The organism is Leptospiraceae bacterium, from assembly GCA_024233835.1.
Lineage (GTDB): Bacteria > Spirochaetota > Leptospiria > Leptospirales > Leptospiraceae > JACKPC01.
In genome coordinates this window covers 1-230,686 of record JACKPC010000006.1, presented here as the reverse complement: position 1 = coordinate 230,686, position 230,686 = coordinate 1, and the positions used below count along the sequence as shown (strand labels likewise).

At 36.9% G+C, this 230,686-nt stretch carries 196 protein-coding genes (1 of these 196 cut by a window edge); 119 read left to right on the top strand and 77 right to left on the bottom strand.

All coding sequences use genetic code 11. The features are described 5' to 3' along the window. Positions 1-1,090, top strand: the 3' portion of a protein-coding gene (locus H7A25_23505; GenBank protein ID MCP5502887.1) for a hybrid sensor histidine kinase/response regulator. It extends 38 nt beyond the left edge of the window; only the last 1,090 of its 1,128 coding nucleotides appear in the window; the start codon falls outside the window, past its left edge; it ends in the stop codon at positions 1,088-1,090. A 35-nt stretch (positions 1,091-1,125) separates the two neighbouring features. After that, positions 1,126-1,320 (top strand): hypothetical protein, encoded by a 195-nt coding sequence (locus H7A25_23500; protein ID MCP5502886.1) that lies wholly within the window; start codon positions 1,126-1,128, stop codon positions 1,318-1,320. Positions 1,321-1,355: 35 nt separating this feature from the next. Here the strand turns inward: H7A25_23500 and H7A25_23495 are convergent, their stop codons facing one another. Next, entirely contained in the window at positions 1,356-2,096 is a 741-nt protein-coding gene (locus H7A25_23495) for an SDR family oxidoreductase (GenBank protein ID MCP5502885.1), read from the bottom strand. Positions 2,097-2,203: 107 nt separating this feature from the next. Between H7A25_23495 and H7A25_23490 the strand changes: the two genes are divergently transcribed. Both H7A25_23490 and H7A25_23485 read left to right on the top strand, forming a co-directional pair. Continuing rightward, positions 2,204-2,839 carry a hypothetical protein gene (locus H7A25_23490; GenBank protein ID MCP5502884.1) on the top strand — a complete coding sequence of 212 codons (636 nt, stop codon included), beginning with the start codon at positions 2,204-2,206 and terminating at the stop codon, positions 2,837-2,839. Positions 2,840-2,940: 101 nt separating this feature from the next. After that, positions 2,941-3,726, top strand: coding sequence for a hypothetical protein (locus tag H7A25_23485; GenBank protein MCP5502883.1), 786 nt, complete (start codon positions 2,941-2,943; stop codon positions 3,724-3,726). Between the two features lie 8 nt (positions 3,727-3,734). Here the strand turns inward: H7A25_23485 and H7A25_23480 are convergent, their stop codons facing one another. Beyond that, complete coding sequence (locus tag H7A25_23480) at positions 3,735-4,538, bottom strand: alpha/beta hydrolase (GenBank protein MCP5502882.1); 804 nt, start codon at positions 4,536-4,538, stop codon at positions 3,735-3,737. 500 nt (positions 4,539-5,038) lie between these two features. Here H7A25_23480 and H7A25_23475 point away from each other — a divergent pair, with 500 nt between their 5' ends. The 3 genes from H7A25_23475 (at position 5,039) to H7A25_23465 (ending at position 9,142) form a co-directional block, all read left to right on the top strand. Continuing rightward, complete coding sequence (locus H7A25_23475; GenBank protein MCP5502881.1) at positions 5,039-6,853, top strand: hypothetical protein; 1,815 nt, start codon at positions 5,039-5,041, stop codon at positions 6,851-6,853. Positions 6,854-7,020: 167 nt separating this feature from the next. Continuing rightward, positions 7,021-7,560, top strand: coding sequence for a sterol desaturase family protein (locus tag H7A25_23470; protein MCP5502880.1), 540 nt, complete (start codon positions 7,021-7,023; stop codon positions 7,558-7,560). A gap of 226 nt (positions 7,561-7,786) precedes the next feature. Next, positions 7,787-9,142 carry a nucleoside:proton symporter gene (locus H7A25_23465; GenBank protein MCP5502879.1) on the top strand — a complete coding sequence of 452 codons (1,356 nt, stop codon included), beginning with the start codon at positions 7,787-7,789 and terminating at the stop codon, positions 9,140-9,142. A gap of 2 nt (positions 9,143-9,144) precedes the next feature. On the opposite strand, the gene H7A25_23460 is transcribed toward H7A25_23465, so the two are convergent. Further along, positions 9,145-10,083, bottom strand: coding sequence for a DNA-protecting protein DprA (locus tag H7A25_23460; GenBank protein ID MCP5502878.1), 939 nt, complete (start codon positions 10,081-10,083; stop codon positions 9,145-9,147). A gap of 154 nt (positions 10,084-10,237) precedes the next feature. On the opposite strand from H7A25_23460, the gene H7A25_23455 reads away from it, so the two are divergent. Then, the gene (locus H7A25_23455) at positions 10,238-11,158 is read left to right on the top strand and encodes an SDR family oxidoreductase (protein ID MCP5502877.1); all 921 of its coding nucleotides are present in this window, start codon (positions 10,238-10,240) and stop codon (positions 11,156-11,158) included. Between the two features lie 55 nt (positions 11,159-11,213). Here the strand turns inward: H7A25_23455 and H7A25_23450 are convergent, their stop codons facing one another. The 6 genes from H7A25_23450 to H7A25_23425 all read right to left on the bottom strand — a co-directional run bounded on the left by H7A25_23450 (position 11,214) and on the right by H7A25_23425 (position 18,831). After that, complete coding sequence (locus H7A25_23450; GenBank protein ID MCP5502876.1) at positions 11,214-14,903, bottom strand: PAS domain S-box protein; 3,690 nt, start codon at positions 14,901-14,903, stop codon at positions 11,214-11,216. A gap of 144 nt (positions 14,904-15,047) precedes the next feature. Then, complete coding sequence (locus H7A25_23445; GenBank protein MCP5502875.1) at positions 15,048-15,446, bottom strand: hypothetical protein; 399 nt, start codon at positions 15,444-15,446, stop codon at positions 15,048-15,050. Between the two features lie 4 nt (positions 15,447-15,450). Beyond that, positions 15,451-16,056 (bottom strand): aminodeoxychorismate/anthranilate synthase component II, encoded by a 606-nt coding sequence (locus H7A25_23440; GenBank protein MCP5502874.1) that lies wholly within the window; start codon positions 16,054-16,056, stop codon positions 15,451-15,453. Further along, complete coding sequence (locus H7A25_23435; protein ID MCP5502873.1) at positions 16,056-17,420, bottom strand: anthranilate synthase component I family protein; 1,365 nt, start codon at positions 17,418-17,420, stop codon at positions 16,056-16,058. Before H7A25_23435 ends, H7A25_23440 begins: the two co-directional genes overlap by 1 nt. Positions 17,421-17,429: 9 nt before the next feature. Continuing rightward, positions 17,430-17,612, bottom strand: a complete 183-nt coding sequence (locus H7A25_23430) for a hypothetical protein (GenBank protein ID MCP5502872.1) — start codon at positions 17,610-17,612, stop codon at positions 17,430-17,432. Further along, positions 17,605-18,831, bottom strand: coding sequence for an MFS transporter (locus H7A25_23425; GenBank protein MCP5502871.1), 1,227 nt, complete (start codon positions 18,829-18,831; stop codon positions 17,605-17,607). The genes H7A25_23430 and H7A25_23425 overlap by 8 nt, the downstream gene beginning before the upstream one ends. An 83-nt stretch (positions 18,832-18,914) precedes the next feature. Between H7A25_23425 and alr the strand changes: the two genes are divergently transcribed. Next, positions 18,915-20,042, top strand: a complete 1,128-nt coding sequence (alr, locus tag H7A25_23420) for an alanine racemase (GenBank protein ID MCP5502870.1) — start codon at positions 18,915-18,917, stop codon at positions 20,040-20,042. A 145-nt stretch (positions 20,043-20,187) separates the two neighbouring features. On the opposite strand, the gene H7A25_23415 is transcribed toward alr, so the two are convergent. Next, entirely contained in the window at positions 20,188-20,442 is a 255-nt protein-coding gene (locus H7A25_23415; protein ID MCP5502869.1) for a hypothetical protein, read from the bottom strand. A gap of 172 nt (positions 20,443-20,614) precedes the next feature. Here H7A25_23415 and H7A25_23410 point away from each other — a divergent pair, with 172 nt between their 5' ends. Continuing rightward, positions 20,615-21,427: a hypothetical protein gene (locus tag H7A25_23410; GenBank protein MCP5502868.1), complete on the top strand. Its 813-nt coding sequence runs from the start codon at positions 20,615-20,617 to the stop codon at positions 21,425-21,427. Between the two features lie 77 nt (positions 21,428-21,504). On the opposite strand, the gene H7A25_23405 is transcribed toward H7A25_23410, so the two are convergent. The 3 genes from H7A25_23405 to H7A25_23395 form a co-directional block, all read right to left on the bottom strand. Next, entirely contained in the window at positions 21,505-22,053 is a 549-nt protein-coding gene (locus H7A25_23405) for a hypothetical protein (protein ID MCP5502867.1), read from the bottom strand. Between the two features lie 60 nt (positions 22,054-22,113). Continuing rightward, positions 22,114-22,731, bottom strand: a complete 618-nt coding sequence (locus H7A25_23400; protein ID MCP5502866.1) for a hypothetical protein — start codon at positions 22,729-22,731, stop codon at positions 22,114-22,116. Between the two features lie 373 nt (positions 22,732-23,104). Next, positions 23,105-24,619 carry an IS1182 family transposase gene (locus H7A25_23395; protein ID MCP5502865.1) on the bottom strand — a complete coding sequence of 505 codons (1,515 nt, stop codon included), beginning with the start codon at positions 24,617-24,619 and terminating at the stop codon, positions 23,105-23,107. A gap of 749 nt (positions 24,620-25,368) precedes the next feature. Here H7A25_23395 and H7A25_23390 point away from each other — a divergent pair. The 8 genes from H7A25_23390 to H7A25_23355 all read left to right on the top strand — a co-directional run bounded on the left by H7A25_23390 (position 25,369) and on the right by H7A25_23355 (position 36,974). Continuing rightward, positions 25,369-25,734, top strand: a complete 366-nt coding sequence (locus H7A25_23390) for a hypothetical protein (protein MCP5502864.1) — start codon at positions 25,369-25,371, stop codon at positions 25,732-25,734. 34 nt (positions 25,735-25,768) lie between these two features. Further along, positions 25,769-29,086, top strand: coding sequence for a DEAD/DEAH box helicase family protein (locus H7A25_23385; GenBank protein ID MCP5502863.1), 3,318 nt, complete (start codon positions 25,769-25,771; stop codon positions 29,084-29,086). A 1-nt stretch (position 29,087) separates the two neighbouring features. After that, the gene (locus H7A25_23380; GenBank protein ID MCP5502862.1) at positions 29,088-29,687 is read left to right on the top strand and encodes a hypothetical protein; all 600 of its coding nucleotides are present in this window, start codon (positions 29,088-29,090) and stop codon (positions 29,685-29,687) included. Between the two features lie 7 nt (positions 29,688-29,694). Continuing rightward, on the top strand, positions 29,695-33,573 hold the full coding sequence (locus tag H7A25_23375) for an Eco57I restriction-modification methylase domain-containing protein (protein MCP5502861.1): 3,879 nt from the start codon (positions 29,695-29,697) through the stop codon (positions 33,571-33,573). Beyond that, on the top strand, positions 33,563-34,924 hold the full coding sequence (locus H7A25_23370) for a hypothetical protein (GenBank protein ID MCP5502860.1): 1,362 nt from the start codon (positions 33,563-33,565) through the stop codon (positions 34,922-34,924). The genes H7A25_23375 and H7A25_23370 overlap by 11 nt, the downstream gene beginning before the upstream one ends. Before the next feature lie 16 nt (positions 34,925-34,940). Beyond that, positions 34,941-35,273, top strand: a complete 333-nt coding sequence (locus H7A25_23365) for a hypothetical protein (protein ID MCP5502859.1) — start codon at positions 34,941-34,943, stop codon at positions 35,271-35,273. A 129-nt stretch (positions 35,274-35,402) separates the two neighbouring features. Then, positions 35,403-35,612: a hypothetical protein gene (locus H7A25_23360; GenBank protein MCP5502858.1), complete on the top strand. Its 210-nt coding sequence runs from the start codon at positions 35,403-35,405 to the stop codon at positions 35,610-35,612. Between the two features lie 384 nt (positions 35,613-35,996). Further along, positions 35,997-36,974, top strand: a complete 978-nt coding sequence (locus tag H7A25_23355) for a hypothetical protein (GenBank protein ID MCP5502857.1) — start codon at positions 35,997-35,999, stop codon at positions 36,972-36,974. Positions 36,975-37,445: 471 nt separating this feature from the next. Here H7A25_23355 and H7A25_23350 read toward each other — a convergent pair whose 3' ends face one another. Further along, positions 37,446-38,759, bottom strand: coding sequence for a transposase (locus tag H7A25_23350; protein ID MCP5502856.1), 1,314 nt, complete (start codon positions 38,757-38,759; stop codon positions 37,446-37,448). A gap of 189 nt (positions 38,760-38,948) precedes the next feature. Between H7A25_23350 and H7A25_23345 the strand changes: the two genes are divergently transcribed. Then, on the top strand, positions 38,949-39,947 hold the full coding sequence (locus H7A25_23345; protein ID MCP5502855.1) for a hypothetical protein: 999 nt from the start codon (positions 38,949-38,951) through the stop codon (positions 39,945-39,947). Between the two features lie 139 nt (positions 39,948-40,086). Here the strand turns inward: H7A25_23345 and H7A25_23340 are convergent, their stop codons facing one another. Continuing rightward, a complete protein-coding gene (locus H7A25_23340) occupies positions 40,087-40,821 on the bottom strand; it encodes a Uma2 family endonuclease (protein MCP5502854.1) in 735 nt (244 codons plus the stop codon). 203 nt (positions 40,822-41,024) lie between these two features. On the opposite strand from H7A25_23340, the gene H7A25_23335 reads away from it, so the two are divergent. From H7A25_23335 to H7A25_23315, 5 genes are all read left to right on the top strand, one after another. Next, positions 41,025-41,495 (top strand): Ig-like domain-containing protein, encoded by a 471-nt coding sequence (locus H7A25_23335; GenBank protein ID MCP5502853.1) that lies wholly within the window; start codon positions 41,025-41,027, stop codon positions 41,493-41,495. 57 nt (positions 41,496-41,552) lie between these two features. After that, on the top strand, positions 41,553-41,816 hold the full coding sequence (locus tag H7A25_23330; GenBank protein ID MCP5502852.1) for a hypothetical protein: 264 nt from the start codon (positions 41,553-41,555) through the stop codon (positions 41,814-41,816). Between the two features lie 255 nt (positions 41,817-42,071). Next, a complete protein-coding gene (locus H7A25_23325; GenBank protein MCP5502851.1) occupies positions 42,072-43,622 on the top strand; it encodes an IS21 family transposase in 1,551 nt (516 codons plus the stop codon). A gap of 1 nt (position 43,623) precedes the next feature. Continuing rightward, on the top strand, positions 43,624-44,361 hold the full coding sequence (locus H7A25_23320; protein ID MCP5502850.1) for an ATP-binding protein: 738 nt from the start codon (positions 43,624-43,626) through the stop codon (positions 44,359-44,361). 73 nt (positions 44,362-44,434) lie between these two features. Then, positions 44,435-44,659 carry a hypothetical protein gene (locus H7A25_23315; protein MCP5502849.1) on the top strand — a complete coding sequence of 75 codons (225 nt, stop codon included), beginning with the start codon at positions 44,435-44,437 and terminating at the stop codon, positions 44,657-44,659. 286 nt (positions 44,660-44,945) lie between these two features. Here H7A25_23315 and H7A25_23310 read toward each other — a convergent pair whose 3' ends face one another. Continuing rightward, a complete protein-coding gene (locus H7A25_23310; GenBank protein ID MCP5502848.1) occupies positions 44,946-45,575 on the bottom strand; it encodes a Uma2 family endonuclease in 630 nt (209 codons plus the stop codon). Positions 45,576-45,786: 211 nt separating this feature from the next. On the opposite strand from H7A25_23310, the gene H7A25_23305 reads away from it, so the two are divergent. Continuing rightward, on the top strand, positions 45,787-46,716 hold the full coding sequence (locus H7A25_23305; protein MCP5502847.1) for a PD-(D/E)XK nuclease family transposase: 930 nt from the start codon (positions 45,787-45,789) through the stop codon (positions 46,714-46,716). Positions 46,717-46,812: 96 nt separating this feature from the next. On the opposite strand, the gene H7A25_23300 is transcribed toward H7A25_23305, so the two are convergent. Continuing rightward, entirely contained in the window at positions 46,813-47,196 is a 384-nt protein-coding gene (locus H7A25_23300) for a hemerythrin family protein (GenBank protein MCP5502846.1), read from the bottom strand. A 135-nt stretch (positions 47,197-47,331) separates the two neighbouring features. Continuing rightward, complete coding sequence (locus H7A25_23295; protein ID MCP5502845.1) at positions 47,332-47,652, bottom strand: hypothetical protein; 321 nt, start codon at positions 47,650-47,652, stop codon at positions 47,332-47,334. 125 nt (positions 47,653-47,777) lie between these two features. Between H7A25_23295 and H7A25_23290 the strand changes: the two genes are divergently transcribed. From H7A25_23290 to H7A25_23155, 28 genes are all read left to right on the top strand, one after another. Beyond that, positions 47,778-48,302 (top strand): NfeD family protein, encoded by a 525-nt coding sequence (locus H7A25_23290; GenBank protein MCP5502844.1) that lies wholly within the window; start codon positions 47,778-47,780, stop codon positions 48,300-48,302. Positions 48,303-48,364: 62 nt separating this feature from the next. Then, entirely contained in the window at positions 48,365-49,249 is an 885-nt protein-coding gene (locus H7A25_23285; protein MCP5502843.1) for a paraslipin, read from the top strand. Then, on the top strand, positions 49,249-50,172 hold the full coding sequence (locus H7A25_23280; protein ID MCP5502842.1) for a paraslipin: 924 nt from the start codon (positions 49,249-49,251) through the stop codon (positions 50,170-50,172). The genes H7A25_23285 and H7A25_23280 overlap by 1 nt, the downstream gene beginning before the upstream one ends. Positions 50,173-50,178: 6 nt before the next feature. Next, positions 50,179-50,994, top strand: a complete 816-nt coding sequence (locus H7A25_23275; GenBank protein ID MCP5502841.1) for a hypothetical protein — start codon at positions 50,179-50,181, stop codon at positions 50,992-50,994. A 67-nt stretch (positions 50,995-51,061) separates the two neighbouring features. After that, entirely contained in the window at positions 51,062-53,143 is a 2,082-nt protein-coding gene (locus H7A25_23270) for a SpoIIE family protein phosphatase (GenBank protein MCP5502840.1), read from the top strand. Positions 53,144-53,294: 151 nt separating this feature from the next. After that, positions 53,295-53,780 (top strand): ribosome maturation factor RimP, encoded by a 486-nt coding sequence (rimP, locus tag H7A25_23265; GenBank protein ID MCP5502839.1) that lies wholly within the window; start codon positions 53,295-53,297, stop codon positions 53,778-53,780. A gap of 2 nt (positions 53,781-53,782) precedes the next feature. Next, the gene (nusA, locus tag H7A25_23260; GenBank protein MCP5502838.1) at positions 53,783-55,210 is read left to right on the top strand and encodes a transcription termination/antitermination protein NusA; all 1,428 of its coding nucleotides are present in this window, start codon (positions 53,783-53,785) and stop codon (positions 55,208-55,210) included. Positions 55,211-55,229: 19 nt separating this feature from the next. After that, positions 55,230-57,785 carry a translation initiation factor IF-2 gene (infB, locus tag H7A25_23255; GenBank protein MCP5502837.1) on the top strand — a complete coding sequence of 852 codons (2,556 nt, stop codon included), beginning with the start codon at positions 55,230-55,232 and terminating at the stop codon, positions 57,783-57,785. 18 nt (positions 57,786-57,803) lie between these two features. After that, a complete protein-coding gene (gene rbfA / locus H7A25_23250; protein MCP5502836.1) occupies positions 57,804-58,172 on the top strand; it encodes a 30S ribosome-binding factor RbfA in 369 nt (122 codons plus the stop codon). A gap of 38 nt (positions 58,173-58,210) precedes the next feature. Then, positions 58,211-59,053 (top strand): tRNA pseudouridine(55) synthase TruB, encoded by an 843-nt coding sequence (truB, locus tag H7A25_23245; protein MCP5502835.1) that lies wholly within the window; start codon positions 58,211-58,213, stop codon positions 59,051-59,053. Between the two features lie 58 nt (positions 59,054-59,111). Beyond that, entirely contained in the window at positions 59,112-59,378 is a 267-nt protein-coding gene (rpsO, locus tag H7A25_23240; protein ID MCP5502834.1) for a 30S ribosomal protein S15, read from the top strand. Between the two features lie 18 nt (positions 59,379-59,396). Next, positions 59,397-61,493, top strand: a complete 2,097-nt coding sequence (gene pnp / locus H7A25_23235; protein ID MCP5502833.1) for a polyribonucleotide nucleotidyltransferase — start codon at positions 59,397-59,399, stop codon at positions 61,491-61,493. 204 nt (positions 61,494-61,697) lie between these two features. Continuing rightward, positions 61,698-62,969, top strand: coding sequence for an insulinase family protein (locus H7A25_23230; GenBank protein MCP5502832.1), 1,272 nt, complete (start codon positions 61,698-61,700; stop codon positions 62,967-62,969). Between the two features lie 8 nt (positions 62,970-62,977). After that, the gene (gene dut / locus H7A25_23225) at positions 62,978-63,418 is read left to right on the top strand and encodes a dUTP diphosphatase (GenBank protein ID MCP5502831.1); all 441 of its coding nucleotides are present in this window, start codon (positions 62,978-62,980) and stop codon (positions 63,416-63,418) included. Between the two features lie 54 nt (positions 63,419-63,472). After that, on the top strand, positions 63,473-66,130 hold the full coding sequence (locus tag H7A25_23220; protein ID MCP5502830.1) for a DNA translocase FtsK: 2,658 nt from the start codon (positions 63,473-63,475) through the stop codon (positions 66,128-66,130). 92 nt (positions 66,131-66,222) lie between these two features. Further along, positions 66,223-66,954 (top strand): outer membrane lipoprotein carrier protein LolA, encoded by a 732-nt coding sequence (locus tag H7A25_23215; GenBank protein MCP5502829.1) that lies wholly within the window; start codon positions 66,223-66,225, stop codon positions 66,952-66,954. A 21-nt stretch (positions 66,955-66,975) separates the two neighbouring features. After that, a complete protein-coding gene (locus H7A25_23210) occupies positions 66,976-68,106 on the top strand; it encodes a DUF4115 domain-containing protein (GenBank protein ID MCP5502828.1) in 1,131 nt (376 codons plus the stop codon). A 2-nt stretch (positions 68,107-68,108) separates the two neighbouring features. After that, a complete protein-coding gene (locus H7A25_23205; protein ID MCP5502827.1) occupies positions 68,109-69,434 on the top strand; it encodes a MiaB/RimO family radical SAM methylthiotransferase in 1,326 nt (441 codons plus the stop codon). 1 nt (position 69,435) lies between these two features. Then, the gene (pgsA, locus tag H7A25_23200; GenBank protein ID MCP5502826.1) at positions 69,436-70,170 is read left to right on the top strand and encodes a CDP-diacylglycerol--glycerol-3-phosphate 3-phosphatidyltransferase; all 735 of its coding nucleotides are present in this window, start codon (positions 69,436-69,438) and stop codon (positions 70,168-70,170) included. A 2-nt stretch (positions 70,171-70,172) separates the two neighbouring features. Further along, on the top strand, positions 70,173-71,180 hold the full coding sequence (trpD, locus tag H7A25_23195; protein ID MCP5502825.1) for an anthranilate phosphoribosyltransferase: 1,008 nt from the start codon (positions 70,173-70,175) through the stop codon (positions 71,178-71,180). Between the two features lie 34 nt (positions 71,181-71,214). After that, positions 71,215-71,538, top strand: coding sequence for a preprotein translocase subunit YajC (gene yajC / locus H7A25_23190; protein ID MCP5502824.1), 324 nt, complete (start codon positions 71,215-71,217; stop codon positions 71,536-71,538). Positions 71,539-71,544: 6 nt separating this feature from the next. Next, positions 71,545-72,099: a hypothetical protein gene (locus H7A25_23185; protein MCP5502823.1), complete on the top strand. Its 555-nt coding sequence runs from the start codon at positions 71,545-71,547 to the stop codon at positions 72,097-72,099. Between the two features lie 25 nt (positions 72,100-72,124). Continuing rightward, on the top strand, positions 72,125-74,062 hold the full coding sequence (secD, locus tag H7A25_23180) for a protein translocase subunit SecD (protein ID MCP5502822.1): 1,938 nt from the start codon (positions 72,125-72,127) through the stop codon (positions 74,060-74,062). Next, positions 74,055-75,134: a protein translocase subunit SecF gene (secF, locus tag H7A25_23175; protein MCP5502821.1), complete on the top strand. Its 1,080-nt coding sequence runs from the start codon at positions 74,055-74,057 to the stop codon at positions 75,132-75,134. Before secD ends, secF begins: the two co-directional genes overlap by 8 nt. Before the next feature lie 4 nt (positions 75,135-75,138). Next, entirely contained in the window at positions 75,139-76,395 is a 1,257-nt protein-coding gene (locus H7A25_23170) for a bifunctional diaminohydroxyphosphoribosylaminopyrimidine deaminase/5-amino-6-(5-phosphoribosylamino)uracil reductase (protein MCP5502820.1), read from the top strand. A gap of 190 nt (positions 76,396-76,585) precedes the next feature. Next, a complete protein-coding gene (locus H7A25_23165) occupies positions 76,586-78,091 on the top strand; it encodes an Eco57I restriction-modification methylase domain-containing protein (GenBank protein ID MCP5502819.1) in 1,506 nt (501 codons plus the stop codon). Then, positions 78,091-79,047 (top strand): restriction endonuclease, encoded by a 957-nt coding sequence (locus H7A25_23160; protein MCP5502818.1) that lies wholly within the window; start codon positions 78,091-78,093, stop codon positions 79,045-79,047. The genes H7A25_23165 and H7A25_23160 overlap by 1 nt, the downstream gene beginning before the upstream one ends. Before the next feature lie 121 nt (positions 79,048-79,168). Beyond that, positions 79,169-79,765, top strand: coding sequence for a riboflavin synthase (locus tag H7A25_23155; GenBank protein MCP5502817.1), 597 nt, complete (start codon positions 79,169-79,171; stop codon positions 79,763-79,765). A gap of 2 nt (positions 79,766-79,767) precedes the next feature. On the opposite strand, the gene H7A25_23150 is transcribed toward H7A25_23155, so the two are convergent. After that, entirely contained in the window at positions 79,768-80,145 is a 378-nt protein-coding gene (locus H7A25_23150; protein MCP5502816.1) for an STAS domain-containing protein, read from the bottom strand. Positions 80,146-80,344: 199 nt separating this feature from the next. Between H7A25_23150 and H7A25_23145 the strand changes: the two genes are divergently transcribed. Continuing rightward, the gene (locus H7A25_23145) at positions 80,345-80,794 is read left to right on the top strand and encodes a hypothetical protein (protein MCP5502815.1); all 450 of its coding nucleotides are present in this window, start codon (positions 80,345-80,347) and stop codon (positions 80,792-80,794) included. Here H7A25_23145 and H7A25_23140 read toward each other — a convergent pair. Beyond that, positions 80,780-81,346: a hypothetical protein gene (locus tag H7A25_23140; GenBank protein ID MCP5502814.1), complete on the bottom strand. Its 567-nt coding sequence runs from the start codon at positions 81,344-81,346 to the stop codon at positions 80,780-80,782. The two genes, H7A25_23145 and H7A25_23140, sit on opposite strands and share 15 nt — an antisense overlap. A gap of 151 nt (positions 81,347-81,497) precedes the next feature. On the opposite strand from H7A25_23140, the gene H7A25_23135 reads away from it, so the two are divergent. Continuing rightward, complete coding sequence (locus H7A25_23135) at positions 81,498-82,184, top strand: hypothetical protein (GenBank protein ID MCP5502813.1); 687 nt, start codon at positions 81,498-81,500, stop codon at positions 82,182-82,184. A 14-nt stretch (positions 82,185-82,198) separates the two neighbouring features. Here the strand turns inward: H7A25_23135 and H7A25_23130 are convergent, their stop codons facing one another. Together H7A25_23130 and H7A25_23125 are read right to left on the bottom strand one after the other, a co-directional pair. Beyond that, positions 82,199-84,745, bottom strand: a complete 2,547-nt coding sequence (locus H7A25_23130; GenBank protein MCP5502812.1) for a Crp/Fnr family transcriptional regulator — start codon at positions 84,743-84,745, stop codon at positions 82,199-82,201. 229 nt (positions 84,746-84,974) lie between these two features. After that, complete coding sequence (locus tag H7A25_23125; GenBank protein MCP5502811.1) at positions 84,975-85,709, bottom strand: Uma2 family endonuclease; 735 nt, start codon at positions 85,707-85,709, stop codon at positions 84,975-84,977. A gap of 203 nt (positions 85,710-85,912) precedes the next feature. Between H7A25_23125 and H7A25_23120 the strand changes: the two genes are divergently transcribed. Both H7A25_23120 and H7A25_23115 read left to right on the top strand, forming a co-directional pair. Further along, a complete protein-coding gene (locus H7A25_23120) occupies positions 85,913-86,437 on the top strand; it encodes an Ig-like domain-containing protein (GenBank protein MCP5502810.1) in 525 nt (174 codons plus the stop codon). Next, positions 86,388-88,319 (top strand): DUF1566 domain-containing protein, encoded by a 1,932-nt coding sequence (locus tag H7A25_23115; protein ID MCP5502809.1) that lies wholly within the window; start codon positions 86,388-86,390, stop codon positions 88,317-88,319. The genes H7A25_23120 and H7A25_23115 overlap by 50 nt, the downstream gene beginning before the upstream one ends. A 150-nt stretch (positions 88,320-88,469) precedes the next feature. On the opposite strand, the gene H7A25_23110 is transcribed toward H7A25_23115, so the two are convergent. Beyond that, positions 88,470-88,943 carry a hypothetical protein gene (locus H7A25_23110; GenBank protein ID MCP5502808.1) on the bottom strand — a complete coding sequence of 158 codons (474 nt, stop codon included), beginning with the start codon at positions 88,941-88,943 and terminating at the stop codon, positions 88,470-88,472. Between the two features lie 83 nt (positions 88,944-89,026). Beyond that, positions 89,027-89,695 carry a Uma2 family endonuclease gene (locus H7A25_23105; GenBank protein MCP5502807.1) on the bottom strand — a complete coding sequence of 223 codons (669 nt, stop codon included), beginning with the start codon at positions 89,693-89,695 and terminating at the stop codon, positions 89,027-89,029. Between the two features lie 168 nt (positions 89,696-89,863). Here H7A25_23105 and H7A25_23100 point away from each other — a divergent pair, with 168 nt between their 5' ends. Continuing rightward, positions 89,864-90,805 carry a PD-(D/E)XK nuclease family transposase gene (locus H7A25_23100; GenBank protein ID MCP5502806.1) on the top strand — a complete coding sequence of 314 codons (942 nt, stop codon included), beginning with the start codon at positions 89,864-89,866 and terminating at the stop codon, positions 90,803-90,805. A 71-nt stretch (positions 90,806-90,876) separates the two neighbouring features. On the opposite strand, the gene H7A25_23095 is transcribed toward H7A25_23100, so the two are convergent. Both H7A25_23095 and H7A25_23090 read right to left on the bottom strand, forming a co-directional pair. Continuing rightward, positions 90,877-91,353 (bottom strand): hypothetical protein, encoded by a 477-nt coding sequence (locus H7A25_23095; GenBank protein ID MCP5502805.1) that lies wholly within the window; start codon positions 91,351-91,353, stop codon positions 90,877-90,879. Positions 91,354-91,436: 83 nt separating this feature from the next. Next, positions 91,437-92,063, bottom strand: coding sequence for a Uma2 family endonuclease (locus tag H7A25_23090; protein ID MCP5502804.1), 627 nt, complete (start codon positions 92,061-92,063; stop codon positions 91,437-91,439). Positions 92,064-92,274: 211 nt separating this feature from the next. Here H7A25_23090 and H7A25_23085 point away from each other — a divergent pair, with 211 nt between their 5' ends. Beyond that, positions 92,275-93,192 (top strand): PD-(D/E)XK nuclease family transposase, encoded by a 918-nt coding sequence (locus tag H7A25_23085; protein ID MCP5502803.1) that lies wholly within the window; start codon positions 92,275-92,277, stop codon positions 93,190-93,192. 25 nt (positions 93,193-93,217) lie between these two features. Here H7A25_23085 and H7A25_23080 read toward each other — a convergent pair whose 3' ends face one another. Continuing rightward, positions 93,218-93,973, bottom strand: a complete 756-nt coding sequence (locus tag H7A25_23080; protein ID MCP5502802.1) for a type II toxin-antitoxin system RelE/ParE family toxin — start codon at positions 93,971-93,973, stop codon at positions 93,218-93,220. Positions 93,974-94,319: 346 nt separating this feature from the next. Between H7A25_23080 and H7A25_23075 the strand changes: the two genes are divergently transcribed. From H7A25_23075 to H7A25_23065, 3 genes are all read left to right on the top strand, one after another. Further along, entirely contained in the window at positions 94,320-94,658 is a 339-nt protein-coding gene (locus H7A25_23075; GenBank protein ID MCP5502801.1) for a UPF0175 family protein, read from the top strand. A 3-nt stretch (positions 94,659-94,661) separates the two neighbouring features. Further along, on the top strand, positions 94,662-95,147 hold the full coding sequence (locus H7A25_23070; protein MCP5502800.1) for a DUF3368 domain-containing protein: 486 nt from the start codon (positions 94,662-94,664) through the stop codon (positions 95,145-95,147). A 366-nt stretch (positions 95,148-95,513) separates the two neighbouring features. Beyond that, entirely contained in the window at positions 95,514-97,862 is a 2,349-nt protein-coding gene (locus tag H7A25_23065) for an Ig-like domain-containing protein (protein ID MCP5502799.1), read from the top strand. 150 nt (positions 97,863-98,012) lie between these two features. Here the strand turns inward: H7A25_23065 and H7A25_23060 are convergent, their stop codons facing one another. Both H7A25_23060 and H7A25_23055 read right to left on the bottom strand, forming a co-directional pair. Continuing rightward, complete coding sequence (locus H7A25_23060; GenBank protein MCP5502798.1) at positions 98,013-98,486, bottom strand: hypothetical protein; 474 nt, start codon at positions 98,484-98,486, stop codon at positions 98,013-98,015. An 81-nt stretch (positions 98,487-98,567) separates the two neighbouring features. Further along, complete coding sequence (locus tag H7A25_23055; GenBank protein ID MCP5502797.1) at positions 98,568-99,236, bottom strand: Uma2 family endonuclease; 669 nt, start codon at positions 99,234-99,236, stop codon at positions 98,568-98,570. Between the two features lie 168 nt (positions 99,237-99,404). Between H7A25_23055 and H7A25_23050 the strand changes: the two genes are divergently transcribed. After that, on the top strand, positions 99,405-100,322 hold the full coding sequence (locus tag H7A25_23050; protein ID MCP5502796.1) for a PD-(D/E)XK nuclease family transposase: 918 nt from the start codon (positions 99,405-99,407) through the stop codon (positions 100,320-100,322). Between the two features lie 72 nt (positions 100,323-100,394). On the opposite strand, the gene H7A25_23045 is transcribed toward H7A25_23050, so the two are convergent. Continuing rightward, positions 100,395-100,868: a hypothetical protein gene (locus tag H7A25_23045; protein MCP5502795.1), complete on the bottom strand. Its 474-nt coding sequence runs from the start codon at positions 100,866-100,868 to the stop codon at positions 100,395-100,397. A gap of 43 nt (positions 100,869-100,911) precedes the next feature. Continuing rightward, complete coding sequence (locus H7A25_23040) at positions 100,912-101,118, bottom strand: Uma2 family endonuclease (GenBank protein ID MCP5502794.1); 207 nt, start codon at positions 101,116-101,118, stop codon at positions 100,912-100,914. 203 nt (positions 101,119-101,321) lie between these two features. On the opposite strand from H7A25_23040, the gene H7A25_23035 reads away from it, so the two are divergent. Then, a complete protein-coding gene (locus tag H7A25_23035; protein MCP5502793.1) occupies positions 101,322-102,611 on the top strand; it encodes an aminopeptidase P N-terminal domain-containing protein in 1,290 nt (429 codons plus the stop codon). On the opposite strand, the gene H7A25_23030 is transcribed toward H7A25_23035, so the two are convergent. Together H7A25_23030 and H7A25_23025 are read right to left on the bottom strand one after the other, a co-directional pair. Further along, positions 102,608-103,390, bottom strand: coding sequence for an MCE family protein (locus tag H7A25_23030; protein MCP5502792.1), 783 nt, complete (start codon positions 103,388-103,390; stop codon positions 102,608-102,610). The two genes, H7A25_23035 and H7A25_23030, sit on opposite strands and share 4 nt — an antisense overlap. 3 nt (positions 103,391-103,393) lie before the next feature. After that, complete coding sequence (locus H7A25_23025) at positions 103,394-105,496, bottom strand: hypothetical protein (protein MCP5502791.1); 2,103 nt, start codon at positions 105,494-105,496, stop codon at positions 103,394-103,396. A gap of 20 nt (positions 105,497-105,516) precedes the next feature. Here H7A25_23025 and H7A25_23020 point away from each other — a divergent pair, with 20 nt between their 5' ends. Continuing rightward, positions 105,517-105,999, top strand: a complete 483-nt coding sequence (locus H7A25_23020; protein MCP5502790.1) for a hypothetical protein — start codon at positions 105,517-105,519, stop codon at positions 105,997-105,999. Here H7A25_23020 and rlmB read toward each other — a convergent pair. The 4 genes from rlmB to H7A25_23000 are packed head-to-tail and all read right to left on the bottom strand — an operon-like array spanning position 105,950 to position 110,521. Continuing rightward, complete coding sequence (gene rlmB, locus H7A25_23015) at positions 105,950-106,726, bottom strand: 23S rRNA (guanosine(2251)-2'-O)-methyltransferase RlmB (GenBank protein ID MCP5502789.1); 777 nt, start codon at positions 106,724-106,726, stop codon at positions 105,950-105,952. The two genes, H7A25_23020 and rlmB, sit on opposite strands and share 50 nt — an antisense overlap. After that, entirely contained in the window at positions 106,708-108,120 is a 1,413-nt protein-coding gene (locus H7A25_23010; GenBank protein ID MCP5502788.1) for a cysteine--tRNA ligase, read from the bottom strand. Before H7A25_23010 ends, rlmB begins: the two co-directional genes overlap by 19 nt. Further along, positions 108,110-108,955 (bottom strand): bifunctional methylenetetrahydrofolate dehydrogenase/methenyltetrahydrofolate cyclohydrolase, encoded by an 846-nt coding sequence (locus H7A25_23005; GenBank protein MCP5502787.1) that lies wholly within the window; start codon positions 108,953-108,955, stop codon positions 108,110-108,112. Before H7A25_23005 ends, H7A25_23010 begins: the two co-directional genes overlap by 11 nt. 42 nt (positions 108,956-108,997) lie before the next feature. Beyond that, complete coding sequence (locus H7A25_23000; GenBank protein ID MCP5502786.1) at positions 108,998-110,521, bottom strand: ATP-binding protein; 1,524 nt, start codon at positions 110,519-110,521, stop codon at positions 108,998-109,000. A gap of 93 nt (positions 110,522-110,614) precedes the next feature. Here H7A25_23000 and H7A25_22995 point away from each other — a divergent pair, with 93 nt between their 5' ends. Together H7A25_22995 and H7A25_22990 are read left to right on the top strand one after the other, a co-directional pair. Then, positions 110,615-112,648, top strand: coding sequence for a tetratricopeptide repeat protein (locus tag H7A25_22995; protein ID MCP5502785.1), 2,034 nt, complete (start codon positions 110,615-110,617; stop codon positions 112,646-112,648). Between the two features lie 69 nt (positions 112,649-112,717). After that, positions 112,718-113,611, top strand: a complete 894-nt coding sequence (locus H7A25_22990) for an Rpn family recombination-promoting nuclease/putative transposase (protein ID MCP5502784.1) — start codon at positions 112,718-112,720, stop codon at positions 113,609-113,611. A gap of 48 nt (positions 113,612-113,659) precedes the next feature. On the opposite strand, the gene H7A25_22985 is transcribed toward H7A25_22990, so the two are convergent. Then, on the bottom strand, positions 113,660-114,226 hold the full coding sequence (locus tag H7A25_22985) for a Uma2 family endonuclease (GenBank protein MCP5502783.1): 567 nt from the start codon (positions 114,224-114,226) through the stop codon (positions 113,660-113,662). A gap of 188 nt (positions 114,227-114,414) precedes the next feature. Here H7A25_22985 and H7A25_22980 point away from each other — a divergent pair, with 188 nt between their 5' ends. The 11 genes from H7A25_22980 to H7A25_22930 all read left to right on the top strand — a co-directional run bounded on the left by H7A25_22980 (position 114,415) and on the right by H7A25_22930 (position 130,549). Beyond that, entirely contained in the window at positions 114,415-117,699 is a 3,285-nt protein-coding gene (locus H7A25_22980; GenBank protein ID MCP5502782.1) for an Ig-like domain-containing protein, read from the top strand. A gap of 71 nt (positions 117,700-117,770) precedes the next feature. Continuing rightward, positions 117,771-118,352: a lipoprotein gene (locus tag H7A25_22975; protein MCP5502781.1), complete on the top strand. Its 582-nt coding sequence runs from the start codon at positions 117,771-117,773 to the stop codon at positions 118,350-118,352. A 7-nt stretch (positions 118,353-118,359) separates the two neighbouring features. Further along, positions 118,360-118,938: a hypothetical protein gene (locus H7A25_22970; protein ID MCP5502780.1), complete on the top strand. Its 579-nt coding sequence runs from the start codon at positions 118,360-118,362 to the stop codon at positions 118,936-118,938. A 1-nt stretch (position 118,939) separates the two neighbouring features. Beyond that, positions 118,940-120,475 carry an efflux RND transporter periplasmic adaptor subunit gene (locus tag H7A25_22965; GenBank protein ID MCP5502779.1) on the top strand — a complete coding sequence of 512 codons (1,536 nt, stop codon included), beginning with the start codon at positions 118,940-118,942 and terminating at the stop codon, positions 120,473-120,475. 47 nt (positions 120,476-120,522) lie between these two features. Continuing rightward, complete coding sequence (locus H7A25_22960) at positions 120,523-123,588, top strand: efflux RND transporter permease subunit (GenBank protein MCP5502778.1); 3,066 nt, start codon at positions 120,523-120,525, stop codon at positions 123,586-123,588. After that, entirely contained in the window at positions 123,563-126,601 is a 3,039-nt protein-coding gene (locus tag H7A25_22955) for an efflux RND transporter permease subunit (protein MCP5502777.1), read from the top strand. Before H7A25_22960 ends, H7A25_22955 begins: the two co-directional genes overlap by 26 nt. Positions 126,602-126,617: 16 nt before the next feature. Continuing rightward, entirely contained in the window at positions 126,618-128,279 is a 1,662-nt protein-coding gene (locus H7A25_22950) for a TolC family protein (GenBank protein ID MCP5502776.1), read from the top strand. A gap of 37 nt (positions 128,280-128,316) precedes the next feature. Continuing rightward, positions 128,317-128,799: a tetratricopeptide repeat protein gene (locus H7A25_22945; protein ID MCP5502775.1), complete on the top strand. Its 483-nt coding sequence runs from the start codon at positions 128,317-128,319 to the stop codon at positions 128,797-128,799. A gap of 55 nt (positions 128,800-128,854) precedes the next feature. Then, positions 128,855-129,397: a tetratricopeptide repeat protein gene (locus tag H7A25_22940; protein ID MCP5502774.1), complete on the top strand. Its 543-nt coding sequence runs from the start codon at positions 128,855-128,857 to the stop codon at positions 129,395-129,397. Between the two features lie 10 nt (positions 129,398-129,407). After that, positions 129,408-129,890: a tetratricopeptide repeat protein gene (locus tag H7A25_22935; GenBank protein ID MCP5502773.1), complete on the top strand. Its 483-nt coding sequence runs from the start codon at positions 129,408-129,410 to the stop codon at positions 129,888-129,890. Then, positions 129,887-130,549: a hypothetical protein gene (locus tag H7A25_22930; protein MCP5502772.1), complete on the top strand. Its 663-nt coding sequence runs from the start codon at positions 129,887-129,889 to the stop codon at positions 130,547-130,549. The genes H7A25_22935 and H7A25_22930 overlap by 4 nt, the downstream gene beginning before the upstream one ends. Positions 130,550-130,626: 77 nt before the next feature. Here H7A25_22930 and H7A25_22925 read toward each other — a convergent pair whose 3' ends face one another. Then, complete coding sequence (locus tag H7A25_22925; protein ID MCP5502771.1) at positions 130,627-131,043, bottom strand: hypothetical protein; 417 nt, start codon at positions 131,041-131,043, stop codon at positions 130,627-130,629. Continuing rightward, positions 131,040-131,369 (bottom strand): hypothetical protein, encoded by a 330-nt coding sequence (locus H7A25_22920; protein ID MCP5502770.1) that lies wholly within the window; start codon positions 131,367-131,369, stop codon positions 131,040-131,042. Before H7A25_22920 ends, H7A25_22925 begins: the two co-directional genes overlap by 4 nt. A gap of 398 nt (positions 131,370-131,767) precedes the next feature. Between H7A25_22920 and H7A25_22915 the strand changes: the two genes are divergently transcribed. After that, complete coding sequence (locus tag H7A25_22915; protein ID MCP5502769.1) at positions 131,768-132,283, top strand: hypothetical protein; 516 nt, start codon at positions 131,768-131,770, stop codon at positions 132,281-132,283. 40 nt (positions 132,284-132,323) lie between these two features. Here the strand turns inward: H7A25_22915 and H7A25_22910 are convergent, their stop codons facing one another. Continuing rightward, entirely contained in the window at positions 132,324-133,190 is an 867-nt protein-coding gene (locus H7A25_22910) for a PD-(D/E)XK nuclease family transposase (protein MCP5502768.1), read from the bottom strand. Positions 133,191-133,419: 229 nt separating this feature from the next. On the opposite strand from H7A25_22910, the gene H7A25_22905 reads away from it, so the two are divergent. After that, a complete protein-coding gene (locus H7A25_22905; GenBank protein MCP5502767.1) occupies positions 133,420-133,977 on the top strand; it encodes a hypothetical protein in 558 nt (185 codons plus the stop codon). A gap of 40 nt (positions 133,978-134,017) precedes the next feature. On the opposite strand, the gene H7A25_22900 is transcribed toward H7A25_22905, so the two are convergent. Next, positions 134,018-134,932, bottom strand: a complete 915-nt coding sequence (locus tag H7A25_22900) for an Rpn family recombination-promoting nuclease/putative transposase (GenBank protein ID MCP5502766.1) — start codon at positions 134,930-134,932, stop codon at positions 134,018-134,020. 431 nt (positions 134,933-135,363) lie between these two features. Between H7A25_22900 and H7A25_22895 the strand changes: the two genes are divergently transcribed. The 3 genes from H7A25_22895 to H7A25_22885 all read left to right on the top strand — a co-directional run bounded on the left by H7A25_22895 (position 135,364) and on the right by H7A25_22885 (position 142,460). Then, positions 135,364-135,918 (top strand): hypothetical protein, encoded by a 555-nt coding sequence (locus H7A25_22895; GenBank protein ID MCP5502765.1) that lies wholly within the window; start codon positions 135,364-135,366, stop codon positions 135,916-135,918. A 20-nt stretch (positions 135,919-135,938) separates the two neighbouring features. Further along, positions 135,939-140,567: a TIGR04388 family protein gene (locus H7A25_22890; GenBank protein ID MCP5502764.1), complete on the top strand. Its 4,629-nt coding sequence runs from the start codon at positions 135,939-135,941 to the stop codon at positions 140,565-140,567. A gap of 141 nt (positions 140,568-140,708) precedes the next feature. Beyond that, positions 140,709-142,460, top strand: coding sequence for a HAMP domain-containing protein (locus tag H7A25_22885; protein MCP5502763.1), 1,752 nt, complete (start codon positions 140,709-140,711; stop codon positions 142,458-142,460). Between the two features lie 18 nt (positions 142,461-142,478). Here H7A25_22885 and H7A25_22880 read toward each other — a convergent pair whose 3' ends face one another. After that, complete coding sequence (locus tag H7A25_22880) at positions 142,479-143,279, bottom strand: SDR family oxidoreductase (protein ID MCP5502762.1); 801 nt, start codon at positions 143,277-143,279, stop codon at positions 142,479-142,481. Positions 143,280-143,400: 121 nt separating this feature from the next. On the opposite strand from H7A25_22880, the gene H7A25_22875 reads away from it, so the two are divergent. From H7A25_22875 to gspN, 14 genes are all read left to right on the top strand, one after another. Beyond that, positions 143,401-143,883 (top strand): type II secretion system-associated lipoprotein, encoded by a 483-nt coding sequence (locus tag H7A25_22875; protein ID MCP5502761.1) that lies wholly within the window; start codon positions 143,401-143,403, stop codon positions 143,881-143,883. Between the two features lie 46 nt (positions 143,884-143,929). Continuing rightward, positions 143,930-144,898 (top strand): peptidoglycan DD-metalloendopeptidase family protein, encoded by a 969-nt coding sequence (locus H7A25_22870; protein ID MCP5502760.1) that lies wholly within the window; start codon positions 143,930-143,932, stop codon positions 144,896-144,898. Positions 144,899-145,013: 115 nt separating this feature from the next. Beyond that, a complete protein-coding gene (locus H7A25_22865; GenBank protein ID MCP5502759.1) occupies positions 145,014-145,940 on the top strand; it encodes a general secretion pathway protein GspC in 927 nt (308 codons plus the stop codon). Positions 145,941-145,952: 12 nt separating this feature from the next. Next, a complete protein-coding gene (locus tag H7A25_22860; GenBank protein ID MCP5502758.1) occupies positions 145,953-147,701 on the top strand; it encodes a type II secretion system protein GspD in 1,749 nt (582 codons plus the stop codon). Beyond that, positions 147,698-149,374 carry a type II secretion system ATPase GspE gene (gspE, locus tag H7A25_22855; GenBank protein MCP5502757.1) on the top strand — a complete coding sequence of 559 codons (1,677 nt, stop codon included), beginning with the start codon at positions 147,698-147,700 and terminating at the stop codon, positions 149,372-149,374. Before H7A25_22860 ends, gspE begins: the two co-directional genes overlap by 4 nt. Beyond that, positions 149,375-150,601 carry a type II secretion system F family protein gene (locus H7A25_22850; GenBank protein ID MCP5502756.1) on the top strand — a complete coding sequence of 409 codons (1,227 nt, stop codon included), beginning with the start codon at positions 149,375-149,377 and terminating at the stop codon, positions 150,599-150,601. Positions 150,602-150,616: 15 nt separating this feature from the next. Continuing rightward, positions 150,617-151,102, top strand: coding sequence for a type II secretion system protein GspG (locus H7A25_22845; GenBank protein ID MCP5502755.1), 486 nt, complete (start codon positions 150,617-150,619; stop codon positions 151,100-151,102). After that, positions 151,056-151,769 (top strand): prepilin-type N-terminal cleavage/methylation domain-containing protein, encoded by a 714-nt coding sequence (locus tag H7A25_22840; GenBank protein ID MCP5502754.1) that lies wholly within the window; start codon positions 151,056-151,058, stop codon positions 151,767-151,769. Before H7A25_22845 ends, H7A25_22840 begins: the two co-directional genes overlap by 47 nt. Further along, positions 151,759-152,271 (top strand): prepilin-type N-terminal cleavage/methylation domain-containing protein, encoded by a 513-nt coding sequence (locus H7A25_22835; GenBank protein ID MCP5502753.1) that lies wholly within the window; start codon positions 151,759-151,761, stop codon positions 152,269-152,271. Before H7A25_22840 ends, H7A25_22835 begins: the two co-directional genes overlap by 11 nt. A 10-nt stretch (positions 152,272-152,281) precedes the next feature. Next, positions 152,282-152,917, top strand: coding sequence for a prepilin-type cleavage/methylation domain-containing protein (locus H7A25_22830; protein ID MCP5502752.1), 636 nt, complete (start codon positions 152,282-152,284; stop codon positions 152,915-152,917). Between the two features lie 16 nt (positions 152,918-152,933). Beyond that, on the top strand, positions 152,934-153,977 hold the full coding sequence (locus H7A25_22825; GenBank protein MCP5502751.1) for a general secretion pathway protein GspK: 1,044 nt from the start codon (positions 152,934-152,936) through the stop codon (positions 153,975-153,977). 2 nt (positions 153,978-153,979) lie between these two features. Beyond that, positions 153,980-155,584 (top strand): pilus assembly protein PilM, encoded by a 1,605-nt coding sequence (gene pilM / locus H7A25_22820; GenBank protein ID MCP5502750.1) that lies wholly within the window; start codon positions 153,980-153,982, stop codon positions 155,582-155,584. Beyond that, positions 155,584-156,099, top strand: a complete 516-nt coding sequence (locus H7A25_22815) for a hypothetical protein (protein MCP5502749.1) — start codon at positions 155,584-155,586, stop codon at positions 156,097-156,099. The genes pilM and H7A25_22815 overlap by 1 nt, the downstream gene beginning before the upstream one ends. Position 156,100: 1 nt before the next feature. After that, positions 156,101-157,075 carry a type II secretion system protein GspN gene (gene gspN, locus H7A25_22810; protein ID MCP5502748.1) on the top strand — a complete coding sequence of 325 codons (975 nt, stop codon included), beginning with the start codon at positions 156,101-156,103 and terminating at the stop codon, positions 157,073-157,075. Positions 157,076-157,081: 6 nt separating this feature from the next. Here gspN and H7A25_22805 read toward each other — a convergent pair whose 3' ends face one another. From H7A25_22805 to H7A25_22795, 3 genes are all read right to left on the bottom strand, one after another. Beyond that, a complete protein-coding gene (locus tag H7A25_22805; GenBank protein MCP5502747.1) occupies positions 157,082-158,653 on the bottom strand; it encodes a GMC family oxidoreductase in 1,572 nt (523 codons plus the stop codon). A 662-nt stretch (positions 158,654-159,315) separates the two neighbouring features. Next, positions 159,316-159,735, bottom strand: coding sequence for a hypothetical protein (locus tag H7A25_22800; protein ID MCP5502746.1), 420 nt, complete (start codon positions 159,733-159,735; stop codon positions 159,316-159,318). Continuing rightward, on the bottom strand, positions 159,725-160,051 hold the full coding sequence (locus H7A25_22795) for a hypothetical protein (protein MCP5502745.1): 327 nt from the start codon (positions 160,049-160,051) through the stop codon (positions 159,725-159,727). The genes H7A25_22800 and H7A25_22795 overlap by 11 nt, the downstream gene beginning before the upstream one ends. A 375-nt stretch (positions 160,052-160,426) precedes the next feature. On the opposite strand from H7A25_22795, the gene H7A25_22790 reads away from it, so the two are divergent. The 3 genes from H7A25_22790 to H7A25_22780 are packed head-to-tail and all read left to right on the top strand — an operon-like array spanning position 160,427 to position 161,306. Then, positions 160,427-160,738, top strand: coding sequence for a hypothetical protein (locus H7A25_22790; protein ID MCP5502744.1), 312 nt, complete (start codon positions 160,427-160,429; stop codon positions 160,736-160,738). Beyond that, complete coding sequence (locus H7A25_22785; GenBank protein MCP5502743.1) at positions 160,735-160,938, top strand: hypothetical protein; 204 nt, start codon at positions 160,735-160,737, stop codon at positions 160,936-160,938. Before H7A25_22790 ends, H7A25_22785 begins: the two co-directional genes overlap by 4 nt. A gap of 38 nt (positions 160,939-160,976) precedes the next feature. After that, positions 160,977-161,306, top strand: a complete 330-nt coding sequence (locus H7A25_22780; protein ID MCP5502742.1) for a hypothetical protein — start codon at positions 160,977-160,979, stop codon at positions 161,304-161,306. Positions 161,307-161,571: 265 nt separating this feature from the next. Here the strand turns inward: H7A25_22780 and aqpZ are convergent, their stop codons facing one another. Further along, complete coding sequence (gene aqpZ / locus H7A25_22775; protein MCP5502741.1) at positions 161,572-162,258, bottom strand: aquaporin Z; 687 nt, start codon at positions 162,256-162,258, stop codon at positions 161,572-161,574. A gap of 532 nt (positions 162,259-162,790) precedes the next feature. On the opposite strand from aqpZ, the gene H7A25_22770 reads away from it, so the two are divergent. Then, positions 162,791-164,233 (top strand): hypothetical protein, encoded by a 1,443-nt coding sequence (locus H7A25_22770; protein MCP5502740.1) that lies wholly within the window; start codon positions 162,791-162,793, stop codon positions 164,231-164,233. 160 nt (positions 164,234-164,393) lie between these two features. Next, entirely contained in the window at positions 164,394-165,959 is a 1,566-nt protein-coding gene (locus tag H7A25_22765) for an AAA-like domain-containing protein (protein ID MCP5502739.1), read from the top strand. Between the two features lie 126 nt (positions 165,960-166,085). On the opposite strand, the gene H7A25_22760 is transcribed toward H7A25_22765, so the two are convergent. The 3 genes from H7A25_22760 to H7A25_22750 all read right to left on the bottom strand — a co-directional run bounded on the left by H7A25_22760 (position 166,086) and on the right by H7A25_22750 (position 170,544). After that, positions 166,086-167,636: an FAD-binding protein gene (locus H7A25_22760; GenBank protein MCP5502738.1), complete on the bottom strand. Its 1,551-nt coding sequence runs from the start codon at positions 167,634-167,636 to the stop codon at positions 166,086-166,088. A 155-nt stretch (positions 167,637-167,791) separates the two neighbouring features. Further along, a complete protein-coding gene (locus H7A25_22755) occupies positions 167,792-168,424 on the bottom strand; it encodes a response regulator (protein ID MCP5502737.1) in 633 nt (210 codons plus the stop codon). 74 nt (positions 168,425-168,498) lie between these two features. Continuing rightward, positions 168,499-170,544 carry a 7TM-DISM domain-containing protein gene (locus H7A25_22750; protein MCP5502736.1) on the bottom strand — a complete coding sequence of 682 codons (2,046 nt, stop codon included), beginning with the start codon at positions 170,542-170,544 and terminating at the stop codon, positions 168,499-168,501. Between the two features lie 167 nt (positions 170,545-170,711). Between H7A25_22750 and H7A25_22745 the strand changes: the two genes are divergently transcribed. The 3 genes from H7A25_22745 to H7A25_22735 all read left to right on the top strand — a co-directional run bounded on the left by H7A25_22745 (position 170,712) and on the right by H7A25_22735 (position 174,362). Then, entirely contained in the window at positions 170,712-173,204 is a 2,493-nt protein-coding gene (locus H7A25_22745) for an ATP-binding protein (protein MCP5502735.1), read from the top strand. A gap of 296 nt (positions 173,205-173,500) precedes the next feature. Then, positions 173,501-173,839: a hypothetical protein gene (locus H7A25_22740; GenBank protein MCP5502734.1), complete on the top strand. Its 339-nt coding sequence runs from the start codon at positions 173,501-173,503 to the stop codon at positions 173,837-173,839. Beyond that, on the top strand, positions 173,829-174,362 hold the full coding sequence (locus H7A25_22735) for a hypothetical protein (GenBank protein MCP5502733.1): 534 nt from the start codon (positions 173,829-173,831) through the stop codon (positions 174,360-174,362). The genes H7A25_22740 and H7A25_22735 overlap by 11 nt, the downstream gene beginning before the upstream one ends. Before the next feature lie 132 nt (positions 174,363-174,494). Here H7A25_22735 and H7A25_22730 read toward each other — a convergent pair whose 3' ends face one another. From H7A25_22730 to H7A25_22705, 6 genes are read right to left on the bottom strand one after another with little or no spacing between them, the layout of a single operon-like run. Next, positions 174,495-176,237 carry a Na+:solute symporter gene (locus H7A25_22730; GenBank protein ID MCP5502732.1) on the bottom strand — a complete coding sequence of 581 codons (1,743 nt, stop codon included), beginning with the start codon at positions 176,235-176,237 and terminating at the stop codon, positions 174,495-174,497. An 18-nt stretch (positions 176,238-176,255) separates the two neighbouring features. After that, a complete protein-coding gene (gene hisF / locus H7A25_22725) occupies positions 176,256-177,020 on the bottom strand; it encodes an imidazole glycerol phosphate synthase subunit HisF (protein MCP5502731.1) in 765 nt (254 codons plus the stop codon). Beyond that, positions 177,017-178,474: an Asp-tRNA(Asn)/Glu-tRNA(Gln) amidotransferase subunit GatA gene (gene gatA / locus H7A25_22720; GenBank protein ID MCP5502730.1), complete on the bottom strand. Its 1,458-nt coding sequence runs from the start codon at positions 178,472-178,474 to the stop codon at positions 177,017-177,019. Before gatA ends, hisF begins: the two co-directional genes overlap by 4 nt. Next, a complete protein-coding gene (gatC, locus tag H7A25_22715; protein MCP5502729.1) occupies positions 178,471-178,755 on the bottom strand; it encodes an Asp-tRNA(Asn)/Glu-tRNA(Gln) amidotransferase subunit GatC in 285 nt (94 codons plus the stop codon). The genes gatA and gatC overlap by 4 nt, the downstream gene beginning before the upstream one ends. A 39-nt stretch (positions 178,756-178,794) precedes the next feature. Further along, complete coding sequence (locus tag H7A25_22710) at positions 178,795-180,216, bottom strand: undecaprenyl-phosphate glucose phosphotransferase (GenBank protein ID MCP5502728.1); 1,422 nt, start codon at positions 180,214-180,216, stop codon at positions 178,795-178,797. 18 nt (positions 180,217-180,234) lie between these two features. Next, entirely contained in the window at positions 180,235-183,216 is a 2,982-nt protein-coding gene (locus tag H7A25_22705) for an LPS-assembly protein LptD (protein ID MCP5502727.1), read from the bottom strand. A 286-nt stretch (positions 183,217-183,502) separates the two neighbouring features. On the opposite strand from H7A25_22705, the gene H7A25_22700 reads away from it, so the two are divergent. Beyond that, positions 183,503-184,966 carry a hypothetical protein gene (locus tag H7A25_22700; protein MCP5502726.1) on the top strand — a complete coding sequence of 488 codons (1,464 nt, stop codon included), beginning with the start codon at positions 183,503-183,505 and terminating at the stop codon, positions 184,964-184,966. 65 nt (positions 184,967-185,031) lie between these two features. Here H7A25_22700 and H7A25_22695 read toward each other — a convergent pair whose 3' ends face one another. From H7A25_22695 to ilvD, 3 genes are all read right to left on the bottom strand, one after another. Next, a complete protein-coding gene (locus H7A25_22695; GenBank protein MCP5502725.1) occupies positions 185,032-186,336 on the bottom strand; it encodes an FAD-dependent oxidoreductase in 1,305 nt (434 codons plus the stop codon). Between the two features lie 278 nt (positions 186,337-186,614). Continuing rightward, a complete protein-coding gene (locus H7A25_22690; GenBank protein ID MCP5502724.1) occupies positions 186,615-187,073 on the bottom strand; it encodes a hypothetical protein in 459 nt (152 codons plus the stop codon). Beyond that, complete coding sequence (gene ilvD, locus H7A25_22685) at positions 187,070-188,911, bottom strand: dihydroxy-acid dehydratase (protein ID MCP5502723.1); 1,842 nt, start codon at positions 188,909-188,911, stop codon at positions 187,070-187,072. The genes H7A25_22690 and ilvD overlap by 4 nt, the downstream gene beginning before the upstream one ends. 356 nt (positions 188,912-189,267) lie before the next feature. Between ilvD and H7A25_22680 the strand changes: the two genes are divergently transcribed. After that, positions 189,268-189,450, top strand: coding sequence for an AAA family ATPase (locus H7A25_22680; protein MCP5502722.1), 183 nt, complete (start codon positions 189,268-189,270; stop codon positions 189,448-189,450). Positions 189,451-189,540: 90 nt separating this feature from the next. Here H7A25_22680 and H7A25_22675 read toward each other — a convergent pair whose 3' ends face one another. From H7A25_22675 to thpR, 15 genes are all read right to left on the bottom strand, one after another. After that, positions 189,541-189,708: a hypothetical protein gene (locus H7A25_22675; GenBank protein ID MCP5502721.1), complete on the bottom strand. Its 168-nt coding sequence runs from the start codon at positions 189,706-189,708 to the stop codon at positions 189,541-189,543. A gap of 98 nt (positions 189,709-189,806) precedes the next feature. Continuing rightward, positions 189,807-190,451: a hypothetical protein gene (locus H7A25_22670; GenBank protein MCP5502720.1), complete on the bottom strand. Its 645-nt coding sequence runs from the start codon at positions 190,449-190,451 to the stop codon at positions 189,807-189,809. Positions 190,452-190,487: 36 nt separating this feature from the next. Further along, positions 190,488-191,372: a formylglycine-generating enzyme family protein gene (locus H7A25_22665; GenBank protein ID MCP5502719.1), complete on the bottom strand. Its 885-nt coding sequence runs from the start codon at positions 191,370-191,372 to the stop codon at positions 190,488-190,490. Between the two features lie 45 nt (positions 191,373-191,417). After that, complete coding sequence (locus H7A25_22660; GenBank protein ID MCP5502718.1) at positions 191,418-191,903, bottom strand: hypothetical protein; 486 nt, start codon at positions 191,901-191,903, stop codon at positions 191,418-191,420. A gap of 99 nt (positions 191,904-192,002) precedes the next feature. Further along, the gene (locus H7A25_22655) at positions 192,003-194,399 is read right to left on the bottom strand and encodes a carboxypeptidase regulatory-like domain-containing protein (GenBank protein ID MCP5502717.1); all 2,397 of its coding nucleotides are present in this window, start codon (positions 194,397-194,399) and stop codon (positions 192,003-192,005) included. Between the two features lie 122 nt (positions 194,400-194,521). Next, positions 194,522-195,475, bottom strand: coding sequence for a DUF3137 domain-containing protein (locus H7A25_22650; GenBank protein ID MCP5502716.1), 954 nt, complete (start codon positions 195,473-195,475; stop codon positions 194,522-194,524). A 608-nt stretch (positions 195,476-196,083) separates the two neighbouring features. Beyond that, on the bottom strand, positions 196,084-196,977 hold the full coding sequence (locus H7A25_22645; GenBank protein MCP5502715.1) for a putative Ig domain-containing protein: 894 nt from the start codon (positions 196,975-196,977) through the stop codon (positions 196,084-196,086). Positions 196,978-197,513: 536 nt separating this feature from the next. Then, positions 197,514-200,804 carry an RHS repeat protein gene (locus tag H7A25_22640; protein MCP5502714.1) on the bottom strand — a complete coding sequence of 1,097 codons (3,291 nt, stop codon included), beginning with the start codon at positions 200,802-200,804 and terminating at the stop codon, positions 197,514-197,516. A 21-nt stretch (positions 200,805-200,825) separates the two neighbouring features. After that, the gene (locus H7A25_22635) at positions 200,826-201,056 is read right to left on the bottom strand and encodes a hypothetical protein (protein MCP5502713.1); all 231 of its coding nucleotides are present in this window, start codon (positions 201,054-201,056) and stop codon (positions 200,826-200,828) included. Between the two features lie 19 nt (positions 201,057-201,075). Then, positions 201,076-201,474, bottom strand: coding sequence for a hypothetical protein (locus H7A25_22630; protein MCP5502712.1), 399 nt, complete (start codon positions 201,472-201,474; stop codon positions 201,076-201,078). Positions 201,475-201,794: 320 nt separating this feature from the next. Beyond that, entirely contained in the window at positions 201,795-204,206 is a 2,412-nt protein-coding gene (locus tag H7A25_22625; GenBank protein MCP5502711.1) for a HAMP domain-containing protein, read from the bottom strand. 181 nt (positions 204,207-204,387) lie between these two features. Further along, on the bottom strand, positions 204,388-205,155 hold the full coding sequence (proC, locus tag H7A25_22620; protein ID MCP5502710.1) for a pyrroline-5-carboxylate reductase: 768 nt from the start codon (positions 205,153-205,155) through the stop codon (positions 204,388-204,390). A gap of 3 nt (positions 205,156-205,158) precedes the next feature. Continuing rightward, on the bottom strand, positions 205,159-206,655 hold the full coding sequence (locus tag H7A25_22615) for a hypothetical protein (GenBank protein ID MCP5502709.1): 1,497 nt from the start codon (positions 206,653-206,655) through the stop codon (positions 205,159-205,161). 1 nt (position 206,656) lies between these two features. Next, positions 206,657-207,016, bottom strand: a complete 360-nt coding sequence (locus tag H7A25_22610) for a hypothetical protein (protein MCP5502708.1) — start codon at positions 207,014-207,016, stop codon at positions 206,657-206,659. A gap of 59 nt (positions 207,017-207,075) precedes the next feature. Beyond that, positions 207,076-207,606 (bottom strand): RNA 2',3'-cyclic phosphodiesterase, encoded by a 531-nt coding sequence (gene thpR, locus H7A25_22605; protein ID MCP5502707.1) that lies wholly within the window; start codon positions 207,604-207,606, stop codon positions 207,076-207,078. Between the two features lie 201 nt (positions 207,607-207,807). On the opposite strand from thpR, the gene H7A25_22600 reads away from it, so the two are divergent. The 8 genes from H7A25_22600 (at position 207,808) to H7A25_22565 (ending at position 217,212) form a co-directional block, all read left to right on the top strand. Further along, positions 207,808-208,683, top strand: coding sequence for a hypothetical protein (locus H7A25_22600; GenBank protein ID MCP5502706.1), 876 nt, complete (start codon positions 207,808-207,810; stop codon positions 208,681-208,683). 138 nt (positions 208,684-208,821) lie between these two features. After that, positions 208,822-211,062: a formate C-acetyltransferase gene (gene pflB / locus H7A25_22595; GenBank protein MCP5502705.1), complete on the top strand. Its 2,241-nt coding sequence runs from the start codon at positions 208,822-208,824 to the stop codon at positions 211,060-211,062. Beyond that, positions 211,059-211,784: a pyruvate formate lyase-activating protein gene (pflA, locus tag H7A25_22590; protein ID MCP5502704.1), complete on the top strand. Its 726-nt coding sequence runs from the start codon at positions 211,059-211,061 to the stop codon at positions 211,782-211,784. Before pflB ends, pflA begins: the two co-directional genes overlap by 4 nt. Before the next feature lie 123 nt (positions 211,785-211,907). Continuing rightward, positions 211,908-212,879 (top strand): hypothetical protein, encoded by a 972-nt coding sequence (locus H7A25_22585; GenBank protein MCP5502703.1) that lies wholly within the window; start codon positions 211,908-211,910, stop codon positions 212,877-212,879. 23 nt (positions 212,880-212,902) lie between these two features. Further along, complete coding sequence (locus H7A25_22580; GenBank protein MCP5502702.1) at positions 212,903-213,136, top strand: hypothetical protein; 234 nt, start codon at positions 212,903-212,905, stop codon at positions 213,134-213,136. 2 nt (positions 213,137-213,138) lie between these two features. Beyond that, complete coding sequence (locus H7A25_22575; GenBank protein ID MCP5502701.1) at positions 213,139-213,762, top strand: threonylcarbamoyl-AMP synthase; 624 nt, start codon at positions 213,139-213,141, stop codon at positions 213,760-213,762. 132 nt (positions 213,763-213,894) lie between these two features. Next, positions 213,895-216,174, top strand: a complete 2,280-nt coding sequence (locus tag H7A25_22570) for a HEAT repeat domain-containing protein (GenBank protein MCP5502700.1) — start codon at positions 213,895-213,897, stop codon at positions 216,172-216,174. Between the two features lie 108 nt (positions 216,175-216,282). Continuing rightward, positions 216,283-217,212, top strand: coding sequence for a hypothetical protein (locus H7A25_22565; protein ID MCP5502699.1), 930 nt, complete (start codon positions 216,283-216,285; stop codon positions 217,210-217,212). A 59-nt stretch (positions 217,213-217,271) separates the two neighbouring features. Here H7A25_22565 and H7A25_22560 read toward each other — a convergent pair whose 3' ends face one another. Further along, positions 217,272-217,949, bottom strand: coding sequence for a YdcF family protein (locus H7A25_22560; protein ID MCP5502698.1), 678 nt, complete (start codon positions 217,947-217,949; stop codon positions 217,272-217,274). A gap of 235 nt (positions 217,950-218,184) precedes the next feature. Here H7A25_22560 and H7A25_22555 point away from each other — a divergent pair, with 235 nt between their 5' ends. Genes H7A25_22555 through H7A25_22545 form a run of 3 tightly spaced genes read left to right on the top strand, consistent with a single transcriptional unit; the run spans position 218,185 to position 222,728 of the window. Next, positions 218,185-220,413, top strand: a complete 2,229-nt coding sequence (locus H7A25_22555; protein ID MCP5502697.1) for a sulfatase — start codon at positions 218,185-218,187, stop codon at positions 220,411-220,413. Next, on the top strand, positions 220,410-221,591 hold the full coding sequence (locus tag H7A25_22550) for a CoA transferase (GenBank protein ID MCP5502696.1): 1,182 nt from the start codon (positions 220,410-220,412) through the stop codon (positions 221,589-221,591). Before H7A25_22555 ends, H7A25_22550 begins: the two co-directional genes overlap by 4 nt. Continuing rightward, the gene (locus H7A25_22545) at positions 221,592-222,728 is read left to right on the top strand and encodes an FAD-dependent oxidoreductase (protein ID MCP5502695.1); all 1,137 of its coding nucleotides are present in this window, start codon (positions 221,592-221,594) and stop codon (positions 222,726-222,728) included. A gap of 35 nt (positions 222,729-222,763) precedes the next feature. On the opposite strand, the gene H7A25_22540 is transcribed toward H7A25_22545, so the two are convergent. Further along, entirely contained in the window at positions 222,764-224,674 is a 1,911-nt protein-coding gene (locus H7A25_22540; GenBank protein MCP5502694.1) for a hypothetical protein, read from the bottom strand. Positions 224,675-224,855: 181 nt separating this feature from the next. On the opposite strand from H7A25_22540, the gene trxA reads away from it, so the two are divergent. Next, on the top strand, positions 224,856-225,215 hold the full coding sequence (gene trxA / locus H7A25_22535; GenBank protein MCP5502693.1) for a thioredoxin: 360 nt from the start codon (positions 224,856-224,858) through the stop codon (positions 225,213-225,215). Positions 225,216-225,242: 27 nt separating this feature from the next. Here the strand turns inward: trxA and H7A25_22530 are convergent. After that, a partial coding sequence (locus H7A25_22530) for a hypothetical protein (GenBank protein ID MCP5502692.1) occupies positions 225,243-230,686 on the bottom strand: 5,444 nt, incomplete at its 5' end.

Here is a 230,686-nt window from a genome sequence, read left to right as displayed (position 1 = left end):
TCTGGTGGTGGATGATCTGCCGGAGATATTCTATTCTATACAGGGAATGTTGCGAGCTGAGCCTTATACCTTAGAATACGCAAGAACCGGAAAAGAGTGTTTGGATGCCTTGAGCAAGTCTCCTTACCCCGACATGTTGTTGCTGGATATATTTATTCCGGATTTAGATGGTTTTAAAATTTGTAAATACATTAAATCCAGGGAAGAAATTGCAGATATACCTATTTTATTTATAACAGCATTTGATGATGAAGAGCATATAACAAAGGGCCTTTCCATGGGAGCTATTGATTATATTCTGAAACCCTTTAATAAGAGTGAGTTCATTGCTCGAATACGAAATCATATGCATACATATCAGGTAACCAAGAATTTGAAGGAGCTAAATACCAGCAAAGATAAGTTTTTTTCTATTATAGCTCATGATTTACGCTCTCCTTTAAGCGGGCTATTAGGTGTTTCCCAAATACTAATTGACGATATTAACCACATGACAAGAGACGAAATCCTAGAAATCAGTAATCAGATTACAGGTTCTGCCAGGGTTTTATTCAGTCTTCTGGAAAATCTTTTGGAGTGGTCCAGGATTCAGAGTGGCGTGATCCGACATCAACCGGAGAGTGTCAGTTTGCTGGAAACATTTGATTATATCGAAGGTCTGTTCAAAGGTCTTTGTATTCAAAAGAAAATCACATTGCTGATGAATGAGGAAACGCAGCCTGATATCTTAGTACTTTCTGATGAGAATATGCTTTTTACGATACTTCGAAACCTTGTTTCAAATGCTATAAAGTTTACTCCTTCCGGGGGAACCGTTTCTTTATCCTTTAGAAAAGAAAAAACTATGATTATTGTTTCCGTATCTGATAACGGCACCGGTATCTCAATGGAAGTGCAGGATAGACTTTTTAGATTAGAGGAACCTTATTCTACACCGGGAACCGATAAGGAAAAGGGTACCGGGCTCGGTCTTATACTGGTGCGCGATCTCGTCATTCGAAACAAAGGTACATTCTGGTTTGAAACCGGAAAGGGTCTCGGAACTACTATGTATTTTACGATTCCGCTACCGGCCGTAATATCAGAATAATCGTATATTCGTTTTTATTAAACCATGGAGATAGGATGACGCAGTCGAGCTATAAACTTTTTTATATTTCAATTTTTATTATCATTATTTTAGAAATGCTATCTCCTGTTCCTTTTCTTTTGAGTATAGGTTCTCTTTTAATACTATTTTTAAAACCTAAATGGTTTTTAGATTTTGTAATTACGCATTATAATCTGGAAATAAGTTCTGATGAAACAACAAAGAATTGACAGTGGTTGGAAGCCACTGTCTTCCCATGTTTCTTTTAATGTCTCGTTACTCCTCCATCGACAACAAGGGTGGAACCTGTAATATAAGAAGAAGCTTCACTGGCAAGAAAAATTACGGGTCCCAATAGTTCCTGTGGTCTTGCCATGCGCTTCATCGGGATAGCCTGAAGAAGTTTATTTGAGTATTCTTCGTTTTTCCTTATTTTTTCTGTCATATCCGTTTCTGTAAAACCGGGGCAGACCACGTTAACTCGAAAACCACTCGAAGCCCATTCTAAGGCGAGAGATTTGGACATCTGGATGATTGCTCCCTTGGTGCCGGAGTATACTGACATTAAAAATCCACCCTGTAAACCTACAACGGAAGCAATATTAATAATATTCCCCCCCTGTTTTCTTTGAAGTTTATGATAAGCCTGACAGGCCCTGAAAACACCTTTAAAGTTTGTGTTGACGAGATTTTCCATGTCTTCTTCTTTGATGGCTGAGGCGGGTATGTCTACCGTAGCAGCAGCATTGTTTACCAGACAATCAAGGCGTCCGTGTTTATTTTTAACCTCATTAATTAAATCTTTCATGGCAGAAGGATCCCGCATATCGGCTGCAACTCCGGTAATGCTTGTTCCCTCGGCCCATGCCATAGACTCAGGTCTTGAACCGGTTCCATAAACGATGGCTCCTGCATTTGCAAAACCTTCTGCGAGTGCCCGACCTATTCCCCTCGAAGCTCCTGTAATGATGACTGCTTTATCTTTAACGCTGAATAAATCCATAATAGGAAATTGCTTATGTAAAGCCTTTTTGTCTATAGAAAAAGAAGGGTCTAATGTAAAAAGCTTGAAAATGAACTTCGAGCCTGTAGCTTGAAATCGGAAGAATACTTATGAAATCGATGATTATTTTACTCAGCTTTCTTTTTATGTATGCTCCGCTTAAAGCGGAAAATGAAAAAGGCATACCTTCGAAAAATGTGGATTCGAAAGGGCAGGTGGAGGAAAAAAAGGAAGAACCACTTGAGAAGAAAGAAAAACCGGAAAGGGATAGTCGGGGGGAAGAGAAAAAAGGAAAGCAGAGGACAGCAAGGTTTTTGCTCTGTAATGGACTTAGCGTTCATGGTAAATTAGCTGAACCCATAAAAGCTATAACCTTTCATCATAAAAAGAATTCTATTGATTACTTAAAAAGTTTACAGTTCGAAGAAGTTCAAAAAATTGAAATTCTCAAATGGGAAAAAGTTTTTCAAAAAAACATTTCATCAGGCCAACTGTATCAAATGAATCCCTATGATTTTCAAATTACTACTCTTGAGGGAGATATTTTTATTGTGAATGGCCTGCAAAATTTACCCTTTTTGCGTTTTCAGGTCAAAAACAGGAATGGAACTACGAGTGTTTTTTCATACTGGACGGATTTGCTTCAAATAAATGGAAGTTGGTATTCCGGTCTTGGAGAATTTCAGGGAAATTACCGTACGGATTGTCATCCCGGAGTTTTAAAAAGTGTTGAGTTTTATAAGTGAAATAAATTTACTAAAAATTATATTTCTACCGGTTAATTACTTGACTCAGTTATTTAGGGGTTTATCTTAATCGGAAAAGTAACGAACGGAAGTGATTATACTTGAAAAAGACCGATCAGGAACTTGATGACATTCTAAAAAATGCAGTAGATAATTGTAAAACTATCTCTTTTAAAACGTATTTTCTTTCAGATTACGGAGAACATGTAATAAAAAAAATGACACAGGCCGTTCTGGAGAAATTTGATAGAATGGATCTCATGGAAATTGGCTATACTTCAGCCAAAGAATTGGTGATTAATGCTACGAAAGCCAACCTGAAACGAGTTTTATACCTCAACCTTGGCCTTGATATTAATGATCCGATTGATTATGAAAAAGGGCTAAAACAGTTTAAGGATAATCTTTCAGAAGATAAGATTGTACAATTTAAAGATGACTTTAAAAAGCATAATTTACCCGTTACGGCTACCTACTACTATTCAGCAGATGTATTAAACATCAAAGTAAAGAATAACTTTCCTCTCTTAAATATAGAAGAAGAAAGGATTCGGGACAAGTTTCGTAAGGCTACCAGTTTTTCTAATCTCATTGATTTTTTTATGGAGTACGGAGACAATACGGAAGGTGCCGGGATGGGCCTGACTATGGTAGGAATACTTCTGGATCAATCGGGGATTGACAGGCATTCATTCAGTCTTTATTCCAGTGATAAATATAAAGAAACCATTGCCAAGCTGGAAATTCCTTTGAGTGAAAAGTATATATCTAAACGAAGAATGTTCGATAGGGAGCTAAAGAGTAAAGAAGTCGTGCCGGAAAGCTTAAGGCAAACTTTTTCCTACAATTTCAAAACCTACAAAGATTATAATATTCTTGAAAGCTAAACAATTTATTATTTTTTAAATAGCTTATCTATTCCTTCTCTGAATTCAGAAAAAAGGGAAAGGTTATTATGTCCGCCCCCTTCGATTGTAGTAAAAGTATCTTCCGGTTTTAATACAGATTTTAAACGTAAAGAAAGGTCATAGGGAATAACTTCATCTGAAGTTCCATGAAAAATATGAACAGGAGATTTTGCTTTCTTTAACCATTGATGGATAGGAAATTTGTATTTCAAAAGGAATGTGGGTGCTAAGGGGACGAATCGTTTAGCTATGGAAGCATAGTCGTAGAGAGGAGTTTCAAGGATACCAAAGCTGACTTCTTTTTGAGAGAGTAAAAAAGAAGCGGGAACTGTACCTAAAGATCGTCCGTAAATGATAATATGTTCAGGTTTATATGTATTTATAAGATAATTATAAAATACTGAAGCATCTTGAACTAACACTTCTTCAGAATTTATATTTCCTTCACTTTTTCCGTAACCTCTGTAGTCTATGATTAAAAAGGAATAGGGGTAAGGGGCAAATAGCTCGGAAATTTCTCCCCAGGATCTCAGACTTCCTGCATTTCCATGAAAGTATAGTATTACCTTATCTGTATCTTTCTTGGGAAATAGAAGACCGTGAAGCCTTGTGCCATCTTCGGCTTTTAGAAAAACTTCCTCATGAGGTCTTGAAAAATGAAAAGAATAGTCAGGTTCTAGCTTTTCAGGATAGAATAGCATTTTGTCCTGAAGATTCCTGATGTATTGAAACATACCCATAACTAGAACAATGAAAAATAGAATACTTGAAATGTAAATTTTCTTTTTCAATTTGTAACCTGTAATCTTTTATCTGTCTAAGAATGGAAATCTCTTTTTTTATTGCAAATCTTTCTTGGAATTTTTTAAATAAACTTTTAGAAAATGAAACTAAACCCAAACTAAAAAAGCTATATTGCCATTTAAGTTTAAGACTTTTAAATTTAGACTGTTAAACCTGCCTTTTCTTTTGCTTCCATCTTTATGTGAATAAATAATATGAATAATCCCTTTAAAAGCTTTTACAGTTTTTTGAAAACGGCCAAACCTTGTTTCACTCTTTCCCTGAGCTTAGTTCATTAGGTGAATAAAAATCTCTTTCTATTCCAAATTATACTTTTAGCTTTACAGAAAACCAAGTTTATGTAGAGTCCTCCATTCTTTTTATTGAAAAATTATAAGCTAAAATTGTAATGGTATAAAAATTGCACTACTATTGACATTGTCGGTTTAGAGCTTATATATTAATCGTATTGGGTATTTGTAGAGCGTCCGAACGAATGAGAGGGTTTATGTTTTATCTTTTTAAAAAAAATAGTATTCTTTATATTACTTTATCTTTTACATTTATCTGGTTGTTTTTATCTTTATTCGGACTGGATATAGGGACACCTAACCGAACAATTAATAGCCAGGACCTCTCCGGCTTAAATTCAAAAGAAATCATTCCTGTGCTTCTTTTAGCTCTAAAGGGAAGCTTTATTCACACTATACTCGAAATTAGTGGTGCGGTAATAGCCCTGAGTGTTATGGTTCAGTCTTTTGTGCATTACTACATAAAAAGGGATTCTATCGCTCCTGCTATTGGAATTGCCTGGGCCTGGTCTGGATTAATTGATGTTTTTCATACACTTGTATCTAATAAGTCCATAACCTGTAGTGATCCTTTAAATGCTTTACCTTTGACCTGGTCAATTTCCAGAGCATTTAATGCTATATCATTGTTGTTAGTCATCGCATTATACTATAAAAATAAAGAAAAAAGTGGAAATCGATTACTTATTCTAAATATTCTTATGGCGGTGATTGCCTTTTTTCTAATGGCTTACAATATGTTTTCTTCCAGTCTTCCCCGCTCTGTTTTCAAACCGGAAGAATTTATTTTTCCCAGACCTTATGACCTTATTTTATCTTTACCTTATATTGTAATTTTAGTACTACTTTATAATATATATAAACAGCGAAAAGATATTTTATCTTTTTCTATATTCGTGAGTATGATTCCGGCATTCATGTCGCAGATATACATGGGTTTTGGAGGAAGCACTTTATTTAATAATTATTTTAATATTGCTCATATTTTAAAAACCTTTCAGTTTGTAGTTCCGGTCTGGGGTTTTTCATTGGAGTATATTGATTCTTATGCCGAGTCAAAAGAGACAGGAAAGTTGAAAACTGAAATAGAAGAAAAGAAACTTTTAACTGATAAAATTACAGGTATAATTCAAAAAATGTTTACGATTAAAGAAGTACTTCTGGAATCTACGGTTAAATTTAATGAAATATCAAAAGATTATAAAATACTTTTAGGTAATTCCTTGTCCAGTATTGAAGAAGTTGCAAGAGCATCTCTTGTTATCAGTAACCTAACAGAAAAACAGGGAAAAGTAAATGAAGAAACTTTAAAAATTGTAGAGTCCTTAAGTGATAAATTTCAGGAGATTAAGCATAATTTCATTTATATAGATGACAAGGGAAAGCAAATTAAGCAGATTATAACTGGCGGGCAGGAAATTGTAAGTCATACAAATCAGGTAATGGATCAGCTAAAAGAATCTTCAAAAGAAGTTTCTAAAGTGATTTCTATCATGAAAAATATTGCTTCCAGAACCAATCTCTTAGCCCTGAATGCTTCTATTGAAGCAGCGAGGGCAGGGGAAAGCGGAAAGGGTTTTACTATCGTGGCTGATGAGGTAGGTAAACTGGCCCAGAGTTCAAGTAGTTATACAAAGGTAATAACAGATAGTATCCAAAATTCTCTAGTACTGGTCGATAGGGGACAATCTTCAACATCCAGGATAAGTTTAAAATTCGAAGATCTTGTAAATAAACATTCAGAAATACAAAGTATTGTCGTCCGTAGTATTCCTTCTTTAGATGAATACGAGAAGATTAAAACCCGTACTTTAGATCTAACTTATGAATTAGATGAAAATTTAAAGCAAATTCACACTGCGGCTATGAACCAGGAAGAGAACGTGAGAACCAGTCAGAAAGCAATTAGGATGGTTTCTGAAAAATCGGAATATTATCTGGACTTTATAGATAAGCTTGATTCCTTATCGAAGTTGATGAACGAAGTCAATGAATTAATGCAGCAGTTTTAAATTAAACAATAGATTTTGTTTTTCGGCAATCCTCTTGTTCAAAAAAACCGTTTTCACCTGCTATTTTATAAAATAGGAGTTTTTAGTAGCCTTAAGGTTTATAAAACGGGAAGACTTTTTTCTTTAAATACCGTAGAATAAAGAAAAACATGAAAGAGAGGATTTCTATGCTGGGATTTTTAAGTGGTATTGTGTATGCGAATGCAGGAGAGTGGATGATTCATAAGTACTGGTTACATGAAGAAGCCAAGAAAAACAAGGAAAGCTTCTGGCGTTTTCACTGGAATGTACATCACAAAAATTGCAGACAAAATGCTTTTATTGATGCAGATTATCAGAACACTTTGTTTTCGGAGTGGGACGCACAGAGTAAAGAAGCTGTAGCTTTAATCGGGGCCTCTTTAGTTCATCTTCCCCTGTTTCCTTTTGCACCTGGTTTTGTCGCCGGTGTTTGGTTTCATGCAGGCTATTATTACTATGTTCATAAGCGTTCTCATCTCGAACCGGAATGGGCGAAGAAAAGTCTTCCCTGGCATTATGACCATCACATGGGGCCAAACCAGGATTCCAACTGGTGTGTTACTTTTCCCCTGTTTGACTATATCATGGGAACAAGGGAAAAATATCTCGGAACCGAGAGGGAAAAAGAAGATAGCCTGAGACGCGAAAAAAGACTAAAAGAAGTAAAGCTCGCAGAAGCGAGCTAAAAATTCATTTACAGGGAGTATCTCTCCCTGTTTTTCTCTTTAGCCGGGATTCGTTTCAGAATCTTTTATCTTCCTCAAAAAAATATCCGCTCATTTTTTTCGGAAAACTCTTACTGACTACCGGTTTAAACCGGGCAGTCAAGGAAATGTCTTCGTGATTTTTTGAGTGGATAAAAAAAAGAATTGATTTTTTTCTTCCTTCTGATATAAATTATTTCCAATTTTTATGAATCCTATCCTGAATACCATATCTTTCTTCGGAATATTTGCTCTGTGCTTCATTGCCTGGCTCGGCTCTGAGGATAAAAAACGCATTCCCTGGAAACTTATGTTTTGGGGGATTGGTATACAGTTACTTCTGGGATTTTTTATTTTTATATTTCCGATTACAAGAGAAGCGATTGTTGTTGCAAATGACGTTTTAAACCTGCTTTTAGATGCTTCGGAATCTGGAGCGAGGTTTCTTTTCGGAGATGCCATGGTTCCGGTAAAGGAAAAAGCCAGAGCCGATGTTCCCAATATGGGCTTTGTTTTTGCCATGCGCTCCTTACCCCAGGTGGTTTTCTTTTCTGCCCTCGTTACCCTTGCTTATCGTTTAAACATTATTCAACCGGTAGTTCGTTTATTTGCGCGTTTTTTTTCCAGAACCTTAAAGATTAGTGGAGCCGAATCTCTATCGGGTGCTGCGAATATCTTTGTGGGAATTGAATCTGTAGTATCGATTCGACCTTATCTTGAAAAAATGACCCGTAGCGAAATCTGTGCTATTTTAGCGAGTTGTTTTGGTTCTATTTCCTCTACCGTTCTGGGCTTTTATGCTTCCATTTTGAAACCATCTTTTCCGAATATCACCGGGCACCTTGTCGCTTCTTCTATATTAACCATACCGGCCTGTTTTGTTATCGCAAAGATTCTTGTTCCGGAAACGGGTGTGCCGGAGACCATGGGAAAAATTCCGGAAGAAGAAAAAAGTGAAGAAGAAAAGAAAATGAGTCCTATGGATGCCCTGATAAAAGGAGCCATCGATGGGGTTCAAATTGCTATGGGAATTGCGGCTGTTTTAGTAGCCATTCTGGGAATTGTAGCTTTTATAAACTTGATATTTGCGAAGCTGGCTCTATTTGAGAAAAGTCCGAATGTTCTGGTTCATGGAATCGGTGTGATTTTTTCCTATTTGACTCTGGATAATATTTTTGCCTTTTTATTTTTCCCTCTTACTTTTCTTACCGGTGTTTCTCTTGATTTTCAGGAGCTCTGGCAGGCATCGAGTATTATCGGAAGCCGACTTTTACAAACTTCGATTCCCGGTTTTAATGCCCTTCATGCCCTGTCTTCTGCCGGTAAAATTACCGACCGTTCTCTTCTCATTGTCAGCTATGTCCTGAGTGGATTTGCTCACCTGGCTTCAGTTGGGATTTTTGTGGGTGGAATGACCAATCTGGTTCCTTCCCGTTCCAGGGACATTAGTAGTCTCGCTTTCAAGGCCCTCTGGGCGGCGACCCTGGCTACCGTGATGACCGGTTGTATCGCCGGGCTTTTTGATACGGGTCATCCGAGTATTCTGGGGAAAATCGCCCGCTAAAACTAAAAAGCACGTTTCAGGTTTTCCTCCATTCGCTTTTCTTCTATGTCGGTTTTGACTCGGTGGATGAATTCCTGTAAAGCTGTGCTGGAATTGATAGCAAAGGCTTTTTTTTCTCGAATCAGTTGTAAATTACCTTCTAACTGGATATGTCTCCAGTATTTTTCCGGATGTGAAATCAAACAGGCGAGTCTTTTTCCAAAAACCTCGGCGAATTTTGCTGTATGCATGGTTCCACTTTGAAGATCGGTTTCTAATATTAAAACTCCATCGGCCAGGGCACTCTGTAGTCGGTCCCTTTCTATGAACTGGTATTTATCGGCCCTGGCATCGGGAAGATACTCTGAAAGAAGAAGTCCTCTTTCGGAAAGAATTCGTTCAGCCAGGCGTCGGTTCACCCTCGGATAGACGTTTCTGAGTCCTGAAGGAAGAATGGCTACCGTCTTTGCACGATTACGTAAGGCAAAGGCATGAGCAAGAGTATCACAGCCTATCGCCAGTCCGCTTACAATGCTAAAACCTTCTTTTTTTAGCTTACGGATAATTTTTTCTCCTACTTCATCCAGATAAGGAGTAGGGATTCGTGTGCCTATTACCGCCATAGAGCTATGGTGATAGAGGAGATCGATATTTCCTTCTATAAAAAAAAGGGCAGGTGGATCGGGAATTTCTCGAAAAGAGTCAGGAAAAGCCTCGTCAGTAAAAGGAATACATTGAATTCCGCTGGCTTCAGTCTGGGTAATTATATCAAAAGCTTCTTCATACTTGCTTTGCACAAAATCTTTTTCGGGAGGCTTAATGGCAGGAAGTTTGACTGCATGTAGCGCCTCGAATATTTCATTAACATTGTTGATAACAGGAAATTGCTTCCAGATTTTATAAACCGAACCCCGGCTTATCCCCGGCATGAGCATGAAAGTTAGAATGCTGAGTTTGTCCATGGTAATCTCCTGTTTCAAGTCTAAACCATAGATAAAAATCTGTCAAGAAATACTTAATAAATATATAGTTATTATTTAATAAAAATTATAATACATAAAATTTACTTTGACGTTTTTCTTCATCTAAAAAATTTATAGATAGAAAGGAGATTCTATGTCTTTATTATCAATGATTATGCCCAAAGGTAAAAATGGTTTTGGATATGGGAGTACCGCTGAAGAAGTGACTCAAGGTGTATCCCTTACCGGGAAAACGGTTCTTGTTACCGGTTGTAATTCAGGTCTGGGAAAAGAATCGATGAGGGCTTTGGCTTTACGGGGTGCAAGAATTGTCGGAACAGCCAGAACTGAAGAAAAAGCAGAAAAAGCCTGTAAAGAAGTTGGAGGAGAGAATGCACTCGGTTTGGCCTGTGATTTATCTGAGCCTTCGAGTGTTCGTGCCTGCATACAATCCATAAAAGAACTTGGGATTAAACTGGATGTAATAATCTGCAATGCAGGTATTATGGCTCTTCCTAAATTAGAAAAATCTTATGGATATGAGTTGCAGTTCTTTACCAATCATATTGGACATTATATTCTGGTGAATGGATTATTAGATGAGTTGACTGAAGAAGGAAGGGTAGTTATGCTGAGCAGTTCTGCTCACAATATGGCTCCGAAAGAAGGAATTCAATTCGATAATCTTGATGGTGAAAAAAGTTATAGAGATTGGACTGCATACGGACAATCCAAGTTTGCCAATCTTCTATTTGCAAAGGATCTGGCAGAGAGATTCAAAGGAACAAAAAAAGCTGCATTTTCCGTGCATCCCGGGGTTATTCGAACTAACTTAAGTCGACACCTGCATCCGCTTGCCAATTTCTTATTTGGCCTTATAGGTCCTTTGTTTTTAAAGACCGTGGAAGAAGGAGCCGCTACCCAGTGTTACGCTGCTACAGCAAAGGATCTTACTATTCATTCCGGATCTTATTTACAGGATTGTAATATTTCAAAACCGAGACCTGATGCGGAAAATCCGGAACTTGCAAGAAAACTAAGGGAAGAATCGGAACGAATTATTACTGGTTTATGAATATTTAGAATAGAAACCGGTTTTTCTTTTTTTAATATAATTTTTCGTATTTCATTCAGGTGCATTGCGAGATTAAGTATTTTTCCAACATTTCTTTTAGTTGTTCTCTCTGGATCGGTTTGGTTAAAAAAGCATCCATACCACTTTCCAGACTTTTTTGTCTTTCTTCAAGTAAGGCCCCGGCAGTCAGGGCTACAATAGGAATATGGGGGAGGTTTTTATCAAATTCATTTTGCCTTATTCGTCTGGTAGCTTCGTTCCCATCCATTTCCGGCATTTGCACATCCATAATAATTAGATCCGGTTTTTTTCTTCTCATGATTTCTAAAACTTCCTGTCCATTTTTTGCTTCTAAAATTTCGATAGGATTAAGGGCTTTGCTTATCATAGCTTTGACTAATAGAAGGTTAATTGGATTATCCTCTGCTATTAAGACTACAAATGTTTTCTGATTCCGGGATTTTGATTTTACAGTTTTCTCTGGAGGCGGCTCATTCTTATCCAATACCGGATGGGGGTTTTCTGTAAGAGTTTTTGTTGTCAGGCTAAAGTTGGACTGCTTTGTATTCTTTCCTTTTATACATTTAGCTTTCAAGCTAAAAAAGAAATTGGAACCTTCTCCGATAACACTATCTAACTTTAACTCTCCTCCCATTTTTTGTACTAATTGTGCTGAAATAAGAAGTCCGAGTCCTGTTCCTCCGAATTTACGGGTGGTGGAGCTATCGGCCTGTGTGAAAGCCTGAAATAATTTCACCTGCTGTTCTTTAGAAATCCCGATTCCTGTATCCTGCACGGAAAAATGAAATTCTCCTTTCGGGTCATGGCTTGGTGTATAAGAAATTTTTAAAGTAACATTTCCTCTCTCTGTAAATTTAATTGCATTACTCAAAAGGTTGGTGAGTATCTGAAGAAGACGTGTCGGATCGGTAACTAAAAATCTCGGAGTTTGAGGGTCTATATTGAGAATCAGGTTTAAATCTTTTTTATCTGCTGAATACTTGATAATGTCAATGCTTTGCCAGGCTAGTTCAAAAAGATCGGTATTAATGAGTTCTAGGTCTAATTTTCCAGCTTCTATTTTAGAAAAATCGAGTATATCATTAATAATTCGAAGCAGAGTTTCTCCGCTCGAATGTATGGTTTCTAAGTGTTGTCTCTGAACAGCATTTAGTTTCGTCTCCAGTAATAACTCAGTGAACCCTAAAACAGCATTCATAGGTGTTCGTATTTCATGACTCATGTTAGCCAAAAACTCTGATTTTACTCGGCTGGCTGCCTCTGCATCTCTCTTGGCTTTCTTTAGCTCTTCTTCTGCTTTTGTTCTTTCGGTAATGTCATGGATAATGGAAAATAAGAGAAACTTCCCTTTGACGACTACCGGTGAAGAGTGGACTTCTACAGTACGTACTTCTCCACTTGAAAGTCGATGCGGAAAAATAAAGAAGTTAAAGTTTTGCTTATTTGCATGTTTTAATTTAATATTTATTTCTTCAGGAGAAATAGTATTGATTTCACTAATATGCATTTTTTTTAAGGTTTGAATGGAATACCCATAAAACCTTTCCGCTGATTCATTAGCATCGATGATCTGTCCTGTTTCCGGTTCAATTAATAACATTACGGCATTGTGTTTCTCGAATAGGTGACGAAATCGTTCTTCACTTTCTCGAAGGGCGGCATTAGCCAGTTTATTTTCAGTAATATCCTGGTGTGTGCCGGACATATACAGGGGTTTTCCGTCCGCTGTCCAACTCGAAACAGAACCTCTATCTAAGATCCAGATCCAGTGACCGTCTCTATGTCTCATGCGGCACTCGCATTCGTAATGCTCTAATTCACCGTTGAAAACTCTTTGCAATATTTTATTGCTTTCTTTTAAATCTTCCGGATGAGAGTGTCTGGTCCAGGTTTCAATGGATACAGGTTCCAGTTCATCCAGTGTATAACCGATTAATTCTGCCCAGCGCTCATTAAAGACAGTTTCTCCGGTTTGCACATTCCATTCCCAGGTACCCACATTGGTCCCCTTGATAATAGAATCTAACCTTTCTCTCTCTCGGAGAAGGGCTTTTTCGGCCTCCTTGGTTTCGGTTATATCCTGGACTGTACCCACAGAGCGTAAGGGTTTTCCATCTCTTGAAAATTCGGTTCTACATTGTTCGTGAATATATTTAATTCTACCATCGTGTAAAAGTAAGCGATGAATTATAGCATAAGGTTTTTGAGTTTTTAAGGAATCTGTATATGCCTTATTCACCAGTTCTTTATCTTCCGGATGAATGGCATTTAAGAATGCTTCATAACTGGGTTCGAAAGTCCTGACATCTAATCCAAATATGCTATAAATCTCATCTGACCAGCTAAGCTTATTCTCCACCAGATCCAGTTCCCAGCTTCCAATTTTGGCCAGGTGCTGGGCTTCCTTTAATCTAAGGAAAGTTTCATTTAATGCTTTTTCGGTTCTTTTGCGCTCTGTGATGTCTACACTATTTTCGACAATTTGCTTTAATTCTCCATCATCTGAAAAAAGGGGATACGCGTGAATTTCGATTTTTCTCTCCCTACCTGACTTATCATAATGTGTATGGGTAACCGTAATAGGCTTTTTTTCTTCTCTGAGCCTGACAAGAGGACAGGGATCATCCGGCCCTGAACAGGGATGATTTAGATGATGAGAAACTTTATAACATTTTTCTCCGACAACACCATCCCCTCCATAAGCTATATTAGCTTTTATAATAGAAAAGTTCTCAGCATTGATAATTGCAAAGGGTTGGTCTAATACTGTAATAGAAGCGGAGAGTAAATCTTCACTTTCTTTAAGTTGTTGAATCGAATTTAAACGCTCTAATGTATTTCCAATACTATTCGTGATAATTTCAAGCATGGAGAGGATTTCAGATGACCAATCATAGGACTTCTTTGAAGTTTCAAAACCCAAAAAGCCGCTTAACTTTTTATTCACGCCTATTGTGGGTAATAATACGAGAGAGTTGATGTTGTGCTGTATTAATTTCTCTTTTTCGAAGACAGCTTCTTTGGGAAGTTTGGATACATCATTAATGATAACCATTTTTTTCTTCAGGATTGTTTTTTTAAACCAGGGCATTTTACTTAATTCTAAATCTTGAAGCTTTTCTTTAATTGATATGGCTTGAGGAGCACACCATTCATGGGTATTGCTAAAACTATCCAAATTTTCGGAGAATTGAAAAAAGTAACTACGATTCGCACTCAAAATATTACCTAATTTATTCAGGATAGAATCTATAGTAATATCAAATTCCTTTGTATTATTTACAGCGGCCAGTTCGGAAGAAGCCCCGGCTATGTGCTTTTGAAGAGTCAGTTGAAATAGTAATTTCTCTTCTACGATTTTTCTTTCAGTAATATCGATAAGAAGGGTGGTACAGTATCCTTTTTCATTAGAATAGAGCTGAACTTCCAACCATTTATCCAGCCCGGGTATATACTGCTCTATAGTTTCTACACCACCCTGTAAGGCTACTTTTGCCAGGATGCCAATCCAATTCTTTAATTCTTCCTGATAAGGAGGAAAAAGGGAACTGGCTGTTTTACCGAGTATAAGACTGAGTTTTAAACCGCTTAACTTCTCGAAATAAAGATTTGCATCTAAAAATCTAAAATCTACCGGTTTTCCCGTTGTATCTGTTAGGATTTCGTGGTAAGCAAAGCCTATAGTTGAAGTTTTCAAAAACTTATCAGAGTTCACATTATTCATCTCAGAACTGCATTCTATCAAACTTAAGGATTACGCTCTGGATAAAAATTGTCAAGTTTAATAAAAAGCCCGCCTACTGCGAAAACGCATAAAGCTTCACCTTCCTTGTGTTTTCGCTAAAAAATCCGAAAGTTTTTTTTAGGTCTACTTTCGAATATATTGAATAATCAAAGAACGGTTCTTAAATTCCTGTATTTCTCCTAACTCTACAAAATAGGGTTTCTCTTTGTCCTGAGGCTTATAATAAAGCTTAACCGGAATCTCTTTTCCTTTTTCGGGATCTTCCACCTGTAAGGTTTTATCTTTGAATGAATACAGGGGGATGAAGAGTTTAAACGTATATAAATAAAGTCTTACCTTTCCCTTTCTTACATACAGGATCCCTTTTTTTAAAAGGTCTTTTTCGCTTATCTTTGTGTAGGCTACGGGATATGCCTCTTCCCAGGCTTTTTTTAGTTCCGGTTCTATATCCCTATAAGAGAGTAGGGGTGTAGCACTAAGTTCAAAAAAAGAAAAGATAATTAGGATGAATAAATATTTCATAATTCTAATTTAGAAAAAGGAAGTTTTCCAACATTTTCATTCCGCCCTCGGTAGCAAAAGACTCCGGATGAAACTGTATACCCTCAATCGGATATTCTTTGTGTCTCACTCCCATAATCTCCGGTGTTTCTTTACCCGTCACCTTTGCTGTAACGACGAGGCAGGAAGGAATGCTGGAAACTTCAGCAATGAGAGAATGGTAGCGCATAATTTCCAGGCCCTGGGGTAGTTCAGTAAAAACGCCGGAAGAATCGTGTTCTATGATACTTGTTTTCCCGTGTCTCGGAAGTTCAGCACGAACAATTCGTCCACCGAAATAATGCACAATTCCCTGCATTCCGAGACAAACCCCCAGAACCGGAACCGTTTTACCCAATTCTAAAATTACCTCGGAACAAACTCCGAAGTAAGCTTTGTCGGAAGGGTCACCCGGGCCGGGGGATATAATAATTCGTTCATATTTTCTTTCTTTAATTTCTGCAAGACTTATCTCATCATTACGTTTTACATCTAAAATGAAACTTTCGGTATGATTCTCTAAAAGTTCACCTATATACTGATATAAATTATAGGTAAAAGAATCGTAGTTATCAATAATTAAGACTTTCATTATATACCTTCTTTTTGCAGGCTTTGCAGGACATTTTTTACAGCAGCCGATTTTCGCATCACTTCGTCGTATTCATTTTCCGGCTTTGAATCATAAACAATTCCTCCGGAGGCCTGGGTATAGCCATATTCTCCTTTAACAAAAAAGGTGCGAATCGGAATGGCAAAGGTACAATTTCCATTGAAACCAAAATGACCGATAGCTCCCCCGTAGGGCCCTCTTGGATTCTTTTCAATGCGGTGTATGATTTTCATAGACTCAATTTTGGGAGCACCGGATAGAGTTCCGGCAGGGAAATTATAGGCAAGACTTGTAAACATATCTTCTCCCTTTTTTATGAGACCGATGACTTCACTGGAAATGTGTTGGATATGGCTGAATTTCTTAATATCCATGAGCCTTCTTACCTTGACACTACCAAAGCGGGCGACTCTACCTATATCATTTCTGTGCAGGTCTACCAGCATATTATGTTCTGCGATTTCTTTCGGGTCGTTGAGTAGGGTTTTGGCCAATTGTAAGTCTTCTTCTTTCGTTTTACCCCGTCGAATAGAGCCTGCTAAAGGATAGGTTTCCATCTCTCCATTGTGCAGTCGGAAGAGAAGCTCAGGACTGGCTCCTACAATACCGGTATCTTGAAACTTAAAACAGAACATATGCGGAGAAGGGTTTACTTCTCTCAGTTTATTATAAACCGAGAAGAGAGAACCACTGTAAGAATACTCCGTTTTAAAACCTATCTGGCACTGAAAAGTATTTCCGGACTTGATTTCTTCAATGGTTTCCATAACCGATTCTCTATGTTTTTCTTCCGTCATGGTATAGCCTTTCAACTCGATTTCTAAGGTTTTATTTTCTTGAAGCTTTTCTTCCTGTAAGGCAAGAAGAATGTCTGAGCGATCATGGCCGTAATGAAAATAAAAGTTGTCTCCTGTCATTTTATCATAGATAAGCCCGTCCAGATAAAGACCGAAAACAAAGTCATCAAATAGTGCGTGAGAAGGTAGCTTCAGGGAAGGTTCAAAATAGTTCATTGCCTCATACGATAGATAACCCACAAGCCCGCCTGCATAATTCCGGGAAAGGATATTGGAAGGAATAATGTCTCTCAGTGTAAAGTAAGGGTTTTCACAGTTATGAGCTTCGTCGTTGATGTAAAGCGTATTTGCCCTGGCACGGAAAATTTTATCGGGAGAAAAACCTAATATAGAATAGCGAGAATTATAACTCTCTTCTCCTAAGGATTCAAAAATGAAACAGTTATCGTATTTCTGCTCTAGCTTTCGGAAGAGGGAACAGAACTCTTCAGATATAGGAATTTTCTTATATACGGGTTTCCTGGGTAGTTGTATCTTTTCTATCACCTTATCTCCTTATTGACCGTTTAATCTACAACGCGCACAACTTGTTTTATAAGAGCCGTATTCTTTTGTTTCTTCCGTATTCTCTTTTTTCTTTAGTTTGAAAAACAGATATTTTCCTACCGGGTAAAAGAGCTTTATAGTAGTTAAAGAAACAATCGTATAAACCAGGTAATGCTGTAAACTTTCACTCATTTTTCTTTCCTTTAAATGTATTATAAAATGGAATACTTAAAATAACAATTCCTATTTCCATAGAACCAATCAATAGAGATAAGAGAGAAAAGCCATTGCTTTTTCCGAATCTTTCTATAAAGCCCGGTTCTATAAGTCCGGCTACAATCGGCCCTAACATAAAACCAATAGAACCAAAACCCGTAAACCCTGCCATTACACTGGCATTATAACCCTCAGGTGCTATAGAGGAACAAAAGATCATGGAAGGCACAAACATAACCCCGGCACCCAGACCTGCGAGCAAAAGCCAGAACCAGAGCCATATTTTTTCTTCTGCAAAGCCTGCAAAGCCAATGCAGAGTCCGTAGAGAACGGAACCCAGCATCATTAAGGGTAGGGTTCCTGTTTTTTTGGAAACAAGGGCAAAAGGATAAGAAAGTAGGCTCATCGGGATTAAAACTAAAGACAGAGAAAGACCCACTTCACCGGGCTTTAAGTGAAGATCTTCTCTTAGATGCAGATTGAATGTAGTGACAAGAAAACCGACCGAGAACCTGTCTATAAAAGTATAGGCATAGGGTAAAAGTATAAACACATTTTTCTTAAAAGCCCTGTACCAGTTCCTAAGAGTAACCGGGGCCTGAAAGTGAAAAGGATGGTCTTTCAAGAAAAAGATAGATAGAAAGCCAATCAGCAGCATCAAAGTGCCTGCTATATAAAAGGGAAGAAGGGGGTCTTTTCTTCCGAAGACTCCGAGTGGTGAACCTATGCCCACACCGAGGCTGAGAAGACTTCCCGAAACTCCAAGGAGAAGACCTTTTTTAAAAAAGCGTTTGCTGGAGGGATCATTTTCTCTGTCGGAAATAAGGGAGAGTAAAAGGCCGATAACAAAAACGTGGCATACTCCCTCTATAAAACGAACCCCCTGTAAGAGATTTAGAGAAGAAATTCGGCTCAGTAAAAAAAAGCAAAGTCCATCGAGGATGGCAAAGATAGAGATAAAGGTCTTTCGGTTCCGAAATTTATCAGAAAGAAAACCGGCTACCGGGGAAAAGAGAAAGGAACCGAGCATGGCAGAACTCATAAAAAAAGAAACCATCAGGTTATCTCCACCGAGCCTGTCCTTAATCAGGTCTTTGAAAACCGGCACGATCATAGTGACAGGAAGCATGGTAAAAAAAATCAAGATCAGGGTAAAAACCGGGTATTTTTCCTGCGGCTGCCTTATTTCTTCCATCCTGATTCCAGAAAACCTGAGCCGAATGGGAAGTCAATTTGTATTAGACACAGGTTCAGGGGAAAAAATATACTGAAGGAAACATGTATACGGGAAGAATAGAAGTCTCGGAATCGGCTCTTTCGCATAACCTCAGGCTTTTCCGCTCCATCATTGGTCCGGAGATAATGCTCTGTGCGGTGGTAAAATCCAATGCTTACGGGCACGGAATGAAGCTTGTCGCCGGTCTTGCCCTGAAACAGGGTGCTGATTTACTGGCAGTAAACTGTCTCGACGAGGCTATGGAACTTAAGGAAGCCTTTCCTTCGGCCAATATACTGATAATGGGGCAGATCGAGGATATCAAGAAATACAGAGCTGAGCTTTCCTATGAAAAGTTCTGGATAGTTGTATCCCGATCGGAAGATGTAGCTACACTCTCTTCTTTTAGTCCCATGCCCCGGATTCACCTGAAAACGGACACGGGAATGGGCCGGCTCGGCTTCTCCGGGAAGAAAGGCTATGAGGTAATTGACGAGATTCGCTCAAAAAAACTACCCTTGCACGGCCTTCTCAGCCACTTTGCCTCAGCGGAAGATTTTACCGAGCATTCATATTCAAGGTTACAGCTTTCCCGTTTTATGGAGTATAAAGAATACACAAAAAAAGTCGGCTACGAAAACCTTATCTATCACACGGCTTCCTCGGCCTCTACTTTACTTTTCCCTCAGGCCAGACAGGACATGGTACGTATTGGAATTTCTATGTACGGACTCTGGCCGAGTGATACTACCCGCTATTCCATGGCCCTTTTAGGCCATCCGGAACCGGAACTGAAACCGGTTCTGAGCTGGAAGACAGGCATTGCACATGTGCAGGAAGTAAGCCCCGGTTCTTATATCGGATACGGCTCTACCTACCGTATGAACTATGCAGCAAAAATCGCTGTCTTACCGGTAGGTTATTATGAGGGCTATAACCGAAGGCTTTCCAATCAATCCTATGTCCTGATTCGAAACCAGAGAGCTTATATTATCGGACGAGTCTGCATGAATATGTGTATGGCGGATGTAAGCCATATACCGGGAGTTTCACCCGGTGATGATGTAGTTTTAATCGGAAGGGCAGGGGAAGAAGAAGTCAGTGCTGATTTGCTTGCAGGTCTATCGGGAAGCATTAACTATGATATTGTAACCGGAATCAATGCAAAGATTCCGAGATACATAATTTGACTCATGGCCTTTAAGGATATACTCAGAAGGTTCGGGATGCTTACTCTGCATTTTTCCAATAATTTGATTGACATTCTGATAAATTATCTTAAACTTATATAGCAGGGTATTCAAATGAGTATTTACACCATCACTGTAGCAACTATTACTGTCTTATTCTCCCTTTACGGAATATTTTCCATACTAAGAAGAAGCCTCCAAAAAGAAATAGAGCAAAGGTTTGAACTTTTAAAGAAGGAATATATAAATAAAGGACAAACTTCTTCTGGTTCATGAGTCTTATTGATAAAATTCTTATATTATTGTTTGCTACCTTTATTGGCCTTGTATTTGTCCTATTACAAACATATGATTTTGCAAAACCCTTCATTGATATAGTATTAACTGTTACAGCCATCATAAGTTTTCTTCTTTCGGTAATTGAATTTTTTCGGAAGCATTAACTATGATATTGTAACCGGAATCCAGGCAAAGATTCCGAGATACATAATTTGACTTATTTCCTGTAGGTAAAAGAATTGTTCTGGATTTATATAATCAGATAATAAAAATATCAGCTTACGAGGATAAACATGATAAAAAAAATTTTTAATTTTATTGTAGTTCTTATGATTTTCACTATTTCACTGAATGCGGAGGAATATGTGCATTCCACAGGGAAATTTGTAAATAAAGGAAATCATCAATGGGTGGAACTGGATAAATCGGGAAAGTTATTTGCTACTTTTAAGGAAAAGAATCGTCAGTCCGGACATATATACCTCATGGATACAAGCAGGAACATGTATGTTCTTTTACCCCTGAAAGGTGGAACGGCTTATTGGGGATATATTAATGGTTTCAAAACCTGGTATAAAATGTATCAGGTTACAAAAGTTACGGGGAATGTTCCGGATGTGAATGATGAAGGTACCGGTGGAAAAGAAGCGAAGAAAGAAGAAGATAATACGTCGGAGATGTCTTCCGGTATGGTAGCCATCCACAATCAATACCGTGCAACGGTAGGTTCCCCGGCTGTGAGTTGGGATGCAGGAATCGCAGGGTATGCACAGGAATGGGCAAACTATCTTAAATCCAAAAATTGTTCTATGGAACATAGACCGAGAAGTGGCACCTATAAGCAAAAATATGGTGAAAATCTTGCCTGGGCATCCGGGATGAACTTAAGCCCCAATTCGGTTGTTAAAATGTGGTATGATGAAGTTAAGGACTATCAATACAGCACGAATTCCTGTAAACCGGGAAAGGTATGCGGTCATTATACGCAAGTTGTCTGGAAAAATTCTCAACGTATCGGCTGTGCTATGGCAAAATGTGGTCAAGCACAAATTTGGGTATGTAATTATGATCCTCCGGGAAACTGGGTAGGTCAAAAACCGTACTAGCGAGTTTTTTATAATCGAAAGCGAACCAGCAATGGTTCGCTGAAATTTTCTGAAAAAAATGAGAGTTTGCATTTGTTTTATTTTCTATACGCGTAGATAAAAGTCTTAACCTTTTCATCAGGATAATCAGGTAGATTTACTCTGCATTTTCCTTCTTCAAAACGGCATTCCTGAAAGTAAATTTCATTCTTATCTTCAAAAAAGGCAAAGGCCAGTACCTGTATATTCTCAAATTGGCAATTGGAGGTATTCCAGATAAAATGAAAGCGACGATTTGTTCTTCGAATCCTGAGTCCTTTGATTACAGAGATCTGCTTGTCGGAAAAAATAAGTTCTTCTAATTTAAGTTCCCTTCCGGGTTCTAAGATGTCATTATTTAACCTGGAAAACCGGGAACAGCGATTTTGACCGAAACTAAAAGCGGAAAAGCGAAAGACCGGAGATAGGATAGAGGCAAGCTTACTTATGTAACTAAATTTCCTTCGAACCTGCAACTGTTTTTCACTGGGTTTCTTCTTGATTTCAGCTGTACCCCTTGCCACCAGATCCCCATTCAGTTGATAGTAAACATAAGAACCTATCTTTCCATGAGGTTGGAAAAAATTATTATTTTTAAATTTCGCCATTTTTAAAATCCTTTTTTAAATTCGAAATAGAAGGGCGATGGTGAATCGCCCTAATCCAATTTAGCTGAATTTTTCTACTCCCAAAAAGTAGTTTTTCGATTTCTTATTTGTTTTTGCGTTTAAACAGAAGTAATAAAAGTAAATGTCGTCGCCAAACCATTGTTCGGGTATATCCATACTTATTTTCTCTGTGCCTCGATTGGACTTTGCAATTAGCGTATTTTCCTCTAGCTGATTCAGTGCTATAAGAAAAACTTCGTCTTCCCGCTTCCCGTAGTTATTATAGACCCAGGTATAGTTTATGCTGTTTGTGAGTATTTCTTTACTCAGGGCGGGTAAATTGGGAAGAGAACCCTTACTCAAAACCAGCTTACTCAAGTCAAGGCTCACATTATCCGGTTCTTCTATCAAAAAATTATAGTTTTCCTGTACGAAGAATGATTGGGGAGAGCGGTGTGTATTCTTATCGTATCCTATGCGGGTTACATCTGAGAGGATTCCTCCCATTCGGGCGAGTACTGTAAACTTATTCCTTACTACCTTCTGTGAATCGGAAGGTTCTGCGGTCATTTCTTCTACCCTGGATCTGAAAGTTGTTTTACCTTTTCCGTATGCAAACACAATGTTGCCTGCTTTTCCTGAATATTCTCCGAGGAGATTCCTTTTTACTTTTGCCATATTGCATGCTCCTTTCGTATTATTAGATTTTTCTAATTAATTATTTGCACAGGTAGAACCTGCACAGTATTCTTTTCTGCTTTTTATATCTGCCAATCAAGCAAAAAAAGAGAAATCAAACTTTCGAATATTCGTTTTTTTTAAATAATTAGGGAAAAAGTCCACTTTTCCCTTCGGCTCAGGCTAAGGCCTTCGCTCACAGACTGTGTGAAAAGTGAGCAAAAAAAAACCTGTAGATATTGACGAACTCGGTTCTTACTAAAAAAACTAAAAACCAATCATTCCAAATTGGTTTTTAGTAAATAAATTTACTATAAGTCATAAAAGAGAGAAAATTCATTGCTATCCATCAAATAAAAATCTATTATTCCTACTATTTTGCATTTACAGCATCTATAAAAGCCCTTATTCCCAGAATATTTATGACTCTTTTAAAATTATAAGCAAAACATATGAAACTAAATTCGGCCTGAACGCTTCTAATTCCTTTTTGTATAAAGTAAGTGAACCCCAAATTTCTCTTTATAGTGCCAAATGGGTGTTCCACAATCTCCTTACGTTTACGAATTAGCTTTTTATTTTCCTCGTTCCCCATCTCTTTTTTAAAATCATCCATTGTCTCTCGGTTTATCGAGACCCGAATAGTTCGTCCAGTTTTACTATTGGTACATTTTGCTCTATGAAAACAATCTTTACATTCCTTACATTTATACTCATTTACATAAATCCCGTATGACGTCTGTCTTGGATTTTCATTTTGTCTATTTAATTCTTTTCCTGCCGGACATACGTATATATCCCGCTCTTTATCATAAACAAAATCCTGGATTTCATATCCTTTTGCAGGAAGTTTATCAGGATTACTTTTACATTCACGCTTATTATTACTATCCAGTGCAGATTTGGTATCTGGTACTATAATATTTATCCCCGATTTATCTTTATTATTCATTATTTCTTTTTCACTAAAATATCCGGAATCCATTACTGCATTTGTCTCATTTTCTATTTTAAGTTCTTCTTTTATCGACTGGACTTTTTCAATCATAGGAGTCATTTGTTCCAGGTCATTTGACTTTTGCGATACATCATTTGCAATAATCAACTTATTTGTATTATCCACTGCAGTTTGGGCATTATATCCAGGACGAATTTTTCCTTTGTCACTTTGAAATCTTGAATCTGTGTCGTTAGCAAAATAGACCTGTAGTTCCGGGTCGTTTTCAAATAATTCCCGAATCCCTTTCACTTTATCATTGTATTTCGTTAGTCTTTTTAGTTTATTTAATACATCCCTGGCTTCATCTCCATCTTTAAGATTTAGTTCATTTGCTTCGGAAATATCATTCAATTCTAATTCCTCCAAATATTCCTGTATTTTGGATTTTATATTTTGCTCGATATTTTCAATACGCTCTCTTTTAAATACATTATTTTGTCCGTTCTGTGCTCTTAGCTTCGTTCCATCAATTCCAACTATTGAAAGAGTTAGTAGATTCATTTTCTTGCAAAAGAATAAAAACTCTTTGAAGATATTTTTTATTCCATCTTTATTATTTTTTCGAAAATCAGCTATTGTCTTAAAATCCGGGGCGAGATTCTTTGTTAACCACCTAAGTTCCTGGTTTCTATTACATTCCTTCTCTAATTTTCTGCTACTTCGGATTCGTTCTATATATCCGTATAAATATATTTTTAGTAAATCATGTGGATTATATGGTGGTTTACCTGTTTCTAACTTTGGAATTTTAAAACCTAATTTTTTAAGATCGAGATTATCAACATAGGCATCAATAACCCTTACCGGACTATCTTCTTTTATGACGTTATCCAAACATTCACTGTATAATACTATCTGTTCTCGAGAAGTTCCTTGTATATAATTCATAGCTGCACCTATAACTCTTTATCGTTATAAGGAAATTTTCTATATACATTACATTCCTGACAAACAAAAAATATTCAATAACGAGACTTTTCACACAGTCTGTGAGCGTGCTTCGATGTACTTCGTTTACTCACAGACTGTGTGGAAAGTAATTTAAGCAATAAATTCTATTTAATATAATGCAGTTATAGACCAAATGAAATAAATTGATAAGTGAAAAAAGCCCTTTTCACACAGCCTGTCAGGGAACAGGAATCCGGATTTTGTTTGGTAATAGGGAGCTTTCTTCCAGAGCGCTATCATTCTTTTCCAAGTCAGCTATCACCTTTGGATCGACGTTTGGAATCACCTTTGCATTCACCTCTTCATTCACCTTTGCTTCACCTTTTCTGAAAGAAGAGGTCGTAGAAACCTATGTTCCATACCCTGTTCTAAACGTGATAGGAAAATGATAGAAGAATAGGTGGAGATTGGGAGAAGACTACTCCGGATGCTTAAGTCCATATCCGGCTAGTCGAAGTATGCTAAACACAAGTGCTGAGTGATCTCCTTAACCCACAACTTAAGTTATGGGTTAAGGAAAGGAGGATTCCCTTTTTCTTGGACAAAAAAGAACTTTTCTTGTCATAATTTCAGTTAAGGTTAAAGATGTTCTTTTAATTGGGAGATTTTTTGAATCGGAGGCGAGGAGCCGGTGGGTTCACCTGGGATGAGGGAAAACTCTCGGTTTTTAATGAGGAAGCTATACTATGAATCATTTACTGATAAAAACAATTGAAGAACTGGGATTTTCCGATATAGAATCTTTTGCGAAACATCATGTAATTGAGATTTTAAAACACCAGTTCTCAAATTATACAGAAGAGGACTTGAAATACCAAAAAAAATATAATTGTACATTTCAAGAATTGAAACCCGAGGAATATAAATCTTATCCCTATGATTTATTTGAAATGGAAGATGATTATATGGAATGGGAAAGAGTGAACCATAGTAAGAATTATATAGAAAGTAGAATTGTAGCTTTAAAAGAAAATCGAAATGATGCAGAAATGCCTATAACCGACTACCAAACTCGAATCAAGGAATATTTTGCAGGACTTAGAGCGAGTTGAAGAAAACTTTAAAAGGATCCGGTAAGGAAAAGAGATGAATCAATTAAGATTTTCGGGAATCCGAGACAATAAAAAGCGGGGTAGTGTTTCTGATTTTTTAAAAGAGTTTATTCAACCGAAGTCTAAGCTTTCTTTCGTATCTGCCTTTTTTACTATCTATGCCTATCATAAGATGAAAGAAAATCTGGATGAGATTGATGAATTGCGTTTTCTCTTCGGTGAACCCCGGTTTATTCGTTCTTTAGACCCGGAAAAGACAGATAAAAAGGCTTTTAATATAGAAGATAATGTTCTATCCTTAAGCAATCGCTTAGAACAGTCCCGTATTGCCAGAGAATGTGAAAGCTGGATTAGAGAAAAAGTGCAAATTCGTTCCATTCGTAAACCTAATTTTTTACACGGGAAAATGTATCATATTCGGGAAAGAGGAGGACTCACTCATTGTATTACAGGTAGTTCTAACTTTACAGTCAACGGTCTGGGATTAAATGAGATTCCTAATATAGAGCTGAATTTAATTACAAATGACAATAGGGATATTCAGGATCTATTAAATTGGTTTAATGAAATCTGGGAGAGCGAGCATGTAGAGGATGTAAAAGGAGAGGTTATTGAATACCTAAAACAACTTTATCTTGACTATAGTCCTGAGTTTATATATTATAAAACCTTATATCATATTTTTCAGAAATATCTTCAGGATAAAGCGAATCTTGATTTACTCGAAAACAAAACTCATTTTTTTGATACTCTCATCTGGAATAAACTTTTTGAGTTTCAAAAAGATGGTGTCAAATCGGCAATCAATAAGATAGAAGAATACAACGGTTGTATTATTGCTGATAGCGTGGGTCTTGGAAAGACATTTGAAGCTCTTGCAGTGATTAAGTATTTTGAACTTAGAAATGATAGAGTTCTTGTTCTTTGCCCTAAGAAATTGAGAAATAACTGGACTGTTTATCAGGCAACAAACCAGACAAGCCTCAATCCTTTTATTGATGATAAATTTGGCTATATGGTTTTAAACCACACAGATCTTCGTGATGAAGGCAGGCAGGGAGATGTTGATTTATCCAGTGTATTGTGGGGTAATTTTGATTTAGTTGTAATTGATGAATCTCATAATTTTAGAAATAATACGAAAGGAAAAAGAGATGAGGAAGGGAATACTATACGAAAAAGTCGTTATGAAAAGCTCATGCAGGATATTATTCAAAGTGGTAAGAACACAAAAGTTTTACTTCTTACAGCGACTCCGGTTAACGTAAATCTTGGAGATTTAAAAAACCAACTATATTTTTTAAGTGCGGGAGATGATTATAAATATTCTGAATCTATAGGAATTGATAGTATTCATAGAACTCTGACAAATTCCCAAAAAATCTTTACATTATGGGCGGATCCTAAGAATACAAACCGTAAAACGGAAGACTTAATTGAGAAACTTCCACCCGGTTTTTTTAAATTATTAGATGAACTTACGATAGCTCGTTCCAGGAAACATATAATTAAATACTATAAAGCTAATTTAGAAAAAATTGGTAGTTTTCCGAAAAGAAAGAAACCTATCTCTATTAATACAAAAATAGACTTGAATGATAGATTCATGTCCTATGATAAAATTTATAAGGAAATTTCCGAATATCGATTATCTTTATTTACTCCTTTTACTTTTCTAAAAACAGAAATGATTCCTGAATACGAAAAAAAAGTAAGTCCTCGAATGGTGAAAAATTTTACCCAGGAGAAAAGGGAATACTTTCTTGCCGGCATGATGAAAGTGAATTTCATGAAACGTCTGGAGAGTTCCATACACTCCTTTCGAATTACTATCGATAGAACCATTCGAAAAATTGATAAATTAATACAGGATTTGGAAGATTATCTTATCAATGCTAAAAACAGAGATTATGAAATAGAAAATGCTACTCAGGAAGAAGAATCGGGCGAGGAAGAAAATGATGCCTTTCAAGTCGGAGAAAAACTTGTCTATAAATTTGATGATATAAATGTAGAAGATTGGTTGCAAAGCCTTAAAGAAGATAAAGATCAGTTGATTACTCTGTATAATAGCTCTGAATCTATTTCAGCAGAAAGAGATGCCAAGCTTGCAAAACTAAAAGAACTTATTATAAATAAGATTCAAAACCCAAGCGTAACCAAAGAGGGTAGGGTGAATAAAAAAGTTCTTATCTTTACTGCCTTTTCGGATACAGCTACATATCTTTATAAAAATCTCTATAAAACAATAAAGGATGAGTATAATGCCAATATTGCTCTTGTTATTGGTTCGGGTAGTAACCATACAACTCTCGGTAAAAGTAAGTATGATGATATTTTAATTAACTTTTCCCCTATCTCTAAAAATAGGGATAAAATGAAAGGTATGCCGGAAGAAGAAATTGATATTTTAATTGCTACCGATTGTATTTCCGAAGGGCAGAACCTTCAGGACTGTGATACTCTTATTAATTATGACATTCACTGGAACCCGGTCAGGGTAATTCAAAGGTTCGGACGTATTGATAGGATTGGCAGTAAAAATAAGGCTGTTCATCTTATCAATTTCTGGCCTACAAAAGAATTGGATAATTATATCAAATTAAAACATAGGGTTGAAGCAAGAATGGCCCTGGTTGATATTTCTGCAACCAATGAAGATAATATTTTAAATATAGAAGAAATTGAAGACATGGTTACGGAGGATCTGAGTTATAGAGATGAGCAGTTAAGACGAATGCAAAAAGAAATTTTAGATTTTGATGATTTGCAGGATAATATTTCTTTTAGTGACTTTACCCTGGATGATTTTCGTATCGACCTTTTAAATTTTCTACAGGAAAATGAAAAAAAATTGAGAGACACTCCTATGGGACTCTATTCCCTCGTGCCGGGAGAAGTCCAACTAAAAGATAGTGGTTCTATTCAAACTCTTCCTCCCGGTGTTATTTTTTGTTTACGACAAACAAACTCTACAGACAAACAGGATTCAGTAAATCCCCTACAGCCCTATTACCTGGCCTATGTGATGGATACCGGTGATGTCAGATATAAATTTGTTCATGCAAAGCAAATATTAGATATTTATCGTGCGCTCTGTGCCGGAAGAACGGAACCTATAGAGTCTTTATGCAGGGAGTTTAATCAAGAAACAAATAATGGAAAAAACATGGAGTTTTATAGTAAATTATTAAACAAGGTTATAGAAGAAACAAGCGGGATATATAAGAAAAAGTCTCTTAGTTCTCTTACGATAAATAAGAAGCATAAAATGGATGATACGAAACATAGTATCAAAAATGAGAATAATTTTGAATTAATCACCTGGTTGAGGATTAAGGATAAAAAATAATATGCGACAAAGAAAATCGCCAAGGTTAAAAGATTATAATTATTCTACACCCGGTTATTACTTTATAACGATTAATACAAAAAATAGAATTCCATATTTTGGGAAATTGCTAAACGGTAATGTGATCCTATCGGATACTGGAAAAATCATAAAAGAACAATGGTTTCATTCCTTAAAAATACGACCAAATTTACATTTAGATGAATTCATTATTATGCCCGACCATATACATGGCATTATTCAAATATTAAAACCAAAATCAATTTCCCGTAGGGACGCAATTTCCCGTAGGGACGCAATTTCCCGTAGGGACGCATTGCAATGCGTCCCTACGGAATGCACGGAATGCGTCCCCACGGGATTGGAAAACACCGTAAATATGGATACAATTATCCATTTTACAGGAAATTATATACAAAATTTAACCAATATCATTCGCGGGTTTAAATCATCCTGTACGAAAAAAATTCATTTGAATGGTTGTTTAGATTTTGAATGGCAGTCCAGATATTATGATAGAATTATTCGCAATGAGCAAGAATTATTTAGAATACGTCGATACATACAAAACAACCCTCTAAAACACAAATATAACAGGTAATAGTAATATGAATTCATTAAAGGAAAGTATTCAACAGAAATTAATCAATTTCTCTTCCGGAAAATTACTGGATGGCTCTCTACAATTATTAAAAACTCTGGGCTATGAAAGTGAGAAAAGGGATGATTATAGCAAAGAAGATTTTGAAGAATTATTTCGTGAAAAATACCCGGAAAATGCGTCCGGGATTTTAAAGAAAATATTACTCTCCAATTGGCAGGAAGTATGTTTTCTTTTCCAATACACAGCCGATGAAGTCCTTCGTCAAAGTTCCCTTTTTCAAAGAAAATTTAAACCGGATGAATATGAATCTTATCTTTTTATAAGTATCAGTCTTTCAAAAATGGAGTATTCACGAACAAAGCTTTCGACAATTACCCGTGAAATCAATAAACTTTTCACTATGCCGGTGATGATCCTTTTCAGTTATGGAGAAAAGCTTTCCCTTGCTATTATAAATAGAAGACCCAATAAAATAGATTCCTCCAAATCTGTTTTTGAAAAGGTGACCTTTATAAAGGACATCAATATAAAAAGTCCCCACCGTGCCCATATTGAAATTCTGTTTGAACTTAGTTTTTCAGAAGTCCAGCGTAAATTTGAACCTAAAAACTTTATAGCTTTCCATGAAGGCTGGCAATCTGTTTTAAGTATTAAAGAGCTCAACAAACGGTTTTACCGTGAACTTTCTGACTGGTATTTCTGGGCGATGCGGGAAGTTTTTTTCCCGGAAGCTCCCTTGGAAGCAGAGTTTGGTAAAGATGCCATTGATAATCCGGTTGTTAGAGAACATAACGCTAAAAATTTGATTCGCCTGCTAACAAGAATTCTTTTTGTTTGGTTTGTCAAAGAGAAGGGTTTGATTCCTGAAGAGTTATTTGATAAAGACTTTGTGCAAGAAAACCTTATCAAAGAATTTCTTCCAAAAAAGTTTAATCAAAAAACCCAGAGTAGTTCTTATTATCGTGCTATCTTACAAAATCTCTTCTTTGCTACTCTCAATCAGGATAAGAAGCGTGAGTTCCGCAATCCCAAGCCGGGACAACACATGAATGTCACCAATCTCATGCGTTATGAGTCTTATTTTAAAGATCCGCAAAAGTTTATTGAATTGGTAGATAAAACAGTTCCTTTTATGAATGGTGGACTTTTTGAATGTTTGGATAAGCCTCATGATAGTTTAAAAGGTATAAAAGGTGGAGATAAGATCGTCTATATCGATGGATTTTCCGATAGACCGGATAATCGTTTGATGGTTCCCGACCATATCTTTTTTGGAAAGCAGGATCATGTAGATTTAAGTGAGGATTACGGACAGGAAAAAGGTAAAAATAAAAATGTTACTGTTAGAGGTCTCATTGATATATTACATTCTTATAAATTTACCATTGCAGAAAATACACCGATTGATGAGGACATCGCTCTTGACCCGGAACTATTAGGTCAGGTGTTTGAAAACTTACTGGCGAGTTATAACCCAGAGACAAAGACAACAGCGAGAAAACAAACAGGCTCTTTCTATACACCCCGTGAAATTGTAGATTACATGGTAGATGAAAGTCTCATTGCTCATTTAAAAAATAGTCTATCTTCTATAATATCTGTTGAGAAAGAATTAGATGAAAAATTACATCTCCTTCTTTCCTATCTGGATGAACAACCCTTTCAGACTGATAAAGAAAAAGATACAATTATAAAATCTTTAGATGATTGTAAAATTCTCGACCCGGCCTGTGGTTCCGGGGCTTTTCCTATGGGTGTATTGCATAAGATGGTGCATATTCTGCATAAGGTGGACCCGAAAAATGAGAAATGGAAGAATAGACAATTAGAAAAGGTAGAGGCGATAGATGACGATTCTATTCGAGAGAATGCAATTGAGGATATCGAGGAAGCTTTTGAAAACAATGATTTGGACTATGGTCGTAAACTGTATTTAATCGAAAACTGCATTTATGGTGTTGATATTCAGCCTATTGCTGTGCAAATTAGTAAATTACGATTTTTTATATCGCTCATAGTTGACCAGCATGTAAATAAAAAGAAGAAAAACTTCGGAGTTCGCCCGCTACCAAACCTTGAAACCAAATTTGTCGCTGCTAATACTTTGATTGGGATTAAAAAGCCGGAAGAACAAGGTCATCTTTTTGAAGATAAAATTATTAAAGATTTAGAAAAAAAGTTGAAAGATGTTAGACATCGATTGTTTTCAGCGAAAACCCAGAAAACAAAGAAAAAACTTCGAGATGAAGATAAAGATTTACGAGAAACAATAGGAGAAAGGTTAATTAAAAACGGCTGGGGAAATGATACAGCGAAACAACTGGCCAGTTGGGATCCTTATAATCAGAACTCAATCTCACCCTTCTTTGATTCCGAATGGATGTTTGATGTTTCCGAAGGCTTTGATATCGTTATCGGCAATCCACCCTATGTGCAGCTACAAAAAGACGGCGGCAAACTGGCGAAGATGTATGCAAACGAAGGCTACGAAACCTTCGCCCGAACAGGAGATATTTATTCCTTATTTTACGAAATGGGAATCTGGTTATTAACTGAGAAGGGCTATCTTTGTTTTATCACATCTAACAAATGGATGCGTGCCGATTATGGGAAGCATACGCGAAAATATTTTGCGGAAAATACCCATCCTTTATTGTTAATTGATTTCGGTCAACACCAGGTGTTTGAAAATGCAACGGTGGATACGAATATATTATTATTGACCCCCGTAGGGACGGATTGCAATCCGTCCCTACGGGCAACGCGTATTGAATCCGATTTCAAAATAGGCATGAATATTCATGAATACCTGAAAAAGAATTCGGTTCCTCTCGCAAATCTTTCCGGGGAAGCCTGGGTTATCGGTAATCCCATACAAATGAAAATCAAACAGAAGGTAGAAGCACAGGGCATAAAACTCAAAGACTGGGACATTCAAATATATCGTGGAATCTTAACAGGGTATAACGAAGCTTTTATCATCGATGGTAAGACCAAAGACGAACTGATTAAGAAAGATAAGAAAAATGCAGAGATACTCAAACCCCTCCTGCGCGGTCGTGACATCAAACGCTGGACTCCGGAGTTCGCCGACCTGTGGTTGATTGCTACATTTCCCAGTTTGAAAATTAAGATAGATGATTATCCTGATATTAAAAAGTATCTTCTCTCATTTGGAAAGAAAAGACTGGAACAATCAGGAGAAACTGGTGCAAGGAAAAAGACAGGTAATAAGTGGTTTGAAACACAAGACCAAATTGGTTACTGGAAAGAATTTGAAAAACCAAAGATTGTGTGGGGAAACTTGAATATCAATGCAACTTTTTCGTATAGTGATAATCATGATTTTACTATAGCTCCCTGTAATTTACTAACATCCAATGAAGGGAAGCTGAAATATCTCTTAGCGCTGCTAAATTCATCCATGACATCCTATTTGATGAGACAAATTGGTTACAGTAGAGAGCAGGGCTATTTAGAATATAAGAAAATTTTTGTGGAACAGCTTCCTATTCCTAAACCCAGTCCACAGCAGGAGGTGGTTTTTGAGACACTGGTAGATTGTATTCTATTTATCTACGAAAATTTTAATAAAGAGGAACATTACAAATATGTTTCAAAATATGAATCTGTAATTGACGCTCTGGTCTTAGATTTATATTTTGCAGAAGAAATTAAAAAAGCAGGTTGTTACATTCTTGATAGGGCTATCGAAAAGATAAAACCATTTCGGGAAGATGATACGGGTGAGTTTAAAAGACAATATATCCAAAAGCTATATGAGTTTTTCATAAAAGATAAAGTTTTTTATCACGGTATAATCTACCGAAGAAATATAGACATAGTCAAAGCAATCTACGGAGAGAACAAAGATGGCGGATGAAAGATTAGAAGACTTAGAAATTAAGCAAGAGATTAAGATTGAAACTATCTCCTTAGTTAACTATCGATTCTTTTGCGGCGATGAAATAAGCGAGAATAATACCCTCTATTGCAATGGAAATAACGTTCTGATATATGGCGAAAATGGAACCGGGAAAAGTTCGGTCTATAAAGCCATAGAATTATTAGTTACTAAGAAATTTTCTTCTTTAGCCAAAGAAGGAAATATTTTTAATCCTGACAATACAGCCACAATAGAGTTTAAGTTTTCGAATGGACACGAATTAATTCTTTCGAGAGACCTGGAAAAAATCCCGGAAGGAATGGAGTATTTAGAAAACCTGTCTATCTTTTCACCCTTACTTCATTATAAAAAACTATTAAGAGTACATTATGCAAGTAATGGAAATGGTAAACCTATCAATCTATTTGCTCTTCTCGTAGACCTTTTTAAAGACTTTCCTTTGGAGAACGGACAAAGATTATCTGATATTACGGATACCGGAAAATATTTCATAGAACTGCAACGAATATTAAACGAAATCGTTCTTGATTATACCAATCAACTTCTAAAAGAATTTGATACAGATATCACCATACAAAAATTCATCTATAGAGGAGAATTAACTGAAGATAAACAACAGACGGTTAACATCATAAATGCTGAAATAGATTTTAAGGAAAGAACCATTGATAGTTTTCATACCTTTTTAAACGAAGGAAGATTATCAAGTCTGGCAATTTCCTTATATTTTGCAGCTATAAAGATTATACATTCAAAATTATCTGTAGCTTCCTTAAAAATATTAGTTTTAGATGATATACTACTGAGTTTTGATTTCAGTAATCGAGTTAAACTAAATGAGATTTTAGAAAAAGAGTTTTCTGACTTTCAAATATTCTTTTTTACTCATGAGAAAACCATCTATGATGCATTTAAAAATAACCAAAGAATATTATGGGAACAAATTGAATTATATGAAGATGTTAGCAATGAAAATCCGATTCCAATAATTAAAAAAGGAACTACATTTTTTGAGAGAGCCAACGAATTCCTTAAACGGGGAACTTATGATGCCTGTGCAAATAGCTTAAGAAAAGAGGCTGAGTCTATCTGTAAGAATTATTTATTGGCAAGAGGAGAGGAAATTAAAGGTAGCTTAAACAGTCATCTATATAAAATCAGAACTCTTAATTTACAAAACCAGAGTATAATTCAAAAAATTGATAAAGTACTTATCTATAAAGACATTGTATTAAATGCAGGAAGTCATACGGGAATGCAACTGTATAGACAGGAGATAATGGATTGCATGACTGCACTTAAAAATTTAAAACAGGTTTTAAAATAAGAAAAGGAGAACAAAAATGAACAACCTGCAAGAAAAAATAGAAGCACTTCCAAAAACAATACAGAATAGCATAAATACGATTCTCGATATTCTTGTTCATAACTATGATGTTGAAACAAAAGTGAAAGATAATGAACTATTGGCTATAAAGTTAGCCGAGTTCATATTATCCACAAGAGATGAAAGCTTACTAAAAAAAATAGAAAAAGTAATCAAAGAAGAACTATATAGTCAGACTTCAGATTGGGAAAGAAGAGAAATTGAAAAAGAATTGGAGAAATTCAAAAGGGAAGATTGTATAAGTAATGAAGAAGTAATGGCAAATATAGAAAAAATATATGGCTTCTAAAAAGGTTATCCGGAAAAAAGCAATCTATAAGAACACCTCTCTTAAGGGTATGCTTATGGTTCGATACGCTTCGCTACTCACCAACCGCATACCCTTAAGAAAGAATCCAAAAAGAGATAAACTATAACCATGGAAATCAATTACAAACCCGATCCTTATATATTAGCACTACGTAAAATGACTCCCGAACAGAGAGTGATGAAAATGTTTGAACTAACAGATATGACTCGCTATTTATTAAAGCGAGGTTTAGAAATTCAATTTCCCGAAAAGTCAAAAGAGGAAATCCATGAAATGTATTTGCAAAGGTTAATGGAATGTCACAACTCGAACTATTAAAACTTACTGTTGGTTTATTGGATAAAGAATAGGCTACCTTCTGCTTCTCTTCTGATAGAGTCAATAAGAGCCCGTAAAAATACTTTAACCTTAGTTTTATCGATCTATAGAAAGAGGACATTTAAAATAAGTAAAGGGGAATAAAAATGAACAACTTACCGGCAGCAAAGGTATTGTGTGTATTTCAGTGAAAACTGCCACCCATTCCGGTTCAAAATTTACCACTCAAATGTTTCCAAAATCATCTTAGTGACTGAGGAAAGTCTAACATAGATTAAGTCAAATCTTTTGTAATTATTTTTCTCAGAGATAGTTGAAATTACATCTATATATTTTTCTTGCATTTGAAACAACAGAAAATAGTCTAAAAAATAGGAGTATACCATGCTGATAGCTAATCCTATTTATGATGTGTTTTTCAAATATATGCTCGAAGACAATGAAATAGCCAGAGAGTTTATCGGCACAATCATAGACGAGGAAATTATCGAATTAGCCTTGCAGCCGCAGGAAAACACAGTACAGATGAAAGAGTTTGTATTTACTGTTTTGCGGATGGACTTTCATGCTGTCATCAAAACCAAAACCGGCACCAAAAAAGTGCTCATAGAAATGCAAAAAGGCAAGTATTTTGATGATTTACGTAGGTTTCGTAATTATCTCGGCGAAAGGTATTCCAAAGATAAAGACAATTATCCTATTATCACCATATATTTCTTAGGCTATCCCCTCGATGAAAACCTTCCTGCTGCTACTTATGTAAAAAGAGATTATTATAACCGGTTTACAGGTCAGAAATTAGATGTAAAAAATGCTTTTATTGAATCACTCAGTCATGACACATACCTTATCCAGATTCACCTTTTGAAAGAAGGAGTAAAAACAAAATTAGAAGCTCTACTCTCCATCTTTGACCAGACCCGAATCGGTTCGGAGAGGTTTATAATCAGCTTTCCGGATACAATGCTTGATTTGGATATTTTAAAGAAAATAGTCCATCGTTTGCAAATGGCGGGGGTATCAGAAGAGTTACGTAGAAAGGCGGAGATTGAGAATGAAATAGAGTCTTCTTTCAAGTCAATGGCAAGGCAAATTCAGGAGAAAGAAGAAGCGATAGAGCAAAACAAAAAAGCTCTGGCAGAAAAGGATAAAACTCTGGCAGAAAACAAGAAAGCTCTGGACGAAAAGGATAAAACTCTGGAAGAAAACAGGAAAGCGATAGAAGAGAAAGATAGAGCGTTAGAGCAGAGTAAAAGAGCTATGTTGGATTTTGCAAAAATACTTAAAAAAAGCGGGATGTCTATCTCTGAAATCTCTCAAAAAACCGGTTTGTCACAGGAGGAGTTGGAGAGGGAACAATAACTATCATTCCCTTCCAAAGTGGAAACCTGACTCACCGGTGACAAATAAAAAACCGCCCCGGATTGAGGCGGTTTTTGGGTTAAGGAAATTTGGAAAATATTATTTTTGTATTTTCACAATCATAATTTCTTGTTCATGCAGATAACCACTAAGTAATAAATCACCACTATTAGGAGAATGTAAAAAGGTATGAAAAAATTTAATACTACGAAAGGAAAAAAATATCCAGGTCATGGCATAAAATTCTCAGAGATTGCTGAAATTCCATCTATATACAGCAATTCCCGCTTTAGAGTACAAGGCTTCTTTAAGCCTGTTTTTTAATCCATAACTTCCGGATTTCCTTCGAGGAAAAGAACCCAAAATACTTATGTATAGTAAAAATTGAGCTAAAATCATAGTAAAATTAGTACAAGGAAAAATGAATGAATAGCTCCTTCAGAAAATTTTTCACTGTTTTTAAAAATCTCGCTATGATGAATTTTCTCCTATAGAAATATTTGCTTTAAATCCATAAGCAATAGCCTGGAATAGTTGCTCCATAGATGAAAATTCAAATATTTCAAACAAGTTTCTTATCTTTTGCCAGAACAATCTTTTTGCATGAAAAGTTCCAAGTGCTTTTCGAAATAATGCACAGCTTGATTGTTGGATCTGATCTACAAGAAAAGCAAGTATCATAAGAGTTGCAAAGTTATTAGACAAATTCTTACTGCCATGTCCATAATTGTGTTCAAAGTGATAACCCTGATTTTTCAGAGTATTGAAGGTTTCATTTTCTATCTTCCATCGTGCTCTCGCGATTCGCATCAATTCATAAGCATTTTCTTTTGTAATTTCAATATCTGTAACCCAGCTAAAAGCAATCATATGCTCTTTTTTATCAACCTGCTTATACTCAAGAACATTGACTTTGAGTTCTGAAGTCTCATTTAAAGAAATTTGGTTTGTAAAAGAAAAGTAATGAGAAAATCTATCTTTCTCTATACAGAATTGCTCTGTCTTTTTTAATTCCTGTAGCTTATCAAGTTGATTGTAAAGGTGTTTGTGATTTTTTTCTTTTGCACCTATGATAAAGGATAGATTCTTCTCTTTCAGTAATTCAATGTGGGGAGCATTTGAAAACAGAGAATCCTCTACAAATATTGTTTTTAAATGAGGATGCTCTCTTCTAAAATCTTCAATAAATCGTTTAGAGGCGTTTAACTCACAGTCATTTTTTGTTTTCCCATCTTCGTTTGTAATAGGTTCAAACATAAGAGGGATAACTTCTTTCTTATCCGGATGCACAATACAGGCACCATACATCATATGCTGGTAGAGAGTTCCACTTTTCTTATTCTTTACAAGACAGGATTTACAATGAATTTTCTCTGAGGAGAAGAATCCGGTTCCGTCTCCGGAAAGAATATAATAATCATCAAGGACACGATAAGATTCGAGAACCTTGCCACGCTGAAGTTTTGAAAAAAGGTTTTTATATATTTTCCTGAAAGCTCCTGTTGAAACTTCATCAACAATTTCTCTCATTTGAGTGTCAGAGGGTATCTCTTGAATCTTGTATATACTTTGAAGATTTTTATTCTTCACTTTTTCTCTTTCAAACTCAAGAAGCGATGCGTTCTTTTGAGAAAAGATAGCAAAGGCTGACATCAAAGCATCTGTTAGGGAAATCGAAGGATTGACTCTGTGGTCCGGGATTTTAGAAAATTCTTCCCGAATTGTTTGATAAAGTCCATCTGCTGATAAATCTACCCGTGCGTGTAACTCGTTTTTGGCTGGCATATAGTCAAAAAGACTATATCCCTGCACAGGTACAAGCGATTTTTGATGAAAAAGTTTACGAAAGCTTTCCCTGTAAACCCAAAAATCTTAGCCTTATCTGCCTGTTACAAGCAAAGCGGGAATTGCTGATCTATATATTTTTCTTGCATTTGAAACAACAGAAAATAGTCTAAAAAATAGGAGTATCCCATGCTGATAGCCAATCCCATTTATGATGTGTTTTTCAAATATATGCTCGAAGACAATGAAATAGCCAGAGAGTTTATCGGCACAATCATAGACGAGGAAATTATCGAATTAGCCTTGCAGCCGCAGGAAAACACAGTGCAGATGAAAGAGTTTGTATTTACCGTTTTGCGGATGGACTTTCATGCTGTCATCAAAACCAAAACAGGCACGAAGAAAGTGCTCATAGAAATGCAAAAAGGCAAGTATTTTGATGATTTACGTAGGTTTCGTAATTATCTCGGCGAAAGGTATTCCAAAGATAAAGACAATTATCCTATTATCACCATATATTTCTTAGGCTATCCCCTCGATGAAAACCTTCCTGCTGCTACTTATGTAAAAAGAGATTATTATAACCGGTTTACAGGTCAGAAATTAGATGTAAAAAATGCTTTTATTGAATCACTAAGTCACGACACATACCTTATCCAGATTCACCTTTTGAAAGAAGGAGTAAAAACAAAATTAGAAGCTCTACTCTCCATCTTTGACCAGACCCGAATCGGTTCGGAGAGGTTTATAATCAGCTTTCCGGATACAATGCTTGATTTGGATATTTTAAAGAAAATAGTCCACCGTTTGCAGATGGCTGGGGTATCAGAAGAGTTACGTAGAAAGGCGGAGATTGAGAATGAAATAGAGTCTTCTTTCAAGTCAATGGCCAGACAAATTCAGGAGAAAGAAGAAGCAATAGAGCAAAAGAATAAAGCTCTGGCAGAAAAGGATAAAACTCTGGAAGAAAAGGATAAAACTCTGGCAGAAAAGGATAAAACTCTGGCAGAAAAGGATAAAACTCTGGAAGAAAACAGGAAAGCGATAGAAGAGAAAGATAGAGCGTTAGAGCAGAGTAAAAGAGCTATGTTGGATTTTGCAAAAATACTTAAAAAAAGCGGGATGTCTATCTCTGAAATCTCTCAAAAAACCGGTTTGTCACAGGAGGAGTTGGAGAGGGAACAATAACTATCATTCCCTTCCAAAGTGGAAACCTGACTCACCGGTGACAAATAAAAAACCGCCCCGGATTGAGGTTAAACCAGCATGGCTTGTACATAGGACTTATAGTGGGACAACAGCTAGGCCGTCTTATATTTCTACGAAATTAAAAACCCCTTGCTTCTTCTAAAATAGCAGCAAAGTCTATGTGTAATTCGGGAAGTTTGGAGTGGGTAAAGACTATAGAAAACCCGTAAGTTTTGTAGCCGGTAACATCTTTTTCGAATAAATAGTATTTCTCGCGGTGGGGGCAGACAACAAGACCAATTTCGGTGCCGGCGGCCATCCAGTCATTTGCCATTTTACGTAAATCCTGTTTAAGGCTTTTCTTATTCGAAACGACTTCTATGCAGAAGAAAGGGAAACCGAGGCGGTAGTCTAAAGTTTTCTCTTTGAAGACTTCATTGAGGTGAAAGGCAATATCGGGCATACGGTGAATTTTCTTGCCGTTGACAAGCATATCATGACCGGACTGGGCATCAAAAACTTTACCGAGCTTTTTTCTTCGATTCCAGATGACAAGTGTTGTTAAAAAAAGACCTGTAAACGCACTGATTAATCCCAGAGTTCCCATATTGATGATGATGGCCTCCTCATCCATTTCGAGCCGCAGGTTAGAATTCAGCTCAGAGATTGTAAACATTTCCTGTTCTTTCATTTTGAAAGGCAGGTGTAAGGGAAAGAAATCCATACCGGAGAAATGTAGTTCTTTTTCCTCGATGAATAGAGTATTCTGAGCTAATTGCAGAGAAATCCCCGGGTTCAGAGGAATCAGGGTATCTAATAACTCAGCACGCTTCAGAAAGGTTTCAGGTAATTCAAGAGCAATAGATGTCTGCATGGTAGGAATAAAATGGAGAATATCTAAAAATATGTCAAGGACTCTTTTTATTATTCCGGGGAATTAAAGTCCACATTGAAGAAAGTGAAAAAATATTTGACTCATAAATTCCTTATACTTCATACTGGTTAAATCGGGATATGGGGAAAAAGTATATCGAAAGAGAAATTTTCCATTTTCCATTTTATAGAAGGATTTTTAGCATGAAGAAATTAGCAGTAATAACCTTATTGTTGCTCACAATACTTGTGAGTTGTAACAAGAAAAAGAAGGATGATTCGAAAGAAACGGCACTTGCCCTTGGAGCGATTCAGGCATCCAATGATGCAGCAGCCAATGCAGGTCGTCCATTTGCTGTCACTTATACACCGAGAGACGGAGACACTAATGTCTCGCTAAATGTAGTGGGAACGGTTACATTCAGTGAACCTATGGATGTAAAAACGATTACCACGAATATAGATGACACAAAATGCAGTGGGAGTATTCAGGTATCGAGTGATGATTTCGCCACCTGTGTGAAAGCAGCCACTCAACCCCTGGCTTCCAATGAAAACAAAACCTTTACCCTGACCCCGGCTACGAGCCTTGCAGCGAATACGAAATATAAGGCAAGGATTACCACCGATGCGAAAGACCTGGAAGGAAAACCTTTTTTAACTTCTAGAACGTAAGCGTTAAAATATACCCACCTTGAAATAATAAAAGAATTATGCGAAAGTAAAAGCATAATGGAACATGAAAAAAGATTAGAACATCTATCAAACTGGCAACGAAGCGGGTTGAGTATGTCTGCCTACTGTCGGAAAAATTCTCTTCCAGTCTCTACACTACGAACCTGGAAGTCAAAATACTTACCATCCAAAGAGTTATGGAAAGAAGGAAGAATCAAAACTGAATCAAAAAACTTTTCCCAGGCAGTTAGTGAGGCAAGTCTGGAAATAGAGATACCGATTGATAAAGAGTTTAAAATTACAATAAGGTATTACTCATGATATTTAGAAATCCACAGAGATTAAAGATATATTTTTATGATAAGCCAGTAGATGTGTATTCCGGTTCAACCCTGCCAGTCATTCCGGTGAAAGTTGCCACCTGACTTAATGAAATAGAATTGCATTCCGTTTTTAGCTTTACCAGGCTTCCGGTTGAAACTTTACCACACGGAAAATAAGTAATTCGGGACAAAGGTTAAAAGTTTCCTCAATCATCGCAACGAAAAAGTCTTTCAACTAAGAGGGGAAAGACTGATGAATCAGAGGATAAAAATGAATAAAATTGTTGAAATAGTAAGACTCTACGAACTGGGTTTGAGTAAACGGAGTATTAGTCGAAACTTAAGTATTTCTCGTCCAGTAGTATCAGAGTATCTCCAAATATTCCGCAAGTCAAATATGACATATAAAGACCTCTCTCTTATGAAGGAAAGTGAGGTTCTGGATATATTAGATTCCAGAAATCTTTCCCGAAAAGAAAGGTATCAGCAGCTATCCATTAGGTTTCCTGACTATGCTGTTCAGTTGAAAAGAGTTGGAGTTACCCTGCAAATATTGTGGGAAGAATATACAAAAGAAGTTTCAGAACCCTATAGCTATACCCAGTTTTGTTATCACTATCAGACATGGAAAAACAGCAAAGAAGTCAGTATGCATATAGAGCATAAATATGGTGATAAACTGTTTGTGGACTTTACCGGAAAAAAGCTAAAAATAAAAGATCCCAAAACAAATGAAGAAAGAGAAGTTGAAGTATTTGTTTCTGTATTAGGTGCGAGTCAATTAACTTATGTAGAAGCGGTATATTCTCAGAAGAAAGAAGATTTTATTCGTGCCTGTGAGAATAGTTTACAATATCTTGGAGGGGTTGTGAATGCGATTGTTCCGGATTGCTTAAAAGCTGCGGTAACAAAAAGTGATAGGTATGAACCTGAAATCAATCCTGAGCTTTTGGATTTTGCCAGACATTATGATACGGTTATTTTCCCGGCAAGGCCCTATAAGCCCAAAGATAAAGCACTCGTAGAAAATGCGGTGAACATAGTATATACTAGAATATTTGCTCCTCTTAGAGATCAAACATTCCTGAGCCTCTCAGAATTGAATGAGGCAATACAGAAACTATTAGATAAACATAATAATCTAAAAATGCAGAGATTAAATCATTCAAGAAGAGAAGATTTTGAAAGAAACGAAAAACAGTTACTAAAGCCTCTACCTGCAGAAAAATACATGTTCAAGAAATTTGCAATGTCTACAGTAGCTGTAAATTATCATGTCTACCTTCCTGAAGATAAAAACTATTACAGCGTGCCTTATCGCCTAAAAGGTCGTAAAACCACGATAATCTATACTCAGGATATAGTTGAGGTATTCTACAATAATGAGAGAGTGGCTTTGCATAAACGTGATAGAGCACAGGGTAAATATAGCACAAATATAGACCATATGCCTCCCTCTCACAAGTCTTATGCGGAATGGAATTCTGAAATGATATTAAGCAGAGCATCTCTTCTGGGAGTAAGTGTAAGGGAGCTATCCTCAAATATTCTAAATACTTACAAATATCCCGAACAGGGATATAAAGTATGCATAGGGATTATTAACCTTGGAAAGAAATATGGGGGAAAGCGAGTTAATAGAGCCTGTGAAATCGCATTAGAATACAAGCAAATAGGCTACAGATTTATAAAAAATATTTTGCTAAATGGAATGGATGCATACGAGCAAGAAAACTTATCTTCCAATGACATCAAACATGAAAACCTGAGAGGAAAAGTATATTACAATAAGGAAGAATACTGATATGACTAATGAAGATACACTTGAAAAAATAAAAATAATGAAACTTTATGGAATGCAGAGAATCTTTAAATCTGCATTGGATATGGGCTTTAATAAACTGAGTCCGGATGAGTTTGTTGCTTCTCTCGTAGATGCCGAATGGGAGGAAAGATATAATCGGAAGCTGACAAGATTATTAGCTACAGCTAAATTTCGATACAAAGCTAATCTGGAAAGCATCAGCTATGATAGCGGTAGAAATCTGGATAAAAATATGGTTCTAAAATTAAGCTCCTTTGAATGGATCAAAAGGAAATATAACCTTATTATATCCGGCCCGACCGGAACTGGGAAAAGTTATTTAGCATGTGCTTTTGGAAATAATGCCTGCCTGGAAGGATACTCTGTGCTATATTACAATAGCAGTAAATTATTCAATTCTTTAAGAATGAAAAAAGTCGATGGAAGTTACAATAGAGAAATTGATAAGATAAAAAAAACGGATCTACTTATCCTTGATGATTTTGGACTGGAACCGTTTGATAAGAAAACAGCATTGTTTCTTATGGAAATAATTGAAGATAGACATGGACAAAAGTCAACAATTATTACTTCTCAATACCCTATTTCATCCTGGCATGATGTGGTAAATAACCAGACAATTGCTGATGCAGTTTGTGACAGAATATTACACTCTTCTTACACATTCACGTTGAAAGGAGATTCCATGAGAAAATTAATTACAAAAGGTTTGACTTAATCTATGTTAGGCTTTCATCTGTCATTAGGATGATTTTGAAAACATTTGAGTGGTAAAGTTTCAACCGGAATGACTGGCAGATTTCACCGAAATATACACCGGGACACCTACAGTAAATCAGGCTGCAACGAATTTTACAATCAGTGCAATAAATGGTTCAAAATCAGGAACAGCTGTAATTTCAATAAGAATTAAGGATAAGTTATGTGGAGATGGAGTAGTGGATCAGGGAGAAGCGTGTGATGACTCTAATTTAGCAAATGGAGATGGTTGTAGTTCTCTTTGTGCAATAGAGTAATATGACATCATAAATTACTATTGGTAAGTCAAAAAAATATAGCGCTACGTCAGGTTTATCTCTTTTTTATTTATTGTAAAGATAAGCCTGTGAATTTGCATAGTAATTGTATTTGAGAAATGTAATTATGGTTTTTTTATCTGCTCTTTCTTTCATTTTATCTCTTCTAAGAATGAGGGTGTTCGTTCATTTTTTCAGGGAAGCAGGCGAACCACCGGTGGTTCGCTTACATCAGGCATAGTAAGGCTATCATTGGAGCTAATTAGGGTTATTTTCTTAGAAAGTTTCAAAATACCTTTGCTACATCCAACTGAAAGCCATCTATAGCTTTACTTGTAATGGTATCACCGGCCCGGGCAGTCTGTTGTTTCCACATGATACCGGCTTTGTTATGATAGACTTCTATCCACTCTTCTTCGGGGTGAACAATCCAGTATTCTTTTACCAGGAAGCGACCATACAAACCCCTCGTAGAGATGCATTGCAATGTATCTCTACGAGGGGTTGATAGGATTTCAATGATAAAGTCCGGTGCTCCCATAATTTTTCTCTCAATGATATTACTGCGACGGATAGAAACAAAAAGAATATCAGGTTGCACCACGTTCTTCTCATCCAGACGAACATCAAGAGGAGCAGTGACTACTTCACCAATAGGATTTTCCATAAGAAAATTTTTAATAAGGTAAGAAAGGTTCATGGAAACCTGTTGATGTCTAAAACTTGGTGAATACATAAAAATTATCCTTCCTTCAATAAGCTGATACGGTGCCATTTCCGGCAATAGCTCAAAATGATGCTCATTGTATTCCTTATCCGATGAAATGCAGGTAATGACAAAATCTCCTTTTTCATCTTGAAAGAGAACCTGTTCGTCAATAATCTTAAAGTGCATGGCTCCGAGGTCTTCTGGCAAGGCCGGTTTTTAGTAGTTCGTGGTATATCGTTTCGTCCATCATAAGCAGATGTTAAGATTGCAGTTTGTGAAAGTAAGAGTCAAGGATATTTTCCTGAAAGAACTAAATTTTTATACAGGTAGGTGAGTCTCCGTAGATTCGCTTTCGCCTATATTTTATTCTTGACAATCCGGATTTCCTGTATAGAGACTTGAATTTGAGGCAGTTCCTATGAAAAACAAAGACCTATTGATTCGATTTGATTGGGTAATCAAAACCATGCTAAGAGATAAGGCAAACTTCGATATAATCGAGGGTTTTCTTTCCGCCTTATTAAAAGAAGAAGTGACAGTCCTTGAAGTATTAGAAAGTGAGAGTAACCAGCAGAATGCCTCACAAAAATATAACAGGGTGGATGTACTTATCAGGGATAGTAAAGATAGAAAGGTCATCATAGAAGTGCAGAGCGACTCGGAATCTGACTTTTTGGAACGATTGCTTTTTGGAGTCTCGAAAACCATAGTCGACCATTTTCGCCTGGGAGATGCCTATTCGAATATTAGTAAAATCATATCCGTGAGTGTGCAATACTTTAATATAGGCAGGGGTACAGATTACATCTATTATGGCAGTACCGAAATTCGCGGGATGCATACAAATGAACTATTGGATGTACGGGAAAAAGTTGAGACCATGGTAGACGGTGAGCTAAGGATAAAATTTCAGAAAAAGAATATATTTCCAGAATACTATATAATTTCGGTAAACCGCTATCCTGATATAGTGAAAGAAGATATAGACGAATGGATCTATATGATGAAAAACAATATAGTCAAAACCGAGTTTCATTCACGAAATATAGATAAAGCCAGAGAGAAATTAAAGATACTCAATATGAGTGAACAGGAAAGACTGGATTATGAAAAATACCTGATGAATTCAGCTATAGAAAAAGATGTTATTTCTACTGCAAGGATAGAAGGCAGAGCGGAAGGCAAAGCAGAAGGCAAAGCGGAAGGCAAAGCGGAAGGCAAAGCAGAAGAAAAACTGGAAACCACTATCAATTGTATAAAGGCCGGCTTATCTAATGAGACCATCCAAAAAGTTACAGGCCTACCTTTAGATGAGATCCAAAAGGTAAGGGAAGGACTGGGCAATTAAGAATGTAGAATTAAAAAAGAGGGAAATATACTGCATTCTGTTTTGCCCGTATAATTGTTGCCATGCGTTTATACGGGCTGGGTTGGGAAGTGAAAGCTATACATACTCAAGAAATTTAGCGTCTTCCATCCTAACGTGATCGTTTTCCCATCCGCGTAAAAACGCTAAAATTTCTCTTTCGAGATTTTTGGTTCCTGCCATGAATTGCGCATTATAAGCATTGAGTTTTTTTATAAATTCCTGATGTAAAGCTTTATGTTCTGTATATTCTGGAAAACTAATACTTCTCATGAATGCTTCTTCTTCAGCAAAATGTGTATAGGCATAATCAGTAAGTTCTGAAAGAATTTCATCTAAATCATCATCATTGATGTTCATTTCGCAGCTTACCTGAAATTTGTTGATTAAGTTTATTATATCTTCGTGTTGTTTATCTAAAGTCTCATTTCCTGTTGTAAATTCTTTTGTAAGGCTTCTCATTCGTTTTACTCCTAAATGCAATCATTAATTTTATATCTCTATTATCCCTGAGGCAAGGAGAATATGAGATGTAAAATTTGTCAAGCTAAATTTAAAATATCCAATTTGTGACAGGATGTTCAGAAGATATAAAATTCAGGGTTTTTCCAGACGTTTCTTTATACTGTAAGCGGATAATTCGTTTAGAAGTTCAGTAAAAGCGAGAATGGCTCCGGCAGTACCCAGTTCTTTTTCCAGTCCCATATAAAGGCCGGAAAGCTTTTGAATATGGGATTCTTTTAGTTTGAAAGTTTCTAAAAGGCCCGGAGGGAGCATTTGCAGGGGGGATTTTGGGGGAATATTTAGAATTGTCCAGTGGATTAGAAAGAGGAGGGAGTCTTTTCTTTTTCGGTGTTTGTTCAGGATTTGCAGGATGAGTTTTAAAGCTCCGATTTGAAAAAAGAGTTTCGATATCATGTCTGGAAGAAAGTATAAGGATAGAAACTTTGTAAAGAGTAAAACTGTTTAAGGGAAATAAACTGCTTGAAACAAATAGTCCCTTGAGGTAAGAAGTGTTCATACCAGAAGGAAGGTTTTTTGGAATGAATATCATTACAAACTGGATAGATCCGATGTATCTGTGGATTATTCTCGGAGTGGTTCTTATAGTTTTAGAATTTGGAATCCCGGGTACTTTTGTATCATTCGTGGGTGTTTCTGCAATTATAACCGGTCTTTTGTATGGTTTATTTCATTTTTCTTTTTTAAATCAAATTATTATACTTTCTACACTTTCATTTCTCCTTATTTTTATTGGAGGAACCATGCTTCGCAAATTTTTCCCTCCTAATAGAACCTTTAAACCTTTAAGCGTAAACGAAGAATTTGGGAAAATAGTTCCCGTTATAAATAAGGTTCGGATTAAAAAGAAAGGTGGAAAGGTAAAATACCAGGGAACGGTCTGGGAAGCGGTCAGTTTTGAAGAGGAAATAGAAGAAGGCCAGTATGCTAAGCTTATCTCCAGAAATAACTTGACTTTCCTGGTAGAAAAGGCCAAAGAGGAAGATGTGAAAAATTTTTTGGAAAGCCAAAAAAAAGAGACAGATGACTTTACTGAATTTACATAAAGAAGAGGGCAAATAGATTGTTTTGGATAACTATATTATTTATAATAGTGATAGTCGTTGTTATGAAAACTTTCATCGTGGTACCTCAGCAATTTGCGTATGTTGTTGAGAGCTTTGGTAAATATAAAGCTACATTAGATGCAGGTTTTCATTTTTTGGTTCCTTTTATGGAGAGAGTAGCCTATAAGAATAACCTGAAGGAAGTGGCCTATGATGTTCCACCCCAGGAATGTATCACCAGTGATAACGTTTCTGTAGAAGTTGATGGAATTTTGTACCTGAAAATTATGGATCCTTATAAGGCCTCTTACGGAATTGATAATTACTTGATGGCATCTGCCCAGTTGGCAAAGACGACTCTTCGTTCAGAGATTGGAAAACTGAGTCTGGAAGAAACCTTTTCTGAAAGAGAGATGATTAATTCCAATGTAGTTTCTCAGGTAGATGAGGCTACTGACCCCTGGGGGATTAAGGTGACTCGTTACGAGATTAAAAACATTACTCCTCCCCGTTCCGTTCTCCACGAGATGGAACAGCAGATGAAGGCAGAAAGGGAAAAGAGAGCCGAAATTACTCTTTCTGAGGGAGAAAGGCAATCCCGGATTAATCGTTCCGAAGGGGAGAAAATGGAAGCCATTAATATTTCCCAGGGAGAAAAATTTAAACGGATTAATGAAGCCGAAGGAAGGGCGGCATCTATTGAAATTATGGCAGAGGCTTCAGCACAGGGAATCAAGCTAATTTCCGAGGCGATTTCACAGAAGGGTGGACTTGAAGCGGTTGACCTCCGGATTATCCAGGAATATATTGATAGTGTGGGAGAAATACTCGCTACCAATAAAACTACAGTTCTACCTACCAATGTAGCTTCTATCCTTTCCTTTTTTGAAGGGGTTTCCAAGGTTACCGGGAAACTTCCGCAGTTGACGCCTAAAGGGGGTAAATAATGGATTTTTTTGTATATGGTTTTTGGGCAGCGTTTATTCTCTTTGTAGCTTTTAAATTTATTACTTCCATTCGTATTGTTCCCACAAGGGAAGTATTGATTGTGGAACGATTCGGAAAATATAATGCGACACTCGAAGCAGGTTTTCACCTTTTGATTCCTTTTATTGATAGGGTTTCCTATAAACATACTCTGAAAGAACAGGCTATTGAAGTTCAACCGCAGATCTGTATTACCAGGGATAACGTTCAGGTAAAAGTGGATGGCATTCTTTATCTGGTTGTTCTGGATCCACAAAAAGCATCCTACGGGATTGATGACTATGTTTATGCCGCAGTACAGCTGGCTCAAACAACGATGCGCGCTATTATTGGAACTATGGATCTGGATAAAACCTTTGAAGCAAGAGCCAACATGAATCAAAAAATCGTGGATATACTGGATCAGGCTTCTGAGTCCTGGGGAGTTCGTGTAAATCGTTACGAAATCCAGAACTTGACTCCTCCAAAAACGGTGATTGAGTCCATGGAAAAGCAAAAGAACTCGGAATTGAAGAAAAGAGCAGAAATTTCTCTTTCTGAAGGAGATAGGAATTCCCGTATTAACCGTTCCCAGGGTTTGATGCAGGAAGCAATAAATAAGTCCGAAGGGGAAAAACAGAAATGGATTAATGAGTCTGAAGGAAAAGCGAAAGAAATTTTAGCTATTGCGGAAGCAACGGCCAAAAGTATCCGTAAGATTGCAGAATCCATCTCTATGAAAGGTGGAAAAGATGCAGTTCGGCTTCAGGTATCAGAAAGGTATATCAGTCAGCTAAAAAAACTGGCAAAAGAAAATAGTGATGTGATAGTTCCACTTGATATTACCAGCATGGAATCGGTTACCGCATCTATCGAAAACTTTTTAAACAAAACAGACAGGTAAAACAAAATGCCTTTAAGCAGTGAGCAGTTGATAGAAATACAAAAATATCAGAGGTTAATCAATCTTCTGGAGACAATTCAGCAAAAATCCAAAAGAGATAACCAGAAGGAGAGAGCCAGGTTGTATATAGAAAAATACAAAAAGAGAATCCTGGAAATTTCTCCGGATGGAATTCCTCAAAATATTCATTATTCTACCTATGCCACTGCTGAAAAAGAGAAGCATAAAAAAGCCGGAGAAGAGAATTCCAATGGTGAAGGAAAGGCAGAAATCGAGAAACGGAATCCTCTTGAGAATCTTGTAGTCATGAAACTTACACCTCATTGCAACGATTCTGAGATAAATTTGATTGCTACTCTTTTAAACCGAATGGAAATGGAATATTTGCCCGTCCTGGGAGATTCCCATATTTCTTTAGACTTTACTCATGCTACCGAAAGAGATAATCTCATTAAATCTATTGAGAATATACGCAGGAATATGAAAGTTCTCACGGAAACCATTGAAGAATATGCACTCTGTGATAAGCAGGATTTTAAAGAACAATTGGGACGAATGAAAAATAAACAGTCCAGATTGTTTATGTCGGAAGCTGTAGAAGTATTTCAGGAGTTTAAAACCTTCATTCATAAAATTTTAGACGATAATGAATCTACCGGTGGAACGGTTATTCAAAATATTGATGAAGAAGTACATTTTAATCCTCGTTTCGATAGGGCAACGATTCTTGAAGGAAGAACGGTGGGATATTGTCTCGAAGAATTTTATGAGTTTACAAAAAGTGCCATTCAGAATATAAACCTTCCGAACTTTAGAAGGTAATGTGGTGCTTTTTTTCTCCAGTATAAGGGTACATTTAAAAAAAATATATTTTATTGTATTTTTCTGTTTGTTGTTTTCTGCATTTTTTTCCTCTGAGGCAGAAACTTTACCTATTGATCTGACTCTTGATTGTAGTATTCCGGAATGTAGCCCGAGAGTCTGGTGGATCAATGATTCTGTGGATGAAACCTTTTTTCCGAATTTTCAACCTGAGCGAAATTGGATTCGCCTCGATAGTTTTCCTATAAATATCAATAAAATATATCCATCTCATAATAAAGTGGGAACCTATACTCTTTTAACCCATTTTACAATTGAATTAAACACTATTGAAAAAAATAAGCAGACAGCTATCCGTTTTGGTGAAATTGGGGAGGCCTTTGAGGTTTATTTAAATGGAAAATTTATTCATAAAGAAGGAGAGTTTCTAAAAGATAAAATTACTTTTCATAGAACCCTTCGGGATCAGGTTTTTGAATTAGATCCGACCAATTTACTGGATGGAAAAAATCAGTTATTAATTCGTTTATATGGTGATTCGAAATACGATCACACGGGTTTTTATGTAACTCGTGGTTATCAAATAGGTTATTATAAAAATCTAATCTATGAAAGTCGAGATCTCCTATCTCTCATCCTTATCGGAATTTATATCATTGTAGGCTTATATCATCTTTTCTTATATTCTAAAAGAAAATTGGATAAATATAACCTTTATTTTGGCTTATACGCAATTGGTATTGGAATTTACTTATATACCCGTAGTGCGAATATTTTAGAATTTCAGATTGATACCAATTTAGTCCAGAGAATTGAACTCATGGTCTTATATCCTATGGTGGTTACTGCACTTTATTTTTTGCAGTATTTATTTTTTAGGAAAGATGATAGAACCCTTCGGTATTATGCAAATTATAATTATTTGTTATCGTTCATCACCCTTTTTCCTCCTATGTACATTGCAGAATATATTTTGCGAGTCTGGCAGTTTAGTACTTTTCTAATAGGCTTTCCTCTTCTGGTTCGTATCTATTATAAAGCGTTACATAAGAAATTAGAATACTCTATGGTTTTGTTTATGGGCTTTGCAATAGCCATGCTTTGCGGGATTTATGATATAATTGATTCTGCGTTTTTAAATACCGGACTATCTTTCACCAAATATGGTTTCTTTACTTTGATAATGGGAATTGCTACTGTTCTTGCTCGTAAATTTATATTTTTGCACAACAAAATGGAAGAGCTGAATGAAACACTGGAAATGAAGGTTGTTGCCAGGACAAAAGAAGTCATTGAAAAAATGGAAGAAATCAATGCTTTAAATATTCAGCAGAATGGGGATTATTTTTTGACTTCTTTAATTGAAAAACCTTTATCGACGAATTTTAATAAATCAAGGTTTATTCGTACTGAAGTATACATCGAACAAAAAAAGAAATTTGAATTCCGGAGAAGAAATGGAGAACTGGGAGGAGACATTGTTATTACCGGTAATTTAAGGTTTTATAATAAAGAAAATCGTTATATATTTTTTATAAACGGTGATGCCATGGGAAAATCTATGCAGGGTGCCGGAGGAGCGATTGTTGCCGGAACTGCCATTAATAATATTCTCAGTCGCTCTGCCAAAGGGGACAGGGTTTTACAAATTTCTCCTGATGAATGGATGTATAAGTTTTACAAAGAACTGGATGATATTTTTCGTACTTTTAATGGCTCTATGTTAATATCAGTTGTCTGCGGTCTTGTGAGAGAGTCAAGTGGTGAAATGTATTTATTTAATGCAGAGCATCCTTCTACTGTTTTACTGAGAGATGGCCTTGCTGTTTTTTTGGAAAAACAATTTGATATGCGAAAACTGGGAACTACAATAGATGACTTGCCTTTTCAGTTAGAGAGTTTCTGTCTCAATCCGGGAGATATCCTGATCTGCGGTTCAGATGGTAGGGATGATTTGAATATTTCTACAGAAAAAAGCCTTTATAAAAAAATCAACGAAGATGAGACCTTATTTTTACGATCTGTAGAAAAAAGCAAGGGGAGTTTAGAGGAATTGGTTCGATTTCTTAAAGAAACCGGTGATCTTACGGATGATCTCTCCCTAATCAAGGTTCATTACCTTGAAGAAGAACCCGATCTGGATATATAAACCGGGAGTTTTCTTTCTCATCAAGCGGTTTTTCGGCTTTTCAATAATAGATTAGATTTTTTGCTTTACACATCTATAGCTCTTTTTAGTCTAGTACAAATCTGGTTTTGGCGTCCTGACTCAGGGTTTGCGCTTTAGTGGGTTGTGTCTATTGACTATAAACGAACAAGAAATTATAGATTACGTTAACAGTATTATTTCCCACCCCATTGCTATTTATGATGTAAAAGTACATGCTAGGAATAAGCGCTATCTGATAGAGCTTTATCTGGACAATTTTGAGAATAAGTATGGATCTGTTTCTATCGGTGAATGTGAAACGGTATCTCGAGAGTTTTCTTCGCTTCTGGAAACAGAAAAGGGAGAGCTTGATTTTGTACTCAGGGTTTCTTCAGCAGGCGCAGAACGAGAACTGAAGATTCCTTCTGATTTGCAAAGGTTTCAGGGACTTTTAGTGAAATTGAAGCATAGAAATGAAGAAGGAAAAGAAATGGAAAAGGTTTACAAAATTCTTTCCGTGAACGAAAAAGAAGTTCACTTAGAGGTTTTTCAGAAAGGAAAGAAAAAAAAGGCGGAAGAGCCTATAATTGTAAATTTGAGTGACTTAATAAAAGGGAATTTATACGTTAGTATTTAGATATGGCAACTAAACAAGCACAGGGTGACATTAGCATTTTTGAAGCCGTACAACAGTTTTGTGCGGATAAAGACCTGAAGAGAGATGCAGTATTAGACATCATAAAAGAATCTCTGGTCACTGCTTATAAGAAAAGGATGAATATCAGTGATCCTGAGGTCAATATTTCGGCCGAGTTTAACGAGAAAAATGAAGTTGTGCTTGTTATACCCAGAAAGGTTTCTTTTTCAAAAGAAAAAGATCCACTTTTTATTCATATTGATGAAGCCAGAAAAATAAACCCGGACGTTGAAGTGGATGAAACCATCCTGGTAAAAGAAAAACCGGTAGAGCTTTCTCGGATTGTCTCCAATCAGGCAAGGCAAATGGTTTTCCAACGTCTTAAGGAAATGGAAAGAGAGCTTCTATATAATGAATATAAGGAAAAAGAAGGGGAGTTGACTCATGGCTTTTTCCAGAGATGGAAGAATAAGGATACCATGAGTATCGATCTCGGCAAAGTCGAAGCTATTATGCCCAGAAAAGAGCAATGTCCGGGTGAAAGATATAAGCAGGGAGATAGACTGAAAGCGATTATCGCGAAGGTTGAGCTTAAGCGAGAACGGTATCGCGAACCGGGACCTATCATTACACTTTCGAGGGCTTCGGCTGATTTTGTAAAAAAACTATTTGAAATGGAAATCCCCGAGATCTACGATAAACTTATAGAAATTGTAGATATCGCCAGAATGCCTTCTGTACGGACTAAGATTGTAGTAGCTGCCAATAGGGGAGATATAGATCCGATTGGCGCCTGTGTGGGTATGAAAGGAGTAAGGATTCAATCTATTGTTAGGGAATTAGGAAACGAGAGGATTGACATCATACAATATTCAGGAAATCCGGTTGATTTCATTACTAATGCGATTTCTCCGGCGAAGCCTGTTGAAGTAAAAGTTGATATTGAGAAAAGGGAAGCTCTGGTAGTAGTTCTGGATGAATCAGTAAAGCAGGCTACCGGTGGGGCTCGAAATTCGAATGTAAAATTAGCTTCTCAAATTACCGGTTATAAAATAACAGTAATTAGTCATTCACAGTATGAAGAGGAAATGTCCACTCCGGCTGCCAGAGAAAGACTGGAAAGGCTTTTTCGTCCTGTGGAAGAACAGGTTCATCAGATGGAGCAATATGATGAGGCCGAATCTGAAGATGAATATGAAGAAGAATTTGAAAATGAAAATGATGAAGAAATCGGAACTCCATTGAATGAGATCCCGGGTTTAAGTAAGAGAGTGATTGACCTTCTTGAAAGTGGTGGGGTTGGTGATGTGGAAACACTTATTGAAATGCACCCTTCAGATTTGGCCAAGATTCAGGGTATTGGGCCGACTACAGCCGAGCATATTATGAAAGTTCTAACTGAATCGGTAGAACTTGTGGACGAGGCCTGAGAGAGAAACTGTTTAGATTATGGAAGAAAAAAAGAGTAAAGAAAATACAAAAACTATAGGGCAACTAATTTCAGGTGAAAATTCTTCATCTAAAAAGAAGATTGTTATTAAGAAAAAACCTCGTGGGTCTAAACCTGAACAAGCATCCCAGGGAAAAAAGATGTTTCAATCTGCATCCAAGCAGTCTGGACAGGAAGGTTCTGCTCAGTCAAAAGATGATAGAAAGAAACCCTTGCCCGAATTGCCTATAAAAAAGGAAGCTGATAAACCTTCCCCAATTATACGTCATGCCAGAATAGCCAAAGAAACTCCGAAAGAGGAACACGCTCCAACCAGGCAACCCAGGCATTCTGCTTCCGAAGAAAAGAAAACTTCTGATTCTGACTTTCAGAATAAAGCTCAGAAAGTTGTCCGTCCTAATACTCTTTTTCCAAGAAATGATAGAAATCCGATCGTAGCCAGAGCTCATAAATCTCCGAGTAGCTCTCCGCCGGAAGGCAGAGGTGGTGGAAGGGGAGGAAGGCCGGATTTTCGTTCCAATAGAGGAGAAGGTCAAAGACCGAATCAGGGTGGAAGCGGTGGTGGAAATGCTGGTGGCGGTGGACGCAGTAGAGGAGGAAATGAACAGAATCGTGAAAGCGGAACGGGTTTTTCTCCAATAGTCGGTGTTCAACCTCAACAGGCGGGAAGTCAGGGTAGAAGTAAAAGGAGCGGTGGCTCTTCAGACAAAGGTCGTGAAAAGAATAATATTCGCGGTCAGGAAAATGCAAAATTCTTCAAGCAATCATATAAGAAAAATACAGGTGGTCTTTCCCTATCCAGTGTTCCAAAAGAAATTTCCATAATGGAAAATGTTCAGGTAGGAGAGCTTGCCAAGAAAATGAACCTTAAACCGGGAGAAATTATTGGTAAGCTAATGAAGATGGGAATGATGGTCACAATTAATAATATTATTGATAGTGACACTGCCAGCATTCTGGCCGATGAATACTCCTGTAAAGTAAATATTGTTTCCCTATATGATGAAACTGTAATACAAGAAAAAGCAGATAGCCCGGATGATTATACGAATCGTCCTCCGGTTGTTACCATCATGGGTCACGTAGACCACGGAAAAACTCGTTTACTGGATACAATTCGCAAAAGTGATATTATCGATCAGGAGTCAGGGGGAATTACCCAGCATATTGGAGCTTATCAGGTTCATACTCCCAATGGAATTATTACATTTTTAGATACACCCGGACACGAAGCTTTCACTTCAATGAGGGCTCGTGGAGCGAAGATTACAGATATAGTCATTCTAGTAGTAGCCGCAGATGATGGTGTGAAAGAGCAAACGAAAGAAGCTATTGATCATGCAAGAGCTGCAAATGTACCGATTATAGTAGCTATAAATAAGATAGATCTTCCTGCTGCTAATCCGGATAAAGTAATGCAGGAATTAGCAAATTTTGGACTTCAATCTGAAGATTGGGGTGGTGATACGATTTTCTGTAAAATATCAGCACGGGAAAATATTGGCATAGAAAAGCTTCTGGAGATGATTTTATTACAGGCCGAAATGCTGGAGCTAAAAGCAAATCATGGCCGTAAAGCCAAGGGAACTATCATTGAAGCTAAATTGGATCCGGGTAGAGGTCCTGTAGCAACTGTATTGATTCAAAACGGAACTCTTCGAGTTGGAGATGCGTTTCTTTCGGGCGTTTATTCCGGTAGGGTCAGAGCTATGTATGACGATCATGGAAAAGAAGTTCGGGAAGCCGGGCCCTCTTTTCCTGTAGTAGTTACCGGTATTGATGGAGTTCCGGGAGCGGGAGATCCATTTGATTCTGTTGAAGATGAGAAGGAAGCCCGCCAGATCTCGAATCACCGTAAAGAATACGAGAGAATCGGTCAGGCACAAAATGTTACTCGTGTTACCCTCGATAATATGAATGAGATTATCCAGAGGGGTGAACTTAAAGAGCTTAAAATTATCATTAAAGCAGACGTTAGAGGTTCTGCTGAAGCAATTACAGAAGCAGTTCAAAAACTTTCTAATGATCAGGTGAAACTGGGTGTTATTCATGCAGGAACCGGGGCCATTATTGATAGCGATGTGATGCTGGCTTCTGCTTCTAATGCGATTATTGTAGGATTTCATGTAAGAGCCAACCCCAGAACTTTAAACCTGGCCGAGAAAGAAGGTGTTGAGATCAAATATTACAGTATTATCTATGACATTGTAAATGATATCAAGCAGGCTATGGAAGGACTCCTGGAACCTGATAAAGTCGAAGAAATTGTCGGTAAAATGGAAATTCGCGAAGTCTTCAAAATATCTAAAGTGGGTAATATTGCAGGTTGTATGGTCACCGATGGCAAAGTGCATCGTTCTAATTTTGTGCGTGTGATAAGAGAAAATATAGTTCTTTTTGATGGAAAAATTCGCTCTCTTAAACGTGTGAAAGATGACGTAAATGAAGTAGCTACCGGTTTTGAATGCGGTATCATGCTTGATGGATATAATGAGATAGTAGTTGGCGATGAATTAGAAATTTATGAAATTAAAACTGTCAGCAAGAAGCTCTGAGGAGAATCGTAAACACATTTGGATCCCATAAGAAAAAGTAGAATTGAATCTGCTATCATTCGGACTCTTGCTTCTCATTTTGTCTCAGGAAAAGTGAAAGATCCGAGAATTCAACTGGTTAGTATTCATAGAGCTAGCATAAGCCCTGATTTAAGCCTTGTAAAGGTATGGGTAACTTCTTATTGTGATGAAAAGGGAAAAAAGCGTCTTTTGGATGCCCTGAAACATGCAAGTGGTTATCTGCAAAGCGTCATTTCTAATGAGTTAAAATTACGTGAAACCCCAAAACTATTGTTTATTTGGGATGAAGAATATATTAAAAGTCTTGAAGTTAATGAATTAATTGATCGATCCAAACCGGCTTTGTTGCAGGAGGAAGAATCATAGAGGAGTCGGGTTTTTTTCTTGTAAATAAACCCGAAGGGATGACTTCAGCAGATCTGGTTCGGATTGTGAAGCGAGCTTCTGATAGGAAGAAGCTAGGACATACCGGAACCCTTGATAAGTTTGCAGAAGGATTATTAATTCTTCCCTTTGGAGCTTATACAACCTTTTCTTCATTTTTTTTAACAGAAAAAAAGCAGTATCTTGCAAAGTTAAGTTTTGGTAAATTTACAGATTCTGGTGATCGGGATGGCGAGGTTCTGAATTCAATGGAAGAAGAATCTCTTCGTGAAAAACTTCAAGATTTAGAAATTCGGATTCAAAAAGATATTGAACATCTGGTCGAAAGAAAAGAGCAGGTTCCCCCGAAAGTATCTGCATTAAAGGTAAAAGGGAAACGACAGGCGGAACTTTTTCGTAAAGGGATTCAATTTACGGTAAAGTCCAGACCGATTCAAGTATATAACTCAGAGTTTTTAGGCTTTGAAGATTTGAGCTGTTCTTTTCGCCTGGAAGTGAGTGCTGGTACATACATTCGAAAGATTGCCATGGATCTTTCTGAAGAATGGGGAATCCCGGCTCATCTGGCGGGTTTGAAACGGGAAAGAATCGGAGATATTGATAGTAGGGATGCTAATTCTTTAGAAGATGCCGAAAAAGGTTCTTTGAGAGTTTTTTCAATAAAAGAGCTTTTGAAAATACCTGTTCTTCAAATCGGAAAAAATCAGGAAAAGTTTGTAAGAAACGGGGTGTTTTTAAACCTTGAAAATTTACCGGGTGGAGAATTTATTTTAGAATCTGATTCCGGTAAGATTTGTGCACTTTGTAGCACGAAAGAAAAAAAACTGAATTATGCATACAGGTATTTGCGTGTTTTTGCTTGAAATCTCAGGGGTTTTTAAGCTTAAGGAATAATAATAGAATGAAAGGTAGTCAATACGAATGATAACAACAGAACAAAAAAAAGCGATAATCGAAGCTAATAAGCAAAATGATCAGGATACTGGTTCTCCTGAAGTTCAAATATCTCTTCTAACAGCCAGAATTGATGATCTGAATAACCATTTTTCTACTCATAGAAAGGACTTTCATTCCAGAAGAGGTTTGATTGGTCTGGTAAATCAGAGAAAGAAACTTTTGGATTATCTCAAGAAGAAGGACATTACCAGATATAGAGAGCTGATTCAAAAATTAGGACTTAGAAAATAATTCTAACCAGGATACGAAATGGCATATACATATAAAGCCACTATCGGTGGTGAAGAGCTTAAGATAGAAACAGGCAACTGGGCCAAGCAAGCGGATGGTGCTGTTGTTTACCGAATAGGAAACCTGGTCCTGCTTGCCACGGTTTGTGCAGCTGAAGAACCCAGAGAAGGCCAGGACTTCTTTCCTCTCACCTGCGAATACGTAGAAAAAATGTATTCGGTTGGAAAGTTTCCGGGCGGTTATATAAAAAGAGAATCCAAACCAAGTGAGCAAGAAATTCTACTTTCAAGGATTATCGACCGACCGATTCGTCCTCTTTTTCCGGAAGGATATTTTTCTGAGGTACAGTTAATTGTCACCGTCCTTTCCGCAGACAAACAGGTCTCTGTTCAGGGACATGCTCTGAATGCTGCAAGTTGTGCACTTGCAGTATCCAATATTCCTTTTTCTTCTCCTATTGGTGGAGCAAGAGTTGGAAGAATTGATGGAGTAATCAAAATAAATCCAACAAACGAGGAAATGCTGAAATCTGACCTGGATATGGTGGTGGCAGGAACAGCAGAATCCATTGTGATGATTGAAGGCGAAGCTAAGGAATTAAGTAATGCTGAACTTCTCGAAGCCTTAAAAGAAGCCCATGAATACATCAAACAAATTGTTGGAATGCAAAGGGAAATAATTACTCAGGTAGCTGCAGAAGAAAATAAGCGAACTGTTAATCTAAAGATTATTAATCCGGAATTAAAAGAGAAAATTCGTGTCTTTGCTTTTGACAGAATTTCAAAGGCAAATCGAAATTCTGATAAACTCACAAGAAATAAAGATATTAAAGATATTAACCAGGAAACTCTGGATTACTTTAAATCTCAAAATGTAAGTGAAGAGGAATTAAAAGATGTTAAAAATTATCTTCATGAAATTGAAGCAGAAGTTGTAAGGGATTTAATATTTACTGAAGGTCTCCGTGCAGATGGTCGTAAATTGGATGAAATCCGTCAGATTACCTGCGAATTGGATGTGCTTCCCAGTGCTCATGGTTCAGCTGTTTTTACCAGGGGACAGACCCAATCTCTGGGTGTAGTAACTCTGGGAACCGTAGGGGATATGCAGAAATATGAAAACCTGGAAGGGCAAAAAGAAAAGCAGTTCATGCTGCACTATAATTTTCCGCCCTATTCGGTTGGAGAAGTAAGACGTTCTTCCGGTCCGGGAAGAAGGGAAATCGGTCACGGTCATCTGGCTGAAAGATCCTTGAAAAATATTCTTCCGGATTTTAATGAATTTCCTTATGTAATTCGCATCGTTTCTGAGATTTTAGAATCTAATGGTTCCAGCTCTATGGCAACTGTCTGTAGTGGAACTCTGGCTCTTATGTCCGGTGGTGTTCCTATTAAAGCACCGGTAGCCGGTATCGCGATGGGACTTATTACGGGTGCGAATAACCAATACGCTATTCTTTCTGATATCGCCGGTATTGAAGACCATTTTGGTGATATGGACTTTAAGGTGGCGGGTACACGTAAGGGAATCACTGCATTCCAGATGGACTTAAAGGTAAAAGGTATCAGCTTTGAGATTATGCTTGATGCTTTTAGTAAAGCTGAAAAAGGCAGGATGCACATTCTTTCTGAAATGGAACGTTATATTTCAAAAGTAGCTGATTCTATTTCGGAACTGGCTCCCCGGATTTCTTTTAAAACCATTCCCAAGGACAGAATCGGTGAGTTGATAGGTCCCGGTGGTAAGAACATTCGAGCAATCATTGAGAAAAGTAAATCTGAGATTAATATCGATGATGATGGGAGAATTACCATTGCCAGTCCAAATCAAGATTCTGCAAACCTTGCTTCTCAATTAATTGATGGAATCTTTGCAGAGGTTGAGCCCGGCAAGATTTATGAAGGGGTGGTGAAACGAATTGCTGATTTTGGAGCTTTTGTTGAGATACTTCCCGGTAAAGAAGGACTCTGTCATATTTCTAAACTGGACACCAAGCGCGTAGCCAAGGTTCGGGATGTGGTTAAGGAAGGAGATGTAATTCGCGTTAAGGTATTAAACCTTGATAGAAGCGGAAAAATTGATTTATCCAGAAAGGATGCATTGAATACAGAATAAACACCTGTTTGGATACCCTTCAAAACTCGGAATTGTAAGCGAACCATCGATGGTTCGCTTGCTATTCGAAAAAATGAGGATTTATCTGTTTAGATTACTTAAGGTTTTACTTGAAACTTTTAGTGCCCTAAATATGCTTAAATTTAATTTCTGAAAAAGCAGAAAAATTTAAAGGATATAAAACAGGCCCGTTTTCTCTCCAATATGAAAGATACAGTTTTAAAACATACACTTCCCAATGGTTTAACCATTCTTTTCCAAAAAGCTCCCTATACAGCCAGTGCTTCTATTGGTGTCTGGATAAAATTGGGTTCCAGTCTTGAAGAACATAATGAACTTGGCTATACCCATTTTCTTGAGCATATGCTGTTTAAGGGTACAAAAAAAAGAACAGCTAAAGAACAGGCCGAAGAAATTGAGCGAGTAGGTGGATACATTAATGCAGTTACGTCGCGAGAATATACTTACTTCTATGTAACTTTAATTAAAGATAGACTTGAACTCGGTCTGGATATCCTTTCTGACATGGTCTTTCAACCTCTTTTACGTGAGGCTGATATTCAAAATGAATCAGCGGTGATTATAGAGGAAATGAGAGGTTATGAAGATTCACCTGATGATTTTGTTTATGATTTTTATTTTCGTAATATTTTCTCCGGAGATTCTCTGGGAAGGGATATACTCGGAACAAGAGAATCTATTTCTTCTGTAACTGAAAAAAGCTTAAAAGCATTTTATAAAAAACATTATACTACGGATAGAATGATTCTTTCAATTTCTTCTTCTCATAGTGAGAAAGAAATTATAAATCTGGCAGAGAAATATTTTACCGAAATGAGACAGGTGCGTAGTAAAAAGAAAAATCTTCCCGTAGGAGTCGATAAGTCTTTTTCTACAAATTTTACTCGTCGAAAACTCGAACAGGTAAACTTCTTACTCGGAGCAGACGGATTTGCCAGAAATCTTTCCAGTATCATTCATCTGATTCTCTTTGCTACTATTATGGGAGGGGGCATGTCTTCCCGCCTATTCCAAAAAATTCGAGAAGAGAAAGGCTTGTGTTATAGTATCAATTGCTTTCCTTCCAGTTATTCAAGGACCGGTATTGTCAGTGTTTCCTGCGGAACTTCTAAAGAAAAGTTTGAATACTGTTTAGAATCAATTATGAATGAGTTGCGTCTTGTTAAGGCAGAAGGCTTTTCAAAAAGTGAACTGGAAGATGCGAAGAGCAACCAGATTGGAGCTATGTCCATCGGTTTTGAAGCCCCGGACCAGAGAATGACGAATATCGCACTACAGGAAATTTACTATAACCGATATTTTAGCTTAAAAGAACGGACAGATGCTATAAAGAAAGTGAAAATTGATGATTTACAGGAAACTATTGAAAAAATATTTTCTATAGAAAGATTACATTTTTCAGGAATTGGAGATTTGAGCAAATCCACAATTAATCGTATTGATACGAGTATTTGATGAAAGTAATTCCGATTAAGATAAAAAAGCTCCATCAGCAAGCTTCGTTACCTGAAAGGAAAACCCGAGAAGCGGCAGCGTATGATGTATCTGCCTGCTGTCCGGAACGGGAAATTGCCCTACCGTATGGCAAGGTTGTTTTAGTTCCCACAGGCATAGCTTTGGAAATTCCGATAAATTATGAAGCCCAGATTCGTCCGCGATCGGGTTTTTCTACAAGAAATGCAATTTTACTTCCGAATTCTCCCGGTACTATAGATTCTGATTATAGGGGTGAAGTGTTCATCCCTTTACTGAATCTCGGTTCCGAGGAATTTTTTGTAAGTCACGGAATGCGCATCGCTCAGTTACTGGTTCGAGAATGCTTCGGGATTTCCTGGGAAGAGGTTGATGTTTTAGCTGATACGGAGCGTGGGAAGCTGGGATTTGGTTCTACAGGAACTCACTAATACAATACGAAAAATGCTTGTACGATTTAGAGGTTCTTTCGATAATAGATACTAATGGCTGCAAAGAAAAAGACAAGTAAGGCGAATAGTCCAAGATATCTGAAGCGTAGACCCAGTTATTTTGAATTGGATGCGGAAGAAAAGCCTTACATCCCTTATATCCTTTTAATTCTTGGTGTATTTACTTTTTTCTCCCTTATATCCTTTCATGATGGGCCGGAGATAAAAAACCTATTCGGGAAATTAGGTCATTATTATGCTTACGGACTTTTTTATATTCTCGGAAGAGGAGCCTATCAAATAGGACTTCTTATTATAATTTATGGCACACTTTTCTTTCAAAAGCGAAGCTTTGATCTGGTTCAGATTTTAATATCCTCTGTTTTAGTTATTCTCAGTACTTCCATTTATTTTAATATTTTTGAGGATAATCTTATTGATATTCGTGATGGTGGAGGACGTTTCGGAAGCTTTATTTCTGAGTTTTCGAGGAATAATATAGGAGCACCCGGACGTTTTATTTTTAATACCTGTTTCTTCCTATACGGCTATCTTGTTATCTTGAAGCATGTGCCCGGAAATATGGTGCATGAGTTTATGACTAAGGCACCTGAAAAGATCTGGGGATTTCGAATGAAGATTCAGAATAAAATATCTTCCTTCAGTACGAGAAAGGAAGGAGGAACCCTGGATCCCTTTACGGAAGAAATGGAAACTCGGTACAATCATGTTTCTCCTGATGATAGGGAAGAAAATCCTTCCTTTTTAGATAGGATAAAAAGGGCAACAGTTCATAGCTCACACAACGTTCCCTGGGTGGAAGTTCGAAAGGTTCAACCTAAGGAGCAAAGTGCAGGAAGGCCGGTTTATGAATCAGGTTACTCAGAAGTGTATACCGAAACTAATCCGGAATACAGGGTAAGTACAGTATATGAAACCTTTGAATTAAAAAGTAAAAATGATGATTCTGCTTATGAATTGGAGGAAGAAGATTATATAACTTCTGATTCTGAAAAACAGGTATATTTTCAGGAAACTCGTGGAGAGCTGGTTCAGAAATTAAATACTGCCTATAAACCTGAAACCGGTGTAGATTCAGAAGACGGAAATAAGACCTCTACTATTGCCAGTACTTTTGTTTTTCCTGCGAAGGAAGCAGAGAACGGGAATACGGGAGAAACCGAAGAAGGATTGAAATTAGAAGCCGATTCGGAAAAGTCTAAACCGGAAGTAAAAAAAGAAAAAGAATTTATCAATGATTCTCCTTCTTTAGTTCCTGATTTTAATTTAAAAAAGGATTATTTTATCTCTCAGAAAATCTTTAAATCCAATCCGGAAAAGAAAAAGAAGGGAATCGATAAACAGGAAGATGAGTTAAATACGGCTCGTAAAATTGAACAAATTATTCGGGAATATGGCTACGAGACCCGTGTAGTTGATTTTCAAAAAGGTCCGATTATTACACGTTATGAAATAACAATTCCGCAGGGAGTGAAATTATCGCGTATAACATCCCTGGCAGATGAGTTGAAACTTTACCTCGCTGTTAAGAGTATTCGGATTGTAGCTCCGATTCCGGGTAAATCGACAATAGGAATTGAGGTTCCGAATAAGAAAAGAGACGATGTTTTTTTGGGAGACATTATCAAGGAAACACAGCTTCTACAGGATTCTAGTGATCTGAAAATTATTCTGGGTAAGGGAATTTCCGGTAATAATGTTTCGATTGAATTGAATCGTTTGCCACACCTTTTAATCGCCGGAACTACCGGTTCGGGAAAATCGGTTGCGATGAACTCCATGATTTCATCTCTTATTTTTTCCAAGTCTCCGGAGGAATTGCGTTTTATCATGATAGATCCTAAAATGGTGGAGCTGGCTCTGTACGAAGATATTCCCCATCTTTTGATGCCGGTGATAACTGATCCTCGTAAAGCCAGTAAAGCTTTGGCCTGGGCGGTTCAGGAAATGGAAGCAAGGTATAATTGTGTTTCTGATCTAAAATGTCGCGATTTAAAGAGCTATAACTATAAAGTTGAAAATCGGATGTACACTCGTTCAGGTATTCGTCATCGAAAAATGCCATATATTGTAATTTGTATCGACGAGCTTTCGGATCTTATGATGGTATCCGGTAAGGAGTTGGAAGATTACATTACCAGGATCAGTCAGAAATCCAGAGCGGTGGGAATTCACCTGGTTATGGCTACTCAGAGACCTTCGGTGGATGTGATAACCGGTCTCATTAAGGCGAACTGTCCTGCAAGGATTGCTTTTCATGTAGCTCAGAAGACAGACTCAAAAATTATCCTCGATTATAATGGAGCGGATGCTCTATTGGGAAAAGGTGATTTCTTATATAAGTCTCCTACTTCTTCAGAATTGCAGAGAATCCAGGCTCCCTATATCACTGAAGAGGAAATTGAAAAAATTGTGAATGAATCTCAGAAGTTTGGAGCACCTGAATACGTTTCGATAAACCTTGAGGATGATCCCATTGCAGAGGTTTTTTCTGATGAAGACCAGTCTTTATTTGAGGAAGCCTGGGAAATCGTTCGAACAGAAAATAAAGCCAGTGCCAGTTACCTGCAAAGGAGAATGAGAATAGGCTATAACAAGGCGGCTCGTTTAATGGAGATGATGGAAGAAAAAGGGTATGTTGGGCCTCAGATCGGATCCAAACCGAGGGAAATTCTTCGTTCGTCCCTATAAATACCAATAAAAAATAGAAACTGATAAAGAAAAAACTTAACACTTTTTCTAGGCTGTAAAATGTAGTAAAAACGAAAGGCTAGGTTTTCTACATGTTTATTAACCTGAAAAAGCAAATGATAAGAATATCTTTTATGGTTTTCATCCTGCTTTCGGGGAGCTTAGGAGCGCAGGAGCACAATTGGAACTCTCCGGCAGAGGTTGTGAAAGAAATAAAAGAGAAATTTAAAGGTATTTCCTCTTATACAGCCAAATTTTCTATCGAAACTGCAACCAATATTCGGAAGAAATCTGTTAAAAGTGTAAATGGTACCTGTTATTATAAGTCCTCCGGAAAAGTTCGTTATGAATTTCAAAAACCTGCGGGTGATTTAATTGTATCTGATGGAAAAACCTTATGGATATATATTAAAAGTAAAAATGCCGTAGGGAAACAGGATTTAACGATTCAAAAGAAGAATAAAGCCGGTAAATTAATTTTTAGTGCAAATTCTAAAGAGGGGCTTTATCGCTTATTTCGAAAATATCACTATAAATTTGATTCTACAAAACAGCCCAGGAAGGGAGAGGATGGAAATCTTTACTTTGTTTTAGATTTAGAGCAAAGAGAAAAGATCGGAGGTTTTGAAAACATACTCCTTTTTGTAGATGCAAAAACATATTTAATTAAGAAGGCTATAGCCAGTGATTCAAGGGGTAAAACAACTACTTTGGAATTTTCTAATATAGCTTTAAATCAAGAATTAGAAGACGGACTTTTTAAATACCATATCAGCGGTAATTCAAAGATTGTGAATAACCCCCTGGTGAGTGATAATCAATAATTTGGAGTGATGGAGTAGGTAGTGAGTACAAAAAGAGTTGGACAGATACTTAGGGAAGCAAGGGAAGAAAGGCGTTTAACGGTAAGGGATGTTTCTAAAGATACAAATATTGCTATAAAGTTTATACTCGCTCTGGAGAATGAGGACTATTCTCAGTTTCCCGCTGAAACCTTTGCTATGGGGTTTTTAAAAACGTATTCTGATTATCTAAAATTAGATACTGCTTTTATAATGAATATGTATCGTGGGGAAAAAATGGAAGAAGCTCATGCCCCACTGGAAGAATTAACAAAACCTACCAAGCCTATAGTCAATTCAGTAAAAGGAGATCGAATAAAGGTAATAACAATTATGTTTATTATCTTTTTTATCCTTTTTGTAATTATCATATTTGGTGTGTTTTTAGATGATAGTAATAATGGAAGTATAGAATCCAAGACAGAACCTGTAGAAAAAAAAGAAAAACCGGTTGAAAGTGAAGCCCTAATACCAAAGAGCATAAGTTTTTCTGAACTTGCAGTTCCGGAAGGAAAATATGCTCCCTTTATTGTTACCCAGGAGAAAGGGGTCCGCTTTAGTGTGGGAAATAAGGAATGTCGTATCTTTATTAAAGAAGTAAAAGAATCAGCTGATGGAGATGTGGCTGTAATGGGTTTTAACATATTTCCTGATAAATATATTCACACATTTGAAGTAAGAGAAAATGCAACCAGTATTTTAAGTTATGAAGAACCCAAGCTGGCTTCATTACCCAAAAAAGTGTTTGTGAAAGCACAGGTTGTTACATTTCGTTCTGCAAAATTGTTGTTCTCTTTGGGACAGGAGGAGAATGCAAATACGGATTCCAATATTTCTTCCGGTGATGTACCTATTCAACTTACTTTAAAATTTGTAAAAACCAGTTTTGCTGAATTTGTTATTGATGGACAAAAAACTGAACAGGGAAGAATAAAAAAGGGAACTGTTAAGAAGTTAGAAGCAAAAGATCGAATTGAAATAAAAGTAATCGATGGAAGTGCGGTCGAATTAGAACAGAATGGACAGAATAAAGGTGCCCTGGGGAGGCCGGGACAGACTGTTAAAAAGGTTTATTATAAAGTTCCGGATTTATATGATAGTACAAAATACCAGATTAAAGAGTCCGGTGGTTGAATTTGTCTTCAAATTTAAAAACAAAAGAAAAGTCCTTTTATATTACAACACTCGGTTGTCCTAAAAATGTGGCTGATTCAAGGAGTATGGGAACTTCTTTATTAACAGGAGGGCTTTTAAAAGCAGATTCTCCTGACGAAAGCAAGTTCCATATTATTAATACCTGTACTTTTATACAAACAGCTACAGAAGAAACTATTGAAACTATCTTAGATGCTGCTAAAATAACAAAGCAAAATGGACAGAAATTAATTGTTGTGGGTTGTTTTGCTGAAAGATATCCGGGAGCTATAGAAAAAGATATACCTGAAGTAGACTTTTTTTTCGGTACCGGAAAATATGATAAAGCATTTGAATTAATAAAAGAAAAATTTCCGGAAGAGTTTATCCTGGAACCAAACTCTGATTTATTAAGAAGAGAAATTTTGTATGAAATAAAAGGGAAACCTTATTCTTATATAAAGCTTTCAGATGGTTGTAACCGGGCCTGTCATTTCTGTATAATTCCGAACTTGAGGGGAGAATACCGTGATGAAAAAGAAGAGGAAATTTTAAAACAAGTGAAACTTGCCTGTGAAAATGGATCAAAGGAGATTTGTTTAGTCTCCCAGGATTCTGTTTTTTACGGAAAAGATACTGATAAGTTAATAAGCTTACTTCATACTATATCCGGGATAGAAGGTTTGGAAATTCTGCGCTTATTATATTTATATCCGGATAAAAAAACCTATCGCTTGCTGGATGTTTTTAAAGAGAATCCTAAAATTGCTCCCTATTTTGAATCTCCTGTACAGCATGTTTCTGAGAGCGTTTTAAAGAACATGAATCGTACCGGTTCTTATTCTTTCTTTAAAGAGCTATTTACAAAAGCAAGAGAAGTTCCAGGCATGGAAGTTCGAACTTCTTTTATTCTCGGTTATCCCGGAGAAACAGCAAAAGATGTGGATTTATTACTGCGTTTTGTTGAAGAAATAAAGCCGGAAAAACTGGCCCTCTTTGCTTTTTCTCCTCAAGAAGATACGAAAGCTTTTAAATTGAAATCTACGGTTTCAAAAAAGGAAGCGGCCAGAAGAATTAACCTTGTAAGAGAAGTGTATCATCAGGTGCTAAAGGATATACATTTATCTCGAATGGGGAAAGAATATCCCTGTATCGTAGAAGAAAAAGAAAATGATTCACTTATAGTAAGACGTTTTCAAGATGCACCGGAAATTGATGAGATCGTTCATATAGATGAATTTAGTGGAGATATTAAAATTGGTGATATCGGAAAGGTACGTATAGACTCTTTTCTTGAATATGATATGACCGGTACCTGGATAAATTGACATGGATAGAAATATAATAAATTTCCCAAATTTCTTAACGGTCATGAGGATTATCCTGGTGCCATTCTTTATTTATTTTTTATTTTTAGAGAATACCTTTTATAAGGTAATGGCCTTTGCTATCTTTTTGTTAGCTTCTATAACAGATCTTATAGATGGTTATCTTGCCAGGAAATGGAAACAGGAAACAGAATTTGGAAAGTTTTTAGATCCGCTGGCTGATAAGATTCTGGTAATCGGAGCTTTTGTTACATTTATCCTGCTGGATGAACAGATTGAAACCTGGATGGTTTTACTCATCATTTTAAGGGATATGTTGATAACTTCTCTTCGTTATATCGGCATCAAGCAGAATAAATCAATTCGTACTACTCGTATGGGAAAGATAAAAACAACCTTTCAAATGGGGGCAATTTTACTTATCCTTTTATTTTTTATGGTTGTTCGCACCGGAAAAACTAAGGAAATTAATAATATTTTTGCTGAAGGTCGGATTCAAGGAAAAAGTGGTTTCCAAATAGCTAATGAAAACTATACTCGCTTTGCAAGGGGAGAAATTGTTATTTCCCAAAACCAAAAATATTTAGAAGGACTTGCTACTTTTTTACCTTATTATGTAATGTTAGCAACAACGATAATCACAGTTCTTTCCGGGATTCGTTATTTATACTCAAATCGAGAATTATTAAGCTCAGAGTCCTTGAGAGCTATTTTAAAAAATACAAAGAAGGTTTAATTATGAATCTACAGGAATTATTATTTAAGACAATTGATTCTGAACCCTTATCTGAGAATGAAACATATTACCTTTTATCTGAGGTTATGAAAGGAGAGGTTTCGGAAATTTTTCTTTCAGCCTGGTTGACTTCTATGAGAATGAAGGAAGAAACCCGAGATGAACTTCTGGGGGCTGTGCGGGCTATGTTGGAATATGCCCAAAAGCCTGCCAGGAAATTCTCCTTTGAATTTATTGATACCTGTGGAACCGGTGGAGACGGTAAAAATTCGGTGAATGTGTCTACTCTCTCTGCAATTATATTAGCTTCTATGGGAATAAAGGTTGCCAAGCATGGAAATCGTTCGGTATCCTCTCTTTGTGGTTCCAGCGATCTATTGCAGGCTCTCGGATTTGATATTAATGCTGTCCCGGAAGTAATCGAACAAAATCTCGAAAGAAATGGATTTACCTTTTTATTTGCACCCAATTGGCATCCAGCCATGAAACATGCAGTGAATGTAAGAAAAACACTTGGCTTTAGAACCATTTTTAATCTTCTGGGCCCCTTATCTAATCCATTTCGACCCAGTTATCAGGTTGTAGGTGTTTTTTCCAGAGATGTTCTGTCAAATGTGGCGTATGTGCTGGAAAAAATAGGCTTAAAGGGTGGAATCGTTTGTCACTCGGAGGATGGATATGATGAGTTTTCTCTCTTTGCTCCCACCGAATATATTTTATTTAAAAATGGGCAGAAAATTCATAATTACTTTGAACCCCAGGAATTGGGACAAAAGTATACAAATCCGGATGATGTAGTTTGTAATACAAAAGAACAATCGATTGAATTAGCTCGTATGATTTTAAGGGGAGAAGAGCATACTGCCAGCCACAAGGTAGCCTTAAATGCCGGTGTATCCCTTTATCTCCTGGATAAGGTAAATTCCATTAAGGAAGGTTATAAGGTAGCTCTCGGACATTTACTTTCCGGTAAGCCCATGCAATACTTTCAATCTATTATAAATAAATGATTGAAAAAAAGAAGCTTATAAAAAGGATATTAATATGTATTTAGCTTTCCAATTCGCTATATTACTGGCCGAGCAGGCACAGAAAGGGCAGGGAGGATCGATTTTTTCATCCCTTGTTATCATCCCTATCATGATGGTATTTATGTATTTCCTTGTAATTCTTCCCAATCGAAAAGAAGAAAAGAAGAAGAAGGAAATGATTGATAGTCTGGCAAAAGGGGATCAGGTTGTGACTATGAGTGGAATTCACGGGAAAGTCGTAGAATTTCGCGATAATAATGAAAGTATCGTCCTGAATATCGCAAAAGATACAAACGTAGTTTTTAGCACCAGTTCAATTGTAAAAAAGAAGCAATAAAACTCTATGAACTTCTGGAAGTTCCTCCCTCTTATTACGATTCTTGTTTTTTTCTCATTTTCTAATTTTGAACTTCGTTCTGAGGATCTCGATTTCTTGGATAAGGTGATGGAAAAAAAACCATCGGCTAAAAAAAAGAAGAAGTCGAGTAAGGAAGGAGAAGTTCGTAAAAAGAAAAAGAAGAAGCCTATTGAGGTTGAAGAACCGACAGAAGTAGTGGATGAGCCTGAATCTCAAGCATCGGAAAATAATGGTTGGATTCGGGAAGATATTCAAATGAATGAGAAGTTTATTCCGGGATATGGTAAGGTTTATCAAAACTTACCGGATGAAGGTACTCCCGGAAAGGAAACCACGAATCCTGATAAAATAGAAAAAAAAGAAGAACCTACCACGAAAGAGCCAAAGAATCGGGATTCTGTTTCTACCTGGGATACTATTCTTTCCTATAAAAAATATTTTCTCGTATTTGGAATTATTTTACTTTTTGCCGTTTACCGGTGGAAGTTTGCTAAAAATAAAGGAAATTCTCCTGGAACTATCCGGAGATATAAAAACTAATCACTAAACAAAAAGGAGCGTCGATTTGAAATCGCCATTTTGGATATTCTTGCCAGTTGTGGTGTTATTGGCATCGCTACTCGTTCTCTACCCGAATTTTGCGGAAAGAGAGTTGGAACTGGTTATTCATCCGGATTTTAAAAATACACCGGCAGAAGAGCAGAAAAGTTTACTGGATCGCTTCAAAAAAAGATGGGATACTGATTACAACTCAGGAAAGGTATTAAAGATAACCCCGGCTATCGGAGATACAATACCGGAAACCGGGAAATTTACTGTAGTTGGTCGCTTCCTTACAACTGCATTTATTAATAAAATTTCTCAAGAAAATATTAAGCTTTTTTTAGAATCTAAAAATATTCTCAAACCCCTTGCTGTAGAGAATTTACTCAAGGATGGGAAATCACTTTCAGTAAAGTTGGGACTGGACCTTCAGGGAGGAATGCGGGTTGTCCTGAAAGGAAATTTCGATGGTTATGTTTCGAAGTTAAAAGATATATATTCTAAAGAAATAGAAACTTTGAAAAAAACAATCAATGATCCCAAGGCTTCGAAAGAAGAAAAAAATAAAGCCAAAGACAGATTGGAACTTATTGAGGAAGGTTTTGTTTTATCTCCAGAAAGGAAAATTAACGAGCTGGAAAAAGCGAAACTTATCATAGAAAACCGTCTTACAAACCAGAACCTGACTGAACCTCAGGTGCGTATTCAAAAAGAACAGGAAGCGGTGGAAGTATCTTTACCCGGAGTTGCCAACTCAAAACAGATTCTGGAAATATTACAAAGTACTGAAACTGTTGAATACAGACTTGAAGAACCAAAACCAAATTCTTCTACCAGTTTCGTATCGAAGATTCATCAGGAAGAGTCAAAACTTTTGGACGCCGGAAAGCGGGAAGAGACTGAAATTGTTCAATTTCAGAAGCTAGTTAAAAACCGTGTGGGTAAAGAAGCTTTACAGAATTATTTGGAAAGGATGGAAGATAAATACCAGATCCCAAAAGATAAATATCGTCTCTTTACTTATTGGGCAAGGGGGAGTCGTAAGGATTCTGAATTGCTTCCGAGAAGATTTATAGTTTTAGAAAGAGCGATTGCATTGAGCGGTAATGATCTTACCGAGGCAAGACCCTATTATAATTCCAATTCTTATGCCTACTCCGTATCTTTTAGTTTAACACCGGAGGGTGCAGATAAATTTTTTAAACTCACTTCCAATAATAGGGGAAGGAATCTTGCGATTGTCTGGGGAAACAAAGTTGTTTCTGATCCTTCCATTAATGATCCGATTGCCGGAGGACATGCTGAAATTACCGGGAGTTTTAACCAGGAAGAGGCAACAAGACTTTCAAACGTGATTAGTGAAGGGGCATTACCCATAGAATTAACTGTATTAGAAATTCGCTTTATTGGACCTACACTCGGGATTGAATCTATCGTTGTGGGTATTAAATCGGTGGCTATCGGTTTTATCTTAGTAATGTTGTATATGTTTCTTTATTATAAGCTGGCAGGAATTGTTGCTGATATCGCACTATTAGCTAACTTGATTATTCTGATGGCTCTTTTAACTCTCATGGACTTTACCATGACTCTTCCGGGTTTTGCCGGTGTGATTTTAACTGTTGGTATGGCGGTGGATGCTAACGTGATTATCTATGAGAGGATTAAAGAAGAAATATTGGATGGCAAGAGCCTTTCTTCTGCTGTGACTCTCGGGTTCCAAAACGCATTCTGGACAATTTTTGATGCAAACATAACTACTTTGATTGCAGGTATTTTGATGATACGCCTGGGAAATGGTCCAATTAAAGGTTTTGCCATTACATTATGTTGGGGGATTATTACTTCTATGTTTACCTCTCTCCTTTTCAGTAGGATTATGATGGAAGCCCTTGTAAATAAACTGGGAATTAAAAAGCTATCAATTGGTTTTAAAAACTCGGAGGTAAAGAATGTTTGATTTTTCTAAATATAAATATGCATCTTTAATTTTTTCCGGGGTTTTAGCCCTGGTCTTTTTATTGGTTACATTTATTGTTTTTGGTGGTTTTGCCCACTCTCTTGATTTCGATGGGGGTTTGAGAACAACTATAAATTTTCCTTCTTCAACGAAAAAAGAATCAGTAGAAGTTTTTTTTAAGAAACAGGGTATCGAGGCTCTTGTTATACAACTAAACGAAGATTTGGCTAAATCCAGGATAAATTATCAAATTGATATAGGTCTGGACGCGCTTCAGAAGATTCGTAATTATAACAAGGAAAATGTTTCTCAAGCTATAGTACCGGAGAAAAAAGAAGAGCCGGCGAATAAGGATAAGGTTCCTGTTGATAAAACAAAAACTCCTCAACAAGAAAAGCCTATAGAAGTAAAAGAGGAGCCAAAGCCTGTGAAACCCAGAGCTGATGTAGATGAGTTTATCATAATGCTTAAGCATGGTTTTCAATTAGAAGAAGAGCAAATATTAAGCGCTGACCAGGTAGGGGCTATTGTTGGGGGAGAGTTAACTTCAACCGGTATATCTCTTTTAGTCTGGACTGTGGTAATCATGACTCTTTATTTGAGCTTTCGCTTCCAATTTAAATTTGCTTTAGGTGCCTCTCTGGCAGTGATTCATGATTTGATTCTTTCTCTGGCTTTTATTGGTGCTTTCCAGATTAAACCCAGTGTGCCGATCATTGCAGCTCTTTTAACCATCATGGGTTATTCCATTAACGATACCATTGTAATTTTCGATAGGATAAGAGAGAATACTTCAGAGAAAATCAAATATTCCTTTTCACACCTGATTAATATATCTATTAACCAGACTTTATCGAGAACCATCAATACTTCTATGGCAACTTTAGTTTCTGTTTTAGCTCTGGTTATCGGTCAGGCCAGTGAATTATTAGATTTTGCTTATGTAATTATTTTTGGTATATTTATCGGAACCTATTCTTCTATTTTTATAGCAGCCCCGGTAGTTGAAATTTATTCAAACTATCAGGAGAAACGTAAAAATGCAACTCCGGTAGTGAAAGCCAGCACTTAAGCAGATGTATCTTGAGAGAATAGGGGAGCAACGATACCAAAAAGTATTAAATCTTCTCTCTTCTCTTTCTTTCGAGGCTATGGGGTATTCTTCTCCCAATCCTCCCGTAGCCTGTGTTCTAACCGACCCGGATGGCAAAATTCTTTCCTATGGGAATACTCAGCAGGATGGTAAAGATCACGCGGAGAGAGTGGCTTATAAATCCTTAAAGGGGGATTGGAAAAACAGACACATAGTTTTTGTTACTCTTGAACCCTGTTCTCATACCGGAAGAACTCCTCCCTGCCTTGATTTGGTTTTAGAAAATGAAGCTCTTGCCTTATACTACGGCGTAAGTGATCCTAATCCTGAAGTTCGAAAGAGGGATGGTTTGCAAGAATGTAGTCTGAAAGGAATTTATACAGAAAGCCTTTATGAAATTCGTCAAATAGCCCTTGCATTTCTCAAAGGTTTTCTTTCTCGAATTGAAACCGGAAAGCCCTATTGTTTTTTTAAAGCTGCCGTATCAAAAGAAGGATATTATGTTTCTCTTCCCAAAAAGCAGGAAGCTATTTCTTCACCTGAATCTTTTGCTCTCAGTTCTTTATTGCGTTCCAAAGTCGATGCGGTGCTTGTTGGGCCGGGAACGGTATCCTGTGATATTCCGGGACTTAATTATAGAAAACCAGATTTTTATGAGATAGATGATGTAAGTCCGCGTTTTTTTCGAGAAGAGCACGAGCCACCGACGGGTCACCTGCAACAAAACATATTTTACCGGGAATTACTGGCCTGTTTGAAAAATAAGGATTCTCGAGAAAGAAGAGAAGAAGAAAATTACCAGCCGTATCGGGTCTTTTTTTTGCCGAAAGATAGTAGATGTATAGAACCCCTTCTAAATAAGCAGGAAAATATAAACTTTCTATATTCTTCAAAAAAAGCTATATTTATATTGCCAAAAGATTCTAATATATCCCGGACTCAAAAAGAAAGGATGCAAATTCTCAGTAACTTTGACTTATGGGAATATTCAAAAGATACGTTAGAAAATACTATCTATGAGCTTGGAATAAAATTGAAATGGAATACAGTTTTATTAGAGGGTGGAAATTTTCTTTACAGTTTATTTGCTTCCTGCAAAGGTAGAGGAGAGTTTATTCAGATTCAATCTCAGGCAAAAGAAATTGAGCAGGGTTTAAAACCTGTGATTCCTTTTCATGGATTAGTTCGAAAAAATACAATTACTTTAAAGCAGGATACCTGGAGTATCTATACAATATGAGTCTTCATTTTTTTTTAGGTAAGCAGGTTGAACTATCGGTAGTTCGCTTACGAAGAGTTATGCTAAAAATTACACAAACTTTATTGATGGAATAGGAGTATGCAAATTTTTTATTTTATAAATAGAACATAAAAGCAGATAGATATCTTGTTGACTAACTTAGATTAAAAGAAAAAATTATAATAATCTTATGAACGCCCTTTTGAAAACTGATAAATTACGAACACGAGTCAATAATGAGCTCGATGAAAATCAAAGGATTGAATTAGGGCAATTTATGACTTCCACGAATATTGCATCCTTTATGGCATCATTATTTCCTTCCATAGAAAATAATAAAATAAGGTTATTGGATCCTGGAGCAGGTATTGGAAGTTTAAGTATTTCTTTTATTAATAAATTTATAAAGTTGAAAGGTAATTTGAAAATAGACCTTACAACTTATGAAATTGATCCAATAATGATAAAATATTTAAAGAAAAATCTCTCAGAATATCAAGAAGAGGCTATCTTAAATAATTGTTCTTTATCTTGGAGCAACATTGAAGAAGATTTTATAAATAATGCATCGGCAATGTTACTATCCAAGGAAAGTTTATGGAGTGAAGGAGTGAAAACATTTACCCATTGTATAATTAATCCTCCATATAAAAAAATATCAAGTTCATCTCGTCATAGAAAGCTATTGAGATTGCTGGGAATCGAAACTGTAAATATGTATTCAGCTTTCATTGCATTGTCTATTCTTCTTTTAGAAGACAAAGGTTACTTAGTTGCAATAATACCTAGAAGTTTTTGCAATGGTCCATATTATCGCCCTTTTAGAGAGTTTATTTTAAATAACACCGCAATTAAGAAAATTCATTTATTTAAGTCAAGAAGCAAAGCCTTTAAGGATGATAATGTTTTACAGGAAAATATTATCTTAGCTTTACAAAAAAATGGAATTCAAAGTGATGTTGAGGTTTCAATATCAACAGATGACTCTTTCAATGATATTAATAATTCTACATATCCATTTCAAAATATAGTAAAAAAATATGATAAGGAACGTTTCATTCACATTCCAACTTCAAAAAAAGATATTTCAAACTTACCAGATGTATTTAATAATTCCCTTTCAGATATTGGAGTAAATATTTCTACTGGCCCAGTAGTAGATTATAGAATAAAAGATAATTTAATACAAATGCCCAGAGAAGGAACTGTTCCTCTTTTGTATCCCTGCCATTTCAAAAATAATATCTTTATTTGGCCTATTGAAGATGGAAAAAAACCAAATGCTATTATTAATAATTCTGAAACAAAAAAATGGCTATACCCAAATGGTTTTTATACTGTAGTAAGACGCTTCTCAACAAAAGAAGAGAAACGCCGAATAGTTGCAAATATTGTTGATCCAAACAAACTCGGAAATTCAGATAAAATTGGTCTGGAGAACCACTTGAATGTTTTTCATAATAATAAAAAGCCATTAACTGAAAATATGGCAAGGGGCTTAGCTGTTTACCTCAATTCAAGTTTAGTTGATAATTATTTTCGTCAATTTAGTGGTCACACTCAGGTGAATGCAACAGACTTAAAATTAATTACATATCCAAGTAAACATGTTCTTGTAAAACTTGGGGAATGGGCTATTTCCCAAATAAACATATCTCAAGAAATTATCGACAGAAAAATAGGAAGTATCCTATAATGAAACACAATAGTCCTCAAGTATATATTGACGATGCTTTAGAGATACTAAAATTATTGGGAATGCCTCGTGCACAACAGAATGAACGATCTGCACTTTGCTTATTAGCTTTATTGAATTTAACCCCCGGCAAGAAGTGGAATCAATCTGAAAATCCATTAATAGGTATTACTCCTATCATGGATTGGGTGAAAGAGCATTATAAAAAAGAATATGCCCCGAATACACGGGAAACATTCCGTCGCCAAAGCATGCATCAATTTGTCGATGCAGGTATTGCTCTTTATAATCCTGACAATCAGAGCCGTCCAGTAAACAGTCCTAAAGCAGTTTACCAGATTGAAGATAATGTATTAGTATTATTAAAATCTTTTAGAACAAAAAAGTGGAAAACAAACCTTAAAATTTACCTTTCAAAGCAAGAAACATTAGCTGAACGATATGCAAAGGAGCGTGAGCAAAGTAAAATAGCTATTAAAATTGCTCAGGGAAAAAGAATTACTCTTAGTCCAGGAAAACATAGTGAATTAATTCGAAGTATTATTGAGGAATTTGCTCCCCGCTTTGTTCCTGGAGGTATTTTAATATATGCGGGAGATACAGGAGATAAGTGGGGATATTTCAATAAGTCATTATTAACTAAACTTGGCGTAATCGTTGACTCTCACGGAAAAATGCCAGATGTAGTTTTATACTGCAAAAAAAGAAACTGGCTGCTCTTAATTGAATCTGTTACCAGTCATGGACCGGTTGATGGTAAACGGCATGTAGAATTAACTCAATTGTTTTCAAAGTCAAAAGCTGGACTTGTATATGTAACAGCTTTTCCTAACCGATCCATAATGGGGCGTTATCTTACTGAAATAGCATGGGAAACTGAGGTTTGGGTTGCAGATGCACCTTCTCATCTCATCCATTTTAATGGTGAAAGATTTTTAGGTCCATATATAGAATGAAATACAGTGCAATTCTTCGCATAAAAGAGCGTATGAAAAATTTCCGCCAAGATATGAAGCTGCGGAAAATTCTCATGACGCTCGGGACGTTCGAGGATATACTATACAATATGAGGTCAGTATGTTTACAGGAATAATTGAAACAACCGGAAAAATAAGAACGATTGAAGATACGGGAGAAGGAAAAGTTCTTACTGTGGAAATTAACTTCCCGGAAATGGATTCCAAACCCGGAGATTCCATTGCTATCAATGGAGTTTGCCTGACTGTAACAAAAATTCAGGAGGAAAAGCTATACTCTTTTTATGCGTCTTATAAGACTCTGGAACTGACGAACCTTGGAAAACTGGGTGTTGATAATCTTGTGAATACAGAACGAGCAGTGAAAGCGTCTCAGCGTCTCGGAGGTCACATTGTTCAGGGACATGTGGATGGGATTGGTAAAGTCATTAGAAAAGAAATTCGGGATGGGGGAAAGGTTTATTGTTTTATTATAGAATGTTCGGAGGAGCTGGCCCGGTATTTCATTGAAAGAGGCAGTATTGCAGTGGATGGAATTTCTTTAACAATTGTATCCTGCGAGAAAAGCAAATTTGAACTTGTGTTAATTCCGGAAACTATAGAAAAGACAAATGCAAAAAATTGGATGGAAGATTATACAGTAAATCTCGAAACGGACATTCTTGCCCGTTATGTAGAGAAGCTTATGAAACCCTAAATTTAATTCTTATTTAAAAGTTCATCAATGTCGGAATCATCATCACTATGATATTTCGCTTGAAAATCTTTATTGCTCATGATCTGGAAAAACAAATCCAGCTTGGCTAATTTAAAGACGTTATGAATCATTGGTTTTAAACCAAAAAGAATCAGATTACCTTTCGCATTTTTGGTAGCGTTGAGAGATTTGATTAGAGAACCTATTCCGGAAGAATCTATATAATCAAGATGATTCATGTCAATTGCCAGAGAAGGACTCTTTTTATTTGAAAGCTGGGACTGAAATAAGTTTTCGAAGTCTTCAACGCATTCTATGTCAAATTTACCATGAACCTCGATAATCTGTATTTCCTCCAGAACTTTGAGTTTTAACTCCATAATACCTTACCTTTTAGCCTATTTCCTGATTACTCTTTGCATATTAGAAAACTTGGAATGAAAAATGTAAAGTAAATTTATTTGTATTATGAGCTTTTTTAGATCTTATATTTTTCATTCTGAAACTTAGCTCTGTTTTTCACTTCTATTAAGATATAATATCTTTTATCCGAAAAATAGAGTAAGGCGAGAGTGAGTTTTGAATTCTTTAAAATCAGCTAAAGCTTTATTTTTGCAGGGAAAACTGGATCAAGCAGAGTTTTTATTCCTGAAGAATCTCGAAATAGAAGAGGAGGCAGAAACTTTTTTATTTCTGGGTATGATTCAAGTTCAGAAGAAGGATTATGAATCTGCCTATCATTTTCTAATAAAGTGCATCGAAAAAAATCCGGATGATGGAAACGCCTGTAATGAATTGGGAGTAGTATGCCTTCGGGAAGGCAAAGAAAAGGAAGCTGTATACTGGTTGAAGCGAGCTGTTCTTTCTTTGAAAAATGATGCAAGGCACGTCTCTTTATACAACCTCGCTATTTTGTATAAAATCTGGAACCGACCGGAACGCTCTTTACAGTATATTCACAGGGCCCTAACTCTCGAACCGGATTTCAGGGACGCTCTATTGTTAAGAGAAGAATTACTTTCTATCTGAAGAGTTTTCTCCTGAAAGCCCGGGGAGACTATTTTCTTTCAGATTCTGTGAATAGGCCTGTGGAACTTTTACATCAAACGTAAATGGAAAATTTTGTATAGGATAAACATTTTCTTTATATTTTAACTCAATTTCCTCTCCCTTTTCTTCTAAAAATCCGGACAAAAACGTAGAGGTGTTTCTATCGAATCTATACTTTAAAAACTTTTCCTTTTTCTTCTGACAAAATAATTCCCCTTTTTCATCCAGGAATAAGTTCAGCTCATCCAAAGAAAACTGAGTACCATTGTCCGCTTCAAAATACAAACCCTGAGAGGTATTTGCATAGTTATGTATATAAAAAGGATAATGTTTACAGGTTAGATAGCCAATTTCTGTGAAGTTTCCATACCGGTTCAGGATATAAATGCCTTCTTCATCCTCCTGCATGTTCTGTTTAAAAAAATTCAGGACTTTATCCTGCTTTATTTCATTATTACGAAAGATCCATTTGCCGGTTTCGTTTATGATTATTTCACTATTGAAGCGTCTTGGAGCCGGTTTATTATCCATAATTCCAGAGACTCGAATTCTTCAATTTTTGAAAAGAGAAAAAAAGATTTTGTTTTTAGTAAATAATTTAATTATTTTTATGAATTATTCTTGAAATGATTTACGCTTTACTATTCAATACTTAGAATTAATTCTCGAAAGTAGAGAGCAAATGGAAGAATCAGAATTCAACAGGAAAAACCGCGAAAACATACTCCGAATCGGCTTTTGCACCCTGGATGAAATAGAAGAAAAAGTAAAGGCTTTTCGGATTATGAACCAGAATGCTGCTAAAAAACGTTATCTTATCACCAGGGAATCTATACGTGATAGCTCCGGAAAAATGGTTATTCCGAAAGCAGCTGAAATCGATATCTCGGCCGCTAAACTTCTCAGAAGAAACTTTAAAGGTGATACTATTTTTAAAACTTTTCAACCGGATGAAGGTATCGTAATCATATCAGACATGGCTTCGATGGAAGGAGTTTCTCTTACCATGGATATTGTTACCCAGATTATGAATCTGGGTGGAGGAGCCTATGAGGGATTCATTGATAGGGTAGATAGTTTTACCGATTTCATACAGCATTTAAAAAAAGCCCTGTTTCCCAAATTAATTATTATAGGGTATATTCCCAGGGAAAGAATTCAAAATGAATTAATTAATTTTGTAAGAGTGAAGAGGATAGATAGTTATCTCAGGGTTCTTGAGGTAAATCACAGTATTCAGAAGCCCCAGGGCTATTTTCCCAAAATTAAGCAGGTTTCCATTTCTCAGGATGATCCTAAAAGCTGGGGAAGATTTGTTCTGGAAATTATAAGAGAGTATACAAGGCCATACCTGATTGAACAAATATAGCCCTGTTTTTGGGCTTATACTTTGTAGTAATCCAGGTTATCCTGTAGTTTTTTAGGAAGTCCACCCGGGAGATTCTGGTATTTTCTATACCGAGTCTCTTTTTCTTTGAACTCACGGTTTCTCACATTGATGAAGCGGTTGTGAACATCTAAGAATGCCGGCATTTTACAGACCCTCTCTCTAACATCGTTGGTAAATGGTATATGTCTGTAGAACATGTTCCTGACGATTTTATTGAGTTTCTGGATACCTTCGGATTCTGATTTAATCCAGTGGCCATAGTCGTTAATAAAACGGTCTTTATGGCTTCTGAACCTGCGGAATTCTTCGGTGATTTTCTCTTTGAGTTCAATGGAAAGGTCTTTATTCTTCTTATAGAATTCAGCGTAGTCATTGTAGGCCGAGGTAATAGAAGGGGTTCCTGGGTCTATCCAATCTACACCGAGGATTTCTTTGGTCAATTCCCAGCGGAAACCACCGATGGCATCGGTTAACATCGAAGCCAGATCCTGGGTAATAAAACGAGGAATAATAATTCTTCCTTTACTTTCCTTAGAACCGGCACCTCTATAAGTTGAAAGTACCTGCCACATCATGATTTTTTCACCGATAGAAGGGACAAAAATGAAATCGGGTAGGACTTCTGTTTGAACTAATTCATTTCGAATTCCCAGATCGGGTTCGTTATAGATAACTTCACGGTAAAAAGCTGTATAGTCAATGGCCATGATAGCCTTGAGTGTATCGATCAGCATTTTGGAATCAACTATACATTTTTCCAGGGGATAGATAATGTGATACTTGGTGAGGATAGGTAAATGAGAAGCCGGCGAACCTGTGGTTAACCTGACATTCGAGATATACATAGAATTGATTTCATATTTTAATCTGGCTTCCCCATTATCAACATCCGGTGGGAGATCGGATTCCTTTTTATACTGAGAATTTCGATTGTCGGCTTTCACCTTATCAAAGAAAGTCTGTCCCAGTTCATCAAGAGAGGTAGTGAATTCTTTTCTGTAAATTTTCTCTAACCAGTCTGTTCCGTCAAAGGTCATTACCAGATTATCCCTATAGGTATCTTTTTTCTCTACCTGTTGGTGAAGAAAAATAAGCTGTTCATCCTCCAGAAGGGTTTCATCGAAATAACCAAATTTTAGCATCATTTCAATGGGTCTTGGAACTTTTTTATTACTCTGAAGGTATTTGAGAAAGGATTTTTCATAAGCTTCCCAATACGTTTTGGTAAGATTTCTTCGTATCTTCCTGGCATCCGGATCCGGATCGAGTGGGTTCTTTAGAGATTTCATTTTCAATACAAGAGAAGAATACTCTTTTACCCTTTCGATTTCTATGCCTGCATAGTTCAGGATCTTGCTCGCTGAATTTTCCAATTCTTTTTTAATGGCTGCTGCATCCAGACCTATAGTGATATTAGAACGATTACTTCCTGTCCCGGCGGTAGTGCTGCTCGGTGATTCTCCACTCTTCAGCTCTTTAGAGAGTTTTGCGGAAAGTTCCTGGAAAGTAATCAAATTGGGAGAGGCATTTTTAAACTCGGAAACAAACAGGGATTTATATGTTTGCAAGAAATTATTAATCGAGCCAGAAATGGTTTCAGTCAGAGGAAGGAAGTCTTCTCTGGGAACTTCACTGATTCCACTATTCAGAAGGTCGAGGCTCATGTAGTATTTTTCAATGAGCGAGTCTGAACCACCCAGAAGCATGTCCATGTCGGAATCGAATTCTTTGATACAATCCTCAAGCTCTCGAATTGCATTCAGGTTTAAATCAGAGAGTTTTTCGCAGATATAGATCAAGATATTAATGTCAGCCGTATAGACCTGAGCAAGAGTTTCCGGTTTTAGGGCTATAATTCGCCTTAAAAATTGGAATTCCTGATTGGTTAGTTCCGGACGATTGTTGTATTCCTTGTTTAAGAATCCGGAATGATTCTGGGTTAAGAATTTAGGAGTGACTTTTTCCGGTATTTTGCCACCATTTGTAAGGTAAGCTTTCAGGTTTTCTCTGACCAGTTTCATCCCTTTATCCGGGAATCCCGGGTCGTCATTTATCATTTCCGGGTTATCCGGGTTTATATCCGGGAAGGTTGTCCGATTTAAGAAATAGTAGGAGATTCCAAGATTGTCATTCAGGGTTTTTATATTAACAATATTTTCTTTTAACAGAGTGTATTTTTTAGCAAATTCTCCGATTTCATTAAAAAGAGTTCGCGAAACCATGTTACCTATGGCTAACTTATTTGAAATTGTTTTGCGGATAGAATCAGAATCTACATTATAGGTTGAAATAATGGAATTTCTGGAGGTTTTAATTGTATAGAGATAGGATTCCTCTGCAAAAAGGCTGACGATTCCGGGCGTCAGGTTTTTACCGGAAAGCTCAACTATCGGGAAATTCTTCCCATTTATCTTTTTCTCCAGTAAAACTGCACCTTCATGGAGGATATTAAGACTACTAACTTTTGTTCCTTCCTTGAAGAGAATTTCCCCGGTAGGAACGGACACTTTCTGATTTACTTTGCTGGTATCTATTGCCATAGTTGGAAATACAATAAAATGTATATAAAATAATGCAAAGTCAATTTTTTTTTAAATCCTCGAAAAAGTGAAAGTTTATTGCCGGAACTACTTTCTCAGACAGCTGTGATTTTTGAGTAAGGTCCTAAAGCCGAAGGCATAGTAGGACTTCGGAGTATACTCCGGACATAGCGGGATTATATTTCAGACATAGCAGGACTATACTTCAGAAATAGTAGAACTATACTCCTTAAAAACCCCTTGCTTCTTCTAAAATAGTAGCAAAGTCAATGTGTAATTCAGGAAGTTTGGAGTGGGTAAAGACTGTAGAAAACCCGAAAGTTTTGTAGCCGGTAATACCTTTTTCAAATAAATAGTATTTCTCGCGGTGGGGGCAGACAACAAGACCAATTTCGGTGCCGGCGGCCATCCAGTCATTAGCCATTTTACGTAAATCCTGTTTAAGGCTTTTCTTATTCGAAACGACTTCTATGCAGAAGAAAGGGAATCCGAGGCGGTAGTCTAAAGTTTTCTCTTTGAAGACTTCATTGAGGTGAAAGGCAATATCGGGCATACGGTGAATTTTCTTGCCGTTGACAAGCATATCATGACCGGACTGGGCATCAAAAACTTTGCCGAGTTTCTTTTTTCGGTTCCAGATACCAATGGTAATAAGAATGGCTGCTGTAAATGCACTGATTAAACCCAGAGTTCCCATATTAATGATGATGGCCTCCTCATCCATTTCGAGCCGCAGGTTAGAATTCAGCTCAGAGATTGTAAACATTTCCTGTTCTTTCATTTTGAAAGGCAGGTGTAAGGGAAAGAAATCCATACCGGAGAAATGTAGTTCTTTTTCCTCGATGAATAGAGTATTCTGAGCTAATTGCAGAGAAATCCCCGGGTTCAGAGGAATCAGGGTATCTAATAACTCGGCACGTTTCAAAAAAGTTTCAGGTAATTCAAGAGCAATAGATGTCTGCATGGTAGGAAGAAAGTAGAAAGCAACTAAAAATATGTCAAGGACTCTTTTTATTATTCCGGGGAATAAAGATCTTATTATTAAAAAAATAAAAAAAACAAAAACAATTTGACTTTTAAATCTCCTAAATTTTCACTCGCTTAATCCGGGAGATGGAGAGAGTATGTATATGGTGAAATTTTCCATTTATCAGAAGGAATTTTAGCATGAAGAAATTAGCAGTAATAACCTTATTGTTGCTCACAATACTTGTGAGTTGTATCGAGAAAAAGAAGGACAACTCGAAAGAAACGGCACTTGCCCTTGGAGCGATTCAGGCATCCAATGATGCAGCAGCCAATGCAGGTCGTCCATTTGCTGTCACTTATACACCGAGAGACGGGGACACGAATGTCTCGCTAAATGTAGTGGGAACTGTTACATTCAGTGAACCTATGGATGTAAAAACGATTACCACGAATATAGATGACACAAAATGCAGTGGGAGTATTCAGGTATCGAGCGATGATTTCGCCACCTGTGTGAAAGCAGCCACTCAACCCCTGGCATCCAATGAGAACAAAACCTTTACCCTGACCCCGGCTACGAGCCTTGCAGCGAATACGAAATATAAGGCAAGGATTACCACCGATGCGAAAGACCTGGAAGGAAAACCTTTTTTAACTTCTAGAACCTCTGTAGATGGCTGGACAACGGGTAGCTCTCAAAGTGAGTGCAGTATACCCGGCTAACGGTGCTGTGGATGTATCTGCAAATACTTCGATTACAGTAACCTTCAGTGAAGCCATGGAACCGAGTAGTATCACTGCCAACACAACGGATACTTCCTGTGCCACGGGAACCTTTCTGGTATCTTCTGATGATTTTGCTACCTGCGTGCAAGCGAAGGGTTCGATAACGATAGGCAGTAATAACGTGGATTATGTTTTTCAACCGGCCAGTAACCTGACGGAAGGTGCCACTTACAAAGTAAAAATCAAGAGTACGGTGAAGGATGCCTCGAATGTAGCTATGGGAGCCGACTATGTGCAGGCTACCGGTTTTAAAATTGCTTCCTCAGGAACCACGACACCCACGACAGATACAACTCCACCCACCGTGTCATCCGTGTATCCGACGGACGGATCTACCGGAATAGGAATTGATGCTAATATTACAGCCACGTTTTCCGAGACACTTTTGAGTTCTTCTGTTACGGCTACAAGCTTTCTTTTAAAACAGGGAGCCAGCATTATTCCTGCTGCGGTAAGTTTAAATGGTACTTTGGCTACTTTGAACCCCGATAGCAATTTGACGGGAAATACGACCTATACAGTTATCCTGACAACAGCTATCAAGGATGCGGCGGGTAATGCTTTAGCAAGTAATTATACCTGGAGTTTTACTTCAGGAACGGCTATTTCTGGTGCAGTAGAGACACCAACATTTAGTCCGAATGCCGGACATTATAGTACAGCACAAAATATAACAATTTCAACAGCAACGACCGGAGCCAGTATCTATTACACGACAGATGAAACCACACCAACTGCGAGTTCAACATTATATACCACTCCGATTCATATTTGGAGCCTGGCAGGAAAAACAGTAAAAGCAATTGCTAAAAAGTCGGGAATGACAGATAGCGCAGTTGCTACATTAAGTGGAGTTTTTAGTTATCCGCCATTAAAAACGGGTCAAACAGTCAGTGGTGGAACAAACTCCGACGGTGCTTTACAAAATGGAGTAAGTAGAAGCTATACAGGCCCAACTCAGCATGGAACCTATACTTCTGATTATACCACCACCGATAATGCAACTGGATTGGTATGGAAAACTTGCACACAGGGTTTAAGTGGTGCATCTTGTGGAACCGGGACTGCCGTATCTAATTTAACGTGGGCAAATGCAACAAGTGATGCGACCAATGGATGTAGTGCTTTGAATTCAGCTAATGGCGGTAATGGCTATGCTGGAATTAAAACTTGGCGACTACCAACGGCATCGGAAGTTAATACTATCATCGATTTAGGAAAAACTCCCGCACCACAAATTGATATTAATTCATTTCCAGCTACTGTTTCAGGCAGTTATTGGAGTTCTACAACAAACGGCACAAATACGGGGCAGGCTGTAGTCTTCAGTTTTGCTAATAGCCAGGTGACTTTTAGTGGAAAAACAGGTACTAATTATGTGCGTTGTGTATCGGGATACTCTAAAGATGAATCTAAGAGTTTCTCTGACAAAGGCGATGGCACTATCGAAGACAAAGCAACAGGTTTGATTTGGCAAAAATGCGGAATTAATTTAAATGCTACAAACTGCTCCGGAACGCTATCAACAACTACATGGTCAGGTGCACTTACCTATTGCAATAGTACTTTAACTCTAGCGGGAAGGACTTGGAGAGTACCAAATCGCAATGAAATGCAATCTATTGTTGACTTTTCAAAAAGTTCTTCCCCATTTATTGATATTACTATGTTTCCTGTCAATGGATATGATTATTGGACTTCTAGTACTGACATGCTTAATACATCGCTTGGGTGGCAATGGACTATCTCTAATGGTAGCAGCTTTGCTTATTATAAGACTTCTACTGATCGAAATGTACGTTGTGTCTCCGGGCCGTAGTTCGATTTCGCTCACTACAAGTGATCCAAATATTGCTTAGGCAAAATTTGGAATTTAGAATTAAGAATGCAGAATTAAGAATGGTTCTGCATTCTTTAGTAGAGGTGATTTGATTATTCTTTTACATCTTTCACTCTATCTTTCTTTGCTTTAGGGTGAAATTTGTATTTTTCTTCCAATCTTTGCCTCCAAATTCTTTATAACATCAGCACCGGAAACACCAATCTCAGGATTTTTTGTAATTTCTTCGATTCGTTTTTTTAATTCACTTCTGTCACTTCTTGACAGAGATGATTTTCCATTTTTCTCGCAATAAGTCCGGAAATGTTTATTCTGAGTGGAGTTTTCAGAATATTTAATCTGTAAAAATCGAACAAGGTTTAAGATCCTTTTTTGTTCCTTTTCTTCGATTTCAGAAAAATAAACTTCTATCTGTTCGTAATCAAGGTTTGTATTTTCCTTTTCAGTATCAGAGAGATTCTCTGTTTGAAAATCATGGAGAAGGACGGTAAAGTTGGTATAAACGGCCTGGTAATAGGCAAGTTCTGAAGCATGATAAACTTCTCTTTGTGCAGGTAATGGAAGTTGTTGTAGTAGGCTTAAAAAACTTTGTTCTTCTTGCATAAATAAATCCATATTCTAAAATACATTCTGTATGTTTAGAGGGTCAATCTTTTTTTATTAGATGAATATCCTTTTAAAAATATTCAAAACACCTTTTCCACATTCAGCTGAAAACCTTCGATAGCTTTACTTACAATCATATCCCCTATCTTTGCTGTCTGTTGTTTCCACATGATACCGGCTTTGTTATGATAGACTTCTATCCACTCTTCTTCGGGGTGAACAATCCAGTATTCCTGTACAAGAAAGCGACCATATAAACCTAACTTGGTTTTCTTGTCATAATCGGCATTACCGGGAGAGAGGATTTCAATGATAAAGTCCGGTGCTCCCATTATTTTCTTTTCAATAACGCTGGCACGACGAATGGAGACAAAGAGAATATCCGGCTGAACTACATTTTTCTTATCCAGACATACATCGAGGGGTGAATAGCGAACCTCACCCAGTTTTTTAGTTTTTACATAATTACCAATTTCCAGAATTAGGTTCAATGAAACTCTCTGATGATCGTCACTCGGTGCTGCCATGTAAATTATCCTCCCTTCGATGAGTTGAAATGGTGCTCCTTCCGGCAGAAGTTCAAAATGGTGTTCATTGTATTCCTTATCCGGAGAAATGCAGGTAATTACAAAATCGCCCTTTTCGTCCTGAAAGAGAATTTGTCCTTCAATGATTTTAAAGTGCATGGCTCCGAGGTCTTCTGGCAAGGCCGGTTTTAGTAGTTCGTGGTATATCGTTTCGTCCATCATAAGCAGATGTTAAGATTGCAGTTTGTGAAAGTAAGAGTCAAGGATATTTTCCTGAAAGAACTAAATTTTTATACAGGTAGGTGAGTCTCCGTAGATTCGCTTTCGCCTATATTTTATTCTTGACAATCCGGATTTCCTGTATAGAGACTTGAATTTGAGGCAGTTCCTATGAAAAACAAAGACCTATTGATTCGATTTGATTGGGTAATCAAAACCATGCTAAGAGATAAGGCAAACTTCGATATAATCGAGGGTTTTCTTTCCGCCTTATTAAAAGAAGAAGTGACAGTCCTTGAAGTATTAGAAAGTGAGAGTAACCAGCAGAATGCCTCACAAAAATATAACAGGGTGGATGTACTTATCAGGGATAGTAAAGATAGAAAGGTCATCATAGAAGTGCAGAGCGACTCGGAATCTGACTTTTTGGAACGATTGCTTTTTGGAGTCTCGAAAACCATAGTCGACCATTTTCGCCTGGGAGATGCCTATTCGAATATTAGTAAAATCATATCCGTGAGTGTGCAATACTTTAATATAGGCAGGGGTACAGATTACATCTATTATGGCAGTACCGAAATTCGCGGGATGCATACAAATGAACTATTGGATGTACGGGAAAAAGTTGAGACCATGGTAGACGGTGAGCTAAGGATAAAATTTCAGAAAAAGAATATATTTCCAGAATACTATATAATTTCGGTAAACCGCTATCCTGACATAGTGAAAGAAGATATAGACGAATGGATCTATATGATGAAAAACAATATAGTCAAAACCGAGTTTCATTCTCGAAATATAGATAAAGCCAGAGAGAAATTAAAGATACTCAATATGAGTGAACAGGAAAGACTGGATTATGAAAAATACCTGATGAATTCTGCTATAGAGAAAGATGTTATTTCTACTGCAAGGATAGAAGGCAGAGCGGAAGGCAAAGCAGAAGGCAAAGCGGAAGGCAAAGCGGAAGGCAAAGCGGAAGGCAAAGCAGAAGAAAAACTGGAAACCACTATCAATTGTATAAAGGCCGGCTTATCTAATGAGACCATCCAAAAAGTTACAGGCCTTTCTTTAGATGAGATCCAAAAGGTAAGGGAAGGGTTGGTGGATTAAGAATGGTTCTGCATTCTTTGACAGAGATGATTTGATTATTCTTTTACATCTTTCACTCTATCTTTTCTGCCTTAGGGTGAAATTTGTATTTTTCTTCCAAGCATTACCTCTATTTCTTTTATAACATCAGCACCACCGGAAACACCAATCTCAGGATTCTTTGTAATTTCTTCGATTCGTTTTTTTAATTCACTCCTGTCACTTCTTGACAGAGATGATTTTCCATTTTTTTCGCAATAAGTCCGGAATTGTTTATCCTGAGTGGAGTTCTCAGAATATTTAATCTGCAAAAATCGAATAAGGTTTAAGATCCTTTTTTGTTCCTTTTCTTCGATTTCAGAAAAATAAACTTCTATCTGTTCGTAATCAAGGTTTGTATTTTCCTTTTCAGTATCAGAGAGATTCTCTGTTTGAAAATCATGGAGAAGGACGGTAAAGTTGGTATAAACGGCCTGGTAATAGGCAAGTTCTGAAGCATGATAAACTTCTCTTTGTGCAGGTAATGGAAGTTGTTGTAGTAGGCTTAAAAAACTTTGTTCTTCTTGCATAAATAAATCCATATTCTAAAATACATTCTGTATGTTTAGAGGGTCAATCTTTTTTTATTAGATGAATATCCTTTTAAAAATATTCAAAACACCTTTTCCACATTCAGCTGAAAACCTTCGATAGCTTTACTTACAATCATATCCCCTATCTTTGCTGTCTGTTGTTTCCACATGATACCGGCTTTGTTATGATAGACTTCTATCCACTCTTCTTCGGGGTGAACAATCCAGTATTCCTGTACAAGAAAGCGACCATATAAACCTAACTTGGTTTTTTTATCATAGTTGGCATTACCCGGAGAAAGGATTTCAATGATAAAGTCCGGTGCTCCCATAATTTTTCTCTCAATGATATTACTGCGACGGATAGAAACAAAAAGAATATCAGGTTGCACCACGTTCTTCTCATCCAGACGAACATCAAGAGGAGCAGTGACTACTTCACCAATAGGATTTTCCATAAGAAAATTTTTAATAAGGTAAGAAAGGTTCATGGAAACCTGTTGATGTCTAAAACTTGGTGAATACATAAAAATTATCCTTCCTTCAATAAGCTGATACGGTGCCATTTCCGGCAATAGCTCAAAATGATGCTCATTGTATTCCTTATCCGATGAAATGCAGGTAATGACAAAATCTCCTTTTTCATCTTGAAAGAGAACCTGTTCGTCAATAATCTTAAAGTGCATGGCTCCGAGGTCTTCTGGCAAGGCCGGTTTTTAGTAGTTCGTGGTATATCGTTTCGTCCATCATAAGCAGATGTTAAGATTGCAGTTTGTGAAAGTAAGAGTCAAGGATATTTTCCTGAAAGAACTAAATTTTTATACAGGTAGGTGAGTCTCCGTAGATTCGCTTTCGCCTATATTTTATTCTTGACAATCCGGATTTCCTGTATAGAGACTTGAATTTGAGGCAGTTCCTATGAAAAACAAAGACCTATTGATTCGATTTGATTGGGTAATCAAAACCATGCTAAGAGATAAGGCAAACTTCGATATAATCGAGGGTTTTCTTTCCGCCTTATTAAAAGAAGAAGTGACAGTCCTTGAAGTATTAGAAAGTGAGAGTAACCAGCAGAATGCCTCACAAAAATATAACAGGGTGGATGTACTTATCAGGGATAGTAAAGATAGAAAGGTCATCATAGAAGTGCAGAGCGACTCGGAATCTGACTTTTTGGAACGATTGCTTTTTGGAGTCTCGAAAACCATAGTCGACCATTTTCGCCTGGGAGATGCCTATTCGAATATTAGTAAAATCATATCCGTGAGTGTGCAATACTTTAATATAGGCAGGGGTACAGATTACATCTATTATGGCAGTACCGAAATTCGCGGGATGCATACAAATGAACTATTGGATGTACGGGAAAAAGTTGAGACCATGGTAGACGGTGAGCTAAGGATAAAATTTCAGAAAAAGAATATATTTCCAGAATACTATATAATTTCGGTAAACCGCTATCCTGACATAGTGAAAGAAGATATAGACGAATGGATCTATATGATGAAAAACAATATAGTCAAAACCGAGTTTCATTCTCGAAATATAGATAAAGCCAGAGAGAAATTAAAGATACTCAATATGAGTGAACAGGAAAGACTGGATTATGAAAAATACCTGATGAATTCTGCTATAGAGAAAGATGTCATTTCTACTGCAAGGATAGAAGGCAGAGCAGAAGGTAGAACAGAAGGTAAAGCGGAAGGCAAAGCAGAAGAAAAACTGGAAACCACTATCAATTGCATAAAGGCCGGCTTATCTAATGAGACCATCCAGAAAGTTACAGGCCTATCTTTAGATGAGATTCAAAAGATAAGGGAAGGGTTGGAGAATTAAAAATGGTTCTGCGTTTGTGATTTGATTATTCTTTTACATCTTTCACTCTATCTTTCCAGTCACCGGGTTTTCTGGCATGATGCCAGATGGCCAGTATCCATACAATAGGGTTTTGAAAGAAATAATAGATTTTATAGGGAAAGTTTTTCAAGGAAGCCCATCGAACCCCGTCATCATCGGCTGAGCGTGATTCCGGTTTATTACGAATATCAATTAGTTTTGAATTTACACTATCTGTAAATTCTTTTCCTGAATTAACTCTATTGTTTTCATGCCATTCAAAGGAATCATTAAATTCCTTTTCGGCTTTAGGGTGAAGTTTTAATTTTTTTCCAATCCTTGCCTCCAGATTTTCTAAAACCTTTTCCCAGGAAACACCAATCTCAGGATTCTTTGTAATTTCTTCGATTCGTTTTTTTAATTCACTCCTGTCACTTCTTGACAGAGATGATTTTCCATTTTTCTCGCAATAAGTCCGGAAATGTTTATTCTGAGTGGAGTTTTCAGAATATTTAATCTGTAAAAATCGAATAAGGTTTAAGATTCTTTTTTGTTCCTTTTCTTCTATTTCAGAAAAATAAACTTCTATCTGTTCGTAGTCAATACCTGTGCTTTCCTTCTCAGTATCAGAGAGATTCTCTGTCTGAAAATCATGGAGAAGGACAGTAAAGTTGGCATAAACGGCCTGGTAATAGGCAAGTTCTGAAGCATGATAAACTTCTCTTTGTGCAGGTAATGGAAGTTGTTGTAGTAGGCTTAAAAAACTTTGTTCTTCTTGCATAAAGGAATCCATGTTCTAAAATACCTTCTATATGTTTAGAGGGTCAATCTTTTTTTATTAGATGAATATCCGTTTTAAAAAGCAATTTCTTTTAAAAGCCCGAAGGTGGTACAGCCGAGCCATCTGACGCTTGACAGCCGGACACATAGCGGGACTATACTTAACTATACTCCGGATTTAGTGAAATACTCCTTAAAAACCTTTTGCTTCTTCTAAAATAGTAGCAAAGTCAATGTGTAATTCAGGTAATTCAAGAGCAATAGATGTCTGCATTGGACAAAGAAAATAGAAAATATCTTTACAATTTGTTACTGCTTTATTAAGTCTAATAGAAAGGATAAAACTTATGGAACCTAAAAGAATCCTATACTCGAACTTACCAGATTCAATAACAATCCCGGAAGAGTTTAGAAATATAAAAGCAGAAATTATCATTTGGCCCTTAGAGGAAGTAAGCAACAGCATTGAATTAGGAAATCAGGAAGGTGGGGAAGAGTTAAAAATTGAATTTGCTGTTTTTTTATATGATAAAAAGAAATATACCCTTGAGACCTGCTCAAAAATTGCCGGAATCGATATTTTATCCTTTCAGAAAGAACTTGGAAAAAGAAAAGTTCTAATGCATTACTCTGTGGAAGATTTTGAGGATGATGTAAAAACTCTTAAAGAGTTGAAAAGGATATAAAATTTGATAGTAGTCAGTGACACTTCTCCGATTAGTGGGCTTCTGATAATAGAAAAAGAAATATTACTGGAAGAACTATATCATCAAGTATTTATACCGGTAGCTGTAAAAAATGAATTACTCAAAATTAAAGAGCGTAGAAAGAGGCTTACAGCATTTCTAAATTCTAAAGCAATTATTATTAAAGATAATCCTAATTCAGCTTTTTATAAAAAATTAAGAAAAGAATTGGATGAAGGGGAGTCGCAAGCTATTGCTCTTGCTCAGGAACTAAAATCTGGTTTGATATTGATAGATGAAACGAAAGGGCGAATGGCAGCTAAAAATTCAGGACTAAATGTTATCGGGTTAATGGGTATATTGTTAGAAGCGAAAACTAAATCTCTTGTTACTACTATAAAGCCAGAGCTGGATATATTAATTAATAATAATTTCTGGGTTCATGAAAGTTTGTATGATAAAGTATTAATTTTAGCCGGTGAAAAGTAAAGATGTAAGAAACCAGAGATAAGCGGATGTAGGAAATAAGAGTCAAGTATAATTTCGGAAGATACTCCTTAAAAACCCCTTGCTTCTTATGAAATAGTAGCAAAGTCAATGTGTAATTCAGGTGATTCAAGAGCAATAGATGTCTGCATTGGACAAAGAAAATAGAGAATATCTAAAAATATGTCAAGGACTCTTTTAGTTATTCCGGGGAATAAAGATCTTATTATTAAAAAAATAAAAAAAAACAAAAATAATTTGACTTTTAAATCTCCTAAATTTTCACTCGCTTAATCCGGGAGATGGAGAGAGTATGTATATGGTGAAATTTTCCATTTTCCATTTTCCATTTATCAGAAGGATTTTAGCATGAAGAAACTAACAGTAATAACCTTATTGTTGCTCACAATACTTGTGAGTTGTAACAAGAAAAAGAAGGATGATTCGAAAGAAACGGCACTTGCCCTTGGAGCGATTCAGGCATCCAATGATGCAGCAGCCAATGCAGGTCGTCCATTTGCTGTCACTTATACACCGAGAGACGGGGACACGAATGTCTCGCTAAATGTAGTGGGAACGGTTACATTCAGTGAACCTATGGATGTAAAAACGATTACCACGAATATAGATGACACAAAATGCAGTGGGAGTATTCAGGTATCGAGCGATGATTTCGCCACCTGTGTGAAAGCAGCCACTCAACCCCTGGCTTCCAATGAGAACAAAACCTTTACCCTGACCCCGGCTACGAGCCTTGCAGCGAATACGAAATATAAGGCAAGGATTACCACCGATGCGAAAGACCTGGAAGGAAAACCTTTTTTAACTTCTAGAACCTCTGTAGATGGCTGGACAACGGGTGCGGTTGCGGATACAACAGCTCCCAAAGTGAGTGCAGTATACCCGGCTAACGGTGCTGTGGATGTATCTGCAAATACTTCGATTACAGTAACCTTCAGTGAAGCCATGGAACCGAGTAGTATCACTGCCAACACAACGGATACTTCCTGTGCCACGGGAACCTTTCTGGTATCTTCTGATGATTTTGCTACCTGCGTGCAAGCGAAGGGTTCGATAACGATAGGCAGTAATAACGTGGATTATGTTTTTCAACCGGCCAGTAACCTGACGGAAGGTGCCACTTACAAAGTAAAAATCAAGAGTACGGTGAAGGATGCCTCGAATGTAGCTATGGGAGCCGACTATGTGCAAAGCACCGGTTTTAAAATTGCTTCATCAGGAACCACGACACCCACGACAGATACAACTCCACCCACCGTGTCATCCGTGTATCCGACGGACGGATCTACCGGAATAGGAATTGATGCTAATATTACAGCCACGTTTTCCGAGACACTTTTGAGTTCTTCTGTTACGGCTACAAGTTTTGTTCTGAAACAGGGAGCCACCATTATTCCTGCTGCGGTAAGTTTAAATGGTACTGTGGCTACTTTGAACCCCGATAGCAATTTGACGGGAAATACGACCTATACAGTTATCCTGACAACAGCTATCAAGGATGCGGCGGGTAATGCTTTAGCAAGTAATTATACCTGGAGTTTTACTTCAGGAACGGCTATTTCTGGTGCAGTAGAGACACCAACATTTAGTCCGAATGCCGGACATTATAGTACAGCACAAAATATAACAATTTCAACAGCAACGACCGGAGCCAGTATTTATTACACGACAGATGGAACCACACCGACTGCGAGTTCAACATTATATACCACTCCGATTCATATTTGGAGCCTGGCAGGAAAAACCGTTAATGCAATTGCTAAAAAGTCGGGAATGACAGATAGTGCTGTAGCCAGCGGAGTTTTTAGCTATCTTCCTTTGAAAACGGGACAAACAACGAGTTATGCGGCTAATGATGACGGTGCTTCTCAAAATGGAGTAGCCAGAGGCTATTCAGACAATGGAAATGGAACTGTCACAGACACTGCCACAGGTCTGGTTTGGCAGAAATGTAGCCGAGGACAAAACAATGATGGGACTTGTTCAGGGACCGCGACAGCAGCTAATTGGACGGATGCTGGAAATTATTGTAGTGGACTCAGTTTAGCAAGTATTACTTGGAGACTTCCAACAAAACAGGATTTGGAAGCCCTGCAGGATCATGGAAAGGCAAGTCCAGCCATTGATACTAATTTTCCAGCTACAGTTGTTAGCAGTTATTGGAGTTCCACTACCAGGGCGGTTTATACAGCGCATGCGTGGCAAGTCGATTTCAGTGTTGGCTATAGCGACGTCGCCGATAAGACCAATAACGGTTATGTACGTTGTGTTTCCGGAGGACCGTCTAAAGAATATAGTAGCAACTTCAATGATAATGGTGATGGTACAGTTAAAGACAATGCGACAGGCCTTATCTGGCAGAAGTGTAGCCAGGGACAGGGTGCAACGAATTGTTCTGGAACGGCAACTAGTGCAACGTGGGCAAATGCAATCACGTATTGTAGCGGACTAAGTTTAGCGGGGAAAACATGGCGTTTGCCGAGTATAAATGAACAAAAATCTCTTGTGGATACGATTAAAACAAGTGGATTTCCTATTAATAATAATTTTCCAGCTACAGTTGATTACTATTATTGGACTTCTACTACCATCCCGTCTAATACAGCGCAAGTGTTTTCCGTCCGTTTCGATAGTGGCGGTTTCCAATACTGGGGTAAGGCCGCTAGCACCTCTGTTCGTTGTGTCTCCGGGCCGTAGTTCGATTTCGCTCACTACAAGTGATCCAAATATTGCTTAGGCAAAATTTGGAATTTAGAATTAAGAATGCAGAATTAAGAATGGTTCTGCATTCTTTAGTAGAGGTGATTTGATTATTCTTTTACATCTTTCACTCTATCTTTTTTTGCTTTAGGGTGAAATTTGTATTTTTCTTCCAATCTTTGCCTCCAGATTTTCTAAAACCTTTTCCCAGGAAACACCAATCTCAGGATTCTTTGTAATTTCTTCGATTCGTTTTTTTAATTCACTCCTGTCACTTCTTGACAGAGATGATTTTCCATTTTTCTCGCAATAAGTTCGGAAATGTTTATCCTGAGTGGAGTTTTCAGAATATTTAATCTGCAAAAATCGAATAAGGTTTAAGATTCTTTTTTGTTCCTTTTCTTCGATTTCAGAAAAATAAACTTCTATCTGTTCGTAATCAAGGTTTAGATTTTCCTTTTCTGTATCAGAGAGATTCTCTGTTTGAAAATCATGGAGAAGGACGGTAAAGTTGGCATAAACGGCCTGGTAATAGGCAAGTTCTGAAGCATGATAAACTTCTCTTTGTGCAGGTAATGGAAGTTGTTGTAGTAGGCTTAAAAAACTTTGTTCTTCTTGCATAAAGGAATCCATATTCTAAAATACATTCTGTATGTTTAGAGGGTCAATCTTTTTTTATTAGATGAATATCCGTTTTAAAAACTAAAACACCTTCCTCACCTCAAGCTGAAAACCTTCGATAGCCTTGCTTGTAATGGTATCACCAGCCCGGGCAGTTTGTTGTTTCCACATGATACCTGCTTTGTTATGATAGACTTCAATCCACTCTTCCTCAGGGTGGACAATCCAGTATTCCTGTACAAGAAAGCGACCATATAAACCTAATTTGGTTTTCTTGTCATAATCGGCATTACCGGGAGAGAGGATTTCAATGATAAAGTCCGGTGCTCCCATTATTTTCTTTTCAATAACGCTGGCACGACGAATGGAGACAAAGAGAATATCCGGCTGAACTACATTTTTCTTATCCAGACATACATCGAGGGGTGAATAGCGAACCTCACCCAGTTTTTTAGTTTTTACATAATTACCAATTTCCAGAATTAGGTTCAATGAAACTCTCTGATGATCGTCACTCGGTGCTGCCATGTAAATTATCCTCCCTTCGATGAGTTGAAATGGTGCTCCTTCCGGCAGAAGTTCAAAATGGTGTTCATTGTATTCCTTATCCGGAGAAATGCAGGTAATTACAAAATCGCCCTTTTCGTCCTGAAAGAGAATTTGTCCTTCAATGATTTTAAAGTGCATGGCTCCGAGGTCTTCTGGCAAGGCCGGTTTTAGTAGTTCGTGGTATATCGTTTCGTCCATCATAAGCAGATGTTAAGATTGCAGTTTGTGAAAGTAAGAGTCAAGGATATTTTCCTGAAAGAACTAAATTTTTATACAGGTAGGTGAGTCTCCGTAGATTCGCTTTCGCCTATATTTTATTCTTGACAATCCGGATTTCCTGTATAGAGACTTGAATTTGAGGCAGTTCCTATGAAAAACAAAGACCTATTGATTCGATTTGATTGGGTAATCAAAACCATGCTAAGAGATAAGGCAAACTTCGATATAATCGAGGGTTTTCTTTCCGCCTTATTAAAAGAAGAAGTGACAGTCCTTGAAGTATTAGAAAGTGAGAGTAACCAGCAGAATGCCTCACAAAAATATAACAGGGTGGATGTACTTATCAGGGATAGTAAAGATAGAAAGGTCATCATAGAAGTGCAGAGCGACTCGGAATCTGACTTTTTGGAACGATTGCTTTTTGGAGTCTCGAAAACCATAGTCGACCATTTTCGCCTGGGAGATGCCTATTCGAATATTAGTAAAATCATATCCGTGAGTGTGCAATACTTTAATATAGGCAGGGGTACAGATTACATCTATTATGGCAGTACCGAAATTCGCGGGATGCATACAAATGAACTATTGGATGTACGGGAAAAAGTTGAGACCATGGTAGACGGTGAGCTAAGGATAAAATTTCAGAAAAAGAATATATTTCCAGAATACTATATAATTTCGGTAAACCGCTATCCTGACATAGTGAAAGAAGATATAGACGAATGGATCTATATGATGAAAAACAATATAGTCAAAACCGAGTTTCATTCACGAAATATAGATAAAGCCAGAGAGAAATTAAAGATACTCAATATGAGTGAACAGGAAAGACTGGATTATGAAAAATACCTGATGAATTCAGCTATAGAAAAAGATGTTATTTCTACTGCAAGGATAGAAGGCAGAGCGGAAGGCAAAGCAGAAGGCAAAGCGGAAGGCAAAGCAGAAGAAAAACTGGAAACCACTATCAATTGTATAAAGGCCGGCTTATCTAATGAGACCATCCAAAAAGTTACAGGCCTTTCTTTAGATGAGATCCAAAAGGTAAGGGAAGGGTTGGTGGATTAAGAATGGTTCTGCATTCTTTAGTAGAGGTGATTTGATTATTCTTTTACATCTTTCACTCTATCTTTTTTTGCTTTAGGGTGAAATTTGTATTTTTCTTCCAATCCTTGCCTCCAGATTTTCTAAAACCTTTTCCCAGGAAACACCAATCTCAGGATTCTTTGTAATTTCTTCGATTCGTTTTTTTAATTCACTCCTGTCACTTCTTGACAGAGATGATTTTCCATTTTTCTCGCAATAAGTCCGGAAATGTTTATTCTGAGTGGAGTTTTCAGAATATTTAATCTGTAAAAATCGAACAAGATCTAAGATCCTTTTTTGTTCCTTTTCTTCGATTTCAGAAAAATAAACTTCTATCTGTTCGTAGTCAATACCTGTGCTTTCCTTTTCAGTATCAGAAAGATTCTCTGTCTGAAAATCATGGAGGAGGACAGTTAAATTGGCATAAACGGCCTGGTAATAGGCAAGTTCTGAGGCGTGATAAACTTCTCTTTGTGCAGGTAATGGAAGTTGTTGTAGTAGGCTTAAAAAACTTTGTTCTTCTTGCATAAATTAATCCATATTCTAAAATACATTCTATATGTTTATGTGGTCAATCTTTTTTTATTAGATGAATATCCGTTTTAAAAACTAAAACACCTTTGCTACTTATTGTATCACCGGAATGGGCGGTTTGCTGTTTCCACATTATGCCTGCTTTATTGTGATAGACTTCAATCCAGTCTTCCTCCGGGTGGACAATCCAGTATTCCTGTACAAGAAAGCGACCATACAAACCCCTCGTAGAGATGAATTGCAATGTATCTCTACGAGGGGTTGAGAGGATTTCGTGGTGTCCTGAGCTTGCAGAAGAGCCGTACCACGGGTGGATATGTCGCTACGTGTCGGCAAAATTCTCTTCCAGCATCTACTTTACGAATCTGGAAGTTAAATCGATCTGACTAAATAATTCCTAAAAACAATACTTTACAAAAAACAGAATCTGAGTTCATCATCAACTATATGCAAAAACAGGTTTTTCTTAATCGAATCAGGCAGGTTCAGGCAAAGCTTCAGGAAGGAGAATTACTTCTATTATATGGAGCGGGTGAGAAAATTCGGAACCGGGATGTTGAATATAAATTTCGGCAGGAATCTAATTTTTATTATTTGAGCGGTCATGATGAACCCGATGCGATTTTCGTGTTAAAGCGGGATTATTCAGCTATGTTTGTTTTACCCAGAGATAAATCACAAGAAATTTGGACCGGGACTCGGGTTGGTAAAAAGAAGATAAAGAAGGACTTAGAGCTCTCTGAAGCTTTTGAACTCAAGGACTGGAAAAAAAAGAGAGAGAGTTTATTAACTAATGTTCATACACTTTATTACTTTTTTGGGGAGTCTCAGGAAAGAGATCTGGAAGTATTAGAAACCTGTAAAGTATTAAATAGACGATTGCGGGATGGTAAAATTGCTCCTGAAAGGCTGGTAAGTCCGTATTTTCTTCATGAAATGAGGTTAAGAAAAAGTGAAGATGAACTTCAGTGTATCAGGGAAGCTGTTCGAGTCACGGCTGAAGGACATATACAGCTTTTTAAATATTCCAAAGAGGGAATGTATGAATATGAATTGGAGGCTATGCTGGAAAACTCTTATAAACGAAACGGAGCCTGGGGGGGAGGTTACGGTCATATTGTGGCATCCGGTGCCAACGCAACGATTTTACATTATACAAAAAATAATGCAAAGCTAAAAAAAGGACAACTTGTTTTAGTGGATAGCGGAGCAGAGAAAAACTATTATACAGCTGATGTGACGCGAGTATTCCCTGTGGATAAAGCATTTAGCACCGCACAGAGAGAACTTTATTCGTTAGTTTTAGAAGCACAAAAGAAAGCCATTCAGCTCTGTAAGGAAGGAACCAAATTTTTAGAGGTTCATGAGGAAACGAAGAAAAACTTAATACGGGGTATGAAAGACCTGAAACTTTTGAAAGGTTCTATGGATGAAATTATAGAAAAAAAATCTTATGAAAGATACTACATGCACAAAACCGGACACTGGTTAGGAATGGATGTTCACGATGTGGGGAAGTATTACATAGACGGAGAAAGTCGTGCTTTTGAAAATGGGATGATAACCACAATAGAGCCGGGAATCTATGTAGATATACAGGACAAAAAAGCTCCCAAAGAATTCAGGGGGATAGGAATTCGCATTGAGGATAATATTCTAATAAACGCAGATACCCCTACAAACCTAACAGAGAGCATTCCCAAAGAAATTTCAGAGATTGAAGATCTTCGTTCTTAGAAGGCAGAAAGGGCTGCCCGGATAAAGCTTGTTACCGGTGCCTGCTCTCTTGTATCTTCGAGTCCTTCCCTGAGTTCTCGAAGCACAATCTGGGCATCGCTCAAAGTAATATTCACATTTTTATGTATATCACCTTCGTTAATGAGTTTTCCCAGGGTGCCTTTTCCATTGTTAATTTTTCCTGTAATTTCTGCTATATTCGAAACGGTACTGCGTATGTCTTCTCTATTTTCGGCTATTAATTCGGAAAGACTGACCAGGGGATCTTCGGCTGTTCTTCCGTTTATTTTGGGACCTTTATACGGCAGAGGTTTGCCTTCCTTATCTTTTTCTCCTATAAGAATGGGTTCTTTTAGTTGGGCTTCTACTTTTTTACCCTGAGGTTTCTCAAAAGCCGTGCCGGGATCAATGGCAATCACACGACCCGAAAGAAGACTTTCGTTCTTTATTGTAATATCATAATTATCATATAATCGAATTGTGGATGTTAAGGCAATTTGTACTTCTACACGGCTTGTAATCGCTTTATCTATATCTTTTGTGATGTTTCCTTCTTTATCGATATTTACAAGACTGATGCGGGATATATAACCATAGGGTACCCCCTGTACGGTAACCTTATTACCTATTTTCAAACCTTCTGCATTGGGAAAATAAACTGTCATTACATTCAGCTTTTTTTGAAAAGGCCCTCCTTCCGTGATAATGGTGAAGTATCCAACCGTAGCCAGGGCTCCAAAGAAGAGAATACCAACGAGTAAAATTATTTTAGCTTTCACTATTTATTTGCCTCCATTAATCTTCACTTCTTCTTTTTTTTCTACGATCTGAAAAGCCAGTTTTTTAGCTGCTTTCATCCCTGAATGAGGCCAGTTTATAAAGAAACGCAATTCATAATCTCCGGGTTTTAAGGAATCGGTTGAGATTTCTAAAATCTCGGATTCATTTTGGGGTAAAAAACCATTTTGTTTTGAGAGTATACTAATGGGTTCTTCTCTGGGGTTTAAGCTATAGAGGTTGTTATAGGTTTTTTTAAGTCCACTAAATTTTAGTTGTAACTTTTCACCGGGTAAAAGGGTGTAGGCACTCAGGCTAAATTCTTCTTTGCCACCGGTAAAATCTTTTTCTGTATATGTTTTTTTATACTTAGCCTTTACTTCTGAAAATTCATTGATAAAATAACGTTTCTTTTTGGGATCGGAAATCTTGGTACTGAGTCTGGTTTTATCGGGAAATATCCATTCCTGTCTTCCATCTACATAATTTGTTATTTTATGACTTCCATATTCAAGACTTACCTTGTAGAGTTTATTGGTTTCTCTTGAGTAATGGTGGATAATAGAATACTTTCCATTTTCAATAGAGTAGTTTCCTGCATATAAAGAATAAAGATTGGCATTATTCTTACGGTCAAATTCCTCCTTAGACTGCTTTAGGTGAGAGGGTAAATCCAGTTGATAGGCATACAGGAAAAAGGGTATATTCTCTACTTCAAAAATGTTATCAGGAAAAATATAGTTCTGGGATAGTCTTTCAAATCCGGGCAGGGTTGTTTCTTCTTCCGGGAAGTAAAGGGTTTCTATTTGCTTATGCTTTTTGAAAAATGGGGTATATAAAGCAGGATTTTTTTGGTAGTGTCGTAAGCTTTTTCTGTAATACTCTTCTAATGGAAATCCTGTAATGCTATTAATGGCTTCTGAAACCGGCTTTCCTTTGCAGGATAGTTTATATAATTCTTGCAGACCTTTTTCTTCTTCCCGGTTCAAAAAATAAGCCATAAACATTTTACTGAATATAGCAAAGTTTAAAGAGAAAGGACTTTCCTTTTTGTTCAATTCTGGTATAGAGTGTTTATATAGACTATTATAAAACTTTTGATAAATAAGGGCTCTGTAACTTGTATTTTGTTCGGCTAAAAAATATTCACTAATAGCAGCACTGAAAAAAGGAGGAGGTTCGTAGGTACTGTATTCATCGATTCCTCTTCCGTTCTCATAACATCCGGCTTTTAAAGCCTGGAATGTCATTGCATGTATGAGTTTACGATAAATCACTTCTTCTAAGATTTTCTGATTTTGATAGCTAAAATCGTAGTCAGCCAGCATGTAGTCACTACAGCAAATAGCAATCAAACCTCTATCTGTATATAAATCCTCCGCTGCACTGTTTTTTCCGGTAAAGTTCACATAAGCTTCCCGGTTTTCAAAGAGTAAAATAGGAACACCTTTACTGTTTTGAATACCCAGTAGTTCTTCTAAAAATCTTCCGAGCTCTGCACTTAAATCTGAATTAGAAAACAGGTAAGCATATTTGGCAAAGCTCGGATTGAAATGAAGTTCGTAATTTCCTACTCCTATCTTTTCTTGTAGATAAGCACCTGCTTGTATAAGTCTTTTATAATCCTGCCTGTTTCCTGATTTCTTAAAATAGGTAATTTCTTCAAAAGCAATATTTTCTCTGAACTGAAATTTTAAGGCTGTATCATCCGGGAAAATCCAGAAAACCGATGTTTCATTGGGTTTGAGTTTATAAAAGTGAATTCGGTGACCCTGTATTTTTAAAACCTTCTCTTCTAATTTCTGGATAAGCTGAATCCCGACAGACGGTTCCCAGCGATAGGCCCCTTTTCCGAAGTCTGAAAAAAAGGTATCGGAAACGCAATCTTTCGGCTTATCTTTCGGATTAAATAGCAGGGGAGTAAACTGTGTTTCGAGGCCTTTTACATCCAGTTCCCTCGCTTTTTGATAATTTGAAGAAGCTGTAGAGGGAAGTTTCAGGTTTTTGTAGTAGGTTTCAAATCCTTTGGGAATACAGTGAACCAGATCAGAAGAAAGAACCGGAAGAGTAAAAAAGATTGCAGACAGAAGGATTAAGAATAATTTCATAGAAAATACCTTTCTTGGATATGAATAAAATTTCAAACAATAAAAAAGAGTTTTTTATCTATGTATATGTTTCGGCTTTCCTGCTCTGGTTAATCTTCGCTTTTATTTTTCTTTCTCCATTTATTGTGGCTTCTACACCGGTATTTTTAGAAGGTCAGACAAAGACATTTGATTATAGGAACTATCTAATACTTCCGGGTTCACTGGCACTTTTTCTGGTAATAGCGGGGCTTGCTTCTCGGTATATGCTTGGTTTTCAGCACAACCTGAAGAGAAAGGTGTTCTCTGTTCTGTTTTTTTGCTACTGGTTTATGGGTTTTTCCCTTTCTCTTTATTTTAATTTTTCAGAACCGGATAAACTCGGATTTCAGGAAAAAATAACAAATGCTTTTTTACTTTCCCTGGCCGGGGTAGCCCTGTATTCGCTGTTTTTTGTCCCCTTGCTTCTAATCATTACTTTTTTATTGGCTCGGAAATTGAGCGGTTTATTAGCCGATCCATAAGGATTCCCCCGGCGACCGAAGCATTTAAAGAGGAAATTTTACCATGCAGGGGGATTCTCAGCCGAAAATCTGAGTTTTCGAGGAGGAGACGTTTTACTCCCTCCTTTTCATTACCAATAATTAAGGCCAGTTCTTCTGCCGGTGGAAGTTTATCCATAGATTCTTCTCCCCGGTCGGTCGAAGCCACTATCCAGTATCCATTTTCTTTTAAAAAGTCGATGCCCTGTTTTAAGTTGGTAATCCTGAAAAACTTGAGATGAAAGGCTGCACCGGAGGAGATTCGTTCCACATCTTCTGTTACCTCGGAAGATTCTTTTTCCGGGAAAATTACCGTTTTAAAGCCGAGACACTCAGCTGAACGAAGAAGACTGCCGAAATTCCCGGCATCCTGAATCCTATCGAGGATTAAAACCGGGCCGCGGTTTATTTGAAAGTATTCTTTGAACTCATGGAAATCTCCCACCTGAATTCCGGAAGAGGCCTGTTTTTTTATACAGACCAGTCCCTGATGGTTCTTTCCCGGTAAAAGCTTATCGAGATAGCCTCCCGATACCTGCTTGACCCGGACGTTTTTCGGAAGGGAACTTTCCAGTTCTTTCAGAAGGTTTCCTTTGGAGCCTTTTTTGACCAGGATTTCCGCAAGAGGAGAATCTCCCGGAATTCCGCTGACTTTCTTTAAATACTCAAGGACATTCCTTCTACCGTAGATTAACTGCTTCTTTTCCATTTTAAACCCTCTTTGGTGTCTTCAAGGATTATACCTTTTTCTTTTAAGCTGTCCCGGATTTCATCGGCTAATTGAAAGTTTTTGGCTTTGCGGGCCTCTACTCGTTTTTGGATGAGGTCCTCGATTTCGGAATCTAAGAGTTCTGCTTTTTCTTTTTGAAAGGAAAGAAGGGCCAATAAATCATTGATTCGGCTGAAGTAGGCCTGAATATCCTTCGCCTCTTCCGGATTGATTTTATGTGCATCCAGATCTGCGTTTACCTGTCGGCAAAACTCAAAAATTTCACCCAGAGCTTTGGGAACATTCAAATCATCGGCAAGAGATTCTAAAAAAGATTGATAGCCGGCAAGGGCGTAACTTTCAGGATGAGAGCTTAATGCTTCTTCTAAGCCGGTTTTTTCTAGAATCCGGTTCAAAGTATTTTGAATCCTCTCTATGGATTTTTCTGCTTCTTCGATACGACTAAGGGAAAAGTTCAACTTCGTACGATAATGAAAAGATAGTAGTAAATAACGAATGGCCTTCGGACTGTAGCCTTTTGCTATCAGGTCTCTTAAGGTGTAGAAATTTCCCAATTTCTTAGACATTTTGGTATTATCTACGAGCAGGTGTTCGCAGTGCATCCAGAGGTTTACAAAACTTTCACCGGGATAGGCAGCTTCTGATTGTGCAATTTCGTTTTCGTGATGCGGGAAAAGGAGGTCAATTCCACCGGTATGTATATCAATTCCGGATTGATAAATCTGTCGTATCATGGCCGAGCATTCAAGGTGCCAGCCGGGTCGGCCTTTTCCGAAAGGAGTTTCCCAGCTTTTTTCTTTTTCGAGTTTGGGAGCTTTCCAGAGAACAAAATCTCGAACATCGTCTTTTTCGTATTCATCTGCATCGTAACGAGTCCCGGATTTGATTCCGGCTGTATCTACTTTACTCAGTTTTCCATACGAGGAAAAATTCTTGATGGAGTAGTACAGGCTTCCTTCTTTTTCGTAGGTATAGCCATTTTTTTGCAGGTTTGTAACGAGTTCCAGCATACCGGGAATGTGTTCGGTAGCTCTGGGATAATGCTCTACTTTATCAATCTGTAAAGTTTCGAGGTCTTCAAAAAAGGCCTGTACCCAGGGAGCTGTAAATTCTTCGATGCTTACGCCCTTATCAATAGAATGCTGGATAATTTTATCGTCGATATCGGTGATATTCATGGTATGGTTTATTCCGTAGCCGAGGAGTTTCAGAGAACGTCTGAGTGTATCTACAAAGATATAGGAACGGAAATTACCGATATGGTTGAAATTATAAACCGTAGGTCCGCAGGAATAGATTTTTACATTCTTCGGGTCATCGGGTTGAAATACTTCTTTTTCTTTGGTTTGGGAATTGAAAAACTTAACTTCCATACTTTTTCTTCTGGGAAATCAGGGTTTGCTTGAGAAGAACGGCAATGGTCATGGGCCCTACGCCACCCGGAACCGGAGTATAAAAGGAAGACTTATCTTTGGCTTTCGAGATTTCAATGTCTCCTACGTTACCGGGATTGTAGCCGGCATCCATGAGGACAGCTCCTTCTTTTATCCACTCAGCTTTAATGAACTCCGGCTTTCCGACAGCTCCAACGATAATATCTGCCTGTTTTACAATTTCAGGGAGGTTCTGGGTGCGGGAATGGCAGATGGTTACGGTTGCATTGGCGTTTAAAAGCATCATAGCCATAGGCTTTCCGAGGATGGGAGAGCGACCGACAACCACAGCCCGTTTGCCTTCTATGCTGATCTTATATTCCTGCATAAGAAGCATGATTCCGTAGGGAGTGCAGGGATAAAAGGCATCCATGCCCATAGAAAGCTGACCGAAGGAAGCGGAGGTAACACCATCTACGTCTTTTCCTGTAAGGATTCTGTCAAAGGCCTCTCTTTCTTCGATCTGAGGAGGGCAGGGGTGTTGAAGCAGGATGCCACTGATTTCCGGATCGGCGTTCAATTTATCAATTTCAGCTAAGAGAGTCTCTGTACTGATGGATTTGTCAAGTTTTACCAGTCTTGATTTCATCCCGGTGGCTTCACAGGCTTTAATCTTCATGTTTACATAGGTATGAGAAGCAGGGTCATCACCGACTAAAATGGTCGCAAGACAGGGCTCCGGAATACCTTTTTGTTTCAGGGCTATAATTTCATTTTTAATTTCATCTTTAATTTTCTGAGAAAGAGCTTTTCCATCGAGTAAAACGGGTTCCATAAGAGCAGTTTTTTAATTTTGGATTCACCGTCAATTTTTAATTCAAAAATCACGCTCCTCGTCGTATCGGATGAGAAAGGTGATAATTTCAACTCCATCGATGGACTCACTAGCTTCCTGAATCAAATCGGACTGAATGCTTTCTCTAATAAAAACAATATAAAAGCCGCGATTAAGTCCGGCATGTTTACAGTAGTAGGCCAGTTGTTTTTTGCCTTTCTTGAAGTAAGAAGGGCTGTAGTATTTCTTGACTTCGAGGAAATATTCCTGTCCTTTTACATTGATAATCATATCTGTATTACCGAGGGAGACATAGCCTTCCCTGTAAATTTTCCCTTCGATTTCCCGAATAAAGATACTGATAAAGGTTTCGAAGCTGTAAATCATGGCAGCTTCCGGTATAGACCTGTATTGTCCGTTTTCATCTTTTTCTCGAAAAGCCCGAAAGCTTCTGAGTTTGATATGCTGCCTGTAAGCATCGATAAGTGCCTGAAAATTAATGCGGTTATCAGGACTTAAGTAGGCAGAAAGAAACATTTCTTCGGCAATGCGTTTTCCTTCGCCGTTGGTATAAGGATAGAGAGCCTTGAAAAGTCTTTTCTTATAAAGGGGAACCCAGAATTTGATTTTGTTCTCTTCATCGTAGTTGATAAGGCCGTTGACATAGAGGGTTTGTATAGCGGGATGATCGATATCAAAGAGAATCTCTTCTTCGGAGAAGAGAAGCCTTTCGAGGAAAGGTCTGTGTTGTTTGGCAATTTTAATGATATTACTGATGTTTTTATCGATTTTCTTATTTAAATACCATTCTTCAACTTTAAGGAAATTCTCATATTCTAAAATACTTTTATACGGCAGGTCTTCTACCAGTTTTCGAGCAAAGCCATTGACGAGACCGGGCTGGTTGGCGGTGATTTCACTGATTTTCATTTTTACTTTTTCAGAGAAAAGTTGTCCTGTTTCAGCTTCGTGTTGTTCGAGTAGTTCTTTCGTTTCTTCATTGCTAAAGTAGGGAACATCGAGTTCATCGGCAATATTAAAAGGACTGGCATTGTCCTGAATGATGCCGGTGATATTGGTAACTCCAACCAGTATGACAGATTTAAGGGAATGGTTTTCACGGGAATGATAAAGGTTTCGAATGGAATGAAGGAAATCATTGAGATAGTCCGTATTAATGCCTTCTACCTCATCGATAATCAAAACAAGTTTTTTATCGCTTATGGTCATTAGTTGCTGGAAAATTTCAGAAAGTTCTGTTTTTATAATATCAATTTTCCAGGCCTGATTGATATTATAGATAAATGTGCTCAGAAAGGATTTCAAAGAGGCATTTTTATAATTTTCAAAATTGATATGACAGACCTTATAGCCATCTTTTTCTAACTCTCTGGCAAGGAGTCGGAAATAGGTGCTTTTCCCGGTCTGTCTCGGTGCCCAGATAGTAAAGTAACGGTTCTTACTCACCATGTCCTGACCTTTAGAAACCAGCTCCGGTCTGAAAAGAGTATAGTGCTCTGCCGGATTATTTGGCCCGGAAGTATTGAAATAGCGTTTTGCAGTCATGGTAAGTAAGAACAGAATAGCAAAAATAGCTTCCTTTGTAAATTAGTTTTCTAAAAAGAGAGTTTTAAAAAGATTTAAGGGGAAATAATATGCTTGTGTATCCTTATAATTCATTCTTCCATGGAAAATACTGTGTATCGACTGTTTATAACTATTATTTTTGCAGGCATTTTTATGTATTCATCCGAGCCGGTTTTTTCTGAAGAGGTTAAGACAAAGACCTGTACATATAAAACTTCTTCAGATAAAACGATAGAAGTAGAGCCTACTTTCCTTTACAGTCTGGCACTTTATTCGAGGGGTGATGATCTTGATACCGGTAGCTCTCAGCAAATTATCCAGGCTCGATATAAAGAGTCTATCTCTTATTTTAAAGCCTATATCGCCTGTGTGGGTAAGCCCGGGCCTTATGTGTTAATGGAATATTCTAGGAGTTTGTTCGTTGAAGGAAGTAAAGAAAGTTTAGCACTTGCCGCTGAAAATTTAGAAACCGTATTGCAAACCCTGCCATCTTACAGGGAAGCGTATATCTTAAAAAGTCGACTTTTTATTCGAGAAAATAGAATTATAGAAGCAAAAGAGTTTTTAGAAAAAAGTATTATACTATTTCCGGGAGATACTGAAATCATATTTCTTCTCGCCAACATCAGTCGGGAACTGGATAATATTCCTAAGGCAAGATTATACTTTAACTCCTTATTATATTCCATACAGAATCGAGATGGAAATATGCGTTACATGCCTTATGTTTTAAAAAGTCTCGGAGATATTTATACGGCTTCAGGTGATATACATAAGGCTCTTGAAAGTTATAAACATTTTTTACAGTATAAACCGGATGATTGGAGGACAACCCTTCTTATTGCAAGGCATTTAAGTTTATTAGAAGAATATAAGGAAGCCAAAAAGTATCTTCGCAGGGTTTTAGAGCTTGAACCCGGACAATCCAATGCAATGGAAATTCTGGCTGAAATAGCCTTAACGGAAGGTAAAGCTGAATTTATTCATATTCTGAAAGGTTTACAGGAGAAGAAAATATTAGAAAAAAATTATTTATTATTACTCTTATATAAGATATTTATTGAAAAACAGGCAAAGTCAGAAAAAGAGTTTTTCGAAATAGCAGATAGGATAAAGGATCACCTCTTGATTCATCTGGTTTTAAATGAACTCTATCTCGAAAAGGGAGAAAATAAGAAATTATATGAAAATATAAAACAGGCAGCTTACCTCTGTCGATCCATGAGAAGACCTGCTCTTGCCATTCGTTTAATGAGAAAACTTTTAAAAAATCCTCAAACCAAAACCTTTGCCGGAGAGGAGATGTACCTCCTTTATAGCTTTATAGGTAGCTGTTATATGGAGTTAAAGGATTATCCTCGAAGTATTCGCTACTTAAAAAAATCGATCGAGGTCAATAAGAATCAAGACATTGATTATAAATTAAATATACAACTTGTCTATACACTTCGATTGAATGGAAAAGAAAGTGTTCTGGAGTCTATCAAGTTGGCCGAAGCCCTTTTAAGAAAAAGAGAAAGTAAAGATCCAGATATATACTTCATACAGGGTTTGAACTATCTGGCAGTCAAAGAATATAATGAAAGTCTTGTATACTTTAATAAAGCGATTGAACTTTCTCCTTCCAATCCTTCTTATTATTTTTATAGAGCAAATACGAAAGATGAACTCGGTAAAAAAGAGGAAGCTGAATTAGACCTAAAGAAATCACTTGAAGTTGACTCTTCTTACGCAGCTTCTCTAAATTATCTTGGGTATATATATGTTGAAAAAAAGATGCATTTAGAGGAAGCAAGTAAATTACTCCATTCTGCTACGGATTTGGAACCGAATAATAGTGCCTACAGGGATAGTTTGGCCTGGTTACTTTTCAGAATGGGAAAGGTAAAGGAAGCTTCCTATCATATTCAACTTGCAGTAATCTTAATGAAAGAAGAGGGGGGGGAAGACCCGGTTTTATACGAACATTTGGGAGATATACAGGAAGCCATGAAAGAGCATTCGAATGCGAAAGAAAGCTGGGAAAGGGCTTTTCAACTTCAAAAGTCCAAAACGGAAAAGAAAAAACTCCAAAAAAAGATAGAAAATATATCTATAAAGGAATAGTTTTTCCGTTCTTTTTCTCCTTGACATTCCGGATTTCCTGTTTAAAGACTAGTTTTTGAGGCGGTCCCTATGAACAACAAAGACCTATTAATTCGATTTGATTGGGTAATCAAAACCATGCTTAGAGACAAGGCGAACTTTGATATAATAGAGGGTTTCCTTTCTGCCTTGTTAAAAGAAGAAATTACCGTTCTTGAAATATTAGAAAGTGAGAGTAACCAGCAAAATGCCTCACAAAAATATAACAGAGTGGATGTTCTCATCAGGGATAGTAAAGATAGGAAGCTTATCATTGAAGTTCAGAGCGACTCGGAATCTGACTTTTTGGAACGATTGCTTTTTGGAACTTCGAAAACCATTGTTGATCATTTTCGATTGGGAGAGTCCTATTCGAATATTAGTAAAATCATATCTGTGAGTGTGCAATACTTTAATATGGGCAGGGGCACTGATTATATCTATTATGGCAGTACAGAAATTCGTGGAATGCATACAAATGAACTATTGGATGTACGAGAAAAAGTTGAGACCATGATAGATGGTGAACTAAGGATAAAATTTCAGAAAAAGAACATATTCCCTGAATACTATATTATTTCTGTAAACCGCTATCCTGATATAGTTAGAGAAGATATAGACGAATGGATCTATATGATGAAAAACAATATAGTCAAAACGGAGTTTCATTCTCGGAATATAGATAGAGCCAGAGAGAAATTGAAGATACTCAATATGAGTGAACAGGAAAGATTGGATTATGAGAAATACCTGATGAATTCTGCGATAGAAAAAGATGTCATTTCTACTGCAAGGATAGAGGGCAGAGCTGAAGGTAAAGCAGAAGAAAAACAGGAAACCACTATCAATTGCATAGAAGCGGGCTTATCTAATGAGACTATCCAACAAATTACAGGCCTGTCGTTAGAAGAGATTCAAATGATAAGGGAAGGGTTGGGGAGTTAAGAATGAGTTATATTGAATCGTATGGCTTATGAACTATACAACTATTCCCTACAATGCTACTCTATCATAAACCTCTGAAAGCTCCAGAATACAGGCTATAGAGGAAAGCTCGATTTTTTGGTTCTTCTCGGATGTCTCTTCCAGTTCCCATTTGCCGGAAGAATTGAGCTGGTATTTCTCCATCTTTTTCTCGTTCTGGCTTATCAGGACATATTCCCTTAGTGAGGGAATTTGTCGATAGTGGGCAAATTTGGCTCCACGGTCAAAGCTTTCTGTAGATTCAGAGAGAATTTCCAGAATTACCACCGGATTGAGTAAAGTATCCGGCTTATCGCCACTGAATTTTTTATCAGAACAAACCACCAGTAGATCCGGATAAGCATACAAACCGGTATTTTCTACCTTGAGCCTCATATCACTGGCATAGACCTGGCAGTCTTTTTTTTTCAATTGGACTCTCATTTCAGAAACTATATTCACAGAAATGGTATTATGTTTTTCTGAGGCTCCTGCCATATTCATAATCTGACCATCATAGTACTCAGATTTATAATCAGATTTTAAATCATAAGCGAGATACTCTTCTTCTGTAATGAATTTTACCGGGTCTTCCATATTTGGCTATTTTGCTTTTTCTTTGTAAGAAAGGCAAGGATTTTTTCTTTTTCGTAAGTGAAGCACTGCTAACTGCTTTATGGAAACGCTCTCTGTATTGATAGTGAATAAGAATTTTAAAATAGCAAAAAAAAATAGTAGATTCAACTTGCCTTCTTATACATTCTTGGATAATCAAGGGGGGTTCAATGTTGGTTCGGTCGGATAAGGTTAAATGGGTAATATACGTTTTTCTTTTGTCTCTATTCCTTTCTTCTTGCAAAAATAGTTCATCTGATTTAAAGAAGTTTTTTACTTTTTTGGGAGATAAGGAGGAGAATCCAAAAGTTTTATCTTCCACTCCCGGAAATGGAGATAAGGGGCTTCCGCAGAATCAAAAAATAGGCGTTATTTTCAACAAACCCATGAATATTAACGCCTGCATCCAGAGCTTTTCCGTACAACCTTCGGTGAATGGTTTTTTTGAAACAACCGATTATAGCCTGCTTTTTACTCCTGTCGAACTCTGGAACTATGGAACTTATACTTTTATTATTACGAAATCCTGCGAGGATAGAGATGGAAATGACATAAAGGATTTATATAGTGCAAACTTTACTATAGGAAACGCAGAAGATGCCGGCTTGAAGCCTTCTGTCTCTTCCATGACTGTCATGGCCGGGACTGTAGCCGATTGTAACCTGGCCTCAGCTGTGGATACTGATTTCTTGAGTAATGATGTAAGTACGGCCTGCATGGGAAATCCAAAGGCCAATAAGATTACAATAAATTTTACAAGGGCGATGAATCGTCTTTCTACCCAGTCTGCAGTTTTACTCAGTCCCGATGCAAACTATACCTATGTCTGGAATTCGGATACATCCTTAAGCCTTGTTTTTGATACGGCTTTCTATCAGAATCAGCGTTATACACTAAAAGTTGATGCTATCGCGAGAGATTACCAGGATAAGTTTCTCGAGCTACCTTATGTCGGTTCTTTTTTAGTTGGAAGTAATAATTTAATTCCGACTGTTTCCTCCATTACAGTACCTGCTGCTGCCTTAGACGTATGTGGAGCGGGAGGTGGAGTGATAACAGATATTGTTACTACAAGTGTTTCTAATGCCTGTCTGGGAAATCCTTCAAATAGCCCGGTTTCTATCACCTTTTCAACTCCTATGGATACCACTCTCACTTCCCAGGCAGTTAGCATTTCCCCCCTAACCGGCGGAAGTTTTAGCTGGAATACGGATGGTACGGTTCTTACTTTTACACCTGATTCCGTATTTATATATAAAACCCGGTATACGATTTCTATAAAAAATACTGCCATTTCTACAAATAAAATTTATATAGAATCAGCAAAGGAATATAGCTTTGTAGCCGGTGGTACTTCTGATTTAACCTTTGTAAATTCCATTACCGTTCCCAGAGGAACGATCACGGAATGCAATGCCGGTACCGGTGTGGTTACCGATATGTTAACTGCCAGTATTAATGATGCCTGTGTAGGGAATCCTAGCTCGAGTCCGATTGTCATCACCTTTGCTTATGAAATGGATACGGCTGCAACTAAATCAGCCATCGCATTTTCTCCGACTCTGAATGGAACGTATGTTTGGTCGGGAGCAAATAAGGTTTTGACCATTACACCTGATTCCCAACTCAGTTATTCTACACGTTACACCCTCCTTATCGGAACAGCAGCAAAGACAAAAACGGGCATAAACTTAACAGAACAAATTCAGGGAAGTTTTCTTGCCGGTTCTGCGGGTTCTATTAATCTTGTGAATACGATTAACCTGAGCCATGGAACCCTTGCTGCCTGTAGGGGAGGGAGTAGTAGCAGCATTGATGTCTTAGCCAATAGCGTTTCAGATGCCTGTGTGAGCACCTCGGATACAGCGGTGAATACCCTTACTATCAATTTCTTTTATCCTATGGATACAGCTTCCACCAATAATGCAATTATAATCAGTCCTTCCATTCCCCATTCCAAAAGCTGGTCGGGAGGAAATCAGGTTTTAACCTTAACACCGGATTCCTTTTTAAGTTACGGACAACGTTATACGATAACCATCGGTACTTCGGCCAAAACCAGCACCAATGTGTATTCGAGTTCGTCTACCTCTACAAGTTTTTTAGTGGGAGGAACCGCTTCGGTAAATCTGCTAAGTTCGGTTAGCAGTACCCATGGAACTCTGCTTGCCTGCCGGGGAGGAACCGGAGCGACGGTGGACATTCTCAGTAACAATACAGCCGATGTTTGTGTGGGTATTTCAGATACAGCTTATACTCCTATCGTCATTACTTTTGCCTATCCTATGGATACCGCCTCAACTTTGAATGCTATCAGTATCAGTCCGAATATTCCCGGCACTAAGGTCTGGTCGGCTTCGGACACGGTTTTGACTCTTACTCCGGATAATTTCTTAAGTTACGGTCAGACCTATACTCTGAGTATAGGAACCTCTGCAAAAACGAAAACCTATATAAGTCCGACAAATGCGACTTCTTTGAGTTTTGTTGCCGGAGGAAATGCTCCGGCTAACTTAATCAGTACCATAAAAGTTTTTACCGGGACTTTACCTGCCTGTAATAGCGGACCGGGAACAGCTACCGATATTATAAGCAGTACGGTAGAAAATGCCTGTCTGGGTAATTCTACTTCTAATAATTCGCTTGAGTTTACGTTTTCTGTGCCTATGAATCCTACGGTAACGGAAAATGCTATCGGCATAAACCCTTCTATTTCCGGAGCGAAAGTTTGGTCTTCTGGAAATACGGTATTGACTCTAAGTTCTGATTCAAAGCTTAGCTATGGGACTCGCTATGACACTAGCCTCGGGACAGCAGCCAAATCTTTGCAGAATGTGAGCCAGGGAAGCAGTCTCAGTAAAAGTTTCATTGCCGGGGCTAAAATTACTACTCCGGCGGTTCAGGCGGTAGGAGTAGCTTCCCAGGGTTGTGGTAGTACATTTCCGGGAGTGGGTAGCACGGTTACGAGAGACTGGACAGCGGGTTCCTGCTACTGGGATAACAGTCTCGGCTTACTGAGCCCGAGTTCTTATTTGTTTCAAGGCGGTGATACGGGTAATGGTTCGTCCGGTAGTACTACTGATTGTGCGGATGTGAATACTGATAATTTTAGAATTATATTTAATACCTATATGGATTTGAATACTACGATTGCGGCAGTCAGTCTGAAACGCCTGTCTCCTCCTTATACAACTATTTTACTGGCAAGCTATGTTTGGTCGGACTGTCAGGCTACTTACCCTTACGGCTGCCGGGTACTGGAATTGGTTTATGCGGAACAGGAAGCGAGTTGTAACGGAACTTTATTTGGAACGAGTGGAGACTTTAATCTTTATAAGACAAGTGACGCAATCGCTGGCTATCCGCTTTACCAATTGAGTGTTAGTGCGGCAGCAAAGGATGTGAACGGTCTTTCTTTAAGTCCGAGTTTTTATTTTACCATGGAGGGAAATTGAGTTTGAGAATTTTATATATTTTATTATGCATCAGTGCATTGTTAGGTTGCAATAAAGATTTAGTTAGGGGAGTGAAAAGAGAAATTTCTCCTGTAAGTAAATTAGCCATAGGCTTTGTTGAGTATCGAAAGCTATATCCTACTGAGTATGTAGATAAAAATTTTCGGGATATGCTACAGTTTGAATTTTTGCAGGAAGGATATAGTATTATAGAGTTTGAAAATACGAAGACGGCTTCTTTGAAAAAAAGAGAGTCCAAACTATCACCTGAAAAACCTAAAGGTTCGGGAGAAGAGCCTGCCTATTCCGATGAACTTTTACCCGAGTTATTAAAGGATGCTGCCGGGGAGAACAAGAGACCTGAGCTTAAACTGACGGAAAAACACCTGGAGCCTTCCGAAATCCAGAAAATAGCAAAAGAATTTGGTTTTCGATACTTTTTGCAGGGAGCGATTTCTGTTTCCGATACTCTGGATTATTTGGATAATGAGAAGAATAGCCTTGTTTTTCTTCACGTTTATAACGATAAGGGAGAAAAGGTGGGCATGATAAGTTTTGCTATAGATGAAAAAAATCTGTATAACACCAAATTATTGAAGGAAGTTTGTAAGGAAATTGCTACTTCTTTTACTCAAAAAATTATTAATGGATAAGACTCTTATGAAGAGCTTACTTTTTTTTACTTTACTCTTAGTTTTTGCCTGCGGGCCGGATGAAAAAGTTTTATTTAAAACCTATCAACAGGCAGTGGGTCTTTATTCGAATAAACAGTTGGATGAATCGCTAAAGCTTTTTACACAGGTGAAAAATGAAAAAGAAGGCTTTCTTCATACGAATATATATATAGGGAAAATTCATTATTATAAATTGAATTTTCAAAAAGCAAAGGAACTTTTTCAGGAAGACTATTACCGAAATGAGAATCGAACTGCTCTATATTGGATTATAAAAACTGATTTTATTGTTTCTAAGAATTATGAAGAACAATTAAAACGTATAGATGATTACCTGTTTTTTGATGCTAATAACTATGATATCCTATATATCAGAGGAATGATTTGTAAGAAATTAAATAAAACAGATGAAGCTATTCTTTCCTTTTCGAAAGCTATATCGTATAAAGAAAAATTAGCTAATTCATATATAGAATTAAGTAAAATATATAGAGCGGCCGGTTTAACGGAAAAATCAGTAAAACTCGAAGACCTGGCGAAGAAATTAATGGAAAGTGATTTTTAAAATGAAAGAAAAATTTTTAGAAATATATAAATTTATTTTGGAGAAACCTTTTCTGAAAAGGTTTGTAATTGCTGTTCTTGTTTACCTTGGTCTTACCCTTTTGTACTCGAATTTGGTCGGTGCTTCTTTTCGTGCCAGATTTCCTTCTGTGAATCGTTTACTTTACTCTCCTAAACTTTCTGTTTTTACGTATTTTCAAAAGCAGGAAATGAAGGTTACAGAAGAAAAAGAAATCAAAGAGCTTGATGGGGTTTTACAGGTTAAAGCTCTCAAAGTAAACTCGGAATTTATTGATCCGACAATTTCTTCTTCCGGAACAATAGAACCGGTGGAGAAAGTAGAAATTTATTCCAAGGTCAATGGTCGGATAGATAATTTTTTTGTATCCGAGGGGGAAAATGTTACAAAAGGGCAGAAGCTTTTAAAAATTGAAAGCCTTAGCTACGAGATAGAACTCGCCAAGCAGGAAGCAGCCCTTAGCTCAGCCAGGGCCAAGTTGAAATTAGCAGTAGAGAAGTATAATCAGTCTAAGAAAAAAATAGAAGTTAGACTCAATGAAGCAGATAAAAGAATTTCTAATTTACATAAAACTAAATTAGAATATGAAAGAGCCCTGGAAGTTTATGAAAAGAAGGAAAAACTTTTAAAAGGGAAGGCTATTCCCCAGGAAGAATTTAAAGCGGCTGAATTGGAGTATAAATCCAAGGAATCGGCCTTCCAGATAGCTAAACGTGAATTAAACATCGCAATGGTAGGGATTCGTGACAAAGATATTATTGATGCAGGTTATAATTTACCCTCAGGAAAAAAAGATAAACTTAAGGTACTCATTGAAGTTAATACAATCATCGAAAAAGCAGAGATGGAAGTCGCCGAAAAAGAAGTTGGAATTCAGCAGGCGAATGTGACAGCAACGAAAATTTTAATTCGGGAGTCTACAATCTATTCTCCTATAGTGGGGGTTGTTTCCGAACGTTATAAGAGTAGGGGAGTTTTGATTAATGCCGGCGGTATGAATAGCCAGGCGATTATGAGTCTTGTGAAGATTGATAGTGTATATGCAACATTTTTTCTGAATGAAGCAGATGCCTCCAAGATTTCTGTTAATATGGAAGTGCAGATAAAAACGGATATATATCCGGAAAAAGAATTTAAAGGTACTGTAAAGTCTATCAGTCCTGAGATTGATAAGAAAACCCATACTGCCAGGGTGAAAGTGGAGCTGAAAAATCCCGATTATAAGCTGAAACCGGGGATGTTTATTCGTTCTGAAGTCGTAACCGGAAAGAAGGAAAAGGTAATTCTTATACAAAGTCGTTTGATTAAACTATTGGAAGAAAATGTAGCAGAAGTTTTTGTTTTAAAACCTACATCAGAACCTGGTTTCTTTAATGTTTTTAAGGTAAAGGTAAAGCCCGGAAAGAAAAAAGAGGATCGCATAGAAATTTTAGATGGATTAAAAGAAGGGGATCTTATAGCCGCTGAACATTTAAGTCGTTTACGGGATGGATTAAAAGTTAAGGCTTTAGTGGAATGATTGCTAAGCTTCAAAGACTCATTCTGAAAAGGCCGGTAACGACTATTATGATATATTTGGCCTTCGGGATGTTTGGTATTATATCCTTAAATGATATCAAAATAAATTTGTTACCTAATCTGGAATTTCCTCGAGTAACTATCATTACCGGTTTTGCGAACTCGGCTCCTTCTGAAATAGAAAACCTCATTACAAAACCCATTACCGAAACAATTAGTACCATAAATGGTCTTGAAAAAGTCGAATCGGAATCTATTGAAGGTTTTTCTTTTATCACAGCTCAGTTTAATAATACAAAAAATATTAACTTTGCAATTATGGAACTGCGAGAACGGATAGATTTGATCCGGGATATCCTTCCTCAGGATGCTTCAAAGTCTGTGATTAGTCGCTATGATCCGAGTAAATCTCCGATTATAGAAATAGTTTTTTTTGCAAAAGGTCTTTCCAATAAAAAAGACTTACGTAGTTTCGTAAATGATAATATAAAGATATTCTTAGATAGAGTTGACGGTGTAGCGGCCGTTCAGCTAAGTGGTGGAGATACCAAGGAAATTGTGGTTGAAGTTGATCCTCAGAGGATGTATTCCTATAATCTATCTTTATTGGATATTAAAAAGCAATTAGACCTGAATAACCGTAACTTTCCTGCCGGGCAGCTCCCGGTAGGAAACCGGGAATTATTAATTCGAGCTATAGGTGAGTATCGCTATATCTCTGATATAGGGGAAATCACGGTAGGTCTGGGAAAGCAATCCGAACCGGTATATTTAAAAGATTTAAGTCGAACTTATGAAACTTATAAAGAAAAAACAGGCAAGGCGAAGTATAACGGTAAAGATTGTGTGATTGCCTATATTCATAAAGAGTCCAGTAAAAATACGGTAGAGATAACACGAGAAGTTCGCCAGGCTATTTCGGATCTACAAAAGCGTTTTCATAAAGATGTAGAGATAAATGTTGTATACGAAGAAGCTGAATTTATCCAGGCGGCTATCAACAACCTGTTTCAGAACCTTCTAATAGGCACCTTTTTAGCTTTTCTTGCACTTCTTATCATTCTTCGCAATTTTAAAAGTCCTTTGATTTTACTTTTTGTTATACCGGCGACTCTTTTACCTGCTTTTATCATTTTTAAAATACTGGGAATCTCCTTAAATTTAATGTCTCTCGGAGGAATTGCACTCGGTATCGGAATGCTTTTTGATAATAGCAACGTGGTTCTATCCGGTATTGAAAGAAATTTATTAACCAAACAGGATTATACAGATGCTATTATAAGTGGTTCTAGTGAAGTCGCTAAATCTATTTTCTCAGCAACTATGACTACAGTAATTGTATTCTTACCTATATCTTTTATTAAAAGCTTTTTAGGGATTATCTTTTCTGAAATGGCTCTTGCGATAGTTGTATCTTTATTAATCAGTTTTACAGTAGCTCTTACCTTAATTCCTTTACTGGCTTTTTTATTTTATAAGGACAGGCATAAGCAAAAAGGAAAAATAGAAGGCGTTTTTAATACTTTAGGAAATGCTGAAACACGGATGCAGGACGGCTATGTAAAAAAGCTCAGTTTTTTGATTTCTTCTCCTGTGCCGGTGTTTACTGTAATATTAGTTTTGTTTGTTGCTTCATTTCTCATTATGACGCAGGTAAAAAAAGAATTTGTTCCATCGGTGGATACTTCTGAATTTAGAATTGAATTAAAAGGCCCGGAAGGTTATACGCTGGAGTCTATGGAAGAGATTGTATCTATTTTAGAGAATAAATTGTTATCTGAATCTATAGTGAAGGGGATTATTACAAATATTGGTTATGATTCCGATAGTGTAGTCGGAAAAAGTAGTAAGACAAGTTCAACTAATGTGGCGAATATCCGAGTGGTTCTGGATAAAAATAAAGGTACAAGTACTTTAACTTTCATTAATCAATTTAGAAAACAACTGGATTTTAATAAGTCTATTAGCCTGGGTTTTTTTCCCGGTGGAGATATTATTTCGAGCTTATTATCTCAGAATACGGGTAAGTTAGAATTACTCTTAATTGGAGATGAACTGGAGGAGTTAAAAAATATCGGGAAGAAAATTCAGGGAGATTTAGAAAAAATAGAAGGCATACAGGATATTAGTTCAGGCATGGAAGCAAGAAGTAAGGAGCTAAAAGTTAGTTACGATCCACTTAAGCTTACCAGGTTTAATTTTAGTAATTCTTATGTTGCTGATTATTTAAAAACGGCTACAGATGGCTCGATAGCTACTAAAATGAAGGTGGCCGGATATGATGTGGATATACGTCTTCGCTTTAAAAAATCCAAAACAGATAATTTGAATAAAATACTACAATTAAAAATTCAGACAAAAGCCGAAGAACCGGTAGAAATATCTCAATTTGCTACGGTTCGTGAGTTTGATAGTCTGAATGTCATTACTCGAAGAGGGAAATCAAGAGTAAATGTAATTTCTATTGATTATGATAAAACAAAAAAAGCAAGTATTGAAGATAGTCTGGATTCCTTAATTGCTAATTATTCTTTGCCTACCGGATATACTTTAAAGTATTCAGGAGAGAAAGAAAATTTAAATGAATCCGTTAAGGAATTACTTTTTTCTTTTGCACTTGCTTCTATACTGATTTATATGCTCCTGTCGGCTCAGTTTGAATCTTTGAAATATTCTCTGGTTATGGTATGTACGATTCCCCTGATATTTATTGGAAGTTTTCCGGCTCTTTATTTTTCCGGAAAGAGTTTAAATGTCAGTTCGTTTATGGGGCTGATTTTGTTAGTAGGTGTGGTAGTTGATAATGCTACATTATTCTATGAGTATTTACAAATTTATAAAGAAGAGGGTCTTGCCTTACAGGTAGCTATATTAGAAAGTTCAAAAACAGTTTTGCGTCCGATTCTCATGAACAATTCTACTACCATTCTTGGTTTGTTACCGGTTGTTCTGGGTTTAGGTCGGGGTTCTGAATTTCAGGCTCCATTGGGCATTGTAGTGGTAAGCGGTCTTATTTCTGCTGCTTTTTTTACTCTTTTTTTAATACCCTTATTATTTTATATCTTAGAGAATAGGAAGGAAAGCCGACTTGAAAGAATTTCTGATTCAAATTAAAGCCAGACCTGTATTGATATCCATGCTTGTTCTGGCCTTACTTCTATTCGGTCTAATTTCTTTTTATAGGCTAAATTTTTCTTTATATCCTTCTCCCGTCTATCCGGGTTTAAGTATTCATCTTGATTTTCCTGGAGCCGATCCATTGAAAATGGAACAGCAAATAACGAATCCCATAGAAGAAGCCATTTCTATAGTCGGGGGTATCAAGGAAATGCGGTCTTTTTCTGAAGCGGGGAAGATGAAAGTTAACATCGAATTTGAAAAAGAGACAGACTTAAATTATAAAATACTGGAATTAAAAGAAAGGATTGACCTGGTTTCTCATAAATTTCCGAGAGAGGCTCATAAGCCGGGAATCATTAAATACGATCCGGAACAGGTACCGGTTTTTATTGTGAGTTTTAAAAGTGAGAAAATGGATTTAACGGCTATCCGGGAATATTTGGAAAGGTTCATAAAGCCTGAATTGGAGAGCATAGAGGGGATTAGCCAGATTATTATTGCAGGTGGACGAGTTCGAGAAGTTTTGGTTTCTTGTGATAGACAACAGATGGAAGCTTATGCTATAAGTTTACGAGAAGTAGTCGATGCTCTAAGTTCTAACAATACAAATCAAACGATTACAAAGATATATAAGGATGCGAGAGAACAGAAGGTCTATTCGGATGGAAAATTTAAAGATCTTTATGAAATTCGAGAGTTGCCGGTGAGTCTGGATAACGGGAGAAATCCTGTTTTGATAAAAGATATAGCCGAAGTAAAAATGGCCTTTCGAGATGAAGATTCCAGTTCAAGGGTGAATGCTAAAGAAATGGTTAGTTTGTACATATACAAAACCTATATAGGTGACCCGTTGCATATAAGCAAACAATCCAAGAAAATTATAGAGGCCTTATATCATCGTAATACAAATTATGAAGTTACATTTGATCAGGGTGATTTAATTAAACATACTTATCAAAATTTATTATTTTGTTTCTTCGGAGCATTTATCTTTCAGTTTCTGTATATATATAAAACAAATCCGTATAAACTTTATTATGTTCTACTTCATATTGTATCGATTTCTATTTCTTTTTTTATATTTGCATTCATCCTTTATGTATTACAAATTCCTTTAAATATGCTTTCTATTTCCGGAGCTTCGGTTGCAATCTATTTTTGGTTTTTTTATACTTCTTTAGCTTTTGTTTATAAACCTAAAGAACCAATAATTGCAATGAAATACTTTTCTTCCATATTATCATATATACTAATTTACCTTTTATTGGTATCCCTATTATTCCTGCTTTTTAGTAAAACCACTGCAATTCATTATTTTATAACAGCTTTTTGTACCGGTATATACTTTCTCCTTATTTATATGATATTTCCTATCCTTATTTTACTCTATAAACCTGTTGAGATAGTTTTCCCAGAAATGAATCAAATTATAGATCTAAATCCTGTTTTTACAATGATAAAAAAGTTTTCCTTTTACGAGAAAATCAAAAAAATTAGCTTTTATGTATATATCAAATTAACTAATATTCCGAGCCAAATTCATTCTTTGCTGGTAAAATTTTATCTACTTATACTAAAATATAGTAAATATGTATTTCTTTTATCCTTCCTACTTATACCCCTATCTATTTATTCTTTTTTTTCAATGAAAAAGGAGCTCGGAGTCTCTTTTAAAGAGAAAGAGTTGATAGCTTTTTTAGAATTTCCTTCCGGAACCAGTTTTGAATATGCTAATAAAATCACCCTGGGTATAGAAAAAAAAATTATGGACTTGAAAGGGATTAAACAACTCGTTTCAAAAACAGAAACCGAACGCTCCTTCTTTATTATAAAAGTAAATAATGATATTTTTTTAGATGAAACTTATACGAATTATATAAAAAATTCTGTAGGAAAAACAGAGCCGGCTTATTTCTATTTTTCTTCCGATAACATTCAATTAACAACTCGCGAAATGGTTTTAGATATATTGGGAAATGATTTGGATGAACTCGAAGCTTATGTTACGAAACTGGTTACGATTGCAAAAGCTATGGAGAATGTAGTAGAAGTTGTATATCTTTTCAAACCGCCTCGTGATGAATTGCTTCTTTATATTCTGGGGTATAAATTGAGAGGTTCCCTTTTAAACTTATTAGAGATTGGAGATTTTTTGAAATTGGCTATACAGGGAGGAATCGCCAGTAAATTTTATGAAAAGGATAGAGAAATTGACATTCGGGTACGATTTGATAAAAAATACAGGGATTCGAAAGACAGCCTTTCTTTAATTAGGGTGAAAAATTTGGATGGAAAATATGTTCCAATTACAGAAGTTGTTTGGAGAAAGGAAAGTAAGGTGCCTGTAAAAATCTATCATAAAAATAAAAAACGCTTATATTCTATTTCTATACGTTTTGCTGATGTGAGTGATAAAAAAATTGAAGAAGCCTTATCCCGGATCTTAGCTTTTCCTCTACCTGAAAACTACAGAATCGAAGCGGGGAAAAAGAGCGGAAGAACGTTTGATAAAAGTTCTGAACTCCAGGTATATGTTATTTTCGCCTTACCAGTATTTATCTATATGATGTTATCAGCTTATTATGAATCCTTTAAATATTCTTTAAAACCGGCATTATCTATTATATTCTTGCTGGCTTTAAAAATTCTTTTTATCTATGGGTTTATCGGGAAAATGACTTATCCCATTTTATTGGCTTTACTTTTATTTTCAGGATTTGATATTTTTCTTTTACTTGTGATAAAATCGAAAGGAGGAATTTATCTTACAAAAAATTTGATAAAACGAAAGCCTGAAAGACTGTTTTTATTTTTTCCTATAGTTCTTTCTATACTTCCGTTTTTTTTATTCTTTCTTTTATTTGCGGACACAGCGGTTTTATATATATATGATTTCTTTTTTGTTTTTACAATTAGCTGTGTGTTTGGAACTATGTTTATACCCATTTTTTTGAAGGCAAACTTGAAAAAAGAGACCCTGCAAGAAATTTATAAAAAGATCTTATAAGTATGATTTGTGTAAAATGAAAAAAAAGTTAATAAAATTGATTGTAGTTGGAACGCTTTATTTGTTCTTTACTGTTTTATATGCAGGAGATAGAACTTTATCTTTGGATTTAAATAAAGCAATCACTATCGGATTAACAAATAGTATACTTCTAAAGACAATACGAAGTAAGCAGGAAGTGTTTCGACATATTATAACTGAGAAGTGGAGGAATTATTTACCAAGGGTGGGAGTTTCCTATTTTGGTTTAAAGAATTTGAATGTGGAGCAACCTGATTCGAGATACAATGATATTCGTTTGAATATACAACAGTTATTATACGATGGAGGAAAAACGGAACTTGAAGTAGAGTCAGCCAGACTGGATAAGGTTTTAAACTCTAAGGATTACTTGATTGAAAGAGATAAGCTTTCCCTGGAAATTAGCAAAGCCTATATTACTACTTTATCAAATTTTAGTAAGCTATTTTTGGTTAAAAAGAGCTTAAAGCGGGCCGTGCATAATTTAAAAAACGTAAGCCTGCAAAAAAAAGAAGGTTTTGCTACTGATATACAAAGATTAGAAGCCCTTTCAAAGTTGCGGGAAGTAGAAGCAAGCTATAGAAAAATTCAGGGAGAAACTAACCGTTCTCTTATGGATCTAAAGCAAGTCTTGAATTTACACATTGATGTAGACATAAAGTTTGAAGAAAATTTTTTGTTTGATTATTCCTTTTATCCTCCGAGTTTGCCAATCAAGAATATTGCTAAAAAGTCGGTAGCAACCAATCAAGAAGTAGCCAAGTTTCGTGTGGTTGTAAAACAGTTAAAAGCTCAAAAGCAATTGGCCGAAGAATACTGGAAACCCCAGGTTTCGGTTGGGGCCTATGTGGGAGAAAACGTAAATGGTCCTGTTCCTACAAAAAATAAGGTTTACGGTTTTAATCTTTCTGTAAATACAAGGTTTGGAAGTACCACCAATCAAAACACCCTGAACTACGGAGTACAGACAGATGGGTCCGGTATCCAGAGGATACCGGGTTACGGGCCTCAATTTGTTGGTAAAGGTGAAAATGCTTTCAATAGCAGCAATTTTAACTTTTATGATGATTTGAGCTATTCCCGAAATATTTTAGAGGGAAAGATAAAACTTTCAGAAGCTGTAGGGAAATATAAAAAATTATCCAATGAAGTGGAAATGTCTGTTTATAAAAGTTATGATACTTTGCAGGAAAAATGGCAACTTCTCAGGTTAGGGAATTCAAGGCTTTATTTGCAATTTGAAGCTTTTAAATTAGCCAGACAAAAATTTCAACAGGGTTTTTTAAAAGAGGTGGACGTTATTAGCGCTGAATTGGATTTGATGCAGGCCCAGGATGGATTACTGGAGGTCTCTCGTGACTATATGCTTTCCGGTTTTGAATTTTATTTTTTTAGCGGTTCGGATAATAATAGCCTGCATTTATATGAATATAATCGAAATAAAGGAAATTCGATTATTCTAAAACTCTATGATTATAAACGAGATGAGTCTTTAAAGCCGGAAATCCGGGAAGTTGAAGAGCGAGAGAAAATCGAGATTACTCCGGATACTACAATAATAGAAAAAAAAGAAGTTCCCCTTATTGAAGAAGAGAATTATCATATCAAAGAATCTCCGAAGAAAAAAAAGGATTATGATTTCTTTATTGAAGAGTAAAGTAAACAAGTAGAATAGAATTATAAATGGGTAGAGAATGAATGCACAGGATAGAATAAAAGCTCAAAAGTTAAATAACGAGGGAGTCTCTCTTATTGGCTCCAATCCGGATAAGGCTATAGATTTATTTGAAAAGGCAATGCAGCTTTGTTCTATTGTTCCGGAATATCCAAATAACATGGGAGTTGTTAAACTGAATCAAAAGAAATTTATAGAAGCATTGGAATATTTTCAAAAAGCTATAGATATAGATCAAAACTACTTTCATGCTTTTTATAATATGGGTGTTTGTTACCAGGCTCTTTCTGAGAATCTGAAAGCTGTTGACTATTATCTCAGAGCTATGAAATTGAAACCGAATTCACCCGAACTCATTTTTAATATGGCTTTAGTTTATTCCAGGTTGGGTGATAAAGAAAATGCAATACAATATTATAAGTTATTCGTCAGAATTGCTCCGATAAGCCTGGCAAAACCCATAGAAGATGCAAAAAAAAGAGTGGAAGAACTTTTAAAATGAAAAAGAATTATGAAAAAAACTTGCCTGAAATTAAAGAAAAAGAGAAACATGGTTTATGAAACTTCGAATCTTTACATTTTTTATCTTAGGTTTATTAATACTAACTTCGGGTCTTTCTGCCGAGGACAGAACAAAAGCTCAGAAATTAAATTATGAGGGTGCCAAGCAGTTAAAGGCGGATCCTGATAAGGCTATAGGATTATTTGAGCAGGCAATGCAGTTGGATCCCTCTGTTCCTGACTATCCGAATAATATTGGAGTTGCTTATCTTAATCAGAAGAACTATATAAAAGCTTTGAGTTACTTTCAAAAAGCTACAAAAATCAGTTCGAATTATTTCCGAGGTCATTATAATCAGGGTGTTTGTTATCAAGCTATGGGAAAGAATAAGGAATCAGTTACTGCCTATAAAACAGCTTTGAAATATAACTCCAAATCTCCTGAGACTTTCTTTAATTTAGGAATTGTTTATACACGGCTTAATAAGAAAAAAAGTGCAGTGAAGTATTATAAGAAGTTTCTTGAAATTGCTCCTTCAAGTATGGCAAAACCTATTGAGGATGCAAAAAAGAGAATCAAACAAATGGAAGGAAAATAGGTTTAACTATATGAAAATAGGGGAACGATTTGGATTAACAAGTTTAGTTATTTTTCTTGTAGCTTTTTTCGTATTTCATTGTAAGAAAAGCGAACCTACAAAGGAAATGCAGGTCACGGCTGCTACTTACACTGAAGCCAATAATAAAGGTGTAGCACTTTTAAAAGAGAAGAAATTTGAGGAAGCTTTGGCTTATTTTAAAAAGTCGGCTGAATTGAAACCGGATTTTGCCCTGGCCTATTATAATCAGGGTGTTTCATATCAGGCTATGGATGATTACAAAACTGCGGTTCTTGCCTATCAAAAAGCTAGAAGCCTGAATCCGAACGATGCCAAGATCTACTTTAACCTGGCTTTAGTTCAATCTAAATCTGGTGATAAACAAGGAGCTTTAGAGAACTATAAAAAATTTATAGAGATTGCACCTCCCGAAAAAATGGCAAAACCTATAGAAGATGCAAAAGTTAGGATACAGGTACTTTCTGCCCAATGATGCTTCGTGATACATTTAAAAACACTTATTTGGCTCTCTTTCAAACCGGAGAGCTCTCTTCTCTTTTTTCGACTGAGGAAGAAAAGAAAGTATTTGTTCAAACGTTTAGGCAACTACTTTTACTATTGGGTTTATTTACTATTATCCTGATTTTGTTTCATTTCTTTCTTCAACTTTTTCCTCTTGGTTCTTATGTAAAAAAAACTCCATTTGCTAAGTATAAGACCGGGCTCTTTTTTCCCTGGTCTAAATTTTATTTTCCTTTGACCTGGTTTTTATACATTCTTGTTGTGGGAGCATTACGCTACCTTTCTCTTGTAATCATGGCGGAAAAAAATACTTCTTTTTTAAACAGTATGAGTGTAAGTGTATATTCTACTCTTCCTCTTATTATTTCCGGTTTATTCTTGAATAGCATGTATAGCCTATTTCCTCCCATCTCAGAGAATAATTATACGATGGGTAAGTTTCAGCTTATTCTGGCCCTGATCTTATTCTTCGGAGCGATTATGTGGGAAGGGAAAATCTATATTAGCTTAGGGAAACAAATTTTTCAGCAGAATACGGGTAGGGCTTTTTTAACCTGGTTTTTTCCGGCTTTTTCTTTTTTGGTATTATTCTTTCTTTTTATTGCCTACCAGGCTTTCTTTGTTCGTTAAGTTAATAATCAGAAGTCTTGTAGGCGGTTTTCTTTCCGGGTTCTTTGAAAAATAATTATTATATAGGCTCTTATCTTTTATTTCATAATAATCTTATCTGATGCTTCTTTAACCAACTCAAGGAAAGCTTCTTTGCAGTAAATATGTGAATCTTTTTTCATTAGTAAAATATCCGAATATCTCTTTACAAGGTCATCAGTTTTTTCAATAACTATTATATCAGAATCATCTAATTCTACATGATCCGAGTTTGAATACCCGATTACCATTTCATACATAGTTTTAGCTTTTAATTTTGCTTCTTCATATTTTTTTAAATCGAAAGAATTTTCTATAAGAGATTCTTCTAACTCTTTCAAAAAAAACTTAAAGCTTGGAGACTTGTCTTTATAATTACGTATGGAATTATTTCGTAAATCGGAAGGTGATATGATTTGCATTTTCTTGAATTTGTAGATGATATAACCCGGAATACAGAGAACATCTTGTTTCATTGCAGTCCTCTTTCCATGGCTACTTTAATTGCAGTATTTTGGAGACTTCTTAATAATTCGAGAGTGCTCATTTTACTGTGAATGTTCTTTAACTTTTCTGCTTCCTCCCTATCACATTGGGACAAAATAATAATTTCTATATGGCTTAAAGTTTCTTTTGTTTTTTCTTCAGTGCCAAAGAGAATTTCATACTGCTTTGCTGTGAGAAAGGCAAATTTATCTTTAGATAGACCCTTTTTCTTCCATTCCGTAGTTAAAGCTTTTCTATTATCCTTGCTTTCTAAAGCAAAGATATCATCCTTTTTTAAGAAGTTGAAGAAATCCATGGGTCAAAGATCGTCTCTATTCTTTTTTTTGTAAATATATTTTTATATCATAAACAAATTAAATATGCTGGAATACATAGTATAGTGTTCTCTCGTAAATTCTGAATATTTATTTCTATAAGAGTTTCAACTTTTGATTTCCGGCAGCTATAAGACTGTCCGAAGAAGGAAATGGCTTCGTGAAGCTGAACTTTGGATACTGCGCTTGCCTGCGGGCATTGCTCAGGGAACAACTCGCCGGCTGAGAGACCGAAGGGAGCCGAAGCCAAGAGCTTCGAAGTACGGGCATGGGGATAACAATTTTTTCTTGTCATAATTATGGGGGGGGGGAAGTTAGACTGACAAATTTACCATAAGGAACCTTTATGAAACATTTATTAAAATTAACAGCACTGTCTGTGCTACTACTCAGCCTCACGGCCTGCCCGAAGAAGAAAGAGGATGATAATACAACAACATTATTGTTACTCTTAAGTATGCAGCAGCCAGCAGCCACAGAAGCTTCTAAAACGGCCGCCCTTGCGTCTCATCCTGGTTGTACCAAGCTGAACACAGCTTCTACCACTTCCCAGACCTTGCAGTCCGTGTTGTATCAAACTCAAACTACTGATTATAAAGCCAATATCAAAGCTAGTTTAAGCGCAGGCCAGAAGTTGGTAATAACTGCAACTAAAGGAACATTGCCTGCTTTAGGAACAAGTTTTGGTTCAAATATTTCGGTATATTCTAGCGATTCTTGTGATACAGCAGATTTTACAAATCAGACATATTCTAGCAGTATTACTCTGAGTAGCAATTCGAGTGACAGAACCAAGATGGAAATCATTGCAAAAGTAAATATTTCTTATACATATGAGTTCTCTGTTACCGATGTCGTAACAGCCGGTGGAGTAATCACCTACCAGATTCAATAGAGAAGAGAGAAGCAGTGGAAAACTCCACTGTTTGAATATTCTAAAATTCTTTCTCTCGTATATTCTGAATATCCTCAAAACTCATGCCGGTAAGAGTATGGATTTGTTCATCCGAAAGCCCCATCTTGATAGCATTCTTTGCAACATTTAATTTCTCTTCCAACTTACCTTCCAGCTTACCTTCATCCCTTGCTGTATCGAGCATACCTTTTGATTCCCAGTAGGCCATGAGACTTTCGTGGTATGTATCAAACTCAAAGCTATTCATAGCACTGAGTTCGGAGGTAAGAAAGGCTTTTTTAAAAAGGGGTTCGTTTAATATAGCCGGAATGTGGTCAAAACTTTCCAGGTTTTTTAAGAAATAACACCATTTATCAAAGCGGCTTTCTAATTCATTTTCTTTCTTGGTAAAGAGGGGCATCTGCAAAAACTTAAAATGAAGCTTATCATAAAAGACTTCCCCATCCTGGTCTTTGAGTTGAACATAACGTTCGAATTTCTTCTTTTCTTCTTTCTCGTCATACTTAAAATCGAGAATGGCAATGAGATAAACGGGCTTGAGTTTAAAGTTCCAATCTCCTTTTTCTGCCTGTTCCTGAATGGGAAATGTAACGGCAAATAGAGACCTGTCTTTAAAAAATTCCAATTTTTCTTTTTGCATTTCAACGATGAAGTCTTCTCCATTGGCTCCTGTGCATTGGATATCAAAAATGGCTTTTCGTAGGAAAGGCATAGGAGGGAGATTTTCAGGATTTCGAAAACTGAGTTCCTGAATCCGGTGTTTTTCCGGAAGGATTTGATTCAAAAAATCAATGAGTAGATCCTTATTGGCTTCGGTTCCGAAGAGCCTCTTAAAACCAAAATCAGTGTATGGATTTAAGTATCTGGGTTTTTTGTCCTGTAGCATGACAGTCTTTAGACTGGTGGAAGCTCAGTGAGCTGTAAAGGTTTTTTTCTGGATAAGATACGATTGCCGCCCTTCAGCGGGCATTGCTCAGGGAACAACTCGCCGGCTGAGAGACCGAAGGGAGCCGAAGCCAAGAGCTTCGAAGTACGGGCATGGAGATAGCAATTTTTTCTTGTCATAATTATGGGGGGGGGAAGTTAGACTGACAAATTTACCATAAGGAACCTTTATGAAACATTTATTAAAATTAACAGCACTGTCTGTGCTACTACTCAGCCTCACGGCCTGCCCGAAGAAGAAAGAGGATGATAATACAACTACATTATTACTACTTTTGAGTATGCAGCAGCAACAGGCAGCATCCACAGAAGCATCTAAAACAGCAGCCCTCGCTCAACATCCTGGTTGTACCAAGCTGAACACAGCTTCTACCACTTCCCAGACCTTGCAATATGCACAGGATAGCAGTTCTGCTTATCAAGCCAATATCCAGGTTAGTTTAAACGCAGGTCAGAAGTTGGTAATCACAGCTACAAAAGGTAATTTGCCTTTGATGAGTTCTTCAAGTGGTTACTCAATAGCCGCTTATAATCTAGATTCTTGCACAACTGCAGATTTTACAAGAGTATTGTATTCTAGTTATAGTCAAAATGTTAGCATTTCCAATAACTCAACCGATCGTACCAAGATAGAGATAACAGCCACGAAAGCTGCCAGCTATAATTTTGAGATAACCGTTACCGATGTCGTAACAGCCGGTGGAGTAATCACCTACCAGATTCAATAAAAAAGAGAGAAGCAGTGGAAAACTCCACTGTTTGAATATTCTAAAATTCTTTCTCTCGTATATTCTGAATATCCTCAAAACTCATGCCGGTAAGAGTATGGATTTGTTCATCCGAAAGCCCCATCTTGATAGCATTCTTTGCAACATTTAATTTCTCTTCCAACTTACCTTCCAACTTACCTTCCAACTTACCTTCCAACTTACCTTCCAACTTACCTTCCAACTTACCTTCATCCCTTGCTGTATCGAGCATACCTTTTGATTCCCAGTAGGCCATGAGACTTTCGTGGTATGTATCAAACTCAAAGCTATTCATAGCACTGAGTTCGGAGGTAAGAAAGGCTTTTTTAAAAAGGGGTTCGTTTAATATAGCCGGAATGTGGTCAAAATTTTCCAGGTTTTTTAAGAAATAACACCATTTATCAAAGCGGCTTTCTAATTCATTTTCTTTCTTGGTAAAGAGGGGCATCTGTAAAAACTTAAAATGAAGCTTATCATAAAAGACTTCCCCATCCTGGTCTTTGAGTTGAACATAACGTTCGAACTTCTTCTTTTCTTCTTTCTCGTCATACTTAAAATCGAGAATGGCAATGAGATAAACGGGCTTGAGTTTAAAGTTCCAATCTCCTTTTTCTGCCTGTTCCTGAATGGGAAATGTAACGGCAAATAGAGACCTGTCTTTAAAAAATTCCAATTTTTCTTTTTGCATTTCAACGATGAAGTCTTCTCCATTGGCTCCTGTGCATTGGATATCAAAAATGGCTTTTCGTAGGAAAGGCATAGGAGGGAGATTTTCAGGATTTCGAAAACTGAGTTCCTGAATCCGGTGTTTTTCCGGAAGGATTTGATTCAAAAAATCAATGAGTAGATCCTTATTGGCTTCGGTTCCGAAGAGCCTCTTAAAACCAAAATCAGTGTATGGGTTTAAGTATCTGGGTTTTTTGTCCTGTAGCATGACAGTCTTTAGACTGGAAAAGGCTCTGTAGCTGTAAAGGTTTTTTCTCAGGAACTGATTAAAGAAGTTGTCTCTTTTTTCCGTAGCCGGATGTTTCAGCATCCGGTTAAGAAATAAAAATCCAAATTATCTGAGAAATCTGTCAATTTGTATTTGACAATTTCAGAAAAATGGTTTAGGATGTAAAAATGAGAAAAACTATAAAGTGGAAAGCTGAAAATGAAAACATATATATTTACAACCGGGTCTCAGTCTGAGCCTGTACCCTCCCTATTTACGAATTATGCTTTTATTCCGGATTATATTTTTTCCTGCAATCCATCTATAGTTTCATATTTTGTTTTGACTCGCATCGAAAAAAAGAAAAAAAAGGTGATAATGACCTGTAGCCAGAGAAAGGCTATAGGAAAAAAATTATTGGAGAAATGTAAATGAAACATTTATTAAAATTAACAGTCCTGTCAGTGCTACTACTCAGCCTCACGGCCTGCCCGAAGAAGAAAGAGGATGATAATACAACTACATTATTACTACTTTTGAGTATGCAGCAGCAACAGGCAGCATCCACAGAAGCATCTAAAACAGCTGCCCTTGCATCTCATCCGGGTTGCACCAAGCTGAACACAGCTTCTACTACTTCCCAGACCTTGCAGTCCGTGTTGTATCAAACTCAAACTACTGATTATAAAGCCAATATCAAAGCTAGTTTAAACGCAGGTCAGAAGTTGGTAATAACTGCAACTAAAGGAACATTGCCTGCTTTAGGAACAAGTTTTGGTTCAAATATTTCGGTATATTCTAGCGATTCTTGTGATACAGCAGATTTTACAAATCAGACATATTCTAGCAATATTACTCTGAGTAGCAATTCGAGTGACAGAACCAAGATGGAAATCATTGCAAAAGTAAATATTTCTTATACATATGAGTTCTCTGTTACCGATGTCGTAACAGCCGGTGGTGTAATCACCTACCAGATTCAATAAAAAAGAGAGAGGAAAAGAAAATGAAAAAGCGGAAAACCATCACATTCAAAGGAATTCAGAGAAACCTGAACACCATCCTATTTAAGATAGAGGCCTTTTTTCTTCTCCTATCTTTCGTTCTTTTCATTTTCTACCCCTCTTTTTCGGCTCTCTCGAACCCTGTGGTTCCCTATGCCCTCATGCCCGAGCAATTTGATGCGGATGAGATGCGAGGCACTATTCAGCAGGCCAATGCCCTGCGAAATGTAAGTGCCTGGGATACGATGATAACTGAGAAATTAGGTGTCATGAAAGCAGCCTGGGAGAATGATTTGAATACAAAAATCCAAAACCAGATTGCTCTTGTTACAGAGTCAGATACCTATAACAATAACCCGACCTATAAAGATTATTTAAAGAAAGAACTGGAGTCCCGTAGAGAAGAAGCTCTAGAAGACTGGCAAAAAACAGCAGATGGTCTTATATTAACCAATCGGAACGAATACGTAGCCTTTATAACAAGTAAATACAAAACCGAACAGGATAACTCGACTACTAAAACCCAGACAGAGGCTGAAAATAAAATTACCGAAGAGGATTTAAAAGACTCTTATTCGGGTTTGAAGGATGACCTGGATTCAACTATAAAGGACTGGGCAACAGATTTTAATACTACATTTAAAACCGGGATGACCAATTTCCAGAATGACCTGACTTCGATTAATACGAGCTATTCTGAATTTATACAACAACTCAACCAGGCCGAAGGAGAGTTTAACCGGAATTTGAGCTTGATTAATGCCTATAAGACCAATGTAAAAACGAATATTCAAACAATGGTAAATAACCTACAGACATCTCTTAACTCGGATTCCAATACGAAATTGTATAAAAATGATGATGGAAGCTATAATACAGCCGGTGAGAACTTGAATAAGCTGATTACCCGGATGAATACGAAGCTACAAAACCCGGATATGGATTTTACGACTATCCTCACTGAACTTTCTACGGAAATGACAGATTATCTCGAACTGACTAAAAATGAAGCTCAGAGTAAGACAGATTACTATCAGACTCAGATTATTAAAAATTATAAAAATGATGGAGAAAATGAGAGTGGAAGTTCATTCGATATTTCATCATTGTATTGGTCTCGTTCAGGAGATCCAACAGACCAAGCTTTTCAAGAATTTATTGGATTAGTTAAAAATTATATCTCAAATCCGGCTCAATACTCCACTGAAATGCTACAAAGATTTAGTGACTTTGAGAGCGAAGGAGTTGTTCGAAATAGTTGGCTTTCTGACAATTTAATTATCCAAAATATTACCGGGGTTACTCTTAGGGCCAATACAACGAATGTAGATGCAGATTGGTTAGCTTCTGCTACTAGGGATTATTTCTATGTAGGAGGAAGTTATAATGAAGAGGTTGCCAATGGAGGGCCAACACTCTATTACCATTATAATGAAGCACGTTACATAAGTTTTGATCAATATGTAGAACGTCCGGGTTATTGTATTGTGTTGCCTGTAAAAGCATGTTGGTATAACAGTTTTACCCGAAATGAAAAAGAAATTTATCTTGATGTTAGTTATACCGTAAAAGACACTGTTGCCGAACAAAACATGTATACCTGGCAGGGATTTACTAATCAGCTTGCTGCACAGCATAGCGAGTGGAAAGACAAAATTCTTCCTGCCATTTCTAACTGGGAACAACAGGTTAAAAACTACAAGGGTTTTTTTGATGCCTGGAAAACCAAGGCAGATGAGCTTCGGGCCGAAGCTACAGAAAATTATCAGAACGCCGTTTCTGAGCTGCAAATCAATCAGGGAAAGTGGCGTCAGGAGATGGAGCGCTCTGAAAAGGCTGCTATAGAAAAGTGGTCGGATATTCAGAAAAAACTACAGAGCGATAATAAAGAAGAAGCAAAAGAAGCCTGGAAAGAAGCCAAATTATTAGCTGATTCTGTTGATGAACTTCGCGCACCTGAAGCAGGAAGTAACTCAGCCGCCTTTACTCAGTCTATTTTGGATTTAAGAAATGCCCGTGTAGAGTATAAAACAGAAGAACTTCCTTCTACCAATGGAGTAGCAAGTTTAGCCGCAGGCTTTAATTCCTCTATAAATGGATCTTTGAATAATAGCAATAATGCTTCTCCAACAAATTCCTATAATATTTTTGATCATGGCTTTAAAGTCGATGATATAAGCAATTTAAATATAGCCTCCAAATTCAATACAGCCATTACCGGAGCCAAACAGTTTAATTACGTTCGAGCCATGAACAATATCATCGATGAGAACGTTAATAAATACCAGGATCAGGTCTATGAGCAGGTTGTAAATTCTTACAAGTTTAAAATCATGTCTGATTATTATACAAAAGATGGAAAGTTGGATGAATCTAAACTGACTGCCGAACAATTGAAATTGCAACAAGAAGGAAAATGTGTATCTGGTGGAGAACTTGTTGCTGCCTGTGCCGGTTTCATGGAACGAAATGAAATGTTCGAATCCGCCAGAAGAGATGGAGACCAGATTGTTATTACCTATAAAATTAGCGATGGTTCTGCCCATAAAGCAGCCGATGGAAAAGGTGACTATAAAGGTTATGAATCCGGAAACCAATTTGAAGAGAGAAGGATTTCTCTTTCTTCCGTAGCTCATGTGGGTGCACCGAAAGACTTGTTTGAAACCTGGACTAATGCAGATTACCAGGTTCTCAATGCTTCGGTTTATGGAGAAAGAGGAGAAGATGGAAAGCTAGTCGAGGGAAAAGAAGGAGCCTTAGCCAGCCTGTATAACTCTTTCGGAGATGACATGAAACGGGTAGGGCAGTCCTATCAGGATGTATCCGAACTGAATCAGTATTACATGGATATGTTCCGAGCAGATGCTGACCAGCAAATCGAAAGAGAGCAACTGGTAGAAGATTTAGTAAAAGCCTATGTAACGGGTGGAGGTAGTTGGAGCTCTGCTGTTCAGTCGGTAGTTAAGGACAAAGTAAATAATGCCATAGCTGAAGCCACCGGTTTACCCGTCGGTCTCATTTCCGGTCTTACCAGCGGACAAAGTTTTAAACAGGCAGCACAGGGCTATGCAAAGCAAGTTGCCACTCAGGAAATAGCGAAAGCTACCGGTCTTCCTCCCCAACTTGTTTCTCAATGGATAGCCAAACAAACTGCCCCCAAACCGGGCTTCACTGAATCACCGGCCTTTAAGGCTGTCAAAGTCGTGGCTGCCGTTGCGGCTGTGGTAGCGGCTCCTTTCACTGGTGGAGCTTCTCTAGTTGCCCTTGGAGCCTTTAATGCAGCAGTTTCAGTAGCAGAAAAAATTGAGTCAGGTGGAATCGGTTCAAGTTTAAAATCAGTAGTTGCCAATGTGGGTGGTGCTGTCATCAATGGTGTAGTGAGCGGGGCTACGGGTGGAGTTGTTGATGCAAATCTTTCTTACTCAGAAGAAGATGGATTTGGTGCCAGTGTAGGTGTTGGAGTAGCCGGAGTTGCCAGTGTGGGCTTAGAATACACAGAAAATGGTGGTTTTGGTGCTTATGCAGCTGCGGATTTTGGAGTAGGATCTGTTGAACTATCTTACTCTCAAAATAATGGTTTTGAAGCACAGGCATCTCTGGATGTTGGCTTTGTCAGTGCAGAAATGAGTTATGATACGGAGAATGGCTTTCAGGCTCAAGCATCATTGGACATTGGAATCGGTGCAGTAGATTTGAATTATTCAGATCAGGAGGGTTTTTCTGCTCATGCAGATGTCGACATTGGAGTGGGAGATTTAAGCATGGACTATTCTGATCAAAATGGCTTCTCTGCCAGTGCATCGGTAGAAGGGGTTGTTGATTTGAGTTATGATAAGAACGGTCTATCAGCCAGTACAAATATAGAAGGAATCGATGTAGCCTATTCAAGTTCGGAAGGGTTTTCGGCCAGTGGTGAAATAGCCGGAGTTGATTTGAGTTATGATAAGAACGGTCTATCAGCCAGCACGAATATAGAGGGAATCGATGTAGCCTATTCAAGTTCGGAAGGGTTTTCAGCCAGTGGTGAAATAGCCGGAGTTGATTTGAGTTATGATAAGAACGGTCTATCAGCCAGCACGAATATAGAGGGAATCGACGTAGCCTATTCAAGTTCGGAAGGGTTTTCAGCCAGCGGTGAAATAGCCGGAGTGGATCTAAGTTATGATAAGAACGGTCTATCAGCCAGCACGAATATAGAGGGAATCGATGTAGCCTATTCAAGTTCGGAAGGGTTTTCAGCCAGTGGTGAAATAGCCGGAGTGGATCTAAGTTATGATAAGAACGGTCTTGCAGCCAATACAAGTATAGAAGGAATCGATGTCGGATATTCAAGTTCAGAAGGTTTTAATGCCGGAGGTGATATAGCCGGAGTCGACTTTAACTATGATAAGAAAGGTCTTGCCGCCAATACGAGTATAGAGGGAATTGATCTGGGTTATTCGAATTCAGAAGGATTCAATGCCGGAGGAGAAATAGCCGGAGTAGATTTCAACTACGATAAGAAAGGTCTTGCAGGAACTACTAATCTCTATGGAGAAGAACTTTCCTATGATAGTGATAAGGGCTTTTCTTCTGAGACCTATGAAGATTTGAAAGATACTATAAAGGATTTATCCGTTCCATTTAAATAAGACTTTTCACTAAGGTTTTTCTAATTTTTTATCTGAGCGAACCTGAAAGGGTTCGCTTACAAATCTACCTCCTTCGCCTGATTTATATTAACTTGGTTTTTATACTCGAAAAACCGAATATATAAAAAAAAGGATTTTCGTATGTTTACTATAAAAACCAAATTAATTTTCGGTTACGGACTTATGTTTTTATTGGTTCTTGTAGCCGGAATTTCCGGTTATTTCGGGGTTTCGACCTTATCTGAACAATCAACAAAGGTCGCCCAGAAAGAAACCAGCACCCTGAGAATTCTTGCGAATCTAAGAAAAGATATTCTGAATTTGAGAAGATACGAAAAGGATATCTTTTTAAATATTGAGGATCGAAAAAAAGTAGATTCCTACATCATAAAGTGGGAAGAAGTTTCAAAATTGAGCACACAGGATTTGGAGTTGAGTCTTCAGTTTCTGACAAAGGAAATAGAAAAACATGAAAAAATTCGAAGTGCTTCTGTTAAAATGCCGGAACAACTGAAAGCCTACCAGAAAAACTTTAAATCTTTATACGAAAAAATAATAAATAATGAGATAAAAGATGTTTTGAAAGCAAATGCCAATTTTGGAAATACCAAGAACATAGTTTATGAGCTGGAAGAAAGTGTAGATTTATTAATGGAAGAGTTGGATAAAAAAATAAAAGAGAGTAATAGCAGGGTAAATAAACAGGCAGAAGGTTTAAAAGGCTTTATTCTGGTCGTATTTTTTATTTCTATCATATTATTTTTGTTAATTAGTATTAGCACCTTCATTTCCATTAATAGACCGATAACCCGCCTGGTCGAAACGATGAACCGGATCATTCAGAAAGGAGATTTGTCTCTCAGGATGGAGAATCCATCAAATGATGAAATCGGGCAGGTTTCAAAAGCTTTAAATGGAATGCTGGGTAGTTTTCAATCTACGATTGAAGAGGTTAATACCATTACTACTGAGATTTCTTCCGGTAATTTGAATATACAACTTAAGAATCAACTGAAAGGTGATTTCTCCAGTATTCAAAAGTCTCTTGATATGATTCTGAATGTATTTAATGAATTATTGTCCGAGGTTTTAAATGCCGCAAACCAGATATTAATTAGCTCTAAACAGGTGGCCGATTCCAGTAATTCTTTGGCTCAGGGTTCTACTGAGCAGGCTTCGAGTGTTGACCAAATAACAGCTACCCTAAATACAATAGAAATACAGGCAAAAAATAATGCAAAAAACGCCGAAGAAGCCAGTGATAAAGCAAAATCGGTTAAAGAGCAGGCACTTTCCGGAAATAAAGAGATGGAATCTATGCTATTAGCCATGCAGGAAATCAGTGATACATCTGAAAACATTTCTAAGATTATAAAAGAGATAGATGCGATCGCTTTCCAGACCAATATCTTAGCTCTGAATGCAGCAGTGGAAGCTGCCAGAGCCGGTCAGCATGGAAAAGGTTTCAATGTGGTCGCCGAAGAAGTGAGAAATCTTGCTTCCAGAAGTGCTATGGCTGCAAAAGAGACGGCCAACCTGATAGAAGGTTCATCAAAGAAGGTGAATATGGGTACTGAGATAGCTTATCGAACAGCTGAAGTTCTCAGGAAAATGACCGAAGGAGTTATCCAGGTAACCGAACGAATAAATAACATTTCTTTTGCCTCGACTGAACAATCCGAAAGCGTTGCGGAAACATCCCTCGGAATCAATCAAATTTCCCAGGTGGCGATGAACGCAGCAGCTACTGCTGAAGAAAGTTCAGCAGCCAGTATAGAGCTTGCCAGTCAGGCGGAATCATTCCGAAACATGGTAGGAAAATTCCAGATCCGAGAGATACATTTTGGTCAGAATCCGGGCCTTGGGGAGAAAAAAATTATAAACCTTGGATAGGAATGGATAATTAATTTTTCAGGTTACTTTTGAACCCCGCATAATATGAAAAAGGAGATCGGGAGCGAGGCGCTTTAATGTCACAGCAAGGTTTTCTTTGAAACCGGCAATGACAACTTCCGTTTCTCCTTTTTTGATGGCTTCTAAAATTTTTTTTGCACATTCCTCCGGCTCCATTCCGGCCTCAGTGGCCTCATCCATTTTTCCGTATTCTTTACCGTTTCCGGTGACTGCGTTTATCGAAACGTTTGTCTTTACATAACCGGGCAGGACCAGTAGTACCTGTATATTATCCTCAATTACTTCTAGGCGCAGGGAATCATAGAATCCGTGCAAAGCATGTTTGGAAGCCGAATATCCGGAACGAAGCTGTGTAGGAACCTTTCCGACAATACTGCTGATTACGACAATAGAGCCGGATTTTCGTTTCATCATGTCGGGTAGAATAGTTTTTGTCAGGGCTATATTTCCAAAAAAGTTCACTTCAAAAAGTTTCCTGTAAACTTCCAGATCTGTATCTTTAATAAGCGAGCGCTGGCTTTGTCCGGCATTATTAATTAGAATATCTATCTGTCCGAATTTATCTTTAATTTGCTGGTATTTATCCGGAAAGCTCTCGGTTTCTGTGAGATTTAGAGGAAGGCAAAGGGAGTTGTTTGTGTCCAGACCCGAACTTTCCTGAACTTGCTTCAGTTCTTCTTCTCTTCTGGCGGATAAGATTACTTTAGCCCCTTCTTTTTTTAAATTATGGACCAGGGCTTCTCCGATTCCGGAAGTGGCACCCGTCACCCAGACAACTTTTTCTTTTAACTGGTTCATTGTATTTATATTGTTTTTCCGGTTTGTAAAATAACAAGCAATAAAGCGAACGAAGCACTTAGCTATGATTTTTTTCCTATAGACAGAGAAAGGCATTTATTTCATCCTGTTAAGGATCCTCATGAAAGCTGCTTATTGGATTTTATTATTATTTCTATTGTTCCTATCCTGCCAAACTCGCCTGATTCGACAGGAAGAAATACCTCTTATCAATGAATATTACGAAGACCGAGTTTTTTCGTTAAAAAATAAGCTTCGTCTGGATAATAAAACTTCTCTCCGAAAAGGTGCTAAAGTTAAAATATGGGTCGAGTCTTTGCCATCTCTTTTGAAAATTAAATGCTACCCGGCCAATCAGAAGCGAGAAACTGCCCTGGGGAGAATGGTAGCCTATCAGCTTGCACAGGAGTTTAAAGGGAAAGATTACACTATCGAGGATCTGGAGAAACTGATTTATAGTAATCTGGAAGACAGTGCAGGTGGAACATTCTCAGAGGAAGATATAGTAAAAGATGAAGTTCGCTTATCACAGCCATCCGAGAAAAAGGAAAAAAAAGGTTCAAAAACTAAAAATAAAACCGGTAGGAAGAGAAAAAAAAGATAAAAAATACAGTTTTTTTTCAATAATTATCTTGACTTAAACGTCTAGTTTGAGTGATAATCACATAGGCATGATTATTCACTGGTTAGTACTGTTTATCGTTTTGATAACAGTTGTATTTACATCGTTCTCCTTCGCAAGTCCGTTTGATTCGTTTGAAAAAGAATTAAAAGACTATATCAAATCGGATACGTATCAGTACTATGATGGAGGAGAGCAATCGCAGATAGACAGGTTGTTTTCTCAGGATGTTGATGTTAAGCAACACGAGTCAAGAAGTGGTGGTTATTCAAAAACTTCTTCTAACATTCGGCTCCCATCGACGATACCTGTAAAAAGAATTATATCTACCAAGATTATTGAGCCTACCAAGCGTTCTTCCGGATACCGTCTCTACCAGGTAAAGAAACGTGACACTCTCAATCAAATTTCAAAAAAGTATCATGTTTCGGTTAACTCCCTTCGTAGAGCTAATGGGATTAAAGGTCACATCATTAGAACTGGTTCAATCCTAAAAGTTCCGGGTGGAAAAATGGTAGCAGCCAGCCCCGGTAAAGAAATCATCAAATACCGTGTTTTTGCAAAGCCAGTAGTTAATGGAAGATATACATCCAGCTTTGGATACAGAAAAGACCCATTTAATAATTCCAGACGTAACTACCATTCAGGGGTTGATATATCGGCCGCTGTTGGAACTCCCGTAATTGCTGCGGCCGACGGAGTTGTCGTCTTCCTGGGAAGAAATGGAGGATACGGCAATACCATTCGTATTCGACATAAGGGTGGTTATGAAACTCATTACGCCCATTGTGCTACTACGACTGTTAAACTCGGACAACATGTAAAGATGGGAACTGTAGTGGGTTCTGTAGGTCGTACAGGGACTGCAACCGGTGCACACCTTCATTTTGAAGTTCGTTACAGAGGACGTTACATTAATCCAAAACGAGCGCTGAATAAGGTTCACGTAGTTGTAAGAAAGTTCTCTGGAAAGAGAGCTACCAAAAAAAAGTCTTAAAGGTTTCCCCGGTGCAAAAATAAAGCAGTCTCTTTTTTTCTTGAGTCTAATTCCGTAAGTGATAGATTGATTCGGAAGCTCAAATAAAGGAGACTGAAACACACCGGGTGAAATTATGAATGCGATTCTCTTAAAAATTCAAAAAAATTCTTTTCTTAGTTTATTACCTCTTATTTTACTTTTTTCTTTAGCCTTAGCCTTTTTAGGTCGTTCTATTATTATTCTTATATTTAACCCTCCGGCTTCTAAAGCTTTAGCTGTGCCTGTTAAAGTAAATACTACAGAAACTAACAGGAGCTTTAAACCTGTCAATGAATATGAAAGTATGGTAGAAGGAGATTTAATCCGTGGAAAAATCATTACAGAAGAAGAAAAGAATGATAAAAATGCGGAAGAGAAGAAGCAGGTTGCTTCCTTAAACGAGGAAGGGGAAGCCGGTGCGGATGATATGTATGTAAATGGCTGTGTGGCCGGAAGTTATTCTTTTGCCAGGGTTGCAATAAAAGTAAAAGGTGAAACAGAAGCAGAAGAGTTTGCATTGGGTGATAATGTCTTTGGTTACCTGGTAAAAGGAATTTTTCAGCACTATGTGGTTTTAGATAGGGGAGGAGTGGCTCTCAGGGTAGACGTGGGGCAAACCGTCGGAGATGCCCGGAAAAAGTATCTCGAAGACCATAAAGATGCAGTTTCAGCCAATGAGAGTATGGAAAGTTCAGAGTTTGTAAAACGCTTGATTTCAAGACAGGATATTATTAAAAATTTGCAGGATCAGACCGAAATCTATAAGGATGCTCAATTCGGTCCCAACCTTGTGAATGGAAAAATGGATGGTTATCAGCTATTTCGGGTGGGAAAAAAGAACCTTTTCTATTCTTTTGGTGCAAGGAGTGGAGATTTGGTGAAGCGAGTAAACGGTATGCCTTTGAACGATACCGGAAAAATGTTTGAAATATATAATTCTATAAAGACAGCACCGAAAATTGTAATAGATTTAGAGCGAAAAGGAAAAATAATTACGTACGAATTTACTGTTCGAGAGTAACTGGAAAGGCCAATGCAGAGAAAAAGAAGAATCAGGTTATTTTTATTTTTTTTACTCATTTTTGTTGGAGTAATTGGTGACATTGCTTCTGAACCTAAAGATGATAAGAAGAAGGTATCCGAGAGAACGCAGAGAAGAAAGGCATCTGCCGGGAAAGTTTCCCGAAGAGGAGGTCAGTCTGTTTTTACAGCGGATTGGAGAGATACGGAATTAAAAGATTTTTTAAAAGGTATGGGAGCTATAGTAGGGAAGAATATCCTGATAGATGAAGCCATGAAAGGAAAGAAGATTACGATTCTTTCGCAGGAGCCTATCCCGGTAAAAGATTCCTTTTCTTTTTTAAAGTCCGTATTGGAAACTCAAGGCTATGGAATTATAGAAGAAGACAACCTGATTAAAGTAGTAAAGCTAAAAGAAGCCCTGCATCGTTCTTCAGTAGTGCGTTTTGGAAGAGACCTGATTCCTCCCAGTTCAGCAGGTAGAGATCTTACCGTAACCCAGATTATACCCATTTATGACGCGACAGCAACAGATTTAGAGCCCATTTTGAAGCGGGTTACTTCTCCTGATACCGATGTAATCGTATATAAAGATTCCAATACGATTGTGTTGTCAGGTATTTCCGGTGACATTAACAAACTCTTACAATTAATCAATAAACTGGATAGAAAAACCGATGGGCCGGGAGCTGTAAGTTCTGCCGGTGGGGTACATATTTATACTCTTGAATATAATCAGGCGGACAAACTCGAAAAAGTACTGGTTAAATTAGATATGCCTACTATTGAGTCTCCCGGTGAAAAGCAGCCAAATAATCAACCGAAAAGAAAAGATAAAATTCAAGCGGTTGCTCATGAGGATTCCAATTCTTTGATTGTGATGGCTACTAATGAGGAGTGGAAAGAAATTAAGAAAATTATTAAAATCCTGGATCTTCCCCGTAAACAGGTTCTCCTCGAAGTTCTAATTGTAGAACTTATCTCCAATGACCTCAACAACTTCGGTATAGACTGGCGTTACAGAAATGAGGTGTACGGACAATTTAACTCCGGATTGGCCTCGGAAGGTAATATTTTTGATAGTAAGGGTAGACCTACGCAGGTGAATACACTTTCCGGATTTTCTCTTGGCTTTTTGAAACCGGGAAGACCCGAGCTTATCGGGATCATCAATGCGAATGCTACCAATGAAAACTTTAATGTCCTCTCAGCACCACAGGTTTTGACTCTCGACAACCAGAAAGCCGAGATCAACGTAGGGCAGGATGTTCCGGTTAGAACCCAGAGACGAAATGCGGGTCTGGGAGGAAGTAACGCTGTAACGGTGGATAACTTTGAGTATAGACCTACAGGGATCAAGCTTGTGTTTACTCCTCATGTGAATAAGAATAATAAGATTACTCTCGAACTGGATCAGGAAGTAAAAAGTATTGCCGGTCTTCCTTCCCAGGGAGGAAACCCAACTTTCAATAAACGAAATATTAAAACTACCATTACAGTTGATAATACTCAGACGGTGGTAATCGGAGGGCTTATTTCTAAGGATAAGCAGAAGAGTATTACCAAGATTCCTCTCTTAGGTGATATTCCTATGATAGGGAATATGTTTAGAAGAACAACAACCCAGGTGAAGAAAACTAACCTTATGCTTTTTTTAACTCCGCATATCCTTGATAACCGCGAAACCGCTGATAGAATTACCTACAAGAAGAAGCGGGAACAGGATAGAGAATCTCTGGATAGGGAGAAGAAAATTCGATGAAACGAACTTTAGGAGAAGTCCTGGTTGAAGATGGGATTATTACCCAGAAAGAACTGACTGATTCTTTAAAAGTTCAGGAAAAAAGTAATCTTTCGCTCAGCCAGATTATACAGAAGAAAGGCTATGCTGGAGAAATCGATGTTATGAAGGGGCTTGCGAAGCTCCATAATATGGATTTTATGGAGAAGCTGGAATTTACTCCGAATGAAGAAGTCTATAGTAAAATTCCTTATAAACTGGTTCAAAAATCCCGTATGGTTCCTTTTTACTCCGAAAATGGAACTGTTCATATTGCAATAAATGATCCCACCGATCTGCATCCTCTTGACGATGTGAAAATGTTTCTCAAAGGACATAAGGTTAAATTTGTCTTATCTCCTGAAACCGAAATTACAAGACTGATTCACTCTCACTTTGATAAAACAACTTCTGATGCCAAAGAAATGATGGATGAGATGGCAGAGGGGGAACTCAGCGATTTTGCTGATGTTGATGAATCTCTGGATTTGAGCAATGAAGCCCCTATCATCAAAATGGTGAATGTAATTCTTTCCCAGGCCGTTACGGAGAGGGCATCTGATATCCATATTGAGGCCTATGAAAAATCCCTGGTGGTGCGTTACCGGGTAGATGGTATTTTACATAAGGTTTTAAGTCCTCCCAAGTCCTTTCATGCAGGGATTGTTTCCCGGATTAAGATTATGTCCAACCTGAACATTGCAGAAAATCGTCTGCCTCAGGATGGTCGGATAAAACTCAAGCTGGCCGGAAAGGACATTGATATCCGGGTTTCTACGATTCCCTGCCAGTTCGGCGAACGGGTAGTAATGAGGCTTTTGAATAAGACCGACCAGAAGTATTCTCTTGAGACTCTTGGTTTTACCGAAGAATTGATGACGCAAATTCGGAAAATAATCTATCAACCTTATGGAATTATTCTGGTTACAGGGCCTACCGGTTCCGGTAAATCTACAACTCTTTATTCTTCCCTTACTGAATTGAATACCCCGGAAAGAAATATTATTACCTGTGAAGACCCGGTAGAATACCAGATAGAAGGGATTTCCCAGATGCAGATGCAGGAGAAAATCGGGATGACCTTTGCCATCGGTCTTCGGGCCATTTTACGTCAGGACCCGGATGTGGTGATGGTAGGGGAGATTCGCGATGAAGAAACAGCAAGAATTGCGATTCAGGCTTCTCTTACCGGGCACCTTGTGTTCTCAACCCTTCACACAAACGACGCTGCCAGTGCCGCCACAAGGCTTATTGACATGGGAATTGAACCCTACCTGATAACCTCAACTGTTCTTGGCTTTTTAGCCCAGAGGCTGGTTCGAAGAATCTGTCCGGAATGCAAGACTCCATATAAGCCTTCTGAAAAAGAGCTGGAATCGGTGAATCTCAAAATCTCAGACCTGATAGATGGGAATTTATTCAGAGGGAAGGGGTGTTCTAATTGTATGGGTACTGGCTATAAGGGACGGATTGGTATTTATGAACTCCTAATAATGAATAACGAAATTAAAAATGGGATTTTGCGGGGAGCCGATGCCGGAGAATTGAATCGGATTTCCCTTGCCGGTGGAATGACCAATCTCAAGAAGTATGGTATTCGAAAAGCAATCGAGGGAGTCAGCACTCTCGATGAAGTATTACGTGTGGTGAGCTAAATGGCCTTATTTACATACATAGCCTTTAATAAAAAGGGAAAAGAAGAGCATGGAATTATAGATGCTAATAATATCCAGGCTGCTCGAAACAAATTGAAAGCCAAGGGGCTTTATGTTCGGGTGATAAAAGAAGATAAGGAAAAGCAGGAACGGGAGCTTTTTCCTTTTTTAACCAAACTCTTGTATCGCATTCCCAGAAAAGAAGTGGGATTGTTCACTCAGCAACTCGGAACCCTGCTGGGAGCAGGAATTCCTTTAGATCGTTCTCTGGCAAATATCATAGAACAAACGGAGAATCAATATTTTAAAAAAGTACTGATTGAAATTCGAACCTCCATCACGGAAGGAGAATCCTTATCCGGTTCAATGGCCAGGCACCCGGAGATATTTCCCCAACAGTATCCCTCTTTAGTATCAGTGGGAGAAAAAACCGGTAATTACGAAGCAACCCTGATACGATTAGCAGAATTGGAAGAAGCCTCAGAAGATTTGAAATCGAAGGTGCAGGTAGCCATGATTTATCCTTTTATCATGGCGGGTCTTTCTTTATTTGTAACCATCTTTCTTTTGACAGTGGTGATTCCCCAGATACAGGAGCTTTTTGTGCAGTTTGATGCCAAGCTACCCTTAATTACCCTTATCGTAATCTGGATATCCAATGCCCTGGTGAATTACTGGTGGCTTATGATCCTCGTGATTGTGGCTTCTACCTATTTATTTATCCGGTTTAAAAATTCAGAAGAGGGAAAAAAGAAGTGGGATAATTTTGTTTTGCAAATTCCCATTTTTGGAACCCTTTCTCGGAAAGTTCTTATCAGTAGTTTTGCTCGAAATATGGGTGTACTTCTGACTAACCGGGTGCCCTTGATTACTTCATTACAAATAGTTTCCCGTATTGTGAATAATTATATTTTCCAGAAAGAAATTAATTCAGCTATTGAAAAAATCAAAGAAGGTGGCAAGCTATCTGACTCTTTCATGGAGTCTACTATATTGACACCTATGGTATTGGGTATGTTATCAGCCGGTGAGGCTTCGGATACAGTGCCGGAAATGATGAATAAGCTTGCGGAGATCTTTGACAAAGAAGTGAATAATGCAATAAAATCTTTGACTCAGAGTCTTGAGCCTATCATGATAGTTTTAATGGGTGGCCTGATATTCACGATTATGGCTGCTATCATGACGCCTATGTACAAGCTGACCAAAGAAATTCAAAACTTATAAGGAGGATTAGGTTTTATGATTACAGGTAAATTAAGAAGAAAGATTCGTAGGGGTTTAACTCTGGTGGAGTTATCCGTGGTGGTTCTTATTTTAGGAGCAATTATTGCCCTCGTGGCTTTAAACATTAACCCGGGACAACTCAAGGATGATACAGCTTCATTGAAACTCAGAAAGGATGCAAACGAGCTTATGATGCACCTTGAAAGATACGCTGCTGCTTACGGTAAATATCCATCCGAAGAGCAGGGTCTTTCAGCCCTTGTTGAGAAGCCTTCTGTGGGTGATGTACCGGAGGACTATAAGCCTATTATAAAAAACCGTTCTGCTGTTTTAGATCCCTGGGGAACTCCCTATAAACTGAAAATGAACCAGGACTCAGGTGATCCCGAAATTTGGACTCTCGGAAAAGATAAAGCAGATGGAGGAACCGGTAAAAATCAGGATTTTAATATTAATGCTCCTGACACTTACCCCAAAGCTTTTAGAAAAAAAGGCCAGTAGTCTTAGTATTTCCATTTATCGGGAGGAATTATATTCCCAGAAAAAAAGTTGGGAATTATTCTTTCACGTAAGCGAACCATCGAAGGTTCGCTTGCATCCCGGAAATTTAATTATGAAGCCAAAACATAGAAGAGGACTTACCCTGGTTGAAATCATTGTTGTGGTAAGTATACTTGGCTTACTCATAAGCATGACAGTTTCCAGTTTGATGAATCTTATTATTCCTTCCGTGAGTAATACTTCCGAAAAATTAAAAGCAGCCCTTTTTTTTTGTTATCAGACCGCTATATTAAGCAATCAAACCGTTGTTCTGACTATAGATTTTGAGAATAACAAATATAAGGCTATTCGAATCCAGAGAACCGAGAAAGGATTAGAAAAGAAAGTGATTCTCGAATCCGGAATGCCAATTAATACAAAGTTTATGAGTATTACCGATATCCGGGGAATAAAACACGAGACCGGTTTTTTTTCGATTCCTTTTACCCATACAGGAATTGCCGAAGATTATAATATTCATCTGGGTAATGGTTCGAATGTATCGAAGACTGTACAGCTTTTCCGATATAACGGCAGGATCGAAATTAAAAATGGAGAAGAAGATAGGACTTCCGGGGCACAGTCGGAACAGAATACGTCTAATGACTTGGAAGGTTATGAAGAGTAGAAGAATTCGAAAAGGCTTTTCCCTGATTGAAGCGGCTATCGCCCTGGCTATTGCAGCTTCAGCAATGGTTTGGACTTATTCTTTAATTACGAATGGTCTGAGTATGCAAAGAAAGGCTACGAATATCTCTAATGCAGTTTTATTAGCCCGGATAAAAATGTCCCAGATTGATGCCAGTTCCAAGATGGAATCCGGTAGTACGGAAGGAGATGTTCCCGGTTTTCGGGGGTACAAATTCCTAACAGAGATCAAGGAAGAAAATTTAAATTTACTTGAACTTGCCGGTGGGGGAGGAGACAAAGTAGCCGGTAGACCCCAGGAGCTGAGCAATGATAAGGATTCTAAACTCAGTGAGCTGGCAAAACGAAAAGGAAAGGATTTAAGTCAGGCGAAAGAAGCGGGAGAAATTAAGGTTTTTAAAATAACGGTAAAAATTACCTACCCCGATGGAAATGCAGAGAGAAGCTATGTAGTGCAGACTTTTAAATCAGTGGATTTTTAAACCGGGGTGGATGTTGAAAAGGACTTTTAGAACTGGAACCAACCTGGTTGAGCTGGCTGTTGTAATTATGATACTCGGGGTTTTATTTACCGGGATTTTTGGTGCTTATTATACATCTTTAAAAATTACAAAAAATGTGCGCCCGACGGGTGGAACCGATAGGAAGAGCTTACTTTTTGCAGTAGAGCATGTGCGTAAAACTTTTGCTCAAACCTTTTATATCCCCGGTCACAAAAGGATTATTTTCAAAGGAAAGGGAGATGGAAGTCCCGGAGAAAGGCGGGACTATGTGACTTTTGCGGCTCACCACGCCGGTGCTGAAGAGGCGGGAATGCCTGCCATCCGGGAAGTTTCTTTTTATTTGAAAAAAATGGGGGAAGACGGAATCTACTATTACCTGATTCGCCGAGAAGATGAAATGGTGGATAAGGATCCTTATCGGGGGGGAGTAGAGCATATACTTCTGGATCATGTATCCAGTTTTCAGTTGAAGTATTCAGGTACTGGAGAGAGCTGGGTCGATTCCTGGGATTCGACTCAGATGAATAAAGTGCCCAAATTAATCAGGATTGAAGTTATTGCAATTATTGGAAAGCAGGAGGTAAGATATGAAGCACTCGCGTTTCCGGGTCTCTATTTTAAATAGTCGCCGTAAAGGCGCTATGGTTGTAATGCTGGTTATGGCAATAACAACTTCTTCTTTTCTTACAGCCAATGATTTTGCAAATAAATGCATGACCGAATTGAAAATAGCTCGTGCAGGTGCGGATGGGTTTCGTGCCTTTTCTCTGGCTATAGCCGGAATGCAGGGAGGACTCGGAGCCTTGAAAAAGATTCCGGAAGAATACCTGTACCAATCGGGAATAGCCTTTAATCCTCCTCCTATTCAGATGGGTGGAGGGACGATTTATTATAAAATGTCTCCGGAAGATGGTAAAATTAATATAAATACTCTCGTTCGGGAACACGATGATCTACCCAATCTCAGAACCCAGGAAATTCTATCTCGACTTTTTGAGCAGTTGTCTATTCCCCCGGAAAAGATATTTCCCCTGATAGACTGGCTGGATAAAAATTCAGAAGAAATGGGGGGAGGAGCTGAAATTTTTTATTATAGCGGTTTAAAACCTCCCAGAAAAGTAAAAAATGCCCCCCTGTATTCTCTATCGGAATTGACTTCTGTGAAAGGATTTGACAGAGATTTAGTGTACGGTTCCTTGAAACCTAAGGATTGGAATGAAACCCATTCAGATGATTTTTCTACAGATGAGGAAAAGGTTTTAATTACCGATTCTGATTTTGTTTTGAGTAATAATATTACAGCTTTTTTGCCTTATAACGATCAACTGGATGAAAGGATCAATATCAATGCAGCACCCTATTATGTCCTGATTTCTCTTTCGGAGTTTATGACCAAGCAGGCAGCTATGAAACTTTTAAAGTTGAAACTGGAAAAGGGTGGATATATTAAAAATGTGGATGAACTGGAAAAACTGCCCGAATTCCAGATTAAAACTTCCGGTGGTTTTACTCTATATAAAGAATTGGTCGGGGAAAATACAGCGGTGTCCGCAGGACGAATCAAAACCCGTGGGGATATATATAGTATTACGGGAGTCGGTATAGTGGGAAATAATGTGATGAGAAAGGTCTCCTGTCTTTTTGACCTGACCAATAATAAGGTGCTTTATTATTCTGAGGATTGAATATGCTAAATCAACAATATTTGGTGATTGATTACGGAACGACTCATATTAAAGGAATGCTGGTAAGTGATTCTTTTGGAACTATCAGCATTCTTAGAACAGAAATGCTTCCTCTTGTCGATATCACAGGTGAGGATGAATATGAATATAACCTGGTTCGTTTTATACAGAGTTTTTTTCCGGAAGAGAAAAATTTTATATTAAATTTACCAACAGATAAGGTAATTATCCGTGATATTGTAATCCCGCTCGAGAAAGAAAATGCAGTATGGCAGGCTCTTCCTTTTGCAGTAGAAAGCTTACTTCCTTATCCGATTGAAACGGTCAGTGTGAAAGGTTCAATCTGGAAAAAGGAGGAAGACAATACAAGTCTTGTTACTTTTTCCAGTCATCATAATGATATAGTTCAAACCGTTTTGCCGTTAAAACGGACTGACACGCAGCTAAAGTCAGTTTATACGGATCTGTATTCTCTGGCTGCTATAATAAAGCAACATCATATAAATATTGATGAGATGAATGTGGCTCAACTTGATATGGGTGGGAAGATTAGTATATTTAATGTTATACAATCCGGCAAACTTCTTCATTCGAGGTATTTTAATCTTGGTGGAGATACGATTACTACCGAGATTGCCCGTTATCTTGAGGTAAGTTATTCTGAAGCAGAAGAAATAAAATTAAGTCTGGGCTTTATTCCGGAAGGAACAGAAGTTGAACCCCGTTTTTTACGGCAATTTAATCTAAAAAAAGAAGATGTGGAGGAAATTCGGAAGATTATTATTTCCTTATACGACTCTATTATCTTTGAAGTTCTAAGAAGCTTTCATACATTAAAGCAGGATTTCCAACCTACAGTTCTTTACTTGAGCGGCGGTAGTTCCTTATTTACAGGAATTGAAGAATATTTCGGAAAAGAGCTATCCATAAAAATTGCACGTTATACAACTCCTGTACATATTACAGATCCATTATATGCTACCTGTATTGGAGCCAGTTATCAGTACAGGTTTAAAGCCGGAGAGAAGGTTGAATTTTTAGACTCCGAACTTTCCAAGAAAGTAAATTTGAATCGGTTTAACCTGGAGCGATTTCGACCTCATGTTATTCTTCTGGGTTTAGCTTCGATTCTTTATCTCACAGTTTTTATTATTGGGATTATTATTGATAAAAAGAAAATAAAAACCAACGAAGCAAGTCTGATTCAAAAATATGAGAAAGGCTTTGAAACGAAATATAAGGGTTCTCAGGATGTAATAACAGCCGCCAATAATGCTGTTCGGGCCGAAAAGAAAAAATCAGAGATTGTCAGGTTGTTTTTGAGCAGAGAAAATGTTTTAGACCTGATCATGGATATAAATAATAATTTTCCCGACAAAGGTTCTTTCGATTTCATGCTCGATAACTTTGTATATTCGGGAAAAGATGTGCAGATTTTTGGTAGAGTCCATGAGTTTAATGATCTGGGAATATTAGAAGCCAGGTTAAAAAAGTCCAGAAAATTTAGTGGTGTAGAAGTTTCGAATAAGCGCTTGATTCACGGAGTGGATAAATATAAGGTTAGTTTTAAAGTGAAGTTGGAATTACCGGAAGTGAAGGAAAAATAATGCTGGAAAAATTTGACGAAAGAGAACGACTATTTATTCTGGGTGGAGTTTTAGTTGTATTACTGCTCATTGGATTTTTAGTCTTTACTAAGGTAAAAAAAATTCGAACTGATCTTTCTGAGAGGGTTTCTGAAACAAGAACTCAGTATCTTGAGCTGGACAAGTTGATTAAAGATTATCATTACTATAAATCCTTGAAATCCGGTCAGGCTCAGACTTCACAACAGATTATTTCTAAGATGGAAGAATTACTTAGAAGACATGCCTTAATGGAGCAATTATTTAGTATGAGGGATTCCAAAACGGTTATCTTAAAAAGATATAATAAAATAACTGTAGATATTAACCTGCGATCCGTAAAACTCAATAATGTGTTTAAGCTTCTATATGATATTGAAGTAAACAAGCAGGTAAATAGCAAGGTAGAATATTTTACATTTAGAAAACCTCTGGCCGGGAAAGAGATCTATGATGTAAATATTAAACTTTCTTCGTATAGTATGATAGGAAAATAATATGTTAGATAATGAAGAATTACTTCCGGAAGAAGATGATAGGGAACTGGAAGAATTTTTAGAAATTGAAGATGGCTTTGCCGGAGACGAAGGCTTTGATGAGGTCGAAAGCACTAAGTTAAGCCTTAAGGAAAAACTAATACTCTGGTTTATAGGTTTTATTTCTTTTGTAATATTCTTTATTTACATTTTTCCGTTTGAAGAATTGGGAAGATATTTTATTGCCAGAGCGACTGCACCAAGCGGTGTGATTATTGATTTTAAAAAGCTAAATTTTTCTTATTTTGGTTCTCGAAGTGTAGATAGTCTCGTGATTCAAACTCCTTCTACTGTTAATTTAAAAACTGAGAAATTAGAGTTGAACGCTTCTTTGATAAATCTTGTCTCAGGTAAATTTGATGGAACGCTTGACTTGATTTCTTTTAATTTTGAAAATTCCAGTATTGAATTTTTACTCAGGAATGTCTTATTAAAAGGGAAGTTGAGTAATGTCTTGGAAGGAGACCTTTTAAAGTTACAGGGGACAACCAATATCGATGTAATCGGAGGTTCTATTGTAAAATCTCCTTTTATTGCAGAAATAGATAGTGATTTAAGCGGAGTAAAGATAAAAAATATTTCCGGAGAATTGCAGTTCAACAAGGGAAGCATTTCTTTGAGTAATATTTTATTCAGTACGAGTATTGCGAGTATAAAGCTGAACGGCAGGATTGTATTGAATAAAGATTTTAACAATTCTAATTTGGACTTGAGCCTCTGTCCCAGACTCACAAAATCCTTTGCTAATGAAAGGCCACACGTAGAAAGTTTTCTGCAACTTTATAAGATGCAAAATAAAACGGATTGTATTGAAATTAAAGGAACATTTAGCAGGCCTGCATTGCCGGCACTCAGTAAAATGATGGGACCCGGTGCGGGTGGCTCTTCCGCACCATCGGCACCTTCTATGCCGGCTAACCCGGCAAATAATCCTTGAATGGGTTTATGACTTTGGGGGAATTTTACTCATAGCTCTTTCGCTTATGGCAGTGATCGAGAGAGAAGGATTCACCCCAATGTTCGCTGATATCATGGAACCATCACAAACGAGCATATTTTCGTAACCGAATACTCTATTTTCGCTGTTTATCACTCCTTCGGAAGCATCTTTTCCCATGACGGCTCCTCCTAAAATGTGGGCGGTACTCGGGATACCCAGTATTGCTTCATTTACCAGGGCAAAGGGCATTCCCTTTATAATCTCAGCATATTTTTTAAAAAGAGTAATAGCTTCAGGAATGAATGCAGAAGGCTTTTTTCCCTTCTCCATAGTGGATTTCATACCGAATAGTCCCCGCTTAAAGCGAAGGGTACTATCCAGTGTTTGCATGAAAAGCATTACAGAAGTGCGTTTAGACCAGTCGTCTGTAAAAATAATTTTAAAATTTCGAATCGGGTGTTTGATAAGGTTGATGAAGAGTTGGAAGAAACGAATAAGCATATTGCTTCCATCGACCATGGGTAGAAGTAGAAGTCTCCAAAAACCGGAACCTTTTGAGTAACGTACAGGTTCTAAGTGACTGTTTTCATCTGTGTGCAGAATAGAACCGATGGCCACACCTTTCCAGAACTCTTTACTTTTATCATAGGTTGTAATTGGTATGATGCTTTCCGAGTTCGTGCGAATGTTCCCTCCTATCATATCAGAGATATTTGGTAGTGATGTGGTTTTTAAGCGTAAAAGTAGATCAACAGTTCCTAAAACTCCACCGGCAAAAATAACTCCTTTAGCTGTAACTTCTCCTTTTTTTCCGGAAGAAGATGTGGAGTTTCTCCATTTGATTTTGTAACCTGTCTCTCCCTTATTCCCATCGAGAGGTAAAACATCATAGACTTCGGATTCCGGCTGGATGGTGGCTCCATTTTTTTCGGCAAAGTAAAGGTAGTTTTTATCGAGCGTATTTTTGGAATTATGCTGGCAACCTATCATGCAACCTCCGCAGAAGTTACAACCGGTTCTTTCCGGACCCTTACCACCAAAATAAGGATCGGGAACCGTTTTATTAGGTTCTCCGAAGAAAACAGCTACATGTGTAGGTTCAAAATGATCTTCTTTACCAATATTTTTTGCCAGTTCCTGCAAGGCTAAATCTCCGGCTTCCAGTCTCGGATTTTTGGAAGCTCCCAGCATAGTGAGAGCTGTGTTATAAAAGGGCATGAGTTCTTTTTGCCAGTCTGCAAGGCCGGCCCAGGAGCCCGATTCGAAGAATTTGGACTTGGGTACCGGCAGGGTGTTGGCATAGACCAGGGAACCACCACCGACTCCTACACCGGAAAGGATGGAAATATGACGGAAAAAAGTCATTTTAAAAAGGCCGTGGAATTTAAGCTGAGGGAGCCAGAGCCAGCGTTTGAGGTTCCAGTTGGTTTTAGGAAAGTCCTTACCTTCTAGACGTTTTCCTTTTTCGATTACTAAAACTTTGTAGCCTTTTTCTGTTAGTCTGTGTGCGGAGACAGAACCACCGAAACCGCTTCCAATAATCACATAGTCGTAGTCCAGATTTAAATCACTCATAAATGCCTCTCCGGGAAATTCTATTATTTCCACTTTGTTTTAAAGTATGGCTATCTGTCAAGGCTTAGAACTAGGTGTTTTATGAATACACCTTTCTAAAAAATCTTTAATCCTATCCTTACAGGGAATAAAAATCGGACTTTTTCTTACAACTTTTTTAATTTCCTGTCCAATTTTTAGGGTCAAGCTCAAGGTTCATACTATCATAAAAAGCTATACATAAATATTAAATATTCTGGAAATTCTGTATGCAGGTTAGAAGATATGCTTCCGCCGGAAGCTTATATTATAAAAGATATGTATTGTGATGGAAAGCTACAGATGCCTTTTTAAATTTTTAGGGCAGGTTTTTTTTCTATAATACGGAAGAATCGGAACATCAAGCAACCACGGATGGATTCGGATGATGGAAGCAGGAGGGCTTTAGCCCGACACTTCGGGCAGGGTTGCTGAGTAAGGCGACAGCCTGTATCGAAGCACAGTGTCCGAGAAAGCTTATTTATTATAAGGTTTCCCCAGGGTGGCGGTTTAGCGCTACCCAGAAAGCCGGCAAAAAAGATGCAGCTCAGAATACAACAAGGTTTGAAGGCAAGGATGATAGAAGCTTTTTGGACAAAGCTATGGATGGCTTTGGAGATAGCTTCCAGGCTTTCAAATGAAAATCAGTTAATTATTTCGTTTCTAATGTATTCGATAGCAGATTGCTTCATTAAATTAAAAAAACGTTCATTGCAATAATTCAAATGTTTGTTAAAGTGGTAAGCTGATTGATATGCTTTAACAATATCATCAGATTTTTGAATAACAATATGCTCAAAGGAGTGGAACATAGTTCTATTAAAATCAGGTTTTGTAGTATAACCGATTTCTAATTCATACATATTTTTTGCTTTCTGTTCTATTTCAGTAAAAAGTTGTAAATTAAAATCTTTTTCAGCAAGTGAATCTATTAATTTAGATTCATAATACAAATAGCTTGCATCTGTTCTACTTGCTCGGTTCCTCAGTTCTGATATAGATACTGGTTTGAAGCGATTGAAGCCAAATACGAGAAAGCCCGGAACCTTTTCTTTAATCAGCACTTGAAAATTCCTTTAAAACTCTTCTGGCTGTATCTCGAATGCTTACAATTAACTCATCTTCACTCATAGTGCTGTGAATTTTCATAAGTTTTTCTGCTTCAGTTTTATCACACATAGATAAAATAATGATTTCAAAATAGTTGAGTTTCCTTTTCAGAGCGTTAGTATCATTAAAAAGGATATAGTATTCATGGGTGGTTAATTTTCCATAATTGCTTACACCTTTTTTATTCCACTCGGAAGTCAGCATTTTTCTGTTATCTTTGCTTTCCAGATAAAGCTGTTCTTCTTTTGATACAAAATTAAAGAAACTCATAAATCCCTCCCTCTAACCAAATTCTATTTTCTACTTTATAGTAGTCAAGTATTTTGCTATTTTTTGTAGTATCTAAGCGATTATAACTCAGCAGGAAGGCTTCAGCCGGTTGGACTAAAGAAAGGAGGAGGTCGATTTGCTATTGAGACCAATATAAACGGACAGAGTAATAGGACGAGCTATAGCGAGAAAGAAGGCTTCAGCTCTAAGGCTACTGCAAACTATGGAGGAGCGAAGCTCACAAGCACCTATAGTGAGAAAAACGGTTTTTCTTATGACTTTGATGCAGATGGTTTATTTGGAGATGGAAAGAAAAAAGATGATCAGGTTGGACTTATCAAGAGCATAGACGACCTGGAGAGAACTACCGATACCATGCTGGACGAAAACCGGCAGAAGGTAAAGGAAGCTGAGGAAATATTACGAAGAGAAGAGGAGGAACGGAGGAAGATAGAAGATATTGTGGTTAAAGAACGATACAGTCTGGATGAATTTGGAAACGAAATTAAGGATGGGAAAATTAAGGAAGCGGGTAAGAATTTAAAAGAAGCCAGTATAAATAATGCAAAAGGAAAAGGCTTCAAAACAGACGCGGAGTTAAAAAGTAATGAAGAATATGCTAAATTAGCAGATGAGAGGGAAACGTCTCTGAGGGCTTTAGCCCGGCACTTCGGACATGGTTGTTGAGTAAGGCGACAGCCTGTATCGAAGCACAGTGTTCGAGGAAGCTTATTCATTATAAGGTTTCCCCAGGGTGGCGGTTTAGCACTACCCTGAAAGCCGGCAAAAAAGATGAAGCTCACGATACAACAAGGTTTGAAGGCAAGGATGATAGAAGCTTTTTGGACAAAGCTATGGATAGTTTTGGAGATAGCTTCCAGACATAAGGCCCGGCGACCGTTCCGTCCTTGCAGATGGTAACTCCATGGAGGTACTGTCGGTAGAACAGGAATACAGAGATGAGGTGGAAGATAACCACACTTACTTCGTGAAAGAAAACGCGGTGCTTGAGCACAATTATGATCCTAAAGGATTTATTGATATCGAAGAATTAAGATTGCCCGTTAAACCAGTTAATTCAAATCCAATAGCTAAATATAATAATATTGATGAATTTCTTTTATCAGAATTGAATTCTATAGGAAAAAATACCAAAGAGGATAAGAACCAAATGCTTTTAAATATTGATTTTATAATAAGTATATACTACACTAAGTACAATTTCTTCTATGTATGTTGTGTATCCGGACCGTAGTTTGATACGCTTCGCTACTCACTACAAGTAGTGGGTTTTATAGGATTCAAGCTTACTCTTCTATTTTCTCTGAGTCGGAGGGTTCACTTCAGCCTGGCTCAGCGTAAAAATCCTCCGGTTCAGGGAAAAGCAAATCAGACTTGGATAGAATGAATCGCATAAATAAAAGAGCAAGTGATAAAACTATAGTAGGGAAATAGAATATAACTAATAAAGCTTATGATTTAATTATAGTGTAATTATTACTTTACACTATATAACTTTATCAGTCTTTGCTTGCAATAAATTTGTATGTCAGGGAACCGATTACTCCCCCGATGATAGGTGCTAACCAGAATAACCAGAGTTGGGATACTGCCCATCCACCTACAAATACTGCCATAGCGGTAGACCTTGCCGGATTAACCGAGGTATTTGTTACCGGGATGCTTATCAGGTGAATGAGTGTCAAACAAAGTCCTATGGCTATTGGTGCGAAACCTGCGGGTGCCCGCTCGTCAGTTGCTCCCATAATTACAAAAAGAAATACGGCTGTCATAACTAACTCGACAATGAATCCGGCTACTAAGGAATACTGACCGGGTGAGTGTTCTCCAAATCCGTTACTGGCAAAACCTGCTGAAAGATTGAAACCGGATGCACCGCTTGCTATCAGGTAGAGTATGGCAGCTCCCAGGATTCCTCCTATAACCTGTGCAAGGATATAAGGAAACAAATCTTTTTTATCAGCTCTTCCTGCTAATGTTAGTCCTATTGTAATGGCCGGGTTTAAGTGGCAGCCGGAAATATGGCCTATTGCATAAGCCATAGTTAATACGGTAAGACCGAAAGCAAAAGAGACTCCTAAAAGACCGATTCCTACATTAGGGAAAGCTGCTGCTAAAACGGCACTTCCGCATCCTCCAAGCACCAACCAAAATGTACCAATTAATTCTGCAAAATACTTTTTCATGACTTCCATCCATTTGTTTATAAAACAGTAAGTATCGGTCATATCATATATCCTAATACTTTTTGTCCATAGTAAAATAGAGGTTGCTCATGGAAAAAATGGTTTTCTAAATGCGAATTCTGTCAGTTATTTGACGGTCTAACATACAGCCTCATCGAGGGTTTTTAAAATATCCGTATAATCAGTGTTTAACCTTTTTAGAATAGCTCGGTGTAGCCTGTTACAAACTATGGGAAACTGGTTCATAGCTATAGTTCATAACAATGCTTGAGCCGGATGGATAGGTTTGATTACCTATTTGTCTTTCGTGTGTAAGCTTTACGTAAATTAGATCCTCGCTAAATACCGGTTCTTCACCGGGATATACCTTAAAATTTGACAATCGTATAGAACTGCCCTTGATAGCTGAAATTAACCTTAGATGTTTAAAAACTATCTGAACTGATAGTTTACAAAAGCTCGAAAGGCTGATACAATCCTGAAAGAAGAAATAATTACAAAAGGATAATAATTATTTCTTCAGGAGATTCGTATGATAAAAACAATTCGTTTCATTTTATTAATTTATACTTTCTCAGTATTGTTAATAGCCTGTAAAAAAGAGAAGGAAGATAAAACAGGCCTTTATGCACTGGCTTTGATGTCCTTAAATCAACAAAATGCAGCTTCTCCAGTGGTTACAACGACTACTGCTACCGGTGCTGTTGTTGAATCTTCCACGACTTCCTCCGGTTCAGCCAAGATTCCGGCAAATACACCTGTAGGCAGGCAAGTAAAAGTAGAGGCAAATACTAAGGTAGAACAAACGATAAGTCTTTCCAATACTTCAGCATTAATTCGGCAGGTAAGTTCTCAAGCTATCATTAAACTGAATATGTTTAAAAAAGATGGTTCGCCGGTTACAGGTTGTGCAGAGGTTACTTCTTCACCGGGAGCAACAAAAGTAACTCTTAGCTGTACTGTTTCGGAAGCAGGAGAGTATATTATCCAACTTACCACTACAGCGGCGGCAAGTATAACCTTTGAAGCACCTGTAGGTGGAACGGTGATTGCCAGTGCTGATTCCCAGGGATTGGTTCCTATATCGGCTATTTTTTCCGGTGATCCTACTTACGAAACTACTAAGAACATTTTGCTCGGAGGAATTTTAAGCGATGGTATGACAGTTATAACCATTTATAAGTATGATACAACAGCTAAAGTCTTAGTGCCCTATGGAGAGGCAGATGTTAAAATTACCTTCAAAGATAAACCGGAAACAACTCTAAACTATGGAACTGATTTATTTCCAGGTGTAATTTCCGGTTTTGCCGGTTATAATAATACAGCAAGTACTAATATTCCGGGTTATTATGATCAGAATACGAGAAGCTATCTCAAAGCTACAGGTGGTGATACCCTTCGTATTAAAATTATAGCTAAAGATAATTCCTTTTCTATTGATAAAACAGTTACCTATCCAAATTCTATTTCTAATATAAAATTAGGAGGTGTTGCTTTAGTAGAGAATGTCAGCGTTACCGTTTCCCGTGCTGCGGGTGTTGAAGTTAGCTGGGATATTCCTGCCAGCAATGCACCCGAATTTGTAATGCTTAGCAGGGGACATTCGAAAGTTGCAGACTTTCCTAAAATTTTTTCTGTTCCTGCGGCTGCAAAATCCTATAAGTATAGTTCTGCTGAGCTAATTGCTTATACTACCCTGTCTTCTGAAAATAGTACGGATAATTGTTTGGGTGTTTCTGTTGCTGTTGGAGGTAATCAAATTGTGTTTCCGGCTTTTTTTAATGGAGAAGCAAAATTACCGGGTGCAACAGAGCTGACTCTTCAAAACTCCAGTTTTCTTGTAAATAATATGAGCACTATACCCACAGCGAATTATAATGCTATTACCGGCGCCTGCGAATCGGGAGTAACAGCTTATTTTAGTGGGGGAGGTATTGGCACTTCCTATCCGAAATTAGTGATTACCGAATAATTATTCGATTTAAAAACTGTTCTCTTGTTTAATGAAAGAGAGCAGTTTTTCTTATAAGAACCTTTCCGGGTGATTAATACTTTTTTCTTGTAAGAAGAATCCTTTTTTAGTCTATTTCTTTCTTGACTCTTAAAAATCTTATCTATTTCCTTGTATTATTATGAGACGAAAGAAACGATTATTCAATGTAGCCGGACCCTGTAATTATCAGGACCACTACATGGTACCAATGGTGGAAAGACATCCGGAGGTAGAAGAATTAATCGAGCAAAAACAATATTTCATAATCCATTCACCCAGACAAACCGGAAAAACGACACTGGTGCAGGAATTAGTGAATAAAATACGAAAAGAAGACCACTACTATCCTTTGTATTGTTCCCTGGAATCGGTTGAAGTATTTACAGAACCGGAAAGGGGTATAACTGAAATTTTTCATAATTTAAAATTTTCAATTTCTTATTCTTCTATTCCCCAAAAAGATCTTTATGGTAAAGATTTAGATAAATCAGAATATTCCACTTTGATTAAAAAAAGTCTTTCTGATTTTTGTTCTAAGCTTGATAAGCCTTTGATTTTATTTATAGATGAGATAGACTGCCTCTCCGATAAGACTCTGCTTAGTTTTATTAGACAATTAAGAAATGGTTATATTACTCGAAATGAAATTCCCTTCCCACATAGTATTGCTTTAATAGGAATGAGAAATATACGGGATTTTAAGTTTCAAATTCGAGAAAAGAGAGAGACTTTGGGTACCGCCAGCCCTTTTAATATTATCAAGAGAGATCTTACAATAGATCAATTTACAATTAAAGAAATTCATAATTTATACAGTCAACATACAGAAGATACAGGTCAAATATTTACAGATAGCCTCGTTCAAAAGATATTTGAAAACACCGGAGGTCAACCCTGGCTTGTCAATGCAATAGCGAATGAAATTGTAGAAGATATTCTCAAGAATGATGTTTCAAAAACCATAGAAGCTGATATGGTTGATATAGCTATCCAGAATATTATACTTCGCAGAGATACTCATATTGATAGTTTATTGGATAAACTACAGGAGCAAAGAGTTATAAATGTAATACAACCGCTTATTATCGGTGGTAAGGGAAATATAGAAATATTGCATGAAGATACACAGTATTGTTTGAATCTGGGTTTAATTCGTATGGATAAAGAACTGGGCCTTGTTCCGGCAAATAATATATACAAAGAAATAATTATAAGAACCTTAAATTATCAAACACAGTATGATCTTTCATTAGAAGTTAAAAATGAATGGATAAAAGAAGATGGTCATATAGATATGAATGGACTATTAAAAGAGTTTCAGGTCTTCTGGCGTTTGAACTCCGGTATATGGGAAGATAAATATCTGTACAAAGAAGCGGCTCCTCACTTAGTTTTAAATGCTTTTTTACAACGTGTGATTAATGGTGGAGGTCATATAGCCAGAGAGTATGCGTATGCCAGAGGTCGTATGGATCTCTGTGTTCAATATAAAAACAAAAACTATCCCATAGAAATCAAGCTTTTGTACAATAAAAATACCATACAGGAAGGCTTCGAACAGTTATCAAATTATTTGGATGGATTAGGAGAAAAACGTGGTTGGTTGGTTATCTTTGATAGAGATCCTAATAAAACCTGGGAAGAAAAGATAAGCCAAAATACAGTGAAATATAAGGGATATGAAATAAATCTACTGACTTGTTGAATGGAATTTATTGAAATTGAAAATTTAAAATCATATTACCAACAGTTATTTGGATCCATTCCTGGTTGGTAATATTCTTTTTATCTCTCAAAGCCTACAGCGTACTCGAATCTATAAGAAGCTACTCTAAGCTTTAACGCAGGCCTGTGCACAACGAATCCCATCCATTGCAGCAGAAATAATACCACCGGCGTAACCGGCTCCTTCTCCGGAAGGAAATAAGCCTTTAATGCGAATATGCTGAAGACTTACCGGATCTCGGGGAATTGTAACCGGGGAAGAGGTTCTGGTTTCCGGTGCTAAAACTACAGCCTCATTTGTAAGATATCCTTTCATTGCCTTACCGAACTCTTTAAAACCTGCTCTCAAGGCTTTATGTATAAGTGGAGGTAAAACAGAAGCCAGGTCTACCGAACTGGTTCCCGGATTATAAGAAGTTTTTGGTATTTCACGAGAAACTGTTCCATTAATAAAATCTAATAATCTTTGTGCCGGAGCTTTTTGTGTTTGTCCGGCTTCCATCCATGCTTTTTTTTCTATCCTCTTCTGAAACTCCATTGCTGCTAAAGGTCCGAACTTACTGAGAGATGTGAAGTCCTCCGGTCGTAATTCAACAACAATACCCGAATTAGCTGTGGGTCTGGCTCTTTTAGAAGAAGACCAACCATTGGTAACAATTTCCCCCGGACTGGTGGCACAGGGAGCAATTACTCCTCCCGGGCACATACAAAAAGAATAAACTCCTCTTCCATTCACCTGTCTTACAATCGAGTAGGAAGAGGCAGGTAGGTAGGGACTACGCACTTCACAATGGTATTGAATGGAATCGATTAGAGACTGAGGGTGTTCTACACGTACCCCCATTGCCAGTGGTTTTAGCTGTATTTCAATCCCTTTAGAATATAATAATTCAAAAATATCTCTGGCTGAATGTCCTGTAGCCAGAATTACTTTTTTAGAAGAGAAGCGTCTGCCATCGGAAGTAATTACTCCGGTGATTTGATCTCCGTTTAAGATAAAATCAGAAACTCTTGCATTAAAAAAAACTTCTCCACCATTTGCTAAAATAGTTTCTCGAATGTTTCGAATAATCCCTGATAGCTTATTGGTTCCAATATGGGGATGCGCCTCAACTAAAATATTTTTATTGGCACCGAAAGCAACTAATTGTTCTAATACCTGCCGAACATTTCCTTTTTTTTTGGAACGGGTATATAACTTTCCATCAGAATAGGTTCCAGCTCCTCCCTCTCCAAAACAATAATTAGAATCTTCATTTACTATCGAGTGCGAGACAATTCCACGAATATCGAATATTCTATTTTCAACACTCTTTCCTCTTTCCAAAAGAATCGGTTTTAAACCCAATTCAATAAGTTGCAGAGAAGCAAATAAGCCCGCAGGACCGGAACCTACGACAATCACTTCTTCGGCATTTTTTACATTGGAGTAATTTGGAAGAGAAACCGGCTGTTCAACAAATGATTCACCGATATATACGCGAACTTTGAGATTCACCATAACCGTTCTCTGTCGAGCATCTATAGATCGATTTACGACTTCTATGTGATGAAACTCAGTTTTCGGAATTTTCAGGGTAGTGGAAATCCTAGTTTTCAATTCTTCTTCGATTCCGGCAATTTCCGGTAAAACTCTTAGTTCCAGTTCTTTAATCATAATATAATGTATACACTTCTATCATGATAAAGCCTGTCATCAGTTTTTAAAGGTAATGAGGATTTATCCAAAAAAAAGTTTCTTTTTAAACGAAGCATGAAATAAATCTACCAACTTCTTGAAGGGAATTTATTGTAAGGAATATAATTTTTGCACTATATAAGACCTTTTCGTTCTGATTTTTTGAGAAGTTCTACCCGGTTTTTAACCTGTAATTTCTTATAAATATTACGAATATGAAAGCGAATCGTGGCCTCGGTAACATCTAAGGTTTCTGAGATTTCTCCTGCTGTTTCTCCATTTGTAATGAGTTTTAGAATTTGTAACTCTTTCGGAGTTAGTTGAATATCTTCCCTTGAATTCTTCAAGGGTTCCTGTAAATAATGAATCATTTTAAAAGCGATAGTTGGTGAAATATAGGCACCTTCTTTTAGAACAATCTGTATTACTTCCATAATATTCTTTTTATCTAATTTTGAAGCATAAGCTACGGCTCCCGCTTTTAATGCTTTAAAAATTGTTTCTTCTGAGGCTATAACACTAAGAATGATGACTTTGATTACAATCTTACGCTTTTGTAATTCTTCTAATAGATCAATTCCACTCATATGAGGAAGGTTAATATCTAAAAGTAAAATATCAAGGGAAGCAAGACTCTTCTCACTTAAAAACTCTTCGGCTGATTTCCAAAAGCGAAGATTTATTTCAATTTTCTGAAGTGTAAGTTCTTGATGCAGGAATTCCCGATACGGAAGATTATCTTCTATGACTCCAATATTATAAGACATACAATATCCTCTACCCTATTATTATATATGTTTTCTTGTTTTGTCAAGCGAATAGATATTTGGAGAATAAAATTTTATACAGTAAAAATAAGCGGAGCATAAATTTCTATTTGGTATTTTTCCTGAATTTGCTTTTGTATGATTTTTCCGGAGACAACTTCAACACGTTTCTGAATATTATGCATACCAAATCCTTCACCGGATAGGAATAAGCTATGTGATTGTAAATTTATCATAATCTCTTTTCTGTTTAATCTTAGCTTCCAATCGGCAGTGTTTTTTCCATATTTTAAATCATTATTTGTTATTTCTATAATGATAAAAAAAAGATTGTCTTTTAAAGAAGAAGTGATTTCGTTTATGGGATTCGCAGCTTCTTCTTCTATAGAAAAATGTAACTTCCTATTCATGGAAGAATATCTGCGAAGTAAATAGGTATGTATACCGCTTAAAAAGTCTTTACGTAAAAGTTCTAAGTCTTCTACGTAGTGCATCTTACTTCTTATGCTTTCATTAATTCTGCGTATTAATTGCTCAGATTCTGTTTGAATTTCCTGTGGAACAGAAAAAAGTTTTAACTTTTGATTTAATAAAAATAAATCGGATAGACCTCCGCCAATATAATCATGAATATCTCTAAAAACATTTTCTCTTTCTGTTTTTATGGCTAACTCTTTTTCTAAATTATGAACCTGTTTTATGCTTTCAAAGTTTTCCTGATAGGACGCCTGTAAGTCCCTGGTTCTTTCTTCCACTTTTACTTCTAATTGTTCTTTTAGTTCGATTAACTGTTTATTTGATAATTCTAATAAACTACTTTTATCGGTTAACTCTATTGTTAGAGATTCTGATATTTGGAAAGCATTTGAAAATTTCATAGAAAGCATTACCGCTTGAAAAAATACAAAAATTAAAAAGCCATAAGGGGCCAGATGGACCGTACGAATGTAACCGGCACCATATAACAGATCGTTAACTAATATTAAATAGAATATCATAGTTCCGGTAAATACAAGAATAGAACCGGCTCTTTTTCGTTTCAGGGCTATGATATAGACAAAAGTAGAATAAATAATAGATGCTAATAAGAATAATTCCATCGTGAAAAATATGTAGGAACCATAGATTTTTAATGGAAAAAACAGGGTACTTAATATTGCTAATAAGCTAATAAGATAAGAGAAAAATAGATAGGAGCAGGAAAATTCTTCAGGAAAAAGATTATAGATGTAAAATAAAAAGATAGGTACAGCTATATAGAAACTTAAATATTCAATTCTTGAAAGGACTAAAAATGATAAAGTAGGAAAGATATTCAATATGTATCTTTCTTCCATTAGAACAATTCTGGAAGCTATCAAGAGACAAAAAATACCGAATAAAAAAGGGCTTATGTCTTTTTTTCGCATGATATAAAGGATAATATGGTAGAAACCCATAATCAAAAGAACTCCAAATGTGATGGATTTCAAAGTGATCGTTTTCTTTTGAGATTCATAGATCTTATCAAGATGACCGATAGTAAGTCTATTCCACATTCCGGCTCTTGCATGATGATAGTTGGAAATAAGAAAGACAATTTCCAACTCTTCTCCCTGTATTCCGATAAGAGGAAAGGTATTATACTGTAGAAGAGGTATAGTTTCTTCTATAGATTTTCCAACTTTTCCTACAGAATACTGTAATTTGTTATTAATATATAAGTTGTATGCCATACATATATCTGTCATAGAAAAACCAAGTGGTGGTTCACCAGATTTTAATAAAACTTTCAATCTATACATTGCATAACCATCTGTCTCTAACAGTTTTCCATTCAAAGAGTAGTTCTGCCATTCAGAAGGTACATGTATATAGTGAATGGTTTCCGTTTTTTGTAATTGGAAAAAAGAGTTTTGTTGTATCGGATTTTCTAAAAAAACATTCCAATAAAACTCCCATTCGCCTTCGATGCCAAGGTTTCCATTTGTTTCAAAGTTATAGGAACGTAAATCTAAAATACCTTTATTGGCTACAGGTTTTTTAACGAAAGAGTCAGCCGGTCGAATATTTAGAAATATTAGAATACCTAAAAAAAGAATAGAAAGGCTGAGATAAATATTTATTGTTTTTTCCAGCACAGGACTATGCCTTCACTTTCTCCATTCAAACCAAATAGCTTTCTTATATCAATCTAAAATTAGAGAGCATAAGAAATTATTATTTTAAAACTCCTGTTGACAAAAAAAGGAATAAGTTATTATCATAAGCTTTAGTTTTTATTTTGAAAAGAGAGTAAGAGGGTTTTATGCCATCAAGTCCGGATGATAAGTTACAAGAGTTAGTATCTTCTGTAAAACACAGTATAGAGAAATCAGCCAAGAAGAAAGTAAAGCGTAAAGTTTCTTTTATTTTTCGGAAGCTGGGTAATCCGAGAAGAAATAAAAAGATTATTGAACAAGTCAATAAGACTTTTTTAGAAGAAGAAATTCGTTTAGAACCCGGTCTCAGTATAAATGATGATCTGGACTCTTATGTAGAATTCCAGTCGATTGCGACGAAACAGGAGAATGAAAAAGATTCCAAACAAAAAGAAGAAATCTTTGTAGTTCCGGATGATTTTATTAAATACTTATTTACTTTTTCAAGCGAAGCTGAGTATGAAAGGTTTCAGGCGGCCCTCGATTCCTATCAACCTGTAGGCCTGTTTTTAATTCCTAAAGAAGAAGATTTTTTTTCAGAGACTATGGAACAAATTTTCTCTATAGAGCTCCTCCAAAAAAGACAATACTCCGGAGATGATATGTTTGTAAATGAGCTTACTTATCTGGATGTATCCTTTACGGGAGATAATACGGATACAACAAACGAAGGGAATAAAAACGAAGGAAAGGACATTTGGACAAGTTCAGAAATCTATCATTTTCCCAGAACAATCATGCAAAATGTAATTCTGGGAGAAACAGGTACCGAACTATTAGATTCTTATAATTTTGAAATGAATCTACAAAGGCTTTCTCATACATCTAATAAACATTCAAAAACCCAGATATTCATTCTCTTTCATTGCCCCTCTCAGAAACAGATTCAAAAACTGCAAAAGCAAGATATACTGGAAAAAACCTTATCTTCTATTGCCAGAAGAATACCCAATGTATTTCGATTGGACTGTAAGTATGAAAAGGAATCTGACATAGAAGAAGAAGTAAGGAATAATGTCTACAAACACCTGAAACTTATCTATGATTTACCCGGACATGAAATAGATACAGAATTGAATCTTATTGAATTTGTAACCGAACTGAGAAGAACTCATGCAAGATTAGAATATCAGACTTTGCTTAAAATGGAAACAGAATACATAAAATCTATGGTCTGGGATGGAGAAAGTGATGAACATGTTTATTTAAAGTATTTTACCATTAAGTATCTCTGCGAAAAATTAGGATATTCTCAAAAAGATGTTTTTTGTAGTTCTTATGACTCTCCCCATTACCAGAATCAGGATGAATATGTAGATTATTCCAATATGCCTGATGTAAATGCGAAACATCAAATCGTTGTTGATATAGAAACTTTGGAAGGTAAGAATTTTGATAAGAATGTATATCTAAACTTTATACATACTCTTGTAAATAAAAGCCGTTCCTGGGTAGACTTTTCAGTATTAAAGAAAAATCTAAAAGAGATATATCTTTTATTTCCGGGTTTCGAAGTGGCCAGAAACTATTACCAGTTAAGTAAGTTACAGGAAGTTTTAGAAAACCATATCAGGGAAGTCTTTAAAAAGAATATTCCGATTACCATTTTTACACCGGACTATGAAAATCAAACGATAGTACCGGTAGATTTAAAGCAGGTTGTCTCTCAGAATTATAAACCGGTTCTTCCGATACAGTTACGATTTGAAGAAGAGAAAAAGCGTGATATTACAGAATTAAATTTTGATGATGTTATCGGGATGAAGGAAGAAAAAGAAGCTTTTCTCAATTTGAAAAAATTGCAGGAAAGTAATATGAAACTCGGAATAGGGGGAATTCTACTTTACGGTCTGCCGGGATGCGGTAAAACCTACATTGCTCGTGCTTTTGCCAGCGAAATAAACCGGCATTTCTTTGGTTTAAATCCGGCTGAAATTATCAGTGTATGGATAGGACAGTCTCAGAAAAACATCAGCCGAATATTTTCACAGGCCAGGGCGAAAAGTCCCTCCTTACTTTTTATTGATGAATTAGATAGTATCGGTTTTAATCGAGATATGGTGAATAAGGGAGGAGCTCATACCGATCAGGGTTCTACCATAAACCAACTTTTGATTGAGTTAAACAATATCGATGAAAAAGATGTACTGGTACTTGCAGCTACCAATCGCTTAAGTTCTTTGGATCCGGCATTGAAACGTTCCGGAAGATTTGATATTAAGATTCCCGTCTTTCCTCCTGATGAAGAAGAACGGGCTTTAATGTTTGCCTATTATATTGTAAAGATAAATGAAGAACTAATAACCCATGACAAAAAGCCGGTTCCGCAGCATGAATTATTCTTCGAAGAACTGGGTAGAGATTCAAAAGGTTTTACTTCTTCCGACATTCGCACTGTTTGTAACCTGGTAAGGATGGATTGTTTATTGGAAAAGCCCGGAAGTCATGTAAATGAATTTTTCTTCGATAAAATAAGAAAGTTTATCGAGAGAGGACAGAGAACCTTAAGGGCGGAAGATGTGAAGGGTTTTATTCTTGAGTGCAGGGCCAATGAATACGATGGACTGAAATTAGATAAATTAACTTCAGATTGGTTTTAGATTGCAAAGGTTATTCTTCTGTTTAAGAAAAATACCCATTACATGCTATCCGGAGTCAAAAAAATTGAACTTGACAGTCTAAAATCCATGATGGAAACTAAAGGAAACAGGAGAGTAAAAGAGATGCTAGTATCACCAAACTTGAGACGAGTTTCTTAGAGAAACTTTTCCGCAGGGTCGGGGTTTAGATTCAATATCTTTTCCTGCTGAGAGCTAAAACTCCAAAACAAAGATTAGTTTCTATTTGAGTATTTCATTTGACATTATTGTAGTTAATACCTCAAATTATAAAAGTGATGAAAACGGATAAAAAAACACCTAATCCTTATGGTAAATTGGGAGGACCAAAGCATCGAGAAAAAGTTATTGAAGTAGCGGGTGAAATTAAGCAGAAAGGTTTCACAGTAATTTTTGAAAAGATGGTTCGATTATTTGGTATAAAAAGACGTTTTGTTGATATTGCTGGTCTTGATGAAACAGAAAAAGTGGTAGAACTTCACCAAATTGGAAAGCAGAATAAAAATGGACAACCTGTAAAAAGAGAAAGAGTGATACTTGATGAATTGGAAAAAGCTACTGGTATAAAACCAAATTTTCATGCCTATAATGAAATAGAGAATAAAGATGAAAAGTAAACAGATTAATTTTTTTATAACACCGGAAGATGTACTTGAAATCGAAAAATATTTAACTAAACATAACTTTTTACTTACCTGTCATCCCCTACCTACTGAAAGTATTGTATTATTAGATTCCCTTTTAATAAGGAACCTTGAAAATAGCTTTAAAATTAGAGGACAAAAATTCATTTTTAGAGAAGAGGACAAATCTAATTTAGTTATAGAGTATATATCGACCCAAAAATACTATTCTGTGGAGATTTCTCAATCTCCTGTAATAGAGTTTCTTTACCCTCAAATGGAACCTGATGTTCTCCGACCGGGAAGATTATATTTTGTCAAAGATTATTTAGATAAAATTGAAATGAAAGAGAAAATGAAAGCGGAAAGTTTTATTTCGGCGGCAGAAGATTTGTTCAAATGGTTTCGTAAAACTTTTAAGAATAATACTAAGTTAAATGATTATGAGGGTTACTATATTTCAGAAAGAGCCTTTGAGTGGAAAGAACAAACAGGAAAAAAACTATTGCTTGAATAAAGCTAAAACTTCTGAAAGCAGGAGAGTAAAAGAGATGCTAGTATCACCAAACTTGAGACAAGTTTCTTAGAGAAACTTTTCCGCAAGGTCGGGGTTTAGATTCAATATCTTTTCCTGCTGAATGTATGTTTTTTATTCTTTATATTTAGGAAAGAAGATATAGGTAAAAAGACCTGAAGCAAACAGTAATCCCAGGTAAATGAGAGCCTTTGAATATTCCTGAAAGATTACATATCCAATTCCGAAGAGTCCTCCGAAGACCATTCCGATTCCTGAGACAGAAAGTAAGAAACTCCTGTAAGGGTTATAACAGGGAATTTCTAAGGGGATGGCGTTTTGAATGGCCCAGCGTTTCCAAAAAATACCGGGAGGTCTGACTTTTTTGTAGAACGATTTGAGGGTTGTAAAATCGGTTTTGGGAGTTAAATATGTAACTACAAGTATAGAAAAAATGCTACAACTTACAGTAAATAGCATTCCCCTTGCTGAATTGTCTTTCCATTCAAAGATTGAATGGGAGATAAAATAATAAAGTAGGGGAAAAAGAAAAGCCGAGAGTTCCGAATACGAATTAAGCCTTGCCGAAAACCAGCGGGCAATTAAAACAAAACCGAGACCTGCAGAGCCAGCCAATAAAAATTTCCACACGCCGGATATGGTGTCTATGAAATAAAAAGTAATGATGAGAGATACAAGCATCATAATAAGCTGTATCAGATAGGCGGTGCGTATGTAATGAGAGTCGGTTTTCTTTTTAGAGATATAAGGTTTATAAAGGTCGTTTATCAAGTAGGAAGTTCCCCAGTTTAAGTGGGTAGCAATCGTAGAAAGATAAGCTGCCATAAAGGTTGCAATAAAAAAGCCTGTGAGGCCGGGAATCGGTTTATAAGTTAAACTTAAAATATACCCTTTACCTTTATCTTTAGTCGAAAGTTCTGGAAAAAGAATATAAGCAACGAGGGCTACGATAATCCAGGGCCAGGGACGGATGAAATAATGGGCAATGGTAAACCAGAGAACAGACAGACTCGAAGAACGCATATCTTTAGAAGCTAATATTCTCTGGGCGATATAGCCTCCTCCACCCGGTTCCTGTCCCGGATACCAACTGGCCCACCAGGTAACTGTAATTAACACAAGGAAAAAGGAAAAGTCCATTCCCTTTCCATTTGAATCAAAATTCGGTGTAAATTCCAAAAAGGCTTTCGGAAGCTTTGCTTTTAGATTCTCCATACCTCCGATTTCAGGATAAGAAAGGCTTAAAAAAGCCAGGAGAATACATCCGGCCATAGCGAAAAAAAATTGAAAGGCATCGGCGTAGGAGATTCCGGAAAGCCCCATGAGAGAAGTATAAAAAAAGGCAAATAAAAAGAGAAGACTCACAATAAGAGCAGGAGAAATTCCGGGAAGTAAAACTTCTGCTATTTTTAACATAGCTAAATTCACCCAGGCCATAATCAGGATGTTCATGAAAAAACCAAGATAAACGGATTTGAATATACGTAGTACAATAGAACCCTTACCACTATAACGTAAAGCTACAAGTTCTAAATCTGTGCTGACACCGGAACGTTTCCAGAGCGGGGCAAAAAAATAAACCGTAATAATCGAACCTATAGAGCCATACCACCATACCCAGTTTCCGGAAATTCCGCTTTCGGCAATGAGTTCGGTAACGGCCAGGGGTGTGTCGGCTGCAAAGGTTGTAGCCACCATCCCGGTACCTGCTATGAACCAGGAAAGCTTACCACCGGAGCGAAAGTAATTTTCAAGACTTGTGTTACTCGATTTACGAGTGAGTAGATAGGATACAAGAAAACTGATACCTAAAAAAAGGAGGATAACAAGCAGGTCTAAAAAGCCAATATGAGTCATAAGAATATACGAAAATGCTTATAAACGAACTTTGACTCCCATATCCCGCATAGCCTGCTTGATTTCGAGAATGGAAGTTTCTTTAAAATGAAAAATGGAGGCAGCCAGAACTGCATCGGCACCACCCCTGTGAATAGCTTCGACAAGGTGTTCCGCCTCACCGGCACCACCGCTGGCTATGACCGGAATTTCTACATGGGATGAGATAAGCTTTGTTAAGGGAATATCAAATCCATCTTTAGTGCCATCCTTGTCCATAGAAGTTAAGAGAATTTCACCGGCACCCATGGCTTCGGCTTCCTGGGCCCAGTCTAAAGCCTCTCTACCGGTTTCGGTTCTTCCCCCGTGTGTATAAATTTCATAGCGGTTTCTTTCTTTGTTGAATCTGGCGTCTATAGCACAGACAATGCACTGAGAGCCAAATACTTCGCTGGCTTCTTTTAAAACAGAAGGATTTTCAAAAGCTGCGGTGTTAATAGATACCTTATCTGCTCCGCGGGTTAAAACAGCACGAACGTCGGCAGCGTTACGAATACCTCCACCAACCGTGAATGGAATAAAAATCTTGTTAGCCACATCTTCAACAAGATGAATGAGAATCTCTCTTTTATCACTCGAAGCGGTGATGTCTAAAAAGCAAAGTTCATCGGCCTTGTTTTGTTCGTAGATTTCAGCACATTGCACCGGATCTCCCGCATCAACGAGATTAATGAAGTTAATTCCTTTAACTACACGGCCATCTTTTACATCGAGACAGGGAATCACTCTTTTGGTAAGACTCATTGAATTTCACCCGGTAACTGAATTTTTAGTTCTTCCCAATCGGAAAGTTTCTTTATAAAAGAAAGAAGTTTTCCTTCTTTGTACATAGGAGCTGTAACCTGTAAGCCAACCGGAAGTTTTTTTTCATCCAAACCGCAGGGAATGGAAATGGCAGGGAGTCCTGCTAAATTTACACTGGTTGTCAGAATATCTGCCTTATACATCTGTATGGGATCCTGGGTTTTTTCTCCTATTTTAAAAGCTGTAGTAGGAGAAGTAGGTTGTAGAATGAAATCAACCGAAGAAAAGAATTCTTCGTATTTCTTCTTTAAGAGTATTCTGGCTTTCTGTGCCTGTCCGTAGTATGCGTCATAGTAGCCCGATGAGAGAGAAAAGGTTCCGAGTAGAATTCTACGTTTTACCTCCGGACCGAAACCTTCCGTTCTGGATTCAGTATAAAGGTCTTCTAATCTACCACCCGTATTTACTCTTTTTCCGTAGCGTATTCCATCAAATCGTGATAGATTGGAGGAACATTCGGCTGTAGCAATAATATAATAAATAGGAATCGAATATTTGAAAATAGAAAAATCAAATTCCTGAATACTCGCACCTTTCTCTTTCAGGAGTTCTAAGGCTTTGTGAAAGTTGTTTTTTACACCCTTTTCCCAGTCTTCTCCTTCATCTTTCATGATACCAATTTTTACTCTACTCAGATCTATTTCTTCTAATTCAGAAGAAGAAAAATCCGGCAGGCGGTGAGAAGTGGAGTCTTTCGGATCATGACCGGTAATGACAGAGAGTAAATCAATGATGCCTTCCGGGTCATTGGAAAGAGGGCCAATTTGATCCAGACTCGAAGCATAGGCAACCAGACCGTAACGGGAAACTCGACCATAACTTGGTTTAAGACCCCAGATACCGCAGAGAGAGGCAGGCTGACGAATCGAACCTCCTGTGTCGGAACCGAGGGCTACAGGAAGCATAGAAGAAGCTATGGCAGCAGCAGAACCTCCACTCGAACCACCGGGAATGCGTTCTGTGTCAAAAGGATTCTTAGTTAAACGAAAGGCTGAATTTTCCGTGGAAGAACCCATGGCAAATTCATCCATGTTCAGGTTAGAAAATAAGATGAAGCCTTTATTTTTCAGCTTTTCGATTACAGTAGCGTTATAAGGAGAAACAAAGTTTTCTAAAATTTTAGAGGAGCAACTTGTCCTTACATTTTTTATGCAGATATTGTCTTTAATGCCTACCGGGATTCCATCAAATACAGAAAGAGCTTTTCCATTCTTTCTTCTTTCATCTGACTCTAAGGCAGCTTCGAGAATGGAAGCTTTATCGAGACTTATAAAGGCTCCTATTTTCGGATCAAGACTTTCGATTCTGTCTATATAGGCCTTGCAGAGTTCAAAAGAACTGAGTGTATTATCCTGTAGTGCTTTTTTTATTGCTGAATACGTTTTATGGATCATGTTTCGATTACCCTTGGAATGACAATGTGACCATCTTCATATTCCGGAGCTAGCTTTTCTATTTCGGAGAGATTTAAGAGTTCTCCTTTTTTATCTATCCGGATGGCATTTTCGTGATTGAAATAGATTTCCTCTTCGTTGATAGACGAGGTATCGAGTTCTTTTATTTGATCTACGTAGGACACGATCTTGTTGAAGTCCTGTAAAATGGGTTCTATTTCCTCTTCTTTAAACTTGAGTTTAGACAGGGCTGCGATTTCTATAAAATGCTGTTTATCCATACCGTTTCTTTGATTCCTAAAAACTGGTACTATAAAAATTCAATAGGCATTTTTGTCTAATACTCCTTTTATTGGGGTCATTAAAATTATCTTTATATCAAAGAGCAAGGACCAGTTTTCTATATAGTAAATGTCTGCTTTAATTCTTTCATCTATAGAAGTATCCCCCCGAAGACCGTTGACCTGGGCCCAACCCGTAATTCCTGCTTTTACTGCGTGTCGTCTCATATAGTGGTGGTGTTTTTCCCGGAATTGTTCTACAAAAAAAGGTCGCTCGGGTCTTGGACCGACAATTGACATACTACCCATGAGAACATTGAAAAATTGGGGAGTTTCATCGAGAGAAAGCTTTCGAAGAATCTTGCCTACACCGGTAACTCTCGGATCGTCTTTAACCGTCCACTGGGTGTCTGACTGTTTTTTTTCCTGCACATACATGGAACGAAATTTTAGCATCATAAAGCTTTCGTTATCCAGTCCTACTCTTTCCTGTTTTATAAAAATAGGTCCCCTGGAGCTCAACTTGATGGATAAAGCAATGAGAATATAAAAAGGAGAGAATACAAGGATAAAGCCAAGAGCAAAGAGAAAGTCGAAGGTTCTTTTTATAAAGCGATTATAGCCGAGCCGAATGGGTATATCCCGGATCGAGATAATCGGAATTCCGTCGAGGCTTTCCACCCTTCCTCTGGACGTAACGAATTCGAGGTAATCCGGAACGACTTTCAGGTCTATACCTTCCGTGTCACAGGTATCGAGGGCTTCCCGCAGGTATTCTTCTTCTCTATGGTTCAGAGCGTAGATTACAAGATCGGGTTTATTTTCTCGAATCAGAGATTCTAAATGGTCTAGAGTTCCGATGATATTTAAATTAAGTTTGTCATCTTCCGGTTTGGGAATATAGGGTCCGGGTTGGGATTGTTTTTCAGATTTGATATAGCCGGCTATCTGGTAGCCGTAAATCTGGTGCTTTTCAAAGATTTCTTTCAGTTTTAGAGCATTTTGTCCGGTGCCAATAATCATGACCTGTCGCAGGTTATAGCCTTTCTTTCTTAAATTTTTTAAGACTAAACGGAATATATAATGAGAAAGAGAAGTAAGGATAATATTCGTAAAGGCATAATACGAAATTACAAGTCTGGAAAAACTATCTCCGCGGAAAAAGAATAAAAGAGCAAGGATGATTAAAAGGTTTACTAATACGCCACTGAGTATGGCAATAAATTCTTCCGAAAAGGAGAGTCCTCTTCTCGGATGGTAAAGTTCTATAGAAATAAAAGCTAAAACCTGGGTTAAGGAGAGAATGATTCCGAGGAAAATATAATTTATTCCTGAAAAATAAAACTCCATATCGGAAAAAAAGAAACGGATTCCGAAAGCAAGGAGGAAGCTTATGCCCGAAATAAATAAATCGAGGGCAATGAAACTGAGTTTAAAGGTCTGGCTTCTTTCTTTTAACATAAAATAAATCCCATATGATTATAAACCTCCATCCAGAGGTCGTTTTCTAAACCTGTATATTCTGGCTCTGGCATCGCGGAAAGCACTGCTGTCGCCGAAACCGATATTGGTGAGGGATAAGGTAACGAAAACGGACTGGTCATAGAAATTTACCTGTTTATCCATGCTCAGGCCTCCCTGAATAGAGCGAAGGTTCATGCTGTATCCGTATCGAATATCAAAGTTGTGAAGGTTATGCTTAAAGGCAAATTGGAAAGTATTAATGTTTAAGGCTGTAGTCTGGCGATTATTTGAACCTGTTACACCGCTTCCATAGGCCAGATCCCTTTGAAAACTACTCTGGGAATAAGCCGGGTCGGTAGATAGGCTATAAGAATTGGTGACTGCTACCGGATCCTGTCCGTTTCGGTAGTAAGAAAGACCTCCAACCTGATTTGTGTATCTCCAGGGTTGTGTAACTCTTGAGTCCAGTTCTATTTCCAGACCGATAAATCTTGTAATTTGTAAATCGGTTTGGAGATAGACCCTATAGGCATCCAGATAGGCTGCTTCAAATACATGATACCAGGAACCTCCCGCTTCCAACTTTTTAAATCTTCGGATAAAAGGAAGTCGGAAGCCTCCTAATTGGTAACCGAGTGTCAGGTTATTATAGAGCTTTTTCTTAAGGGTAGTGTGATAAATATAATCATTATTAAAGAAAATGCCGGAAAAAAAACTACGCTTACGTTCTAAGTGGGAGACCTTTTGATTTCCGAAACCTTCTAAGAAATCATAATAAGATCCCATTCGAAATATGGTATAGTACCAACGTTCCCGGTTTTCAGGTTCCGGCTTATAACTTTGGGAAAAACGACGTAAATCCCGTATGGTAATGATAGAGAATTCCATGCTTTCAAAAGCGTTACTGGATAAGGAGAATTCTGCCTCGTGTTGTCTGTCCTGCGAATTCTGGGGGCTAAACCTATCAGAAGATTGTTCCAGTGTTTTTTCCGGAATCTCAGATTTTATCGACTGGATTCTTCTATATGTAGTTTTGAAGAGCAGGGCGGGAACACCTATGGAAATCACGTGGTTATTCCGCAGGTATTGATAGGATTCCCTTTTTAACTGCCTTTCAAGGGCGATGTCTGAGGCTGAACGGGTGCTGGAATCCCCGGTGAACTCCGCTGAACGCTTGGTGGCACCAATATAAACAGAGGGATCATAACTGATATAGCTTCCGAGGTAGAGGGTTGTTTTAAAACCGGTTTCTCCCTTTGTAAAATACTCGGTTCTGAGTAGGTTCGCTTTATAATCCTGGTAATAATCACTGTAACCCAGGCTTCCAAGACTATAGGGAAGGGGAGTACGGGTAGGGTAGGAGTAGTATCGTTGTACGGAGCTTAAAACGTCTATATCCCAGTAGAGAGGGGCCTCTGAAAGGGGAAAACGGGCAATCTCAGAAGAATTACGGATATGTACTCTGGGTACTTCCTCATAAATGGGAAAATAGCCGGACTTTCCACGGGGAATTAAAAAAGCATAATTATTCATGCGGGTGGCTTTAATGTTAATACTCAAATCTCCCCTGCTTTCGGAATAATCAAAGTCCCAGATCGGGTTTTGTTTGAAATAGGAGCTTCTTTGTTGACGACGTGTGTAGATGGCCTGAAGGGTATTGGCCGGTTGGTATCTGTAACCAAACTCATACTCATAGGCCGGGTTTTTATACTCTTCCATTTTTATCTGAATATTTCGGGTTCCGTCGTTCATGGCATTATTTTGCTTAATGTTTGCATTCAAATCGACTTTCCACCAGTATTCTTCGTCGACTCCGTATTCACGAATTGGATGAGCTCCACTTGTTCCGTAGAGGAGTTCTTCTGCTGTAATCAGACATTTCTTACCGTATTTAATGCATAAATCTCCTTTGTCTACCTGGTTCGTGGTAACTGTATTCCCCACACCACCGGCTCGGAATCGCTTTTCATAAACACTGGTGGCTTCATAGCGCTTATAGTGGGCATAACCCGTATCCAGTCTATAGTTTAACCAGGGGCTTCGTTTCCAGAATTCCAGACCGAAAGCCTGACCTGTTTTTTCATAATAATCCAGCTTCACTTTTCTTCCTATAGGGGAAAAAAGACTGAGAGCGGCAAGAGGTTCTGACCACTGGTAACTGGTCTGTAAGAAGCTTCCCTGGGTATTATTACGTCCGGCCTGCACAATCCAACCGCTTCCGAGACTTGTAGTATAGAATAAGGGAAGATAGAAGAGTTTAAAACTTCCTACTTGAAACCAGATGTTACTGGCCGTAATCGTATTATTTTCATAAACAATAATTCTTTTCGCTTTAAAGGAATAGTGTGGAATTTCAGCATTGCAGGCGGTAAAGTAACCTAAATCCATTAAATACTTGTTTTCATCTACTTTTTTGATTTTCTTACCTACGAAAAAAGAAGTTTTTACTTTTGCCGAGGTATCGTATAAAATTCCTCTTTGAAGCTCTGTATCATAGATGAATTTATTTCCTCTGGCACTCAGATCTCCTTCCTCATATTCAATATTTCCTTCTGCATAGATTTCATTTCGTTTGGAATCTACAGTTAAGGAATCTGCAATCAGGCTACCCTTATTTAGTTTTACCCTGACTCTTCCCCTGAGAACCAGAACACCGGATTTATTTCTATCAACCTGCATAAATTCTGCTTCGGAAGCATTCTCTATAGAAATTGGCAGGGGATCTTTTTTAGGTGTGGATTCAGGAGAGTTTTCCTTAGTTTTCTCCACTTTATGGGCCTGTAAAAGACTCTTTAAGCGAATTCGTTTGTTATAAACGGAACCGGAAGTATCAGCTCCCAGTTCCTGCAAATATTCATCTACTTCTCTGTCACTCAGAGTATCCAGAACATCTGCAAGAATTTTCTTTTTTGTTTCATCAATAGATTGATTTTTTTTTAGTTCTTCCTTCTTTTCTTCTTCGGTATTCAGACCGGGAATAAGAGGAAAATCTGGCATAGTGGTATCCTGTGGGAATATGGCCCTTAGAGATAGAAATAAAAAGAGAAAAACGTTTTTCCGGGAAATTTGAAATCTCATAAATCTAGTCTTTTTATATATAGGCCTGTTTAGTGTCCTTTTCTGTCCGATAAAGAAGTAGACTATTTGACCATTGATTCAAGGATATGATTCAATTCACTAAAAAAATATAGCCCAGTAAAAAACTGAAATTCAGGGAATCTACTTGAAAAAAGGACTTTGTTTTCTCAATCTGTGAATTTATACGAATTGGAACTATAAATTTATGAAACCAAATAAAAAAATATATCCGGAGTCTGTAAAACTTAGAAATTACAGGCTCATTTTATTTCTATTTCTATTGCTTTCCATGTTAGTCATTCAGAGTTTGGGTGCTCAGGAAGAAAAAAAGCCAAAGGTTTTTATCAGTATTTCTCAATCTAAAGAGATGAAAAAGAAGAAGCCGGAAAAAAACTGGCCTGTCCTAAAGAAAAAACTTCAGGATTTACTGCTGAAGGGTTCTGTAGATAAAAAAGAATTTTCAGTTCTAAAAGGAAGCCTACCCGGAAAAGAGTTAATAGAAAAAGGGAATGAAGTAACCATCTTTTACTATGGTCTTTCTTTGAAAAGTTGTTCCACTGAAAGTACTTATCCGGCTGTTCAACGCATCATATCCACCTGTATTCCGGATGGTAAAGATGAATCTTTTTTTGTAGATGAAAAATCGGATTGGTATCTTGTGTTAATGGATATTGCTGCTAAATTAAATCGTAAAGAAGAAGTATTTTGGTTGGATATATCAGATAAAGAAGAATATAAGGAAAATGAAATACCTCTTAATCGAAAAGAAGAATGGTTATCTTATAAAGATTCGATTGATTATTCGAATGTCTTATATCAATTAAAATCCTCTAATGATATTTATATAACGGTTAGAAAAATAAAAAATGTGGCGGAGGAACCTTATTCTTATTCTGGCTCGATAATTCTGAATCAGAAGAAATTAAAAAATACCTTATTTCAATTAAGTTCGGAACCTCTTGAATTAAATCTGAGAGAAGGCGAAGCAAATGGTAAATTAGAAAAAGTCTTATTAGATATAAACACGATTAATAATAAAATATTTCGCTTAAAACCGGATAAAATAGACCCAAAAGAATTAGTGTTTAAAGGGAATATACCAGAAAATGAGATTCCTTTACTGGAAAAAGTAGCCAACCTGAAGATATTTTATGTAAATGAAAAGGGTAATCATAAACAGCAGTTAATAAGAAAAATCGATTACCGGATACAGGCACCTTCTACAGATGGTAGTTCTACAATCTGGTTGAGTGTTCTGATTTTTATAATAGGTCTTGTATTAATTGCAGTCCTGGTTCTATTTTTTAGAAATTGGTGGAAAGAGGATGAAGGGATTCGTTACACAGGAATCAAGATCTATATGATTGATACGGGTATCATTAAACCTATGCGTTTAAAGGTAGTAGAGGGAGAACGTATAGCTTTTTCTAACTCCGGTAAAAAGCAATATTCCTGTACTCACCTTTATGATGTGGGTATGGATGGTCAATACATAGAGTTGGTTTCGGCCAGAAGTAATCGTTTTAAGTATATAAACTCTTATGATGAATACAAATCCAGAGAATTTATTTTACCGGCAGATATTGAACTTAGAACCGATGGAGTTAAATTTATAAGAGTTTCGATTGAAGTTTTGGATCAAACTAATAGTTTTATGATGAAAATTTAATATATTAAAATCTTCTTATATTACAAAAGCCTATCAGGACTTTCCTGATAGGTATAGACTGGTTTTTAAATTAATTCCGATAAGGTAGAAATTTTGCTTTTCCAGTCATTTAATTTATTATAGGACCTTTCAAGAGAAGGTAAATGCGGTAATAAATTGGAGAGTATCTCCAGTTTCTTTTTTAATTGTGCTACATTCATGAAGTTATTCTTGGAAGAAATAAATCCAAATTTTTGTAATAAATTTCCTATAGGTTGTTCTAATTCACGGGATATATTGATAGCAGAAGCAAGAATAGTAGATAAATCTGATTGAATAGGACCGACTAAATGAGTTGGGTTGATATACCCTGAAAAAAAAAGATTTTTATATTCAATCGCGAAAGAGTTGAGTATGGAATCAGGATAAATGTCTGTGTATTGTTTATTCGGTGTATAGATAGGAACTATATTTGGGGAATATTTGTTTGAAACAATGATAATATCAAATTCATAAGGTTTATCATCGTTGCTAAAGTAAAGCTCATTATCCTGTATAGATTGAATTTTGCTATGAGAGCTAATACGGCCATTCTTTAAAAAATACAGAAGCTTTGAGAGTGTCTTATTTTTTTCTGGATAAGAAATATTAGATGAAAGATGCGGAAATATGCTGTTAGTAATATTAAAAAAATTCGACAACATATCGTTGGACATTATGAGATCAATGTGTTCTGAAATGTATGGATGGAATATTTCTTCGATGGGAATTCCGAGAATTGCAGATGGCTTTTTCCAGAATATTTCAGGCAAACTGATATGTAATTCCTTTGAATAATCAAGTGCATTAACTGCAAGGCTACAGGCAAAAGAATCTTCTCCGGTAATTAACACACGTTTCCCTTTCAAGCAGTCAGGAGATTCGAGTAAAGATTCGTGTATAATGAGACCTGTATAATTCTGAAGAAAAGAAATATCTGCCAGACTGCATTTAGTTCCGGTAGCTAAGACTACCGCATTATATAATTCTTTTTCATGATTATCAAACTCTAAAATCCATTTATGATTTTCATTATAACTAATACTCTTAATATTTTTATCGCCGCTAAAATTAGCTTTAAGATCAAAGGTATCAGTATAGGTTTCTATATAATTTCTTATATCAGAGTAAGTTTTATTTCCTTTTAAAAAATTAAATTTCAATTCTCTTAATTCGGTAAAATCATGTTCATAGATACTTCTAAATTTTAACTCGGGTTTATTGGTCCAGATGCCTCCAAATTGTAAACTTCGATCAAATAGTGTAAATTGTAGATTTATTTGTTTCAAAGCATATGCGGTACTAATGCCGGCAAAGCCAGCCCCTATAATCGCAATAGAGTTTTCATTCAATGTGTAGTTCTCCCTAGTAAATTCGACTATGAAGAATTATGAAAATGTGTTGATTTAAATCATAAAATTACCAAATTTGTCTTATTGATAATACCTTCATATTACTCATAAATAAACTTTTTGGATTAGAGTTTGAGTTTAGCTCTTATTTTTTTCAGATGCAAGCGAACCTTTGGTGGTTCGCTCAGGTGAAAGAACTGTCTCTACTTCGGAGAAGATACAAGTTAAGTATTCTTTCCATTAAATAGACCTATGAAAGAAGAGAAAAGGGAGAATAATTATCTGAAATATTCTTTCATTTCAAATTTTTTTTCCTTTTGTTTTTCATCATCCTGTTCTCGCTTACGATTTTCTGTTGAGACTTCTTTGAAGTCATAGCTCAGGAAAAACTCAGTTCGAAAGGACTTCCAGGCGGTACGTTCAATGATACGGTTTAGCTCCCTTACCTGTTCCGGTAAAATACGAACTGTAATAATATGGCCGAGTCCCATTGCTACATACCATGACTCAATTTTCATTCCTTCTCCCGGAAACTTTACCCAGAAACCCGATTGTTTGAGCTCGAGGTTGATTTCATCGAGGGTTTTCCTTTGATCGTGCTTTAATAGAATTGTAACTAAAATTCCATGTCGATTTAAAGTTTCCTCTCTTTCTTTTTCCTGGTTTTCGTAGAATAAATTCTCAGAAAAAAGAGAAATAGAAAATACAATAAGAAATAGGTATAGTATCTTTTTCATTTGTTCTCCTGATGATCCTGTTTTAATTGGGAAAGGTCTCTTACGGCTCCGCTCGCGGCACCGGTTACAACCATACTATATAGCTGTAAGGCCTGAGATACCTGCCTTTCTCTATTTTGAGGTTTCCAGGCTTTGCCTTTACGGCTTTGTCTTCTTGCATCTAATTCTTTTTCTGAAAGTTTCACATCGATTCTTCGATTGGGAATATTAATTTGGATAAGGTCTCCCTCTTCAATAAGACCGATGGCTCCTCCTTCTGCAGCTTCAGGAGAAACGTGTCCTATGCTTAAACCGGAAGTTCCACCGCTGAATCTTCCATCTGTAATTAAAGCACAGGATTTTCCTAACTTTTTAGATTTCAGATAGGATGTCGGGTATAGCATTTCCTGCATACCCGGACCTCCTTTGGGTCCTTCGTAACGAATGATTACCACATCTCCAGCTTTTATTTTATCCTGTAAGATTGCATCACAGGCGTCTTCCTGGGATTCATAGATTTTCGCAGGGCCTTCAAAAATATGGATACTCTCGTCTACACCCGCTGTTTTTACAATACATCCTTCTTCAGCTATATTACCATAAAGAACGCAGAGTCCTCCATCTTTACTGTAGGCTTTGTTGATAGAACGAATACAACCTTCTTCGGAAGTATCCAATTCTTTGAATAAACTCGATTGTGAAAAAGCTTCCGTAGTCCGAACTCCTGCCGGAGCTGCACTATAGAATGTAAGGGTTTCTGAATTTGGTGATTGTATAATACTATTTTCTTGAATCTGCTCTTTGAGTGTTTTTCCACTAACAGTGAGGGTGGAGGAATTTATAAGCTTAGCTTTATCTAATTCTTCTAATATTCTCATGATTCCTCCTGCTCTGTGAACGTCTTCAATGTGGTATTCTGAAGATGGAGCTACTTTGCATAGAGTAGGAACTTTTCTTGAGATTTCATCTATATGTTTCATGGTAAATTCAATTCCTGCTTCTCTCGCTATGGCAAGGATATGAAGAACCGTGTTCGTTGAACCTCCCATAGCAATATCAAGTGCCATTGAATTTTGAAAGCTTTCCATCGTTGCTATTCTGCGAGGAAGTACATTTTTATTTCCCTGTATATAGTATTCTTTTGCCATAGATACAATTCGAATGGCTGCTTTTTCGAAAAGTTTCCAGCGTGCCGAATGGGTAGCTACTATGGTTCCATTACCCGGAAGAGCAAGACCGAGTGCTTCATTTAAGCAATTCATGCTATTGGCTGTAAACATTCCGGAACAGGAACCGCAGGTCGGGCAGGCCGAGCGTTCCATGTTTAAAAGTTCTTCATCGGAGATGTCTTTATCTCCGGCTGCAATCATGGGATCTATGAGATCTAGAGATTTTCCCTTATATTTACCGGCCTCCATCGGACCCCCGGAAACAAAGATGGTGGGGATATTCAGACGCATGGCTGCCATCAGCATTCCGGGTGTGATTTTATCGCAATTACTGATACAAAAAAGTGCATCCACGCAATGAGCATTGGCCATGTATTCTATGGAATCAGCGATTAAGTCCCGACTCGGAAGTGAGTAGAGCATTCCCTCATGTCCCATAGCAATTCCATCGTCTATGGCAATCGTATTGAATTCGGCTCCAAAGCCCCCATTTTGGGAAATGACCTGCTTTACTCTCTGACCAATTGTATGCAAATGAACGTGACCCGGAACAAACTGAGTAAAAGAATTTACGATTCCAATAATGGGCTTTCCGAAATCTTCTTCTTTCATGCCATTAGCCCTCCAAAGAGCCCTGGCTCCGGCCATATTCCTACCCTGTGTTGATGTACTACTTCTGTATCCTGGCATAATTTTCCTCAATTACAGGATTTTTCTCTTACATATCTTTACAAATAGTTTTTATATATGTAAAAGTCTGCTCTGTTTTATAAAGGCTCTACACTGTAATCGCTAATATAGAGATAGTTAATACTTCTATTATTCCGTAATTCTTCCATGACTACCGGTTTATACTCCGGCTTCGCTTAGCACGAGCATCGGTAGTCAGTAGGAGTTTCCCTAAAAAATTGAGCGGATAATCAATAAATTCATATTTAATGACTTATAACATAATTTTTAGTATCCCAAAAACAAGAAATGGGATGCTAAAGACCGGTTCTTTGAAGCTGGTTTACAGGAAAGCCCGGATGGTGTAATCTGGCTCTATGTTAAAGATAGCCTACGGAGAAGCTAATTTCGATAACCTGAGACGTTCAGGCGAATTATTTATCGATAAGACTCAATTTATTTCCCGGCTGGAAGGAGTAAAAAAGTTCTTTTTTATTCGTCCCCGTCGCTATTGTCAAAATAAGAGAAGAAGTTTTTTCGGATCTACTGTACTATTATAACAGCTACAGGTTTTGCGAACAGGCTAATACTACTCTATTTAATTCCGATATGGTGCTTTACTTTTTACAATACTTTTCAAGGCATAAAGCCTATCCTCCCGATAGACTGCCGGTGATTACCGTCTTGCTGGAACTGCTGGCCACTGCTGATTGCGAAGCCAGAACGGTAGCTCCTAACAGTAGATCTTTATCATCCTTGTCTTTTTTGCAGTTTATTACAAGCAAAACTGCTGAAAGATAGATTAGTAATTTCTTCATGTTGGGTTCCTTGTTAGTTTATTAAAAGTAATACAATATTAAGTTTTCGAAATACTATGCCTCTCTGGGTATGAAGTATATTTATAATTGTTTAGTAATCAAGCTTCGGATTTCTTCTTGTTCGGAAGTATTAAGTAAAAGAAATTCTTTAAGAAGTCACCAGATATTAGGTAAACAATATATACTTGCAGGGGCAAAGTAATAATGTCAAATACGAATGCAACAGGTAAAGTAACAGCCACTACCGGATAAGTCCAGTAAGCTGTATAACTGCTGTCTCGCATTGGTAGATAAAGAACCGTTTGTCTTTTTGAACAATGCTCTAATACAAGAAATTTTTGCTTCTTTTGTTCCTTTACTTGTAGACAATAATTATTCCCATCACTTTTTAAATCAGAGCAAGCCTGGTGACAATTTTCTCCTTCCTTATGGGGTGGGTATAGTAGTTTTGCATCATCCGGTAATTGTTTATTTCCATAACGAAATTTATCGTTATCGGCTTCTGTCTTCTTAAACAACTCTAATAAACCAATTTCTGCCTGAATCATGTCTGTAGAATTAGGAAAGATATTTCTATCTATTTCCTCCTCATAGGTCAGAAAGAAAGTAGAAGTATTTGAATAGTATTTATACTTGCTTTCTGACCTCTCAAACTCAGGTATAGATAAAACAGCAGAAGAGATGCAATTACTTATACTAATAATTAATAAAAAGACTATTGTCTTTTTTAAAAATGCTGGCATTATAAAAAATTTTCTCTTCAACGAATACCGCATATATTAATCTACTTGAAGAATCAGACGAAAACCGACTGTTGGAATTCTCATACTCTGAAAGTAAGCACTGCGGTTGGCAGAACGCTGGCAGTAAATATCTTCCGAGTAGCAGCAGCCGCGTAGAACACGTTTACTACATTTATCTTCCTGCCATGCAGAGCCATCTGTTGGTGCTCCTTCATAATTAGGATGATAGCAATCCTGTGTCCACTCCCATACATTACCGGCCATATCATGGAGACCGAAAGGATTTGGCTTAAAACTACCGACTGCTACTGTTTTATAGTCTTCTAAATCCTTTATACTATCTGCTGTTGCCAGTCCTCCTGGACAGTCTTTATAGGGATTATTTCCGTTGTTATCCATATAGGTGCTGTTGCCAAGATAGTTTGCATCTTTGGTAGTAATACATTTTCCTGTATAAAACTGAGTGCTTGTTCCGGTGCGCGCCGCGTATTCCCACTGGGATTCACCGGGTAGGCCGGCATTTGTTTTATTCAAAGCGTTGAACTTTTCAATAAACTCCTGGGTGTCTTTCCAGTTTACCATTTCTACAGGGTGTTTAGCTGTGTTAGCGGGAGCCTTGTTTTTGCCATCCTGAAAATGACTGGGGTTTTTTCCATCCATCACTTTCTTCCACTGCTCCTGGGTCACTTCATACTTGCCCATCCAGAAGGATTTTACACATACCTTATGTACGGGCTTTTCGTCTTTATCGCCTGATTCACTTCCCTGTTGGAAGCAGCCACCGGGAATGTAGACAAACTCAATGCCGCCTACAGTTTTGCTTTCCATTACTCTGGCTTTTGTTTTTCCAGCTGTTGCACATTTAGCAAGTAATATAAACAGCACCATTGTAAAAATAAAAGGAATTATACCTTTTGTCATGTTATTCTTCTCCATTTTTGTTTTCTTGAATTTATATGTTACTGGCTATTTGGCCGGAGTATACGAATATTTGAGTTCACCGGCAATATCCACAAACGTGTATAATTGGTTCAATTCAATTTGATTATAAATTGGATCAGTAATATAATAAGTTTCATTGGTTTCCGGAGAGAGGTCTTTTGTTTTTCCATTTTCATCGAACTCAACTCTATTACTTACATTCATCTTCACATATTTTTGTCCGTGGTTGTGGGTGTTTCCCTTTTCCAATACTTTCCCGTATACAACAATTGGTTTTGCAGAGCTATTCATCACTGATTGAAATGACATAAAAGCTATTATCAAAACCGGAGGGGCGTAGATGAAAATATGGTAAAGCTTCATTTGTTTTCGTTTGATAAAAGACATCACAGCTATAAATAATGTAGGAACCATAGTCATGATCAAAGCTCCCATCATATTTGAGAATTGGATATCAAAAATAATCTCATCAACCTGTTTGTAAAGTGCAACATAATCTATTTGCGGCATAAGCTAAAAAATCTCCTGTATTAAAGTAAGCTGGTTTTTATACTACTTCAAAGTACTTTGCCACTCTTATCGAGCAGCAAAGTAGTTTACTGAGTTGAATTAAGGTCCACTGACACAACGGACGTATAACAAAGTAGATTTATAGAAGGAGCCGATAGCACCAGTGGTGAAGTCGGTACGAAGTGCCTCCGGAGAACCAAAGGGGCTTGATGACCAGTAAAAGGTAGCAACAGCAGTATTAGGAAATAAATTACTTATTGCCGGTGTGGTGTAATTGTTAGTTCCACAGCTTGATCCGTTTTGTGGTATGGTTTTATCGGTGCAATGAATAATTGTCCTTATCTCATTTATGGTTGGGACACGCCAATTGGTTTTGCCTGCAAAATCTAAAGTATTACAACTATCAAATGAAGGTCCACTGGTTAGTATTGTTCCATTATCACAAGTACTACCAGAAGGGCAATATTCTTTCTTGCTATTATCTGCTCCATAATTATCTCCAGAACTTCCTGTACCTGTGCAATCATTTGTTGTACTATTCCACTGTTGTCCCTGCGTGCATTTCATAAATATTAAGGTTTGTGCTGAATAAACCGTTCCAGCAAAAGTACCATCTAATCCTACAAACTTCACCGTTCCGTTACATTGGTCAGTAAATGTTCCCCAATCGTAAGTTTCTGTGGCCATTGCACAGCAACTCACATTTATATTAGTTACATTAGCATTTGCTGTCCCGCTTCCATTGCTTATTTTACAAATATGCCCGCTTGGTTGGGTTAATATACTTACTGAATACGTTCCACCACCGAACAGGCTCGTACTAAATACGAAATTGTTTGCACCGGATTCAATTGTTAAATCATTTCCACTATTATTTTGTAAGACTAATCCACTTGCAGTTAATCCGCTAACAGTTCCACCTATGGTATATACACTAACACAGGTCACACTTACATTTGTCACATTGTCTGTGGCTGTCCCGTTACCACTGCTTACAGAGCAAGACTGGCCTGTTGGTTGGGTCTTTATCGTTACACTATAAGTTGTATTATAATTAATAGCTGTTGCAAAAGAAAAGTTTCCATCTGCTGTGATGGTTTTATCATCACCACTGTTATTTTGTAAGATAACACTTCCACTCAGGCCGGAAACGGTTCCACCGATTGTGTAAGTAATGGTAGCACAGGTTACCGTTACATTGGATACTATAGCACTGATAGTTCCAGTTCCATTGGTAACTGAACAGGTCTGGCCTGTTGGCTGAGTTTTTACTGTTACCGAGTAGCTACTACCTGTACTGAGGGCTGTGGCAAAGGTGAAGTTTCCATCTGCCGTGATGGTTGTGTCATTGGCGGAATAGTTTTGTAGAACAAGGGTGCCATTTAAACCGGAAACAGTTCCACCCAGGGTGTAGGTTAGCGTTTGGGTTCCTGTAGTTTCTGTACTTGCGCCTGAAATTTCAGTAACAGCAGTAATCGTGGTTGTAATGTCGGTAGCATTCGATGTACTCACTGAATCTGTGCTGGTTCCTGTTACCGCAACATCAAAAGAACCGGTGGAACCACTTTCCGTAGTAGTGCTTGCCGTATAGGTTTGGCCGGCAGGTAAAACAGCGGTATAGTTACCACTTGCATCGGTAGTGGTTTGTACGACTACATTGCCCTCGGAATCTTTAATGTTTACAGTAGTATTGCTCAAAGAGGTATTATTAGAATCTGTTAATGTGCCTCCTACCTTCGTATTGGCTTCTTTCGCAGAATCAAGACTTGCAGCCAGCCCTGTTTGATTTGTGACGGAGATACCAGAACTATCGGTTCCTGTAACACTAACCTCTAAGCTCCCGGCATTTGTATTGTCTGCCTTTTTCACATTGAGTTTATAACTGGCACCTGTTTGCAAATAGGCTTTAAACTTTCCATTGGTGTCGGTTTTGGAAGTGCTGAGGGTTTTAGACGTTGAATCAGTTGCCCTCTGAAGCCAGGAAGGACTTGTAGAATTCAAATTACTAATGCTTATCGTTGCATTGCTAAGAAGATTCCCGCTCGTATCCTTTAAGGTGCCGAAAAGTTCGACCGAAGGTCTGGAAGCGCCTTCTATCTTAGCTGTTACACCACTGGCATTCGATACCGTTACATTGGAAAGATAATTTCCGTTTACTGAAAGGGAGTAAGTACCTGTCTCTGCTCCGGCGGAATTTTTTACCGAGACAGAGTAGGTGCCGCTGGCTAAAGTTACCGTATACAGACCCTTGCTGTCCGTGGTGACAGTTACTGCATTGCCGCTGCTATCTGTTATAGTCAGGGTGGCACCTGCTAAAACATTACCATTGGAGTCTTTTAGACTGCCGGTGATTACCGTCTTGTTGGAACTGCTGGCCACTGCTGATTGAGAAGCCAGTACGGTAGCTCCTAACAGTAGATCTTTATCATCCTTATTGTCTTTTTTACAGTTTGCTACAAGCAAAACTGCTGAAAGATAGATTAGTAATTTCTTCATCTGAGTTTCCTGTTTAGTATATTTTAAAATTCGCATAAAACTATTTATCTTCGGCTGTCCAAACTTTTTTCTTGCCTGTTCCTTCTTTGCTCGCCATTTTGAGTTCTCTTTCTACAGATATTTTATTTAAATATCTTCGCAAAATTCATTAATTCTTTAACCAGATCACAGTACTGTATTATAGAATCTTTTGTTCCAAGCAGGGATCTGTAAAAACGTACCGTAAAAATCTCTTTTGAAGGTATGGCAATAAATATCTCGTTACCTGCAAATCGTATTGACGCTGTTGACTGCATCTCCTTTTTATCATAGAGAGCTTCAGCACGATCAGTTAAACTATTCAGACCTGCAATGAACTCATCAGTTATCAGCTCATGCACTAATGCTTCATCATCACAGTGAACGGTGTATTCGCTATCAAATGCTGAATCACCAATAGTAATCTGTGGCCCATAATCAGGCATAAACTTTTCGATGAATCCTTTTATGAAAGATGGAAGTACATTAAAAACCTCTCCTCTGTTTGCCTTAATGGTGATAGGTTTTGAAACAGAGAGTGAGCTGCATTTAAGCTGCGCGAATACTCCTTTAAAAATTACCCTTGTACTTGAAGTTCCGTGATTTCTTCGACTTTCCTGTGCAACATAGAGTTCAGAAAATGAAATCTGATTGCCGTTAATCGTTCCTTCAAAATAGTCATCACCATAATAACGATTGAAGCCTCGAAACAGCGAACTTCGTTCGAAATCAATTTCTGATATGTGTCCTTTTGCATCATAAGTCAGTTCTGGAAAAAGCTGTCCGACAAGCGGAGTGATAAGTGCCTCTTTATAATAAGCGGTAAATTTATTGGATTTGATTAATGTTACTATAATGAAAGCGATCAGCATAACAAAGAACCCGGAAATGATGAGAACCGGTAAGGAGATAGGTAGCGATTGCATCACAGCATACGTCACGAATGCAAAATAGAGTATATAAATACCACTTATTATTTTCAGTGCCGACATAAAGTATTCTTTACGTTTCTCTTCAAGCAACATAAGGCTTTTTTCTATAATAGCTTCAATATTCATATTTTCCTTTTAAGACGGATAGTCTGTCATATACGTATAAATCTCCCAAGATTAGTAATTTCTTCATCTGAGTTTCCTTTTTAGTATATTGTAAAATTCGCATAAAGCTATTTATTAATAATCTTGAGGAACTGAGTGTAGGTAGCTACGCTACAGGAAAGAGCGAAAAGAAGAGAAAAAAGAAAAAATAAAAACAGCAAAGGCCTGCCTCCCTAATCAATGGCATAAGATGCTTACCACAACAATTGCATTATGAAATAAATTCAATTAAAAAATAATTAAAAAAAGTAAATATATATCATAAATGGCTTTATATTGATATTTAGAATCATTATAAATTTAGAGGTCGATAATAGGGTCATGAACCATTCGGCCAATTATATACTCTAATTATATAAAAAGTTACTCTCATGAATCTATTTCAGATTTCAGGATAGTAAAGAAGAGAATGAAGGATATTTCTTTTTTTAAGAATCCTAGTAAAATTACTAGGATTTTTAAAAAAAATTCAGATATTGAACCCCATCCTTTCCACGTTGGACAAAAAAAATCTGTTTTAGGTCTGGGGCTTTTTTATAGTAGCTTAAGCCGTTAAAACAGGCTGTTTATCATTGGTAGGTAATCGTGATTACGGTTGTATTGCTACCCTTTGCATTAGTGGCTGTTATTGTATAATCTATTGTACTGGTGCAACCCCTGCGACAGATACTGGTAGTATCAGATACTACACTGCTTATCACACAGTTGGTATTGTTAAAGCTTAGTGTTGAAGGTAAGTCCGGAGTGATACTACAACTTGTAGGTGCATCTCCTTTTATTGTAGGTACAATATCATCAATGGTAGTATTTCTTACATAGGTAAACGGAGAAGCCGCATAGCTAATAGAAAGTGCCTGGACTGTTATATTAATAGTTGCCGAATTGCTACCGCCGGAATTGGAAGCGGTAATGGTAAAATCTGTAGTGGTGTTTGTCGAAGTAGGGGTTCCGCTGAGAACACAGGTAGAATTATCCAAGCTCAATCCGGTGGGTAGTTCCGGCGAACTGCTACAGCTTGTTGGTGTATCACCACCTAAAGTTGGACCCAAATTCGTGATAGCTATTCCACTGATGTAAATAAACGGTGAACCGTTATAACTGATTGTAGGTGCTGTCTTTGTTGTAGAAGTAGGATCTGTTGTAGAAGTAGGATCTGTTGTAGAAGTAGGATCTGTTGTAGAAGTAGGATCTGTTGTAGAAGTAGGATCTGTTGTAGAAGTAGGATCTGTTGTAGAAGTAGGATCTGTTGTAGAAGCAGGGTCTGTTGTAGAAGCAGGGTCTGTTGTAGAAGCAGGGTCTGTTGTAGAAGCAGGGTCTGTTGGAGAAGTTGCATTCGATGTGATTTGCTCCTGAGTTGCCAGAACAAGCTCTAAAGCTTTTGAGTTGGTATCTTCTACATTTGCCTTGTTGCAATGAAAAAGAGCTGTTGTTATAAATAGGAGAGTTATCTTTTTTTTAATCATTTTTACCTCATGTTTATTATTAAATTATTACTAATCTAGCCAGAGACTTAAGTCTCCGGCTAATAGAAGTCACCTCACTGAAGACCCAGGCAAATAGAGGTGACACCTGTGCTTAAACCCGTACTACTCTGGCTTAATAGGGTGTAGGGCATGGGCTTCCCATTAAGCAACCTTTAGCTGTCCCTTTATCGAGAGATACAACTTTGTTTCCGTTGTATTCTGGTTTTTGCTTAGTTGTAAGAGACGGATGGAATTGTCCTTTCCTGAGGATGAATTGGTTTTGCTACAAGAAAGAGTGAAAAGAAGAGAAAAAAGAAAAAGTAAGGATCTGTTTAAAGACAGCAAAGGCCTTGCCTCCCTAATCAATGGCATAAGATGCTTACCATAACAATTGCATTATGAAATAAATACAATGAAAAATAAATAAAAAAAGCAAACATATATCATAAATGGTTATATGTTGATAATTAGAATCATTATAAATTTCCTTCTTTATCAAGCCGGTAACGTTTTCAATTGTTGCCGAGCCATTGCTTCTAATATTCTTTAAAAACTTTTTTAAATTTTGACTCCATTTGTTCTTGCATATTGCTTGTGGGCAAGAATTCGATTTTTATCGGACGATAAAGCTTATCCAAACTGAGCTTGATAAAATTTTTGCCCTGAGATCCTTTTGGGTTTGGAAAGTAGAGGTAGTATTCTGCGTTCTTTAGAAGATGTTGTGATTTTTGATTTTCTGTTTTAGTTGCAAACTTTATCGTCTTTTCTATTGTTTTTAACTGAGAATAAGCAGAGCGTTCGATTCTCTCCATCAAATTTCCATTCTTATCGTATGCTTCTGAAAGAAGAATACAGTTTTTGCTTTCTGTTTCTTTTTGCTCTTTTAACGCTCTTAGTTTTCTTTCCAGCTTACTAATTGTTCTACCTTGCTTCTCTTTTTGAACATCGTTTTTCAATGTGGTTTTAGTTTCTTTTTTGGCTTTAATTTCCTTTTCAAGATTGTTTATCGGGGAATAATAGATACTCTCTAACGAGTCCTGACAACTATGGTCATATCTGTGAATAGTTATTGTACCGGAGTAAGGAGTTCTTGTGAGCTTTTTATTTTTGTCATAGTATTCTCTTAAAATTTCATTCCCTTTTTTATCATACTTAGATATTCTTCTGGCATAGCCATAACCTGCCGGGTTGACAAGTTCATTATTTGCATCATAGTATTCTGCCAATATTTGATTTCCCATTTTGTCATACTGAAATACATTTCTACCCAAAAATTTGTTATTTGCACCATAGTTTTCTTGTAGAATTAATTTTCCCATGTGATTGTACTTTGATACTCTTCTAAAAGAAAGTTTATTATTCTCGTCATAGTTTTCTTCTAAGGTTTGATTTCCTTTTTCATCATACTGATTTATCTTTTTGGCATAGCCCGCATTCTTAACAAAAATAAGTTTGTTATCCTTATCATAATATTCTTCTAAAATCTTATTTCCCTTATTATCATACTTGTTTAGCTTTTTAGCATATCCATATATGATTCCTTCTCTATTCATGAGTTTATTATCACTGCCATAATACGCTTCTAAGATTTGCTTCCCTTTTTCATCAAATTGTTTCACCATTCTGGCATAGCCTTCATCTTTCAGAAAAATCATTTTATTATTCTGGTCATAATATTCTTCGAGGATTTGCTTGCCCTTTTTATCAAATTGGTAAACAGCCCTGGCATAGCCTTTACTTTTATTTAAAATGAGTTTATTCTTATTATCATAGTATTCTGTTGAAACATGATTCCCTTCGGTGTCATATTGATAGACCACTCTGGCATAGCCTTCTTCGGGGGTCTTCAGTTTACCATTTTCATTATAGTATTCTTTTGAAACAAGATTCCCTCTGTTATCATGCTGATAGACCACTCTGGCATAGCCTTCTTCGTCGGTCATGAGTTTACCATTTTTATCATAGTATTCTGTTGAAACATGATTCCCTTCGGTGTCATATTGATAGACCACTCTTTTGTAAGTAATTTTATCTGCCTCTCCACTATTTTTATAATATTCTTTAGAGATTGTATTTCCATTTTTATCATACTTAAATACTGCCTTTGCATAACCTACCCATGTATTGACAAGCCTGTTATTTGCATCATAGTATTCTCTTAATATTTCATTACCCTGTTTGTCGTATTTACAAACTTTCCTGGCATAGTTACCGTCGGAAACGGGTTTGTTATTTTCATCGTAATACGCCTCTAAGATTTCATTTCCCTTTTCGTCGTATTTATTTACAATTCGAGCATATTTCCAGCTTGGATTCGTTGTAAGCATATAATTATCGTAGTATTCTCTTAAAATTGGATTTCCTTCGAGATCACCATAAAAATTCATCTTATTATCATGCTTTTTCACCCAACCATATTTAATAGAGGAACGCAGTAATCGATTCTCGATATCATAAAACTTTGTATACAGATATTCCTGCTTTTTACTTGTATAATGGTATTCTGTGCGAAATACACCCTGACGATTGGCAATAGCTTTGCTTTCCTGATCAAATGTTGTAATACTATCTACACATCTCTCTTTTGGATTCAAAATAGGATCTGGAAAATTTTTAAAGTACTGTTCTCTATTAAAAAAACTCAATTGTTTTTTCTTTTCCTGTATTCCCTTTTGTAACACTCCGCGAACTTGCGAGCAGGTTTTGTCGTAAGTGATTTCATATTTTGCAATCCCTTCGTTCTTAGCGGCAGGCATGCCATCTGCACGGACAAATTCTTTTGTTAGTATCCTGCCGTAAGTATCATAGCTATACTTTGTTTCAAAAACTCCTTCTTTTTCTGCGGGTAGACCGTTTTGTAAATAGTTCTTTTGGCTGATAAGATGGTTGTTTTCATCAAAGGTAAAAATTTCTCTGGCAATATAATCAGGATTAGCCTGTAACTTTGCATTTTCATTTCTATATTCGACTCTACTCATATTTCCATTGCTATCATAATCAAAGGAATATTTGGCAATGAAATCCTGATTGTTTTTTAGAGCATGATCCTTATCTAATAGAATCATTTCCAGTACTTGTCCTTTTTGGTTGTAGCTGTAAAATTCTTTTGCCACTCCATTATTATTGTTATTGCCGGTAAGCATTCCCGATTTGTCATAATACGATTTTTCAGTGGGTAGACCTTGCTTATTGAAAGTAGCAATGACTTTGGCATAACCATACCGGTTATTTTCTAACTCGCCCTGTTTATTCCTAAACTCTTCTAAGATTAGGTTACCGGCTTTATCCCAGTTGCGATAGATGCTGTGAATACCGGAGAAAAGTATCGCTTCACCATTTTTGTCGAGATACTCTGAATGAATAGGATTACCATCAAAATCGAACTTCTGTTTTTGATAGAATATGTTTTTCTTTTCTGCCTCAGTAAAAAAATCGGGAGTGTCTTCCTTATTTTTATCAAAAGAATGATATTCCCATCCAAATTTATCATCATATTTTAGCTGATGAGTAAAGGTGAGTTTCCCTTCGCTGTTGTATTCCTTTGCTTCGAAAAAAACACTCATCTCATTTAAAGAATATTCCATTTTACTGATACCATCAAGATCACTCTTAAGTAGTTTTTTGGGGTCGGTATCCTCTGAAAAAAAAGTGAGAGACTTACGCTGTTTATTTTTATCAAAGAGCAGCTTTCCTAAAACTGGCTTTTTACTTTTATCAAGGTAGATAAAATTATTTTCGCGTAACTCAGTATCGGTTTTCTTTTCCTCAGTAAATAACGAAAAAGCGGATATAAAGATGAGAATAAATAGTTGGAATGATTTTTTCACTCAAGTATTTCCTTTTAAGCTCTAAAAAAGCGATGTCAGGTATCTGTAAATATTTATAGAAGTATAGGGAACAAAGATGATCCCTGTGATGAGAAATGCAATCAATCCGACCTTAAAACCGTTAGGATTGTCCTCTTTAGTATATATTCTTTTAAAAGTATATATTTTTCCAAATTTAATTGCACTAAAAATATTAAATACTATATAAATATTAAAAATTCCCATGAGGATATATTCAATACTATTCTCCATTTTTTCTCCTTTATTCATTTTAATAAAATAACACACGATTGTTTTTATAATCCGAAATATATAGGCCATCAGCACCTTTTCGTATGCTATAAGGTGTCTGTAAGCTACCTGCACTGATTCCGCCGTTATTTGCAGTTCCCGTAGTAAAGCTACCACCCTGTCCCCAGACAACTGTCGCTGTTGTACTTGTGCCGGGATAATATAAGGCACGATTATTGGTGTAATCCAGGATGTAAACACCGGAAGAGTCAGTCAGGCGACCCCGGATAGAAAGCTTTGTTTCCGTTTTATCCTGGTTTCTGCTTAGTTGTAGGAGGCGGATGGAGTTGTCCTTTTTTGAGGATGAATTGAATTTGTTACAGGAAAGAACGAAAAGAAGAGAAAAAAGAAAAAGTAAGGATCTGTTTAAAGACAGCAAAGGCCTGCCTCCCTTATCGATGGAATAAGATGTTTACCATATATGTTAAGTTATGAAATAAATTCAACTAAAAAACGAACAAAAAAGCAAATATATATCATAAATGCTTATATGTTGATAATTAGAATCATTATAAATTTCGAGACAGGTAATAGAGTCTTGAACTATTCGGCCAATTATGTATTCTAATTTTATAAAAAGATTCTCTCATGAATTTATTTCAGATTTCAGGATCGTAAAGAGGAGAATGAGGGATATTTCTTTTTTTAAGAATCCTGGTAAATTTACAAGGATTCTTAAAAAAAAGTGAAGAGATGAAATCAGTGTAACTCGATTTTTCTTTTACCGGCAGCTGAACTATTTTTAATTTTAAATCGTTTTACCATATTTCTGAATGATTCTGCCTGGCTGGCAAGTTCAATGCTTGCGGCTGAACTTTCTTCTGCAGTTGCCGCTACATTCATCGCGACTTCTGATATCTGGTTTACACCTGTAGTAGACTCAGCTACACTTGCTGATTGTTCTATGGAAGCAGAAGCAATATTTTTTACAAGACCGCTTACTTTCACCACACCTTCCGTCATTTCGTTCAAAACCCCGGCGGTACGATTGGCGATTTCTGTACCTACATTGACTTTCTTAATGGCACCTTCAATCAGTCCTGCTGTTTCTTTTGCAGCGGTTGCACTTCGAGAAGCAAGGTTACGAACTTCTTCTGCAACTACATTGAAGCCTTTTCCGTGTTGTCCGGCTCTGGCCGCTTCTACTGCTGCGTTTAAAGCCAGGATATTGGTTTGAAAGGCAATGGCATCAATTTCTTTGATAATCTTTGCAATATTTTCTGAAGTTTCGGTGATTTCTGTCATTGCCGTTAACATAGACTTCATCTCCGTATTTCCCTTTAAGGCCTGTCCTTTTACTTCATTTGCCTGCTGACTAACATCCTCTGCCATCTTTGCGTTGAGGTTCGCCTGTTCTTCGATAGCCCGGAGAGTACTTGTGATCTCGTCAACACTGGAGGCCTGTTCTGTAGAGCCCTGTGATAAGGATTGACTCGAATCGGCTACCTGTTTAGAACTTACTAATATCTGTTCGGCAGCATTTAATATTTCACTGATAAGTTCATTGAAAGAATCGATAGTAGCATTTAGTGAATTTTTAATAATGGCATGGTCTCCGTGGTATGTACCGTCTACCGATACGTCGAGGTTGCCATGAGATAATTCTTGGAGAACCAGGGAAGATTCCTGTAAAGGTTTTATTACTGCATCGAGAGTTTGGTTTACTCCTTCTATAATTCTCTTAAAATCACCATAGTGACGATTTGCGTCAGCCCGAACTTCTAATTCTCCCCTGATAGCAGCTTCAGAAAGAAAATTTGCATCATTGATAAGGTTTTTGAGGTTACCCCTGACCTGTTCAATGATTTCATTGATAAAAGCTTTTTTGCCGGGAAAGGTTTCGAGGGGAGCATCGAAGTTTCCTTTTCCGAATTCTTTGACACAGGCCATGGCTTTCTTTTTTACCGCGATATGGCCGAAAACCATATTATTGATTCCCTCCGCCATTGTTTTATAATCGCCTTTAAATGACTCTGTGGGAATTTTTACATCAATATCTCCTTCATCATGTAAAGAAGACATTTTATTCATTTCGAATATTAGTGTTTTAAGATTACTCCTGACCTGTTCAATGATTTCATTGATAAACGCTTTTTTGCCGGGAAAGGTTTCGAGGGGAGCATCAAAATTACCTTCTCCAAATTCTTTTACACAGGCCATGGCTTTCTTTTTTACCGCGATATGGCCGAAAACCATATTATTGATTCCCTCCGCTACAATTTGATAATCTCCCTCAAATTTTGTAATATCAATTTTTACATCAATATCTCCTTCATCGTGTTGAGAAGACATTTTATTCATTTCAAATATTAAGTTTTCAAGAATATTGAGCATAGTATTTAAGGCAAGGGAGACTTCTCCAATTTCATCTTTACCCGGATTTTTAACTCGTTTTGAAAGAATTCCTTTTTTAGAAATAAATACGATAGTATCCAAAAGTTCCGAAAGGGGTCTATCTATCGATCTATATGTAGTTACACTAATTGTAATGCAGATTACCAAAGATAGGAAGGTAAGAATTATTAAGAGGGTAGATAGTGAAAAAGAAAAACTATTTATATAGGTATCATTTTGGAGAATAGTCGTATTAATTTCTTTTGAAACAGTATCCAGTCCATCTTCTATAGAATAAATTGCTTCTTTGGAACTCAGTAGACTGAGATTTGCAGCTGTAGAATTTTTTAATTTATCAGATGATATATTCGAATAAAGTAATTGCATATTATCTGTATATTTTAAAAATAAAGAAGGTATGTTTTCCAGGAAATCTCGATTCTTACTGTTACTGTATCTTTCTTTTCGAATTCGTTTATTTAATGCAGAAATCAAGTCTCTGGAGTTTTTAGAATGAACTTCCCATTTTGTATAGTAGGATTTTACTTTGTTTTTGTCTTCCAGGTTTAGAAGAATATCTTTCTCATAACGCCTGAGGTTTAGTATATTTATCCTTAGCTCAGCAAGCTCTTTTAAAAATTGAGTGTCTTCCTGGGTTATAAAACTGACTTTCTTTGAAATGGAATTAATTCCAAAAAAACCCGATAAACCGGTCAGTAAAACCAGGATAAAAATTGAACTATATCCAGCAATCAGCCTTCCTTTAATACTTCTCACAAATAAATACCTCACAGTTTTTCTTTTTTATATCCATGATTAAAATATGACAAGAGATTTTTTGGAAAAAAGAGTATCCCTTCATAAAAGTCGGGAACTTTTATTTAAACGTAAGCGAACCGGTGATGGATCGCCTACTTCTCTGAAAAAGTGAGGGCTTATAAAAGGTAAGTGGTTTAGTTTAGGATTTCCCCAGTTCTTTACTTCTTTTGCTGGCTTCTTCAACAGCTTCTATAATTGCATGAGAGAAGGCATTTTTTTCCAGTTTAGATAGTCCGTAAATAGTAGTTCCACCGGGGGAGCTGACTCGGTTTCTTAGCACATAGGGATGAGTTTCCGGATTATTCTTGAGTTCTTCCTCCAGAAGTATGGAGCTACCCTTTACGGTTTGTATAGCTAATCTAAGCGCCTGGGGATAGGTCAAGCCACATTTAACTCCTCCTTCTGCCAGGGAATGTATGAAGGAAAAAACAAAAGCCGGGCCGGAACCGGACAGGCCGGTGACTGCATCCATTAGACTTTCACTTGTAAGAGAAAGTGAAATACCGGAAGAGGAAAAAATTTCTTCCACTAAAGGGTATAAGCTCTCTTCTCCGTAGTAAGCGCTGGCTCCCTCAGCAACCTGAACAGCAAGGTTTGGCATTACCCGAATTATCTTTGAACCTTCCGGAGAGTTCTCTCTTATGCTTTGAATGGAAACTCCGGCAGCAATAGATATGATATTCATCGGTCTGGAAAGTTGATGCAGAACAGAAGGTACCTGAGCTGGCTTGACACAAAGTAGAATGGTGTCTACTGCTTCAAAAAGGGCTTCTAAACTATCCAGAAAAATGTAGTTTTCCGATTTTTTAACAAATGGATCAAAAATATAAATCGTAAATTTCTCTTTTATGGGAAAAGCAATTGCCTTTCCCATATTACCAAAGCCAATAAAGCCAAGTTTTTTCATAGTTTAAAGAACACCTTCTTTAAATTTATCCTGATGAATCTGAAGTTTATAAGTTTTCTTTAGTGTTTCAATTGCTTCTTCCTGCAACTTTTTCATGCGGGAATTTTTTAATTCAAACATTATTTTATCTTTTACTTTTTCAAAGGGCAAAGGGACTGACTTTCCCTGCTTTTTCTTTTCTTCATCGAGATAAGAATACATTTTACCTGCTTCATAAGTCTCTTTTAAATCTTTGTCACTGATGATAATTTCTTTTTCATGTGCATTTTTTAGAAAAAGATTCCAGGCTATATCATTTTTTAGTAGTTCCATTCGCACTTTAAAACGTTCCCCGGAGCGAATAGTTGCAGCTTCTTTTAAGGAATTAATAAGAAGGGAAGGAATGTAAATGTTGTATAAAAACCCCATTTTTTCAGAGAAAAGTCTTCGAGAATCCATTCCTGGAGTCTTGATTCTTACTTTTTCAAATTCTTCTGAAACATCCTTCAGGGTATAATCTTTTTGACCTATGGTAAATAGCTTATCTTCTTCAGAAACCTGTTCCGGTTTAATAGAGGAGGGATCCTTACCTTCAAAAAGAGGATTAAATGAAAAACCTGAACTTTTTTTAATTCTATCATATTCATCAATCCAGATTTGTACCTCGATTTGGTTTTTATAGTGCTCTACTGTCCGGTTAACTTTCGTTTCAAAGGCATTACCGGTTTCAGAATAATATTTTGCTAAACCCTGTTCTTCCGGTTTTGCATTTTTTTTAAAAGCTTCTGCCAGACCTCTTAATTCATTTAATTTCTTGCTAAAATATGTCTTTAACTCAGAAAGCTTGACTTTGTCTTTTTCCAGCACGCGATATACGTAAAGGTTTGAATCCGGATCTTTTGAGATAAAAAAATCTTTATTTCCGCTTTTTATCCCTTCAGAAAAAATTTCGTATAAGGGATTGGTACCACAGGAAATACAAAAAGGTTCTAATATGCCACCAATAGGTTTTCTTCCATTTTCTTCGGTATTTTCTCTCATGAAGGAATAAATCTCAGAATCCTGCTTCATGGCTTTGAGTTGTTTTAATTGTTCATCTGCTTTTTTTTGATTGGCTGATTTATCCGGATTTCGTCGAATATAAGAAAATTGAATTACTGCAAATTCAGCCTGCTTATCAGATGAAGCTTTTTCTGAAAATTCTTGCCTGTAAACATTGGAAATTATCTGTTTTTCTGCTACAGATAGTACATCTGTAAACTCTTTATTACGAGTCAGACCTTTTTTATCGGCATCGATGTAGGCAATTTCACGTAAAGCTATGGCTTCAAGGATAGAAATCTGGTCTTTAAGTGCCGGTTTATTTCCTCTACCGGAAAGACCGCTGGCCTTATAAAAATTACGGAATTCTTGAATAGTAACATTCCCTCCCTCAAAACTAGCAAGGGGGGTATTGGATGATGGTGAACAGGTATGCAGTCCTAGTAGAATGCATACGATACCTATATATTGTAATTTCATGTTAGTACCTGAAAGCATGTTTTTCTGTCTTTTTAATCTGGATTTCTTGTTTTTGTTTGGGGATAGATTCAAGCTTTTTTTCAATAAGAGACTCGACATCCCTGGAAAGATTGGGATTTTTCTTCTCCAAATCTTTTTTTGTAGAGGCCTGTTCTAATACTTCATCCGGAATATCTATAGATAAAGAAAGTATCTTATCTTTTTTATTTTCCAGACCTTCAATTTCTGAATTTATAGTCCGGGTGATATTCTCAGAATAAGTTCGGTTGTTAGGAATTTTTTCTATCGTATCTTTAAGTAAGTCAATATCCTCATCGATCATTCTTAAGATATTCACTAATTGTGTGATTTTCAGTTTCAAAATCCCATTTCCTCAATTCGAACTTTCTCATACTACCCATTCTATGCAAGAATGAAAATTTAAAAGAAAGAAAAAACTTCTTCAATTTTATAGATAGCTCCTTCCTTTTTTAAAACACTGGAAAAAAGCTGAAATTCATCGATTTCCGGTATTTCTATTGAAATATTTGCATTTTCTTCTAAATATTCCGGTAAGCCGGGCGGAATCGATTTAAACCTTCCGAGGGTAATGTGAGGCACATAGGATTGTTTTTTTAAGCGAAATCCGAGACTTCTCAGGATCTTTTCCTGCGCCTTTTGAACCTGTGTTAAAAGCGGGTTTTCATATAAGCGAAAAAAAATTACTCCCGAACCATCATTCATCATGAAGGTTCCGCAGCCTTTACCGGAAAGTGAAAAATGAGAAGAGTTTACTTCAGAAAGAGCTTCTGATATATCTGCAATTCTCTTTTGCTCTACTTCTCCTAAAAAGCTTAGAGTAATGTGAAAGTTTTCTTTTTTGACGACTTTAACACCTTCTAAGCCATATACGATTGACTCTAATTCTTCTTTCGTCTCTAATGGAAGATCTATTCCTGTAAATAATCTCATATAAACCAGTTTTTTCTTTGTATCGCTTTGTATAGCACAATAAAATTTCTACTTTTACAAGTCAGACTTTGAACTTGTAAGAAAAATGAAAAAATATAACCTTTTTTAGATAAAAGTAATACTTTTAATATAGTATATAAATGTTTAAAAAAAACTAATTTTTAGTCATATTATATTGGGGAAAAAGGAGTGGTTAAGATCATGAATACAACACAAAAATCAGAAGCCAAATATTTCTTTGAAGATGTTCAGATTAATACCATCAGAAATATTCTTAACTATCTTACCTGTGAAGAATTTATTAAGATTCTTAATTTGAATAAAAATAAAGATGAGTTTATTAACCGAATCCTTTACTATCTCTGGATTTTTAGAGATGACAAAGAAGTTCAGGAGTTTATTAATTCAGGAATTTTTCCCGCAGATGTTCTTTTTCAGTTTATCTATTTTGGATACGGGAGATGGATACTTGCAGATTGTGAGCCGGAAGAGTATTTTATACAAAATTTGGATATATTTAATCCCGCAAAATGTTTGAATATCCTTTTAAATACAGAGGTGATTAACTCAGATCCAACTTTAGCTATGTTTTTTATTGCAAATTTAAGTATAGAGCTCCTAGAAAAATTTCTTTATTGTTCCGAGAGAAAAAACGATGCAGCTGATTTTTTCCTGGAAATTTTCAATACACTTGAAGAAGCTAATATAAAGAAATACTTTATTAAAAATCCGGGAATATATAATTACATCCTTCGTCTATTCCAGAAAAAAAAATTGACATCTAAAAAATACCAAATTATTTATGATAAATATAAAGAAGATTTTAAAGTCATAGATAAAGTCTCTTGCATTTGTAAAAAAATAGCAAAATACGATGCATTGTGTTTGTCAGCTTCTAATGAACTCGATGGAAATAGAATTGCAGCTATTGTCCGTGAAGTAAGAGGGATTAGTAATGTAAAGGAAATTATATCTCTCTTGCAGTACAAAAAAATTTTCCATGATGAAACAGAAAAATGTATTGTGTATAGTGTTTTAACAGATGACTTTTTTAAGCAATTTCTCAGAAATCCATGAGCTCTTTATTTCCTCCCGGAGTTGATATTCGGTTTCTTTAAAAAAAAACTGTTTAAGGGTTGACTCCTTTTATACGAATGTTATTTTTCTAAATATTCGGATATTATAGTTTTTTATAAAAAAAAGGGGAGTGTTTTAATGGAAAAAGTGCAGTACCCGGAGTGGCTGGGTTTTGAGCAGGGAAAATGGGTAACAGAAATTAATGTTAGGGATTTCATACAAAAAAATTATACACCCTATGAAGGAGATGATTCCTTTTTAGAAGAACCTACAGAGAATACAAAAATACTCTGGAAAGAAGTTCTGGATCTAATGAAAATCGAAAGAGATAAGGGGATTTTAGACGCAGAAACAAAAGTAATTTCCGAAATCGATTCTCATGGCGCAGGTTATATTGATAAAGAAAGAGAAAGGATTGTAGGTTTTCAAACAGATAAGCCTTTAAAGAGAGGAATCATGCCTTTCGGTGGCTTTCGGATGGTAAAAAAAGCCCTTGAATCCTATGGTTACTCCTTAGATAAAGATACGGAAAGTATATTCAATTATCGTAAAACTCATAACGATGGAGTTTTTGATGTCTATACACCGGAAATGAAAGCAGCGAGGGGTTCCGGGATTATTACAGGTTTGCCGGATGCCTACGGCCGCGGTCGAATTATAGGTGATTATCGCAGGGTAGCTTTATACGGAACGGATCATTTAATAAAATCAAAAAAGAAAGAACAAATGGCTCTTGCAAGGCTTTTAGATTTGACTTCTCCCGTAATTCGAATGAGAGAAGAACTGGCCGAGCAGGTTAGGGCTTTAGAGGCCTTAAAGAATATGGCGAAAATGTACGGCTTTGACATCAGTCGTCCGGCAGGTAATGCTCAGGAAGCCATACAGTGGACCTATTTTGCTTATCTGGCTTCTACCAAGGAGCAGGATGGAGCTGCCATGTCTTTAGGAAGAGTTTCTACCTTTCTCGATATTTATATTGAGAGGGATTTTAAGAAAGGAATTCTGAATGAAAAAGGAGCTCAGGAGTTACTCGATCATTTTGTGATGAAGTTAAGGATGATTCGGTTTTTACGACCTCCGGAATATAATGAGCTTTTTTCCGGTGACCCGACCTGGGTGACAGAAGCAATAGGAGGAATCGGTCAGGACGGACGTTCACTTATCACCAAAACTAGTTTCCGCTTTTTACATACATTAACAAATCTTGGACCGGCACCGGAACCAAATATTACTGTCTTATGGTCAGTGAGACTTCCGGATAAATTTAAAGAGTTCTGTACAAAAGTTTCTATTCGTACCAGTTCTATTCAGTATGAAAATGATGATCTTATGCGCCCGGAATATGGAGATGATTACGGGATTGCCTGTTGCGTTTCCGCTATGGCTATCGGGAAGCAAATGCAATTCTTTGGAGCCAGAGCGAACCTGGCAAAATCCTTATTGTATGCGATTAATGGAGGAAGGGATGAAATTACCGGGGAGCAAATCGGCCCTGCCTTTGCGCCTATAACCTCGGAATATCTGGAGTATGAGGAGGTTATGGAACGTTTTGATTTGTTCCTGGATTGGTTGTCACATCTTTATATAAATACCTTGAACGTGATACACTATATGCACGACAAATATTGTTATGAACGTATACAAATGGCCTTACACGATAAAGATGTCGAAAGAACTATGGCCTGCGGGATTGCCGGTCTTTCGGTAGTAGCTGATAGTCTTTCGGCTATTAAATATGCAAAGGTGAAAGTTATTCGCAATGATGCGGGCATAGCAGTTGACTTTGCTATCGAAGGTGATTTTCCAAAATTTGGTAATAATGACGATAAAGTAGATAGTATAGCCAGTATGCTTGTGAAAAAGTTTATGGACAAGCTCAGAAGAAATGCAACCTATCGCTCATCAGTTCCGACCCAATCGGTTCTGACGATTACATCCAATGTGGTATACGGGAAAAAAACCGGGAATACCCCGGATGGAAGGAAAAAAGGAGAACCCTTTGCTCCGGGTGCTAACCCCATGCACGGAAGAGATACAAATGGAGCTCTTGCTGTTTTGGGTTCAGTAGCCAAATTGCCTTATGAACACGCCAGAGATGGAATTTCTTATACATTTTCGATTGTTCCAAAGGCCCTGGGTAGAACAGAAGATGATAAGAGTAATAATTTAAAAGCCCTGCTGGATGGTTTCTTTTATAATGAGGGACATCATATCAATGTGAATGTGTTGGATATAGAAACTTTGAAAGAAGCTATGGAGCATCCGGAAAAATATCCGCAGCTCACGATCCGGGTTTCCGGTTATGCAGTGAATTTTATTAAGTTGACCCGGGAACAACAGATGGATGTTATCAACCGAACTTTTATTGATAGTATATGAAAGGTTTGATACATTCCTTAGAATCCGGAGGTACAGTCGATGGACCGGGCTTACGCTTTGTAATCTTTGTCCAGGGCTGTGCCCTTCGCTGTCTCTATTGCCATAACCCTGATTCCTGGCATTTGAAGCACGGACAGGAATATACTGTAGAGCAAATAGTGGAAGAAGCTTTAAAATATAAAGCTTATATGAAGTTTTCGGGAGGAGGGGTTACGATTACCGGGGGAGAACCTCTTTTTCAGCATGAATTTACCCTTGAAATTTTAAAACGTTTGAAAGAGCAGAATATTCATACAGCAGTAGATACCTCCGGGTTTTGTAACCTACATGTAGCAGAGGAATTATTACCCTTTGTAGATCTCGTATTATTGGATATCAAATCGTTTCTGCCGGAGGTCTTTTTTAAAGTGGCTTACAGGCCTATTGAACCAACTTTGAGATTTGCAAAGTATTTACAGGAAATTAACAAGCCTGCCTGGGTGCGATTTGTCCTGGTTCCGGGACTTACCGATTCAGAAGAGAATGTCAGGGGTGTTGCTGAGTTCATTTCAGATATGAGGAATATAGAAAAGGTTGAAGTATTACCTTTTCATAAATTAGGCGAATATAAATGGAAAGAACTGGGTTATAAATACCGGCTTTCCGATACTCCTCTTCCTACAAATGAGCTGATTCAGAGAGTAAGGGGGATTTTTAGTTCTTACGGTTTGCAGTTGCACTAAACCCTGTCGATTCAATTTTTTTTTGACCGGTGACTTAGAAAGAGAGAAAAGTTGACGATAATAAGCAAAAGAAAAACATGGAATTTTATCCAATAAATTTCTCAAAATGCGGGGATATTCATTATGAAATTTAAGATTTTACTACTTTTACTCCTTTTTCCGGCTTTTATTTTGGCTCAGAATACAAAACCCGAAGCAAACAACAGGGTAATTGCACCTAATCCGGCCTCAAATTCCGACGGAGCAGCGAAAGAACCGGAAAATAAGGAGAAAAAGCCTTTAAAATACGAGTCAGGAACCGTACAGGTAGATCCCCGTTCTGTATCGGTCAATTTTAAGCAGAATAACCTGCTTATTCTGAAAAAACTCAAAAGTTCCTTACTGAATTTTGGAATGGAAGAGGATTATAAAAACCTGATGAAATCCTATATTGAAGCTACTCTTTTATTTCAGGAGAAAAAATATCTGGAATCCAGAAGGGCTTTTGAGGGGAATTACGGGGAACTAAACGAAGCTGCTAAAAAAGTAATTGAGAAGAATAAAGAAGTTCAGGATAGCCTGTATAAAGAAGTTTCATCCCAGGTAGTTGAATTAAAAATCGAAAGGGATATGGGAGATGCTTTCACTTCCAGTCTGGAAAAAAATCTTTCCGTAGCTACCGATCTTTCTATGACCGCTGCTTCTGAAGTCTCAAAAGAAGACTTTATAGAAGCAAACGAGAAATACAAAAGAGCAAATTACCAACTCATACGCATATTATATGCCATTAATAAGGATAAAAATAAAAACCTTAAAATCGCTGAAAGAGTCCAAAAAAACCTGTTGATAGAAGAAGACTATATACCGGCTGATAAGCTAAAACTTTATGATGAAGCCCGTAACCTCATACATGAAGAAAGAGAAGAAATCCGTAAAAAAGAAAGAGAAGCAGCTAAGCGCGGTATTGAGGCTCGTTATGGTGATCTGGGGGCTTCGGAGCAGCCAAAAGACTCTGCTTCTGCAGATAAAAAAGCTGAAGAAAACACAAATCCTGCTAATCCTGCCGATTCAAAGACTCCTCCGGCAGGGGATAAAGCTCCTAAACCATCCAAATGAAAATCTCCCGTTTTAAGCATTTTTTGCCTATTATGATAGTGCTGCTTCTAACAGCACTATCCTGTCGTAAAAATAAAAAGTTTAACCAGTCAGTCAGAGACTGTGATACTATTTCGAATTATTATGAAGATAGTACGCATTATATAAATAAGGAATTTCTGACAGAGGAAGGAGTGTTGGATTACGGAAAACTAATGAAGCAATACGATTCGAGGCATTCATTTTGTAATCCGAAGAAAACTCTGGATAGGAAATAAATATGTTAGAATATCTTCATCCGGTTAACCCGGAAATTCGCAAGTTAAAACAGATATCGGAAGACCTGAAAGATGGAGCTGTGTACATTTTCCCAACCGATACAGCCTATGCTTTAATAGCAGATTCTCTTTCTCATACCGGTGTGGAAAAAATTTTTAATATTAAGAAAATCGATAAAACTCAGCATTTGTCCATTCTTTGTTCGGATATTTCTATGGCTTCGGGTTTTATTGAGTACTTGCCAAATGATGCCTTTCGGTTTATGAAACGTTTGACTCCGGGCCCCTTTACTTTTATTTTCAGAGCCAATAAAAACATTCCTCGCGTTACTCTTTCAAATCGCAAGTGTAAAAGCCTGGGAGTGAGGATACCGGATAACATCTATATCCAGGAGCTTTTGAAAATTCATGGACGTCCTTTAACTTCTACCTCGGTAGTGACAGGAGACGAAGGGTATACAGACGTCGGAATACTGGATGATATATACGGATCAAAGGTAAGAGCCGTTTTTGATGGAGGGATTGTTGATACGGAATTCTCTACGGTATTGGATTTTACTGGAGATGAAATGGTAATTCTCAGAAAAGGAAAAGGAGCTGAACTTCTAGAACTGGTCCATACCTGAAAGATTTTTATATCCTCTATACTCATTCAATATTTCAGAGCAATTTTAATTTCCTGAGATAATATTCTGAATAAAACTCATCTTCAAAAAAAAATTACTGAAAAAGCAGGGCTTTTTTTGTACTGTTGTTCTATGGATAAGGTCAGGTTCAGAGGCTTAACATTTTCAGTAATCGGATTCATTCTTTTTTTATTGTTTACGCAAAAGGTAAGTGCCAGGGGAGTGAAATGCTCCGAAGCAATTCAGAAGAAAATTCAAACAACATTTTCTCTTTCGGAAAAACAATCTTTGAAAGCCTGTTATCAGGCAGAATTAACCGGTAAAGCACCCAAAGAAGCGATTTACTATATAGAATCGAAAGAGGGAACGGGTGTTCGAAACATAGAAATTGCCGTTTTTACCCTATTAACCAAACAGCCTGAACTTCTGATTCGAAGGCAAACCCATTCTGAGTCTTTTTCTCCGGGTTATTTGCAAATTCAGGATCTGGACAGGGATGGAAAAGATGAAATTCTTGTAATAGGTGATACAGAAGGTGTCTCCAATAGAAACCTGATGATATTTGAATGGGCGAATGGGCAGTTAAATGATAGAGTTTATGGAGAAGACTGTGGGATTTCTTATTTTTTCCTGGATACAAATGGAGATAAAAAGAGTGAAGTCGTTGCTCTTACCGGAAAGGATATATTTTATTTAAAAAAAGATATATCCGGGTTTTACATAAAAAGTGAATACCAAATTACTTATGTTGAACTATTTAAAAAGATTCTTATAAACTCTCAATTTCGCAGACCCTCTTATGATGCTCCATTTTTTGAAAAAGAATTTAAGAAAGTAAAGCCTGTCTATGATCCGGCTATTGAAAAAAGGTTAATGAAATACTATTCGGTTTTCTCCTCTATGAGAGATAAAATGGCTATCTTACGATTACTGGCATATTTTTCCGGTACCGGGGGAATAGAGTTTTTGGAGAAAAAGTTTGAATCTGAAAAACAGGCGGAATTACGGGGAGAGGCTATTTTATCTCTTTTGCGGATAGATTCTCAAAAGTATAAGAATCGTGTACAGAAGGTATTTGAAGATGAATTAGAACATTCTAGTTCCTCAGTCCTTATATCAATGGCTTTGAATACATTTTCTGAATTAGGAATACAGGAACCCATACATAAAGTAAGAACAGGTTTATTGAAGCATTATTCTACCCGGCAGAAAAAAGATCTGCTGAGTACAGGTTTAAAATATGTAAGAGATATTTTTATAGATGAATTACTGCAACTTGTTTTAAAGGAAAATGAAGCAGATTTAAAAAGAACGGCAGCCCTTAACCTGGAATTTATTACTATCAAACCACTTCCTGCTTCAATCGGATATATTAAAGAAGCCTTAAAATCTAAAGATGATTTGGTATTAGGATCAGTATCTTTACTTGCCAGTCGTAGTTCAGACAAAAGTCTCATACCTTTTCTTTTATCTGCCTATAAAGCAAGCAGTTCTCCTTCCAGCAAAAGAAAAATTCTCATTGCACTTAGAAAACTTTCTGCCTTTGAATATTCAAAAGAGTATCTGTCCTTTTTAAAAACAGAAAAAGATAGAAAACTTAGAAAATCCTTACACAGAATGATAGCTAACAGTCGGAGTAAATCTGTATGGAAAGGCTTATCTGAAGTTATGTACTCCTCAGAATTAAGTTATTATATTCCCTTTATTTTAAAAAATAAAACGGAAGCTCTTAGTAAGAAGATAATCTTTTATATTGAAAAAAGAAAAAGTATAGATTTGAAGAAAAAAGCACTGAGTTTATTAGCTATTTTTCCATTTCCTAAAATACAGGTATATTTAAAAGGCTTCATAGAAAAAGAAAGAGATGATTCCTTACGTTCCCTTGCAATTGAAGCTCTTGGAGAGTTTAAAGATGTAAAGAACGAATCATTTTTCTATAAGGTTCTTTCCGAATCTCCTGCCTCCCAGACAGAGGGAAAGGCTCTGATAGCACTGGCTATTTTAAATACAAAAAGCTCTGTAGATTATCTTTCCAAACGGATTCGTGAAAGAAATAATAAGCAGGTAATTGAAGCTCTTACATTCAATTCATCCGAAAGAGGAATTGGAATTATTAAGGAACAACTTAATTACCAGGAAAGTAGATTAAAAAATTTAGGAGAATGCATGGAATGTGAATACGAGGTGTATATACTTTCTAAAGCACTCTTTAAGCTAAATTCCAGAGAAGGTTTAAAATATATTGAGAAACAGTTAAAGCTAAATAATAATCCGGAAGAGTTAATTCGTTTTCTGGGTAAATCTAAAAAGCGTGAATCTTTAAATTTGTTAAAGCAGTTTGAAAACCATCCTTCCAGGTCTATCCGATTGGAGGTTATGACTGCTATTCAAACTATAGAGAAATCATCTTGATGGCGTAAAATAAGGTATAAAAATTATGTTTGCCATCATAACTTCGATAATTAGTATAGAAACCAATTTGTTTAAAAAGGATAAGGTCAGATGTTCTTGAAAAAATTTATGAATCAAAAGGTTTTCGTTTTAAGTAGTGTTTTTGTTCTTTCTATTTTAATTGCTTGTAAGTATGCTATTAATATTGATCTCAGCCTTCAGAAGATGATTACACTGGCAAAAAGCAATAAAGATGTAATGGTTTATGATTCCGGAGTTCAGATTAAATTTCAAATGGCCTCAACCAAAAAGTGTGAGAGTGAAAAAGAGAATTTGGCGGCTATCTTAACCAGGTATTATAAGGAAGTAAGGGAATCTAAATGTGCTACTGAAGGTACCGGAGTTTTTCTTGTAACAGAAGCCTTAATCAGTATAAAAAAACAGGGTACCGTATTAAAAGATAAGGATAAATCGATGGTAGGAATTGATATTGATTCTTCCTCCGATAAAGCTGATGTATACCTGACTATGGATAAGGTTATGTTTGAATCCTTATATATGGATATTAAGAAGAAATATATGCAGAAAACTCAACTTGCTAATATTGATCTTAGTATAAGACTTGTAAATGATACAAAACAAAATATCAATTTTAAAGTTTTTAACTCGTTTGTGAATAAGACTCCTTATCCGGCTTTTGGTACTTTTTCTGCTAAACCGGATGATACTTTTGAAATCGTCATTTCTGATGTATTAAAGCAATATATTAATGATACCGGTTTTAGAAGAATTATGATTATAGACCTTCCTTCCGGTGAGCTTTCTCCTCAAAAAGATGAAGTTAAAAAGGAAGAATCTGGTAATACAGGAGATGAAACCGGTTCCAAAAAAGTGGAAGAGAAAGAAACGAAAAAAGAAGAACTTCCACCGGCAATCGAAGATAAAAAGGATGAGCCTAAGAAAGAGGAACCTAAGAAAGAGGAACCTAAGAAAGAGGAGTCAAAAAATAAGAAGGAAAAAGACAATTATAGTGATGACGATGGTATTATCATAAACTAATGTTCTTTTTTCTAAAATATAAAATAGCGGCATCTGTTATTGCCGCTATTTTGTAGATTTTAAAAGTAACCCATTGCCCGATATACAAAATATCCCACATGCTCTTTTAACATAATGGATGTGGTTTCAAGGGTACGGGTTGTAGGTACAAAAGCATCCCAGAAAAATTCATTTGTGAGTTCCCGATAGTCGCAGGGGAAGGGAATAATATCCAGGCCATATTTTTGAAAAAGAGCCAGAGAACGTTTCATATGGAAAGCAGATGTGACTAGAATGATTTTGTTTTTCTTTTGTTTTCGCAATAGATTGCTGGTATGAAGAGCATTCTCTCTTGTATTTCTTGAAAGATTTTCAATAATGATATGTTCTTTAGCTACTCCTAAAGATATAAGCATTTTTTTAGCCAGTTCTGCTTCCGGATTTTTTTGAAAGAATAAAACCCCTGAGCCCCCGGTGAGTATTATCTCTTTTGCTTTACCTTCACGATAAAGTTCTACAGCATAAACAAGTCTATCTGCACCTTCCCCTAATTCAATAATATCCTGATGTTTTACAAGGTTGTTAATCATCCCACCAAGAATGACTATTGCATCGGCTTTTTCTACTTCTGAAACTTTTTTCGGAGGAAAAGGCCTCTCTAAAGATGCAGTTAAGGCCTGGGAAACAGTAAAAGAAGAGGCAAACCAGAGCAACAATGGAGGAATCAGGGAGAGAAGTTTATTTTTCCATCCTGTCATTTGGAATGCAATAAAAATTCCGAGAAAAATACAGAGGGAAAGGGGGAATAAAAACACTGAAAGTACTTTTGAAAAAAAGAAGAACATGAGGGCGAACTCCTATCTTTTTGTAATTGACCTGCATAAGAGTCATTATAAGATAATTTTGCAAGCATTTTTCAGTTTTACTAAAATAAAAGAGTGTTAGTAAACTTATGATTGAAATGTTATTATTTTATCGATGGATTTTTCCTTCATGTTAGAAAAGAAACTGCGTAATTTCACCCTTTTTATCTATCTCTTCATATTTCCTATAAATTTATTTTCCCATAACTCTTTCTTTAATCTTTTATATTACCATCCTTTCGTGGATTTAAACTATGTTCCGGAAAGACCCTTTCTTTCAGATAAAAGCGGGAAAAAAACCTGCAATACTTATATAAGTAAGACATATACTTGTAAAGCTATGTTTATAAACCTTTCATCAAGATCTGCGGGTGTAGATAATTCTGTGAAGGTGTTGCATTTGAAGAAGGGAGAAAAAATATCTTTCCATATCGCTTCTGCTTTGAATCATTATTTGAGTCTGGAGTTTTTGCAGGGAGAATATTATGATCTTTTTAAAACTCATTATTCAGATTCATCGATTAAGCTTTTATTAAATTCAAAACCTATTATATTAGATAAAGCTCTTGTATCTAAAAATAAAAATAATTATCTTGAGATAGAAGCAAGAGAAAAAGATGTTTTTATATCCCATTTATTACTTATTCCTAATGAATCAAAAAAAAATCTTCCCGACATTATATTTATTGTTGTTGATTCTTTACGTGCTGATGTATTGGGAAGCTATGGAAGTCAATATGGGATTAGTCCGGGAATAGATAGTTTTGCTAAAACTTCCTATGTATTTATGAAAAATTTAGTGAATGCTTCCTGGACAAGACCATCTACATTGATTTTCTTTACAGGTAAGTATGCTTCAAAAAGCTATATTAATTTTTGGGATTATCCTGTATTTCCTTCCGAGAAGGAAGCTTTTTATCAGTCTGAGATTTTTCCTTTACCTGCTTTTCTTGGCAGTCTGGGTTATAATTCTGTGATGATAGGAACCAATCCTTTTTTAACTGATCATCGATATCTCGGTATAGATACAGGTTTTGAAAAAGTATTAGAGTTTTCTCTTACAACAGCAGATGATACAAAAGAAATATCAAAATATGTTCGCCTGTACTTAGAAAAGAGAAAAAAAGAAAAGAAAAAAAAACCTTATGATATAAGTCCCGAATTTTTATTTATTAATTATAATACTCCACATCGTCCTTTAGAGCCTCCTCTTGAATTTTTATCTCGTGTTCCTATGGAAAACGGAATGCATCCGAAAAAACATTTGTATCTGGGAGAGGTTGCCTATGTAGATGATGAAATTAAAGAACTTTTTAATTTTCTAAAGCGTGAGAAAATCTATGATTCTTCTATTATACTTTTAAGTTCAGACCATGGCGAAGTAATGAATCCTTCGCATAAAGTTTCTCGCTTTAATGGAGTATATACACTCTTCGGGCACGGACAGGGACTATATGAGGAAGATATACATACTCCTTTTATATTAAAAATCCCGGAGCAGAAGAAGGGAGAAAAAATTCAGGCAGTAAGTAGATCTATTGATATTATGCCAACAATTTTGGATTTATTGGAAGAAAAAAGTATCCATTCTATGGATGGGAAATCTATGTTGTCCCTGGTAAGAAAAGAAGAAAAAGAAGAAAGGTTATACTATGGAGAAAGTCGGGGTGTGAAAGGGATACGCTTCGGAGGATTTAAACTTCAGAAGAAAACATTTGAATTTCATAGAACAGGTTTTTCCTGGGACGGAAAGGTCGAAGCAGAACCGTATTATTTATTCGATTTAAATAAAGATCCAGATGAGAATACCCCTATACATGATAAAAAAAAGGAAGAAGAGCTGTTAAATAAATTAGAATCATTTAAAAGAAAGAATTCGGTTTATAGTTTTAGATTTCATAATCCGGAAAAAGATGTAAAAGAGATTGAAATAAGTATAAAAGTAAAAGCAGGAATTATTCATCCGCTTATGAAAGATGATCCAAATACTCTACAACCTGAAAATTATTCAAATGTACTAAAAAAACAGGTAGTTTTGCAGAAAGGAAAAAATGAAGAGTTTCATTTTTCTGTTTATCCGGAAGGTTCTGAACCACTTATTTCAATAAAAGTGGACGGAAAAGAGATTCGGCAGGGTGAATACGGAGTAGGTCAGAGGGATATTTATCCGGGGAACTGTTCTTTGGAAAATTATAAATGCTATCCTATATTTTTAATTTATAATTCAGTACCTGAAATTCCAAGGAAGTTTCGAGTTCAATTCTGGAAGAAATCCGGTGATTTTGTGATCCGTACTGAAAAAGCTATTTTAGAAAAAGATTCGATGGATATACTAAAAAAACAAGGATATATACAATGAAAGATGCACCTCTAAAGGGTATAAAAGTAGTTGATTTAAGTTTGTTATTACCGGGTCCCTTATGCAGTATGTATTTGGGAGATATGGGAGCAGAGGTGATAAAGATCGAAAATCCACGAGCTTTTGATGGAACAAGAGTGATGTTTACCGGTAAAGAAGGGACACCTTATTTATATTTAATGCTAAATCGAAATAAGAAGGCTATTAGCTTGAATTTAAAAAAGAAAGAAGGAATAGATCTCTTATGCAAAATATTAGAGGATGCTGATGTATTATTAGAAGGTTTCCGACCGGGAGCACTTGCGGGTATGGGTCTTCCTTATGAAGAGCTACAAAAGAAATTTCCGCGTCTAATTTATTGTGCTATTTCCGGTTATGGAGATTCCGGGCCTTATAGAGATTTTGCAGGGCATGATGCAAATTATTTGGCTTTATCCGGGCTATTGGATTTAACAGGCGAAAAAGACGGAGCTCCTTCTTTATTGGGTTTTCAACTTGCAGATATTGGAGGAGGTAGTCTGATTGCGCTTTCTTCGATACTTGCAGCTCTATACTATAGAGAGAAAACAGGAAGAGGACAGAAGATTGATGTGTCTATGATGGAGGCAAGCTTACAATATCAATCATTGTATTTAGGGATATATTTATCAACAGGGAAAGTTCCAGAGAGAGGAGCTGAATTACTAAATGGTAAATTACCAAATTACTCGATTTATCCTGTAAAATCCGGTCGTTATGTAGTGCTGGCTGCACTTGAGGAAAGATTCTTTCGTGTATTTTTGCGACAGGCCGGTATGGAAGAGGAATTTAAAAAATGGGAATTGATTGAGGAGAATTTTGAAAAAATGAAAGATAGATTACTTTCCTATTTTGCCGGAAAAACCCTGGAAGAACTTGAACCTATTTTTATGCATTCCGATTGTTGTTTAAGTCCAATAAAAAATTTACAGGAGGTCTTAAAAGATAAACACCTTATTGAAAGAGATATGTTTTTCAAAATGAAGCATCCTAAATATGGTGAATTGAAGCAACTTTCTTCTCCATTTCGTTTTTCTGAAACTCCCTGTTCTTATCATACAATTCCTCCGGAACATGGAGAGCATAACGAAAAAGTATATATGAGTATCGGTTTAAGTAATGAGGAAATTCAAGATTATAAAAATAAAAGGATTATATAGGTGAAAAAGAAAATAATAATATTAGGAGGAGGATATGCAGGAATTTCAGCTGCTATTGTTCTTTCCCGATATAAACAATTTGAAGTACTTTTAATTGATCAATCTGAATATTTTATAGATAAAATTAGACTTCAAACAACACTGTATTCTTTTGAGGGTTTGAACAGTATAAGGAAGCCTTTTCATTATATAGCTCAACAATATGGGTTTCAGTATACTCAAGCCTGCTCAGACTTAAAACAGGAAAGTATTTTGAAAGCCATTGATTTTAAAGTATTAGAGACGGATAAGGGAGAACAAGAATTTGATTATCTTGTTATTTGTACGGGGGCAAAGGCTTCCACAAATAATATGGAATCTAATTCATTTTACGATCTGGAAAGATTATTACAGACCGAACTTAGTTCCGAGTTAAGATTTCATATTTCAAGAAAAAAAAATCCGGTATTAAAGCTTGCTTTTATTGGAGGGGGAGCTACAAGTTTACAATTACTCTTTGATGTTTATCGATACCTTAGAAGAGTATATGATAATTATGAGATGTATCTATATGATATGGGTCAATCCTTATTACCTTATTTACCTCCAGAATTTCATTCTTATATAGAAAGAAAACTACGAAATTATAGAATTTCTTACTATCCGGCACATCGCTTTTTATCATATAATGGAACAGAAATTCAGGTAAGAAATATGAGTGATGATAAAGTAGCTTCGTTAAACCCTGATATGCTATTTTATTTCCCGGGTGTAAAAGCCAATCCAGGTAAAACATATTGTACAAAAGAAGGAATGTTATATTCTCCTGAAAAATTACCTATATCCTACATTTATTCTGCCGGTGATTGTTCAGAATATGAAGGGAGGGGTTTGAATGCCTTAAGTGCGCAGGCAGCAGTAAGAAAAGGTCGCTTGATTGCAAAAAATATAGTGAATCATTCAAGTAAAAGAAATCTTGATGAATATAAACATCAAGAGTTAGGTTACTTTATCAGTCTGGGTAAAGGGGATGCCATAGGTTGGTTATTGAACCGAGATAATCTTGTAAAAGGACATACTGCATTTCTTATGAAAGAAACTATAGAATTACAGTTTTCCTTATTTTTATCAGGACTGGATTCCTATTTGGAATTGTGAGTTTTATCTATTTTTTGAGTTGAAACCCTTACCGCTTACTCTTCCGGTTCGGGTATCATAATGGATGAGTGAACTTCTCCCAGAGTATTTAATGTAATTTTTAACATTCTGTTATTCTTGAAATTTATATATATATATTCTTTTCTATCAATAATAGATTCATTTTTCAAAATGACTTTGCTTTTAAGTCTATTATTTTCATCATAAGAATATAACTTTTTATAGATACTTGACTCACCCGGACCCAGAAGGATTTCAGAACTAAGCTTATTGTTAGGATCATACGAGTAATTTAAACCAATAAGACCGTATTTATCTGTTTTTTCTTTATACTTACTATCCAGGTAACGGAGTTGAACAATTTGGTTACGTTCATTATATTTTCTTTGTATAATGCTGATGCGATTCTGAAGTAGTTGTTCCGGAGAAGAATAGAATCTTGTCTCTACCTCCTTTTTATTTTGATTGTAGATATGTTCAATTCTATAAAGTCTATAAGCTTGTTTCTGTATAGGAGGAAAATATGTGCTACTATTTAGATTACCATTTTTATCGTAGATGTAGCGTACTGAATGGCTCCCGGGTAATGATTTATGTTGTCCGCGAAAATCAAAATATTCTGCAAGAATTAGATGGTTAGAGAGATCATAATCATATTTAAGAACTGCAATACCGTTTTCTACAAGGCTTCCTTCTTTATTTAAAAATCGTACAAGACTCACACGGTTTTTCTCATCATAAAAAATTTCTTTTTTCGCATATCCGTAACAGAGAATATGTGAAGTTGGAGAAATTGAGTCTTGTATTAGAAAGTTATCCTCTTTATCCAGAACAATATTTGCATAGGCGATGCCAGCTTCCACAGGATTGCCTATGTCATCTAAAAATTCTTTTGAACTGATTAATTTGCCATGATGTGTATAGTTTATAATGGCATAAGGCGAACGAAGTAAAACACCTTCTGTGTGGTAACGTCTCTCCTGCAATATATTTCCTAAGGAATCATAGGTATACTCGTAGCGAAATACCTTCTCAGAGTTTTTTACTTCCTGACCCTTTTTGTTCCTGTATTCAACAGATGATACAAGACCCTGAGAATTATATTTGTAAGTATAGTAAGCGATTCCTTCATAGTTGTTTGTTAATTTCTTATGTTTATTATAATATTTACCTTTTGTAAGGTTGCCTTTCCTGTCATAATAGAATCTATAAATTGCGATGCTACCGGTACCCGAAATAAGTTTTCGATCCTTATCATAATAAGCTTCGAGGATCATATTGCCAAATTTATCATAGCGATTCTCTATAATAGTTTTTTTTTGTGAGTCGGGTTTTAAATGTCCCTTAGAATCATATTTACTTTCTCTGATTTGGTTACCATATTCATCATATTTATACGCATAAAGGTGAACCCCGTATTCATCAGGAATCGCAGTTCCTTCCGGGCTATAGTGAGAAATGGAAAGAAGATTTCCAGCTTTATTATAAGCATACTGAATTTTTCCTATTTTTATGGGAGCAGGCTTTAAATAATTATCTAAATAGGATTCTTCTACCAGGTTTCCGAATGAATCATAAACTCTTTTTTGGATCATACTATTGAAGGGTTGCAAAACATAAAAATTTCCATTCTCCATAGTTCCAAATCCGCTTCTTGAAATTACATGCCAGGCTTTGCTAAATAATTCTACCAGGTACTGATTATCGGCTTTGGTTAAGATGATTGTATGAATACCAGAAAACTCAGCTTTATCATATCTTTTACCATTTTTCAAAAATAACTTCTTCTTAAATATGTTCTTTCTTTTTTCCTTATTTGAAAAAATGAAAAAGGTTCTTCCTATATCATCCAGATAGGTTTCTGAAGGATATCTTGCTTTAGAAAACAATGGGATATGGGAAAAAAGTAAAAAGAGAAAAGTATATAAGCTAATACTAAATATCAAAATGTTTCCTGAACACATATTATTTTGTAATAATTAGTCTTATAAATAAAAATCAAGATTATTTTTAAGAATCTACAATTTCATTGTTTTTTATTTTAAGTACAAAAAATGTTTTTCTATAGACATTTTAGAAGGAAAGTAAAATACTGTTTAAAAATCAAAATAGTGAGGAATTGATACAATGGCTCTTGAGCATTTAAATTTAGATACATTTAAAGAAAAAGTTTTTGATTATGAACAATCTAAGGACTGGGATTATAAAGGTGATAAACCCTGTATAATTGATTTTTATGCAGATTGGTGTGGTCCCTGTAAAATGGTTGCTCCTATTTTAGAAGAGTTAGCTGGTGAATACGCCGATAAAGTAATCATTTATAAAATAAATACAGAAGATCAACAAGAACTAGCCGGTATGTTTGGTATACAGAGTATACCTTCTATACTATTTGTTCCTGTTGGAGAAAAACCCCAAATGGCAGTTGGAGCCCTTCCAAAAGCCTCTTTTAAAAAAGCAATTAAAGATATTTTTAATGTAGATTAATATATTAAAAAACTTATCTCTCTTCATTTAAATGCTTTCATCATCAGTTGAAAGCATTTTCCTTCTTCTTCGTAAATACAATAAAACTCCCAACAAGATTATACAAAAGCTCAGGAACGAAATTAAAGTTTTAAACGTACCCGGACTTAGATTCAGGTATGCTAACAAAGAACTGCTGCTTAACTTTTTTATAACTGCTACGGGTCCGGTATTTTGCTGTCTGTGTACTTTTACCGGATTTCCATCGAAGCCAATACTTACGTAAATGAAATAGGTACTGCCACTTTTTAAAGAGATAGAAGAAAAAATTTCCTGGTTAGTGGAAACACCAAATCCATCGCCACCTATCTGAGTAAAATCATTTTCTGAACTCGGATCGGCAATATTGGTTCTCCAAACTTCTGCTCCTGTACTATGGTTATCAAAACCTACATAGAGATAGTCTCCATTAGTTTGTAATAAACTAATATATTTATTATTTGTATCTCCAAAGTTTGTTTTGCCTGTGCCGGCATTTTCAGCGATTAGACTCCAATCATCCGGATCACAATCATTGGATGAACCACTGATTGTAGGATCACATTTCCAGAGTTGTGGAATCTCCTGTCCGGCAGGGCAGGCCTGATCATCGTTACAACTAGAATTGGTACAGGACCAGTTCCATCTACTGGTCTGACAGGCATTGCGAATAAAATAGTATTTACCATTGAATTCAGCAAAAGAAGGTATTGGACGATCGGCAGGGATTAGATCGGCTAACTTAGTAAGGACTATAGAAAAATACTGTTTAAATTTTAGTGAACTGGGAGTTATATCTGTCCAATCAGGACAGTTATCAGCATTGATACAGGCTCCCGGGTTTGAAGTATTGGTCCGAATAATTCCTCCTGTTTGCTCACAACGACCCGGATCATAAGAAGTATTTAAGCCACAGCGTTTACTGCTGTTAGAGATAGAACCTGAATTAGCCATATATAATCTGTCATTAAAACTGGAAATAGTTCCTCCAACTTTATCGGCCATATTAGGTGCGGATGAAGACTGTCTTCCGAAACCTGTCATGAACTTAATCTTCATCATCAAATTATTAGTGCCATGTATAGATTCCGCGGTAAGATCATTTAATTTTACAAAATAAGGTCTATATAGTCTATCGCCGGGAGACATCCAGTAAACTTTATTCTGAAATACGAATATGGATTCGGTTCCTTTATTTCCCCCGATTCCATCACTATCAAAGGATCTGGAGGCATCTATATAAGTAAAGTTTAAACCAGTATCTTCATCGGAAGTTTGATACATGTAGTCATTATTTCCATCTGATTTTCCGCCGGTGATAAATAAATACTCCTGTCCTGAAATTATTCCTGAAACAAAAAGTCCTCTACCGTCATTGTTATCAGGGCCACAACCGGTCGCCAGATTCGCATTGTTACTTGTGCAGCCGGTATGACCAATAGAAACGTAAGGTGGTACAGCAGTACCTCCATCACGGATACTGGCTGTATTGGAGGAGGTGGATGAACCATTGGTATCTTTATCCAGTTCGAAAGTTAAAGACTGAGGGTTACTTCCATCAGCATTAAACCTACTGGCTCCATTACCATTCTTATTCGGACCTATATAAACTTTATTTGCATAAGAACTTAAATATCCAAAGTCAGTTCCATCTCCAAAGGGGTCAGAGATAATTGGGCCATCTCCAAAGTTCATGGGTATTGTGCCGCAGCCGGTAAAGGTAGTTCTATCTTTAGGACTTATCTGTATGTCTTCTGTACTCGCTAAGTCACGAATAGATCCCCAGGAGGAATTATCAAAACCATCACCATCTATATTATTCGCCACTACTACTGAGTATATTCCACCTGTCTGGTTTAGTTCATGAATCAAACAGACTTTTGTTGAATCAGCCGCGAGTCCACCACAGACGGTTCCGTTTAAAATAGTTGCAGAAGTAATTTCTCCTAAAGAACTGGCACCAAATAATTTGTAACGTTTGGAGCATTCTGAAATCGAAGAACATTCGGCAGAATTTGTTGCATCTATGCCTGACATCACCGATTTTGAAAAAGAAAGAACAATTGAACTGGTGGAATTGCAGGTGGCTGAAGAAACTTTGATGGTTTCATTTCCTATAAAGTCGGAGTTGTTAGGGCAACTCAGAGCGGTCGATTGTAGGTCATGAACTGAAGTTTTATTTACAATTACAATATAGCTTCTTCCACCTGTCTGAGTATTAGATAGAGTAATATCATAAGTAGTTCCGGAACCGCTGATAGATACTATATCAAAGTCTGTTGTTTGAGTCGAGGAAGAAAAATTCGTCCCTGCACTACAGGTTCCGGATGCAGGTGAGCTGACAATCTTATAATTAGCTACAGTTGTCGCTTCTGAAGCATTCATTACTTCTGAAAAAGTTACACGAACTGTTGTAGGATTTATTGATGTCGCATTTACCAGGGTCGGAATCGTTGTATCGGGTGTATAGAAGGAGCCGCTTATAGGTGAGACAGAAATTAAATTGGTAGAAGTATTGGCTGAACTAGTTGTATCGCTGATTCCATTTACAATGGTGATGTAGTCTCCTACTGCGATAGAACTACCTGAACCCGTAAAATTTATAGTCAAAGTATCTCCACTTGCATTCCAGTTGGCTGAGTTTATATTTCCCCAGGAATGAGAATTCGATAAGGATAAGAAATTGGCAATCGTTGAATTATCAATTACAGGTTGATTCGTAGATTCTGAAAAGGTAATAATTAGAGTATCATCAGAGTCAACACTTGGGTCAGAGGATGTGTTATCTGATGCTACCGCAGAAAGAATTACAGGAGGAGCCTTATCTTCCGTTATGGAACTGAGATTTGAAATCGTTTGTAGTTCTATACCGTTTCCCATCCACTTGCCAGCAGAAAGGGTGAAGGCTATGGGTTTTACGGAAGTTCCTATTACGCTCGAATCATCAGTGAATATAGTTACAATGTTATCATTGGCTGTTCCGGGATCATTATTGGGTGAAGATATGCTTCCTGTTCCTCCACTTGCTGTATCAACTTTAAGCATTCCTATACCATTTAAAGTAAAGCGATTGGCATCGGAGTCCGCAAAGGAGTAATCACTCATATTGATAGAAAATGTAAGCTTAATTTGATCAATTTTTCCATTGTGATTGGTATCAAATTCCTGTATATTGGTAAGTATGGGACCGGATATAATATTTAAGGGTACTGCTATATTATAACCTGAATTATTTGCAGCATCAAAAAGATCCAGTCCGGCTGCAAGAGTGTCAAGGTTATGATCAGCAACTGAGAAAGTTGTATTAGCCAAAAAGCTAACTGTTTTATCTGTTGCACAGGAATCAGATCCTATATCGCTTAGAGAGTTAGCACCTGTTGAATTTGTATCGGTATAAATTACATCTAATATAGTGAGTTCTCCACCTGCACCACAGGAAGGCGTATTCGGGTTTCCCCAAACGGCTTCTGAAAAAGTTACCTGTAATATATTCGAGAATGTATTACCACCGGCAGCTACAATTACAGGAGAAGCCTTATCTGATTCAACTAAGGACGCTGTGTAGACAGGGCTCAGGGTTCCGTTTGATAAGCTGGAAAGTCCGGTATTTATAGAGCTTGTTAGGTCAGGTTTGGATCCTGTATCAAAGCTGCCACTTTCGGAAAAGGAAAGATATAGAACAGAATCGTTAAGAACATCTGTTTCTGTGGGACAGCTGGTGGATAAGTCAGTACCATGATGTAGAGCCACATTTGTGTATCCTGAAATTTGCCACTCACTCGTGCTGTTACCTAATGAATTAGATATATACCCGGGAAAGCTTGAATCATTAACTGAAGTAGAAAACTTTAATTTGTAGTGGTCGATTTGACCATTATGGTTACAGTCCATGGTTTCTGCGGAAACAAGATAGTATTCATCATCAATGATAGTAAAGGTATGAGTAGTTTGAGTTCCGAGATTTGCATTTACAGCTGAACTTAAAGATAAAAGGATAGTTTCATTCCCTTCATATTCTAAGTCTGCAATGATTGGAATATTCACTGATTGTACTGTGCTACCTGCCGGGAAATTTATTGTTAAAGGAGAAGCGATAGAGGTATAATCCGTATTTTCTGTAGCAGTACCTCCGGAGTCTGTAACGACAACAGTAATCACTTTTTCTGAAGCTGAGGATAATTGAAGGTTTATAGATCTTGTTGTAGCTGATTCATCGATAGAGTTCGAAGCAGCAAGATTAAAACTTACAGTTGGCGGATTATCATTATCTAAAATGGTATAAGTGTAACTTGAATTGGAACCTAATGAAAGATTATTTGGATTAGATAAAGTAATTTGCACAGTTTCGTCTACTTCATCCAGAGCATCATCCTGTATTGAGAGGCTTATAGTCTTGCTGGTTTCTCCTGGGTTAAAAGTAAGTGTTCCACTATTTAAAGTGAAATCAGTGCCGTTACCACTGGCTGTTCCTCCTGTTACTGAGTAATTTATGCTTCCTGTGAGACCGGAAGCGGAGGATAAGGTTACTTCTATGGTAATTGGACTGAGAGATTCCAGGCCGGAAGAAGTGGATAGGCTAAATTCAACAGTAGCCGGATCATTATCATTGATCGTATAAGTGTAGACTGCATTTGTTCCGATACTTGTATTTATCGGATTACTCAATGTGATGATGATAGTTTCGTTTAACTCTGTGATTGTGTCATCTACTAAAGTCAGTGAAATATTCTGTGTACTTATTCCCGGATTGAAAGTCAGAGTTCCATTTGATAAAGTGTAATCAGTTCCTGAACCTGTGGCGGTTCCTGTGATACTATAATCGACAGTAATAGTTTTTGCACTTGCATTTCCACTGAGCGAAATCGGAATGTTGACAGATGTGGAGGATTCTGTCCCTGAAGCGTTTGTTGAATCAAAAGCAATTGTGGGAGCATCGTCGTCATCGTTGATTGTATAGGTATAAGAAGTATTTGTTCCGAGACTTGCATTGGAAGGAGATGAAAGGGTGATTATAATCGTCTCATCCTCTTCATCCAAACTGTCATTGTTAATATTGAGAGTAATATTTTTAGTAGTCTCGCCTGCATTGAAAGTCAGAGTTCCATTTGATAAAGTGTAATCAGTTCCTGAACCGCTTGCGCTTCCTGCTGTTACAGAGTAGTTTACAGTCACGCTTGCCGACTGAGGGCCCGTTAAGGAAACGGGAATATTCACAGAAGTGTTCGCTTCAGAGCCGGAAGCTGAAGTAGAGTCAAAGGCAAGCTGTGGTATATCATTGTCATTGATCGTATAAGTAAAAGCTGTATTAGCACCCAGACTTGCATTATTTGGATTGGATAAGGTAATCTCGATAGTTTCATCCAGCTCAGAGAGAGTATCGTTGGTAATAGCAAGGACAATGTTTTTAGTCGTTTCACCTGCACTGAAAGTCAGAGTTCCATTTGATAAAGTGT

Bases quoted from the DNA above. Each gene is read 5' to 3' on its own strand.
- H7A25_23500 (MCP5502886.1), top strand. From the start codon at position 1,126: ATGACGCAGTCGAGCTATAAACTTTTTTATATTTCAATTTTTATTATC.
- H7A25_23490 (MCP5502884.1), top strand. From the start codon at position 2,204: ATGAAATCGATGATTATTTTACTCAGCTTTCTTTTTATGTATGCTCCG.
- H7A25_23475 (MCP5502881.1), top strand. From the start codon at position 5,039: ATGTTTTATCTTTTTAAAAAAAATAGTATTCTTTATATTACTTTATCT.
- H7A25_23470 (MCP5502880.1), top strand. From the start codon at position 7,021: ATGCTGGGATTTTTAAGTGGTATTGTGTATGCGAATGCAGGAGAGTGG.
- H7A25_23465 (MCP5502879.1), top strand. From the start codon at position 7,787: ATGAATCCTATCCTGAATACCATATCTTTCTTCGGAATATTTGCTCTG.
- H7A25_23460 (MCP5502878.1), bottom strand. From the start codon at position 10,083: ATGGACAAACTCAGCATTCTAACTTTCATGCTCATGCCGGGGATAAGC.
- H7A25_23455 (MCP5502877.1), top strand. From the start codon at position 10,238: ATGTCTTTATTATCAATGATTATGCCCAAAGGTAAAAATGGTTTTGGA.
- H7A25_23450 (MCP5502876.1), bottom strand. From the start codon at position 14,903: ATGAATAATGTGAACTCTGATAAGTTTTTGAAAACTTCAACTATAGGC.
- H7A25_23445 (MCP5502875.1), bottom strand. From the start codon at position 15,446: ATGAAATATTTATTCATCCTAATTATCTTTTCTTTTTTTGAACTTAGT.
- H7A25_23440 (MCP5502874.1), bottom strand. From the start codon at position 16,056: ATGAAAGTCTTAATTATTGATAACTACGATTCTTTTACCTATAATTTA.
- H7A25_23430 (MCP5502872.1), bottom strand. From the start codon at position 17,612: ATGAGTGAAAGTTTACAGCATTACCTGGTTTATACGATTGTTTCTTTA.
- H7A25_23425 (MCP5502871.1), bottom strand. From the start codon at position 18,831: ATGGAAGAAATAAGGCAGCCGCAGGAAAAATACCCGGTTTTTACCCTG.
- alr (MCP5502870.1), top strand. From the start codon at position 18,915: ATGTATACGGGAAGAATAGAAGTCTCGGAATCGGCTCTTTCGCATAAC.
- H7A25_23415 (MCP5502869.1), bottom strand. From the start codon at position 20,442: ATGATGGCTGTAACAGTTAATACTATATCAATGAAGGGTTTTGCAAAA.
- H7A25_23410 (MCP5502868.1), top strand. From the start codon at position 20,615: ATGATAAAAAAAATTTTTAATTTTATTGTAGTTCTTATGATTTTCACT.
- H7A25_23405 (MCP5502867.1), bottom strand. From the start codon at position 22,053: ATGGCGAAATTTAAAAATAATAATTTTTTCCAACCTCATGGAAAGATA.
- H7A25_23400 (MCP5502866.1), bottom strand. From the start codon at position 22,731: ATGGCAAAAGTAAAAAGGAATCTCCTCGGAGAATATTCAGGAAAAGCA.
- H7A25_23395 (MCP5502865.1), bottom strand. From the start codon at position 24,619: ATGAATTATATACAAGGAACTTCTCGAGAACAGATAGTATTATACAGT.
- H7A25_23390 (MCP5502864.1), top strand. From the start codon at position 25,369: ATGAATCATTTACTGATAAAAACAATTGAAGAACTGGGATTTTCCGAT.
- H7A25_23385 (MCP5502863.1), top strand. From the start codon at position 25,769: ATGAATCAATTAAGATTTTCGGGAATCCGAGACAATAAAAAGCGGGGT.
- H7A25_23380 (MCP5502862.1), top strand. From the start codon at position 29,088: ATGCGACAAAGAAAATCGCCAAGGTTAAAAGATTATAATTATTCTACA.
- H7A25_23375 (MCP5502861.1), top strand. From the start codon at position 29,695: ATGAATTCATTAAAGGAAAGTATTCAACAGAAATTAATCAATTTCTCT.
- H7A25_23370 (MCP5502860.1), top strand. From the start codon at position 33,563: ATGGCGGATGAAAGATTAGAAGACTTAGAAATTAAGCAAGAGATTAAG.
- H7A25_23365 (MCP5502859.1), top strand. From the start codon at position 34,941: ATGAACAACCTGCAAGAAAAAATAGAAGCACTTCCAAAAACAATACAG.
- H7A25_23360 (MCP5502858.1), top strand. From the start codon at position 35,403: ATGGAAATCAATTACAAACCCGATCCTTATATATTAGCACTACGTAAA.
- H7A25_23355 (MCP5502857.1), top strand. From the start codon at position 35,997: ATGCTGATAGCTAATCCTATTTATGATGTGTTTTTCAAATATATGCTC.
- H7A25_23350 (MCP5502856.1), bottom strand. From the start codon at position 38,759: ATGCCAGCCAAAAACGAGTTACACGCACGGGTAGATTTATCAGCAGAT.
- H7A25_23345 (MCP5502855.1), top strand. From the start codon at position 38,949: ATGCTGATAGCCAATCCCATTTATGATGTGTTTTTCAAATATATGCTC.
- H7A25_23340 (MCP5502854.1), bottom strand. From the start codon at position 40,821: ATGCAGACATCTATTGCTCTTGAATTACCTGAAACCTTTCTGAAGCGT.
- H7A25_23335 (MCP5502853.1), top strand. From the start codon at position 41,025: ATGAAGAAATTAGCAGTAATAACCTTATTGTTGCTCACAATACTTGTG.
- H7A25_23330 (MCP5502852.1), top strand. From the start codon at position 41,553: ATGGAACATGAAAAAAGATTAGAACATCTATCAAACTGGCAACGAAGC.
- H7A25_23325 (MCP5502851.1), top strand. From the start codon at position 42,072: ATGAATCAGAGGATAAAAATGAATAAAATTGTTGAAATAGTAAGACTC.
- H7A25_23320 (MCP5502850.1), top strand. From the start codon at position 43,624: ATGACTAATGAAGATACACTTGAAAAAATAAAAATAATGAAACTTTAT.
- H7A25_23305 (MCP5502847.1), top strand. From the start codon at position 45,787: ATGAAAAACAAAGACCTATTGATTCGATTTGATTGGGTAATCAAAACC.
- H7A25_23300 (MCP5502846.1), bottom strand. From the start codon at position 47,196: ATGAGAAGCCTTACAAAAGAATTTACAACAGGAAATGAGACTTTAGAT.
- H7A25_23295 (MCP5502845.1), bottom strand. From the start codon at position 47,652: ATGATATCGAAACTCTTTTTTCAAATCGGAGCTTTAAAACTCATCCTG.
- H7A25_23290 (MCP5502844.1), top strand. From the start codon at position 47,778: ATGAATATCATTACAAACTGGATAGATCCGATGTATCTGTGGATTATT.
- H7A25_23285 (MCP5502843.1), top strand. From the start codon at position 48,365: ATGAAAACTTTCATCGTGGTACCTCAGCAATTTGCGTATGTTGTTGAG.
- H7A25_23280 (MCP5502842.1), top strand. From the start codon at position 49,249: ATGGATTTTTTTGTATATGGTTTTTGGGCAGCGTTTATTCTCTTTGTA.
- H7A25_23275 (MCP5502841.1), top strand. From the start codon at position 50,179: ATGCCTTTAAGCAGTGAGCAGTTGATAGAAATACAAAAATATCAGAGG.
- nusA (MCP5502838.1), top strand. From the start codon at position 53,783: ATGGCAACTAAACAAGCACAGGGTGACATTAGCATTTTTGAAGCCGTA.
- infB (MCP5502837.1), top strand. From the start codon at position 55,230: ATGGAAGAAAAAAAGAGTAAAGAAAATACAAAAACTATAGGGCAACTA.
- truB (MCP5502835.1), top strand. From the start codon at position 58,211: ATGACTTCAGCAGATCTGGTTCGGATTGTGAAGCGAGCTTCTGATAGG.
- rpsO (MCP5502834.1), top strand. From the start codon at position 59,112: ATGATAACAACAGAACAAAAAAAAGCGATAATCGAAGCTAATAAGCAA.
- pnp (MCP5502833.1), top strand. From the start codon at position 59,397: ATGGCATATACATATAAAGCCACTATCGGTGGTGAAGAGCTTAAGATA.
- H7A25_23230 (MCP5502832.1), top strand. From the start codon at position 61,698: ATGAAAGATACAGTTTTAAAACATACACTTCCCAATGGTTTAACCATT.
- H7A25_23220 (MCP5502830.1), top strand. From the start codon at position 63,473: ATGGCTGCAAAGAAAAAGACAAGTAAGGCGAATAGTCCAAGATATCTG.
- H7A25_23215 (MCP5502829.1), top strand. From the start codon at position 66,223: ATGTTTATTAACCTGAAAAAGCAAATGATAAGAATATCTTTTATGGTT.
- pgsA (MCP5502826.1), top strand. From the start codon at position 69,436: ATGGATAGAAATATAATAAATTTCCCAAATTTCTTAACGGTCATGAGG.
- trpD (MCP5502825.1), top strand. From the start codon at position 70,173: ATGAATCTACAGGAATTATTATTTAAGACAATTGATTCTGAACCCTTA.
- yajC (MCP5502824.1), top strand. From the start codon at position 71,215: ATGTATTTAGCTTTCCAATTCGCTATATTACTGGCCGAGCAGGCACAG.
- H7A25_23185 (MCP5502823.1), top strand. From the start codon at position 71,545: ATGAACTTCTGGAAGTTCCTCCCTCTTATTACGATTCTTGTTTTTTTC.
- secF (MCP5502821.1), top strand. From the start codon at position 74,055: ATGTTTGATTTTTCTAAATATAAATATGCATCTTTAATTTTTTCCGGG.
- H7A25_23170 (MCP5502820.1), top strand. From the start codon at position 75,139: ATGTATCTTGAGAGAATAGGGGAGCAACGATACCAAAAAGTATTAAAT.
- H7A25_23165 (MCP5502819.1), top strand. From the start codon at position 76,586: ATGAACGCCCTTTTGAAAACTGATAAATTACGAACACGAGTCAATAAT.
- H7A25_23160 (MCP5502818.1), top strand. From the start codon at position 78,091: ATGAAACACAATAGTCCTCAAGTATATATTGACGATGCTTTAGAGATA.
- H7A25_23155 (MCP5502817.1), top strand. From the start codon at position 79,169: ATGTTTACAGGAATAATTGAAACAACCGGAAAAATAAGAACGATTGAA.
- H7A25_23150 (MCP5502816.1), bottom strand. From the start codon at position 80,145: ATGGAGTTAAAACTCAAAGTTCTGGAGGAAATACAGATTATCGAGGTT.
- H7A25_23140 (MCP5502814.1), bottom strand. From the start codon at position 81,346: ATGGATAATAAACCGGCTCCAAGACGCTTCAATAGTGAAATAATCATA.
- H7A25_23135 (MCP5502813.1), top strand. From the start codon at position 81,498: ATGGAAGAATCAGAATTCAACAGGAAAAACCGCGAAAACATACTCCGA.
- H7A25_23130 (MCP5502812.1), bottom strand. From the start codon at position 84,745: ATGGCAATAGATACCAGCAAAGTAAATCAGAAAGTGTCCGTTCCTACC.
- H7A25_23125 (MCP5502811.1), bottom strand. From the start codon at position 85,709: ATGCAGACATCTATTGCTCTTGAATTACCTGAAACTTTTTTGAAACGT.
- H7A25_23120 (MCP5502810.1), top strand. From the start codon at position 85,913: ATGAAGAAATTAGCAGTAATAACCTTATTGTTGCTCACAATACTTGTG.
- H7A25_23115 (MCP5502809.1), top strand. From the start codon at position 86,388: ATGGCTGGACAACGGGTAGCTCTCAAAGTGAGTGCAGTATACCCGGCT.
- H7A25_23110 (MCP5502808.1), bottom strand. From the start codon at position 88,943: ATGCAAGAAGAACAAAGTTTTTTAAGCCTACTACAACAACTTCCATTA.
- H7A25_23105 (MCP5502807.1), bottom strand. From the start codon at position 89,695: ATGATGGACGAAACGATATACCACGAACTACTAAAACCGGCCTTGCCA.
- H7A25_23100 (MCP5502806.1), top strand. From the start codon at position 89,864: ATGAAAAACAAAGACCTATTGATTCGATTTGATTGGGTAATCAAAACC.
- H7A25_23095 (MCP5502805.1), bottom strand. From the start codon at position 91,353: ATGCAAGAAGAACAAAGTTTTTTAAGCCTACTACAACAACTTCCATTA.
- H7A25_23085 (MCP5502803.1), top strand. From the start codon at position 92,275: ATGAAAAACAAAGACCTATTGATTCGATTTGATTGGGTAATCAAAACC.
- H7A25_23080 (MCP5502802.1), bottom strand. From the start codon at position 93,973: ATGCAAGAAGAACAAAGTTTTTTAAGCCTACTACAACAACTTCCATTA.
- H7A25_23075 (MCP5502801.1), top strand. From the start codon at position 94,320: ATGGAACCTAAAAGAATCCTATACTCGAACTTACCAGATTCAATAACA.
- H7A25_23065 (MCP5502799.1), top strand. From the start codon at position 95,514: ATGAAGAAACTAACAGTAATAACCTTATTGTTGCTCACAATACTTGTG.
- H7A25_23060 (MCP5502798.1), bottom strand. From the start codon at position 98,486: ATGCAAGAAGAACAAAGTTTTTTAAGCCTACTACAACAACTTCCATTA.
- H7A25_23055 (MCP5502797.1), bottom strand. From the start codon at position 99,236: ATGATGGACGAAACGATATACCACGAACTACTAAAACCGGCCTTGCCA.
- H7A25_23050 (MCP5502796.1), top strand. From the start codon at position 99,405: ATGAAAAACAAAGACCTATTGATTCGATTTGATTGGGTAATCAAAACC.
- H7A25_23045 (MCP5502795.1), bottom strand. From the start codon at position 100,868: ATGCAAGAAGAACAAAGTTTTTTAAGCCTACTACAACAACTTCCATTA.
- H7A25_23035 (MCP5502793.1), top strand. From the start codon at position 101,322: ATGCAAAAACAGGTTTTTCTTAATCGAATCAGGCAGGTTCAGGCAAAG.
- H7A25_23025 (MCP5502791.1), bottom strand. From the start codon at position 105,496: ATGAAATTATTCTTAATCCTTCTGTCTGCAATCTTTTTTACTCTTCCG.
- H7A25_23020 (MCP5502790.1), top strand. From the start codon at position 105,517: ATGAATAAAATTTCAAACAATAAAAAAGAGTTTTTTATCTATGTATAT.
- rlmB (MCP5502789.1), bottom strand. From the start codon at position 106,726: ATGGAAAAGAAGCAGTTAATCTACGGTAGAAGGAATGTCCTTGAGTAT.
- H7A25_23010 (MCP5502788.1), bottom strand. From the start codon at position 108,120: ATGGAAGTTAAGTTTTTCAATTCCCAAACCAAAGAAAAAGAAGTATTT.
- H7A25_23005 (MCP5502787.1), bottom strand. From the start codon at position 108,955: ATGGAACCCGTTTTACTCGATGGAAAAGCTCTTTCTCAGAAAATTAAA.
- H7A25_23000 (MCP5502786.1), bottom strand. From the start codon at position 110,521: ATGACTGCAAAACGCTATTTCAATACTTCCGGGCCAAATAATCCGGCA.
- H7A25_22990 (MCP5502784.1), top strand. From the start codon at position 112,718: ATGAACAACAAAGACCTATTAATTCGATTTGATTGGGTAATCAAAACC.
- H7A25_22985 (MCP5502783.1), bottom strand. From the start codon at position 114,226: ATGGAAGACCCGGTAAAATTCATTACAGAAGAAGAGTATCTCGCTTAT.
- H7A25_22980 (MCP5502782.1), top strand. From the start codon at position 114,415: ATGTTGGTTCGGTCGGATAAGGTTAAATGGGTAATATACGTTTTTCTT.
- H7A25_22970 (MCP5502780.1), top strand. From the start codon at position 118,360: ATGAAGAGCTTACTTTTTTTTACTTTACTCTTAGTTTTTGCCTGCGGG.
- H7A25_22965 (MCP5502779.1), top strand. From the start codon at position 118,940: ATGAAAGAAAAATTTTTAGAAATATATAAATTTATTTTGGAGAAACCT.
- H7A25_22960 (MCP5502778.1), top strand. From the start codon at position 120,523: ATGATATATTTGGCCTTCGGGATGTTTGGTATTATATCCTTAAATGAT.
- H7A25_22950 (MCP5502776.1), top strand. From the start codon at position 126,618: ATGAAAAAAAAGTTAATAAAATTGATTGTAGTTGGAACGCTTTATTTG.
- H7A25_22945 (MCP5502775.1), top strand. From the start codon at position 128,317: ATGAATGCACAGGATAGAATAAAAGCTCAAAAGTTAAATAACGAGGGA.
- H7A25_22940 (MCP5502774.1), top strand. From the start codon at position 128,855: ATGAAACTTCGAATCTTTACATTTTTTATCTTAGGTTTATTAATACTA.
- H7A25_22935 (MCP5502773.1), top strand. From the start codon at position 129,408: ATGAAAATAGGGGAACGATTTGGATTAACAAGTTTAGTTATTTTTCTT.
- H7A25_22930 (MCP5502772.1), top strand. From the start codon at position 129,887: ATGATGCTTCGTGATACATTTAAAAACACTTATTTGGCTCTCTTTCAA.
- H7A25_22925 (MCP5502771.1), bottom strand. From the start codon at position 131,043: ATGAAACAAGATGTTCTCTGTATTCCGGGTTATATCATCTACAAATTC.
- H7A25_22920 (MCP5502770.1), bottom strand. From the start codon at position 131,369: ATGGATTTCTTCAACTTCTTAAAAAAGGATGATATCTTTGCTTTAGAA.
- H7A25_22910 (MCP5502768.1), bottom strand. From the start codon at position 133,190: ATGCTACAGGACAAAAAACCCAGATACTTAAATCCATACACTGATTTT.
- H7A25_22905 (MCP5502767.1), top strand. From the start codon at position 133,420: ATGAAACATTTATTAAAATTAACAGCACTGTCTGTGCTACTACTCAGC.
- H7A25_22900 (MCP5502766.1), bottom strand. From the start codon at position 134,932: ATGCTACAGGACAAAAAACCCAGATACTTAAACCCATACACTGATTTT.
- H7A25_22895 (MCP5502765.1), top strand. From the start codon at position 135,364: ATGAAACATTTATTAAAATTAACAGTCCTGTCAGTGCTACTACTCAGC.
- H7A25_22890 (MCP5502764.1), top strand. From the start codon at position 135,939: ATGAAAAAGCGGAAAACCATCACATTCAAAGGAATTCAGAGAAACCTG.
- H7A25_22885 (MCP5502763.1), top strand. From the start codon at position 140,709: ATGTTTACTATAAAAACCAAATTAATTTTCGGTTACGGACTTATGTTT.
- H7A25_22880 (MCP5502762.1), bottom strand. From the start codon at position 143,279: ATGAACCAGTTAAAAGAAAAAGTTGTCTGGGTGACGGGTGCCACTTCC.
- H7A25_22875 (MCP5502761.1), top strand. From the start codon at position 143,401: ATGAAAGCTGCTTATTGGATTTTATTATTATTTCTATTGTTCCTATCC.
- H7A25_22865 (MCP5502759.1), top strand. From the start codon at position 145,014: ATGAATGCGATTCTCTTAAAAATTCAAAAAAATTCTTTTCTTAGTTTA.
- H7A25_22860 (MCP5502758.1), top strand. From the start codon at position 145,953: ATGCAGAGAAAAAGAAGAATCAGGTTATTTTTATTTTTTTTACTCATT.
- gspE (MCP5502757.1), top strand. From the start codon at position 147,698: ATGAAACGAACTTTAGGAGAAGTCCTGGTTGAAGATGGGATTATTACC.
- H7A25_22850 (MCP5502756.1), top strand. From the start codon at position 149,375: ATGGCCTTATTTACATACATAGCCTTTAATAAAAAGGGAAAAGAAGAG.
- H7A25_22845 (MCP5502755.1), top strand. From the start codon at position 150,617: ATGATTACAGGTAAATTAAGAAGAAAGATTCGTAGGGGTTTAACTCTG.
- H7A25_22840 (MCP5502754.1), top strand. From the start codon at position 151,056: ATGCTCCTGACACTTACCCCAAAGCTTTTAGAAAAAAAGGCCAGTAGT.
- H7A25_22835 (MCP5502753.1), top strand. From the start codon at position 151,759: ATGAAGAGTAGAAGAATTCGAAAAGGCTTTTCCCTGATTGAAGCGGCT.
- H7A25_22830 (MCP5502752.1), top strand. From the start codon at position 152,282: ATGTTGAAAAGGACTTTTAGAACTGGAACCAACCTGGTTGAGCTGGCT.
- H7A25_22825 (MCP5502751.1), top strand. From the start codon at position 152,934: ATGGTTGTAATGCTGGTTATGGCAATAACAACTTCTTCTTTTCTTACA.
- pilM (MCP5502750.1), top strand. From the start codon at position 153,980: ATGCTAAATCAACAATATTTGGTGATTGATTACGGAACGACTCATATT.
- H7A25_22815 (MCP5502749.1), top strand. From the start codon at position 155,584: ATGCTGGAAAAATTTGACGAAAGAGAACGACTATTTATTCTGGGTGGA.
- gspN (MCP5502748.1), top strand. From the start codon at position 156,101: ATGTTAGATAATGAAGAATTACTTCCGGAAGAAGATGATAGGGAACTG.
- H7A25_22805 (MCP5502747.1), bottom strand. From the start codon at position 158,653: ATGAGTGATTTAAATCTGGACTACGACTATGTGATTATTGGAAGCGGT.
- H7A25_22795 (MCP5502745.1), bottom strand. From the start codon at position 160,051: ATGAGTTTCTTTAATTTTGTATCAAAAGAAGAACAGCTTTATCTGGAA.
- H7A25_22790 (MCP5502744.1), top strand. From the start codon at position 160,427: ATGCTGGACGAAAACCGGCAGAAGGTAAAGGAAGCTGAGGAAATATTA.
- H7A25_22780 (MCP5502742.1), top strand. From the start codon at position 160,977: ATGGAGGTACTGTCGGTAGAACAGGAATACAGAGATGAGGTGGAAGAT.
- aqpZ (MCP5502741.1), bottom strand. From the start codon at position 162,258: ATGAAAAAGTATTTTGCAGAATTAATTGGTACATTTTGGTTGGTGCTT.
- H7A25_22770 (MCP5502740.1), top strand. From the start codon at position 162,791: ATGATAAAAACAATTCGTTTCATTTTATTAATTTATACTTTCTCAGTA.
- H7A25_22765 (MCP5502739.1), top strand. From the start codon at position 164,394: ATGAGACGAAAGAAACGATTATTCAATGTAGCCGGACCCTGTAATTAT.
- H7A25_22760 (MCP5502738.1), bottom strand. From the start codon at position 167,636: ATGATTAAAGAACTGGAACTAAGAGTTTTACCGGAAATTGCCGGAATC.
- H7A25_22755 (MCP5502737.1), bottom strand. From the start codon at position 168,424: ATGTCTTATAATATTGGAGTCATAGAAGATAATCTTCCGTATCGGGAA.
- H7A25_22745 (MCP5502735.1), top strand. From the start codon at position 170,712: ATGCCATCAAGTCCGGATGATAAGTTACAAGAGTTAGTATCTTCTGTA.
- H7A25_22740 (MCP5502734.1), top strand. From the start codon at position 173,501: ATGAAAACGGATAAAAAAACACCTAATCCTTATGGTAAATTGGGAGGA.
- H7A25_22735 (MCP5502733.1), top strand. From the start codon at position 173,829: ATGAAAAGTAAACAGATTAATTTTTTTATAACACCGGAAGATGTACTT.
- H7A25_22730 (MCP5502732.1), bottom strand. From the start codon at position 176,237: ATGACTCATATTGGCTTTTTAGACCTGCTTGTTATCCTCCTTTTTTTA.
- hisF (MCP5502731.1), bottom strand. From the start codon at position 177,020: ATGAGTCTTACCAAAAGAGTGATTCCCTGTCTCGATGTAAAAGATGGC.
- gatA (MCP5502730.1), bottom strand. From the start codon at position 178,474: ATGATCCATAAAACGTATTCAGCAATAAAAAAAGCACTACAGGATAAT.
- gatC (MCP5502729.1), bottom strand. From the start codon at position 178,755: ATGGATAAACAGCATTTTATAGAAATCGCAGCCCTGTCTAAACTCAAG.
- H7A25_22710 (MCP5502728.1), bottom strand. From the start codon at position 180,216: ATGTTAAAAGAAAGAAGCCAGACCTTTAAACTCAGTTTCATTGCCCTC.
- H7A25_22705 (MCP5502727.1), bottom strand. From the start codon at position 183,216: ATGCCAGATTTTCCTCTTATTCCCGGTCTGAATACCGAAGAAGAAAAG.
- H7A25_22700 (MCP5502726.1), top strand. From the start codon at position 183,503: ATGAAACCAAATAAAAAAATATATCCGGAGTCTGTAAAACTTAGAAAT.
- H7A25_22690 (MCP5502724.1), bottom strand. From the start codon at position 187,073: ATGAAAAAGATACTATACCTATTTCTTATTGTATTTTCTATTTCTCTT.
- ilvD (MCP5502723.1), bottom strand. From the start codon at position 188,911: ATGCCAGGATACAGAAGTAGTACATCAACACAGGGTAGGAATATGGCC.
- H7A25_22680 (MCP5502722.1), top strand. From the start codon at position 189,268: ATGTTAAAGATAGCCTACGGAGAAGCTAATTTCGATAACCTGAGACGT.
- H7A25_22675 (MCP5502721.1), bottom strand. From the start codon at position 189,708: ATGAAGAAATTACTAATCTATCTTTCAGCAGTTTTGCTTGTAATAAAC.
- H7A25_22670 (MCP5502720.1), bottom strand. From the start codon at position 190,451: ATGCCAGCATTTTTAAAAAAGACAATAGTCTTTTTATTAATTATTAGT.
- H7A25_22665 (MCP5502719.1), bottom strand. From the start codon at position 191,372: ATGACAAAAGGTATAATTCCTTTTATTTTTACAATGGTGCTGTTTATA.
- H7A25_22660 (MCP5502718.1), bottom strand. From the start codon at position 191,903: ATGCCGCAAATAGATTATGTTGCACTTTACAAACAGGTTGATGAGATT.
- H7A25_22655 (MCP5502717.1), bottom strand. From the start codon at position 194,399: ATGAAGAAATTACTAATCTATCTTTCAGCAGTTTTGCTTGTAGCAAAC.
- H7A25_22650 (MCP5502716.1), bottom strand. From the start codon at position 195,475: ATGAATATTGAAGCTATTATAGAAAAAAGCCTTATGTTGCTTGAAGAG.
- H7A25_22645 (MCP5502715.1), bottom strand. From the start codon at position 196,977: ATGATTAAAAAAAAGATAACTCTCCTATTTATAACAACAGCTCTTTTT.
- H7A25_22635 (MCP5502713.1), bottom strand. From the start codon at position 201,056: ATGGAGAATAGTATTGAATATATCCTCATGGGAATTTTTAATATTTAT.
- proC (MCP5502710.1), bottom strand. From the start codon at position 205,155: ATGAAAAAACTTGGCTTTATTGGCTTTGGTAATATGGGAAAGGCAATT.
- H7A25_22615 (MCP5502709.1), bottom strand. From the start codon at position 206,655: ATGAAATTACAATATATAGGTATCGTATGCATTCTACTAGGACTGCAT.
- thpR (MCP5502707.1), bottom strand. From the start codon at position 207,606: ATGAGATTATTTACAGGAATAGATCTTCCATTAGAGACGAAAGAAGAA.
- H7A25_22600 (MCP5502706.1), top strand. From the start codon at position 207,808: ATGAATACAACACAAAAATCAGAAGCCAAATATTTCTTTGAAGATGTT.
- pflB (MCP5502705.1), top strand. From the start codon at position 208,822: ATGGAAAAAGTGCAGTACCCGGAGTGGCTGGGTTTTGAGCAGGGAAAA.
- pflA (MCP5502704.1), top strand. From the start codon at position 211,059: ATGAAAGGTTTGATACATTCCTTAGAATCCGGAGGTACAGTCGATGGA.
- H7A25_22585 (MCP5502703.1), top strand. From the start codon at position 211,908: ATGAAATTTAAGATTTTACTACTTTTACTCCTTTTTCCGGCTTTTATT.
- H7A25_22575 (MCP5502701.1), top strand. From the start codon at position 213,139: ATGTTAGAATATCTTCATCCGGTTAACCCGGAAATTCGCAAGTTAAAA.
- H7A25_22570 (MCP5502700.1), top strand. From the start codon at position 213,895: ATGGATAAGGTCAGGTTCAGAGGCTTAACATTTTCAGTAATCGGATTC.
- H7A25_22565 (MCP5502699.1), top strand. From the start codon at position 216,283: ATGAATCAAAAGGTTTTCGTTTTAAGTAGTGTTTTTGTTCTTTCTATT.
- H7A25_22560 (MCP5502698.1), bottom strand. From the start codon at position 217,949: ATGACAGGATGGAAAAATAAACTTCTCTCCCTGATTCCTCCATTGTTG.
- H7A25_22555 (MCP5502697.1), top strand. From the start codon at position 218,185: ATGTTAGAAAAGAAACTGCGTAATTTCACCCTTTTTATCTATCTCTTC.
- H7A25_22550 (MCP5502696.1), top strand. From the start codon at position 220,410: ATGAAAGATGCACCTCTAAAGGGTATAAAAGTAGTTGATTTAAGTTTG.
- trxA (MCP5502693.1), top strand. From the start codon at position 224,856: ATGGCTCTTGAGCATTTAAATTTAGATACATTTAAAGAAAAAGTTTTT.